The sequence below is a fragment of the Kouleothrix sp. genome (assembly GCF_046328425.1).
Classification (GTDB): Bacteria; Chloroflexota; Chloroflexia; order Chloroflexales; family Roseiflexaceae; genus Kouleothrix.
In genome coordinates, this window is the sequence record NZ_JAXLWP010000003.1 from 458716 (window position 1) to 689401 (window position 230686).

Below are 230686 nucleotides of genomic sequence, written 5' to 3' on the forward strand. Positions count from 1 at the left end.
TGCTGGAGCTGGCCCGCGCCCTGCCCGATCTGCCGTTCGCGGCGCTGCCGGGCTATGGCACCACCAGCGCCGACCGCGCGGCGCTGGCCCGGCTGCCGAACATGACGCTGCTGCCCAACCAGCCCAACCTCGACGCGATCTTCGCGCAGGCGCGCGTGCTGCTGATGCCCTCGCTGTGGATCGAGGGCTTTGGGATGGCGGCGGTCGACGCGATGCTGCGCGGCATCCCCGTGCTCGCCAGCAACTGCGGCGGGCTGCCCGAGGCCAAGCTCGGCACCGATTTCGTGCTGCCGGTGCGGCCGATCGAGCGCTTCGAGGATCGGCTCGACGAAAACCTGCTGCCGGCGCCCGTGGTGCCGCCGCAGGATGTCGCGCCGTGGCGCGACGCGCTCGCCCGGCTGCTCGCCGATCGCGCGCTCTACGAGCGCCAATCCGAAGCGGCCTACGCCGCCGCTGGCGCGTTTGTCGCCGGCCTGAGCGTCGCGCCATTCGAGCGCTACCTCCAGAGCCTCGGCGCCCCCCAGCCCGCCCGCAGCGCCGGCCCCGCCCAGCCGCCAGCCGCCGCGCCATCAGACGACCTGGCCGACACAATCGCCCGGCTTTCGCCCGCGCAGCGCGCGCTGCTGCTGCAGCGGCTCCAGCAGCGCGGCGCGGCCCGTGGCGCGCGGCCCGCCAGCGGCATCCCGCGCGCCGAGCGCACCGGCGCGCTGCCGCTGTCGTTCGCCCAGCAGCGGCTCTGGTTCCTCGATCAGCTCGAGCCGAACAGCCCGTACTACAACGTGTTCACCGGCGTGCGCATGCGCGGCGCGCTCGATGTGCCCGCGCTCGAGCGCACGCTCGCGGCGATCGTGCGGCGCCACGAGGCGCTGCGCACCACCTTCCCGGCGCTCGCCGGCCGCCCGTCGCAGGCCATCGCCCCGGCCGACAGCCCCGCCGCGCGCGCGATTGCGGCGCTGCACCTGCGCGATCTGCGCCATCTGCCGCCCGGCGAGCGCGAGGCCGAGGCCCGGCGCCTTGGCTACGCCGAGGCCTGCCGGCCGTTCGACCTAGAGCGCGGCCCGCTGCTGCGCGCGGCGCTGCTGCGTTTAGACGAGCACGAGCACGTCTTGCTCCTGACGATGCACCATATCGTCGCCGACGCCTGGTCGATGGGCGTGTTCCAGCGCGAGCTGGCGGCGCTGTACGCCGCGTCGCGCGCCGGCCAGCCGCCGGCGCTGCCCGAGCTGCCCATCCAGTACGCCGACTTCGCGATCTGGCAGCGCGAGCAGCTCGCGGGCGCGGCGCTCGAGCGCCTGCTCGGCTTCTGGGCACAGCAGCTGGCCGGCATGCCGGCGCTCGAGCTGCCGACCGACCACCCGCGCCCGCCGACGCAGAGCTACCGTGGCGCGGTGCGGCTGTTCACGCTGGCGCCCGAGCTGGCCTCGGCGCTGAAGCAGCTCAGCCAGCAAGAGGGCGTGACGCTGTTCATGACCCTGCTGGCGGCATTCAATGCGCTGCTATTCCGCTACACCGGCCAGGCCGATATCGCCGTCGGCTCGCCGATCGCCAACCGCCAGCACTCCCAGATCCAGGGGCTGATCGGCTTCTTCGTGAATATGCTCGTGCTGCGCACCAGCGCCGCCGGCGACCCGACCTTCCGCGAGCTGCTGGGGCGCGTGCGCGAGGTGGCGCTGGCCGCGTATGCCCACCAGGATCTGCCGTTCGAGATGCTGGTCGAGCGGCTGCACCCCGAGCGCGACCTCAGCCGCAACCCGCTGTTCCAGGTGGCATTTGTGCTTCAGAACGCCACGGCGCCGGTGCGCGCGGTCGGCGACCTCCAGCTCGAGCTGATCGAGCTCGACGTGACCACCGCGAAGTTCGACCTGACGCTCACGCTGGGCGAGATCGACGGCGGCATGCTGGCCGGCTTCGAGTACAACACCGACCTGTTCGACCCCGCGACGGTCGCGCGCATGGCCGAGCACTTCACCACGCTGCTGGAAGGGATTGTGGCCGACCCAGGGCTGCGCCTGGCCGATTTGCCGCTGCTGACCGCGGCCGAGCGCCAGCGCGCGCTGGTTGAGTGGAATACGAGCGCAACACCTGCGCCGGCGCCGCTGTTCCTGCAGCAGTTCGCGGCCCAGGCCGCGCGCGCACCCGAGGCCACCGCAGTGCTGGCCGGCGGCGAGCGCCTGAGCTACGCCGAGCTGAGCCGGCGCGCGAGCCGGCTGGCGCACTACCTGCGCGGCCTCGGCGCCGCTCCCGGCACGATCGTGGGCATCTGCGCCGAGCGCTCGCTCGAGCAGGTGATCGCGGTTCTGGGCGTGCTGAAGGCCGGCTGCGCGTTTCTTCCGCTCGACCCGGCCTACCCCAGCGAGCGCCTGGCCTACATGCTCGCCGACGCGCGCGCGCCGCTGCTGCTGACGCAGCAGCACCTCGTCGCGGCGCTACCTGGCCTGCTCGCCGACGCCGCGCGCCAGGTGGTGCGGCTCGACGCCGACTGGCCGCAGATCGCGGCAATGCCCGACGACGAGCCGGGCGGCCCGGCCGACGCCGACCAGCTGGCGTATGTGATCTATACCTCGGGCTCGACCGGCGCGCCCAAGGGGGCGATGCTGACGCAGCGCGGGCTGGGCAACCTGGCCGTGGCCCTGATGCGCGCCTTCGACGTGCGCTCCGGCGACCGCGTGCTCCAGTTCGCGGCCTTCAGCTTCGACGCGGCTGTGTCGGAGCTGGCCGCGGCGCTGGCGGCCGGCGCGACCCTGTGCCTCGCGCCTGCCGCCGAGATGATGCCCGGCCCGCCGCTGGCCGCGCTGCTGCGCGACCTGGCGATCAGCACCGTGACGCTGCCGCCCTCGGCGCTGGCGGCCATGCCCCCGGCCGAGCTGCCGGCGCTGCGCACGCTGGTGGTGGCCGGCGAGCCGTGCCCGGCCGCGCTGCTGGCCGCCTGGGCCGCCCCCGGCCGGCGCTGCGTCAACGCCTACGGCCCGACCGAAACAACCGTGTGCGCCACCGCCGGCGTCTACGACGGCGCGGCGCCCATTCCGCCGATCGGCCGGCCGATCGACAACGCTCGCGTGTACCTGCTCGACGCGCGCCTGCAGCCTGTGCCGGTGGGCGTGCCCGGCGAGCTGTATATCGGCGGCGCGGGCGTGGGCCTGGGCTACCTGAACCGGCCCGACCTGACCGCCGAGCGCTTCGTGCCCGACCCATTCGCCGAGCCTGGCGCGCGGCTGTACCGCAGCGGCGACCTGGCGCGCCGCCGGGCCGACGGCACAATTGTGTTCATCGGCCGCGCCGACGGGCAGGTGAAGCTGCGCGGCTACCGGATCGAGCTCGGCGAGATCGAGGCCGCGCTGGCGCGCCACCCGGCCGTGCGCGAGGCGGTGGTGCTGGCGCGCGAAGACGCCCCCGGCGACGTGCGGCTGGTGGCCTACCCGGTGCCGCGCGAGCATCCGCCAGTATCCGGCGCGCCAGATCCCGAGCTGGGCGGCGCGCTGCGGGCATTTCTGCGCCAGCAGCTGCCCGAGTATATGCTGCCCTCGGCGTTCGTGCCGCTGGCCGAGCTGCCCACCCTGCCAAATGGCAAAGTCGACCGGCGCGCGCTGCCGGCGCCAGGCGCAGGCCGATCGGCGGCGGCGCCATTCGAGCCGCCGGGCAGCCAGCTCGAGCGCGCGATCGCCGAGATCTGGCAGGCAGTGCTGAAGATCGACCGCGTCGGCCTGGCCGACAACTTCTTCGACCTGGGCGGCCACTCGCTGCTGATGGTGCAGGCTCACGCGCGCCTGGTCGCGGCGCTCGGCCGCGAGATCGCGCTGGTCGACCTGTTCGCGCACCCGACCGTCGGCGCGCTGGCGGCGCACCTGGGCCAGGCCGACGCAGCAGACGCCGAGCTGCGGCAGCTGCGCGAGCGCGTGGCATCGCGCGCCCCGGCCGAGCGGCCCGCGGCCGACGCGGTTGCGATCGTGGCTATGAGCGGGCGCTTCCCCGGCGCGCCAAGCGTCGAGGCGTTCTGGCGCAACCTGTGCGACGGCGTCGAGTCGATCGTGTTCTTCTCGGACGAAGAGCTGCTGGCCGCGGGCATCGAGCCCGAGCTGGTGCACAACCCGAGCTACGTCAAGGGCCGCGCCGCGCTCGACGGCATCGAGCTGTTCGACGCGGCATTCTTCGGCTACACGCCGCGCGAAGCCGAGCTGATCGACCCGCAGCAGCGCATCTTTCTCGAGTGCGCCTGGGAAGCGCTCGAGCGCGCCGGCTACGACCCGCAGCGCTTTCCCGGCCGGGTCGGCGTGTTCGCGGGCGTGAGCATGAACAGCTACGTGTTCAACCTGTACTCCAACCCCGCCGCGATCGAGGCCGCCGGCAGCTTCCAGGCGGTGCTGAGCAACGACAAAGACTACCTGGCCACGCGCGTGGCCTACAAGCTGAACCTGCGCGGCGCCAGCTTCACCGTGCAGTCGGCCTGCTCGACATCGCTGGTGGCGACGCACCTGGCCTGCCAGAGCCTGCTGTCCGGCGACAGCGACATGGCGTTGGCCGGGGGCGTGTCGGCGCTGGTGCCGCAGACATCGGGCCACCTGTACAGCGAGGGCGGCATCGCCTCGCCCGACGGCCACTGCCGCGCGTTCGACGCCCAGGCGCGCGGCACTGTGTCGGGCAGCGGCGTGGCAATTGTGGTGCTCAAGCGGCTGGCCGACGCGCTGGCCGACGGCGACCAGATCTACGCGGTGATCAAGGGCTCGGCGATCAACAACGACGGCGCCGGCAAGGTCGGCTATACCGCCCCCAGCGTCGCCGGCCAGGCCGCCGTGATCGCCGAGGCCCAGGCGCGCGCCGGTGTGCCGGCCGACACGATCGGCTATGTCGAAGCCCACGGCACCGGCACCCCGCTCGGCGACCCGATCGAGATCCAGGCGCTGACGCAGGCGTTCCGGCTTGGCACGGCGCGCGAGCGCTTCTGCGCAATCGGCTCGCTGAAGACCAATATCGGCCACCTCGACGCCGCCGCCGGTGCGGCCGGGCTGATCAAAGCCGCGCTGGCGCTGCGCCACGGCCAGATCCCGCCGAGTCTGCACTTCTCGCAGCCCAACCCGCAGATCGACTTCGCGCGCAGCCCGTTCTACGTGGCCACCAGCCTGGCGCCCTGGCCAGGCGGCAGCCACCCGCGCCGCGCCGGGGTCAGCTCGTTCGGCATCGGCGGTACGAATGTGCACATGGTGCTCGAAGAGCCGCCCGCGCAAGCGCCTGCCCAGCCCAGCACCGCGCCGCAGCTGCTGGTGCTTTCGGCCAAAACCGCGCCAGCGCTGGAGGCAGCTACCGCCCAGCTGGCCGGCTACCTCGACGCACACCCCGGCGCCAGCCTGGCCGACGTGGCCTTTACGCTCCAGGCCGGCCGGCAGGCGTTCGCCCACCGCCGCGCCGTGGTGGCGGGCAGCCCGGCCGAGGCAGCCCGCCTGCTCAGGGCCGGCGCGCCCACCCGGCTGCAGCCCGCCGACGATCGCCCGGTGGCGTTTCTGTTCCCCGGCCAGGGCGCGCAGTACGCCGGCATGGGCCAGGGCCTGTATGCCGCCGAGCCAGTCTTTCGCGCCGAGGTCGACCGCTGCTGCGATCTGCTCGCGCCGCAGCTGGGGCTCGACCTGCGCGCGCTGCTGTTCGCGCCGCAGCCCGACGATGCGGCGGCCCGGCGGCTGACCGAGACGTGGCTGGCGCAGCCGGCGCTGTTCGTGATCGAGTACGCGCTGGCGCGGCTGTGGATGGCCTGGGGCGTGCGCCCGCGCGCCATGATCGGCCACAGCATCGGCGAGTACGTGGCCGCCTGCCTGGCCGGCGTGTTCACGCTCGAAGACGCGCTGGCGCTGGTGGCGGCGCGCGGCCGGCTCATGCAGCGCATGCCCCCCGGCGCAATGCTGGCGGTCGAGCTGCCCGAGAGCCAGGTCGCGGCGCTGCTCGGCGACGACCTGGCGCTGGCTGCGGTGAACGCCCCCGCGCTGTGCGTCGTCGCCGGGCCGGCCGAGGCAGTCGCGGCCCTGGCTGCGCGCCTCGAGGCCGGCGGCGTCGGCTGCAGGCGGCTGCACACCTCGCACGCGTTTCACTCGGCCATGATGGAGCCGATCCTGGCCGAGTTCGCCGAGCTGGTGCGGCGCACCTCGCTGCACCCGCCAGCGCTGCCGTATATCTCGAATGTCAGCGGCGGCTGGATCAGCCCTGGCGAGGCCACCGACCCGGCCTACTGGGCCAGGCACCTGCGCCAGACCGTGCGCTTTGGCGCGGGCGTGGCGGCGCTGCTGGCCGACCCCGAGCAGATCCTGCTGGAGGTTGGGCCGGGGCAGTCGCTCAGCGCGCTGGCGCGCCAGCAGGGCGCGCGCGAGCGCGCGATCGTGGCGAGCATGCGCCACCCGCACGAGTCGCAGCCCGACGACGTGGCGCTCGCCGGTGCGCTCGGCCGCATCTGGATGGCCGGCGCGGCGATCGATTGGCGGGCGGTTCACGGCGCGGCGCGCCGGCGTGCCGCTGCCAACCTACCCGTTCGAGCGCCAGCGCTTCTGGATCGACCTGCGCCCCGGCCAGGTGCTGCGCCGGCGCGCGCGCCGCCAGGCCGATCCGGCCGACTGGTTCTACGTGCCGTCGTGGCGCCGCGTGCCGCCGCCTAGGCCGTTCGCGCCCGCCGACCGGCCGGGCGGCTGGCTGCTGCTGAGCGACGGCCTGGGTGTCGGCGCGGCGCTGGCCGGCGCCTCGAGGCCGCCGGCCAGAGCGTGGTGCTGGCGAACGCCGGCGCGCACTTCGCGCGAGAGGCCGAGCGCGCCTACACGCTCGATCCGCGCGCGCCCGAAGACTACCACGCGCTGCTGGCCGAGCTGCGCGCCGCCGAGTGGCAGCCCCACACGATTGTCCACCTGTGGAGCCTGGGCGACGCCGGGCCGGCCGAGCTGGACGAAGCCGCGCTCGATCGCGGCCTCGATCGCGGTTTCTACAGCCTGCTCTGGCTGGCGCAGGCGCTCGACCGGCACATGGCCGGGGCGGCGCTCGAGCTGGTGGCCGTGTCGGGCGGGCTGCACGCCGTTGGCGCCGACGAGCGGCCGCGCGCCGAGCAGGCGCCGCTGCTGGGGGCGCTCAAGGTCATCCCGCAGGAGTACCCGCACCTGCGCTGCCGGAATGTCGACGTTCTGCCGCCAAACAGCCCCGCCCGGCTGGCCGATCAGCTGCTGGCCGAGCTTGCCGCCGGCGCGGCCGAGCCGGTGGTGGCCTACCGCGGCGCGCACCGCTGGGCGCAGCGCTTCGAGCCGATCCGGATCGACGACGACGCCGAGGGCCGGCCGCTGCTGCGCGAGCGCGGCGTGTACCTGATCACCGGCGGCCTCGGCGGCCTGGGGCTCGCGCTGGCCGAAGAGCTGGCGCGCGCAGTGCGGGCGCGGCTGGTGCTGCTTGGCCGCACGGGGCTGCCGGAGCGCGCCGCGTGGGACGGCTGGCTGGCCAGCCATGCCGGCGACGACCCGACCAGCGCCTCGATCGGGCGGGCGCGCGCGATCGAGGCGCTGGGCGCCGAGGTGCTGCCGCTCCGCGCCGACGTGACCGACCCGGCCCAGCTGCACGCGGCCGTAGCCGCGGCCGAAACGCGCTTCGGCGCGATCCACGGCGTGATCCACGCCGCTGGCGTGCCCGGCGGCGGCATGATCCAGCTCAAAACCCGCGCCGCCGCCGAGCGCGTGCTCGCGCCCAAGCTGCGCGGCGCGCTGGCGATCGAGGCGGCCTTTCGCGAGCGCTCGCCCGATTTCATCGTGCTCTGCTCGTCGCTCGCGGCGATCCTCGGCGGCGTCGGCCAGGCCGACTACTGCGCCGCCAACGGCTTCCTCGACGCGCTGGCCCAGGCGGCATGGCAGCGCGGCGCGCCGATCCGCTCGATCAACTGGGATCGCTGGCGGAACACCGGCATGGCCACGATCGCCGAGGCGCTGCACCGCCGCCACACCGGCGCCGACCTGGCCGACGGCCTCACGGCCGAGCAGGGCGTCGCGGCCTTCCGGCGCGCGCTGGCCGAACGCGCCGCGCCGCAGGTGGCCGTCTCGACCTACGACCTGCCGGCGCTGCTGGAGCAGCAGAGCGCCTACAACGCCAGCAGCGTGCTCGACACGCTCGAGCAGGCCCAGGGCGCGCGCCCGGCCCACCCGCGCCCGCAGCTTGGCAGCGCCTACGCCGAACCGCGCACCGACGCCGAGCGCGCGATCGCGGCGATCTGGGAGTCGCTGCTGGGCTTCGCGCCGATCGGCATCCACGACGACTTCTTCGAGCTGGGCGGCCACTCGCTGCTGGCCACCCGCGTGATCGCGCGCGTGCGCGAGGCGCTCGAGACCGAGCTGCCCGTGCGCGCGCTGTTCGACTCCCCCACGATCGCCGGGCTCGCGCAGGCCATCGGCCAGGCGCAGGCCCAGCCCGAGCCTGGCGGCACGATCGGCCGGGCCACCGACGAAGACACCGAGCAGTTGCTGGCGAGTCTCGACCAGCTTTCGGAAGCAAGCGTGGACGCGTTGCTCGCCGCGCTGCTGGCCGAGGAAGGACAACACCCATGAGCGCAACAGGCAGCCCGACCGACGGCTTCTCACTCGAAGAAAAGCGCGCGCTGCTGGCCCAGCTGCTGCGCGAGAAGGCCGCCAAGCCCAAAACCTTCCCGCTGTCGTTCGCGCAGCAGCGGCTCTGGTTTCTGCACCAGCTCCAGCCCGACGCGCCGACCTACATTATCTGCGCGGCGGTGCGCCTCGCCGGCCGGCTCGACCCGGCCGCGCTCGACCGCGCCGTTGGCGAGGTGGTGCACCGCCACGCCAGCCTGCGCACCACCTTCGCGGTGCAGGACGGCCAGCCAGTGCAGGTGGTCGCGCCGGCGCGCGCCGAAACGCCACCCGCGCGCACGATCGACCTTGGCGACATGCCCGAGGGCGCGCGCGCCGACGAGCTGCGGCGGCTGGTTCGCGGCGAAACCCAGCAGCCGTTCGACCTGGAGCGCGGCCCGCTGATGCGCGTGACGCTGCTGCGCCTCGGCCCAGCCGAGCACGTGCTGCTGCTCACGCTGCACCACATCATCGCCGACGGCTGGTCGATGAGCATTCTGATCCAGGAGATCGCCGCGCTGTACCAGGCCTTTCGCGCCGGCCAGCCGCCAGCGCTGCCCGAGCTGCCGATCCAGTACGCCGACTTCGCGCTCTGGCAGCGCGGCTGGCTGCAGGGCGACGACCTGGCACGCCAGCTGGCCTACTGGACGCAGCAGCTAGCCGGCCTGGCGCCGCTCGAGCTGCCCACCGACCACCCGCGCCCGCCGAGCCTCGACTTCCACGGCGCCAAGCACGACTTTGTGCTGCCGGCCGAGCTGACGGCCGGGCTGGCCGCGCTCAGCCGCAGCGAGGGCTGCACGCCGTTCATGACGCTGCTGGCGGTGTTCCAGCTGCTGCTGGCGCGCCTCAGCGGCCAGAGCGACATCGCGGTCGGTACACCGATCGCCAACCGCCGCCGCGGCGAGACCGAGGGGCTGATCGGCTTTTTCACCAATACGCTGGTGCTGCGAACCAGCCTGGCCGGTAGCCTCAGCTTTCGCCAGCTGCTCGGCCGCGTGCGCGAAGTGGCGCTGGCCGCGTATGCCCACCAGGATCTGCCGTTCGAAAAGCTCGTCGAGGCGCTCCAGCCCGCGCGCGACCCCAGCCGCACGCCGATTTTCCAGGTGATGTTTACCTTCCAGAACACGCCCGCGCCCAGCCTGTCGCTGCCCGAGCTGAGCCTGAGCCCATTCCCAATCGACAGCGAGGCGGCGAATTTCGACCTCGTGCTGGCCATGGCCGAGGTGGGCGATCGGCTGGTGGGCTCGTTTGAATATCGCACCAGCCTGTTCGGGGCGGAGACGATGGCGCGGCTGGCCGACCAGTTCCTCACCCTGCTCCCCGCTGCCCTCGCCACCCCCGACGCCCCCCTCGCCGCCCTCCCTATCCTCTCCCCCACCGCCCGCCACCTGCTCGTCCACACCTTCAACCACACCGCCACCCCCTTCCCCGCCACCCCGCTCATCCCGCACGCCATCGCCCGCCAGGCGCAGCACGCCCCCCTCGCCATCGCCCTCCGCGCCGCCGACGGCACCTCCCTCTCCTACCACACCCTCCTCGCCCGCGCCACCCTCCTCGCCCACGCCCTCGCCCCCTTCTGCTCCACCCCCGAGCCCCGCGTCGCCATCCTCCTCGACCGCTCTCCCGACCTCGTCCTCGCGCTCCTCGCCACCCTCCTCGCCGGCGCCGTCATCCTGCCCCTCGACCCCGCCGCCCCCCCGGCTCGCCTCGCCGCGCTCCTCGCCGATGCCCGCCCTGCTCTCGTCCTCACCTGCCTGCCCCTCCGCCCCCGCATCTCCGCCTGGCCCGGCCCCGTCCTCACCCTCGACGCCGACGCCGACGCCATTGCCGCCGCGCCTCCCGTTCCCTTCCCCTCCATCCTCCCCGACCAGCTCGCCTACATGCTCTTCACCTCCGGCTCCTCCGGCGCCCCCAAGGGCGCCCTCAATGCCCACGCCGCCTTCCTCAACCGCCTCCTCTGGATGCAGCGCGCCTTCCCCCTCGCCCCCGCCGACCGCGTCCTCCAGAAGACCCCCGCCACCTTCGACGTCGCCCTCTGGGAGTTCTTCTGGCCGCTCCTCACCGGCGCCACCCTCGTGCTTGCCCGCCCCGGCGGCCACCGCGAGCCCGACTACCTCGCCCACACCCTCGCCGCCGAGGCCATCTCTGTCGTCCATTTTGTCCCTTCCATGCTGCGCGCCTTGCTCGACCTGCCGCACCTCCCCGCTCTGCCACACCTCCGCCACCTGATCTGCAGCGGCGAGGCGCTCGCCCCCGACCTGCTCGCGCGCGCGCGTGCCGCCCTGCCCACCACCCACATCCACAATCTCTACGGCCCCACCGAGGCCGCCATCGACGTCACCGCCTGGAGCTGCCCGCCTGGCCCGCCGCCTGCGACCGTGCCGATCGGCCAGCCGATCGCCAACCTGCAGACCTATGTGCTCGACCCGCACGGCCAGCCGGTGCCAATCGGCGTGGTGGGCGAGCTGTACCTCGGCGGCGTCGGGCTGGGGCGCGGCTACCACCAGCGGCCCGACCGCACCGCGACGAGCTGGCTGCCCGACGGCGTGAGTGGCGCGGCGGGCGCGCGGCTGTACCGCACCGGCGACCTGGCGCGCGTGCGCGCCGATGGGATGCTGGAGTACCTGGGGCGGCGCGACGGGCAGGTGAAGCTGCGCGGGGTGCGGATCGAGCTGGGCGAGATCGAGGCGGCGCTGCGGGCGCACGCGGCGGTGGCCGAGGCGGCGGTGGTGCATCAGGAGGACGCGCACGGCGGGGTGCTGGTGGCGTGCATCGTGCCGCGCGCCGGGGCGGAGCGGGGGGTGGCGCTGGCGCGGGAGCTGGCGGGGTGGCTGGGGCAGCGGCTGCCGGCGGCGCTGGTGCCGGGGCGCTGGGTGGAGCGGGCGGGGCTGCCGCTGACGAGCAGCGGGAAGCTGGACCGGCGGGGGCTGGCGGCGGCGGTGCAGGCGGAGGGAGCGGAGGCGCTGAGCGGCGGGGAAGGGCGGGTGGCGCCGCGAACGGCGGTGGAGCGGGAGCTGGCGGGGCTGTGGGCCGAGCTGCTGGGGCTGGCGGTGGAGCGCGTGGGGGTGGGCGACAACTTTTTCGCGCTGGGCGGCCACTCGCTGCTGCTCACCCAGCTCGCCGCCCGCATCGCCGCGACGTTTAAGGTGCAGGTGCCGCTGCGCGAGCTGTTCGACGCACGCACGATCGAAGCGATGACCGTAGCAATCGCCGCGCGGCAGATCGCGCAGGAAGACCCGGCGGAGGTCGCGCGGCTGCTGGCCGAGATCCAGCAGGCCTCCCCCGACGACCTGCAGTCGCTGCTGAAGGCGGCGCAGTCCTCTTGAAAAGGCAAGGCGAAAGCCACTCGGATCGTTGATGGTTAGCCAGGAGATGCCCGGAGGTATTATGCGGCTGCTGCTCACCATGAACCTGCAATATGTGCCCGTCTATGGCGGTGCGAACAAAAGCAACCGCTACCTGCTCGAGGCGCTGGCGCGCAGCCACGATGTGCGCGCGGTGGTGCCGGCGCTGGGCACGCCCAGCCGCCTGACGCTCGAGCAGCTGCGCGCGCAGCTCGCCGCACAGGCGATCGAGGTGCATTCGCACGCCGACGCCGACGTGTTCGTGATGAACGGCGTTGAAGTGCACGCCGTGACCGACCAGCGGCGGATGCGCGGCTACCTGGCCGACCAGATCGGCGCCTTCGAGCCCGACTGGGTGCTGGTCTCGTCGGAGGATCCGTCGCAGAATCTGTTCGCCACCGCGCTCGAAGCCCGGCCAGAGCGGGTAGTTTACCTGGCGCATACGACGTCGTTTCTGCCGTTCGGCCCGCAGGCGTTCTTTCCTAGCGCGGCCCGCGCGGCGATGCTCGGGCGCGCCACCGCGATTGTGACGATCAGCGACTTCGTGGCGGGCTACATCCGCCAGTGGGGCGGCCTCGAGGCCAGCGTGCTGCCGTTCTACTTCTACGGAACCGGGCCATTTGCCAACTTCGCCAGCTTCGACTCCGGCTTCGTCACAATGGTTAACCCGTGCGCGGTGAAAGGCCTGGCGATCTTCCAGGAGCTGGCGCGCCAGCTGCCCGACCTGGCGTTCGCGGCGGTGCCGGCGTGGGGCACGACTCCCAGCGACCGCGCGGCGCTGGCCCGGCTGCCAAATGTGCGCCTGCTCGAGCCGGCCGAGGACATCGATACGATCTTCGCGCAGACGCGCGTGCTGCTCGCGCCGTCGCTGTGGGATGAAGCGTTCGGGCGGATCGTGGTCGAGGCCATGCTGCGCGGCATCCCGACCCTATCCAGCGCGCTCGGCGGCCTGCGCGAGGCCGGGCTCGACGCGGGCACGCTGCTGCCGGTGCGGCCGATCGAGCGCTTCGAGGATCATCTCGACGAAAACCTGCTGCCGGTGCCGCTCGTGCCGCCGCAGGATGTCGCGCCGTGGCGCGACGCGCTCACCGGGCTGCTGAGCGACCGCCAGGCCTACGAGGCGCAGTCGCGGCGCGGGCGCGCGGCGGCTGGGCGGTTTGTCGATGGCCTGAGCATCGCGCCATTCGAAGACTTCCTGCTCGGCCTCGGGCGTGTGCCCGCCGCGCGCGCGCCGGTGCCGGCCCCACCCGAGGCGCCCGCCGCGCCGGCGGGCCTGGCCGAGCTGACGCCCGAGCAGCGCGCGCTGCTGATGCTGCGGCTCCAGCGCCGGTCGGCCACGCGCGAGCAGCCCGCCGAGCCGGCGATCCCGCGCGCCGAGCGCGCCGGCGCCCTGCCGCTGTCGTTCGCCCAGCAGCGGCTGTGGTTTCTGCACCAGCTCGAGCCCGGCAGCCCGCTGTACAACATATCGGTGCCGGTGCGGCTGCGCGGCCCGCTCGACGTGCCCGCGCTCGAGCGCAGCCTGCGCACTGTGGTGGCGCGCCACGAGATCTTGCACACCACCTTCCCGGCCGCCGACGGCCAGCCGCGCCAGCAGATCGGCGCGCCCGAGCCGATCGAGCTGGCCGCGGTCGATCTGCGCGCGCTGCCGCCGGCCGAGCGCGAGGCGGCCGCCAAGCGGCACGGCCAAGCTCAGGCCGAGGCGCCGTTCGACCTGGCGCGCGGCCCGCTGCTGCGCGTGGCGCTGCTGCGCCTAGACGAGCACGAGCACGTCTTGCTCCTGACAATGCACCACATCGTCTCGGACGGCTGGTCGTCGGGCGTGCTGGTGCAGGAGCTGGCGGCGCTGTACGCCGCGTCGCGCGCCGGCCAGCCGCCGGCGCTGCCCGAGCTGCCCATCCAGTACGCCGACTTCGCGATCTGGCAGCGCGAGCAGCTCGCGGGCGCGGCGCTCGAGCGCCTGCTTGGCTTCTGGGCGCGCCAGCTGGCCAACCCGCCCCGGCTGAATCTCGCGACCGATCGCCCACGGCCGGCGGTGCAGAGCTACCGTGGCGCCACCCACCCGTTCGAGCTGCCGGCCGAGCTTGGCCGCGCGCTCAGGCTGCTCGGCCAGAGCGAGCGCGCCACTCCGTTCATGACCCTGCTGGCGGCCTTTGGCGCGCTGTTGGGCCGCTACGCCGGCCAGCACGACGTGCTGATCGGCACGACAAACGCCAACCGCACCCGCGCCGAGGTCGAGCCGCTGATCGGCTTCTTCGTCAATACGCTGGTGCTGCGCGCCGATATGTCGGGCAACCCGAGCTTCCGCCAGCTGCTGGGGCGCGTGCGCGAAATGGCCGTCGAGTCGCTGGCGCACCAGGATCTGCCGTTCGAGCGGCTCGTCGAGCAGCTGCGGCCCGACCGCGACCTGAGCCGGACGCCGCTGTTCCAGGTGATGTTCGACTTGCAGAGCCAGCCCGGCGGCCCCGGCCCCGCGCTCCCTGGCCTAGCGCTCAGCCCGTTCGAGGTCGAAAGCACGATCGCCAAGTTCGACCTGACGCTGCTGATGGCCGAGGCCGGCGACCAGCTGTTCGGCGCCTTCGAGTACAACGCCGATATGTTCGACCCTGCGACGATCGCGCGCATGGCCGAGCATTTCCAACATCTGCTCGCCGCCGCCGTGGCCACGCCCGACAGCCCGCTGGCCGAGCTTGGGCTGCTTGGCGCGGCCGAGCGCCGGCGGCTGCTGGCCGAGTGGAATGCAACCGCCGCGCCGCCGGCCGATCGCTGCGTTCACCAGCTGTTCGAGGCCCAGGCCGCGCGCGCGCCCGATGCTCCCGCCGTGCTGGGCGCGGCGCCGCCGCTGACATTTGGCGAGCTGAACGCGCGCGCCAACCGCCTGGCGCACCACCTGATCGGCCTCGGCGTCGGGCCTGAGGTGATCGTCGGCGTGTGCATGCCGCAGTCGCTCGACCTGCTGGTGTCGCTGCTGGCGATTCTCAAGGCCGGCGGCGCCTACGTGCCGCTCGACCCAGGCTACCCCGCCGAGCGCGTCGCGTTCATCCTGGCCGATCCCCGCGCCCCGCTGCTGCTGACCCAGCAGCGGCTGTGCGAGCGCCTGCCCAAACTCGCCGCCCAGGTCGTGTGCGTCGACGCGCTCGACCTCGCAGCCGCGCCCGCGGGCAACCCCGGGCGCGCCGTGCCACTCGCCGGACTGGCCTACGCGATCTACACCTCGGGCTCGACAGGCAAGCCCAAGGGCGTGCTGGTGCCGCACGGCGCGCTCGCGAACCACGCCCGCGCGGTGGCCGGGCGCTACGATCTGCGGCCAAGCGACCGAACCCTGCTGTTCACATCGCCCAGCTTCGACGTGGCGGCCGAAGAGATCTTCCCCACCTGGATCAGCGGCGCGGCGGTGGCCCTGCCGCCGCCCGATCTGGCCGCGTCGCTGAGCGATCTGCTGCGCTTCGCCGGCGAGCACGCGCTGACCGTGCTGAACCTGCCGTCGTCGTACTGGCACCTGTGGGTCGCCGAGATCGCCCGCGCCGCTGCCGGCATCCCCGCCGCGCTGCGCCTGGTGGTGGTGGGCAGCGAGCCGGCCAGCGGCGCGCGGCTTGCCGAATGGCGCCGCGCCGCCGGCACGCGCGTCGGCCTGCTCAACGCCTACGGCGCCACCGAAACCACGATCACCTCCACGGTCTACGCGCCCGCCGACGACGCCCCTGCCGACCGGAGCCTGCCGATCGGCCGGCCGATCGCCAACACCCGCGCGTACGTGCTCGACCAGGCGCTGAACCCGGTGCCGATCGGCGTGGCCGGCGAGCTGTATATCGGCGGCGCGGGCGTGGCGCGCGGCTACCTGGGCCACCCCGCGCAGACGGCCGCGCGCTTCGTGCCCGACCCGTTCGGCGCCGAGCCGGGCGCGCGGCTGTACCGCAGCGGCGACCTGGCGCGCCGCCGCGCCGACGGCGACATCGAGTTCATCGGCCGCGCCGACGGGCAGGCCAAGCTGCGCGGCTTTCGCGTCGAGCCGGGCGAGGTCGAGGCCGTGCTTAAGCAGCACGCTGGCCTGCGCGACGCGGCAGTGGCCGTGCGCGCCGAAGCGGCCGGCGACCGGCTGGTGGCGTATGCCGTGCCCGAGCCAGGCGCGGCCCCGCACGAGGGCGCGCTGGCAACCGCGCTGCGCGCCTTCCTGGCCGAGCGGCTGCCCGAGTATATGCTGCCCTCGGCGTTTGTGCTGCTGCCCGCGCTGCCGCGCACGCCCGGCGGCAAAATCGACCGCCGCGCGCTGCCCGCGCCCGAGATCGCCCGGCCCGAGGCCGCCCCGGCCGAGCCGCAGACGCCCGCGCAGGCCACGCTGGCGGCGATCTGGCGCCAGGTGCTCGGCCGCGAGCACATCGGCATCCACCAGAACTTCTTCGAGCTGGGCGGCGACTCGATCCTTAGCATCCAGGTGATCGCGCGCGCCAACCAGGCCGGGCTGCGGCTGGCGCCCCGCCAGATCTTCCAGCACCAGACGATCGCCGCGCTTGCGGCGGTGGCCGGCGCCGCCCCGGCTATCGCCGCCGAGCAGGGGCTGGTGGCCGGGCCGCTGCCGCTCACGCCCATTCAGCGCTGGTTCTTCGAGCAGCCGCTGGCCAGCCCGCAGCACTACAACCAGGCGCTGCTGTTCGAAGTGCGCGAGGCGCTCGACCCCGCGCTGCTTCAGGCCACGCTCGGCCACCTGAGCCGCCACCACGACGCGCTGCGGCTGCGCTTTGCCGCCGAGCCGGGCGGCTGGCAGGCTACGATCGCGCCAGCCGATGCCGAGCCGGCCCTCACCACCGTTGAGCTCGGCGGCCTGCCCGCCGCCGAGCAGGCCGCCGCTATCAGCGCCGCCGCGGCCCATCTACAGGCCGGCTTGAACCTGGAGCAGGGGCCGCTCGTGCGCGCGGCGCTGTTCGGCTTGGGCACGCACGCGCCTGGCCGGCTGCTGCTGGCCGCGCACCACCTGCTGGTCGACGGCGTGTCGTGGCGCATTCTGATCGAAGACCTGCTGGCGGCCTACGCCCAGCTGCGCCAGGGCGCGCCGGTGGAGCTGCCGGCCAAAACCAGCTCGTTCAAGCAGTGGGCCGAGCGCCTCGCCGCCCATGCGCAGTCGGATGAGCTCCGCCGCGAGCTGGATTTCTGGCTGTCGCAGCCGTGGGCGCAGGCCACGCCACTGCCCGCAGACTCGCCGGCCGGCCCGGGCGCCAACCGCGCCGCCGAGGCGCGCACGCTCCACGTGGCGCTCGACGCCGCCGAAACCGCCGCGCTGCTGCACGCCGTCCCGGCTGCCTACAACACGCAGATCAACGACGCGCTGCTGGCCGCGCTCGGGCTGGCATTCGCCGATTGGCTCGGCCGCTCGGCGCTGCTGGTCGAGATCGAGGGCCACGGCCGCGAGCCGCTGTTCGACGACATCGACCTGTCGCGCACGGTTGGCTGGTTCACCAGCATGTTTCCGCTGGTGCTCGATCTGCGCGCGGCCGGCGGCCCGGCCGAGGCGCTCAGGGCCACAAAAGAGCAGCTGCGCCGCGTGCCGCACAACGGCATCGGCTATGGCCTGCTGCGCTACCTGAACGAGCCGGCTGGCGCCGCGCTGCGCGCGCTGCCGCAGGCCCAGGTCAGCTTCAACTACCTCGGCCAGATCGACCAGACGCCGGCTGGTGGCGCGTTCGGCCCGGCCCCCGAGCCGCCCGGGCCCTCGCAGAGCCCGGCCGACCCGCGCTCGCACCTGATCGACATCAACGCGCTGGTGGCGGGCGGCTGCCTCCATGCCGAGTGGACGTACTGCCCGCGCATCCATAGCGCCGAAACGATCGAGCGGCTGGCCCAGGACTTCGCCGGCGCGCTGCGGGCGATCATCGCGCACTGCCGCCAGCCCGAGGCCGGCGGCTACACGCCTTCCGATTTCCCGCTGGCGCGCCTGAGCCAGCCACAGCTCGACGCGCTGATCGGGACGGGGCCGCGCGCCCGCGCCGCGATCGACGACATCTACCCGCTCGCGCCGATGCAGCAGGGCATGCTGTTCCACAGCCTGTACGCGCCCGAGTCGGGCATATACGTCGAGCAGCTGAGCTGCGAGCTGCGCGGCGCGCTCGACACGCAGGCGTTCGAGCAGGCCTGGCGCCACGTGGCCGCCCAGCACCCGATCCTGCGCACGAGCTTCGCCTGGGAAGGGCTCGACGCGCCGCTCCAGCTGGTGTGGCGCGACCCGCCGCTGCCGGTCGAGCGCCACGACTGGCGCGGGCTCGCGGCCGCCGAGCAGGCCGCCCGGCTCGAGCGCTACCTCGCGGCCGATCGCCGGCGCGGCTTCGCGCTCGGCGCCGCCCCGCCTATGCGCCTCGCGCTGCTGCGCACCGCCGACGAGCGCCACGTCTGCGTCTGGACACACCACCACCTGCTGCTCGACGGCTGGTCGGTGCCGCGCGTGCTCGCGGCGGTGTTTGCCGGCTACGAGTCGTTCGCGCGCGGCCAGGCCGCCGCGCCGGCAAACGCCCGGCCGTACCGCGACTACATCGCCTGGCTCGAGCGCCAGGACCGCGCCGGGGCCGAGGCGTTCTGGCGCCAGGCGCTGCGCGGCTTCGGCGAGCCAACCCCGCTGCCGCCCGGCCGGCCCGGCCAAACTGAGGGCCGCCGCGAGCTGCTGACGCGCTTTGTGCCGGCTGAAACACTGGCGGCGCTGCGCGAGCTGGCGCGCGGCCAGCAGCTGACGCTCAACACCCTTGTGCAGGGCGCCTGGGCGCTGCTGCTCAGCCGCTACAGCCGCCAGGCCGATGTGCTATTTGGCGCGACTGTCGCGGGCCGCCCGGCCGACCTCGACGGCGTCGAGGAGATCGTCGGCCTGTTCATCAACACGCTGCCGGTGCGCGCGCACGCCACTCCCGGCGCGCCGCTGCTTGGCTGGCTGCGCGATCTGCAGGCCCGCCAGGCCGAGCTGCGCCAGTATGAATACACGCCGCTGGCGCAGATCCAGGCCTGGAGCGAGCTGCCCCACGGCACGCCGCTGTTCGAGAGCCTGGTGGTGTTCGAGAATTACCCGCCCGCGCAGGCGCTCGGCCAGCACAGCGGCAGCCTCAGCATCCACGACGTACGCTCGTTCGAAGTGACGAACTACCCGCTGACGCTGGTGGCCGCGCCGGGCCCTGAGCTGATGCTCCAGCTCGCCTACGACAGCGAGCGCTTCGCGGCGGCGACGATCGAGCAGGTGCTCGGCCACCTGCAGGCGCTGCTGCAGGCCATGGTCGCGCACCCCGGCGCCACGCTGGCCGAGTTGCCGATGCTCACCCCGGCCGAGCGCCGCCAGCTCACCGCCCGCCCGCCCGCCGCCGGCTTCGCGCCGGGCGCGTGCCTGCACCGCCGCTTCGAGGCTCAGGCGGCCCGCGCGCCCGAGGCAACCGCGCTGGTGTTCGAAGAACAGCGCGTCGCCTACGGCGAGCTGAACGCGCGCGCCAACCGCCTGGCGCACCACCTGCGCGCGCTCGGCGCCGGGCCTGGTCGGCTCGTCGGCCTGTACCTCGAGCGCTCGGTCGAGCTGGTGGTCGGCATCCTCGGCATTCTCAAAGCCGGCGCCGCCTACGTGCCGATCGACCCGGCCTACCCCGCCGAGCGCGTCGCGTTCATCCTGGCCGATGCGCGTGCCCCGCTGCTGCTGACCCAGCAGCACATGCGCGCGGCCCTGCCCGCGCTCGCCGCCCAGGCAGTATGCCTCGACGCCGACTGGCCGGCGATCGAGGCCGCCAGCGCCGAGAACTTGCCGGGCGAGCAGCCCGCCAGCGACCTGGCATACGTTATCTACACCTCGGGCTCGACCGGCCAGCCCAAAGGCGTGCTGATCGAGCACGGCCACGTCGGCCGCCTGTTCGCCGCTACCCAGCCGTGGTTCCACTTCGATCAGCGCGATGTCTGGACGCTGTTCCACTCCTACGCGTTCGACTTCTCCGTCTGGGAGCTGTGGGGCGCGCTGCTGTACGGCGGCCGGCTGGTGGTGGTGCCCTACCTCACCAGCCGCGCGCCCGAGGCGTTCCACTCGCTGCTCGCCGCCGAGCGCGTGACGGTGCTGAACCAGACGCCCTCGGCGTTTCGCCAGCTGATCGCTGCCGACGAGCGCCCCGAGGCCGCGCGCGACCTGGCGCTGCGCCTGGTGATCTTCGGCGGCGAGGCGCTCGACCCCGCCAGCCTGCGGCCGTGGTTCGCGCGCCACGGCGACGCGCGCCCGCAGCTGGTGAACATGTACGGCATCACCGAAACCACCGTGCACGTCACTTACCGGCCGATCGCGCTCGCCGACCTCGGCCAGGCCGCCAGCGTGATCGGCGCGCCCATCCCCGACCTGCGGCTGTACCTGCTCGACGCCCAGCTCCAGCCGGTGCCGCTGGGCGTGCCCGGCGAGCTGTTCGTCGGCGGCGCGGGCGTTGGCCGCGGCTACCTCGGCCGCCCCGAGCTTACCGCCGAGCGCTTCGTGCCCGACCCGTTCGGCGCCGAGCCCGGCGCGCGGCTGTACCGCAGCGGCGACCTGGCGCGCTTTCTGCCCAACGGCGACCTCGAGTACCTTGGCCGGATCGACCACCAGATCAAGATCCGCGGCTTTCGCGTCGAGCTGGGCGAGATCGCCGCCGCGCTGGCGCGCCACCCCGGCCTGCGCGAAAGCGCGGTGCTGGCGCGCCGCGACGCCGACGGCGACGCCCGCCTGGTCGCGTATGTCGTTCCGCGCGCCTCCGCCGCCGCAAATGCCTCCGAGCTGCGCGCCTGGCTGCGCCAGAGCCTGCCCGAGTATATGCTGCCCTCGGCGTTTGTGATGCTCGACGCACTGCCGCTCACGCCCAACGGCAAGCTCGACCGCCGCGCGCTGCCCGCGCCCGACCAGGCGCGGCCCGAGCTGAGCGAGGGCTTTGTGGCGCCCTCCACCACCACCGAGCGCGCGCTCGCCAGCCTGTGGGCCGAGGTGCTTGGCGTCGCGCGCGTCGGCGTACACGACAACTTTTTCGACCTCGGCGGCGACTCGATGCGCAGCATCCAGATCCTCGCCAAAGCGCGCGAGCACGGCCTGGAGATCTCGCTCCAGCGGCTGTTCGCGCTGCAGACGATCCACGCGCTCGGGCGCGAGATCGACGCAGGCGCCGGCACCGCGCCCGCCCCGGAAGAGCAGCCGGCCCAGCCGTTCAGCATGCTCTCTGCCGGCGATCGCGCCCGGCTCACGCCGGCCGGCGAGCCGGTGGCCCAGGCCGCCCACGAGACACCCGAAACCCTTAGTTGAGGCAGTATGAAGCCAACCGCCATGCCAACCGACGCCGTGGAAGACGCCTACCCGCTCACGCGGCTGCAGGCCGGGATGCTGTTCCACAGCGAATACCAACCCGACAGCGCGATCTACCACGACATTTTCAGCTACCAGCTCCGCGCGCCATTCGACGCGCAGGCCCTGCGCGACGCCCTGCAGCAGCTCGTCGACAGCCACCCGATCCTGCGCACGTCGTTCGAGCTGGCCAGCTTCAGCCAGCCGCTCCAGCTGGTGCACCGCGCCGTGGCCGCGCCGCTGCAGATCGACGATCTGCGCCCGCTGGCCGAGAACGAGCAGGCCGCCGCGCTGGCCGCCTGGATCGAGGCCGAGAAGCGCCGGCCGTTCGACTGGGCCGCGCCGCCACTGCTGCGCTTCCACGCCCACCGGCGCGCCGCCGACTCGTTTCAGTTCTCGGTTAGCTTCCACCACGCCATCCTCGACGGCTGGAGCGTGGCCTCGATGCTCACCGAGCTGTTCCAGCGCTACCTGGCGCGGCTCGGCAAGGCCCCGGCCCCGGCCCCGCCGCCGCGCGCGACTTTCCGCGACTACGTTGCGCTCGAGCGCCAGGCGCTCGAGTCCGAAGAGTGCCGCCAGTTCTGGCGCCGCGCGCTCGCCGAAGCTAGCACCACCACGCTGCCGCGCTGGCCCGCCGGCGCCGAGCGCCCCGCCCGGCGCGTGGCCCGCTACGATGTGCCGCTGGCCCCCGAGATCGGCGCTGGCCTGCGCGAGCTGGCCCGGCGCGCGCAGGCGCCGATCGCCACGGTGCTGCTGGCCGCGCATGGGCGCGTGCTGGCCCTGCTCGGCGGCACCACCGATGTCGTCACCGGGCTGCTCTCGAATGGCCGGCCCGAGCACGCCGACGGCGAGCGCGCGCTCGGCCTGTTCCTCAACGCGGTGCCGCTGCGCCTCCAGCTCGGCGGCGGCAGCTGGCTGAGCCTGGTGCGCGCAACCTTCGCCGCCGAGCAGGCGCTGCTGCCGTTCCGGCGCTACCCGCTGGCCGAGATCCAGCGCCTGCTCGGCCGCCAGCCGCTGTTCGAGAGCATGTTCACCTTCACCAATTTCCACGTCTACGCGCGCCTGGCCCAGTTCGACGAGCTGCAGGTGCTCGGCGCCGACCTGTTCGAGGAAACCAACCTGACGCTTGACGCCAACTTCAGCCAGGATACCGGCTCGGCCCAGGTGTTCCTCTCGCTCTCGTACGATGCGTCAGCCTTCGGCCCGGCCCAGCTGGCGGCGATCGGCGGCTACTACGCCCGCGCCCTGGCCGCCATGGCCGCCAGCCCGGATGCCCGCTACGAGCACTGCGACCTGCTCGGCGCCGGCGAGCGCCAGCAGCTGCTGCACGGCTGGAACGACACCCGCGCCACCTACCCAGCGGCCACGCTGCACGGCCTGTTCGAGGCCCAGGCCGCCCGCACGCCCGAGGCAACCGCGCTGGTGTTCGAGGGCCAGCAGCTCAGCTACGCCCAGCTCGACTGGCGCGCCAACCGCCTCGCTCGCCGGCTGATCGAGCTGGGCGTGGCGCGCGACGATCTGGTCGGCATCTGCGTCGAGCGCTCGGTCGAGCTGGTGGTGGGGCTGCTGGCGATCCTCAAGGCCGGCGCCGCCTACGTGCCGCTCGACCCAGGCTACCCCGCCGAGCGCCTCGCCTTCATGCTGCGCGACGCCGCCCCACCGGTGCTGCTGACCCAGCCGCACCTGGCCGGGCGCCTGCCCGCGCACGGCGCGCAGGTGCTCGTGCTTGCCGCCGACGCGCCCGGCGAGCCCGCGCCTGTGCCGCCGCCGGCCGCCGCGCTCTCGGGCGAAAACCTGGCCTACGCGATCTACACCTCGGGTTCGACCGGCCAGCCCAAGTGCGCGATGAACACCCACGCCGCGATCGTCAACCGGCTGCTGTGGATGCAGGCGGCCTACCAGCTCGCCGCCGACGACCGCGTGCTCCAGAAGACGCCCTTTAGCTTCGACGTGTCGGTCTGGGAGTTTTTCTGGCCGCTGATCGCCGGCGCGCGGCTGGTGATCGCCCGGCCCGGCGGCCACCAGGACCCGCGCTACCTCGCCGACACGATCGCCGAGCACGCGATCACCACCGTGCATTTCGTGCCGTCGATGCTCCAGCTGTTTCTCGAAACCCCCGGCCTGGCGCGCTGCGCCAGCCTGCGCCGCGTGATCTGCAGCGGCGAGGCGCTGCCTGCCGACCTGCGCGACCGCTGCCTGGCGCGCCTGCCGGCCGAGCTGCACAACCTGTACGGCCCAACCGAGGCCGCAGTTGACGTAACGGCATGGGCCTGTGCGCGCGGCGACGCGCGGCCTGCCGTGCCAATCGGCCGGCCGATCGCCAACACCCAGATCTACCTGCTCGACACACAGCTCCAGCCGGTGCCGCTGGGCGTTCCCGGCGAGCTGTATATCGGCGGCGCCGGCCTGGCGCGCGGCTACCTGCGCCGCCCCCAGCTCACCGCCGAGCGCTTCGTGCCCAGCCCGTTCGGCCCCGAGCCCGGCGCGCGGCTGTACCGCAGCGGCGACCTGGCGCGCTTTCTGCCCGACGGCGCGATCGAGTTCCTCGGCCGGATCGACCACCAGGTCAAGATCCGCGGCTTCCGGATCGAGCTCGACGAGATCGTCGCCGCGCTGGCCATGCATCCCGGCGTGCGCGAAAGCGTGGTGCTGGCGCGCGAAGATGCCCCCGGCGACCGCCGGCTGGTGGCCTACGTGGTGCCGCGAGCCACCCCCGCCGCCGATGGCCTGGTGGCCGAGCTGCGCGCGCTGCTGGCGGCGCGCCTGCCCGAGTATATGCTGCCCTCGGCGTTTGTGCTGCTGCCCGCGCTGCCGCTTACGCCCAGCGGCAAAGCCGACCGGCGTGCGCTGCCGCCGCCCGACATGGCCGCCAGCCGCAGCGAGCAGCCGTTCGTCGCGCCGCGCACCCCCGTCGAAGCCAGCGTCGCGGCAGTATGGGCCGAGGTGCTCGGCCTCGCGCGGATCGGCGTGAACGACAATTTCTTCGAGCTGGGCGGCCACTCGCTGCTGGCAGTCGAGATCATCTTCAAGCTGCGCGAGCGCTTTCAGGTCGATCTGCCGCTGCAATCGCTGTTCGACGCGCGCAGCGTCGCCAACCTCGCAACCCTGATCGTCCAGCGCACCGCCGAGCAGGCCGACAGCGCGCTGCTGAGCGAGCTGCTGGCCGAGCTTGAGGATCTGCCCGAAGACGCCGTGCGCCAGCTCTTCGCCGATACGCCCGAGCTACAGGAGCCACCCCATGAGTGACACTGACTTCTCCGCTCGCGTCGCGGCGCTCTCGCCCGAGAAGCGCGAGCTGCTGCTGCGCCGACTCAACAGCCAGGGCCGCGGCCCCTCCGGCGACGCGCTGCCCCAGCTCGTGCCCGACGCCGAGCAGCGCCACGAGCCGTTTCCGCTCACCGACATCCAGCAGGTCTACTGGGCCGGGCGCAGCGGCCTGCTTGATCTGAGCGGCTGCGGCACAAACGTGTATATGCAGTACGAGATCGGCGGGCTTTCGGGCCGGCAGATCAGCGAGTTCGGCCGGCGCGTCGAGCTTGCCGTGCGCGGGCTGGCTGGCCGCCACGATATGCTGCGCGCGGTGGTGCTGCCCGATGGCCGCCAGCAGATCTTGCCCGAGGCGCCGCCGTTCTCGCTGCCGATCGACGACCTGCGCGGCCGCGCCGACGCCGACGCCGCCGTGCGCGCCGTGCGCGACCGGCTGTGCTTCGGCACGGCGCCGATCGACCGCTGGCCGCTGTTCGACCTGCACGCCCAGCGCCTCGACGGCCAGCGCATTCGCCTGCATATCCGCGTCGACGCGATGCTCGTCGACGGCACGAGCCGGATCATGCTGCTTAGAGAGCTGTTTACGCGCCTGGCCGACCCGTGGGTGGCCCTGCCGGCGCCCGAGTGCAGCTACCGCGATTACGCGCTGGCCTGGGCCAGCTGGCAGAACACCGAGCTGTTCCGCCAGTCGCGCGAGTACTGGCTGCGCCGGCTGCCCGAGCTGCCGCCGCCGCCACAGCTGCCGCTGGCCCGGCCGCTCGCGCCCGGCGCGCCCAACCGCTTTGTCAACCGGCAGGCCCCGCTGCTCGGCGCCGACGCCTGGCAGCGGCTCAAGGCCCGCGCCGCCACGGCCGGGATCAGCCCATCGGGCGCCGTCACCGCCGCCTTCGCCGAAATGCTGGCCGAGTGGAGCGCCGCGCCGCGCTTCACCATCGGCCTGGTCGGCACCTTTCGCCCGCCGCTGCACCCGCAGATGCGCGAGATCATCGGCAACTTCCACACGCTCTACCTGCTGGCCGTCGCGCCCGGCGGCGCAACCTTCGAGGCCCGCGCCCAGCGCATCCAGCAGCAGATCGGCGCCGACCTCGAGCACCGCTACTTCTCGGGCTTCCAGGCGCTGCGCGAATGGAACCGGCTGCGCGGCCTCGGCGGCACTGCGGCCATGCCCATCCTGTTCAACAGCGTGCTTGAGTATAGCCACCCGGTCTACCAGCAGGCCGAGAGCGCCGCGCCCGCCGCGCCGCCGCCGCCCGCCGAGCACCCAACGCTGCTCCAGCGCCTGCGCAAGCGCATCGTCGCGCTTGCGCGCCAGCGGCTCGACCGCGCGCCCCAGATCAGCGAGGTCGAGGCCGGCGCCTACACCCCGCAGATCCTGTTCGCGCCGACCATCTCGCAGAACGGCGCTGGCGAGCTGGTGTGCGCCTGGCTCGCGCTCGAAGACGCGTTCCCCGCTGGGCTGCTCGACGGCATGCTCGAAACCTACCGCCAGCTGCTGCTGCGCCTGGCCGACGATCCGGCCGCCTGGGATGCGCCGCTGCCACAGCCGCGCGCCGCTGCGACGCCGCCAGCTATAGCCGCGCGCCAGCCGCCGGCCGCCACGCTGCCCGTCGCCCCGCGCAGCCAGCCCGAGCGCCAGGTCGCGCAGCTCTGGGCCGAGCTGCTGCCCCAGCCGCCGCGCGGCGTGGCCGACAACTTCTTCGATCTCGGCGGCGACTCGTTCACGCTGGTGCGGCTCGCCGCCAGGCTGCGCGAGCAATTCGGGCACGATCTGCCGCTGGCCGCGTTTCTGCGCGAGCCAACGATCGAGCAGCTGGCGCGCCTGCTCGATCCTGCCATAGGCCAGGCGCTGGTTTGAAACAAAAGGAGAACCCCATGCCACAGCCGACCGTCGCGCGTGGAATGCGCACCTTTGTGATCATCTGGATCGGGCAGCTGGTGTCGATCCTGGGGTCGAGCCTCAGCAGCTTCGCGCTGGGCGTGTGGGTCTACCAGCGCAGTGGTTCGGTCACGCAGTTCGCGCTGGTGTCGTTCTTCTTCGCGCTGCCCGGCCTGCTGGTGGCCCCGCTGGCCGGCGCGATCGTCGACCGGGCCGACCGGCGGCGGATCATGATCCTCAGCGACACCGGCTCGGCGCTGCTCACCCTGCTGATCGCGCTGCTGCTGCTGGCCGGGCGGCTCGAGGTCTGGCATATCTACCTGACGACGATCGCCGCCTCGATCATTCTGGCGTTCCAGGGGCCGGCCCACGCCGCCTCGACGCCGCTGATCGTGCCAGAAGAGCAGCTCGGCCGCGCGAACGGCATGGCCCAGATCGGCGGCGCGGCCAGCCAGATCGCCGCGCCGGTGCTCGCCGGGGCGCTGCTGGCGCTGATCGGCATCCAGGGCGTCTTCGTGATCGACTTCGCGACATTCCTGTTCGCCGTCACTACCCTGCTGCTCGTGCGCATCCCCCAGCCGCCCGCCAGCGCCGACACCACCGGCGCGCGCGGGTCGCTGCTGCGCGAGGCCGCCTACGGCTGGACATACCTCGCCGCGCGGCCGGGCCTGCTCGGCCTGCTGCTGCTGTTCGCCAGCGCTAACTTCCTGCTCAGCACCGTGGTGGTGCTCGTCACGCCGCTGATCCTCTCGGTGTCTAGCCCGGTGATCCTCGGCACCGTGCTCTCGGTCGGCGGCGTCGGCATGCTGCTCGGCTCGATCGCTATGAGCGTCTGGGGCGGGCCGAAGCGCCGCGTCTACGGCGTGCTGGGCTTTATGTTCCTCGGCGGCCTGTTTATCGCCCTCAGCGGCGTGCGCGCCTGGGTGCCGCTGTTCATCGCCACCGCCTTTGGCTTCCTGTTCACTCTGCCGATCGCCAACGGCTGCACCATGAGCATCTGGCAGACCAAGGTCGCGCCCGACGTTCAGGGCCGCGTGTTCGCCGTGAGCGATATGGTCGGCGGCTTCACCCGCCCGATCAGCTTCCTGATCGCCGGGCCGCTGGCCGACCGCGTGTTCGAGCCGCTGCTAGCCCCCGGCGGCGCGCTGGCCGGCAGCATCGGCCGGCTGATCGGCGTCGGCGCGGGCCGCGGCATCGGCCTGCTGTTCATCGTGATGGGCACGCTGCTAATGCTGGTTTCGGCCGCGGGCTACCTGTACCCGCGCATCAAGCTGCTCGACACCGAGCTGCCAAACATGCTCCCGGTGGCGAGCGCCGACGAGCAGCCCGGCGGGGTTGTTTCGGCGCCAAGCATGTAGCCGCGCTTTCCGCGCCGGCCGATCTACAACTTTTGGCCGATACGAGATCAGCCTAGCGGCCGCAACACCACGCCGCAACCTGCCGTCGAAGCAGCAGGAACGAAATAGCGCGGCGCAATTCGCGGCCGGCTACGTAAGAAAGGAATACATCGTGAACAAGCAGCTGACTCGTAACCCCAACGATAAAATCATCGCCGGTGTCGCCAGCGGTATTGCCGATTACTTCGGCATCGATGCGACAATCGTGCGGATCATTTTCCTGCTGCTGCTGCTGCCCGGCGGCATAAGCCCGCTGGTGTACGTGCTCTTGTGGTTCGTGATGCCCGAGCGCGCTAGCAGCGCCGCCGAGCCTCACCGCTTCGATCCATACACCGGCGAGCCGATCAGCCACTAGCCCGCCACGCGTACCTGCTCAAGGCACAGCACGCCGGCCGAACCAAGAGGTTCGGCCGGCGTGCTGCGTCCGGGCGCCACGTCGCCACCATCAGCCGAACTCGTAGCGCGGCCGCGCGGCGCTCAGCAGCACCGGGCCGGCCACCGGCCGCCACACCGCGCCGATCTCGCCGGCCAGCGTCGCCAGCAGCGCGGCGACGTCGTCGGCGGCGCCTGCGTGCAACCCCTCGCTTACGATCAGCGCGCGCCCTGTTTCGGCGCTCACCGTCGAGCGCCGGCCCTGCCGAAACGTCCAGCGCCGCGCGTGCACCTGGCGCGCTGCATCGCCAAAGATCACCTCGCCTGGGTCGGGGTGCTCGGCTTCGCCGCTGAACGCCAGGTACAGCTCGTCGCCGTCGGCATAGCGCACCTCAATGAAACCTTCAACACCGGCTAGGTCGAAAACGGCCACCGGCAGCGCGAATGCCAGTGATACTGCGTTGCAGATATCCACCAGCGGGTGCAGCTGCGGCAGCGCGCCCTCGCGCCGAAAACGCCGCAGCAGCGCCTCGGCCGCCGAACGGTACTGCGTCGGCTTCAATCCCATCTGGGCGTACGCCCGCCGCCACGCCTGGATCTCGGGCAGCTCGGCTTCACTGCCGGCCGCCAGGCGCGCGGCTGCCCGCTCGAACAGCGGCTCTAGCCGCGCCGCTACGTCGGGCGTCGGGTCGATGCCCTCGGCCACGATCAGACCGGCCGCGAGCTGCGGAAAATCCCGCCAGATCGGCGGTGTGTGCATGAAATACATCGCTGTCTCGCCTTCATCGTTATCGGAATGGCACTAGTCTACCACGCCGGCTTCAATGGTACACAGCCATCGTTGTGTGCGGTTTTTCCGCCTGTGGCGGGGAAAAACCGCACAGCGATACATATGAATTTGACAATCATTCGATCAATGATATACTTCCAAAGTTCGAATTATTCGCTCAATGGAACTATTTCATGATCGCAAACGATACGCCCACCGCCTCGGCCGAGCGAACCACACAGCTGCTGCGCGAGCTGTTTAGCCAGATCCTGCAGCGCTCGGCCGGCCAGATGCTGCGCGTGATGTCCGAGGTTGGGCTCTCGATGCCGCAGATGGTCGCGCTGCATATGCTGCGGAACTGCGGCCCCTACACCATCTCGGCGCTGGCCGAGAAGCTCAGCCTCTCGCTGGCCGCCACCAGCCACCTGGTCGATCGAATGGTGCAGCAGGGGCTGGTGGCGCGCACCGAAGACGCAGCCGACCGGCGCCAGAAGCAGGTGGCGATCGCGCCCGCCGGCACCGCTCTGCTCGAACGGCTGGTGGAGGCGCGGCTCGCCGAAACCAGCCAGGTGATCAGCCTGCTCGCGCCCGAGCTACGCCAGCAGCTCGAAATCGTGCTCGCCCAGGCGCTCGGCCAGATCAAACGCGAAATGCTGTAGAGCCTGCTTGAAAAGAGGAACCCTTCTCGATGGCTACCACAACCCAAACCCTTCCGCCGCAAACGCGGATCGACTACGCCGGCACGCTTACCGGCCGCGCCAAAGCCGTGATCCTGGTAGGCGTGCTGTTGGGCCTGCTGCTCGCCGCGCTCGACCAGACGATCGTCTCGACGGCGATGCCGCGCATTGTCGCCGAGCTGCAGGGCATCGACCTGCTCTCATGGGTCACTACCGCCTACCTGCTCGCCAGCACCGCTATGGTGCCGATCTATGGCAAGCTTTCCGATCTCTATGGCCGTAAGATCATTCTGATGTTCGGCATTGTGCTCTTTCTGGCCGGCTCGGTGCTCTGCGGCATCGCGCCGACCATGGTGATGCTGGTGGTGTTTCGCGCAGTGCAGGGCCTCGGCGCAGCCGCGCTTACCTCCACCGCCTTCGCCGTTCCCGCCGATCTGTTTGTGCCGGCCGAGCGCCCGCGCTACCAGGGGATCTTCATGGGCGTGTTTGGCCTCGCCAGCGTGATCGGCCCGTTTGTCGGCGGCCTGCTCACCGACGGGCCTGGCTGGCGCTGGGTATTTTATGTCAATCTACCGCTTGGCCTGCTGGCGCTGGCTTTTATCGCCGCCAAGATGCCGCGCATGCACAGCGGCCTGCGCACGCCGATCGACTACCTGGGCGCCGCCGCGCTGATGCTGATGGTCGTGCCGCTGCTGCTGGCGCTCACGCTCGACAAAGCCGCGCACGCCTGGGGCTCGCCGCTGATCGTCGGGCTTTTCGTGCTGGCGCTGGTCGGCCTGGCGCTGTTTGTGCTGGTCGAGCGCCGCGCCGCCGGGCCGATCATTCCGCTCAAGCTGTTTCGCATCCGCAGCTTCTCGCTGATCAACCTGGTGTCGCCCATGATCGGCGCCTGCCTGTTCACGGCGGTGCTGTTCCTTTCGCTGTTCCTGGTGAATGTGCTCGGCGTCAGCGCCACCTCGGCCGGCAGCACGCTTATCCCGCTGATGGGCGGCATGGTGCTCAGCTCGATCGTGTCGTCGCAGGTGGTGCAGCGCCTCGGCCGCTACAAGCTTATGATCCTCGGCGGCATGCTGCTGGTAGCGGCCGGCTTCTGGTGGCTCACCATGCTCGACACCACCACCACGCTTGGCGGCGTGCGCTGGCGCATGATCGTGCTGGGCGTCGGGCTCGGCCCGGTGATGCCGACGCTGACGCTGGCGCTTCAGAATGCCGTGCCGTTCGAGAATATCGGCGCCGCCACTGCGGCGCGCCAGTTCTTCCAGCAGCTCGGCCAGGTGCTGGGCGCGGCGGTGTTCGGCGCCATCCTTACCACGTCGCTGACGCAGTCGATCGACGCGAACCTCGCGCCGATCAAGGCCAAGCTGCCGGCCGAGCTCGCCGCGCAGTTCGACACCAGCAAGCTCAAGAATGGCAACGCAACCGGCGAGGGCGCGGCCGGCGCGCCGGTGCCGATCGAGCAGCGCATCGAGAGCCAGGTCAAGCAGCGCTTCGATCAGCAGCGCGCCCTGCTGGCCAGCGCCATCCGCGACAACGACCCCGCCGCCGTGCAGGCGCTGCTCGGCAGCCCGCAGACGCCCGAGCAGCTCCGCGCTCTGCTGCGCGCCGGCATCCCGGCTGCCGCGCGCGCCCAGGTGCTGGCCCAGGCCAACGCCCAGCTCGATACCGCCCAGGCCGGCGCGCTGGCTCAGGGCCTGGCGCTCGGCCAGCAGGTGAGCGGCGCCGTGAAGCAGGCCTTCACCGATAGCGTCACCCAGATCTACTGGTACACCATCCCGCTGGTGCTGCTGGCATTTCTGATCGCGCTGTTCATCCCCGAGCTGCCGCTGCGCCGCACTAATAGCCCGGCCACGGTGGTTGCGATCGAGTAGCGCCCACCCCTAGCCGCAGCGGCCGTGCCTCAGAGGGGCGGTACGGCTGCTGCGCGCAAAGCCCAAGCCGCCGGCTGCCCCTCCCCACACCCGCGCTAACCATTTCCCCCAAAACGCGGTATCATGCCCCCAGTCGTCAAGCACGGGGTTGCCATGGCACAGGTTCGCTACCCGCCGCTCGCGCCGCCGCCCGGCCAGCCGGTGCTGCTGCTCGACATCGACGGCGTGATCAATGTGTTCCAGTGCTCGCTCGGCCGCGAGACGCAGCTGGCGCCACACCTGCCCTCGGTGAAGCTGCTGCCCGGGCTGGAAACCTGGCTGACGCAGCTCGACCGCGCCTACTACCTGGTGTGGTGCTCGCATCGCGGCGCGCTTGCGAACATCGACGCCGCCAGCGCCTGGGGCCTGGCGCCGCGCCCGCTGATCGAGCCGCCGCGCCGCGCCGCCGCCGACTGGAAGGCCGCTGCGGTACGCGCAGCCTTTGCCGGCTGGCCCGGCGCGATTGCCTGGGTTGAAGACGGCTTCAGCCTGGACGCGCGCGCCTGGGCGGCCGAGCGCCTGCGGCTCGGCTGGCGCACCTGGCTCGCCGACGTAAGCCAGACTGGCCTGACCGAACAGCTGACGCACATGCTGCTCGAGTGGGCCGAGCTTGCGCCTGGCGATGCCGGCGGTTGATAGTCTAGCGCCTACGCAGCTGGCGCGCTCACCCTTCGGCAGAGCGGTGCTTTTTCGTTTTACGGCTTACTCAGCTGGCGGGCTCACCCTTCGGCAGAGCATTACCCGATTCCGTCAAGGTGTGCGTTTTTCCGCGCTCCGCGCAGAAAAACGCACACAGCTGCCGCAGGCAAGAGCGCCCGATTGAGGCAGCCGGACAAGACAACAAGGAGCGACCATGATCAATCAGGCTTCGCTCGACGCAATCGCTGCCGCGCGCATCGGTCAGCACTTTCTCCGGCCACTCTACGCCGATTACGGCTTCGCCCAGATCCCGCAGACCGTGCGGCGCTGCCTGGGCCTGAGCACCCACGGCGGCGTGCCGTTCGGGCCGCGCGCTGATCTGTATACCGAGTACGATGCCGTCGTGCTGCTGTTCATCGACGCGTTCGGCTGGCGCTTTGTCGAGCCGCAGCTCGAGCGCGCGCCCTTTTTGCGGCGCTTCGCCGAGCAGGGCATGGTAGCCAAGCTCACCTCGCAGTTCCCCTCCACCACCGCCGCACACGTCACCACTATCCACACCGGCCTTGTGGATGGCCAGAGCGGCGTGTTCGAGTGGTACTACTACGAGCCGCAGCTCGACGCGCTGATCGCGCCGCTGCTGTTCTCGTTCGCCGGCGACCCCGAGCGCAACACGCTCAAAACCGTCGGCGCCGACACCGCCACGCTGTACCCGCAGCAGACGCTCTACCACGAGCTGCGCGAGCATCACGTCGACGCGCTGGCCTTTCACCACAACAGCATCGCCTTCTCGCCCTACTCGCGTCAGATCACCGCCGGAGCGCGGGTCATGCCCTACAAAACCCTGCCCGAGGCGATCGTCAACCTCGGCCGGGCGCTCGAGCGCCGGCAGCGCCGCACCTACGCGTTCCTGTACTTCGACGCGATCGACGCGGTCTGCCACGCGTATGGCCCCGAGTCGCCGCAGGTTGCCGCCGAGATCGCGCTGTTCCTCGCGGCCATGGAGCTGCTGCTGATGCCCGCGCTCGAGCGCGCGCCCGGCCGCACGCTGCTGCTGATCACCGCCGACCACGGGCAGACCGCCATCGCGCCCGCCACCACGGTGTACCTGAACCATCTGGCCCCCGAGCTGCTGCCAATGCTGCGCACCACCCGCGCCGGCCGGCCGATCGCACCCGGCGGCTCGAGCCGCGATATGTTCGTGTACGCGCACGAGCAGCACATTGGCGACGCCCAGGCCCTGCTGCAGCGCAAATTGGCCGGCCGCGCCGAAGTGTGGCGCACCAGCGACATGATCGCGCAGGGCTTTTTCGGCACCACTACGCCATCGCCCGAATTCCTCTCGCGCGTCGGCAACCTGGTGATCTTGCCCTACCCAGGCGAGGCGATCTGGTGGTACGAGCAGGGCCGCTTTGAGCAGAAGTTCTACGGCTCGCACGGCGGCCTCACGCCCGACGAAATGGAGACGGTGCTGCTGGCGCTGCCGTTTGGCTAATACCAAATTCGCTTGATTATTTACACTTTGCTGGGGGTTTGGGGGCGGCTTCGCCCCCCCAAATTTCTTATTGTTATGACTTACAAAGTACCTTCAAAAAAACAACGCCACGGCAGAAGCATCTGCCGCGGCGTCTGCGTTGCGGTTGACGTTTGGGCTAGCTGCCCTTGACAGCTTCCTTGAGGGTGCTGCTGGCGCTAAAGCCAGGCGTCTTCGTCGCCGAGATTTTGATCTTCTGGCGCGTCTGCGGATTCACACCCTCGCGCTCCTGGCGCTGCCGCACTTCGAACGTGCCGAAGCCGGTGAGCGTCACCTTCTCGCCTCCTTTGAGGGCTTCGGTGATGATATCTAGCGCCGCATCGACAACCAGTTTGGCTTCTTTTTGCGACACACCGGCGCGCTCGGCAACCGATTTAACGAAGTCGGTCTTTTGCATTGCTTATTTCCTCCTGTGTACGTTTGTGCGAAAACCGCTTGCATACGCAGTATACCGCACGTGTCAAGCCCCCTTGCTGATTAGAAAGCCTTGCAAGGCTTTTTTGGGTTTCCAACTCGCTTTTTAAGGCATTAGGAAGCCAAATACGGTTTTAGCGCATTACAAAGGGTTTTACGGCCTATCGTACCATTCCACAGGCCATAAATCCGCACGCGCGTTCGCCGTTTTTAGCCCTCGTGCAGGCGAAAATTAGCTCATGCGTGCTCGTACGCCAGCGTGCCGGCAACCCATGTCTGGTGGCATTCGATCTCGAGCAAGCGCTCGATCGGCGTATCGAGCGGGTCGCCGCTGAGCACCGCGAGGTCGGCCTGGAAGCCCGGCGCCAGACGGCCCAGGCGCGCCCCCTCGCCGCTCACCAGCGCGCTGCCGGCCGTAAACGCCCACAGCGCCTGCTCCACGCCGATCGCCTGCTCGGGGGCGATCGTGCGTCCGCTGCGCGTACGCCGCAGCACCGCCGCCTGCATGCCCAGCACCGGGTTGGCATCGCTGATCACCGGGCCATCCGAGCTAAACGCCACGTCCAGGCCAGCCTCGAACATCGCCCGAAACGGGTAGCACTGCGGCACCAGCTCGTCGGGCAGGTGAAACAGGATGGTGTCGCCGATATCGTGCAGAAACGATGGCTGCGTAGCCACCATCACGCCCAGCGCGCGCGCGCGGGCCAGCTGCGCGGCATTCGGCAGCCCAAAATGCTCGATCCGCAGGCGCGGCTGGTCGCCCGCCGGCGCCGAGCCCGCAGCCCGCACGCGCTCGAAGGCGTCGAGCAGATCGCCAATCACGCGGTCGCCGATCGAGTGCACCGCCACCGTCAGGCCGGCGCCATACACCAGCCGCACTTCGTCGGCCAGCTGCGCCGCCGGAAAGCGCGGCAGCCCGCAGTCGTGGCGGTTGCGGTAGGGAATGCTGAGCGCGGCGGTGCCGCTGCTGAGGCCGCCGTCGCTGAAGAGCTTGACGGTGTCGCACTTGGCCAAGTGGCCGCGCCAGGGCGCCGGCTGCGGCACGCGCGCGCCGTTTGGCAGAATGGTCATGGCCATGACGTCGCAGCGCAGCGGCAGCTGGCCCGCCGCGTCCAGCTGCCGATATACCGCGACGGTGCGCGGGTCGACGCCCGGCTCGCCAATCGCGGTAATGCCCAGCGCCAGGCACTTGCGCCCCGCGCCGATAAGCGCGCGCGCCAGCTCGTCTTCGGTTGGCGGCGGCTGGATCGAGCGCACCAGCGCCATGGCCGTCTCGCGCAGCACGCCGGTAGGCTCGCCGCGCGCGTCGCGGTCGATCGCGCCGCCGGGCGGGTCGGGCGTGGCCGCGCCAATGCCGGCAAGCTGCAGGGCGCGGCTATTCACGGCGATGATATGCCCGCAGGTGCGCCCCAGCACGATCGGGTGCGCCACCGAGGCGCGGTCGAGGTCGTAGCGGTTCGGGTGGCGCCCCTCGGGCAGGCGTGTCTCGTCGTAGCCGCGGCCCTCGATCCACTGGCCGGCCGGCACAGCGGCGGCGCGCTCGGCAAACGCCTCCACCAGCGCGGCGATCGTTGGCGCATGCGCCGGCCGTGCGTTCACCTGGCTCAGCAGCATGCCTTCTTTCCACAGGTGAATATGCGCGTCGTTGAAGCCCGGAACCAGCGCCCGGCCGGCCAGGTCGATCCGCCGGGTATGCGCGCCGGCCAGCCGCTCCACCGCAGCGTCGTCGCCAACCTCGAGAATAGTCGCGCCCGCGAGCGCCAGGGCGCTGGCGCGCGGGCGTGCCGGATCCATGGTGTGGATCACGCCGCCGCTGAGAATCGTATCCGCCTGCATCTGCTCATCCTTTTGCGGCCCGAGCCGCCGCGCGGCTCGCCAGCCATGCCTCAACCGCTTCCTGCAAACTGGGGTAGCTGCGGATCGGCGCAAGGTCGATCCGCAGCGCGATCAGCGTCTCGGCCACCTCAGGCCGGATGCCCACCAGGATGGCCTCGGCTCCAAGCAGCCGCACCGCCGCGAGCGCCCGCAGCAGCTCCTGCGCGGCGTCGGGGTCGAGGATCAGCATGCCGGTGATGTCGAAAATCAGCGTGGTGGCGCGCTCGCGCTGGATCATGCGCAGCACATTGTCGGTCACAATCGCGGCGCGCGCCGGGTCGAGCACGCCGATCAGCGGCGCCACCAGCACGCCCGGCAGCACCGGCAGCACCGGCGCGCTCAGGTTGCGCACCGTCGCCTCGCTGGCGCTCAGCTCGGCCAGTGCCTGTGCCAGCTGGGTCTGGCGCTCTTCGCCGGCCTCAAGCGCCTGCGCCAGCGAGGCGGTACGATCGCCAATCTGGCGCTCAAGCGATGCGCGCAGCCCTTCCAGCTCGCGCTCGCGCAGCTGCGCCGTCGAGAGCGCATCGCGCAGCGAGACGCCGAAGCGATCGATAAACAGGCACAGCACCACCAGCAGCAGCACGAAAGTGGCAGCCAGCGCCAGCGGGGTGTTAAGCGGGGTATTGGCAAAGCCGGCCAGCGCCGGCGCGAGCATCTCGAGCAGCGCTACCAGCAGCACAATCGCGATGCTGAGGCCGCCCGACAGCAGCAGGCCGCGCCGGCCATTCAGCAGGCCGGCCAGCGTCACCGGGATGGTAAACGCGATCAGGATGCCCTCGCTGTGCGCCAGGCCGGCGCCAAGCAGCGCAAAGCCGATCGTCAGCAGGCTGCCAAACGTCGTGAGCGCCACAGCGAAGCGAAACTGGCCGCGCCGCAGCTGCACCAGCGCGATCAATGTACAGCCGATCAGCAGTGGGAACGACACCAGCGGCAGCAGCAGCGCCGAAGGCGTATCGGCGGTAGCCGCGTTGAGCGGAAGGCCCACCAGGCAGCCGCCAATAATGATCAGCAGCATGAGCTGAAAGAGCGCTGCCTGATGCCGAAGCAGCCGATCGGTATACGGCAGCTTGGCAAGCCAATCGCGCAGCTTCTGTTGCATGGCAATCTCGTCGTTATGTGAGCACGGCACTCACAGGCTCAGCACATCGCGAACCTTTCGCACCAGCGCCACCGGAGTGAACGGCTTGTGCAGAAACGAGACGCCCGGTTTCAGGCGGCCGTGCTGTACAATTGCGTTGTCAGTATAACCGGAAATATACAACACTTTGAGATCGGGGTAGCGGCCCTGTAGATGCTCGGCGATCATCCGGCCGCCCATTTGCGGCATTACTACATCGGTGAGCAGCAAGTCGATCGCGGTATTCGGCCGCGCCTCGATGATCGACAGCGCCTCGCGGCCCTGAGCGGCCTCGATCACCTGGTAGCCGTGCGCGCGCAGGATGCGCGCCGCCAGCGCGCGCACCGCCGCCTCGTCTTCCACGAGCAGGATCGTCTCGTGGCCGCGCGGCAGCTCCTGCGGAACAATCAGCGGACGCGGATCCTCGGCGGGCTCGTCGATACCCGGCAGGTAGATCTTGAAGCTGGTGCCCTGGTCGACCTCGCTATACAGCCAGATATTGCCGCCGTGCTGCTTCACAATGCCGTAGCAGGTGGCCAGGCCCAGGCCGGTGCCGCGGCCCTTCGGCTTGGTGGTGAAGAACGGCTCGAACACGCGCCGCTGCGTTTCTTCGTTCATGCCCACGCCGGTATCCGTCACCGCCAGCATGACATAGCGGCCCGGCGGCAGGCCGGCGTGGCGCTCGGCAGGATCGTGTTCAAGCAGCATATTGGCGGTTTCGATCATCAGCTTGCCGCCGCTGGGCATCGCGTCGCGCGCATTGACCGCCAGGTTGATCACCACCTGCTCGATCTGGCTCGGGTCGCCTTTGACGCGCCAGAGCTGCTTGCCCGTCAGCGTGGCCAGCTCGATATCCTCGCCGAGCAAGCGCCGCAGCAGCGCGTCCATGTCGAGGATCAGGCGGTTCAGATCGATCACGTGTGGCTCGATGATCTGCTTGCGCGCGAACGCCAGCAGCTGGCGCGTCAGGCCCACCGCACGATCGGCGGCCTTGCGGATCTCGCCGACATCGACGCGGGCGGTATGCTCGGGCGGCAGCACCTCGAGCGCCATCTCGGTGTTGCCAAGTATCGCCGTGAGCAGGTTGTTGAAGTCGTGGGCGATCCCGCCGGCCAGCTGGCCAATGCTCTCCATCTTCTGCGCCTGCAGGAACTGGGCCTCGAGCCGCTTGCGGTCGGTGATATCGCGGCCCACCGTCACGGCGTAGTGGTGGTTGTCGCGCGCCAGCACAGTCGCGTGCGTCTCGACCCAGCGCCACGAGCCGTCGGCGTGGCGCAGGCGCACGGTGATCTGCGAGGGCCGGCCGTTGTTCAGCAGGTTGAATTGCTCGAACAGCAGCGGCAGATCATCGGGGTGCACCAGGTCGAAATGATTGATGAACTGCAGCGCCGGCTGCTCGTAGCCAAGCACGCGCGCGTACGACGGGCTGGCATAGACGCGGGTGGGGCTGGGATCAAGATCGAACAGGTTGATCAGGTCGTTGGTATTTTCGGTGATCAGGCGGTAGCGCTCTTCGCTCTCGCGCAGCGCCTCGCGGGCGTGCTTGTTCTCGGTAATATCGCTGATGATGCCGAAATAGCCCAGCACTTCGCCGCTGCCGGCGCGCTGCGGGTCGGCGGTGCCGAACACCCAGCGCACATCGCCAGAGGCCTGCACAAAACGGTACTCCTGGGCAAATGTGTGGCCACCGGCGATTGCCTGCTGCCACGCCGCCAGCACGCGCCGCGCGTCGGCGGGATGCAGCGCGCGCGCCCAGCCCTGCCCAAGCGCGGCGGCAGGCGCCATGCCGGCCAGATCGCACCACTGGCGGTTCACGAATAGGTACGCGCCGCCCGCGGTGGTCTGAAAGATCCCAACCGGCGAGTGCGTCACCAGCGCGCGGAATTTATCCTCGCTCTGGCGCAGGGCCGCCTCGATCCGCTCGCGCTCGACGATCTCGCGCTCAAGCGCGGCGGTGCGCTGCTCAAGCGCCGCGCGGTTCTGCTCGATCTCGTGCTCGCGCGCGGCCATCACATTCAGCATCTGGTAGAACGTCGCGCCGAAGCGATCGAGAAACAGGCCCAGCAGCACCAGCACCAGCGCGAACACGCACACCACGATCCACGCGGGCAAGCTCACGCTCGGCAAGCCGGGCGGCGCCGAAAACAGGATCATACTCGCGACAATCACCAGGCTGGCGGTGATTGCGAAGATCACGCTATTCCGGCCGGAGAGCAAGCCCGCCAGCGCCACAGGCAGCGCGAAGGCGATCAGTACAAGGTTGCCGCGATCGGGGCCTAGCACCACAAAGGTTATCGCCAGCGGCACCAGCAGGCCGCAGGTCGCCAGCATCACTGCTACATGCAGCCGCCCGCTGCGCAGCACCAGCAGCCCAACCAGCATAAACACCGACAGTAGCAAGTCGGCGCTGATCGTGAGCGCATGCTGAAGCGGGCTAAGCGGCGCCAGCAGCGATAGCGGCGTGCCCATCAGGCCCAGCGTGCCGAGCCCAATCAGCATCACGCGCAGGTATGCTGCTTTCTGGCGATCCACTAAGTTGTGGGCTGTCGCGTCGCTCAGCCAACGACGCAGACGATTCCTCATGTATCCCCTCGTTCTGGAGCGTTTATTGGCCTGGTGGCGTAGCCTGGTGCAAGCAGTTGATCCAGCTGCCGCATCTGGCAGCCAAAAGCAGCTTATCGCAGATAAGCTGCTCGGCTTCTCGGGCGAATTGCAAAGGCTAAAACGTTATTCAGTTGTGCAGCTGCGCATCGTCGTTACAGCATACGGGAATATCCGGGCTGGAACAGTACCGAAATCGGTTCGACCTTACACCAGAAAAAGATCGAACGATGCGCAACAAGCCACTTCGCAGAGCTGCGTTGCGGGATGCAGCCAACCTGGCCAGCCACAGTGTCAGCAGCACAACCTGGCTGCTACTGCCCGTCGATGTATACCGTTTTGATCTTGGTGAAGAATTCGACCGCGCCTTTGCCCATTTCGCGGAACATGCCCGAGCCACTGTTCTTGAAGCCGCCGAAGGGCGCCTGGATCGACGCGCCAACGGTGCCTTGGTTGACTTTGATCATGCCGGCTTCGGCGCGCTCGGCGAAGCGCAGTGCCCGGCGCAGGTCGGTGGTTACGATGCCGGCCGTGAGGCCATACGTCGTATGGTTGGCGATGGCAAAGGCTTCGTCGAGGTCGGCCGCCTCGATCAGGCCGACCACCGGGCCAAACACTTCTTCCTGGGCGATCCGCATATCGGGCTTGACATTGCCGAGCACGGTGGGCTGGACAAAATAGCCGCGCGCGTAGCTGCCATCAGCTGGCGCCGAGCCGCCGGCCAGCACCGTGGCGCCCTCGCCGCGCGCCACCTCGATATACTCCAGGTCGGTCTGGCGCTGGCCCTTGCTCACGGCCGGCCCCATCTGCACGCCGTCGGTTAGGCCCGGGCCAACTTTCCACGCGAGCGCGGCGGCAGACAGGCGCTCGGCGAACTCGCGCGCGATCGGCTGCTCGACGATCACGCGGCTCGTGGCAGTGCAGGCCTGGCCAGTCAGCCCAAATGCGCCGGCCGACACGATCTGCACGGCCTTCTGGATGTCGGCATCGGCGGCGACGATCACCGGGTTCTTGCCGCCCATCTCGAGATGTGTGCGGGTCATGCGCGGCGCGGTCTTCTGGTAAAGCGCATGGCCGACGCTGTACGATCCTGTAAATGATACCGCATCGATACCGGGATCAGTAACGAGTGCATCGCCAAGCGCGCCGCCCGCGCCGGCCACGAGGTTCAGCACACCGGCGGGCAGGCCAGCCTCGTGCAGCAGGCGCGCCAGCATGATCGCCATGATCGGCGTGGCCGAGGCCGGCTTGAACACCACCGTGTTGCCCACCACCAGCGCCGGCGCGATCTTCCACACCGGTATCGAGAGCGGGAAGTTCCAGGGGGTGATGATCGCGCACACGCCCAGCGGCACGCGCGCGCTATACAGCAACGTCAGCGGCGTGTCGGCCGGCAGCAGGTCGCCGCCGACGCGCCAGGCTTCGCCGGCAAAATAGCGCAGCAGCTCGACCGAGCGCACGACCTCGCGCTGGGCTTCGAGGCGCGTCTTGCCTTCCTCGCGCGAAAGTGCGGCGGCCCATGTGTCGGCCTGGGTTTCGAGCAAATTGGCGGCGCGGTGCAGCACCCGGCCGCGCTCGGGAGCGGTAAGGCCGGCCCATGCGGGAAAGGCCGCGCGCGCGGCCGCGATCGCCGCCTGCACGTCGGCCAGGCCCGAGGCCGGCACGCTGCCAAGCACATCGTCGGTATCGGCCGGGTTGCGCACCTCGGCCCAGTCGCCGGTGGTTGGGGCGGCCCACTCGCCGCCGATGAAGTTGCGGTACTCCTGGATCATGGTTCTGTCTCCTTAACGCAGGGCCAGAATTGCTCGGCGTTGCACAGCATCGGCCCTCGCCCCCACCATCTCCCGAGCGCGGTTCGGAGTGGCTGCATTGCCGCTTCGCGGCAATGCAGCCAGGCTGAGCTGATTTTCGCCTCCGCTACAAGGCGAGGGGCAAGGGGTGGGGCTACAAATCCGGGTTTTCCCAGACGATCAGCGAAGCCTCGGCGCCATGCTCGGCGTCGTCGAGGTAGTGCCACAGCACGCCGCGCACCACAAAGCCGCTGCGCAGCTGCGGCGTCAGCGTTGGGTCGGCGAGCTCGCCGGCAACCACGCGCGCGATGTACTCTTCGACGCCCATGCTGGCGCGGTAGTGGTGGTAGCCTGCGAGCTGGCCACCGGCGACCATGCCGCGCAGGCCCAGGCGGCGGATCAAGCTTTTGCGGGCGTCGTACAGCAGCTTCGAGAGCTTGCGGCCGCGGTACTCGGGGTGCACGCTCATGTCGGCGCCGTACAGCCACTCGCCTTGCGGATCGTGGGTGCTGAAAGTGACATTGCCGGTGATGCCAAGAAAGCTATGCTGGGCAAACGCCTGTTCGGCGCTTACGCGCAGCGTGCTGCTCTGGCCCACCACGCGCGCGCCGTCGAGGGCCACGTGCTGGCCTTCGGGGAAAGCGCGCATCTGCGCCAGAAAATCCTCGGCAGTCATCCAGGCAACCGGGTCGAGGGTTGGGAAGCAGATCTGCTGGTGGCGCGCCAACGCCTCGGCGTGCTCGGGCAGTGAGTTGGTGATTACAATTTCGCTCATAGTGTCTTCTTGAGAATAGTTAGGCTTATACCAAATTCGCTCGATGACTGACACTTTGGTGGAGTCGGGGGCGGCTTTGGCCGGCAAATTTCGTGAGCCTGTTTGAAAGAGGTGCGAGGGGCTATGCCCCGCATTTCCCTCTGGGCGGGCGGTACACATTCGTGGCCGCCACCCGCCAGAGAAAGTAGATACTTGGAGGGGCTTCGTCCTCCAAACCACCCTGTTCAAACAGCTTAGTGTGTTGCACGACGTGGCAAAGCCACTCGTGCAACACAATCGATACGTGATCAAGCGAACAGCATATTACACAGTTGCCTTGTTCAGCTGTCTCAATACCGGCGGCGGCGCTCGCGCGCCGATGCGGCAAGCGCTCTCTGCCTCTTTTCCCGCTCGCGCGAGCAGAAAGAGGCAAAGGGTAGGGTTCGACCAGGCTGCAGCAGCTAGATCAAGACGGCGCGTAGCGCATCCTCGAGCACGTCGAGGCCCTCGTGCAGCTGCTCGTCGCTGATCGTCAGCGGCATGAGCAGGCGGAGGCAGTTGGCGTACAGGCCGGCGCGCATGGTCAGCAGGCCGTGCTCGGCGCAGTGCTTGACCACCGCCAGCACCTCGTCGGGGGCAGGCTCGCGCGTATCGGGGCTCTTCACCAGCTCAAGCGCAATCATGGCGCCGAGGCCGCGCACGTCGCCAATACGCGGCATGGTGCGCTGCCACTCGGCCGCGCGCTCGCGCACCGCCTGGCCTACCTGGTGGGCGCGGCCGAGCGCGCCGGGCTGCTGCATCCACCTGATCACCTCGATCGCGGCGACACAGGCCAGCGGGTTGCCGCCGTAGGTGCCGCCCACGCCGCCGACGTGAGCTTTGTCCATGATCGCGGCGCGGCCGGTAGTGGCGGCCAGCGGCATGCCGGCGGCGATCGACTTGGCGCTCACCAGGATGTCGGGCTCGACACCGAGCTGCTCGATCGCGAACAGCGTGCCGGTGCGCCCAAAGCCGCACTGCACCTCGTCGGCGATCAGCAGGCAGCCATTGCGGGTGCAGAACTCGCGCAGCCGGCGCAGGAACTCCTGCGGCACCGGCAGGAAGCCGCCCTCGCCCTGCACTGGCTCGATGATCACCGCGGCAATCGCCTCGGGGCCGACGCCGGCCACCAGCAGGCGCTCGAAGGCATCCCAGCAGCGCTCGACCGCCTCGGCCTCGGAGAGGCCCATGCGGTAGGCCGCCGGAAAGGGCGCGCGGTAGATCTCGGGCGCGAACGGGCCAAATGTCTTCTTGAAACTGGTTTTGCTGGTGAGCGAGAGCGTCATCAGCGTGCGGCCGTGGTAGCCGCCCTCAAACGCGACGATCGCCTGGCGGCCGGTGGCGGCGCGCGCGAACTTGATCGCGTTCTCGACGCCCTCGGCGCCGCTGTTCGAGAGGATGGTTTTGCACGGCCCGGCGATCGGCACGGCGGCGTTGATCCGCTCGCACAGCTCGACATACGACTCGTAGGTGCCCACCAGCGCCGAGAAGTGGATGAGCCGGGCGGCCTGGGCCTGGATGGCGGCGACGACCTCGGGCGGGCAGTGGCCGGCGTTCAGCACGCCAATGCCGCCGATGAAATCGATAAACGTGTTGCCGTCGGCGTCGGTCACAAGCGCGCCGCTCGCGCTCTCGACGGCGATCTGATGCGCTTTGTACAGGCCATTCGGCACGGCAGCCTCGCGCCGCGCCACAATCGCGCGCGAGCGCGGGCCGGGGATCTCGGTGCGGATGTCGATGCTACGGGTGGTCGTCGTCATGCTTGTGCCTCCACAACTACAGCCAGCGTCGGCGTGTAACGCGGCTGTATCATACCACTTTTCTGGCGCTGCCAAGCCGCTGCGCGCCCGAGCAAGGGCTTTTTTGCGAAGTTATACAACATGTTACCAGCCGCAACTATCGCAATAATCGTTGCGGAAATATCATTGATCTTAGATTAAGCACTTGTTATACTAAATTACCTGCATATCTTCAATGCAAAGATTTATCCCTCGGCTTCTGCATTATTCAATGCACATCTCGCCATTTACTGCAATTTAACCAGCCAATATAGCTTGCGCAATCTGCGGCGCGAAGCCGGCCGGCAGCGTGCCCTGGCCCGGTTGGCCGCGCGCACGGATAGATAAGGCAAGCCTCATGGTTCACAATAATCACCAAAGGAGCTGTGCGATGAAGCATATTGTAGCTCTGATCAGCGCCGTAGTGCTGCTGGTGGTCGCGCCTACCGCGATCGGGGCCAGCACCACTACTACGCGGTACGTTGGCCCGATGGCCGCAGCGAGCCAGGCCTACCCGGGGCCAGGCGACTGCAAGGGCGGGACGTACCCAACCATCCAGGCGGCAGTCGACGCCGCCTCGCCGGGCGATACCATCCAGGTATGCCCTGGCGAGTACTGGGAAAGCGTGTTCGTCAGCCAGCGGGTAAAGCTGGTGGCAATGAAATCGGGCAAAGCGATCATCCACGGATCAATTATCGTGGATGGCACTAGCGGCGGCAGCGGCACGCGGATCCAGGGGTTCAAGATCGACGCCGCGGCAAGCTGGTGGAGTTTGGGCATCTATGTCGCCGGCGGCAGCAAGATCGAGATTCGCGACAACACGATCAAGAACGCAGGCGCTGATGGGATCCAAATCTGGGCGGCCAGCGACGGCAGCGTACACGACAACAAAGTCTCGGCGAGCGGGTACGGCAGCTACTGCCAGTCGGGCGGAATTGTGCTTTGGGAAACTACCAACTACGAGGTAAAGAAGAACGACTCCAGCCAGAACATCGGGGCCGGCATTGTGCTGCACAGCACGTCAAACACCAAGCTGCGCGACAACACCACCAACAAGAACAGCGTCGACGGCATCGATGTGTGCAGCTACAACTCGGCCACCAACACCACCGGCAACCTGCTCCAGGGCAACAAAGCCAGCAAGAATGGCGAGGTGGGCGTGTATGCGACGCGCAGCGCCGCCGGCAACACTTTCAAGAGCAACACGTTGCGGCAGAACGCGCTCATAGACGCGCAGGACGAGACACACGGCTCGGGCACCGCGCAGACCGGTAACAGCTGGCTGAGCAACACCTGCGGCACAAGCTCGCCGCTTGGCCTCTGCGGCGCGGCCGCCAGCGCGCTGGGGCCGGCTAGCCAGCTCGCGCCGCGCGGCGACCAGCCGCACATGCCGCGAGCTATGCCGGTGCCGCACCGCTAGCGCGTGTCGTTGGCTGCGGCGCGCAGGCACAGGGTGATACTAACTCCGTTTGAGCGCTTTCGTTTGTGCTGGCCCGCCCGGCTTCGCTGGGCGGGCCAGCACAAGATTTCGGGGGCGCAGTGCCGCCCCGAACCCCCACCATAAAGCCAGCGCTCAGCCCGATTGGTGTGACGGGCTGCGGCGAGCAACAGAGCGCCTGGAGGGCCGAAGCTCTCCAGGCGCCCTGTGCCGCCAGGCGCTAGCCAGCCGGCGCGTGCTCGGTTGGCGACACCTCGGCGTGCAGCGCCACAATCGCCTGGTCGGCGCTCCAGAATATATTCTGCTCGCCGACGCGCTCGAGCATGCCGGTGCGCGCGAACATATCGCGAACGGCAGGCTGCAGGCTGCTGAAGCACACCTGGCCGCCGCGGTGGCGCTGCGTCTCGACAATCTGATCGAGCGCCTGAATGCCCATCGCGTCGATCATCGGCACGCCGCGCATGCTGATGATCAGCGCGCGCCAGTCGCCGGCATTCTTGAAGGCCTCGAGCACAGTGCTGACGCTGCCAAAGAACAGCGGCCCCGTCAGATAGTAGATATGCACAGAAGAGTCGGTGGTGAGCAGGCGATGGCCGATCTGCTTGAGCCGGTCGAGGTTCACCGGCTCGCTGGTAACGCCGACGCTGCCGGCCGACTGGCTGATGTAGATCAGCGCCGAGATTGCGATACCGATCAGGATGGCCTGGGTCAGGTCGAGCGCGACGGTTGCGACCATGGTGACGAGCATGCCGGTGAGCGCATGCTTGAGCCGTGCGCGCGCGAAGAAGCGGATCGCCTCCCACTCGTTCATGCGCCAGGCGGTGAGCAGCAGCACGCCAGCCAGCGCCGCGAGCGGGATGCGGCCGATCAGCGGCGCGAGCGCCAGCACACTGAGCAGCAGCACGCCCGAGTGCACAAAGCTCGTCACGCGCGTGATGCCGCCGCTTTTCACGCCGACGCTGGTGCGGGCAATCGCGGCGGTGGCGGGCACGCCGCCAAAAAACGGAATGACCATGTTGCCAATGCCCTGGCCGATCAGCTCCTGGTTGCTGTCGAGCGGCTTGCCGGTCATGGTCGAGCCGACCGCGCCGCACAGCAGGCTTTCGATGCCGCCAAGCGCCGCGATCGAGATCGCCGGCGGCAGCAGATCGGCCAGCGCGCCCCATGGGATGGCGCCCAGCGTCAGCCGCTGATCGAGCACGATTGTACGCGGGATGGCGCCGATGATCGGCACCTGCCAGCCGGCCACAACTGCCAGCAGCGTCGCCAGGATCAGGCCGATCAGCGAGCCGGGGATGGCCTTGCTGATCCGCGGCGCGATCAGCATTGTAGCCATCACCACGCCGGCGAGCGCCAGCGCGTGCCAATCGGGCACAACCAGGTGGGTGAAGTAAAACAGCAGCTTGTCGAGCGACGTATCGGCCTTGGGCGTAGTGACGCCGAGGAAGTTATCGATCTGGCCGATCGCAATGATCAGCGCGATGCCGCTGGTGAAGCCGGTGATCACCGGCGAGGGAATAAACGAGATATAGCGGCCGAGCCGGAACACGCCCAGCAGCACCAGGAACAGCCCGGCCATCAGGCCGGCCACCCACACGCCGGGCAGGCCGTAGCGCTGCGCCAGCACAATCAGCACAGCCGACATCGCCCCGGTGGGGCCGCTGATCTGGTACGCGGCGCCGCCCAGCCCGGCGATCAGCAGGCCGGAGAGGATCGCGGTGACCATGCCGGCCGCGGCGGTAGCACCGCTGGCCACGCCAAACGCCAGCGCCAGCGGCAGGCCGACGGCGCCAACCGTAAGGCCCGCCAGCAGATCGCGCTGAAAGACCGCCCAGCTATACTCGGCAAACTCGCGCCGGTAGAGCGCGACCAGCGGAAGACGTGAGAGCGCGGAGAACATCAGGCGGTTTCCTCCTCGGCAAGTTGTTGAAGCATCGCGTGGGTGTCGATCAGGTGGTTATTGAAGATCTCGCGCGCGACGTCGAGCAGCTGGAAGACCACCGGGTCGCGCACGCGGTAGTAGACGCTGGTGCCTTCTTTGCGATCCTCGACGATATTGCGCGTGCGCAGCACCGCGAGCTGCCGCGAGACGCTCGACTGGTCGATCCCTAGCGCGGCCTGCAGCTCGCTCACCGGCTTCTCGCCGGCACGCAGCAGCTCGAGAATGACAATACGCATCGGGTGGCTCAGCGCTTTGAAGAACTCGGCTTTAAAACGGTGTAATGGTTGATTCAATCATTGCTCCATAGGCATTAAGTATATATATAAATATACGAACATTGGAATACTTGCATATATTACCCGCGCGAAATATAGCATTGGCGTGGTGATGTGTCAAGCGGGGTTGGCGTACTCGCTGGCGTCGTCGATCTGGACGTCGTAGCCGCCGTCGGAGCGGCTGCGCAGGCGGATGTGGTACGCCCCGCGCACGATCTGGCGGCGGCGCAGCTCGTCGTCGATCTGCTGGCGGATGCTTTCCCAGAGCCCGGCCTCGCCGGTGTAGTAGCGGCGGATCAGCGCGTTGAGCGCCTCGTCGGCTGGCCAGCGCAACATAGCTACATCCTTTCAGGCGACTTCAGCAGTATGTTCCTTTTGGACGTGTCCTTTTTCCGCGCGCAGCGCGGAAAAAGGACACGATGATCATGCTGCCACAGGCACCATGCACGGCTTCAGGAAGCCGAACAGCGCAACTGCTAATACCAACTCCGTTTGATCACGTATAGAGTGTGTTGCACTACCAAAGTGTCAGTCATCAAGCGAATTTGGTATAAGTCCTAAGCACATATCAAGAGTACCATCGAACGTGCCGGCATGCAAAAGCGCCCTCGCCCAGCTACGAGCGAGGGCGCCGAGAGCGTAGGAGCTAGCGCCGCGCGGTTGGCATATACACAAACGTGTACGCCAGCAGCGAGCCTTTCGCGGTGTAGGTGGCCACGTTGCCGGCCTGGTCGGTGGCCGAGACGATCACCGCAATATTCTTGCCGCCGGCAGGCGCGTCGAGCTGGCCGCTGTACTTGCCTGGCCCGGCCGCGCCCAGCGGCACGGCGTGCCATGTCGTGCCGTCGTTGCTGTAGGTGGCCTGCACGTCGAGCGCGCCGGCCGCCGTGTCGGTGACACCGGCGGAGATGGTGATCTTCTGGCCGGCGCCGGCGATGCCAATGCCGAAAGCGCCGGGCGACGGCAGGCCGATCGACACGTTCGTAATCTCGGGTGGCGTCGTGTCGTTCTGCGTCGCTGGCGTGGCGCTCTGCGGGTCGAGGTAGCTCACCTCGAACACCATCTCGGAGAAGCGCCGCAGCCGGCCGGTATGGCCATTCGCGCCCCAGAACTGCGCCGGCGAGATCAGCAGCTTGTCGGCGTAGCCGTTGCCGAGCGTGCTGCGCTGGTAGGTGAACGGCTGGTCGGGCATCCACTGGCCGGTGACGCCGAGGCCTGGGTCGTTCTGCTGGCTCGTAAACGTGGTATCGGTGGTGATCGTGGTGACGTGCGGGTCGTAGCCGGCCAGCTCGGGCAGCATCTTAGCGCTCACCAGCCGCACGCCGCGCGGCTGCGGGATGCGCGCGTCGTCGGGCGCGCCCTTGGCGGTTTCTTGCAGCGTGATGTCGTATGTCAGCAGCGGCAGCACCGGCTTGCCGGCCGCCACCAGCGTGGTGATGTCGGGCGCAAGCACCTCGGATGGCCGGTAGCTGTCGTAGACCTTGGCGCTGCTGACCGACGGCACGCGGTCGGCGCCGAGGTTTTGCTCGACATACGTGATATCGGTGACGGTAACGAGGCGCGTAAAGGCGGGTTTCGCCTGGGTAATACCGGCCAGCGCCTGCGGCGCCACCGGCTGCGGCGGCGGGTCGAACGAGCTGCCGAGGTAAGGCGCGGGCGTGGGGTTCGGCACCTTCACGCGGATGAACGGCAGGCCGTACAGCGTCATCTCGAGCAGAGCTTTTTCGTCGTACACGCCGAAGCTGCCCGGCCCGGCCTGGCGCAGATATTCACGCTTGGCGCGCGCCAGCGACTCGCCGAGCGGCGCGCCGAGGTAGCTATCGATAGCGATTTTGCGGCCGATCGCCTGGGTGAACAGCAGCGCCAGCTTCTCGCTGTAGGCCACCAGGTCGCTGTCGCCGTAGCCGAAGCCGGTGTTGCCGATCCAGTTGCCGCCCTGCTTCAGCACCGCGCTGGGGAAATCGTACTGGTAGGCGCCGGCAGTGGTGGCAATATCGGAGTTGACGACTGTCAGGCCCGAGTGGCAGCCGATCGAGTAGGCCAGCGAGCTTGAGGGGAAGGTGAGCTGCTGAATGCCGTCGCCGCTCGGGTCGATGAAGTACGACTGGCGCTCGAACCCGCTCTGCACCGTCGGGTCGTACAGGCGCTGCGCCGTGAAGCCGCCGACGCCATTGGCCGGAATGGCCATGTGGTGATCGAAGTGGCCGTTGATCGACATCAGGTGGTAGAAGGTGTTGACGGTGCTGTAGGGCGTCGTGAGCTGCGGCAGCTGGCCCGAGAACCAGCTGTTGGTGAGGTTGTTCTGGTTCCAGCTTTCGCCGATCAGCGTGTCGAGCGTGTAGGTGGTGCCGAGCGTGCCGCCTGGCTTGAAGCCATACTGGCTGTACAGCTTGGCGATCTCGCTGGCCTCGTCCTTGACAAAGTCGTAGCCGGTCACGAACGCGGCGCCGGCGCGATTCTGGGGCAGGTTGGCCGACGGCAGCTTGGAGGCGTCGATCACATACGGCGATCCAAGCTGCGCGAACGCCTCGTAGGCCTTGAGATAGTGCGCGATATCGGCAGCGGTTTCGACCAGGCGGCCGACGCCGAGCTCGGGCAGGTATAGGCCGCGACCGCGCCAGGGAGTGGGCCGGCGGTCGGCGTAGTAGTTATCCGTCAGGATGGTGCGGTAGAACGTGCTGCCGCCGAGGTATGTTTTGGCGGCCGAGCCAGCGCCGAGGTTGAACACGCCACGGCTATTGAGCTGGGCAAAGTAGTCGGCCTCGTTTGAGATCTTGGTTTCGTCGGGCACGCGGAAGAACGGGATGCTATTGTCGCCGCCGACGATCACCAGGTTGCCGACGCTCGGGTAGTACTTCGTGATCGCGGTGTCGAGCACGAACCAGATCTGGCGCGCCAGCTCGTTGGCCAGCAGCGGCTGGCCGCGGTCGCCGTCCCACTGGGTATACAGCGCCTTGAGGTTGTTCCACAGCGCGGTGTCGCCGGTGGGGTTGATCGGCCCGAACGCGCCGCCGAGGTCGATCACCACGCCGCGGCTCTGGAATAGCAGCTGGCTGTTGGTGTTGCGCAGAATGCCTTCGAGCGCGGCCACATCGGTGCGCGGGTAGGCCTGCATGGCCAGGCTGTTGTACAGGTACAGCGTCTGCACGCTGGTGTCGGGCAGCGAGGGGCCGCCGCTGAGCTGGGCGACCTTCTGGGCGCGGGTTGTCGGCGCGACCATGCTGCCCTCGGTGAGCTTGACGGTGAGCTGGTAGGGGGTATCGCTGTAGGCGCCGGCCGCGCTATAGACAAAGATATAGTAGGTGCCAGGGCGCGGTAAGAACGCGTCGATATGCTCGCCCTGCGTGCCGGGGCGGGCCGCCAGCGACTGCAGGTTGCCCAGCGACTGCAGGTTGCCCAGCGACTGCAGGTTGCCCAGCGACTGCAGGTTGCCCAGCGACTGCAGGTTGCCCAGCGACTGCAGGTTGCCCAGCGAGTCGATGCTGCCGGCGTCGGCGATATTACTGAGGTCGACGCCGTCGCTGATCGGCAGGGTGCTGGCGAGCGGGTCGTTGAACAGGGCCATGTCGTAGTCGGCCGGCAGGTTGCCCAGGTCGATCGCGACCGAGGCGCCGCCGCGCGCGACGACGAACTTGTACCAATCGCCCTGCTTGCCCTGGCTATCGTCGGCGGCGTTGATCGCGCCGCTGATGGTACGCGAGAGCGTCTGCGTGTCGAGCACGACCATGGTGGCGTCGCCGAGGCTGTTGTTTGGCTCGCACTCCTTGGTCGGGTCGGCCGAGCAGGCCTGGATGCCGGCCTGCGCACGGGCCAGCGGCGCCTGTGCCGCCGGCAGCGCGCCGGCGAGCGCCAGCAGCGCCAGCAGCGCCAGCACTACTCGGCGGGCTGCGATGGAGTGGTTCAGTGGCTTCATAGTGCCTCCTCGTAGTGGTAACGTCGCGCCACCGCAAGCGCTTCGTCGAGGTCGCGGCGGGCGCCGGCCTCGCGCAGCGCGGCGATGGCTTCGGCGAGCGCCCGGCCGCCGAGGTCGCGGTGGCCAAGCGCGGGCGCCAGTGCCGCGAGCGCCACGAGCGTGCGGGCGATCTCGTGGCGCCCCGCGGCCTCGCGCAGCAGCGCGAGGCTTTGTTGCAGTTCGCTCCAGGCTTCGGCGTAGTCGGCCGACCGCGCCAGGATCAGCGCAAGCACGCGGCGGGTCATGCCTTCTTCGGCGCGGGCCTCGAGCCGCTGCGCCGTCTCGAGCGAGAGCTCGGCCGCCAGGCGCGCCCTGGGCATATCGCCGCGCTGCAGGTGCAGCTCGGCCATGCAGCGCTCGAGCTCGGGCAAGAAATCCTCGGCGCCGGCCTGGTTGAACAGGGTGGCGCTGCGGCGCAGGCTGGCCTCGGCGCCGGCGAGGTCGCCGCGCTGCAGGTGGGTCGCGCCGATATTCATGTGCAGCAGGCCAGTAGCGTACACCGAGCCAAGCCGCTCGAAGATCGCCAGGCTATGCTGGTACTGCCTGATCGCCGCGTCGACGTTGTTCTGCAGCTTGAGCAGATTGCCGAGGTTGTTGGCGATCATGGCCTCGCCGTAGATATCGCCGATCGACTGCTTGATCGCGGCGCCGGCCTCGTAGTGGCTGTGGGCCTCGGCCAGCCGGCCAAGCTCGAAGTAGGCGATCGCCATATCGTTGTGGGTATCGGCCAGGTCGCCAAGGTTTTGCTCGTGCTGGTTCAGCGTCAGCGCCTGCTGCAGCAGGCTGAGTGCCTGGGCATTGTTGCCGAGGTTGATCTGAATGCCGCCGAGCTTACGCAGCGCGTAGGCCTGGTCGCGGCGGCTGTGATGCTGCGTGGCAAGCTGAAGGGCGCGCTCGCCCCACTCCTGGGCCAGGCTGAAGCGGCCCTGGCGCTGGTGCAGGCCGATGCCAAGGTTGAGGCAGCGCGCCAGCTCGAGGCACTGCTCGGCGCCGGGCAGCTTGAGCGCGCGCTCGACCCACTCGAGCGCGGTTTCGAAGTTGGCGCGCAGGCCGTGGACGCGGGCGATATGGTGGTGCAGGCGCACCACGCCATCGACGGCGGCGCCGGGCTGGGCGTGCAGCAGATCGAGCGCGGCGCCGTAGCGCTCGAGCGCCTGGTCGTACTCGCCGATCAGCGCGTGCACCACGCCGAGGCGCTCGAGCAGCTCGATCACCTGCGAGCCGAGCACTGAAAACCGAGAGCCGCCTGCCTCGGCCCTAGGCTCTTGGCTCTCGGCTCTGGGCTCTTGCTTCTCTGCAATCTGCAGCGCGCGCTCGAACAGAGCGATCGCCTCGCGATTGGCGTAGCGCGCCTGGGCCTGGCGGCCGGCGCGCAGGTGGTAGTCGAAGGCGGTGGCCCACTCCTCGGCCAGCAGGTAGTGGCGCGCCAGCAGGGCCAGCTGGTCGTCGAGGCGGCCGTGGTTCAGCGCCTCGATGCGCTGGGCCACGCGGCGGTGCAGGTCGCGGCGGCGCGCGTACAGAATGGCCTCGTAGGCGACATCGCGGGTGAGCGCGTGGCGAAACAGGTAGGCCAGGTCGCGCTCTTGATCCTCGGTGGCGATCAGATCGGCCTCGGTGAGCGTCTGCAGCGACGCGGGCAGGCCAGCCGGGCGGTTGATCACGCCCGAGAGGATCGGGAAGAGGAAGCGCCGGCCAATCACGGCGGATATCTGCAGCACATCGCGGTTGCGGTCGTCGAGGCGATCGAGCCGCGCGGTGATCACGCCCTCGATGCTGTCGGGCACGCTGATCTCGTCGAGCGGGCGTGTGAGGCGCCAGCTGGCCTCGGCGCGGACGAGGGCGCCGGATTCGACCATGCCGCGCACGACTTCTTCGATAAAGAACGGGTTGCCCTGGGTGCGCTCGATCAGCGCGGTAAGCTCGGCCGGCGGCTCGCCGCGCAGCAGCTCGCGCACCAGCGCGGCGCTGCTCTCGGGCGGCAGGTCGCGCAGCTCGAGGCGGGCGCAGGCGGCCTGCTGGCGCCACGGCTCGGCGATCGGCGGGTCGAGCCGGTAGCCTAGCAGCAGCAGCAGCGGGGCCTGGGCGGCACGGGCGGCCAGGCGGGCAATCAGCTCGCGCGACGACGCATCGGCCCAGTGCAGGTCGTCGGCGATCAGCACCATGGGGCGGGCGTGGGCCTCGGCCAGCAGCAGCGCCTCGAAAAGCTCGCTGGCGCGCTCGTAGCGCTGCTGGGGCGTCAGCGCGGCGGTGAGCGGCGTATCGGCAAACTCGGCGCCGAGCAAGTCGGCCAGCAGGGGCGTAAAGCGCGCCAGCTCGGGCGCCAGGTCGCGCACGCGCGCGGACACGAGCTGAAACAGCTGCTCGGGGGTATCGGCGAGCTGCAGGTTGAAGAACTGCACCAGCAGCTGGCGCGCCAGCGCGTAGGCGGTATTCTGCTCGTAGCTCTGGGCCTCGACGCTGTAGGGAAAGAACGGCACCAGGCCATCGGGCTCGCCCGAGCGCAGCACCATCTGCTGCAAGGCTTCTTCGATCAGGCGGGTTTTGCCGGCGCCGGCCTCGCCGGCCAGCGCCACCACGCGGCCGCTGCCGTGGTTCAGGGCGCCGCGCGCCTCGGCGATGATCCGATCCAGCTCGGCCGCGCGCCCGACCAGCGCGGGGCGAGCGACGCTGCGCCGCGGGTCCTGCGACACGCCGAACAGGCGCACGGCGCGCGCGATCGGCACCGGCTCGGCGATGCCCTTGAGGCGCACCGGCGCCAGCTCGCGCAGCTCGATATGCCGCTCGATCGCGCGGCGCGTCGAGGGCGAGACAATGATCGCGCGCTCTTCGGCGGCCGACATAAGCCGCGCGGCGAGGTTCACGTGCTGGCCCATCACGGTATACTCGTGGCGCTGGGCCGAGCCTACCTTGCCGGCGAACACGACGCCGGTGTTGATGCCGACGCGCTGCTTGAAGAACTGGCGATCGACCTGGAGCAGCCGGCCGACGCGCGGGTGCAGGATATCGTACACCTCGTCGTTGGCGATGGCCAGGGCCTCGTTCAAATCGAGCGCGGCGCGCGCGGCGCGCAGCGGGTCGTCTTCGTTGGCCACCGGCGCGCCGAACAGCGCCATCAGCTTATCGCCGTAGGTGTACATGTCGACTTTATTGACAATGCCGCCGTAGCGCTGGATCACCTCCTGGGCGCGGCGATAGTAGGCGTTCAGCACGGCGACGGCGGTGTCGCAATCGTCGCCGACCATGTCGAGCACGCTGGTAAAGGGGTAGAAATGCGCGAACAGCACCGTGACGGGGCGAAACTCGCCAACCTGGTTTTCGTCGCCGGCGGCGATGAAGCGGCGCGGCAGGCCGCGCGGCAGGTAGGGGCGCAGCGCGTCGACCTGGCGCGCGAGGGTGCGCAGCTCGGCCATATCGCCCCTGCCGAGGCCGCGGCCCCAGCGGCTAATCGTGGGCGGCGCGTCGGTGTAGGGCAGGTGCTGCAGCTGAAAAAAGCCCGACTGGCGGGGCTCGGCGCGGGCGCCCGGCAGCACATCGTAGGTCTGGCGCGAGATCACCACCTCGCCGGGCTCGGCGATCTCCTGCGCCAGCGCGACGCGGTTGATGTTGCGGCCAGTGACCACCAGCTCGATATGCTCGGCGTCGCCGACCTCGGCGGCGAAGACATGCCCGCTGTGCACGCCAATGCGCAGGCGCAGCTGGAAAGCACCGGCGGGGGTTTGCAGCGCGGCGAACTCGCGCATGCGCGCCTGCATCGCCAGCGCGGCGCGGCACGCCAGCCGGGCGTGGTCGTCGGCGAGCGTGGCGGCATCGAAGAACGCGGTGATCGCGTCGCCGCCGAACTTCAGCAGGCCACCGCGGTAGCGGTGGATCTCGTCGACCAGCGCGCCGAACAGCGCATTGATAATCGCCGAGACCTCTTCGGCGCCCTGCTTGCCGAGCGCGCTAAGCGTGCCCGAGAGCGCGGTGAAGCCCGAGAGGTCGGCGAACAGCACCGAGCCGTTCCAGTAGGCGCCGCGCACCCGGCCGGGGGCCGGGGCGGCAAGCTGCTCGCGCACCAGGGTGGAGGGGATGTAGGTAGCGACGGCGGCGACCTCGGCACGCAAGCGCGCGACCTCGGATTGGATCAGCGCGGGCGGCAGCGAGCCGCTGGCCTGCAACTGCTGGTAGAGGGCGGGGGCAAGGTGCTCGCGCAGATCGGCGAAATGATCGAAACGAGAGCTGTTGAGCACAGTCACGGCAGCGTTCCTTCGGTTGGGGCTGTGCGCGCAGATACAAGCGATCGATCGACACTGAAGGCTCGTGCGCAGCAGCCGTAATCGACGCGCCGTACACCGGCGTTGACACGATTGTGTTGCAGATTGCTGGCAGAACCGAGAACACCCGCCATTCAAGGCATGATACTACAGCCGAATGGCCCGAACCTTACAATATGATGATCGACCGCGATCAGTAGCCGAGCGAATCCATGTCAATAAACGCGATCGGCGCGGGCTTTTTTCAATGCTGCTGTGCGATGGCGGGTAGTAATACAAGCTCGGTTCGATCACTTGTGTTTTCTTGTGCGGTGCCCGGCAAAGCCGGGCGCCGCACAAGAAAGGCAGGGCGGCTTCGCCGCCCCCAAACCCCCACCAAAGTGTCGGTAATCAAGCGAATTTGGTATCACTCGGCTTCGCGCAGGCGCGCCAGGCGCGCCACGACATCGCGCAGCTCAGCGGGGTCGACCGGCTTGGGCACATACTGCTGAAAGCCATTCGCCAGCACTTCCAGGCGGTCTTCCACGCGCACATAGGCGGTGAGCGCCGCAGCCGGGATGGCGCCGCCCGCCTCGGGCGGGAGCGCGCGCACCTGGCCGATCAGCCAGTAGCCGTCCTCGCCGGGCATGGCGATATCGGACACCAGCACGTCGGGGCGCCAGGCCGACAGCGTGGCGAGCGCGTCGCGGGCACTTGCGCAGGTGTTCACCAGCGCGCCGCAGGCGCCGAGGATCTCGTTCAGCAGATCGAGAATGTCGGCCTGGTCGTCGACCACGAGCACGCGCAGGCCGGCAAGCTCGGGCGGGCAGGCTTCGCTGGTTTCGCGCTCGCCGCCCGTGGGCGCTGGCGTATCGTCGATGTCGAGCGGCAGCCGCACGATGAAGCGCGCGCCCTGGCCCTCGCCATCGCTCTCGGCGCGCACCGTGCCGCCGTGCAGCTCGACCAGGTTGCGCACGATCGACAGGCCCAGGCCCAGCCCGCCGTGAACGCGGTTGCTGGTGCCGTCGGCCTGGCGGAAGCGATCGAACACATACGGCAGAAATGCCGCGCTGATGCCCTGGCCAGTGTCGCTGACGGTGAGCTGGACGTCGGACTCGGCCAGCTCGAGGCGCACGCCAATGCTGCCGCCGTTGGGCGTAAACTTGGCCGCGTTCGAGAGCAGATTCCACACAACCTGCTGCAGGCGGTTGGCATCGCCGACGATCGTGCTGGCCTCGGGGCGCACTTCGACCTGCAGATGCAGGCCTTTGGCCTCAATGGCCGGCTTCATTATGTCAACAGCCGCATAAATCACAGCGCTCAGATCGGTTGGCTGCGGATCGAGGCGCAGCTTCCCGCTGACGATACGCGAGACATCGAGCAGATCCTCAATCAGCTGGGCCTGGTCCTTGGCGGTACGCACCAGCTTCTCGGCGGTACGCGCGACGTAGGCCGGGTCGGCGGTGCGCCGCCGCAGCATCTGGGCATAGCCAAGGAAGGCCGTCAGCGGCGTGCGCAGCTCGTGCGACACGGTGGCGAGGAACTCGTCTTTCAGCCGGCTAGCCTCTTCGGCCTGGGCGCGCAGCTGGCGCTCTTGGGCGAGCTGGCGCTCGCGCTGGGTTTCGGCGCGCTTGCGCTCGGAGACATCGAGGACGGTGCCGAGGAAGCGCACCGCGCGGCCGGCGCTGTCGAAAAACGCCTGGCCATTCGCGCTGAGCCAGCGCTCGCGGCCATTGTCGCCGAGCGAGCGATATTCGGCCGCATACTGGCCGGCGCCGGCCAGGTCGAGCGCCCGCTGCACGAGCTGGTCGGTGCGCTGGCGATCGTCGGGGTGGATCTGGCCGAGGAACACAGCGTAGTCGATATGCGCGTCGGGCGGCAGGCCGAACAGCTCTTTGCAGCGCGCGTCCCAGATCAGCTTGCCACTAAGCGGGCGGAAATCCCAGGTACCGATATTGCCGGCCTCAAGCGCGAGCCGCAGGCGGTCTTCGCTGAGGCGCTGGGCCTGCTCGGCCTGCTCGCGCGCGGCCAGCTCGGCGGTGAGCTGTTGGGCCAGCGCCTCGAGCTCCTGGCGGGCGCGCACCTGCGCGGTAACCTCGTTGCAGATCGCCACGACGCTATCGACCTGGCCGCTGATATTGTGCAGCGGGGCGTAGATAAACGTCCAGTAGGTATCTTCGGGCGGGCCGCCAGGGAAGCGCGCGAGGCGGATCAGCGACTCGTGGCCCACCACGGCAGTGCCAGTTTCGAGCACGCGGCGCAGCAGCTCGGCAAAGCCCTGGCTGGCGACCTCGGGCAGCGCTTCGTGCAGCGGCCTGCCCTCGATTGCGCGCCCGCCGAACACCTGCTGGTAGGCCGGGTTGGCCATATCGTACACCAGCTCGGGGCCGCGCAGCACGGCGATAGGCACGGGCGACTGGCTAAACAGGTTGGCCAGCGCGGTGCGCTCCTGGTCGAGCTGGGCGCGCAGCCGTGCCAGCTCGAGGCGCGCCGACACGCGCGCCAGCAGCTCGCGCGCGCTGAACGGCTTGGTGAGGTAATCGTCGGCGCCGGCCCCGATGCCTTCGACGCGCGCCTCTTCGCCAGCGCGCGCCGAGAGCATGATCACCGGCACGGTTTTCAGGCGGTCGTCGGCGCGCAGCTCTTTCAGCAGCCCGAAGCCGTCGAGCTCGGGCATCATCACGTCGGTGATCACGAGCGCGGGCGGGCGCTCGCGGGCAGCGCGCAGGGCGGCGGCGCCATTCGGCACTGCCACGACGTCGTACTCGGGGCTGAGCAGCCGGCGCAGGTACTCACGCATATCGGCGTTGTCGTCGGCCAGCAGGATGCGGCCAGCGGCGGACGAGCCAGCCACCACAGGCTGAGCATCGTTCGGCTCGGGCAAGCCCGGTAGCTCCTGGTGCTCGGCCTGCGGATCCGCGCCATCGGGCAGCCAGCGCAGCGCCTCTTCGATATACGCCTCGCCGCGCGCGGCAGCCAAGGCCGGCGGGCGCGCCACGCCAATACGCTCGGCGGGCAGGTGCGCGGCGCCGAACGGGATCGACACGACAAAGCTGCTGCCGCGATCGACCGCGCTTTCAACGCGCACCGAGCCGCCGTGCAGCTTCACCAGCTCCTGCACCAGCGCCAGGCCAATGCCGCTGCCTTCGAACGTGCGGCCGCGCGCGCCCTTCACGCGATGGAAACGCTCGAACAGGTGCGGCATCTCGCCGGCGGGGACGCCGATGCCAGTGTCGCGCACCGTCAGCTCGGCAAACGCGCCAGCCTGGCGCAGCGCGACTTCGATCTCGCCGACGAATGTAAATTTGAAGGCATTCGACAGCAGGTTGAAGACGATCTTCTCCCACATCTCGCGATCGACATACACTGGCGCGGGCAGCGGCGAGCAGTTCACCACCAGCCGCAGGCCGGCGCGCTCGATCGCGGCGCGGAACACGCTGGCGAGCTCGGCGGTGAAGGCCGCGAGGTTGGTTGGCTCGTAGGCCGCCTGGATGCGCCCCGCCTCGATCCGCGAGAAGTCGAGCAGCATGTTCACGAGCTTGAGCAGGCGCAGGGTGTTGCGGTGGGCGATCTCCAGCTGTTCGCGCTGGGCCGGCGGCAGCGCGCCGTCGGCGCTGCGCAGCATGTCCTCGAGCGGGCCGAGCATCAGCGTCAGCGGCGTGCGGAACTCGTGGCTGACGTTCGAGAAAAATGTGGTTTTGGCCCGATCGAGCTCGGCCAGCGCCTCGGCGCGGCGGCGCTCTTCGGCATATGCCTGCGCATTGGCGATGCTGGTGGCAATCTGGGCCGCCACCAGCTCGAGAAACCTGCGGTACTTCTCGTCGAACAAGCGGTAGGGGTTCAGGCCGACCACCAGCACGCCGACGTTGCCGCTGCGGCCCTGCGCGGCGATCGGCAGGGCCATAGCCTGCTGCGGCTGGCGATCCCAGGCGCCGCTGGGCAGGGCATGCTCGAACGCGCGTCCGCCATCGACCAGGCAGGCGTGGCCGGTGGCGAGCACCTCGGCGAACGGCCAGATCGCGCTGCCGTCGAGCGGCGCGCTGGCCGGCGCGGCGGGGTGGCCGCGCGCGATGCCGCTGCCATCGCCCGCCAGCACGGCGCGGCGCGCTTCGGGCTTGGCCAGGTAGATCATGGCGAAGGGTAGGTCGTAGGGGTTAGCCGCCAGGCACGCACTGCTGAGCGCGCAAGCTTCCTCGACGGTGCGCGCGTCGGCGGTTTTGGCCGCCAGGTCGCGCAGCAGCGCCAGCTGGCGCTCGCCGATCACGCGCTCGGTATCGTCGGTGTTGGCGCAGAAGATCCCGCCGACGCTGCCGTCGTCGGTGGGGATGGGGCTGTAGGAAAATGTGTAGTAGGTTTCCTCGGGGTAGCCGTTGCGCTCCATGATCAGCAGCTGGGCTTCGACGTAGGTGCCCTCGGCGCCGCCCATCACCGAATCGAGCATCGGGCCGATCGCGTCCCAGATCTCGCGCCACACCACGGCCGCGGGCTGGCCGAGCGCGGTGGGGTGCTTGCCGCCGGCAATCGACTTATACGGGTCGTTATACAGCTTAATCAGGTGCTCGCCCCAGCCGAGCCAGATCGGCTGGCGCGACCCGAGCATGATCCGCACGGCGGTTTTCAGGCTTTGGGGCCACTGCTCAGCCGGGCCGAGCGGCGTCTGCGCCCAGTCGAACGTGCGGATGCGTTCGCTCATCTCGCCGCCGGAAAATAGGTTCGTCACATCAACACCCACGCGCCTTGCGCACTGTCAACATCGGTTCAGCGAGGCGCCGGCGCCAGCAGCTCGGGAGGCGCCCAGCGCGAAAGAGGGTAAGCGTCGTTTGGCAAGCTTTGGCCGCGAAAGGATCGTGTCTCGGAGGTACAGCTTGAGGGGAGGCAGCAAGAACTATGCCGTGCCGCGCGGCTGGTTGCGCATGCAGGCCAGCCGGGCAGCCGCCTGCAAAGCTGGCCGATACAGCGATGAGCCGCAGATGGCCCAGCGGCTAAGCGTGCCAACAGCAACGCTCGGCGCTTAGCTGCCGATTGGGCAGCTAAGCGCTCTGCAAGGCGTGTGGTTTGCTGGAAGGTTGTGCCGTGGAAGCGGGGCGCGGGAATGCGGTTAGCGGGTGCGCGAAGCGGCGGCGGGCGTGGCCGATGCACGCGGCGACCACGCCCCTCTGGCGGCGGAACACCGCGCTACCCGGCGGGCTACACCAGCTCGTGGCGCTTGCGCCAGCGCGGGCTGCCGCCGTCGCCCAGAATCACGCGGCGCGCATACAGCAGCCGCTGCAGCGCGGTGATATGCGAAAACACGCCCACGGCGATCACGGCCCACTGGAGCAGGTGCAGCTGCGGGAACAGCGGCTGGAGCAGCATGCCGATTATCAGCGCGGTCAGCTTCTCGGGGCGGCCGGCGAAGCCAACATCGCACGACGCAACCTTGCCGCTGGCCTCGGCGCGCGCGCGCACATAGCTGGCCATCACCATGCCGAACAGCGCGAACACCGACCAGCCGGGCGAGGCCGCGCCGCTGAGCATGATCCCGAGCAGGATAAAGAATTCGGCGTAGCGATCGACCACGTGGTCGAACAGCATCCCGGCCGGGTTCGAGGTCTGCCCGGCGCGCGCGGTGGCGCCGTCGAGCACATCGGCGGCGGTCATCAGCAAGATCAGCAGCACGCCCAGCACAAAGCGCTGGTTCGCCACGGCATAGGCCGCGACCCCGCCGAGGCACAGGCTCGTCAGCGTCAGCATATCGGGCGTCAGCCCGACGCGCAGGCAGAAGAAGCCCATGGGGACGGTGAACTGCTCGTAGCGCTTGCGGAAACGGGTGAGTGTCGGTCGCATACTTCCTCCCTTACAGCTCAAGCAGCGCCGCGGTGCGCCGCTCGACTTCGCCGGACTCGATCGGTGCGGCCGGGCCGGTGTGCTCAATCCAGATCGAAGCAGTCGCCGCCCCATAGCAGCCGGCGCGATACAGATCCGCCGAATTCTGCAGGTATGCGTGGATGAAGCCGGCCAGGTAGGTATCGCCCGCGCCGGTGGGATCGTGCGCCTGGGTATGGTATGCCGGGATGCTGTAGAGCCGCTGGCCGTCGTCGATCAGCGACCCGGCCTCGGCCAGCGTTACAATCGCGATCTCGCAGCCGAGCGCCTTGAGCCGGCGGGCGGCCTCGGCGCCATCGGCGCGCGGGTTGACGCCGGTGATCACTTCGGTTTCAAGCTCATTGGCCTTGATCACGCGAAACAGCGGCGCGATCTGGGCGAGCTCGGGCGGAAAGACATGCTCGACGCGGCCGTGCGGGCCGATCCGCCGCAGCAGGCCCTGTGGGTCGAGAAACAGCGGCGCGCGCGTGGCGCCGCGCACCTGCTCAATCAGCTCAAACGATGTTTCTTGCAAGATCGGGCCGATGATCACCGCCGCCGCGCCGGCGCAGGCCGGCGGCACGCTTTCGATCGGCGCGGCCACGCCGAGCACGTCGAGCGTGCGGTCGCCGCGCGCGTCGTAGATCAGGCCAAATCCGCCGGTCTGCTCGCACAGCTCGGCGGCCGCGCCAACGCCATAGCGCGCCATGTCGGCCACAAAGCGATCGTGGTAGTCGGCGCCGATGCGCCCGACCAGCGTGGTAGCGTGGCCCAGCCGTGCCAGCGCGAGGCAGCTATTGGTTGAGCAACCGGAGAGCACGCGCTCGCCGGTTGTAGCTGTGGGTGTCTGAATGTAATCGTAGACCGGGTTGCCAAAAGCGACGATCATAGGCTCGTCCCGCGTGTCATGCCGAGCTCCGCGAGGCAGCGTTCAGCATATCGAAGAATTCTTGCAGTTTTTCATCGGTATGAAACGCAATGGTGATCTGTAGCTCTTTGCCGGTGCGGTGCAGCTTCACCGGGGTGCTCAGGATCTGCTCGATCTGGCGCTGCACCTCGAGGTCTTCGGCGCTGCGCGCGGGCGGCGCCTTGGCGGAAGCCGGCTCGGCGGCGCGGCCGCGGCGCGGCGCGGCTGCGGCGGCGTGGCGGGCGCGCACCTCGGCCAGCGCGCGCTCGAAATCGTCGCCATATTCGCGCGCAAGGTCGCCGAGGCGCTCGGCGTCGCGCACCGTCCAATCTTCGGCGGCGATCAGCGCCAGCGCGCGCTCCTGCTGGGCCGCGTCTTTGAGCCGGAGCAGCGCGCGGCCATGGCCGGCGCTGATCGTGCCCTTCAGCAGCGCCTGCTGGGCCTCGGGCGCAAGGTTGAGCAGCCGCCGGGTGTTGGCCACCGCCTCGCGGCTCTGCTTGCCCAGGCGCTGCGCGATCGTCTCATCGCTCAGGTCGAAGTCGTCCTTCAGCGACTGGTAAGCGCGCGCCTCTTCAAGCGGGTTGAGGTCGGCGCGCTGCACATTCTCGATCAGCGCCAGCTCGAGCAGCTGCTGCGGCGTGCTTTCGCGCACAATCACCGGCACTTGGGCCAGCCCGGCGCGCTGGGCGGCGCGCCAGCGGCGCTCGCCGGCAATCAGCTCGAAGCGCTCTTCGTCGCGCTTGCTGACGATCAGCGGCTGGATGATGCCATGCTCGCGGATCGAGGCGGCTAGCTCTTCCAGCGCCTGCTCGTCGAAGTACGTGCGCGGCTGGCGCGGGTTCTGCTGAATGCTGTCGGTTGGCACCTCGCGCACGCCGCTGGCCGGCGCCGCCGGGGTAAACAGCGAGTCGAGGCCGCGGCCCATACCGCCGCGCGTTCGCTTATTCATACGCCGACCTTCTTGCCAAGCCGGCGCAGCAGCTCATCGGCCAGCAGCCTGTACGCCTGCGTGGCGCGGCTCTGCGGATCGTACTCGGCCATAAGCTGCCCGTAGCTAGGCGCCTCGCTCACCCGCACGCTGCGCGGGATGAGCGTGTTGAAAATACGCTGTGGAAAGTAGCGCCGCACTTCTTCAACCACCTGTTGCGCCAGGTTGGTGCGGCCATCGTACATGGTCATCACCACGCCCAGGATCGCCAGCTGCGGGTTGAGCTGCTGCTGCACCCGGTCGATCGTCCCCTTGAGCTGCGCCAGGCCCTCAAGCGCCAGGTATTCGCACTGCAGCGGGATCAGCACCTGGCTGGCGGCGCAGAGCGCGTTCAGCGTCAGCAAGCCCAGCGACGGCGGGCAGTCGATCAGGATCGCGTCGTACTCGCCCGCCACCTGGTTTACCAGCGCGCGCATGCGCCACTCGCGGTCGTCGGCGCTGGTCAGCTCGATCATGGCGCCGGCAAGGTGCTCGCTCGCCGGCAGCAGGCTGTAGTTCGGCCGCGCGGTTGGCCGGATCGCCGCGCGCGCGTCGGCCAGCTCCATCAGCACCTCGTAGGTTGTCTGCGCTAGCTGGCGCTTATCAACGCCCAGGCTGGTCGTGGCATTGCCCTGCGGGTCGCAGTCGATCAGCAGCACGCGCAGCCCGCGCTGGGCCAGCTCGCCCGCTAGGTTGACCGAGGTGGTGGTTTTGCCTACGCCACCTTTCTGGTTGGCGATTGCAATCACCGGCGCGCTTGGTTGAGAGGCCGCTGGTTTCAAAACACTCCCCGTCGTTGCTATGGCACTGTTTCACGTGAAACAGCTCGTGGCGCGCGAGCATTGTGGCCGGGCTCGTATGTCTGTGGTGCGTGCAGAGGCAGCCTTGCACACAGCCTTACGCAGCACGATTGGGTACGGCGCCCATTGTAGCACGGGCGCGCTATTCGTGCCAACAGAAAAGCGCCGACAAGCAGCTGTCGGCGCAGGGGCATCCGAGCAAACACGGCACACGGCCGGCTACGGCAAGAATTTACGTGGATTCACGGCTTTGCCGTTGACCTTGACAGTGAAATGCAGGTGCACGCCAGTCGAGTAACCACCGCCACTGCGATCGTAGGTGCTGCCCATATAGCCGATCAGATCGCCGGCGGCGACGCTAGCACCAGCTTTCACCGGCGGCTTTTTGATCATATGGCCGTAGATCGTCACAATGCCATCGCCATGGTCGATCTTGACGCAGTAGCCAAAGCCGCTGCACCAGCCCGACTCGAACACGCGGCCGCTACGCGCAGCGTAGATCTCGGTCCAGGCTGCGTTCGCGATATCCAGCCCGTCGTGGAAGCTGCGGTACGGCGCCGAGCGCCAGCCGAACGGCGACGTGATCTCGCCATGGGTTGGCCAAACCCAGCGCACCGGCGGCGGCGGGAAATCGTTGGTTTCTGCCAGGCTCGCAACCTGATCCTCGCTTAGCCCAAGCAGGTCGGCGCGTACCCAGCCGGCCTGGCTGCTGTCCGCCACCTTCACCCACTGCCCGTGGCGCGCGATCAGCTCCAGCCGGCGGCCGGCGTCGAGCACGCCGAGCTTGTCATAATCGCGGCTGGGACCGGCGCGCAAATTGGTATCGGCCTCGCGCACGGTGCCAGCCGCCACCGCCGCCATCGCGGCGACCCCGGCCTCGCCGCCAAGCCGCGCGAGCACATCGGCTGGGTAGGGCTCAGTTCCGCCCGGAATAAAGATCTCGCGGCCAACCGGCAGCGGCTGGTCGGCCGCTACGCCATTGGCGCGCAGCAGCGTGATCGCCTGCGGGCGCACTTTGAAGCGCTCGGCCAGCCCGGCCAGTGTATCGCCCTCGGCCACGATATACGGTAGGCCCTTCAGGCGCGGGATGCGCAGCTCCTGGCCGGCGGCAAATACATTCGCCGCGCCCATGTCGTTCGACCAGAATAGCGTCGCGACGTCGAGGTGGTACTGCGCAGCGATCTGGCCGAGCGTCTCGCCCTCGTTCACGGTATAGCTTTCGACAAACGCCGGCGCAAGCTGGTCGTCGGGCAGGCGCGCGGCCGGCTGCGCCGCAAAATCGTCGCGCGCCGCAGGCGCCGCACGCAGCCCGCGCTGCACCTGCACATCGGCGATGTGCACCGGCGCGGGCGCAACCTGCACCGGCGCCGGCTGAGCTGCCGGGAACGCCAGCTGGCGCGCGCCCAGCGCCGCTACCAGCACAACAGATACTGTCACCAGGTGCGCGGCCAGCCGCAGCGACACCTGCGCTTGCCGGTACGAGCGCAGCAGCGCCCGCAGTGGCGCGATAATTGCTCGGGGTGGGGTATGGGGTGCAGCGGCGCCGTCGAGCAGCGCACGCGCTGTATGAGCCGCCCGCGCCGACCGTTGCGTGGCCGGCAGCACCATTGCCAACAGCCATACAAGCCACGTATTCCAGGCGCGCTCGGTCTGTGGAGTGGCGGCGCTCTGTGCGGGCCGGGCGTTACGCTTGCCAGATACCGGGAGCGGCCGTGAGCGCGCACGCCGTACCCGCACCGCCCGCGCTGGTTGAGCCATAGGTTGCGCTCGCTCGCGCCAGTGCCGGCCCGTGGGCGAGCCGCACCTGACGCCAACTAGGAGCGTCGAACAAACATTATGTCAACGCATTCGCCAGCTAGGGATATCTCCAGGCCGGGGCCAAAGATAATACGGAGCACTCATTTTGTCAAACAAAACCGGCGCGCATGCCTTGACGTACCCTTTAGCGGCGTGTTACTATAGCAGGCACAATACGGTCATCCAGCCTCACATTCCCCACCAGCAGGGAGACGCACCGGCGTTCACCAGCGCGCTTCCCGCGGAAAGGCCGAGTTCATGATACGCGTAACTGTCGATAGTATCCGCGTGAGCTTGCTGACTCAGCATCGCGTTGTGGTTCTGCGCGAGGCCGACAGCCGAAAATACATTCCGATCTGGATCGGCGCATTCGAAGCCGACGCAATAGCGCTGGCGCTGCAAGGCCACGAGCCGCAGCGCCCGATGACCCACGACCTGCTGAAGACGGTTTTTGGCGAGCTTGGCGCGGCGATCAGCCATATCGTCGTCAACGATATTCACGATAGCACCTTCTTCGCCCGGATTGTCGTCGAGCAGGGCAACCACACCCTCGAGATCGACGCGCGCCCGAGCGATGCAATCGCGCTGGCTGTGCGCACCGACGTGCCGATTTTCGTCGAGCAGCACGTGCTCGACCAGGCCGGCGTGCCGCTCGACGAAGAAGAAACTGCCGCCGAAGAGGAGCCCGAGGCCAGCGAAGAGCCCGATAAGGAACCAGCCGAAGAGGGGCTTACGCTTTTCCGCGATTTCATCAATACCCTCGACCTCGACGACGAAGAAAGCGGCAAAGACAAGAAATAGCCGCCGCTCCCCTGCTCCCGCGCGTGGTGCCCCGCCTCGGGTGTGCGCCGCGCGCGGCGTGCTTTCCCCCCGCCCTCGCTCCCGCTCCACCCGTCCTTTTTCCACCGCTCTACATAAGGATGTGGATAAGTGGCAACGTTATGTGGATAACTGCATGGCTTTGTGGATAAGTAGCAGGATAACTTCGGCGCAACATGTGAATAAGCCGGGGCGCGCCCAGCGGCGCGGGCGCGGCTGTGTATGCATGTGCATAGCTATCCACAAACCATTCGCAGCCGATCAGCGCAGCCCTGCGCCATGAAACAGGGTTTTCCACGAATCCACAGCCACCTACTAAAACGGCGGTTTCTCTTCTTCTTTTATAAACATGAGATCGGAATTCCACAGCGCTGGGTTGCGCGCGGTTGACATATACCTGCGGATGGGTATAATACCAGCGGCGCCGAAGAACGGCAGATACTTGCTTAACCCCGCCAGGGCCGAGAGGCAGCAACGGTCGGTGAGTTCCTCTGGGTGTTCTGAGGTGCCTTTCTTTTTACACACCGGCCGGCGCACTGCGCCGGCTGTTTTGTACCGCCGTGAAGAAGGTAGCCAGAAATATCGCCCCGTCCGCCGCGCGCGATCTGCTCAAGCGCGTGCCGCGTGCTGCTCTGGGCTTCGCTGGCGAGCGCGGGCCGCTGGCAGTGCCGGTCGCACTGCTGCTCGAGGGCGAGCGCTACTCCGTGCGGCCGGCCAGTGCCCGGCCACTGGTATCGCGACGCTCTCGCCCGGCGGCCGGCCCAGCGTTACGCCGCTGTATTTCGTCACGGCGGGCGGCCGGATCTGGCTTGGTATGTCGAGCTGGACGCTCGCGGCCCGGCAAGTCGCCGCCGACAGGCGCGCCAGCGTGCTGTTCAATGTCGAGCGCGATCCGGCCGATCGGCGCGTGCTGCGCATCAGCGGCCCGGCCAGGCTGCGAACCGATCTGGCGCCGCTACCACGCCCAGAGCGCGGCGCGCGGCTCGGCCGCCTGATCGAAGTGCTGCCCGAGCACACCGAGCTTCTGGAGTAGCCCGTGCCAGGCCGTGCCTGCGCGGCCCTGGGCGGCCGGTACCTGCTATGTCGAAGATCAATCCATGGCTCGCGCGCGACCGCGCCGCCTTCGAGGCCAGCCTTGGCGGCGCCGAGCCCTACGCGCTTGGCCAAGGCTCGCTGCCGCACGACGGTGTGCCGCGCGGCGAGGTGCTGGCGTTTCGCTGGCTGAGCAGCCGGGTGTACCCCGGCACCGCGCGCGATTACTGGCTGTATGTGCCGCAGCAGTACCGCGCCGCACGCGCGGCTAGCCTGATGGTGTTTCAAGACGGCGGGCTGTACCTCGGCCCGCTGGTGAACGCCGCGACCGTGTTCGACAACCTGATCCACCAGGGCGCTATGCCGCCGACGCTCGGGCTGTTCGTCGATCCGGGCGACACCGGGCCTGGCACCCCGCTGTATGGCGGCAGCGACAACCGCAGCTTCGAGTACGACTCGCTCGGCGACCGCTACGCGCGCTTCCTGATCGACGAGCTGCTGCCCGAGATCGGCCGGCGCTACAACATCACCGGCGACCCGGCCGGGCGCGGCGTGTGCGGCATCAGCTCGGGTGGCATATGTGCCTTTACCGTGGCCTGGGAGCGCCCCGACGCCTTTCGCAAGGTGGTGAGCCACTGCGGCAGCTTTGCGAACATTCGCGGCGGCGACGCCTACCCCGCGCTGATCCGCCGCGCCGATCCCAAGCCGCTACGCGTATTTTTACAGAGCGGCGCGCGCGACCTCGACGTCGTGTTTGGCAGCTGGCCGCTCGCCAACCAGCAGATGGCGGCGGCGCTGGCCTACGCGGGCTACGATCATCAGTTTGTGTTTGGCGCAGGCGGCCACACGCTCGCGCACGGCGGCGCGATCTTTCTCGACACCATGCGCTGGCTCTGGCGCGACTACGCCGCTGGCTAGCCGCCCTGGCGCCGATGCGGCCGGCTTCAACTACCGCTGGCCGTAGTCTGTGGCCCGCCGATGCGGCACTGCTCGATCGCGCGGCGGCCCAGCTCGCGGATATCCTCGGCAATCTCGGGCGCGCCCAGCTCGTCCCAGCCGAACCAGCGCGCCGCGCGCGCCTCGCGCTCGGCCGGGGCCAGCGCGCCGCCGCGTACCCGCGCGAAGTAGATCAGGTCGATGTGCTGGTGGCCCGGCGCGATATCTTCCAGCAGAATGCAGTAGGGCTGCGGCAGCATCACAACCGTGCCGAGCGCCTGCGCCCGCGCCAGCAGCTCGACCTCCAGGCCGGTCTCCTCGCGCACCTCGCGCAGCGCCGCCACATCCGGCAGCTCGTGCGGGTCGATATGCCCGCCGGGCGGGAACCACTTGCCGAGCTTGCGGTGTAGCAGCAGCAGCGTGCGGTCGCTTTCCACCACGAACGTCGTGGCAGTGAAATCGCGGGTAAGATCGGGCGCTGCCGGCCCGGCTGGTGATTCGGCTATGCTCATATGATGTAGAACTGTAACTTATCTGTTCAGATTATAGCATTATCGTGCCAGCCAACGTATGCTATACTACAACCTGGTAGCGCGGCAGAATGCGGAAAGGCGGGCCTCACGCATGCTCTGGCCACTCCCAATCCACCAGGGTCGATCGTAATATTCCGGCAGATCCGAGACACCATGATGGCAATCGTAGCACAGGACTGGCGGTATAAAGAAGGGGTACACTTCGCCGCGCTGAAGGCGGCTGGGCCCCATGGTGGCCTGTGTACCATTACGCTCGGCAGCGCATTGATCAGCCGGCTGCCGTAGGAGGACGGGCTTGGAAAGCCTCCGTATTCCAATTCTCAAAATAGGCGATGTGCTGATTGCATCGATCCAGACGACGCTGCACGACTCGTCGGCGGTGCAATTCAAAGACGACCTGCTGCAGCGCATTTTCGAAACGCGCGCGCGCGGCTTGATCGTCGATCTGACCGCCGTCGAGGTGGTCGACAGCTTTATCGCGCGCTTGATCAGCGACATCGCTTCGATGGCCGGCCTCATGGGCACCCGCGTGGTTATCACCGGCCTGCAGCCGGCGGTGGCGATCACGCTGGTCGAGCTGGGGCTCGAGCTGCCGCAGGTGCTTACTGCGCTCAACCTGGAGAAAGGTCTCGCCGCGTTACAGCGCCAGGTCGAGGAGAGTGGTGATGGCGCCAGGTAAAGTGGCTGTGATCCGCAGTGATCTCGATATCGTGATCGCCCGAACCCTCGCGCGCGATACCGCGAAGAATATGGGGTTTGGCGCGATCGACCAGGCGCGCATTGCAACCGCCGTCAGCGAGCTTGCGCGCAATATCTTCCTGTACGCCGGCACCGGCACGGTGACGGTGCGCGAGGCCGAGCGCGCCGGCCGCAGGGGCATCGAGATCGTCTGCGAAGACCAAGGCCCTGGCATCGCGAATATCGACGTCGTGATGCAGGATGGCTACAGCACCTCGCGCGGCATGGGCATGGGCCTGCCGGGCGCCAAGCGCCTCATGGACGATTTCGAGATCCGCTCGCAGGAGGGCGTCGGCACGACGATCGTCTGCCGGAAGTGGCGCATGTAGCGCGCCATGTGGCCCGCCGCCAGCAACCTGCGCACTGCGCCGCCGCGAGGGCGGTTTTTTGTTGCTTCGCAATCGGAAATAGGGGAGCCGGTGGGGCTTTGCCCCTCCGGCTCCCCTATTATCAGCGGCTAGCTGGCGTCAAGCGGTGGGGTGTGCGCTGCCGGCGGCCTGGCGCGCGGGCGGCGTCAGGTTGTGGATATGAGCCAGGAACTCGGTGATATCAAAAGGCTTGGGCAGGTGATCGTCGGCTCCGGCCGCCTGGCTGCGCTCGATATCCGAGCGCTCGGCGCGCACCGTCAGCAGCATCACCGGCACGTCGCGGCGCGCCTTGATCCGCCGGCATACCTCCCAGCCGTCGAGCGTCGGCAGGTTGACATCGAGCACCACCAGGTCGGGCTGGCTCTTCGACTCCTGCTGCAGCGCCTCGAGGCCATCGCGCGCGATCACCACATCGTAGCCATACGTCAGCAACACCCGCTCGACGAGATCGAGAATATCGCGATTGTCGTCGACAACCAGGATACGCATGCATCCTCCGACTTTCGTTGCCACAGGCCGATTGCGCGACGGGCTGCGCTGATCGATTATACGGTGCGATTGGCCGCAGGTCAATCGCCGATCGCGCATGCGGCCGCGCTTGTGATACCATCGTAATGCGCCGGGAGCCGCGAGGCGCGCCACGCGCCGGCCACGGCGGCCGCCTGGCAAGGGTGCAGCCTGCTTGGGAGAGGGGTTCGGGGGTGGCTTTGCCGCTCCCGAACTTTCTTTTTGCGATGCTCTGCCCGGCAAAGCCGGGCAGAGCATCGCAAAAAGAAATAGGAGTTACGCACTTGCGTGATTCGGCTTCCTCAAGCGTGAGATTGAGCCTGCGGCAGCATGGTACGTGTTCATCTTCTGTGTCCAATTTCCGCGCTTCGCGCGGAAATTGAACACAATACCGAGCATAGTACCGCTCTGCCGAAGGCTGAGGGCCTCAACTGCGTAAGCCCTAAGAAAGTGATCAAAAAGAAAGAGATCAAGTGGTACAATATCGCCTGCAACAAAAGCAGCGGCTCTATCGTCATGAAACGTAGCAGCTATACGTGGCGGCGCTCGCGCCGACATGATGAGGGGGTTTGACCGGTGGCCGAGCCATCTTTCGATACAATTCAGCGCGCGCAGGCGGGCGACGCCGATGCGCTGACGCAGCTGATCGTGAGCCAGCAGCACTATGTGTACAGCATTGCGATGAGTGTGCTGAAAAACCCTGAAGATGCCGCGGATCTCACGCAGGATGCCTTCATCCGGCTGGTGCGCGCCCTGCCGCAGTACACCGGCGAGAGCCGCTTCACCACCTGGCTCTACCGCCTGGTGGTGAACCTCGGCCGCGATGAGCTGCGCCGCCGCGGCCGCCAGGTGCCGATCGCGCCGCCCTCTGATGACGCCGACGAGCAGGATCCCATGGCCGCCGTCGCCGACGACGACCGCTGGGCCGACCCGGCGCAGGCGCTCGACTCACAAGAGCTGCGCGCCGAGGTGCGCCGCGCGCTGGCCCAGCTCGACGAGCACCACCGCCTGGTGCTGACGCTGTACTACTTCGACGATATGAAATATACCGACATTGCCGAAATCTTGGATCTGCCGCTCAACACCGTGAAGAGCCACATCCGGCGCGGCAAAGAGCGCCTGGCTGCGCTGCTCAGCGCCCACGAGCAGCCGCCGGCGGCCGCACGCGCCGTGGCACAGCCGGTGCGCGCCGATCACGCCAGGCAGCGCCCGGTCAGCCCGTTCGCGCTGCTGTCGCTGCAACTGAGAGGGGGTGGCCTGCGATGATCTCGTGCAACGATATTCGCGAGGCGCTCGCGCTGCAGCCTACGTCCGACGACCAGGCGATCAAGAGCCACCTGGCCGATTGCGAGGAGTGCACGCGCTACCGCCGCAAGCACCAGGCGCTCGACGTGGTGCTGCGCGCCGAGATGAGCTGGGAGGTGCCGGCGGCGCTCTCGGCGCAGCTGCTGGCGCTGGCCGCCAACCCGGCCGCCGCGCTCGAAACTCCGCTCGCGCCGGTTTCCGCCCGGCCATACCGTGCGCCGATCGCCGAGCGCCCGAGGGGCTGGTTTGTAGCGACGGTGTACGCGCTCACCGGCGTGGTGATCGTGCTGTCGCTGCTGGTCGCATGGCAGGTGATCGGCGCGCTGACGGCCCAGATCGAGATCGGCCCGGTGCTGACGCAGCTGCTGGCGCTGCCGTCTCAGGCGCTGGCCTACCTGAACCAGAAGCTGCCGCAGTCGCGCTACGCGATCGACTTCTTCTTGCGCGTGCGCGTGCAGCTGATGTGGCTGCTGCTGGTGGCGGTGTTGTGGGCCGCGCTCGACAAGATGAACCTGCAGTTCAACTTCCGCGGCCGCCAGATCACGCTGTAGCCTAGCGCCGCCGCCGCAGCCCTTCGGCCAGCAGGTTGAACGCGACGATCGCCAGCGTGAAGGCCAGCAGCGGCTCGATCAAGATCCAGTAGCCCTGGTTGCGCTGGCGCAAGCTCGTCGCAACCAGGCTGCCCCACTCCGAGTATAGCGGCGTCAGGTATGGGCTGCCGGTGATGTCTTCGGTGCCGCCGCCGATGAACACCTGCAGGAACCCCAGCTCGGCCAGCAGCAGCAGCGCCCCGGCCATGGCGTTGGCCGCGTCGGCCAGCAGCAGGCCGCGCAGGTTCGGCAGAATGTGGCGCCACAGCACCGCGCCGCGCCGCAGCCCCAGCGTATACGCCGCCTCGACAAACGGCTGCTCGCGCAGGCTCGCCACCGCTGCCTGGCAGCGCACCGCGATCTCGGGCCAGCCCGTCACCCCCATGATAATCGTGAAAACCACCGCGTCCTTCAGCACCACGTCGAGGCTTTTGTGGCCGGCGCGCGGCAGCCCGAATACCGCCAGCGCCAGCAGCTGGCGCGCGAACAGCGCGAAGAACAGCGGCGGTATGGCCGACCACGCGGCGATGACACTGTTGACAAGGCGCTGGCTGCCGGTGTACCAGGCGGCCTGCATGCCCACCAGCGCGCCGATCACCACGCGCGCCAGCGTCGCCAGCAGGCACATCGCGATGGTATAGCGCCCGCCGTACAGCAGCCGCGCCAGCATGTCGCGCCCCTGGACATCGGTGCCGAGCGGGAAGCCGGGCGTGCCGGGCGGCGCGGGGAACTGCGGCCGCGCGGCGTTCGGCTCGTTGATGCGCATCTGCAGCGGATCCTGGCTGGTGAGCAGCGCAGCGCCAAGCAGCGCGGCCAGAATCGCCAGTGTCAGCAGGGCGCCGGCGATCAGCGGCACGTTCACGTCGAACAGCAGCGCGCGTACGTGCCGCTGCAGCCGGTTTGCGCGAGTGTGTGGTAGCACCGTCCGCTAAAGCTTTCTACTTTGGCCTGCCGCGCAGGCTCGGGTCGGCAAAACGCTGCGCGAGCTGCCCGGCCCTGTCGAGCAGCACAAACACCACCACCAGCACCAGCGCGGCCGCCACGGCGATCGCGTTCTCGGGCCGAGCACCGGCGTTGGGCTCGAAGTCGATCATGCGCCGGCCGAGGCCATTCCAGCCCGAGATATATTCGACAATAATGATGCCGCTGACCATGACGCGCAGCATGCCCATCAGCGCGCCGATCGCCGGCAGGCGCAGCGCCGGCAGCACGTGGCGGCGCCACAGCCCCAGCCCGCCCAGGCCGCGCGCCCGCGCGGCGCGGATCCACTCCTGGCGCAGCACGTCGTCGTGGGCGATCTGCAGCGCGCGCGCCAGGTAGGCCGCGCCGCGCAGCACCAGCGTGCCGGCCGGCAGAATCAGGTGCTTGTCGAGGCCGTAGCCCTGCACGTACGTCAGCTGCACGCCGGTGCGCAGGGTGATATTCGCCACCGCCTCGATTGCCAGCAGCAGCACCGCCACCGTCGGCAGCGAGAGCATCAGCGTGTTCAGCCCGAACAGCAGCGCGCGCACCCCGCGCCGACGCACGCTGGCCATCAGCCCGCCCCAGGCAATCCCCAGCGGCGTAGCCACCAGCATGCTGGCGACGAGCAGCTCGACCGTGCGCCGCGCCGCCTCGGTCAGCAGCCGCCACGCGCCGGGGTTCGCGGCAGGCGCGGCCAGCCGGCCCTGCAGCAGCCCGCCGAAGAAGCCGCGCACGCTGGCGATATAGGTTGGAAAGCCGCCGGCGGTGTTGTAGCCAAAGTTGGCGAACGACTGCGGCGCGAACACGATCAGCGCCACCAGCAGCGCGCCGATCACGAGCGTCAGCAGTAGCGCCAGCCCCTCGCGCAGCAGCGCCTGGGCCGGCTGGGCCTGGCCGGTGGATGATGGTGTGCTCATATAAAAAAAGACGATCGCCGCGCGCGGGTGTTTCGGAGCGAAACATATGCGTGGCGACCGAGTAGGTAATACCGCATCCGGCTGATCTCGTGCTGTTTGGCGGGGGCTTGGGGCGGCCTCGCCGCCCCCGAAATTTCTTTTGCAACGCCCTGCTTGGCGAAGCTGGCCAGGCATCGCAAAAAGAAATAGGGCAGATGCAGCTGGCGCCCTCTGCCTTCGGCAGAGCGGCACTTTCCTTTTGGGCGTGTCCATTTTCCGCGCGGAGCGCGGAAAATGGACACACGATGATCAAAAAGTACCGTGCTGCCGCAGGCAACATACATGGCTTCGGGAAGCCGAACGGCGCAACTGCGTTTGTTCTAAAGAAGGTGATCAGACGGATCTGGTACAAAGCAGGTGCTGCCGCCTGCAGCATGCTGGAGCGGAGGCCGGGCGGCGCGCTAGCGCTTGACGTTAAAAGCCGCGCGGCCGGCGAACACGGCCACGTCGCCCAGCTCTTCCTCGATCCGCAGCAGCTGGTTGTACTTCGCCACGCGGTCGGTGCGCGCCGGCGCGCCCGGCTTGATCTGGCCGGCGTTTGTCGCCACCACCAGGTCGGCGATCGTCACATCCTCGGTTTCGCCCGAGCGGTGCGAGACAATCGCCGTCCAGCCGGCGCGCTGGGCCATGCTGATCGCGTTCAGCGTCTCGGTGAGCGAGCCGATCTGGTTGAGCTTGATCAGGATCGAGTTGGCCGCGCGCTCTTCGATGCCGCGCTTGAGGAACTTCACATTCGTCACCAGCAGGTCGTCGCCCACCAGCTGCACTTTGTCGCCGATGCGCTCGCGCAGCAGCTTCCAGCCCTCCCAGTCGTTCTCGGCCAGGCCGTCTTCGAGCGAAATGATCGGGTAGCGGCCGACGATATCGGCCCAGTATTCGACCATCTCGGCGCTGCTGAGCGCGCGGCCCTCTTTCGCCAGGTGGTACTTGCCGCCCTCGTAGATCTCGCTGGAGGCTGGGTCCATCGCCAGCATCACCTGCTCGCCAGGGGTGTAGCCGGCGCGCTGGATGGCCTCGACGATCACCTCCAGCGCCGACTCGTTGGTTGGCAGGCTAGGCGCGAAGCCGCCCTCGTCGCCGACATTGGTGCCCTGGCCGCGGTCGTGCAGCACCTTCTTGAGGCTCTGGTAGATCTCGGCGCCCCAGCGCAGGCACTCGCGGAAGCTAGGCGCGCCAACCGGCATCACCATAAACTCCTGGAAATCGGTGCTGTCTTGGGCGTGCTTGCCGCCGTTGAGGATGTTCATCATCGGCACCGGCAGCACGTGCGCGTTGACGCCGCCGATGTAGCGGTAGAGCGGCAGCCCCGTGGCCGTGGCCGCGGCTTTGGCGCAGGCCAGCGACACGCCCAGAATGGCGTTGGCGCCGAGCTTGCTCTTGGTCTCGGTGCCGTCAAGCGCGATCAGCTCGCCGTCGACCCCGACCTGGTCGGCGGCGTCGAGGCCGACCAGCGCCTCGGCGATCGTGGTGTTGACATTCTCGACCGCCTTGAGCACGCCTTTGCCGCCGTAGCGCTTTTTGTCGCCGTCGCGCAGCTCGATCGCCTCGTGCTCGCCAGTTGAGGCGCCCGATGGCACGATCGCGCGCCCGACGTCGCCGCTCTCCAGCTGCACATCCACTTCCACCGTCGGGTTGCCGCGCGAGTCGAGAATTTCGCGCGCGACAATTGCCTCGATTATGGTTGACATAATCACTCCTATACTAACCCATCGATATTCAGCATAGCGGGCTTATTATGGCGCAAGAATGCCAGCAGCTCGGTGGTACCTCGCTGCCGCTACGTTGCGATCTCGCTACCCGACCACCAGGCCCAGCTCGTCGTAGAGGCGCGCGAAGTCGAAGTTCTGGTCGAGCAGCTCGGTGAAGCGGGCGATCTTGGCGTCTTGCTTGAAGCGCACGTGCCCGAAGATGCCCTCGGCGCGCTCGACCGTCGTGAGCGTATCGTCGGTCACCAGGATGATCGGCACCTCGCGATCTTCGGCGCGGTCGAGCACGGCCGGCGCGGGGCGGATATTGCCCGTCAGCACCAGCGCCGAGGTCGAGGTTTCGAGCGCGGCCAGCTGCAGGTCGATCCGGTCGCCGCCGGTGAACACCGCCTTGTTGGTGCGGCGGCGAAAGTGCGAGAGCGCGGCATCGGCGCCCATAGCGCCGATCAGCAGGTGCTCGATCAGCTTGTTGCTCCAGGCCGGGTTGCCAATCAGCTGGCCGCCGAGGTGCTCGTGCAGGTCGGCCACCGTCACGCCGGCCAGCTGCGGGTCTTGCGTCAGGGTTGCGAACACGGGAATGCCGCGCTTTTCGAGGAATGGCACCAGCCGCGCGCGCACGAAATCGAGCTGCGGCTCGTCGATGCTGTTGATCAGCACGCCGAGCAGCCGATCACCGAGGTAGCGCTGCACGGCCAGGATGGCGTCGAGCGCGAGCGTGGTGCGGTAGCGCGTGATCAGCAGCACCGGCGCCTGCAGCATATCGGAAACCTGGTCGGCCGAGAGATCCACCAGCGAGCCCTCGGCCCAGTGGTTGGCGCCCTCGAGGATCACCAGGTCTTTATCGCGCGAGACGCTCAGGTAGGCCTCGTTCAGGCGCTTGGCGAAGTCGACGCCCTGGCCGCGGATGATGCTCTCGACGACGCGCTGTGTCACCAGCACCGGCGTGAGCTTCTCGAGCGGGTCGGTCAGGCCGAAGTGCTTGCGGATGAACTCGGCGTCTTCGTCGAGCACGGCGCCCTCAGTGCGCGTCACCGAGACGCTGACCGGCTTCATGTAGCCAGCGATCAAACCGTCGCGCCGCGCCCGGTCGAGCAGGCCGACGCAGGTGGCGCTCTTGCCGACGAACGTCTCGGTTGAGGCGACGTAGAGGGTGGCCATAGCTCTGTTCCTTTTGGATTGTGGATTTTGAATTTTGGAATACCGGAAGCCAAAATCCGAAACCCGAAATCGAAAATCGGCTAGCTCTGCAAAATGATCCGCGCGTCCAGCACGATCGCGCCCTCGCCCTGGTTATGGATCACCAGCGGGTTGATGTCCATCTCCACAATCTCGGGAAAGTCGGTCACCAGCTGCGACACGCGCAGCACGATCTCTTCGGCGGCGGCCAGGTCGGCCGGTGGCTCGCCGCGTACGCCCTTGAGCAGCGGGAAGGTGCGGATGGCGCGGATCTGCTCGCGCGCCTCGTCGCGGCTGATCGGCGCCAGGCGGAAGGCCACGTCTTTGAGCACCTCGACATAGATGCCGCCCAGGCCGAACACCACCAGCGGGCCGAACTGCGGGTCGCGGCTCACGCCGACCAGCACCTCGCGGCCCTTGCGCACCTGCTCTTGCACCAGCACGCCCGCAATCGTCGCCTCGGGGTTGTACTTACGGGCGCGGTACTCGATCAGCTCGTAGATATCGCGCGCGGTCGCCGCGTCGGGCACGCCCACCTTGACGCCGCCGATATCGCTCTTGTGCAGAATATCCGGCGACGAGATCTTCATCACCACCGGGAAGCCCAGCTGGCCGCCGATCGCGGCGGCCTCGTCGGGCGAGCGCGCCAGACGCGATTGGGGCAGGCGCATGCCATAGGCCTCGATCACATCGCGCGCGTCGAGCTCGCCCAGCTCGACGCGCCCGCTGGCGCGGACGCGCGCGAACACCTCGCGCACGCGCGCGGTGTCGACGTCGAAGCGCGCATACTCGCCGGCCGGCCGCTCGCTCCACTCGCGCTGGCGTGCCATCGCGCGCAGCGCGGCGATTGCCCGCTCGGGGAAGGCGTAGTTCGGGATGCGGTGCGTGTTCAGCAGCCGCAGCGCCGGCCCCAGGCTGGCCGCGCCCATGTAACTTGCCACCACTGGCTTGCCCTGGCCGGCCGCCAGCTCGGCGATCACCTGCGCCGTGGCCTCGGGCTCGCTGCCGGCCTGCGGCGTAAACAGCACCAGCACCGCGTCGACGTTTGGGTCGGCCAGCGCCGCCGCCAGCGCCACGCGGTAGCGATCGGCGCGCGCGTCGCCGATCACGTCGATCGGGTTGAACACGCTGGCGGCCGGCGGCAGGTCGCGCTGCAGGCGCTCGATCGTCGCAGGCGCGAACTGCGCCAGCGCCAGGCCGCTGCGCTCGGCCGCGTCGGTGGCGATGATCCCCGGCCCGCCGGCATTGGTGACGATCGCCACGCGCCGGCCGCTGATCGGCGGCTGATAGGCAAACGCCAGCGCGTAGTCGAACAGCTCTTCCATGGTATTGGCGCGCAGGATGCCGCTCTGGCTGAACGCGGCCTCGTAGGCGTTCTCCGAGCCGGCCAGCGAGCCGGTGTGCGACGAGATCGCGCGCGTGCCGGCCTGGGTGGTGCCGCTCTTGATCGCGATCACCGGCGTGTGCTTGGTCACCTCGCGTGCGGCCGCGATAAACGCCGCGCCGTCGCCGATGCCCTCGAGGTACGCCAGGATCACGCGGTTGGCCGCGTCGCCGCCCCACTCGCGCAGCAGCGCGACTTCGTCGACGTCGGCCTTGTTGCCCAGGCTCACGAAGCGCGAGAAGCCGATGCCCTCGCTCTTGCTCCAGTCGAGGATTGCGGTACACAGCGCGCCCGACTGCGACATAAACGCGATCTGGCCGGGGCTGGGCATCAGCGCGGCGAACGAGGCGTTCAGCCGGCTGATCGTATCGATCACGCCGAGGCAGTTCGGCCCGACCATGCGCATGCCGTAGCTGCGTACCAGCTCGGCCAGCTTGCGCTCGCGATCTTTCCCAGGCCCGCCAACCTCTTTGAAGCCGGCGCTGATCACCACCAGGCCGCGCACACCTTTTTTGCCGCACTCATCGGCTACCGCTAGCACCGCCGCGGCTGGCACCACAATCACTGCCAGGTCGATCGGTTCGGGTACCGCCGCGATCGATGGGTAGGCTGGGAAGTTGAGCACGTGAGAGGCAGTTGGGTGAATTGGGATGATGCGGCCGGGAAAGCCGTTATCTGCTACATTGCGGAGCACCCGATGCCCCAGTTTGGTAGGATCTGGCGAAGCGCCGACGATGGCGACGGACTGCGGGGCGAAGATCGCCTCGAGCATCAGCCAATCTCCAGTTTAAGCTATAAGGGTTGTACCAGCGCCTATGATACTAGATTGTGTGGATCTGGGCAAGCGCATAAAAAATGGAGGCTGCCCCCACGTTGGCGCTGTTTCCAGTTCCTTCGTGAGAGCAGCACTCCCGCCCGCAACAGTAATGTACCACTACGAGGTGACAGCACAATGACATCCGGGCGAATTTCGGCTAAACGTTTTGTTAGAATCCGGTTGAATTTCCTCGGCCTGCTCGATTTCTCAGGCGTGCCCGGCCGCGCGCACGGCGATCTCGCCAAGCAGCGCCACAATCACGCTCATACAGCTCGCGCGATCGGTGGCGACGCATGGCACGATCGGCACGCTGGCGGGCAGCTGCAGCTGCTCGCGCACGGCGCTGGCCGTCAGCGCCTCGGGGTCGTCCTGCTTGTTGGCGGCAACCACGAACGGCGCGTGGGTGATCTGCGCGAAGCGCGCCATGAGCCGCTGGGTCTCGGCAAACTGCGCGGGCTGGCAGCTGTCGACCATCACGACATAGCCGTGGCTGCCCTCGCTCAGCAGCTCCCACATATAGTCGAAGCGCTCCTGGCCGGGCGTGCCGAAGATATACAGCGCGAGGCACTCGGAGAGCGCGGTTTTGCCAAAATCAAGTGCGACGGTGGTTTCCGGCTTGAGCTCCAGCTCGCCGGCCTGCGTCACTTCGTACTCGGTTGAAACCGTCTCGATATCGCTCAGCGAGCGGATGAAATGGGTTTTGCCGGCGGCATACGCGCCGGTGATCACAATCTTGAGCACCTGCATGGATGCACCTTCTTTATGTTTAGAGGCTGTTTAAAAGGGGTGCGCGAGGGGCTATGCCCCTCGCACTTCCCTGCTGCCGCAGGCTGCAATCTCGTAGCTTGAGGAAGCCGAGCAGCGCAGCTGCGTAGGCCGTAACGCTATAGCGTCGCGCCGGCGCGTGGCGCGCCGGCGCGGTAGTTGTCGAGCGAATGCGCCGTGGCGCTGGCGTGCGCCAGGCCCGGCATAACGATTCGCCCCTGGCCCGGCAGAGCGGGCAGGGGCGATCACATGGCACTATTCGCGCATATTTCAAGCGCGCAATACCCAACGGCTGCTTGGCGAGCGTGGCGCCAGGCTGCCTACTGGCCCGAGATCAGCAGGCGTGCCAGGCGCTCGCCGCCGACGAACTCGGCCAGGTGTGCGAGCTGGTTTTCCTCGTAGGCCTGGTTGAAGATCGCCACATCGATCGACAGCACCTTGCGAAAGGCGGTGACGGCCTGCTCGGGCTGGTTGCTCTGCCGCGCCAGCTCTTCGCCGAAGGGCATGATCACGTCGAGCATCGCCAGCGGGTAGCGCACCGGCAGGCCGACCTTGACGTGTGTCTGGCCGATGGCGATGCGCTTTTTGGCATACTCCTCGTCGTACTGGCCGCTGAACAGATCGCAAAACCAGTTCCCGACCATGGCGTGTAGGTGGTCCATGGGCGCGCCCTCGAGGTACTCGGCCGTGTTGCTATGCGCAAACAGGCGCGCGTAGAATGCCTCGGTCATTTTCGGGGCGACGGCCTTGGCCTTGCCCTGGAGGCTGCTGAGCAATGCGCGCTCGTGGCTCGTAAGATCTATCAGCGAGATCAGCTCAGCGGCCGTGCTCAGGCCCTTGATCTGCCAGCTGGATCGACTCTGTGACATTGCGTATTTCTCCTGGTTCTTCAATGGTGAGTGTAGCGTAGGAGCGTAGGTGCGTATTGAAGCGATCGTGCGGATCGGCCCGGCGCCGCGTAGCGGCAAGCTTTAGCTGCCGCCGGCATAGCCGCGGGCACAGGCCGACCGCACCGCGCTAGAGCGCCCGGCCGATCGCGGCGGCGGCATCGCGCGCTTCGATCATCACGATGCCCAAGGCCGCGCCCTGGCGCATGTTCACCGCCAGCAGCGCCTGCTCGCCGGCCGGCAGCACCATCAGCAGGCCGTTGTCGGCGCGAATGATCGACTCCTCGGCCTGGCCGATCTTCAGATCATTCGACACGCGCTTGCTCACGCCGATCAGCGTGGCGGCGGTGGCGCCCATGCGATCCGCGTTGATCTCGCTCGACACGCGCGCCGCCAGCACAATACCATCGGTGCTGACAGCCACCGTGCCGGTGACATCGCTTCCGGCGTTCGACGACAATCGGTCCAGCACTGCCATAATCTGCTCGAGACGAGTTGCCATAATGATTTCCTTTCATCCTACTGCAAAAAATAGAGAGAAGACATATGTTGCGCAACGTAGTGTCGCGGCTCGGATACGAATAAAGTGTACACACGGCCAAGCCGGCCATCCACAACCAGATCGTAATAAATAGCTGATCAATTAATTGCGTTATTTGCGCCACTTAGGCGGCCGGCGTTTTGCTTTTGGCAGCAAGTTTCGCCGGGCTGGTGTTGATGTTTGGCCGTGCGGCGATCGATAGTAGCGAATCTGCCGTATTGTGCGCAATAGTACGCTCGAGCTGTGTATTACCGAGTTTTAATCTTCAATGCAAAAAAAGGTTTATATTTCCCTGCGTTACTGCCAGGATAAATCACCGTTATATGATATTATTAGACACGAACATTTACGAACCGAATTACCTTGCATGGCCGATATGAGATTGTTTCATGAAATCTTGTACCGCGAGCACAGCTTGCCGTATGGGATGTGGCGTATGGCTCCGGCGAATTTCGCTGTGGATGGTATCGTTTGTGCGGTAGGAAGCTGCTGGGGAAGCTATAGTTGTGATGGAGTGAAGCCCTTTTAATAGCTTTGCGGCGGCCAGCTCGCGCGCGAAGCTCGATACGGTGAACCAACCTACCACGCTACGTCGGCGCCGGGCGCCAGAGAACTTCGGCAACGGAGTGCGTGCCCGATGCTTGCGATAGCCCCGACAATGTTCACCGCCGTGGCACCCTGGAGTGCCTCCTTCCCTTGTATGTAAGGAATTGGCTTACAATTCCCGGTAACAACCTCATATCTGCCTCAAGCCACGCTTTACACCGCTGCGCTGTTGCACGAGCATGTGGCGAAGTAAGCGTTTCTGGCTCCATATCGGCTCTACAGCCGTAGCACTCACCAGCCTCAAGCTGTTCGTAGCTTCGTCTCCCAAATTTTCGGCCACACTTTCGGCACTCCTCGCGCGGATCATCAGCTTGCAATTGCCAGGATTTTTCGGCGCTCGGCTGCAGCCTGCGCGCCGCTTCGCCGCGCTGCGCGCGTGGCTCGCCGGCCGGCTGGCCGAAGACGCCGCCGCGCCGCAGCCAGGCCACGAGCTGCTGCCGGCGCTGTTCGATCAGCTGCCCGACAAACTTGTGCTGCTGGATGCCGAGCAGCGCATTCTGATGGCCAACACAGCCTTTAGCGAGAGCATTCTCGGCCGGCCGCCTGCGGCAGCGGTTGGCCTGTGCCTCCCCAGCATCCTGCGCGAGCTTGGCGCCTCGGCCGTGCAGCGGCCGGGGGCTGAGCCTGCCGAAGCGCTGGCGGTGGTGCCGGCGCCGGGTGGCGCCGGGCGCGCGTATATCGTCGAGCGCTCGGCCGTGGCAGGCGCCGCGCTGCTCGAGCGCTGGCGCGACGCGCCGCCCCACGCGACGCCGCAGCACCAGCTGCCGCTGTACGGGCAGATCGCGCTGGTTGCCCAGCGCGTCGCCAGCGTGGTGCACGAGGCCAGCAACCCGCTGCAGAACGTGCGCAGCTGCCTCGATCTTTCCAGAGAAAGCGGCGATCTGGCAGGCGCCGCCGAGTACCTCGCGCTGGCGAGCAGCGAGCTCGATCGCGTTCCCGAGATCCTCGGCCGCCTGCGCGCGATCTACCGCCCGCCGCAGCTGCGCTGGGAGCCGACCGACCTGAACAAGCTGATCGTCGTGCTGCACCACCTCGTCGCCCGCCAGCTCGCGGCGCGCGACGTCGAGATCCAGCTCGACCTTGCGCCCGACCTGCCGCCGCTGCCCGCCCAGCCCGAGCCGCTGCGCCAGGTGCTGCTGAACCTGCTGCTCAACGCGCAGCAGGCTATGCCGGCGGGCGGGCGCATTCGCATAGCCACAGCCCGCGACGCAGCCCGGCAGGCCTGCGTCATCCGCGTGGCCGACACCGGCACCGGTATCGCGCCCGAGCAGCTCGCCCGGATCTTCGAGCCCCGCGCCAGCGCCTACGCGCCGGGGCCTGGCCTGTACCTCAGCAAGCGCGTGATCGAGCAGCACCATGGCTCGATCGACGTATCGAGCACTCTGGGAATTGGTACCACTGTATTGATTTCGTTGCCCTGGCCCAAGGAGAAATACGATGAGCAAAGCAACCGTGCTGATAGTTGACGATGAGCTGCTGGTGCGCCGGCTGCTGGCCGAGATGCTCGGCCGCGCCGGCTACAACGTCGAGCTGGCGAGCAGTGGCGTCGCCGCGCTCGAGCGGCTGCACCAGCCTGGGATCGACCTGCTGCTGCTTGATCTGCGGCTTGGCGAGATCGACGGCGTGCAGGTGATGGAGAAAGCGCGCCAGATCTGGCCGCAGCTGCCGATCATCATGCTGACGGCGCATGGCTCGCTGGCCAGCGCGATCGCGGCGGTGCGCTGCGGCGCGGCCGATTACCTGCTCAAGCCGATCAACGCCGACTTGCTGCGCGAGCGGGTGGCGTCGGTGCTGAGCAACTACAGCCAGCTGCGCCAGCGCGGCCAGCTGCTCCAGTCGATGTACTCGCAGTTTCAGTCGATCCTGCACAACGAGGGCCTGCTGCACGAGGCCGGCGCGCACGACCCGGCCCACGAGGCGCGCGGCCTGGTGTATGAAGCCGGCCCGCTGCAGATCGACGTCGACCGGCATATGGTGCTGATGCACGGCCAGCCGGTCGAGGTGACGCCCAGCGAGTTCGCGATACTGCTTGAGCTGCTCAGCCAGCCCGGCGCGGTGGTGCCATGCCTGCGGCTGACGCACGCGACCCAGACGGTGGCCGACGACGAGGAAGCCGCCCGCCAGCTGATCCGCCCGCATATCGTTCGGCTGCGCCGCAAGCTCGAGCCGAACCCGCAGGAGCCGCGCCACCTGATCAGCGTGCGCGGGGTTGGCTACCGCTGGATCGCCGACCCGGTCGGGGCGGCGGTGGCGCAGTTTGTATTTGCCTGATATGCGGCGACGCGGTGGCGCCGGCGCGGAGCTGGCGCGATCGACGGCGCGACGGAGCATTGGCTATGCCCGACTTCCACGATACCCTGGCACGCCTCTACCTGCCGCTGCTGTGCAACTCGCAGAGCGAGGTGCGCCGGCAAGCCTACGCGCTGCTTGTGAGTACCTACGGCCCGCAGGCGCTGCCGGCCTTGCGCGAGCTGCTGAACGACCCCGATGCGCGCACGCGCACGCAGGTGCGCCAGAGCCTGCACGCGATCGCGGCGCTCGACGCCGATGCCGCGCCGCCGCGCGAGCGGCATATGCAGATCAGCTGCCTGGGCGGGCTGCGGGTGGCGCTGGGCGAGCGCGTGATCCAGCCGCACGATTGGATGCAGCGCGACGCCGGGCGCGCCGGCTGGCGCAAGGTTCAGGGCGTGTTCGCCTACCTCGCCGACCGGGGCTGGCGCGGCGCGAGCCGCGCCGAGCTGGGCGCGGCGGTGTGGGGCGGCGATGTCAGCCCTACCAGCCTTTCGCGCACGCTGACCGCGCTTCGCCAGATGTTGCTCGACGCCAGCGACGCGCAGTTTGTCGCTCGCGCGCTGGTTGTGACACGCGAGCAGGTGCTGCTGCTGCCCGAGTGCTACCACTCCGACGTGCAGGTGTTCGAGCATATCTTTCAGTTGGCCTGCGTCACCGAGAGCGAGCACGACCTGGCCGCCGCAGTGCCGCTGTATAGCCGCGCCGTGCAGCTGTATGCCGGCCCGTACCTGGCCGATGTCGCGCTGGACTGGGAGTGGCTGGAGCGCCGGCGCGATCATTACACGACCAGCTTCCTGATTGCCGCCGAGCGGCTGGCCGAGCACGCCTTCGGCGAGCGCCGCTACCACCAGTGCATCGCCATCTGCCGCCGCGCGCTCGACGCCGACGAGACGGCCGAGGAGATCCATGTGTGGCTGCTGCGCGCGTACGCGCGCCTGCACCAGTATTCCGACCTGACGCATACCTACCGGCGCTATGTGCAGGTGTCGACGCTCGCGCGCCAGGACGGCGACGCCGAGCACGACCAGGTCGTCCGTACCTACCACGAGCTGACCGCCAGGTGCTGATCGGTTGGCCGTTAGAGCCTGTCTGAAGCGAAATCGCTCCAAACCACCATTTTCAGACAGTTTCTCGGAATGCAAGGCATGATGACACGCTAATCATACGCAGGTGAACGCAATGTTATCGCTGCCGAAAAATGGCCGAAATAGCGCCATATACTTGTGTATGACGAGCTAAGCAGGGTAATGTTCGCGTAAATGCGCTCATAGATACAGAAATACTCTCACGAGGTGCTCCAATGGCTGAAATGAAATCGCTGCCGGAAGTATTGACGGTAGGCGAAGTCGCGACATATTTGCGCGTCAGCGAGACAACCGTGTGGCGATGGTGTAGCAACGGGCGGCTGCCGGCCTTCCGCATCGGCCGCAGCTGGCGCGTGCGCCGCAGCGACCTTGAGCTGAACATCGACCGCGCGTTTCCCGACGCCGATCTGCCGGGCTACGACGCGCTCTCGGCGCCGGGCGCGCAATAGGCGTATCGCCTGGCCCGCGCCGCACCATCCGGTCGTTACCGATGATTCAAAATACGCGCTGGGCGTTTTGCCTTCGGCAGAGCAATTCTTTTCTTTTATGGTGCAGAGGTGTTGGCGCCGAGCGCAAAAACCTCTGCACCGAAGGCTGCCGCAGGCCGAACCAGCCCGCCTCGCGGGCAACCGCGTGATCGCTATACATGAGGAACATAATGCAAATAGGTGATGTTATTCAAGGCATTGCGAGCGAGCTGAGCGGGTACGCCTACCTGATCAACAAGGCGCTCGGCGTCCCTGGGCTGTTTGGCCAGGCGCTGCTTGGCCAGCGCACCGACACTGCCGAGGAAGTGGTGCTGAAAACCATGCGCGCCGACCGCTCGGCCGACGACCGCGAGCGCTTTTTCGAAGAAGGCCGTACTCTCACGCGCGTGGCCGCCGCCGAAGACCAGGCCGGCAGGCACTACGCCGTGCGGCTGCTCGATCAAAGCGCGCCCGAGGCGCCCGAGATCTTTCTGGTGCTCGAGCGCGCCACTGGCCAGAACGTGCTCGAAGACCTGGTCGACCCGGTCGTCGATTGGCAGAGCGCGCCGCTGGGCGAAGCCCTGGCGCTCGATATCGCCTGGCACTTCGCGCAGGCGCTGCGGCTCGCCCACCAGGCCGGCGTCTGCTACGACGATATGAAGCTCGACAACCTGTTCTGGAACCCGGCCCAGCCCGACGACCCGCTGCGCGTGATCGACTGGAATGTCACCAGCAGCGTGGCTGCGCGCGGCGGCGTGGCCGGCGACTGGGCGCGCTTTGGCGCGCGGCTGTACGAGCTGCGCACCGGCCAGCGCATTGGCGTGAGCTACGACGGCACCGTGCTGGGCGCCGGGCCGGGCGGGCCGATCTGGCAGGCGCTGCCCGAGGGCCTGCGCGACCTGATCGAGCAGGCGCTGGCCATGCGCTACACCGACGACGACGCGCTGCTGCGCGATCTCAGGCGCGAGCGCGAGCAGGCCGGCGCTGCCTGGCCCGAGCTGCTCGAGCGCGCCACAATCGCCGACGGCTCGGGCCAGGCGATCGAGGTGCTGGCGCCGGTGTCGCGGGCCGAGCGCCAGCTGCACGCCCTGCCGCCCGACGATGCCGAGCGCCAGGCTGGGCTGGCCACCTGCGCCGACCTGCGCCAGCGCGCGGTGGTGCGGCGCGGCATGGCCAGCACGCGCGCGCTCGAGTCGGCGCTGCAGTGCCTGGTGCGCAACGAGCCGCGGCTCGCGATCGAGCGCTTTCAGAAGGCCTACAACGAAACCGGCGCGCGCGATCCTCGCCCGCGCCGCTGGCTGTGGGTGGCGCAGCTCGCGGCCGAGCAGACCGAGCGCTACCGCGCGGTGCGCGCCAACCTCGATGCCGGAGTCGAGGCGCTGAACCAGCTCGACCTGCCGCTCGCCGCCGAGCGCCTTGGCCAGGTGTGCGCCTCCGACCTCGAGCTTGCGCCGGCGGCCTGGCTGCTTGCCGAGGCGACGGCGCTGGCGCAGGCTGCGGCTGCGCCCGAAAGCGCGATCGCCACGCTCGACCGGCTGCGCGATCTGTTCGAGCAGTTCCCCGATCTGAAGGCGCTGGCGCTCGACTTTCAGCGCCAGGCCGCCGCGCTCGAGCGCCGCCGGCAAGCGCTGCGGCACGAGCAAGAGCTGTGGGATGCCGCGCAGGCCGAGCTTGCCGCGGCGGCCCAGGCCGAGCGCGCCGAGGCGTACGAGCAGGGCATGCGCCACTGCGAGCGCGCGCTCGCGGCCCTGCACCAGCTGCTGATCGGCGGCTGTATGCCCGAGCGCGAGCCCGACGTGCGCGCCGCCCGCGACGCCGCCAGCGCGCAGCTCGAGTGGCTGACCCGCAACGCCCAGATCGCGCAGATCCCCACCCTGGCCAATAGCCCCGACCCGCGCCAGCGCCGGCTGGCCCTGGCGCGCGCCGAGCAGTTGGTGCCGACATGGGCCGCGCTGCCGCGCTTGCGCAAGCAGATCCGCCAGATCGACACCTGCCTGGCCGCGATCGGCCGCGCCCGCGCCGAGCCGCTGATCGCGCCGCTCGACCAGGCGATTGGCGCGATCGAGGCGCTCGATCGCCTTGGCGTGAAGCTCGACGCCGCCGGCGCCGACCTGCGCGCGACGCAGCGCGAGCTGGCCGACAGCCGCGCCGCGCTGGCCGACCAGCAGCACCGCGCCGAGATCCAGGCCGCCCGCGCGCTGCTCGGCGAAGCCCGCGACCTGCTGAACCACACCCGCTGCGACGACGCCCTGGCAATCCTGCGGCAGGCCGAGGCTCAGGCGCCCTCGCCTGCCGTAAGCGCCGAGCTTGCCGGCGCGCTGAGCGAGGCCGAAAGCCTTCGCCAGCTGCTTGAGCGCGCCGCCGCCGAGCGCGCTGCCGTCGATACGGCGCTGGCCAACAACAACTTGCTCGCGGCCTGCCGCGCCGCCCAGCGCCTGGCGCATGCCTACCCGCAGCTGCCGAGCCTGGCTGGCATGGCCGCCGAGATCGAGCTGAGCTTCTGGCGGCAGGTGGTTGTGGCGGCCAAGCACCTCGCCGCCGAGTTTCAGCAGCTCTCGCTGCGCCAGGCCACCGGCGCGGCCGTGCGCGCGCTCGAGGTGCGCGCCGCCGATCTGCTGGTGCTGCGCCAGAGCGGCGAGCAGCTGGCTGCCCTCTCCGCACCGGTGCAGCAAGCCCTGCGCGCCGAGGTCGATCGCGCCTGCGCGGCGCTGGCGCTTGCCCAGGAGCACTGGCACCAGCGCCGCGCCGAAACCGTCGCCCAGCTGATGCAGTGGCTCGCGCAGGCCGAGGCGGCATGCGAGCGCGGCGATAGCGCGACACCGCTGGCCGTGCTTGCCGAGATCCGCTCGGCCTACCTGCCCGCCGACGCCGCCGAGCAGGGCCTCGAGGCCATCCAGGCGCACATCGCACGCCTCGATGGCGCGCTGGCCGAGCGCCGCGACCAGACCCTCGGCCAGCTGCACGACCTCGACCGCCGCATTGGCGACGCTTCGGCGATCGTCTGGCACGACGAGCTGGCCGAGATCGCGCGCTACGATGCCAGCCGCCTTGGCCCCGAGGCGCGCGCGGCCTGGGAGCAGGTGTGCGAGCGCGCCACCCGCCTGCGCCACGATGCCGAGCGCGTGCAGCGCCACGACCTTGCCGACATCGCCCGGCAGATTGGCGAGCTGAGCCACGGCGCCCAGGCTGGCACCCACGCGGCCAAGCAGACCGCCGAGCATGTCGAGCGTAGCCTCGCGCTGCTGCACGATGCCCTGCAGCAGCACTACGAGCACACATCGCACCAGCTCGCGCTGCTTCAGCAGGAAGATCGCCGCACCGCCGAAACCCTGCAGCTCTACCAGAAAATCTTTACACGCACGATGGCGGGCTTCTCGGTGATTGTGCTTGTGTTTCTTGTGCTTTCGATCACGCTAACCCGATGACATTGACCCGTAAGGAGCAACCTTATTATGAGCGATCTGCAAACACTTGTATCGCCGGCCGACGCCGGCCCGCCTGCTGAAGACCAGCCAGTGCGGATCGATGCGATCCAGCAGCGCGTGCACGAGCTGGCGAGCAAAGCACAAAGCTTTCTTGGGCGCCCAACCAACGCCAACTACAAGCAGGCCTTGGCGCTGTACGAGCGCATTCTGGGCTTTAGCGACATCAGCACCGAGCAGCGCGCCGAGTATGGCCGCCGCCTGGCCGAGGCGCGCGGCGCCTACGAGCAGTTCCGCGCGCAGTTCGGCGAGCTGACCACCGCCCGCCAGCTGCAGCGCGACGAGGTTGAGCTGATCGAGCTGCGCAAGCTGGTCAACGCCGGCGTCGAGATCGGCCCCGACGGCGAGGAGCTCGATCCGCAGTTCGACAAGCTGCTGGCCGTGGTGCGCGATAAGCTGCTGCGCCTGGCCCGCGAGCTGGCCGATCAGGCCGCCAAGCAGGCCGGCGACGGCATGGACTTTCTCGATCTTCAGCTGCTCGATGTCGCCATCGCTAGCTACGAGCAGGCCATCCGCCGCGTGCAGGGCGAAGAGATCCAATCGAGCGACACGTCGCTCGCAACCAGCGTCGCGATCATGGGCGTCAAAAGCCTGCTGCTCAACGAGGCCTCGCAGGGCGCGATCAAGAAGTACGAGCAGCAGGCCGGCCATCTGCGCGACGTGCGCCTGATCATCATGCGCGTCCGCCCGATCTACGAAGATGCCGACGCGAGCTTCCGCCAGGGCGATTACGCCCAGGCTGTGGCGCTGCTCGAGCTGGTGCACGAGCTCAGCAGCAAGCAGTTCAACAGCACCCTGCTCGAGGGGCTGGCGCGCCGCTCGGTGCAGCGCTGGGAGCAGGCGACCCTCGCCCGCGCCGATACGCTGCTCCAGTCGGCCAAGATCGCTGCCAGCCGTGGCGACTACGACCAGGTCGAAAAGCTTGTCGGCGAGCTGATCGGCCTTGAGCCGCACCTCGATACCGCCGCGCTCAAAGAGCGCAAGGCCCAGGCCGAAGATCTGGTGAAGCATCTCCAGGATACCGAGTGGAAGCTCCAGCAGCTGGTGAGCGAGTCGGGCCTGGCGCGTGTGCGCGGCGACCTCGCCGACGCCGAGCGGCTGGCGCGCGAGGCCCTGGTGCTGCGCTCGGGCCACCGGCCCGCCCAGCACGCCCTCGACAGCGTGCTGACGATTGTGATCAACAATGCCCTGCGCGGCGCCGAAGATACCCTGGCCGCCCCCGACGAGGCGCGCCTGCAATCGAGCCGCGATGCGCTTGAGCTGCAGCGCCAGTTTGTCGGCGAGATCAGCGAGCAGGCCGCGCGCCGCAAGCTGCTCGATCGGCTTGAAGATAGCCTGGCGCAGATCAAGCAGATGCTCGACCAGCAGCGGCAGATGAACGATCGCGAGAAGCAGGCCCAGCTGCTCGCCGAGCGCGCCCACAGCCAGGCGCAGCAAGAGCGCTACGCCGACGCGCTGGCGACATTCGCCGAGGCGCGCGCGCTTATTCCGCATAGCGCCTGGATCGACGCCCAGGAAAACGAGCTGCGCAACGTCTGGGCCAATGCGCTGCGCCAGCGCGCCCACGAGCTTATGGCCTCGGCGCCGCCGCATCCCGCCGCCGCGCTTGAGTGCCTGAACACCCTGCGCGGCATCGGCATGGAAGATGTCGGCAGCATCGAGCTGCGCCGCCGTGTCGAGTGGCACACCAACGGCGATCGCGGCATCTCTTATATCAACCAGGGCATGTTCACCGAGGCGATCGAGGCGCTGCTGCGCGCCGACCCGACCGACCCGGCGATCAAGAGCGCCCTCAGCTCGGCGCGCAGCAAAGAGGCCCAGCGCCTCATGAACCAGGGCCGCTGGAGCCCGGCGCTCGATGTGCTGCAGCAGATCGACCTGCCCGACGACGAGGCGCTGGCGCTCAGCAGCCGCGCGCGCGCCGAGCACCTGCTCGATCAGGCCCAGGGTTTCTTTAACCTGAAGGTGTTCGACGGCGCCGAGGCGCGCCTGCGCGAGGCCGAGCGCGAGCCGCTCGACGATATTCCCAACCGCGTGGCCCAGCTGCGCGAGCAGATCGCCGTGGCCCGCGACGTGTTTCGTAAAGCCCAGGCGCTGCACCAGCGCGCCCAGGAGTGCTACCGCCGCTACCGCACCTACACCAACCCCAACGACCTGCTCGAAGCTATCCGCATGCTCGACGAGGCGCTCGATCTGCACGATCTGCCGCTCGAAGACCGCCAGCGCATCACCATCCAGAAGCTGCGGGCCGACTACGAGCAGCAATACCAGGAGATCATCCTCGCCGAGCGCACGCGCCTGCTGGCCGACGGCGATCAGGCGCTGCAAGAAGAGCGTATGGATCGCATCCCCGATGCCATTCAGCGCTTCAAGGCCGTGCTGGCGCTTGCGCCCAACCACCAGGATATCGAGGCGCTGAGCCGGCTTGAGCGCGCGCATCACCTGCTGAAGCTTCACCGCGAGCGCCTGGCCGACGAGGCCACCCTGCTGCTCAACATGCGCAGCGCGCGCACCGGCCAGCGCGGCGTGCGCCTGGCCGACGTTCAGGCGCTGCTGCCGCGGCTCGAAAAAGCCCAGCAGATCGATCCCGAGGTGCACCGCGGCCTCAACGAGGCGATCATCGCGCTGCAGACAGCCGTGCGCGCCTACGCCGCCGCCACCGCCGATCTGCAGGCCGCGCGCACCAGCTGGGGCAGCGCCCGCCAGTCGGCTAATCCCGACTACGCCGGCGCCGACCAGGCGCTCCAGCGCGCGCTGCGCCACTTCGAGGGGCTGCCCTATACCCACCACGAGCTCGACCGCACCGACCCCGAGAGCTTGGTGCGCCAGATCGACGCCGATCGCGAGACCCACCGCACGATTCTGAACGCGAGCACCGCCGCCGCCAATGCCCTGGCCCGTGGCGATGTTGACGCCGTGGCGGCGGCCTTTGCCGAGCTGAGCCAGGCCGAAGAAGCCTGGCATGGCACCGAAGTCGCGCTCGCGAGCGGCCGCAGCTCCAGGCAGCCATCCGAGCGCTACCCGCAGCAATACACGCTGCTCCGATCGCTCTCCGAGCGGATCGGGCAGTTTGCCCAGCGCGAGCGCGAGGCCCCCGATATTCAGCAGCTGCGCGACGTGATCCAGCAGCGCATGGATCTCCAGCGCTTGTTTGAACGACTCGACCGTGAAAATCGCTTTGGCTTACGTTAAATCGGAGGAACAAATGCTTAACGAGATGTCTTTGCAGCTTGAACAGCTTGAGAGCTGGCAGCGCTCGCTTGAGGAGGCGCGCGGCCTGATCGCCGAGGCGGCGCTGGAGCTATCTACGGCGAAGCAATCGCAGATTCAGCGCCGCTGGGAGGATGCGGCGCAGAAGTTTCGCCAAGCGCACGCGCTCTACGAGGCCGCCCGCCAGAAGCTGGCGATGCTCGCGACGATCGACGCTACCACCTACCGCGCGCTCCAGGCGCTGCGCGACGGCGCCGCCGAGCTGCTGCAGCAGGTGCAGGCGGCGCTGAACGAGTTCGAGTCGGCGCGCTGGATCGAGGTGTGCGAGCGCAACATCGCGATCGCCTTCGATATTCAGCACCAGGCCGAGCAGGCGCTCTCGCAGCGCAACTACGACACCGCGCGCACCCTCGCGAACCAGGCTACCCACATGAACCCGGCGCTCCAGCCTGTGTCCGAGCGCACGATCCGCTCGGCCGTCGACCTCGCGCGCACAAATTCAAAAGTGCTGGTTGTCATCCTTTGCGTCATCTTGCTGGCGGTGGTGCTTGGGCTGCAGCTTGGGGCGAACCAGCAGGTTATTCCATCGTTGAGGTAGCCGCCATGCGTTATGCGATACTAAGCGATGTGCACGGCAATCTGCCCGCCCTGCAGGCCGTGCTCGATGACCTGGCCGGCCGCGCCGTCGATGCGCTGCTCTACCTCGGCGATGCGGTGGGCTACTACGCCGATAGCTGCGCCGTCGCCAAGCGGCTGGCCGAGTGCGTCGCGCCGCGCAGCTGCAGCGGCCTGGCCGCGCCCCAGCGGCCGTGGGTTGCCGGTAACCACGAGTGGGGCGCGATCGGCCGCCTGGCGCCGCAGCTGTTCAGCCCGGCGGCGCTGTTCGCGCTCAAGCATATTCGCGCCGATATGCCCGCCGCGACGCGCGAGCTGCTTGCCGGCCTGCCCGAGCGCCTCGAGATCGAGCTCGACGCCGGCCTCGCGGCGACACTCGTGCACGCTTCGCCGGCCGACCCAGTCGGCGCGACTGGCGCTGGCTATGTCGAGAATGGCGAGGATGCGCGCGAGGCGGCCCAGTTCTTTTCAACCCAGATCTGCTTGGTGGGCCATACCCACTGCCCGCTGATCTGCCGCGAGGCCGCCGAGCAGCGCCCCGGCCGGCCTCGCTGGGAAGCCGCCGAGATCTTCGACGATCGCCCGCCCGGCAACCGCCTGGTGTTCGGCAGCGAGCGCCTACTCTTCAACCCTGGCAGCGTTGGCCAGCCGCGCGACGGCGACCCGCGCGCTGCCTACGCAGTGCTCGACACTACGGCGCGCGCGTTTGAGCTGTGGCGCGTCGCCTACGATATTGCCGAGACGCAGGCACGCCTGCGCGCCTGGCTCAGCGATGCGCCCGCCGCGCTGCTCGATGCGCGCGGCGGCCTCGCCGAGCGCCGCCGCGTCGCGCGGCATTCAGCGGCACGGCCCGAAAATGGATACCACATTCGGCTGAGCACTTCTGCTGTACGGTGGGGCCCGGGCGCAGCGGCCCTCGCATTTCGGCAGGCCTGCTTGAAAAGGTGCGCGAGGCCGCCCTCGCACACTTCTTCGAGGGCGGCGGCCATATTCGCGGCCGCCACCCGCCAGAACAAGTGGAGGCTTCGGCGGAACTTTGTCCCTCCAAACCACCCTCAAACAGCTTGGTGTGCCGCGTTCCGTGGCGAAGCCGTGAGCAATACAGTTCATACGTGATCAAGCGAACAGTATCACAGCAACGTGTTTCAACAAAAAAGCAAGCCTGGGGCGGCTTCGTCGCCCCAGGCTTGCTTGTTGCCGGCCGCCGCAGCGCGCGGCCTGCGCTAGCCGCTTTTCAGCTCGGTGAAGAACGGCGCGTCGAGCGGCTTGCGGTACAGGATCGTCTTGGGGAAGTTATGCACCTCGAAGCGCTGGTAAATATCGGCCTGCGGCTCGGCGTGCCCCACAAACAGCCACCCGCCGGGAAACAGCGCGTCGTAGAACCGATCGATGATCTGGCGCGTCGTGGCCTCCTCGAAGTAGATCGTCACATTGCGGCACAAGATAATATCCTGCCCGTAGGTGCCGTTCAAGATCGCCGGGTAGCCTGGCTCGACCAGGTTCAGCCGCGCGAAGCTTACCATGTTGCGGATGCCGGCGCTGAGGCGCCAGCGGTTGTGCTCGGGGGTGAAGAACTGCTCGCGCAGCCGCTCGGGTGTGTCGCGGAACGACCAGCTGCCATACAGCCCGTCGCGCGCGCGCGCCAGAAACTGCGGGTTGAGATCGGTCGCAAGGATCGATACCTGCCAGCTCTCGGGATCCGGCAGGCTCTCGCCCAGCAGCATGGCCACCGAGTACGGCTCCTCGCCGGTTGCGCAGCCCGCGCTCCAGACGCGCAGCGCCCGCGTTTTGGCGCGCCGCTCGAGCAGCTCGGGGAGGATCTGCTCGCGCAGTACATCGAACTGCGCCTGGTTGCGAAAAAAATACGTCTCGCCGATCGTCAGGTGCGCCAGCACGATTTCCCAAGCCGCGCCACCTGCCTCGGCCTCGGCGTACAGCGCCGCCAGGTCGGGCAGCCGGCTGGCGTGGAGCGCCATGTTCAGGCCGTGCATCAGATCCATACGCTTGCGCTCGGGGTACGCTAGCCCGCAGCGGCTGCGCAGCAGATCACGAAATAATACATAGAGTTCGTCGCTGAGCTGCTCGTTGATCATATCCTATCTCAATAATAGGACTTACGCGGTGCGCGTTTTTGCCTTCGGCAGAGCGGTGCTTTTTCATGGATGGTGCTCAGATTGTGGCGCAAAGTGCCAACATCTGAGCACATAAAGAAAGCGAAGTACCATGCCGCCGCAGGCAGAACAAGCTCATGTCGCAAGCGACCGCGTAAGTCGTGTCAATTCGTAGCTGGGCGCCGCTGGCCGCGCCGGCGGCTGCGCGCTATGCCTAAAGCTGGGCGCTCTTCGCTGCTGTGCCGGCGTGCGGTTGTTCCGCGCGGGGCCTGTGCTGCCGCAGGCAAATGTGCCCGGTTGGGCGCCGAACCATACAGCTGCGCAAGCCATACAGCTTATCCCAGCGGCGAATCACGGCGCCATCTCTTGCCGGATCGCCTGGGCGATGTTCAGCAGCGGCTCGACTCGATCGACCGCTCCGGCGGCAACCGCCGCGCGTGGCATGCCATACACCACCGAGCTGGCCTCGTCTTGCGCCAGCGTCAGGCTGCCTGCCTCGTGCAGCATGCGGAACCCGCGCGATCCGTCGTCGCCCATGCCCGTCAGCACCACGCCGATCGCCATGTTGTGGTACGCCGCCGCAACCGTCTCGAACAGCCGGTCGGCCGAGGGGCAGTAGCGATCGGCGCTGGTGCCGGGCAGCAGCAGCACGATCCCCGGCCCGGCCAGCAGGTGCTGCCCGTCGGGCGCGAGGTAGACGTGCCCTGGCAGCAGCGGCTCTTCGTGCTCGGCCAGCTGGATGGTCAGCGGCGTCGTGCGATTCAGCCAGTCGACCATACCGCGCGCAAAGCCGCGGGCGATATGCTGTGCCACCAGGATCGGCAGCGAGAACTCGGGGCCGAGCTGCTGCAGAATGCTCTGCACCGCCGATGGGCCGCCGGTCGAGGCTGCGATCGCCAGCACCTGCGGCTGCGCGCGGATCGGCCGGATCGGCAAGGCGCTCGCTTGGCGTGGCCTGGCTCTAGGGTTGCGCTTGCTCATGCGCTCATCCATCTTATGGCTTACGCAGTTGGCGCGCTCGGCCTTCGGCAGGGCGGTACTCGCCTCTGTGTCGGTGTGCGGCTGTTCCGCGCGGAGCATGTGCTGCCGCAGGCAAACCTGCCGCATTGCGGGAGCCGAATTATGCAACTGCGTAAGTCCTACATCTATACCATTACGGGCCTACGCGGTGGGGTTCGGGGGTGGCTTCGCCGTTTTGATAGTGCTCAGGCAGCCCGCAGCTATGCTTTGGGCTGCCTGAGAGCCTGTTTGAACAGGGGGTGCGCGAGGGGCTAATCCCCTCGCACTTCTTTCAAACAGCTTCTGAGAAGCCAACCATGCCAACCGAGCATGAATGCGCTGCGCCAGTGCTAGAGCTGGTACACCGCAATCGCGTCTTGCAGCGAGCGCGCGAGGTTTTGCAGATCCTGCGCGGCCTGCTCGGCCTGGCGCGTGCCCACCAGCGTTTGCGCGGTCGCCTGCTGGATGGCCACCATCGCCTGGCCGATCTGCTCCATGCCCAGCATCTGCTGGTGCGCGGCGGCGGCCATCTGCACGTTTGCCTGAGCGCCCTTCTCCACCTCGTTGGCCATCTCCTTGATCACCTGGCCCGTCTGCGATACCAGCCGCGCGCCGCTCTCGGCCCGCCGCGTGCCCTCTTCGGTCACGTCCACCGCGGCCTTGCTCACCCGCTGGATCTCGCTCAAAATCTGGCGCACCTGGCCCGTCGCACCCTTGGCCTTGTTCGCCAGGTCGCGCACCAGCCGCGCCAGCCCCTCGAGATCTTTGTCTTGCTGATCCGAGCGGGTTGCCTCGATCGCCGCGTTTTGGCCCAGGTTGTTGATCTGGTCGGCCAGCTCGCTCACCGAGGCGATCAGCGTGCCGATCGAGCGCGTCTGCTCGGAGAGCGTGCCCAGCGTGGTGGCAATCTGGCCGACCTGCTGGCGGATCATGCTCATGCTGCTGATCGTCTCGGCCACCATCTCGTTGCCCTCGTGCGCGACATTCAGCGCCGAAAGGCTGCTCTCGGCCACCTGGTTGGCCTGGTTGGCGGTCTGCAGCGCGATCGTCTTCACCTCTTCCACGGCGGTGGCGGTTTCGGTGATCGCCGCAGATTGCTCGGCCGACGACGCGGCTTGCTCGGTTGTGGCCGCCGAGATCTGCGCGACTGCGGCGGCGATCGCGTTGGTGCCCGCCTGTACCTGCCCGGTGATCTGGTGCAGGTTCGACACCATGCTGTTGAGCCCTTCGGCTAGCTGCTCGAGCGCGCCATCGTAGCTTGCGCGCAGCCGCTGCGTCAGGTCGCCGCGCGCGACGTTCTGCACAAATGCCAGGTACTCGCCGACGGCGCGCTCGAGCAGCTGGCGGTTCTCGGTCTCGGCCTGCTGCAGGCGCTCGGCTTCGGTGCGCGCCTCTTGCTCGGCGGCAATGCGCGCCTCAAGCGCGTCGGCCATGCTGTCGAAGCTCGCGCCCAGCGCGCCGATCTCGTCGCGGCGCCGCAGCCGCAGGCGCTGGCCCAGGTTGCCGGCGGCGATCGCCCGCGCCGCCTCGGTCAGCTTCCCGATCGGCGAGCTTAGCAGCTGCGCGAGCACCAGCGCGAGTACCCCCGAGACAAACAGCGTGCCCAGCCCGGTCAGCAGGATCGTCTGCTCGGTCGAGCTCACTACTTGCAGGCTTTCGTCGCGCGCCTGGTGCACCACAATGCTCCAGCCCAGGTTCGCGATCGCCTGGTCGTCGGTGATCGTCCGCACTGGCGCGTGGCTCACCAGGCTGGGGATGTTCAGGTAGCTCATCTCCATGTAGCTCGCCGCCGAGGTCAGAATCTGCGAGAGCGTCGCCGGGTCGAAGTCGGCCACTTTCTGATCGGCGGTGAGGTATTGCGCCTCGGTGAGAAACAGCTCGGTGCGGCCGGTCGCGCCGATGTTCGCGCTCGTCACCTGCTTCACCAGCGCGTCGAGCCGGTAGGTGCTGCGCAGCACGCCGATCACATCTTTCGAGGTATTGCTATGCAGCGGCACTGCTATCGTCAGCGCCAGCGTCCGCGCGCTCTCGTCGTAGGTCGGCTGGCCAATATACACCGCTCCCTGGCCGTTGTTGAAGGCCTTCTGCCACCAGTCCTCGTCGGCCTGGTAGTAGTCGGATGTTCGGTTGGTGCTTGCCAGCAGCGCGCCATACTTATCGGTGACAAATACCTCGACATTGTCGGGGAAGGTGCTGCGGAACTCCTGCAGCTCGCCGGCCACCTGGTTGGTCAGGTGATCCTGGATCAGCGCGTCGGTGTCCTTCGCGGCGATCCACTGCTTGTCGAGCGCTTCCACCGTCGCCTGGATGTTGGTGCCGGCCGCGTAGCTCGCGTTGGCCTTTGCCGCGCCATCCTGCACTACCTGGCTCAGCGCGAACGACTGCATCAGCCCGATCTGCCGGTTAAGCAGGTTGCCCACCGAGATCCCCGCCTGCGTGGCGGTGGTGTGCAGCGTCTCGCCGGCGCTGCTGGTAAGCTCCTGGCTGCTCGTCCGATCGCTGAACAGCGCTACGGCCATGCTCGAGAGCGCCGAGAGGATCAAAAACATGAGCATGAGTTTGAAGCGTAGCGGCAAATCGGCAAAGAGCCCGCCACGCGGGAGCGCCGGGCCTGGCGCTGCGGTTGCAGTTGTCTGTGTCATGTCCATTTCTCACATCCATTCAAGCCAAAAATACAAACGGTCTAAAGCCATGGTTCGATCTCGCGTTCCGGTTCATTGCTTCGAAGCCGTGGGGGCACGCTCTATCGCGCCCGTACCGTGCCACGCCGGAGCTTCGGGGTTGAGCCGCGCCAAAGCGACATAATTGCCATATCTATCGGTTATTCTAAGATCGGAAGGCCTGGCTGATAGATTCTCTTTGATGATAAATCGACAACCGATGCATAGTGCCGGCCTGCGGCGCGATTCAGCGTGCAGAAGCGATTTGGCGGTTTCGGCCAAGCCGAAACCGCCAAATCGCCAGAAGATCAAGCGGCTTCTTTGCACGGCCGCGCCTTCATGCTATAATGTCGCGAGTATCATCGCGCCTGGTGTGGATGGCGCGTCAGTATTTGGAGCAGCATCTGTGAAGGTTACCGCTGAAAAATTGCCCAAGAGCTTGCTCGCATTGCAGATCGAGCTCGATCAGGAGCAAGTTGAGAAGGGTCTTGATCGCGCCGCACGGCGGCTCTCGCAAAAGTATAACATCCCCGGTTTCCGCAAAGGCAAAGCTCCCCGCTTCATTGTCGAAAATTATTTCGGCCGCCCCGCGCTGATCGAAGAGGCCTCCGAGGATCTGATCAACAAGGCCTTCAAGGCCGCGCTCGAACAAGAGAACATCACCCCGGTCGGCCGCGCGAATCTCGATCAGAACGATGTGCACTTCGACGCGCCGCCGTTTAGCTTCCGCGTCACCGTGCCCGTCGAGCCGACGACAACTCTGGCCGACTACCGCTCGATCCGCGTGCCCTACACTCCCGGCGAGGTCACCGAGGCGATGCTCGACGAAGCCATGAGCTCGCGCCGCGAGCGCCACGTGGTGCTGCGCGAGCCCGACGAGGCGCGCCCGGCTCAGCAAGGCGATCAGCTGACGGTGCAGATCGAAAGCTTCCTCGACGGCGAGCCGCTCGAAGAGCGCGACGAGGGCGCCGAAGTGCCCGAGACGAACGTCGTGCTCGATCCTGGCCGCCTGCTCCCCGGCCTGTTCGATGGCCTGCTCGGGATCGCGCCCGGCGAAGAGCGCGAGATCGTCGCGCATATGCCCGCCGACCACGAGAACGAAAAAGTGCGCGACCGCGATGTCACCTTTAAGGTCGCGCTCAAGCGCATCCAAGAGCGCCTGCTCCCCGAGTGGGACGAGCTGCCGGTGCTCGAGGAAACCGAGGGCACGCTCGACGAGCTGCGCGAGCAGACGCGCGGCGAGCTGGCCGCGACCATGCGCTCGAACCAGGAGCGCGAGGTGCTTGACACCTACCTGAAGCAGCTGGTCGAGCAGACTGAGTACGACATCCCCGACGCGCTGATCGAGCAAGAGGCCGACGAGCTGCTGCACCAACGCGGCCACGAGCTCGAGCGCTACGGCATTACGCTCGAGCAGATGCTACAGTATCGCGGCCAGTCGCACGACGACGCCGTCGACGAGCTGAAGCCCGAGGCCGAGGAGCGCCTGAAAACGACGCTGGCCCTGCGCCAGATCGTTGAGGCCGAGGGCCTCTCCGCCGATGATCACGAGGTCAGCGACGAAATCGACCGGCTTGTCGATACCTACGACGAAGAGCAGCGCGAGCGCACGCGCGAGCTGCTAGGCGGCCAGCTGCGCGGCACCGTCGCTAGCGGCGTGATCGACCGCAAGCTGCGCGCGCGGCTGTTCGAGATCGCGACTGGCGCCGCACCCCAGCCCGCCGAGGCGGCTGAGGCGAGCACGGTGGTAGCCGAGGAATAGCCCAGGCTACAGCCGCCCCGCCAATTGGGCGCGCGGCTCGGGCCTGTACTGGAGAAGGCGTATGGACTGGACAACTCAATACACGGCCGAATGGCTCGCCTCGCGTCCCGAGGCGCTGATCCCCATGGTGGTTGAAAGCACGAACCGCGGCGAGCGCGCCTTCGATATCTACTCGCGGCTGCTCAAAGAGCGCATTATCTTGCTTGGCACTCCCATCGAAGACCAGATCGCCAACCTGATCGTCGCGCAGCTGCTGTTCCTCGAGCACGACGACCCCGAGCGCGATATTTCGCTGTATATCAACAGCCCGGGCGGCTCGATCTACGCCGGCCTGGCGATCTACGATACCATGCAGGCGATCCGGCCGAGTGTCTCGACCGTGTGCGTGGGCATGGCCGCCAGCATGGCGACGATCGTGCTGGCCGGCGGCGCCAAGGGCAAGCGCTACAGCCTGCCGCACTCGACAATCCATATGCACCCGGCGATCGGCGGCGCGCGCGGCTCGGGCCCCGATGTCGAGATCCAGGCCCGCGAGCTGCTGCGCATGCAGCAGCTGGGCCGCCAGCTCATGTCGAGCGACACCGGCCAGACGGTCGAGCGCATCGCGCGCGACTTCGACCGCGACCTGTTCATGACGCCCGAGCAGGCCAAGGAGTACGGCATCATCGACGAGATCCTGAGCCGCGAAGATATGGCCGCGCTCTCGGATAAACGCTAGCGGAGGCTCGCGGCCGGGCAGGCTCTCGCCACCCGCCACTGTGTGGAGTAACCCATGGCCCGCACTCGCAGCAACAATACTGGCCGCGGCGCCTATCTCTGTTCGTTTTGCGGCCGGGGCCAGGATGAGGTTCAACGCCTGATCGCCGGCCCCGGCACTGTCTGCATCTGCGATGAGTGTGTTGGCCTGTGCAGCGCGATCATCGCCGAAGAGGCCGAGAGCCAGCCGGTGGCGGCGCGCCACCTCGCCGCCGGCCCGAGCCGCCTGCCAGCGCCACGCCGCCTGCGCGAGCGCCTCGACCAGTACGTGATCGGCCAGGATCGCGCCAAGATCGTGCTCTCGGTCGCCGTGTACAACCACTACAAGCGGCTGCGCAGCGCCCATCAGGTCGATGATGTCGAGCTTGGCAAGAGCAACGTGCTGCTGATTGGCCCCACCGGCAGCGGTAAAACACTGCTCGCCCAGACGCTGGCGCGCGTCCTTGATGTGCCGTTCGCGATTGCCGACGCCACCGCGCTCACCGAGGCCGGCTATGTCGGCGAGGATGTCGAGAACATCCTGCTGCGGCTGATCCAGGCCGCCGACGGCGATGTCGAGCGTGCCCAGACGGGCATTATCTATATCGACGAGATCGACAAGATCGCCCGCAAGGCCGATAACCCCTCGATCACCCGCGATGTCTCGGGCGAGGGCGTGCAGCAGGCGCTGCTGAAAATCCTCGAGGGCTGCGTGGCCCACGTGCCGCCGCTGCCCGGCCGTAAGCACCCCCAGCAGGAATACATCGCCTTCGACACGGCGCACGTGCTGTTCATCTGCGGCGGCGCCTTCGAGGGCCTCGACCAGCTGATCGCCCGCCGCGTCGGCGGCCGGCGCACGCTCGGCTTTCAGCACGGCGCGCCCTCCGACCGCGCGGCCGAGCAGAAGCAGCTGCTGGCGCAGTGCACCCCCGACGACCTGCTGCGCTATGGGTTCATCCCCGAATTCATTGGCCGCATGCCGGTGTTTGCCGCGCTCGACGCGCTCGACAAAGACGCAATGATCCGCATCCTCACCGAGCCGCGCAACGCGCTGATCAAGCAGTACCAGAAGATGCTGGCGCTCGATCACGTTGAGCTTGAAGTAACGCCCGACGCCCTTGAAGCGATCGCCGCGCGCGCTATGCAGTCGCGCACCGGCGCCCGCGCACTGCGTACAACCGTCGAGGAAGTACTGCTCGACATTATGTACGATGTGCCTTCGCAGGATCATATCGGCCGCTGCATCATCAACGCCGAAGTTGTCGAGGGCCGCGGCCACCCGATCATGGTGCCGCGCACGCCTGAGCGCACCGAGTACCGCCGCCGCATGGAAGAAGCCGTCTAGCCAATCTACGATGCACGATTGCGGGCAAGCACTGCGAGCCTGCCAATCGTACATTCAGAATCGTTATGCGCCTGATACGACGAACTTCCGATCGTGCTCAAGATGAAGGAAACGCGCCGCGCCGCATTCTCGTGGCCGACGACGACCCCTCGATTGGCACGCTGATCCAGGTGACGCTGAAAGACCCGCGCTACGAGATCGTGGCCGTGAAGAATGGCCTCGAGGCGCTTAAAGCATTTGAGGGCGGCAAGTTCGACGTCGTGATCCTCGACGTGATGATGCCGTACGTCGATGGCTTCGAGGCCTGCCAGCGCATCCGCGAGCGCTCGGATGTGCCGATCGTGATCCTCACCGCGCGCGATGGCACCGACGACGTGGTGCACGGCTTCGAGCTTGGCGCCGACGACTATATCATCAAGCCGTTCAAAACCGCCGAGCTGATCGCGCGCGTCGAGTCGATCCTGCGCCGCGTCGAGGGCTATAAGCACCGCGCCGCGCCGCCGATTGTGCGCGTCGGCGAGCTCGAGATCGACGAGCCGCGTCACCGTGTCAGCGTGCGCGGCCAGCCCGTAAACCTCACGCCAATGGAGTTCGAGCTGCTGTACTTCCTGGCGGCCAACTACGGCCAGGTGTTCGACCGCGAGACGCTGTTCCGCGAGGTGTGGGGCTACGATTACGTTGGCGAGACCAACCTGGTGGATGTGTGCGTGCGCCGCCTGCGCGAAAAAGTCGAGGTCGAGGCTTCGCGCCCGCGGATCATCGTGACGGTGCGCGGCGTCGGCTATAAGCTGGCCGAGCCCTGAGCGCGCTTCCGCGAAGGCATAGGCAACAATCAGAGGTTCGGGGGCGGCTGAGCCGCCCCCGAACTTCTTTTCTACCACCGAAAAGTCCTTCACGGTGGGGTTCGGGGCGGCGTGCAAACCTCCACGGTGGGGTCTGGGGGGCGGCTGCGCCGCCCCCGAGATCCTTTTCAGTGCGGCGCCCAGCGAAGCTGGGCGCTGCACAAAAACAAAACCTTTCTCAGCGCCACCGCGCAAGTATTATAGTTTCATAAGAATCGTAATCATGTAACTATTATTACATTGACTTTCCAATTACCAGCGGATATACTTAAGGTCATTAAGTATCTGGCAGATCCTCTGGCGCGGCCGGCGCGGCGCGTGACGAGGCGGAAAGGCGCAGGCAATGAGCACGGTAGCACAGGAACACGAAGCAATGGATGCGTACTCGCACGCGATCACCACGGCGGCCGAGCGCGCTGGCCCGGCTGTTGTCAAAGTCGAGACCGGGCGCGGCGCGCAGCGCGGCCGGGGCCAGGGCATTGGCTCGGGCGTGATCTACAGCAGCGAAGGCTATATTCTGACGAACGCGCACGTGGTGGCGGGCGCCTCGCGCGTGCAGGTGACGCTGCCCGACGGCCGCGTGCTGCCGGCTGGCGTGATTGGCGCTAGGCCCGAGCGCGATCTGGCGGTGCTGCGCGTGGGCCAGGGCGGCCTGCCCGTCGCCGAGCTGTATGCCGCGCCGCTGCGCGTGGGCCAGCTGGTGGTGGCGATCGGTAACCCCTACGGCCTTGATTTCACCGTGACGGCGGGGGTCGTGAGTGCGCTGAATCGCTCGCTGCCGCTCGACCGCAGCACCACGCTGGGCCAGCTGATCCAGACCGACACGCCGATCAACCCTGGCAACTCGGGCGGGCCGCTGGTAGATGTGCAGGGCCGCGTGATCGGCATCACTACCGCGATTCTGCCGTACGCCCAGGGCCTCGGCTTCGCCATCCCTATCGGCAGCGCGCTGGATGTGATTGGCCAGCTCACCGAGGCGCACCGCCAGGGCATTGGTCGCGGCGTGCTGGGGATCAGCGGGCTGGATGTGCCGATCGGCGACGACCTGCGGCGCGCGCTGACGCTCGAGCAGCCCAGCGGCGTGCTGCTGCTCGAAGTAGCTCCGGGCGGCGCGGCGGCGCGCGCCAGCCTGCACAGCGGCGATATCATCCTGTCGCTGGGCGATCACAGAACCGACAGCGTCGACGCGCTGCGCCAGGCTGTGCAGTCGCTCAAGGGCCGTAGCCCCTGGCCGGTGAGCTTTCTGCGCGATGGCCGGCGGCGCCGCGTTTCGCTGGTTCCTGTAGTACAATAGCTGCACCAAACACACGCTGGCGAGCGTCTCAGCACATGACGACGTGTGATGCGCGGCTCTCGCGAGCTTCGCGATGGAGGAGCTATGGGGCTTTTCGATAATATCAGCAAGACGATCTCGCAAGTAGGCGACCGCGCCAAGTTCGAGGCCGACAAATTTCAGCGAACAACCAAGCTGCAGAGCGAGCTCAACGATCTCAAGCGCCAGATCGACAGCAGCCGCATGGAGTTTGGCGACCGGGCGATCCAGCTGTTTCGCGCCGGCCAGATCCAGTCGCCGACGCTGGGCGAGCTGCTGAAGACGCTCGACCGGCTGCAGGGCGAGGTGACGTTGAAAGAGGAGGCGCTGAAGCAGGCGCAGGCCGAGGCGTATACCGAGCCGGCGCCGGCAGCTGCCCCGGCCGCGCAGCAGGTGCCGATCACCAGCGAGCCGGCGGTGCGCCCCACCGCGCCAATGCCGGGGGCCGAGGCGGCTACGAAGTTCTGCGCGAACTGCCGCTTCCAGATGCCGTCGTCGGCGGTTTTCTGCCCGAACTGCGGCGCGCGCCAGGGCGCGTAAGTGCGGAAGTTTACGGAAACACGCGGGTGAGCGCTCGTAGGCGCTTACCCGCGTGTTTTTGCGGATAATGTTGTGCTCGTGGCATCCGCGTACGCCTGCTCGGGCAGCGTCGCCACCAGCTCGACGATCCGCACGATCCGCAGCGGCCGGTATGCGTCTTTGTCGAGCCACAGCTGCGGCGCGCGCTGCCGGAACGGCTGGTACTGATCGAGCATCCACTGTTCGGCCGCAGCCAGCGCCAGCTGGCCTTCCTCGTGCAGCACGCCCTGCCGCCGCAGGTGCCGCAGCGCCAGTACGCCATACGCCGTCTCTTCGGTGGTGGGGCCATGATGGCTGCCCCAGCCGCCGCTCGGCGCCTGATAGCTGACGATTTCGTCGATCGCGCGATCGAGCTGGCGCGCGTAGCGCTGGTAGGGCAGCGCCAGCAGCGCCTGGCTGGTGGTATAGAGCCACGAGCTTTGCCACTTATCGCCCATCCAGCGCCCGTCGCTCTGCTGCTGCTCGATGATGTAGCTGTACGCCGCGGCGGGGTCTTCGCCGAGCAGGCACAGGGCGTGGGCCGCGTGCGCCACCACCGAGAGCGATGGCTGCAGCTCGCCGGGAAACGCGCAGAAGTGCGAGTTGACCGCGAAGCGGCGTAGCGGCGCCGAGCTTACGCTCTGCCCGGCCGTGTGCAAGATCGCCAATGCGGCGGCGGTGTCGTCGCCGTCGGGCATGAAGTAGTCGCTAAACCCGATGCCCTCGGGCCGGAAGGCCGCCTTGAGCGTTTGCACCTGCGGCTCGATCGTATCGCGCAGCGCGGGGTGCCTGAGCAGGCCGGCGAGGCAGAGCATGTACATGCCGAAAACCAGCTCGAAGTGGTTGATCGGCCAGACACCCGGCACCACGCCGGGCAGCCCAACCCCCGTCATCGTCGCGGCGCGCTCGAGGTAGCCAAGCGCGCGCTCGCGGGCCTCGGCCAGATCAGGCCGGTCGCGCGCGGCCTGAAGCCAGGCGGCGGTGGCCGCAGAGCTATGGCCGACCCCGCCAGTGCCGTCGAGCAGCGCGGGCGACGGCTCGACGCCCCACCCCTCCCACGAATGCACCGGCGGCGTGCCGGGCGGCCATTCGCGCCCGGCGATCAGCTTGCGGCGATGTTTGCCCAGGGCGATGAGCTGCACGTATGGCTCGATCGGGATCTTCAAACCGGCGCGGGCTGTTTCTTCCAGCAGGTGCGGCAGCAGCAGCTCTACGCCCACCGGTAGATCGTCGGTGAGGCGCGCCCAGTAGCTGGCCTGGTGGCGTAGAAACGCCAGCCCGGCGTATATCGAATGCTGCTCGTGCACCCGCGAGCCGTACTTTTGCAGCGCCAGAATGGCCGCGAGCGTCGATACATCGCGCGCGCGCGGCACCGCCGGCTCGCCCCAGCCGCCGTCGGGCTGCTGCTGCATCTCGAGCCATTCGAGCGCAGGCCAGATCATGCCCGCCGGTGGCATAAACCGCAGCACCTGGGCGGTTTCGTAGATCGACGGGCTATTCATACCGCCGCCTTTGCCCAGCTCGCGAATGCTATGGCGTAGATCGGTCAGTAACACATCGGCAATATGGCTCATTGCCCCACTCCTCAGCACCACTCGCTACGCGGTAGCCTCGTGGGCGGTAGGCTACCTCCACGCGTCCGAAGGCGCCCCAATGCCGTTCTTCTGGGGTCGCCGTACCTCGCGGCTGCGGCTTGCCGCAGCTTGCAAAAGCAAACAATGCCTACACATATGCATCGGGGAACTCGTGGCATTGGCAAGCGCCAAACCGCACGCCGCCAGTGTCTTCTCCTTGGCGCGCCAAATCTATGTGCAGCGAGGGCGCAGTGCCAGCCGGCCAGACATCTACCACGAGCCTGGCCAGGCAGTAGTAGCATGGATATGCTACGATGCAGGAGAATACTAATCGCTATAGTACCACATTCTTAACTGAAAATATACAATTTGCGGGAACAATCTGCCGGCCACGCATGAAGGGAGCGATGAAGTGACACGAGGCGTACCGCCGTTGGTACCATAGCGCCGGCAAAGATGATGCTACTACAATAATACGTAGAGTCTGGGGAAAAATGTTGGTTCGGCGCGCAGCGGTACCAAAATCGGACTAAAGGCAACCGAGGGGCGGTTACCCAGCCGGCGAGAGATCGCGCCGCGCCGTAGCGAGGTGGCGAGCCAGCGCCTCCTGCGGGCTGCGCGCGGTAGCCATCGAGCCAAGCCCAATGTCGAGATCGACCAGCGTCATGGCGATAGCCGCCGAGATACCGCTGAGCGTCACCTGGCAGCCGAGCAGCCGCAGCGCCTGAGCGGTGCCAAGCAGCCCGTGCGCTACGGCGGTGTCGATCGCCGGCACACCGGCAATATCAAGGATCACCAGCTGGGCGCGCTGCTCGGCGGCGGCGTGCAAAATGCGGCTGGTGAGCGCCTGCGCGCGGCGGCCGTCGACCGTGCCCACAATCGGCACGAACAGCACGCCCTCGGCCAGCGGCGACACCGGTGTTTCGAGCGTTGCGACCAGCTCAAGCAGCTGGCGCTGCTGGCCAAGCTGGCCCTCGAGCTGTAGGTTGACCTCGGCCAGATCGTGCGACTGCCGCTCGGCCTGCGCCAGCGCGGCCTCGGCCTGGCTCGCGTGGGCCTGCGCCTCGGCCAGCGCGGTATCGGTAACGATCCGCGCCAGCACCAGGCCACCGACGATCAGCGCGTACAGAATATACAGCGGCGGGTCGCCCGGCAGCGCGGTAATGCCCGAGCGCAGCACAAAAATCGCCGGCGTCGCCAGCGCACAGGCCAGCACCCAGGCCGGCCGGCCGAGGATCAGCGCCGTCACCGGCGGCACGATCAGGCTGAAAATCGTGGCGATGCTGAACAGCGGCGGCGGCGGCACCAGCCCGGAGAGCAGCGCGCTGCTGATCACGATCGCCAGCGGCGCATAGCGCCAGCCGCGCACATACACATACAGCAGCAGCGCCGCGATGACGATACCGATCAGGTTCATAGTGACGGCGAAGGCCGGGCTGCCTGCGGCGATCTGGTAGATCCCCAGCAGCACAAGGCCGACGACGACCATCGCCTGCGTGCCGATGCCAACCTGGCGTTGGGTAATACGCATTCTAGGCTCCTTTTGTGGGCAACCGGCGGCCTAGTGCCTGCCCACTGCACACGCGGCCGCTATACGCCATGATACAGCGGCGATTGCGCTCGTCTAGCGACAATAGCGCTTCTGTTTGATTACAAACAGCGCACTAGCACATGAATTCTATCAACATTATCCACAGGTTATCCCCAAAAACGCTTACACATTGCTCGGCGCATAGCTGCCGGCGAGCCGCATGAGTGTGCTATAATGAACCACAGAGCGGCAGTTCTGCGGCTGGCCCGCGCGCGTTATGTTTATATAGCGCGATAGAATGCCGTATATTCTGACACCTCACCACGGAATGCGCATGCTTTGCTGCATGGAAGTGTTTCCCGGGAAACCCGCGAACTTCAGTGGTGTAAAGATTTTTTACCGAGCTGGCATAGCGCAAGGCGGAGCACGCTCATGAACGAATTCACGCACCTGCATGTTCACTCCGAGTATAGCCTACTGGATGGCTATGCCACCACCAAAGGCATTATCGAGCGCGCGGCCGAGCTTGGCATGGACAGCATCGCGCTGACCGATCACGGCGTGATGTATGGCGCGATGGATTTTTACGCCGCCGCGAAGAAAGCCCACGTCAAGCCGATCATTGGCATGGAAGCGTACATGGCGCCCGGCTCGGTGAAAGACCCGATGGTGAAGGGCGGCAAGAACTACTTCCACATGCTGCTGCTGGCCAAGAACGAAACCGGCTACCGCAACCTGGTGAAGCTGACCTCGCGCGCGCACCTCGACGGTATGGCGCGCGGCGTGTTTGCCAGGCCACGGATCGACCGCGCGCTGCTCGAGCAGTACCACGAGGGCATTGTTGCGACGTCGTCGTGCATTGCCGGCGAGGTGATCCAGCACCTGACGCAGCAGCAGAAAAAAGAGGCTCGCGCGATCGCCGCCCACTACCGCGATCTGCTCGGCCCCGAGAACTACTACCTCGAGCTGCAGCTGCACGGCAATACGCCCGAGCTTGAGCCGATCAACGACGAGCTCGTGCGCATCGGCGCCGAGCTGGGCATACCGCTGGTGGCCACCAACGATACCCACTTCGTCCGCCGCGAGGACCTGGAGGCCCAGAAGCACGTGATGGCCATGGGCTTCAACCTCACGATGAAGGAGTTCTGCAGCAAGAACTACCAGATGGACGACACCTACTATATTATGTCGGGCGAAGAGATGTGGCAGCGCTTCAAGCGCTACGGCAGCGCGCCGCTCGAGAACAGCCGGCGTATCGCCGAGATGTGCAACCTGAAGCTCGACTTCGGGCGCGTGCAGCTGCCACAGCTGAACTTCATCCCCGAGGGCCACGACGCGGCCTCGTTCCTGCGGTTTGTGTGCGAAGAAGGCCTGATGAAGCGCACCGGCGGCCAGCCGACCGAAGAGTACGTGCGCCGGCTGGACTACGAGCTCGACGTGATCAACGCCACCGGCTTCCCCGATTACATGCTGATCGTGTGGGACTACGTCAAGTTCGCGCGCACGCACGGCATCCCTGCGCTGCCGCGCGGCTCGGCCGGGGCCTCGCTGGTGCTGTACTGCCTGTTTATCACCGACGTCGACCCGATCAAGAACAAGCTGCTGTTCGAGCGCTTCCTCTCGCGCGAGCGCCTCGAGATGCCCGATATCGACACCGACTTCGCCGACTCGCGGCGCAGCGAGATCCTCGAGTATATCGCGCATACCTATGGCCGCGAGAACGTCGCGCAGATCATCACCTATGGCACGCTGGGCGCCAAGGCCGCGCTACGCGACATGGCGCGCGTGCTCGACATCCCGCTCAGCGAGGTCGACCGCGTGGCCAAGCTGATCCCGTCGCTGCCGGTGGGCACCACGATCGCCCAGGCGCTTGAGCGCGTGCCCGAGCTGAAGCAGATCTACGACGGCAACCCCGACCTGCGCAACCTGATCGACTGGGCCCAGCGCGTCGAAGGGCGCATGAAAAGCGTCGGCACGCACGCCTGCGGCGTGGTGGTGAGCCGCAGCCCGCTCGACGAGATGGTGCCGCTGCAGCGCACCTCGAAAGACGAGAACGCCGTGATGGCGGCGTTCGAAGGCCCAACGCTGGCCAAGATGGGCCTGCTCAAGATGGATATTCTGGGCCTGGCGAACCTCTCGATCGTGGCCGAGGCGCTCAAGTATATCGAGCAGACCACCGGCCGCAAGCTCGAGCTGGCCGACATCCCGCTCGAAGATCGCAAGACGTTCGAAAGCCTCGGGCGCGGCGAGACCACCAATGTGTTCCAGCTTGAAAGCGCGGGCATGACCCGCTACCTCATGCAGCTGCGCCCAACCCGCGTCGACGACCTGTATGCCATGGTGGCGCTGTACCGGCCTGGCCCGCTCGAGCAGATCCCCGTCTACATCCAGAACAAGAACAGCCCGCAGGGCATCAAGTACCTGCACCCGATCCTCAAGCCCATCCTCGAAGACACCTACGGCGTGATCGTGTACCAGGAGCAGATCATGCAGCTGCTCCAGACGATCGCCGGCTACACGCTTGGCGAAGCCTACATCGTGATCAAGGCGATCAGCAAAAAGAACAAAGAGCTGATGGCCGAGAACGAGATCCGCTTCAAAGACGGCTGCCTGAAAAAAGGCATCAGCAAAGAGATCGCCGACCAGCTGTGGGATCTCATCCTGCCGTTCGCCGGCTACTCGTTTAACCGCCCGCACGCCACGCTGTACGGCCTGCTGAGCTACCAGACCGCCTGGCTCAAGACGAACCACCCGACCGAGTATATGGCCGCGGTGCTTACGGCCGCCGCCGGCGAGATCGAAGAGGTGGCCAAGAGCGTGGCCGAGTGCTCACGGCTGGGCGTGGCGGTGCTGCCGGCCGACGTGAACCGCAGCAGCGAGGGCTTCACGATCGAGCGGCTGCCCGACGGCCAGCTGAAGGACTTCGCGAACCGCCTGGGCGTTCGCTTCGGCCTCTCGGCCATCCGCAATGTCGGCAGCGGCCCGGTGCATGCGGTGATCGACGCGCGCGCCAAGGCCGGCCCGTTCAGAAGCCTTGAAGATTTCTGCGACCGGGTCGACCGCGCGGCGCTGAACAAGCGCGTGCTCGAAAGCTTGATCAAGTGCGGCGCAACCGACGCGCTGGCGGGCACGCGCCACCAGAAGCTGCACATCCTCGACGCGGCGCTGGCCGCCGGCATCGAGGCCCAGCGCGCGCGCGAGGCCGGCCAGTCGAGCATGTTCGATATGTTCGGCGGCGGCGCCGACGGCGCCGTGACGGTGCAGGCCGTCGGGCTGCCGATCATCCGCCACGAGCCGCAGCACGATAAAGAGATGCTGGCCTGGGAAAAGGAACTGCTGGGCATGTATGTGTCCAATCACCCGATCGCCAAGGCCCTCGACGGCATGGATATGACCGGGATCACGCCGCTGGGCCAGCTCGGCGACGACTTGGTGGGCAAGGTGCACACCTTTGTGGGCATGATCGGCGGCGCCAAGCGGCTGGCCACCAAGAAGGGCGATAGCATGCTGGTGGCCACGCTCGAAGACCTGGAGGCCTCGGTCGAGCTGGTGGCGTTCCCCAAGAGCTTTGAGAAATACCGCGACCTGCTGCAGGACGACGCGCTGCTGCGCGTGACCGCCAAGGTCGATAAGCGCAACGAGAGCATCCAGCTGCTGCTGGAGAGCGCCGAGGTGCTCGAGCCGGTCGCGCGCCCGACCGCCGATCTGCCGCCGCAGATGGACTTGGAGGGCCAGGCCGACAGCATTCCGATCGTGCCCGACGACGCCGGGCTGATGGCCGGCCCGGCCGACGATGCGCCGCATCCGGCCGACCTGGCGGCCCGCGCGCTTGGCGCAGCTGCGGCCGCAGGCCCCGCGCCCGACCCGGCGCCGGCAGAGCCGCCCGCCGACAGCCCGATCAGCGTGATCCGCTCGCGCATGAAGGTGGGCGCGAACGGCAACGGCAATGGCAACGGCAATGGCAACGGGCATTCCAATGCCAACGGCAGCTATCCGCCGCCGCAGGCCGGCCAGCAGCTGCGGCTATACCTGCCACGCACTGGCGACTACGACGCCGACGTGCAGCGCATGCACAAGATCGACCGGCTGCTGCGCCAGAGCGCCGGCGACGACAGCGTGTTTCTGCATATGCCGGCCGGCCCGAACGTGGTGGTGCTGCAGCCGCGCCACAAGGTGCGCTGTAGCGCCGAGCTGATTGGCGCGCTGCGCGGCGAGCTTGGCGCCGAGAGCGTGGTGCTTGGCTGATACCACATCCGGCTGAGCACAGGCTGTATGTAGGGGTTCGGGGATGGCGAGGCCGCCCCCGAAATGTTGTGCAGCCGCCCGGATCGTGAAAAAAGAGCGCCGCCGCATATGCGGTGCCGGTGGCGCAGGCCTTGTGGAGGCTAGCCGCAGGCTGGTACAGCACGCCAAGCTGATTGGAGCGCGAGGGTAAAGCCCTCGCGCTTTTCTGTTGTCATACTCTGTTCGCTTGATCACGTATAGATTGTGTTGCACTACGTGGCTTCGCCACGCAGTGCAACACAAAGATGCGCCCGCCGGCTCGCTCGCCCCTGGCACGCTCCCTGCTTACCCTCTCCGAGGATTGGAGAGAGCGAGCGAAAGGAGTGAGCATGCAATTCAACGAGCAAGTCGCGCTGATCACCGGCGCCGGCTCGGGCATTGGCAAGGCGGCAGCAGTGGCGTTTGGCCGCGCCGGCGCCAGGGTGGCCGCGCTTGGCCGCACCGCCAGCGAGCTGAAGCAGACCGTCGACGAGATCGCGCAGGCTGGCGGGCAGGCCATGCCGGTGGTGGCCGATATTGCCAAGCCCGACGAGATGCGCCAGGCCGCCGAGCAGGTCGCGCAGCGCTGGGGGCGCATCGACATCGTATTCGCGAATGCCGGCATCAACGGCGTGTGGGCGCCGATCGAAGAGCTGAAGCCCGAGGAGTGGCAGCGCACGATCGATATCAACCTCACCGGCACGTTTCTGACGATCAAGTACGCGGTGCCGTACCTCAAGCGCAATGGCGGCTCGGTGATCGTCACGGCCTCGGTGAATGGCACGCGGATCTTCAGCAACACCGGCGCCACCGCCTACTCGTGCACCAAGGCCGCGCAGGTGGCCATGGCCAAGATGCTCGCGCTGGAGCTTGCGCCGCAGAAGGTGCGCGTGAATGTGATCTGCCCCGGCGCGATCGAGACGAATATCGACGAGAACACCGAGCGGCGTGACCTCGAGCACGTGCGCATCCCCGTTGAGTACCCCAAAGGCTCGCAGCCGCTCACCGGCGGCCAGCCCGGCTCGGCCGAGCAGGTGGCCGACCTGGTGCTGTTCCTGGCCTCTGATCAAGCCAGCCATATCACCGGAACCGAGATGTGGATCGACGGCGCCGAGTCGCTGCTGCGCGGCTAGCGGCCCGTGGGGCGCAAAAGCGGGTACTTTTCTTGCCAGGGCTTACACGGCTAGCCTGCTCAGTCTTCGGCAGAGCGGTACTATTCGATGCAGAGCGCGGAAAAACCGCACACAATCCGCTGCCGCAGGCAGCATCAGCCACACGAGGTGGGCAACCGCGTGAGTGTGTAAAAAGAGGAGAACGAGATGAGTCAATCATATCTGGCCCCCAGCCGGGCGGCGCCAGGCGACATGCGCAATGTTGGCCAGCAAGAGCGCCTGGTATCGGTGGTGGGCGGGCCGCTGCTGGCGCTTGCTGGGCTTACACGCGGCGGCCTGGGCGGCGCCGGGATGGCAGCGCTCGGCGGCGTGTTGCTGTACCGCGGCCTCACCGGCCACTGCCCGGTGTACGGCGCGCTGGGCGTCAGTAGCGCTACGGCGCCCGCCGGCCCGCTGCGTACCGAGCAGAGCATCATGGTGAACCGGCCGCCCGAGCAGGTGTATGCCTTCTGGCGCCAGCTCGCCAACCTGCCGCAGTTCATGAAGCACCTCGAGGCGGTCGCGCCGATCGACGAGCGCCGCTCGCATTGGGTTGCGCGCGGCCCGGCCGGCTCGCAGGTGGCATGGGACGCCGAGATCACCGACGACCAGCCGAACCGGCTGATCGCCTGGCGCTCGCTGCCAAGCTCGGAGATAGAGAACAGCGGGTCGGTGCGCTTCGAGCCAGGCCCCGGCGGCCGTGGCACGCTGCTGCGCGTGCTGCTGAGCTACAACCCGCCGGCCGGCGAGCTTGGCGCGGCGGTGGCGGCGCTGTTTGGCGAGGCACCGCAGCAGCAGATCGCCGCCGACCTGCGCCGGCTGCGCAGCATCCTCGAGGCCGGCGAGATCCCGACGATTGTGGGCCAGCCGAGCGGCCAGCGCACCGCGCTGGGCAGCCTGCTCGACGCAACCCAGCACAACGACGCGAACACCCGCCAGGCCGGCGCGCGCCAGCCGAAATCGGTGGTGGACGAAGCCTCCGAGGCGTCGTTCCCGGCAAGCGACCCGCCCGGCTGGGTGGGCGGCCACACCCGCGAGGCCGAGCGCGAAGTAGGAGGCAGCTAGATGAGAGCATTATGCTGGCGCGGCAAACGCGATGTCCGGGTCGAGACCGTGCCCGATCCCGAGATCATCAACCCGCGCGACGCGATTATCAAGGTCACCAGCACGGCGATCTGCGGGTCGGATCTGCACCTGTACGACGGCTACATCCCCTCGATGGAGGCCGGCGACATCCTCGGCCACGAGTTCATGGGCGAGGTTGTCGAGATCGGCGCGGGCGTGAGCAGCCTGAAAGTTGGCGATCGCGTGGTGGTGCCGTTTACGATCGCCTGCGGGCAGTGCTTCTTCTGCCAGAACGAGATGTGGTCGCTGTGCGATAACTCGAACCCGAACGCGGCGGTGCTTGAAAAACTGTACGGCTCGTCGGGCTCGGGGCTGTTCGGCTACTCGCACATGATGGGCGGCTACGCCGGCGGCCAGGCCGAGTATGTGCGCGTGCCGTTTGCCGATGTCGGGCCGCTCAAGATCCCCGACGGCCTGGCCGACGAGCAGGTGCTGTTCTTATCCGATATCTTCCCCACGGGCTACATGGCCGCCGAGAACTGCAACATCCAGCGCGGCGATACGGTGGCGGTGTGGGGCTGCGGCCCGGTTGGGCAGTTCGCGATCAAGAGCGCCTACCTGCTGGGGGCCGAGCGCGTGATCGCGATTGACGAGGTGCCCGAGCGCCTGGCGATGGCGCGCGAGCAGGGCCAGGCCGAAACGATCGATTTCTCGAAGGAGCACGTGCTGGAGCGGCTGAAAGAGCTTACCGGCGGGCGCGGCCCGGACTCGGTGATCGAGGCGGTGGGCCTGGAGGCCCATGGCACCAGCATCGACGCGATGTACGATCGGGTGAAGGCGGCGGCGTGGATGGCCACCGACCGGCCGCACGCGCTGCGCGAGGCGATCATGGCCTGCCGCAAGGGCGGAACCGTCTCGATCCCCGGCGTGTATGGCGGCTTCCTCGACAAAGTGCCGTTGGGCGCGGCCTTTAGCAAGGGCCTGACATTTAAGATGGGCCAGACACACGTGCATAAGTACCTCAAGCCGCTGCTCGAGCACGTCGAGCGCGGCGATATCGACCCGACGTTCGTGATCACCCACCAGCTGCGGCTTGAAGACGCGGCCAAGGGCTACGATGTGTTTAGCCACCGCGACGACGGCTGCATCAAAGTGGTGCTGAAGCCGTAGCCGCCGCGTTGCCTTGGCCGGGGCGCGGCTTTGCGGCTCTGCCGAAGGCTGAGCGCGCTAGCTAAGTAAGCCCTATGGAAATAACAATGGTAGGGCGTGGATAGTAGCTTTGCTACCATCCACGCCTCACCAGGGATGTTCGGAGGGGCAAAGCCCCTCCGGCTCCCCTATTTCCGATGAAGGCCGTAGAGAAAGCAAATCTTATGAATGCAACAACGAAATTCGCCCTGGCGATTGGTGCCGGCGCAGCTGTGCTGCTGGCGCGCCGGGTGCTGTGGCGCGGCGCGCCATACAGCTTCCGCGGCAAATCGGTGCTGATCACCGGCGGGTCGCGCGGGCTAGGGCTGGTGCTGGCGCGCGAGCTGGCGGCCGAGGGCGCGCAGCTGACGCTGGTGGCGCGCGACGCCGCCGAGCTCGACCGGGCGCGCGCCGAGCTGGCGGCCGAGGGCGCGGCGGTGCAGGGGTTTGCCGCCGACGTGCGCGAAGAAGCCCAGGCCCGCAGCGCTGTCGAGCGCGCCGTCGAGCGCTACGGCAGCATCGACGTACTCGTTAACAACGCTGGCGTGATCCAGGCCGGCCCAGTCGAGCATATGCAGCTTGCCGATTTCGAGGATGCCATGGCCACGCATATGTGGGGCGCGCTGTACACCATGCGCGCCGCGCTGCCGCATATGCGCGCCCAGGGCGGCGGCCGCATCGTGAACATTTCGTCGATCGGCGGCAAGGTGGCGGTGCCGCACCTGGTGCCGTACACCACCAGCAAGTTCGTGCTGGCCGGCCTTTCGGATGGGATGCGCGCCGAGCTGGCGAAAGACAACATCGCGGTCACCACGGTATTCCCCGGCCTGATGCGCACCGGCTCGCATTTCAACGCGCTGTTCAAGGGCCAGCACAGCAAGGAGTTCACCTGGTTCTCGCTGCTCGACGCCCTGCCGATCAGCTCGGTGAGCGCCGAGAGCGCCGCGCGCCAGATCGCCGAGGCGGCGCGCCAGGGCCGCCCGCAGCTGGTGATCTCGATCCAGGCCAAGGCGCTGGCGCTGCTGGCCCAGCAGCTCCCTGGGCTATCGGCTGGCGCGCTCAAGCTGATGAACCGGCTGCTGCCCGCGCCAACCGGCGCCGCCGGCGACCAGAGCAAGCCGGGGCGCGCCAGCCAGTCGGCGCTGGCGCCGTCGCTGCTCACCAGCCTGGCCGACCGCGCCGCCGCTGAGAACAACGGCCTGGGAGCGCGCGAGGCCGGCGCCTAGCCCAATACTTTTCAAATACAGGACTTACGTGGTGTCCTCCCGCATGGGAGGTTTGGAGGGCGCAAGCCCTCCAAAATCACTCTTTTTAGCTGGTCGCGGCCACCGCCGTGCCCGCGACCAGCTAAAAAGGAAGTTTTCGGGGCGGCAAAGCCGCCCCCAAACCTCCACCAAAGTGTCAGTAATCAAGCGAATTTGGTATCAAATACCGCTTTGTGGCTCAAGCGATCGCCTCTGATGCGTCGGGCGCGGCTGGCCAGGCCGAATTTCGTGTGGCCCCCGCGCGCCGGCCAGCAGCACGTTAGCGTGCGCCTCGAAGAAGCGCTGTCGCCAGGGCAGTGCGCGGCCGCACCATTTGTATCCGGCGCGCGCGTGACGCACAGCGCCTGAGGCGAGGGGGTTGTGCAGAGCGTTGGCGACCGCAGCCTCACCGTGCTGTTCGACGCCGTGGGCTACAAGACGCTGGCAATTGCCACGGTGCGCGAGCGCGGCCTGCTACAGGCGAGCCGAGCAGAAGATCTGTAGAAGCTGGGTTGCTGGTATGCCGTAGCTCATACCGGCTTGGTATGAGCGCGTATGGTTTGAGTTGGCCGCGCACCCACGGGCATGGCGCGCGACCACAACGGGCAAGCTGGGCGCTAGAGGCTGCGCGTGTTCATAAGCTTCGGCGCGCCGCCTTTCGCTTTCTGTAGGGCAGGCGCTATAGAGCGCGAACTGTTCGTTGCGCGTGGCGCCGAGCTGGCTTAGCTTTTCGACTGCTTGCTGGCAGGATCGTCGTCGCGCGCGGCGTTCTTGAACTCGCGGATGCTTGCGCCGAACTCGCCGGCCACCTTGGTGATGCGGCGCGCGCCGAAGAGCAGTAAGACGATGGCGAGGATGACCAAGAGCTCTGGTACGCCTAGCATTATTGCACCTCCTGCTAAGACAAAGCTGCCAATGGGACGTGTCGATGCTCTGTATGGGGTTTTCCGCGCTTCGGGCGGAAAACCCCATACGATTCTGCCGAGGGCTGAGCATGCCAACTGCGTAAGTTCTATTGATATATTCCACCGCCACAAATTGAGAAGCCCAAGCCCTCCTGGCTACTAGCCTGATGCGCCGGTCGTGGTCGTGGTAGTCGGCTCGATGGTGGTCGTGGTCGTAGTCGGCTCGGCCGTGGTCGTGGTCGTGGTAGTCGGCTCGACGGTGGTCGTGGTCGTGGTAGTCGGCTCGACGGTGGTCGTAGTTGTGCTGGTCGGCTCGGCCGTGGTCGTGGTCGTAGTGGTCGGCTCGGCCGTGGTCGTGGTCGTGGTCGGCTCGACGGTCGTAGTCGTAGTAGTCGGCTCGACGGTGGTCGTAGTCGTAGTGGTCGGCGGCTCGGTTGTGGTCGTGGTGGTGGTCGGCGGCTCGGTTGTGGTCGTGGTGGTGGTCGGCGGCTCGGTTGTGGTCGTAGTGGTGGTCGGTGGCTCGGTTGTGGTCGTAGTGGTGGTCGGCGGCTCGGTTGTGGTCGTAGTGGTGGTCGGCGGCTCGGTTGTGGTCGTGGTGGTGGTCGGCGGCTGGGTCGTGGTCGTCGTGGTAGTCGTCGGCGGCTGGGTCGTGGTCGTGGTGGTCGTGGTTGTGGTCGTGGTCGTCGTGGTGTTGTCCAGGCGCACCTGGATATTGCCGCCGCTCAGCTTCGTGCCGGCATACGAGTTATCCGACTGGTTTATCTGGTTATCGTAGATGACGACGCCTTCCGTGGTGGTGATCTTGATGCGGAAAGTATCGCCGCCCCGGTTGTCGTGCTCGTCGTGCTCGTGGTTGTTGTTGCCGCCGTCGGTGACGGTGAGCAAGAAAATGAAGCTGCCCTTGCCGTTGATCGTGCCGATGCCCCTGAGCTTGGCGCGCGAGCCGGATCCGCTCAGCGAGGTGAAGCTAGTGCTCTTGAACTTCAGGTTGCCGGCTTTGAATTGGAACTCAAGGCGGCCGGTGGGCGGGCCTCCGTTGGAAGGGAGCGTCGCACTGAAGTCAAACGTCGCCTTGCCCTTCGCCGATTGCTTTTTGGGGTAGGCGCCGGCAGGCGAGTTGATCCAGCCGCTGCCGCTGATATAGTTCTTTTTACTCCCCGCCAGCGCCGTCTGTACCGGCGTGACGACCGGCAAGAGCGCCAGCGAAAGGCCAGCGGCGGCCAGCATTTTGAAGAAGCGCCGCCGCTCCGGGTCGGAGGGGCGGATCACGCTTGTCTGGAGCAGGCCGGCCTTGCTCAGCTCGTCGAGCGACAGCTCCAGCAGCTTCTCGGCGTGCTGCTCGGTCAGGTTGAACTTGAGGCGCAGGAGGTTGGCCAGCTGCTGCGGCGAGGTCTCGCCGTCGCAGTGCTGCCAGACGAGCGCGGTTGTGGTGTTCAACACATAGGTCGTGCTATTCTGCACGTTGTAGACGCCGAGTCCGTCGCCGACAGCAACCGTGCGGGCGCGGGCAATACGTTGTGGGTTGCTCATAGGTTTCCTTTTCTGCTGTTGTTGGGCGTGCGAGCAAACAGGAACGTTTGGGCTCTACGCGTCTCCTGCGAGGGAGATTGCCGCCAGGTGAAATCTTTGTTTATGCTGGCACCTCCTGTGGCTGAGCCGCGGGTTCGAGCTGTAACGATGCGATGTAATCGTCAACCAGCTTTTGGTAGTCGGTCTTCCAGCGCGGCGTCAGCGCGATGTGGCCCTGGCGAACCTCGCCCTTCTTGGCGCGCTGCCGAACATACTGCTCCACTTCCTGGTGGCCGATGTTTGAGTTGGGGCGGTAGGTGCCGTAGACGCTCATATGGTAGGAGCCGATGCCGCCCCAGCGGTAGATGTAATAGAGCTCTTCGAGCTTAATGGCCTTGTACGGCGCGACCGAGCCGCGGAAAGCTTTCCCAAGCCGCGTCTCGAACACCTGGTCGTAGCCGGATCCCTCCGGCGGGTAGCCGTGCACCGCGTCGAACAGCGCCCGCGACCAGCAGCTCCCGGCGTGAAAGAAATTGCCTACCGGGCCGCTCAGGGTGCCGCGATCCCAAAACCAGGCTTTGTCTGGCTTGAAAAAACCTTTCTTGGGCTCGAAGTGCCGCACCGAAAACGCGAGCCGGTGCGGCAGGTAGATGTCGTCGTCGTCCCAGACGAACAGCAGATCGTATGTGGCCAGCGCAACGGCCAGGTTCATCTTCTGGCCGACCGTGTGCAGCCGCTTGGGCAGGTTGACCACGTGCACCTCGGGGTGCTCGAAGGCAAGCGTCTGCTGCTCGTAGTCGTTCAGGACGATCAGCTCCTTCGGGCCGGCGTAATCCTGGCGCAGAAACGACTCGATGCTTTCTTCCAGCAGCTCGGGCCGGGCGTAGGTCAGGCAGATGCAGCTGACACCGGGCGTTTGATCCATCGTACGTTCTCCTCCGCTGCTTGCCGCAGGGCCGCGCGTCATACGTTGCAGCTGTCCTTGAAGCGCTCGAAGTACCAGTCGTCGTCGTGCACGCGCCGGGCGGCAAACTCGGCGCGCCGCTGCCAGACATCGCTGTCGACGGCGTGGGCCATGGCCGGGCCGAAATCGCCCTGGCTCTTGAGCGCATTGACGACCCGGCCGATACGCTCCTGGCTGAAGTGCAGCAGCGCCACGCGCAGCTGGTTGTGCGTCACAATGCCGTGCTTCAGCTGCAGCGGGTTTTCTTTGCGAAAGTAGTGCAGGATGGCCACCTCGGGCACGACCCAGACCTCGTAGCCCAGCAGCCAGTAGCGCACGCACAGCTCCAGATCTTCCGAGCCCCACTGCGGCATGCCTATGTCAAACGCCCCGGCGCGGTCGAGCGTCTCGCGGCGTATGGCCATGAAGCCGCCGCCCAGCGACGGCACCGGGTAAGGCTCGGCCTGCTTCCATCCCAGCCACTCGACGCGCAAGTTTGGCTCGGCAATGCGCTGCGCGTACGCGGCGTTGTGCTCGGGCTTGCCCATGATGCCAATGCCGGGGCCGACGACGCCGACATTCGGGCGGTTGAGCGTGGCGACCACCGGCTGCCACCAGTGCGGCGGAATATCGATATGCGCGTCGGCGAAGACGATCACCTCGCCGCGCGCCGCCTCGAGCCCGCGGTTACGCGCCCCCGCCACGCCCAGCGGCCTGGCCGACTGGATGAGCAGCACGTCGTCGCAGCTGCTCGTGCGGTTCGCGAGAAAATCGGCGCTGCCGTCGGTCGAGCCGTTGTCGACGACAATCACCTCGCATCGGGCCGGCAGCGTGGCCTGGAACTGCTCGACGGTGCGCCGGAGCAGCACCGATTCGTTTAGGGCCGGCAAGACGACGCTGATTCTGAGCGGGTGGTTGTTCTTGAACAGCGCGTCAGCCGCCGCTTCGTCCATCGGCGGCGGCCCCGGAATGGCGAAATACGGCGGAGGAAACGTCTCGGCCGCCGGGGCCGTCTCGGGCGCGCGCTCGCCCAGGAAATCGCGCACCAGTGCGGCGTAGTCGCTGTTCCAGTGCGGCTCAAGCACGATCCGCCCCTGCGGGATGCGGCCGCGCGCGACCTGCTCTTGCATATACGCCAGCACGCCGCTGTCGGCCGAGCCATTCTGGCCCGAGGCGCTCAGGTGGTACGAGCCGGTGCCGGCCCAGCGGTAGATGTAGTAGAGGTCTTCGGGCGCGAGCGGCTGGCCCTTGGTCGCGCCGGCCCGCAGCTCTTCGCAGGCCCGCTCGAACCTGACGTCGAAGGCAGTGCTGATGTGCTGGTAGCCCTGGGTTTCGGCGAACAGCGCGCGCGAGAAGCAGCAGCCGCCGTGAAAGATATTGCGCTCGGGGCCGCTGACCTTGCCGTTGTTCCAGAACCAGGCGCGCTCGGCTTTGAAAAACCCGCGCCTTGGCGCGAAGCGCGCCACCGAGAGCGAGAGCCGGTGCGGCAGGTAGATGTCGTCGTCGTGCCAGACGAACACCAGGTCGTGCGAGCAGAGCGCCACCGCCGCCTGGTACTTCTCGCCCACCGAGGCGAAGCGCTGCGCCAGGTTGACGATGCGCACCTCGGGGTGGTCGAAGCTCAACGTCTGGTCGGGGTAGTCGTTCAGGACGATCAGCTCTTTCGGGCCGGGGTAATCCTGGCGCAGGAACGACTCGATCGCCTCTTCGAGCAGCGCGACGCGGCCGTAGGTCGGGCAGATGCAGCTCACCGGCGGGGCCTCGCTCAGCCCTGCCGCCCAGCGGCTGGCTGGCGCGGCGTGGGCCTGCGGCTCGGAGGCGACGCTCTCGGCCTCGGCGGGCGGCTGCGCCGGGTCGCTTTCATCCTGGAGGCTGCGCAGCGTGTCGAGCACGGCCGGGGCCAGAATATGCTGCTGGAATTCCTGGGCGTATGCCTCGGGCGTCTGCTCGGGGCCCAGCTGCTCGGCCTCGAACTGCTCGAGCAGGTGCTGCGGGTACGGCAGCAGCACGGCGAACGGCTCGCCGGCCGCGAAGCGCACCGCCTGGCCGGCGCGGGTGAACTGCCAGCAGGCGGTGATCGTGACCGGCAGCAGCGAGGCGTCGAGGATCTGCTCAAGCGCGGCCAGGCCGTCCTTGGGCGCGTTCACCGGGCCGCGCACCCACAGGCTGGTCTCCTCCTCGGTCTGGATCTGGTAGCCGGGGTAGAAGCTCAGCCGGCCGCCGCCCAGCAGGCTGCGCACAAACGGCGGCGTGTCGGCCTCGGGCGCGTCGAGCTTGATGTGGATGTCTTCGGGCAGCGGCCCGCCGTTCCAGCTGGCCTCGAAGCCGTATGGGCAGCGCAGCTCCCAGCCGATGCTGTTGGCCGCGCTCAGGTCGAGGTCGCCGAGCGCCGCGCCCGCCGCCCACGCGCGCTCGCCCGGCGCCGGGGCGAGCGGGGCGGCCTGGTTGTGCAGCTGGTAGGCTTTTATTTTCATTCGATCGATCTCCATTTCCCTGGTAGCGTATGTGGGCAGCGGGAGCCGTAGCCTAGCCACGGCGGCGCTCAGCCGGCTGCCGCGACAGGCTCGCCCTCGGCGACAAACGCCAGCAGCTGCTCGTACTCGGCCTGGTAGCCAAACGCCTCGACATCGTGGCGGTAGCGCTCGTAGACCAGGCGCGCGAGCGGCGCGGTGTAGTAGCGCCGGTAATCGCTATGGGTGCCGGGTTTGTTCCGCGACACGTTCGTCTCGACCAGCAGCGGCTCCAGCTGGAAGCGCTCGGCGAGCGGCGCCCAATCGCGCTCGACCTGCTCGAGCTTGCCGACGTAGTCGACAAGCAGCTCGCCCGCGTCGTAGAGCAGGGCGTACTGGCTCTTGAAGTGATTCTCCGAGAGCGCGTCGGGAATGCGGCAGACGCGCTCGGCGAAGTCGGCGAAGCTGGTGTTCGCCGGCAGGTCGAAGAAGTACGGGTCATAGAACGGCCGTGGCATCGCGGGCGTCGGGGTGAAGAGGATCTTCTGGCGGTAGCACGAAACCAGCCGGTCGAACGGGTTGCGCACGAAGCTGAAGCGGTAGTAGCCGTGCTGGGCCTGCTTCAGCCGGATGCGCTCGATATGCCAGCGCCCGTGCCCGTGGATGCCCTCGGTTCCGCGCGACAGGTCGTAGTCGAACCCGGCGGGCTTCGCCAGCGCGATCTTGATCGACGAGCAGGCCGATTTCGGAACCGGCAGGTACACCAGCCGCAGCGCGTCGACGACGTAAAACTCGCGCACATGCGTCGCGCCGTTTTTTCGGATGCGCTCCTGGAGCTGCCTGGTTGTCGAGGGCGCCGCGCGGTAGAACGATGCCTCGAACTGCCGCAGGTCGACGCGCCCTTGGGGGGTGTCGATAAATGTCGGCGCGGGCAGATCCGCGGGCTCGGCTTTGGCCTGCGGCGTGCTGCTGGGGCCGTTGGTCAGGTAGTCGTTCACCAACGCGGCGTAGTCGCTGCTCCAGTGCGGCTTGAGGGCGACGGGGCCGCGCGCGATCTCGCCGCGCTCGGCGCGCTCGCGCACATAGGCCGCGACTGCGGCGCCGGGCTGGCTTTTCTGCCCAAAAGCGCTCAGGTGGTACGAGCCGGTGCCGGCCCAGCGGTAGATGTAGAAGAGGTCTGCGGGCGCGATCGGCTGGCCTTTGGCTATGCCAGGGCGTAGCTGCTCGCAAGCCGCCTCGAACTTGGCGTCGAAGCCGTCGTCGGTATGCGGGTAGCCGCACGCCTCGGCGAACAGCGCGCGCGAAAAGCAGCAGCCGCCGTGGAAGCGATTGGTCTGCGGCGGCGCGAGCTGCCCGCGGTTCCAGAACCAGGCCTGGCTGGCCTTGAAGAAGCCGCGCGCCTGGCTGAACAGCGCCACCGAGAGCGAGAGCCGGTGCGGCAGGTAGATGTCGTCGTCGTTCCAGACGAACACCAGGTCGTGCGAGCAGAGCGCCACCGCCGCCTGGTACTTCTCGCCCACCGAGTGGAGCCGGCGCGGCAGGTTGACGATGCGCACCTCGGGGTGGTCGAAGCTCAGGGTCTGGTCGGGGTAGTCGTTCAGGACGATCAGCTCTTTCGGGCCGGGGTAATCCTGGCGCAGGAACGACTCGATCGCTTCTTCGAGCAGCGCGACGCGGCCGTAGGTCGGGCAGATGCAGCTCACCGGCGGGGCCTCGCTCAGCCCTGCCGCCCAGCGGCCGGGCGGCCCGGCCTGCGGGGCAGCGGCGCCGCTCTGCGCGGCGGCCGGGAGCGCCTGGCCGTGCGGCACCACGCGCTTTTCGAGCCGCCCATACGCGCCCGGCGCGTACGGCAGCAGCACGGCGAACGGCTCGCCGGCCGCGAAGCGCACCGCCTGACCGGCGCGGGTGAACTGCCAGGTGATCGCGATCGACGCCGGCTGCGCGCTGGTGTTCGCGATCTGCTCAAGCGCGGCCAGGCCGTCCTTGGGCGCGTTCACCGGGCCGCGCACCCACAGCCTGGTCGGCCCCTCGGTCTGGATCTGGTAGCCGGGGTCGAAGCTCAGCCGGCCGCCGCCCAGCAGGCTGCGCACAAACGGCGGCGTGCCGGCCTCGGGCGCGTCGAGTTGGATGTGGATGTCCTCCGGCCGCGGCCCGCCGTTCCAGCTGGCCTCGAAGCCGTATGGGCAGCGCAGCTCCCAGCCGATGGCCTCGGCCGCGCCTGGCGCGGGCGGCTGCCCCAGCGTCGCGACTTCCAGAGTGGCGGCGTGGCTGTGCAGCTGGTACGCGGTGAGCTTCACAGCCGGGCCTGGCTGGGGCTTTTCCTGGGGCTGTTTCGCCGGGAGCGCCTGGCGGTAGACGACGCGGCCGTGCGGCTCGGGCGGCGGCAGCGCCCGAGCGATCAGCGGCATCCAGAGGCGATCCCAGTCGCGAGCCGAATCCCACGGCAGTTGCAGGCGCGGCCAGCCAGCGAATGCAGCCTGCCCGGCGAGCGCTGAGCCGAGCACGGCGCCTGGCGCGCCCAGCCGCAGCCAGTGGCTCTGCTGGGCGAGCGGCCGGTGCGCCAGAACCACGATGGGCTTGTTCGCGAACAGTGCCTGGTGCTGCGGCCCGACCTCGCCATCGTGCAGCAGCACCACGTCGGCGGCTGCCACAAGCTCGGCGGCATGGTTGGCTGCCGCCATTCCATCGGGTGCTTGCTCCGGCGGGCCGCCCCAGACGCACGAGGCAGCGTGAGGGGTATGCTCGGTGATCTGGCGCGCCAGCAGCGCGGGCAGCCCATCCAGCGGCTCAGTGGCATACGACACAATCCGCAGGGCCCGGCCGTGATCGGCGCGCGGGCGGATCGGCAGCGCGGTGGCCGAACGGTTTTGCGAAAAGATGATCTCGCGATTCTGGCGTGAGACTTGGACTGGCGCGGCGGCGGCTGGCCCGGCCTTGGCCGTTTTCTGCTCGTGGTAGCTGCGAACCCACTGCTCGGATAGCTCGTCGGCTTGCTTCTTGTAGCGCGGCTGGCCGATCACAAGATCGCCTGGGACGGCGAGCGGCAGAAAATCGAGCACCTGGCGCGCGACCGCCGCGTGATCGTGGGCAAGATCCTCGTAGGCCAGCTCCAGCGGCTGGACGCCGCACGTCTCAAAAAGGAGCTGCCAGGCTGCCTCGTGCTGGCCGATCTGCTGTATCAGCCCGTCGATCGCGTCCAGGTCGAATGTCGGCTGCGCCGCCGGGGCCGCACGGCCAGCCCGCACCCACGTATCGGTCTCCCACCATATATCCGTCTGCAAAGCCTTGAGGCACGAGACGGCCTGGCGGACTTTATCGCGCCGCGTCAGGCGAATGTAGCGCGCGCCTGGCAGCCAGTGCTGCAGCAGCTCGGCGGCGCCGACGCCGCGGAACTCGGGGAGTTCGCGTAGCCTCTGGATCAGCTGGAGCAGCTGCCACCACTGGATTTTGGCGCCGAACACGCCATTCGGCGTTGCGCCCTCTTCGATGATACGCTCGAATGCCAGTGGGTAGTCGATCTTGTCCGCCTGCCCCGCAAGCCGCTTCAGGCTCGCCGGGTGGAGCGCCTCCTGCGGCCGGCCGGCCAGGCCGGTGCTCGCCAGGGCGTCGCAGAGCACGTAGCTGCCCGTGCGCTCAGTAGTGCAGATCAGGTACGCAATCGGATGTTGCAAGCCCTTGCTCCATCTGTGTGATGCTATTTTGCGTGGGAGCGTATTATAGGGTTAAGACGATGCCTAACTGTCTTAAACAGCGCCAGAGCAAAAAAAGAAGGACGCTACGGCGCCAGCAACACGCCGGCCGTAGCGCTTCGACCGGGCGCGGTCAGGCTCGGCTTCATTCTGAGCGCAAGCCTCACGGCTGGGCGGGCTGTGCGCGCAAAGCGCGAGCACGGCGTCGATCGGCCCATGCCGGCAACAGCTAGTTCAAACGCATATACGCCAACAGTATATGAATGTAGTGCCGTGGCCTACAGCCGGTTGTTATATTTCCAACCTGGACATTTGTTATATGCGCGCTCATACTACTCCGTCCGGTCATTTTCGTTTTGCGATGCGCCGACCGGCTTCCCCGGGCAGCGCATCGCAAAACGAAAATTCGGGGGCGGCGAGGCCGCGCATAGCCTATGTGAGCAGCCTTTGCTGCACCGCGAGCATCGCCGCCTCGGTACGATTCTCGACGCCCAGCTTGGCGAAAATATTGCTGACGTGGAGGCGCGTGGTGCCGTAGCTGATGCCTAGCTGCGCGGCGATCTGGCTGTTGGTTCTGCCGGCCACCAACAGCGCCAGCACCTCGCGCTCGCGCTTGGTCAGGTCGTGGCCAGGCGGCGGCGCGAGCGGCGCGCCCTGCCGCTCGAGCGCCTGAGCCACAGTGGCGAGCACCGTGCGCCCGCTCGCGGCGTCGCGGATCGCCGCAGCCAGGCGCTCGGCATCTACGTCTTTGTGCAGGTAGCCGATCGCGCCGGCCTGGAGCATCTGGGCCATGCATGTCTCGTCGGCGAGGCTCGTCAGCGCGATCACGCGGATGCCGGGAAATTCCGCACGGATATACGCAGTAGCGGCCGCGCCATCCATCTCTGGCATGGCAATGTCCATCAGCACGACATCGGGCTGGTATGTGCGGCAGCGCTCGATCGCCTGCGCGCCATTAGTGGCCTCGGCCACCACGGCGAGGTCGCTGAAGAGCGATAAAAAAACCTTGAGGCCATCACGTACCATCATGTGGTCGTCGACAATCAGCACGCGAATTAGTTGCTGTAGCTGTTTCATTGGGCTACCTCATTACGACAAACGGCGAACGACGAATGGCCAAGCGAGTGATGCTGGGGCAATGCTCCGGGCTGCCTGCTTTCCTCGCTCAACCGCCCCGCGCTCGGCTAGAGCCCTCGGCCTCCTTGGCCGGCCAGCTAATCGACACTTCGGTTCCGCGCTGGGGCACGCTATCGATCCGCAGCTGCGCGCCGATGCCCTCGGCGCGCTCGGCCATGATCCGCAGGCCCATGCGATCGGGTGGGATGCCGGCAAGCTCAAAGCCCTGGCCGTCGTCGCACACTTGCAGGAGCAGCGCGTCGGCGGTTGCCTGGAGCCGAACCCCGACCCGCGTCGCGTGGGCGTGTTTGGCAATATTGTTGAACGCCTCCTGGGCAATGCGGTAGATCGCGATCTTTACATCGGACGGCAGGTTCGCCCGCCCTTCGGCGCTGAGCGTTACCGGGATGCGCGTGTGGCCGGTCAGCACATCGCCCAGCTGTTTCAGCAGCGCCTCCAGGTCGGCCGCCAGCAGCGCGGCGGGGCGCAGCTCGAACAGCAGCGCGCGCATCTCGGCGAGCGAGCCGCGCACCAGCTGGCGCACTTTGTCCAGGCTGCTCGCGCCCTCGGCGGCGTCGCGCTGCCAGATCGCCGGCAGCGCCTCGGTGAGCAAGCTTGCGGCATACAGTGTCTGGGTCACCGAGTCGTGCAGCTCGCGCGCCAGGCGCGTGCGCTCGGCGCTGACGGCCAGCTCGCGCTCTTGCCGGTAGCGGCGGGCATTTTCCAGCGCGATTGCCGCGTGCGCGGCCAGCAGCTGGAGCGTCTCGGCGTCCTCTTCGGTGTACGCACCTTTCGCGTAGCTCTGCACAAAGAGCATGCCCAGCGCCTGCTCGCTGCCATACAGCAGCACGGCCATCCCCGATGCGGTATTCGGCGCGGCGCCCGACAGCTCGAAGTCGAACTCGGGATGCGGAAAGATGCCGAAGTCGTCGATCCGCACCGGCGCGTTGCGGCGCAGCACGTAGCCGGCGAAGCTATTGGCCAGCGAAGCGCGCCAGCCAGGCTGGCGGCCTTCTGTGCCGTTCAGGTATACATAATCGGCCTCGCGCGCGGCGAGATCATACAAGGCGATCGCCAGCGCCTCGGTCGGCATCAGGCGGATAAGCGCGGCGTGGATCTCGGCGTAGATCTGCTCGGGGTCGAGGCTGGCGCGGCTGATTGCATGCGCGGCCTGGTACAGCTCGCTCAGCCGCTCGCGGGCCGTCAGCGCGCTGCGGTACAGGCGCGTGTTGTCGATCGCCGCGCTAACGTCTCGGGCGATCGTCTCGGCCAGACTCACCTCGTCGGCGGTGAAGCTCCGCCCGGCCTGGTCGGTCGCAAGCATCATCACGCCGACGATCGCGTCGCGGATCACGAGCGGCACGTGCAGAATGCTCTGCATCTGGTAGGCGGCCACGAATGCTCGCAGGGCCGGCGATAGCGCGAGCGTATCGAGCGCGGAAAGGATCGGCGCATTGTTGGCGAGCAGATCCTGCTGCGTGAGCGGCGTGTCGGCGAGCATGGCGTTCAGCGACTCGACATCGAGCGGCCCGGCGTCGCGCTCGAAGCCGACCATGGCGCGCAGCTCGGGCGTCTGCTGATCCGAGATCAGGATCATCGCCAGCCGGGCCGCGAACAGTGCCGCCGCGACCTCGCTCATGCCCTGCAGCGCCGCCGTGAGATCGGTGATGCGGATGGCGATATCGCCGATGTGCTTGAGCGCCGCCAGCTGCTCCACACGCCGCTGCAGCGCCGCATCCACGTGCTTGCGCTCGGTGATATCGCGCCAGACGACCAGCCGGCCGCCGTAGCGCCCAAGCCGATCGACTAGGGGTGTGAGCCGCAGATCGAACACCTGCCGCGCCGCACCCACGCCCACGCCGGTTTCTTCGGCGATCTCGCCTGTGCCGCGATAGCGCGCGATCAGGTCGGCGTGCTCGGGGAATAGCTCATCGACCGTCGAGCCGATCACGCGCTCGTTCGGCTGGCTGAGCGTGCGACGCGCCGCCGAGTTGATGTCGACAACGCGATTGTGCTCGTCTAGCACCAGCACGCCGTCGCTCATGCTGTCGATCACTGTGTCGCGCGCGATTGGCACCAGGTCGAGTAATCGGAAACGCGCCAGGCTCCAGGCTACCGCCAGGCCGGCCACGGTGAAGCCGAACGGCGTCAGATCTAGGTTGGGCCAGGGACTCAGGTTGGCGATATACAGCCCGTTCCCGATCCACGGCGCGACGATCGCCACGACCAGCGCAGTAGCTTGCCCGCGGTACAGGTACGGGGCACGGATCATCGCGCGAATGAGCAAGCTGGCGCCGGCGATCAGGCACAGGTAGGAGTAGCCGATATAGCACCAGAACCACGGCCCATGCGTAATGGCCAGGATGGAAGGCGCAGCGCCGGTGCTCTGGCCGATCGAGCCCCAGATCAGGTGATGCTGCTCGTTAGTCCAGGCCAGCACTATAGTAGCCAGGGGCACCAGCGCAAGCAATAGCGTGATCCGGAAGCTCAGCGAGCGCCGGCTCTGCGTATACTGCAGGGCGAAGGCGAGCCAGGCCGGCGGCACGATGCCAATGCCGAGGTATTGCACCTTTGCCCAGAGCAGGCCGGTGGCTAGGTCGGTGCTGCTCAGCTCGCCGGCATAGGCAAGCGACCAGACGCTGGCGCCGAGTGCCAGGGCGATCAGTGGGCGCGCGCCCGGCACGTGTTGGCGGCGGTAGACCGTGCCGGCGATGGCGAGCGCGAGCAGCCCGATGATCACAAGCGCGATCGAGAATGGTGTCGAGATCCACGGCATGGTCGATGCTCCGATGTGTAAACGTGGCGCTCTGCTTGCCTGCCGCGTATTCTTGCGAATGCGCTTGCAGCTGGTCTGGTGCCGATCGCCCGAAGCGCTGGCTCAGTAGCTCCGCTATGGATACAAAAGTGCCGGCTCTGGCCACAGCTGCGCGGCCCAGGTGCCAGGCGCACTGCGCGGGCAGCAGATCCTCGCCGCGCCGCAGTAGCTGGGCAGTCCAACGCCGAGATCATGGCTGCCCGCGGCCCTGCGATACACGCGCGTGGCCCCACTACCCTCAGTGTGCTCGAGCTGGGAAGTTCTATCTATATTATATGCGGTCATAGGCTGTTGGGAAGACCAAATCTGGAATGCGGGCGCGCCGCCGCGTGAAGAAACTATGATCCGCGCTTGCGTGATACAATAGGGTAGTAGCCGGGCGCCGTGCCCTCGCCGATGCCAAGAGGAGGAAGACCATGCGGCCACGCGAGCATTATATTCAGCAACTTGAAGGGCTTCATACCGAACTCCGAGCGCTTGGTCAGATGGTAATTGTGTCGATAACCAAGGCGATCGCTGCGCTGCGGCAGCAGGACGTGGCGACGGCGAAGCAGGTGATCGCCGACGACGAGCGGATCGACCAGGCGCAGTACCGGCTTGAGGAGCACGTGCTGGTAGTGATGGCGACCCAGCAGCCAATGGCGCGCGACCTGCGCCAGCTGGTGGCGGCGATCGAGATCGCCAGCGAGCTCGAGCGCATCGGCGACTACGCCAAAGGGATCGCCAAGATCACCGTGCGCAACAGCAACCAGCCGCTGGTGAACCCACTGCTGGAGATCCCGCAGATGTCCGAGCAGGCGATCAACATGCTCGGCAGCGCGCTCGACGCGTATGTGAACGTCGATGCCGATGCCGCGCGCGGGCTGAGCAACGCCGACGACACGGTCGACGAGCTGGTGACGCGCATGCGCGCCGAGCTGATCGAGCTGATCCAGAACGACCCGAGCACCACCGCCCGCGCGGTCGACCTGCTGTTTGTGACGCACAACCTCGAGCGGATCGCCGACCGCACCACGAACATCGCCGAGCGGGTGATCTTTATCGCCAGCGGCGACGTGGTCGATCTAAACCCTTGATTGTCATACGCTGTTCGCTTGATCACGTATAGATTATGTTGCACGGCGTGGCGAAGCCACGCCGTGCAACATAATACGAAGCGCGGGGCGGCGAAGCCGCCCCAAACCCCCACCAGAGTGTAAGTAACCAAGCGAATTTGGTATTACGCAGCTGCGCACTTGTGCGACGGTGCAGCCTAAAGCAGCTTAGTGTCTATCCGTAAATTGCCATGTCACACAAAATATGGGCGCAGGCAAGTTGCACCAAGGCTAACCAATTGCTGGCCTTCTTACACCAGCGGGTGCGCAGGCTGCGGCGCTTGAGTAACCAGTTGAAGGTGCGCTCAACCACCCACCGCCGCGCCGGAAAACCAGCTTCGCCTGGCACGTCACCAGCCGGCGCAGCCGCTTCGCCGCGTCGTCGCCGATGTTTGATGTGCGGCGTATAGCCGCTCTCCAGGACAAAGGTATGCACATCACTGTAGTCATAGCCGCGATCGGCACAGAAGTGTTGCTGCTGTGTCGGTCGTTTCGCCGCAATCGTGACCACCAGCTCGCGCACCATCGTTTTGTCGGCTGCATTTGCCCCGGTGATCCGCACGGCGATGGGTGCACCGCGCTGATCGACCACCAGGTGGATTTTGCTGCCTGAACGCGCACGGTCGGTCGGATTCTTTCCAGTCGCTTGGCCGCCCAGTGGCGCCGCACCACTACGGCTGTCAATCGATTGCCAGGTCCACTGGATGTGGCGCGTGCGGTTGTAAAAGCGTAGCAGCACCTCCAGTATTTTGGCGAAGCGGCCTTGCTGCTCCCAGACTTGAAAGCGGTCGTGGATGACCGAGCTGCAAACGCCAAACCACGAACGATGGACGGCTTTCCATTGGCAGCCGGTCCACAGGACATACCAGATGCCATTGATAATCGCGCGGGTGTCAGCCCTCGGTCGTCCCGGGCCACGACGGACCGGTTGTTTGGGGAGCAAGCGCTTGATTTTGCGCCACAGCGGGCGTGGCACACGAAAGTAGTCAACGTTCTTCGGTTTTGTGCTAGGATAGCGCATGGCGTAGCCTTTCTGACGATACCGATTCGCACCAGTATTGTCGGGCGGCTACGTCTCGTTGTCCACCCCCTCCCCATTTACGGATAGACACTTAGGACAAACGCAGTTGGCGTGCTCTGCCGAAGGCAATTTCTCGGCTTCCTGAAGCCGAACAGTGCAACTGCGTAAGCCCTAGAAGCTATAAACCGGCTATTGACAAAGCGCTGCGGTTGGACTAGAATTGTCGACAATCGACTGCCGACTTCTCTCTCCCTACTACGTTCCCTATATTTTCTGGCGAGGTCCCATATGCTTGAAGATGGGCTCGAGCTTCGGCAACCCAGCCGTAGTCGCTTGGTCGACGACGTTTACCGCAGCCTAGAGGAGGCGATCTTATCGGGCAAGATGCGGCCGGGTGACCGTCTGATTGAAATCAAGCTCGCCGACCATCTCAAGGTCAGCCGGACAACCGTGCGCGAGGCGCTACTGATGCTGGAGCGCCAAGGTTATGTTGTAAGCGAACCACGGCGCGGCACCTTCGTTACGCGGCTGTCACGCGAAGATGCACTCGACCTGTGCTACAACCGCGCTTTGCTCGAAAGCTTCGCCGTCGGCATTAGTTACCAGCGTATCGATGGCAGCGTGCTCAAACGCATGTCTGATTGTGTTGAGCAGATCCGCCGCTGCCGCTTGCCAGACGACGTTCCGCGCCTTATTCAGATCGACCTGGCGTTCCACCGCCCGCTGGTCGAGGCCTCGGGCTCGCGGCGGCTGATCGAGCTATGGTCAAGCTTGAACGGGCAGATTGGCGCGCTCGTGTTGCGCGGCTTGGAAGAGCAGCACGCCCAGATCGAAGATGTGGCGGCATTCCACGAGCGCCTGCTCGACGCGATCGCTTCTGGCGACCTCGATATCGCCAAGCGCGGCGTGTTGGATCACTACGTCGGTATTGAAGATCAGCTGGCTGTACGGAACGAGCTTATCCAACAAATCACCGGCACACTGTCGGCATCATATCTCGACGACTTTCAACCCTCTACGAAAGCCACATAAAACGAGGGTGCGGGCGGTAGCCGTAGCTGTATGTGCGCCTACGCTCCGATGAGCAGAAAGAAACCTTCTCATGACATCGAGCAAGCTGAGAGTAGCGGTTCTTGGGGCTGGTGCTTGGGCCGAGCACGCCCATATCCCCGGCTGGTTACGTGACCCGCGCTGCGAGCTGGTGGCGATCTGCGATGTTCGTGCTGAGCTAGCACGCGACTTCGCCCAGAAGTTTGGCGTCGCGGAATCGACCGATGATTGGCAGGCGCTGGTTGGGCGTCCCGATATCGACGTGATCGACGTGGTCACGCCCTCGGCCACGCACTTCGAGCTATCCATGGCCGGGCTCGAGGCCGGCAAGCACGTGCTCTGCGAGAAGCCGGTCGCCTACGATTTCCGCCAGACGCTCCAGGCCGCCGCCCTAGCTAAGCAGAAAGGGCTGAAGACCAAGCTGGGCTTTACCTTCCGCTATAGCCCAGGGGTGCTGTACGCCAAATCGCTCATCGACGAGGGTTTCGTTGGCCAGCCGTTTATCTTCAACGGCTATGAACAAAACTCACAGTGGCTCGATCCACAGAACCCGCTGCGCCAGGTCGATCATGAGGCCGACCAATCGACGATCCAGACGTCGTCGCTGGAAGGCTACGGCGCGCCGGTGATCGACATCGGCCACTGGTGGGTCGGCGCGGATTACACGCGCGTGGTCGGCACCATGCGCAACTTCATCCCCGAGCGCGTTGTGCGCGCGACCGGCAAGATGATGCGGATGAACATCGACGACGGCGATATCTTTATCGGCGAGTATGCCAACGGCGCGATCGGCTCGATCCAGACCAGCTTTGTGACGATCGGCAATTACCCCGGCATCGAGGCGCGGATCTACGGCGAGCGCGGCGCGATTATCTGCCGGCTGGTCGAGGAGTTTGGCGTGGCCGAGACGGTCAAAATCGCAACCCCCGACGACGTCGAGTTCAAGCAGGTTGAGATACCTCAGCAGTTTTACCCGGCCGGCGGTCACCCGCGCGAGTCGTGGCGGAGCCTGTTCTACGCCAATCTGGTCAAGGATTTCATCGACGAGATTCTAGCCGGTGGTGATCGCAATCAGGGCAACTTTGCCGACGGCGCCTGGGTTCAAGAGACGATCAACGCGGTCGAGCGCTCGTTCCACGAGCGACGATGGGTCGATCTGCCGCTGGAACGATGATCAGAGATAGGCTTCAGACTGTTCAAACAGGCCCTGAGAACGAACAATGACACACGCGCCCGCGTTCACAACCTGGCTGGACGACTTCTTCACCTCGTACTACCGGCACCGCCCGGTCAGCGCGACGTTTGTCGGAGTGCACGACTACGACAAGCGCCTGCCTGATTTCTCGCAGCAGGGGCTTGGCGATACTCTGGCGGACGCCGAGGCGCTGCTGGCCCGGCTCCGCGCGCTACCTGCGGAATCACTCTCGGAGGCAGAGGCACTTGACCGCCGGCTGGCCGAAGGGTTTCTGGAGATCCAGCGCTGGGAGCTTGCCGACGGCCGCTACACCTGGCGCAACCCGAGCGCCTTCACCGGCGAGGCTGCGTTTGGCGTGATCAGCCTGCTTCGCCGGCCGTTTGCCCCGATTGGCGAGCGGTTGGAGTCCGCAGTCGCGCGCATAGAGGCGATTCCCGGCCTGCTCGAGCAGGGCCGCGCGACCTTGCGCGACACGCCGGCAAACTGGGCCGAGCGCGGGCTCGACGAGTGCGTGGGGCTACGGAAGTTGCTCGACGACGGGGTTGCGCACCTAGCTCGCGAGCACCGCGAGCACTCGGCTCGGCTCGTGCGCGCGGCCGAGCAAGCGGCGGCGGCGGTGCAGGAGTTTGAGGTGTTTCTTAAGGATATGCCTGGCCACGGCGACCACCACGGCTACGCCGCTGGGCCGGAGGCGCTGGATCTGCTGGTGCGGCGCGGGCACTTTCTGCCCCAGAGCATCGACGAGATCGAGCGCTACGCCGAGGAGCAGCTTGCTAGCAGCACAGCCTACCTGGCTGAGCACGCGCGCGACTTTGGGGCAGAAACCTGGCCAGAGGTGCTGGCCCAACTCGCCGGCATCCATCCGAGTGTCGACAGCTACTACGCTCGCTATGCCGAGCTGTGGCAAGCCTGCCGCACGACGTCAGATGCGCACCAGCTGCTGACCTGGCCCGACTACCCGATTCACTTCGTGCCGCGGCCAGATTGGGCGCGAGCGGCGGCCCCGCACCTGTATTTCCTGTTCTATCACTCGCCCGCGCCGTTCGACCGGCTGCCGGAAATAGAGTATCTGGTGACGCCGATCGAGCCGGGCATGCCTGCGGACGAGCAGGAGCGGCTGCTGCGCGCCAACAACGACAGCGTCATTAAGCTCAACCACGTGGTGCACCACGGCGCGCTCGGCCACCATGTCCAGAACTGGCACGCTTTCCGGGCCGAGTCGCGGATCGGCCGCATGGCCGCAGTGGATTGTGCATCGCGTATCGCCATGCTGTGCGCGGGAACAATGGCCGAGGGCTGGGCTTGCTATGCCACTGAGCTAATCGACGAAGTCGGCTTCCTGACGCCGCTCGAGAGCTTTGCCGAGCGCCACACGCGCCTGCGAATGGCCGCGCGCGCGCTGGTGGATATCCGGATGCATACAGGAAGACTATCGCTCGACCAGGCCGCCGCGTTTTATCGCGAGCGTGTGGGCATGGCGCCGGCTGCTGCGAAGTCCGAGGCGAGCAAGAACAGTATGTTTCCTGGGACAGCCTTGATGTACCTGATGGGTACCGATACGATCCGCCAGCTGCGCGACGAGCTGTCGTCGCGGCCGGGCTTTGAGCTGAAATCCTTCCACGACCAGCTGCTCTCGTACGGCTCGGTGCCGGTGGCACTCGTTGCCGAGCAGATGCGGAATAGTGCTGGAGATACGTGATGCTGAGCGACACGACAATGGCCTACGCCGAGAACCTCACCGGGGCGCTGCTCGGCGTGGATGCGCTGTACCGCCACGAGTCGGGCGACGCGGATGGCCTGGTTGTAGTGAACATGGCCACCGGGGAGCGCTCGGAGCGATTCGGCTCGTATCAAGAGGCAGCGTCGTGCTTCCGCGAGCTAGGGCGGCGAGCCGAGGCGCTGCCCGAGCCCGATCGGCAGCTGTACTATGCGCAGGTGTGCCGCTCAACGCTGGCGTTTCTGCGCTGGCGCGGGGGAGTTCTGCCATTCACCGAGCAGATCAGCGAGTTCCTGCACGTGCCAGCCGCGCCAGCCTCCGACGCCGAGCTGGATGCTCTCCGCGCCGAGATGCGCGGGCTTTTAAGCAGAATGGGCTACAGTGGCGACCTGGGCGCCCAGTGTGCGGCGTGGGAGGCGCGCAACCGGGTGCCGCCCGACGAGGTGCCCGCCGTGCTTGACGAGCTGCTCGACCAGGCCTGGGATCGCACTGCCGAGCGGATCGCACTGCCGGATCCGAAGTCGGACGGGATGCGCGTGCAAACGGTCTCAGGCGTGCCATTCAACGCGCGCTGCGACTACCTGGCCCGCACGGTCGAGCTGAACGTCGACCCAATCTTGACGCGACCGGCGCTCAAGCACCTGGCGGTTCATGAATGCTACCCCGGCCACTATGTGCAGTTCAAGCTGCGCGAGACATGGTATGCCAATGGCGAGGCGCCCGCCGACGGGCTGCTCTCAGTGGTCAATACCGCCAGCTCCTGCACATTCGAGGGCATCGCCGACAACGGGCTGCGCGTGCTGGACTGGATCGAGGGCGACGACGACCGCTTCGCCGCGCTCATGACCCGCTACCGCTCGGGCATCGGCACTGCTGCGGCCTGGCGGCTGCATCAGCTCGGCTGGGCGCCAGAGCAGGTTACCGACTGGCTGCGAAAGAACACGTTAGTAGGTGGCGAGGGGTGGGTTGCGAATCGCATGCGGTTCATCGAAGCGCCGCAGCGCTGCGCCTTGATCTGGTCGTATTGGTGGGGCGAAGCGTCTGTAGGTCCAGCCTGGGAGCGAGTGCCGACCGAGCGGCAGGGCGACTTTCTGCGCTTCCTCTACGGCCGAATGCACTCGCCGCAGAGTGTAGCTCTTTTTTCGTGACGGCTCAGCATAACCCAAAGCGGGTAAAGTGTAAGGCAGAGCTTCGCCTTCGCTGAAACCTTACCTACTCGGAGGCAACGGCGCAGTGTAGAAAGGGGCGCGTATTGGAATTGAGAGTCCGTGAACGCTTTCCTCTCGACCAGCCAGGCTATCAGATTTCCCTAACGGAAGGAGCACAACGGTGGCAAAGAACTTCGACAACGGTGAAGGGAACGAGCGAGTGAGCCGGCGGCGGTTCTTGAAGGTCATGAGTCTGGGGCTTGGCGCAGGTGTACTAGCCGCGTGTGGCGGCGGCGCTCCCACAACGCCGGGCGCAGGTGGTGCCACAGCGGCGCCAGCCGCGAGTGGGGCGGCGACGGCGGCCCCAGCCGCGCCAGCGGCGACGGCAGCCCCGGCCGCGGGCAGTAGCGGCAACTCGCTAACCTACGCCTTGGGCTTCGACCTGGACGACACCTTGGATCCGCAAGTTACCAACTTCGACTCGACGATCCGCGTGACGCTCAACATTTGCGAGCCGCTCGTTTGGGAGCCGGAGCCCGGCAAGTTCGTTCCGGGCCTCGCGGAGTCGTGGGAGATTTCAGACGACGCCAAGACCTATACGTTCAAGCTCAAGCAGGGTGTCAAGTTCCACGATGGAACCCCCTTCAACGCCGAGGCGGTTAAGTTCACGTTTGATCGGGTGATGGACCCGGCCACCAAAGCCGGCCAGTCGCACGACCAGCTTGGGCCGTACGACCACACCGAGATCGTCGACGACCACACCGTCAAAGTCGTGATGAAGCAAGGTTACGCGCCGCTGCTCACTAACCTGAACGGCTACCTTGGAATCGTATCGCCGACAGCTGTGAAGAAGGACCCGGCAGCCTTCGCGCGCGCCCCAATCGGCACCGGGCCGTTCATGTTCAAGGAGTGGGTGCCCAAGGATCATATTACGCTCGTCAAGAACCCCGACTACAACTGGGGCTCGTCATTCTTCAAGCACACCGGCCCGGCCTACCTGGACGAAGTGATCTTCAAGATCATTCCCGAAGGATCGGTTCGCACCGGCGCGCTCAAGAGCGGTGAGGTTCAGTACGCCGACGATATCGACCCGCTGGAGTACGAGGCGCTCAAGAGCGACAAGCAGTTCGTGGCGATCGAGAAGGGCCAGCCTGGCTCGGGCTACGTACTGCTGCTCAACACCACCAGCACCGGGCCGATCAACGACCCGCAGGTGCGCCTGGCGATGGAGTACGCGGTTGATCGCGAGGGTCTGAACAAGTCGGTGTTCCAGGGCTTGAACAAGGTCGCCTTCAGCCCACTCATGCAGCCGACCTTTGGCTACGACGCCTCGACCCAGCAACTCTACCAGTTCGACCCAGAGAAGGCCAAGCAGATCCTCAATGCGGCTGGCTGGGCCGAGGGTAGCGACGGCATTCGCGAGAAGGGCGGCCAGAAGCTGGCGATCAACTTCCCGATCATCTCGCGGCCGAACGACAAGGCCATGGCCGAATCAATCCAGGCCAGCTTGCGCGACGTGGGCATCGACTTCAAGATCACGCCGCTTGAGCGCGCCGCCTACACCGAAGCACGCAAGCAGAACAAGTACGACGCTGGCTTTATGTGGTTCTCGTACGGCGACCCCGACGTCCTGCGAACAATCTTCCACTCGGCCAACGTCGATGCGTTTAACCGCGCGAAGTACCAGGTGCCGGAAGTCGACAAGCTGCTTGAGGACGCCGCCGCCACCACCGACGCTGCCAAGCGCAAGGATCTCTACGCGCAGGTGCAGCAGCGGGTGCTCAAGGATGTGGTAGTGGTACCGTTGGTCGACACCGTCACTCACAATGCCAAGCGCGCCGAGGTGACCGGCGACTACCTAGACTCGCTGGCCTCGTACGTGTGGCTGTACGACGTGCAGATCAAGAAGTGACGCGGTGACCGGATGACAGGGTGACACGATGCCAAGATGACACGATGCGGACGATGGGCTGATCTTGGCATTGTGTCATCTTGGCAGGTAGAAGCCAATGATCAGCTATATCACCCAACGGTTGTTTCAAGCCATTCCGGTGCTCATCGGCATCTCGCTGCTGACGTTCGCGATGCTGCACCTGGTGCCCGGCGACCCGGTCGAGATCTTTGCCGGCGACAAGCCGCTCACGCCTGAGCGTGCCGCTGAGATCCGCCACCAGCTTGGGCTGGATCGGCCGCTATACGTGCAGTACCTCGACTACGCCGGGAACGCACTGCGCGGCAACTTGGGCGTGGGCCTGCGCAGCCAGCGGCCGGTGGTCGACAGCATTCGCGAGGCACTACCAAGCACGCTAGAGCTGACGGCTGTCGCGCTGCTGCTGGCGGTCGTCGTCGGCGTGACGCTCGGCATCATCGCGGCGGTAGCCCACGGCTCCTGGCTGGACACGATTGCGATGGGCTTCGCGATGGTGGGGGTGTCGGTGCCGGTGTTCTACTCCGGGTTGCTGCTGATCCTATTCTTCTCGTTCCGGCTGGGCTGGTTGCCGGCCACGGGGCAAGGCGGCTTCGAGCGGCTGGTTCTGCCGTCGATCGCGCTTGGGCTCGCTTCGGCAGCAGCGCTCGCGCGGCTGGTGCGTTCGAGCATGCTCGAAGTGCTCAGCCAGGAGTATGTCGTCACCGCGCGCGCTAAGGGATTGACCGAGGCCGGGGTCGTGCTGCGTCATGCGCTAAAGAACGCCATGATCCCGACCGTGACGCTGCTGGGGCTCCAGCTCGGCGCGCTGCTTGGCGGCGCGGTGGTGACAGAGACGATCTTCTCGCGGCCCGGTATCGGCCGGCTGGCGGTCGAGGCGATCGGTAACCGCGACTTCCCGCTCATCCAAGGGACAGTTCTGTTTGCTGCGGTGGCTTATGTGCTGGTGAACCTGGTCGTCGACATGCTCTACGCCGTACTCGACCCGCGCATTCGCTATAAATAGCCCGAGCTACGCGGTGTTCTCCTGCGTGGGCGGCCTGGAGGGCGCAAGCCCTCCAAATCACTCTTTTTGGCTGGCCGCGACCAGCCAAACAGGAAGGTTCGAGGGCGGCTTTGCCGCCCCCAAACCCCACCACGTACCTGGTACTCTCTTCTGCTGTAGGCAAAACGCCGACTGTGTAAGCCCTGTACATACCCGTTAGTGAGCGGGTGGCCGTAGCGCGCCAGCCGCTCACTGCGTACTAATAATGACTATGGCACAGCTTTCTCTGGGGGCTCAAACGAAAGTCGAAGGCCAGCCGCCGGCAGGGCGCAGCCTGACGCGGGATGCCCTGCGCCGGCTGGCTCGAAGCACCAGCGCGCTGGTTGGCAGCTCGATCCTCGTGCTTATGGTGCTGGCGGCGTTGCTTGCGCCGATCGTCAGCCCGTATGATCCGATCAAGGCGAGCCAGCGCACCTCGCTTGAGGCGCCGAGCGCCGCTCACCCCATGGGCACCGACCGCTTCGGGCGGGATATTCTTTCGCGCGTGCTGTGGGGCGGCCGGCTGTCGCTGCCGGTGGGCTTTGTGTCGGTGCTGATCGCAGCAGTGTTCGGCATCTCGCTCGGCCTGCTGGCCGGGTATCACGGTGGGCGCATCGACGCAATCATCATGCGAATGGTCGACTTGATGCTGGCGTTTCCCGGCATTCTGCTAGCCTTGGCAATCGTGGCAATCCTCGGCAGCAGCCTGCTTAACCTGATGATTGCGGTCGGCATTGCTTCCATTCCCGACTATGTCCGAATTACGCGCGGCGCCGTGCTCAGCATCCGCGAGCGCGAGTTCGTGCTGGCCGCACGCACCATCGGCGCCCGCGACGCGACCATCATTGTGCGGCATATTCTGCCGAACATCCTGCCGCCGGTGATCGTGCTGGCGACGCTCGGCATGGCTTCGGCGATCATCACCGGCTCGACGCTCAGCTTCCTCGGGCTAGGCATCAAGCCACCAACACCTGAGTGGGGTAACATGCTCGACGAGGGACGCGGCTTTCTCCAGCGGGCTTGGTGGGTCGCGTTTTTCCCTGGCCTGGCGATTATGTTGACAGTGTTCTCGATCAATCTGCTGGGCGATGGCCTGCGCGATGCGCTCGACCCGCGCCTGCGTCGAAAATAAAGTTGGCTGCCGGCCCGATTTGGGCCAAGAGCGGTCGGAAGGGATATCTATGCGCTTTACCGATAAGGTGGCGATCGTCACCGGCGCTGGTAATGGGATAGGGTTGGCGATTGCGCAGGCTTTCGCGGCCGAGGGTGCCAAGGTTGTGATCGCCGATATCAACGGCGCGGCTGGCGAGCGCGCGGCCACCAAGCTCGGCGACGCGGCGCTGGCCGTGCAAACCGATGTTGCCGACGAGGCCAGTGTGGTGCGGATGGTCAAGGCTGCTACGGATCGCTACGGCAAGGTCGATATCTTGGTCAACAACGCGGGGGTGGTCGCCCACAAGCTGCTGCTCGAGATGGACCGCGACACCTGGGATCGGCAGATCGACGTCCAGCTCACCGGGCCGTTCCTGGTCTCCAAGCATGTCGCCCGTCATATGATCGACCGGGGAGTGCGCGGGCGAATTGTCAACATCTCGTCGGTCTCGGCGCTGATGGGCCGGGTCAAGGGCGGCGCACACTGCGCGTCCAAGGCTGGGCTGACACTGCTGACCAAGGTGCTGGCGATGGAGCTTGGCCAGTACGGCATCACTGTCAACGCGGTCGCGCCTGGCCTGGTCGAAACCGCGGCGCAAAAGGAAGAGATGAACTTATCGTCGGAGTACCAGAACCGCTACTTGCAGGAGCTGCCGACCGGCCGGCTCGGCCAGCCGTCGGATATTGCCAACGCCGTGCTGTTCCTGTCCTCCGATGCCTCAGAGTGGATCAGCGGGCAGCTTTACGTCGTAGACGGCGGGCTGATGGCTGGGCACCTGTCGTTCCAGGGCGTCCACGATTTTACGATGTTACATGGAACTGGCACAGGCCAATGACCAACCACTCGATCCAAACCTACCTTGGCAACGTCCACCTGATCGACGGTATGGGCGGCCCTGTTCCCGCTGAGCCATATGCTCTCCTGATTGAGGGGCGCACGATCATCGCGGTCGCGCCTCAGCGCGAGCTACGCTGCCCACCGGGCGCCGTGTCGTTCGATCTGCGCGGCATGACCGTGATGCCCGGCCTGATCGACTGCCACGACCACCTGGCCGACCTCGAAGGCAGCATGCAGCAGCGCGCGGCCATCCCGCCGAGCTTGGCGGTGCTTAAAACCGCACAGGTCTTCCACGATACGCTGCTGGGCGGCTGCACCGGCATTCGCGATGCATCGGGTGTCGACCTTGGGATGAAACTCGCGGTCGAGCAGGGTATCATCCCTGGGCCGCGCCTCAAGATCAGTATCACGATCCTCTCGCAGTTTGGCGGGCACAACGACCACACCGAGCCGGCTGGGATCGACTCGCGCTTTCCCAAGCTTCAAGGTATCCCCGACGGCATCTGCGACGGGGCCGATGCGTGCCGCCGCAAGGTGCGCGAGGTTATTCGCGCCGGCGCGGACTGGATCAAAATCGCGACGACCGGAGGTGTCGGCACGCCGATCGGCGGCCCGCTTGTGCGCCAGTTCTCGGTCGACGAGGTTCGCGCGATCGTCGACACCGCGCATGCGGCCGGCAAGCCGGTGATGAGCCACGCCTATGGCGGCGAGGGCGTGAAGATCTGCCTCGACGCCGGCGTCGACAGCATCGAGCACGGGGCGGCAATCAACGACGATCTGATCGAGCAGATGGCCCGCCAGGGCACCTGGCTGGTGCCAACCTTCACGGTGCTGCGGAAAGTGCTGGAGATCGATACGCGCCAGCCCGGCATGCTCCCCGAGTATATGCCGCGCAAGGCCAGCTGGCTGGTCGAGCGCCAACGCGAAAGCTTTCCAAAGGCGCTCGCGGCCGGCGTGCGGATCGCGATGGGCACCGACGCTGGCGGCTTCGGCCATGGGCGCAACGCTGGCGAGCTGGCCTACATGGTTGAGGCAGGCATGACCTCAATGCAGGCGATCGTCGCCGCTACACGCATGGGTGCAGAGTGTATGGGTCTCGGCGGCGAGGCGGGTGTCTTGCGAGAAGGAGCTTATGCCGATCTGCTGGCGATTGACGGCGACCCTCTCGACGACGTGCGAATCTTGGAGGATCGTGCGCGGCTGCGATTGATCATGAAGGATGGGGTTTTCGTAAAGAATACACTGAGCGGTTGATCCACCGACGACCTGCTCTGGGAGCATCGGCCCATGACACGCACCTTTGAATGGCTTCCTGTCACGACACTGGCGAGCGGGGCAGAGCTGCGCGTTCCCCTTCACACCCTGCGCGGCGCGTACGCTGGCCCGACGCTTGGGCTGTCGGCGCTGGTTCATGGCAACGAGCCGCTACCTTCGATTGGGATTATTCGCGCCTTACTGGAGCGGATCGATCCGGCCGAGCTGCGCGGCACGGTGCTGGCGGCGCCGGTGTTAAACCCGCTTGGCTACGCCGCTATGACACGCCACACCCCCGAAGACGGGCTGAACCTGAACGCAGCCTTCGTCGACTCCGACGCCGGCGGTCACCCCGAGCCGGTCAAGACGGTCAGCATCCAGCTATCGTCGGCAATAAGCGCGGGGTTCCTCAGCCGCTTGAACTACCAGATCGACTTTCACACCGGCGGCAATGCCAGTGTCCACATGATCGAATTCAACGACGACGAGGAGTCGCTGGCGATAGCGCGGGCATTCAATATGCCGATCCTGCTTCGCGATGTCTGGCTGCCGGGGCAGATGTGGGCGCGTGCCGAGCAGCTCGGCGTTAAGGCGATTGTGGCCGAGCTGGGCGGTGCCGGGCAGCTGTATGCCGAGTGGGTCGAGCGCGGTGTCGCCGGCGTGCTGAACGTGATGCGCCAGCTCAAGATGCTGCCCGGCGAGGTGCTTCCGCCGCCGCGCCAGTTTGTCGTCAACAACCTGCCCGGCCACGAGGAGAACCTAAACATCCTGCGACCGCGCGAGGCCGGGCTGATCGTGCCCGAGCCGGCGATCACGCCGCGCGTGGCCTTCGACGGCCAGCCAATCGTCGGGGCGCAGGTGCTCGGGCGGCTGCTAAACCCCTACGATCTGACGCTGCGCCAGGAGTTTGCCACGCCGTTTGAGCGCACACTCATGCTCGCCACGCGCATCGCCCCAACATGGTGTACGCCGGGTGAGTTCGGCTATATCATCACCGACGCCGACAAAGCCGAGGTGCTCGAATAATTCCCTCGGAAGAAGAGGTTGCCATGCTGTTGAAAGGCAAAGTCGCGCTGGTGACGGGAGCGGGGCGTGGGCTAGGCGCCGGCATTGCCCGCGCGCTGGCGCGCGAAGGCGCGCGAGTGTGCGTGACCGATATCAACCAGGCCGAGCTGGCCGAGTCTGCGGCAGAGCTCGGTGCCGACGGCGGCGAGGTGATTGCGCTGCCGCTGGACGTCAGCGACCTGCCCATGTTTGAGTCGACGGTGCGCCAGGTGGCCGGGCAATGGGAACGCCTCGACGTGCTCGTTCACAACGCGATCTACATGCCGCTTATCCGTTTCGAGCACCTGTCGCCGGATGAATGGTGGCGGCAGATCAACGTCGGCTTAGGCGGCCTGTACAACGGAGCGCGCGCCGTCTGGGATGTGATGAAGGCGCAAGGCGGCGGCCATATCATCGGGATTGCGAGCGGCTCCAGCGTGCGCGGCTACAAGGACGAAGTGGCATATTGCACGATCAAGCACGGCCAGGAAGGCTTTGTCAAGGCGTTGTCGCTTGAGGCATCCAAGGACAAGATCGCGATTAACACGATGGGGCCTGGGAAGCCGATCAAGCCGACGCGGGTCACCCGCGCTGAGCTGGCCCGCATGCCGGCTGCCGAGCAATCCGGGTGGGCCGACCCGGCTGAGCTTGGCAAGGCGTTTGCCTGGCTGGCCGCCCAGCCGCCCGAGCGCTTCAGCGGGTTGCGCTTCGACGCTGGGCCGATCGCCGACACGGTCGCAGCCGAGGGGTATGGCTTCGCGTTCGACGCCAAGAAAGTCACACTATACCCGGACGACTTCGCTGCTCGCCTGCGCTGGTATGCCTCGTACGAGGACTGATACGCTGTTCGCTTGATCACGTATAGATTGCGTTGTACTACGTGGCAAAGCCACGGAGTACAACGCAATAAGAAGGGGCGGCGAAGCCGCCCCCAAACCCCACCAAAGTGTAAGTAATCAAGCGAATTCGGTATGATACCAAGAATCACAGAGGCGAGAGGGATCTATGAGCGAACAAAAAGTCCGCTGGGGTGTGATCAGCACCGCAAACATCGGGCGCCGTGCGATCTTGCCGGCGATACGGCGCTCGCATAACGGCGTACTTGTCGCGGTTGGCAGCCGCGACCTAGCCAAGGCGCGTGCATTTGCACACGAGCTAGATATCCCGCGAGCCTATGGCAGCTACGAGGAAGTTCTGAACGACCCCGAGGTCGAGGCGATCTACATCCCACTGCCGAATAGCCTCCACCGTGAGTGGGCCATCCGCGCGGCTGAAGCGGGCAAGCACGTTTTGTGCGAGAAGCCACTTGGGCTGGATGCTGCGGAGTGCTTCCAGATGGAAGTGGCCGCGCGGGCACATGATGTGCTGCTCATGGAGGCGTTTATGTACCGCTTCCATCCACAGACGGCGCGTGTGCGCGAGCTGATCGCAGCCGGGACGATCGGCAAGCCGCAGCTGATCCGTGCGTCGTTCAGCTTTCGCCTGACGAACCCAGCCAACATTCGCCTGAACCCGGAGCTAGGGGGCGGGTCGCTCATGGACGTGGGCTGCTACTGCGTCAACGTCGCTCGCACGCTCTTTCAGTCGGAGCCAACCGAGGCCCAGGCCTCGGCCGAGTGGAGCGCAAGCGGCGTAGACGAGCTTATGGTTGGCAGCATGCGCTTTCCTGGCGGGCGCTGGGCCCAATTCGACTGCGCGCTGACCATAGCGCGTCGCGAGGCGTACCAGGTGATTGGGGATGAAGGCTATATCGACGTGCCGATCGCGTTCCTTCCGGGGACAGTCGACACGCAGTTTCGCATCCATGATAAGCAGGGCCTGCGAGTCGAGACGATCGATGGCGTAGACGAGTACCAATTGATGGTCGAGCACTTTGCCGACTGCGTGCGGAATGGTAATCGGCCACGTTACTCAGCGGGCGAGGCCGCCGCGAATATGCGCGCGATCGCAGCACTCTACCAGTCGGCGCGCAATGGCGGCAGGCTAGAAGTGGTTGCAAGCCAGTGATGCCGTGCACAATTCGGCAGATAGGGCAGCGCACGAGGCGCCATGCTCCATCTGCAACCCAATGTGTTGCCAACGAGCATAATAGGGAACGCGATGTCAAATGAACCACGTTACACCGTGCTGATTACGACCTACCTCGAGCCCGAGCACATCGAGCGGCTGCGCGCAGTCAGCCCGCGGCTCGACGTGATCTACGAGCCGGAGCTTATTGCAGCGCCACGCTACCCGGCCGACCACTACAACACGATCAAGCGGACGCCCGAGCAAGAAGACCGCTGGCGCGAGCTGTTGAAGCGCGCCGACATCCTGTTCGACTTCGACCCGACGCATCGTGAGGATCTGCCCGAGGTCGCTCCAAACCTCCGCTGGGTTCAGGCTACCAGCGCTGGGATCGGCCAGTTCGTGCGGCGCATGGGCTATGAGCAGAGCATGCCAGGCGTTGTTTTCACGACCGCAAGCGGCGTTCATGCCAAGCCGCTCGCCGAGTTTTGCGTGCTGGCCATGCTGGCGTTCGGCAAGGGGCTGCGACGCATGATTGAAGATCAGCGCCGTAAGCACTGGGAACGTTACGCAGGCACCGACCTTGACGGGCGCACGCTTGGGATTGTCGGCGTCGGCAGCATTGGCACAGAAGTGGCACGCTTGGGCCAGGCGCTAGGCATGACGGTGATTGGAACTAAGCGCACGGTTGCCGGTGCCGACCTCGGCGCGCTGCACCTTGATGCGCTTTACACACCAGACGAGCTTGCAGAGGTGTTGCGGCGAGCGGAGTTCCTTGTGATTGTCACCCCGCATACCGATGAAACTGAAAAACTGATTAGTGCGGCCGAGCTGGCGCTCATGCCGCAAGGCGCCGTGCTCATTAACATTGGCCGTGGGGCGGTGGTAGACGAGCCGGCGCTGATCGAGGCACTGCGCTCGGGGCAGCTCGGCGGTGCGGCGCTCGACGTGTTTGAGCACGAGCCGCTTCCAGCAGACTCGCCGCTTTGGAGCCTGCAGAACGTGCTGGTTAGCCCGCACTCCGGCAGCACCAGCGACCGGGAAAACAGCCGGCTGACCGAGCTGTTCTCGGAAAACCTGCGCCGTTTTCTTGCCGGCGAGCCACTGCTGAATATTCTAGACATTCAGGCACTCTACTGATTGGCTTCCTGAGCTATGATACGCTGTTCGCTTGATCACGTATAGATAGTGTTGCACTACCGTGGCGAAGCCACGTAGTGCAACACTATAAGAAATGGGGCGGCGAAGCCGCCCCAAACCCCCACCAAAGTGTCGGTAATCAAGCGAATTTGGTATGAGGTACGCCGCAGCAATGGAAGGAGCGCCCCAAAGTGAAAACAATTTTCGAGGCGTTGGCCTGGAAGGAAATCCGCGTCACAGCCCACGCCGCCGCCCAGTACATCCCGCTGAAATATGGCGAGGCCGGCACCGGTGGCACGCGCGCAACATTGATCGCCGGGACGCACGGCGATGAAGGTCCTTGGTCGGCCCTGGCGATCAAGCTATTCTGCCAGCGCGCGGCGACACAGCTGAGTGGCCGCCTGCGGGTGATCTTCACTGCCAACGCCCTTGCGGCCGAAGTCGAGCGCCGCAACTCGTGGATCGACTCGCCCAACGCCGTCGACCTCGACGGCGTCTTTCCCGGCAACGAGGGCGGCTCGCATACTGAGCGGCTCGCGGCGCACCTCGCCCCACTGATCGCCGATAGCGATGTGGTCATCGATCTACACGGTGGCGGCACCTGGTGTATCAACGCCTTTGTCAAGCGCTTCGAGGGCTCTGAACAGCTCGCAGCCGACCTTGGCGCGCCGTTCATCAGCAACGCCCCCAATAAGCGCGGTGGCTTGACCACCTACGCACGCTCGTTGGGTATCAAGGTTGCCAATGTCGAGGTCGGCGGCCGCTCGGGCCGCGAGATGTACTGGACCGAGCGCAACGCTCTGGGACTCGAGCGCGCCTTGTATAATCTCGGTGTCCTCTCACTCGGCGAGCCTCCGGCTCCGGCTGAGCCAGCGGTCGATGTTGGATCGACCCAGGCTATTCGTGCGAAGGTTGGCGGGATCTTTGTGCCAACCCTACGCGAGGACGCTGTCGGAACGATCGTGCCGGCTGGAACCGAGATGGGCAAAATCCTCGACCTGCATACACTTGAGGAGCTTGAGGTCTTCACTGCGCCGTTTGAGCGCAGCGCGATGATGCTCATGCGCCCGCAAATCTGCACAATTGAAGGTTCCGCGCTCGTGTATGTGGTGGCGCAACCAGCCTAGCAGCGCATCGCGATAGTTCAAGGAGAGGTACATCTCGGGCGGTGCTTTTGATCATCGTCTTTGGGGGTTTGGGGGCGGCGAAGCCGCCCCCAAATTTCTTTTAGTGTTGCACTACGTGGCGAAGCCGCGTAGTGCAACACTATCTACAAAGTGATCAAGCGAACAGCGTATCAGAACGGCAGATCCTCGTCGTTGTCGATCACCTGCGGCACATTGCGCGCGGCCGAGCGGGCCGGCGCGGGCGCGCGCCCGCTATTGCCATTGCCGTTGGCTGCGGCCGGGCGCGCAGCGGCCGGCGGCGCGGCAGCCGGGCGGCGGGCCGGCGCGGGCGCCTCTTCGTCGAGCGGCGCGTCGTAGTCGGGGGCGCCTGCGCTCGGGCGATCTTGCTTGCTCGACAGGATGATCATGTCGCTGGCGATCACTTCGGTGCTGTAGCGATCCTGGCCGTTCTGATCCTGCCACTTGCGCGTCTGCAGGCGGCCTTCGACATACACGCGGGTGCCTTTGGTGAGGTACTGGTTGCAGATCTCGCCTAGCTTGTCCCACGCGACAATCCGGAACCACTCGGTGTCGTCGTGCTGCGTGCCATCCGACGACTTCCACGAGCGGCCGGAGGCGACGCGAAAGGTGGTGACCGCGCTGCCCTGAGGTGTGTAGCGCATCTCGGGGTCGGCGCCGAGATGCCCGGTGAGCATGACTTTGTTCAGATCTTTCGCCATGGCTTTCCTCCTCGTGTTTGGATTAATAGGTCGTACCAGCTCAGCCTTGCCGTACAAACTCGAACGCTCACTGCTTCTACCGGGCGCGGATCTGTGCGAAGCAAGAACCGATTCGATGATGCCATCTTAGCATGTATGTTCAAGATCGTCAAGAGTGCGGCTGGCGTTTGCAGGGCTCGTGCAACGTCGGCCCTCACCCCCCTACCCCCTCTCCCGCGCGCGGGAGAGGAGGGTAGTGAGGTGCGGTCGCCGCCGCGACCGCACCACAAAGCCAGATGTGTTTCCCCTCCCCTGTCAGGGGAGGGGGTAGGGGGAGGGGTCGAAAGACTTCCTGCTAGCGTTTGGTGGCTGATTCGGTTTATAATGCGCCGCAGCCGCAGCCGCAGCCGCAGCCAACACGGAGGGTAGCAATGGCCGAAGTGATCGTTCACAGCGCCGGCAATCTGCGCCAGCAGATCAGCGCTGGCGCGCACACCTTCTACGCCGACGAGCCGGCCGATGCCGGCGGCGACAATGTCGGCCCCAGCCCATATGATCTGCTGCTCGCGGGCCTGGGCGCCTGCACATCCATGACGCTGCTGATGTACGCGCGCCGCAAGGGCTGGCCGCTTGAGGATGTCGAGGTGCGGCTGAGCCACCGCCGCGACTACGCGCGCGACTGCGCCGGGTGCGAGCAGCCGTCGGCCCTGCTCGACCTGATCGAGCGCCGGATTACGCTGAAAGGCGATCTCGACCAGGCCCAGCGCCTACGGCTGCTCGAGATCGCCGAGAAATGCCCGGTGCACCGCACGCTCACCGGCACGATCCGCGTGCTCGACCGGCTCGAGCCGTAGCGGCGCCCGGCGTTTATGGGATGCTGGCCGTCCAGCTGCCCGATGCGGTGATGCCGCAAGCCCCGCTCGGGTTATAGCTTTGGAATGAGAAGCTGCCGCTGGCATTCTGCGACGAGCTAAACTGGCCCGTGATGGTGTAGCTGCCGCCAAATGCGCCACCGCCGCTCAGGTTGATCTTGCCGTTGCTCAGCGCTAGCCCGCCGCTACCGCCCATGATCGTGATGCTGATGCCGCAGCCGCCCTGGCGCGCGCCGATTGAGAAGTTGTTATAGGCGCTGCCGTTCGATAGAATGTCGAACTCGACATCTTCGTTTTGCGTGGTCTTGCCAGCCCAGTGGCCATCTTTCGGCTTGTCGCCCGAAGGCTTGGCCGTAGGGCTAGCGGTGGTAGTTGGGGTTGGCGTGCTGGTTGGCGCCGGCACCTTGATTGCGATCGGCACAAAGCGCCGCAGATCGGCGACGTTACCGGGCGTTGTGGTAGGCGTGCGCGTGGCCGTAGGCGATGCAGGAGCAGTGGCTGTGGGCGTATTCGTTGCCCCGCCGCTTGTCGTTATCTCTAGCGTCAGGTCGTCGAGCGTATAGCCGATGTCGGTGCCGCTGGCGTCGCTGTAGAACACAAAGCCGATCCACACCTGCGGCTGATTCACCGATTTCCCCAGCAAGCTCGCCAGGTCGAAGCCCAGCCGCGTGTAGCCGTTGCCGTCCGATCCGCTGGTGGTGCCGCCGCATAAACCAACACCGCTGAACTGCGTGCTGTTTGTCGACGTGCCAATAAACAGCCCATCGGCCGAGCAGCCCGAGATGGAAGGGCTGTGCCCGCGAATGTAGATATACAGCGTGGCGGCCGTGGCATTGCTCAGGTTCACCGGGCCGTACACCGCCCAGGTGTTGAGGTTGTTGGGGTATTGGCTGCCGCAGGCCTTGCCGCTGCCCTGCGCCCCGCCGCCGTGCGCCATGATCGCGAACTGGCCGGTGTGCGAGGTGCAGTTGCGCTTGCCCCACAGGTAGGTGCCGCCGTCGCTGCTGCTCTGGTCGCTCAGCTGCCAGTCGCTGGTGGGCCAGCTGCCTTCGAAGCTTTCGTTGAGCGGCGCGGCATTCGGCGATACCAGGGTCGCCGAGCGCGCCGTGGCTGGCCGCGTAAAGGTGAGCGGCTGCGAGGCCAGCGTGAACTGGCCGCTTGGGTCGGCTACGGCCGGTGTTGGTGCCAGGCCCGCCGGCTGGGCGGCAGCCGGGCTGCCGAGAGCGATAGCAATCAGTGTAGCAGCACAGGCAACCGCCACGAACATCGGCAGAGTACGCTGATGGTTCCGCATGGAAAACCCCTTTGCTAGGATTGGCGCGATCTGGCAGGCTGGTGCTGAGCCCGCCAGATCGCGGGCGTGCTTCATTCCAGCGAGTGGGGCGAAGGACGGACACTGCGCCGACCAGCCTGGCCTGCGATACGCAGGCCTACTGTGGTGCTGCCACCCAGGTGCCCGACATAGTCACCGAGCAATCTCCGCCGGGGTCGTAGTTCTCGAATGCGAAGGTGCCACTAGCCGACTGCGCTGAATCGAACTGGCCGGTGATCGTGTATTTTCCCTCGTCGTCGTCTTTGCCGCTGGTGCTGATCTTGCCGTCGCGCAGTGGGATGGTACTGCTGGTACTATAGGTGTCGATCTCGATCTCGCAGTCGCCCTGGCTCACGGCGAGCTTGAGGTGGTTATAGGCGCTGCCGCCCGCCGCGATCTCAAACGAGATCGGCTTGCCCTGGCTGGTGCTACCGGCCCACTGGCCATCTTTCGGCAGTGTTAGGGCAGGCGCCGGGCCTGCCGCACCGTGCACCTCGTTGCCGAGCAAACCCAGCAGCACGGTATACGGCGGCGGATTTTCGGGGTGCAGCTCGAAGCGTGCGCGCTCGAACCACTGCACAGTGTAGGGCTTGCCCTCGATGGTCTCGCTGATTTCGTCGCTCAGCGGCAGGCCGAACAGCGCCAGGTTCTCGGCCTCGCTCTTGCCTTTCTTGCCGTCGAACTCCAGGCCGCTGGCGTGCCAGGCTTGCAGGATGCTGCCGCAGATATTGTGGCCGGTCTCGGCGAAGAAGCGGCAGCCGGCCTTCGAGTCGCTCTTGGCGAAAGTGGGAATAGGTGTGACGACGCTATCATAGCACCACGGGGGTGGTTTGAGAAGCGATTACCAATTTTCGACCAGGGCTCGTGCAACGTCGGCCCTCACCCCCCTTATCCCCTCTCAAGGGTAGACTTTTTTTGGCGGAGCGCATTCTGATGCGGAAAAACGCCGTTCTAATGCGAGATGACGTTTTCCGCTTCCTGATGCGAAATACGCTCACCAGGCTGCGCTGCGCGATATCCAGGCTTGAGTACGCCTGAAACAGCCTGGCCTGGCCGTCGTCCAGGCGGTATACCCACAGGCCGGCTGGTGCGGCGACCACAAACGTGGGCAGGCCCTCGCTTCTGAGAACAGCACGCTACAGATTCGGTGCCAGTAAACCATACATACCAAGCGTGAGGCTGATCTCGCCGCCGTGATGGAGATCGTGCTCAATACTGTCCAGGCCAACTACTATGGACAGAGAAAACAATGACGGCTGAGGATCAAACACAGAGCACAAAGCGGCGGCGCAACCGCGTAGCAATTCAACCCATCCATCTTCAGGAGCGCGATCTTGACATGCTCCTCTCGATCTCACATGGCCGATACCTCTCGGTATCGGCGCTCGAGTGGCTGCATTACCCCGGCTGGCGCGAGTGCTACAAGGCGTATCTTGATGACCGGAAGATCGATACCTCGGCAACGTATTACCCCGCACCGAAACTGTACAAGCGCCTGCGGGCACTACGCGAAGGGCCAACGCCGTTCGTGTATCGCCTGGCGCGATCGGTCGAACGTGCAACCGTCGTGTTCAATCGCCTCCTGGATGCCTACGCATTGACGGAGGCCGGGGCCGAACTTCTATGCGCGCACCGAGGCTTCGAGCTAGCTCAGCTGTGGTATGAGGAGCCACGCAAGCGTGCGAGCAAGAACTTTGAACACAGTGTCGCGATTGGGTCAATTGAGCTACTGGCTAGCCAGTTTTCCCAACCGGTCATGTGACGATTGGCCAAGAAAGAACTCCTCTACCACGGGTGCAACAACAGCGGGAACAATATCGTGACCCTGACCGTTCAATGTGCGATATCGCGCGTTCGGTAAGGCATCTGCGACTGATTGCGCCGCTTGACGCAGCATCGCGTGACTTTCCTGCCCGTCTATCACTAGTGTGGGTATTTGCACAGCAGCGAACAGTTCCTGCGGCAATGACCTGAGGATTGTCGATTCGTAGATGAGCGTGTGTGCCATTGTTTCAAGCGCTGGTCGGAACGGTGCATGGCGCATCTGCGCAACGATGGCGGCTGGTATGCCAACTGCCTCGGTCTGGAAAAGCTCGACGGCATCACCTCGGCGGCCCGCCGTGATCAGCTCGGCCAGCTGCGGCGCAAGCTCTCCTGCCCTCGTGCCTGTCGGCGGTGGGTCGTATAACACGAGCTGCGAAATAGCCAGGCCGTGAGCGGCTGCTCTCAGCGCGAGGGTTGCGCCTGAAGAATAGCCGAAGACACGTGCCGAGCCACCAGCGTGGGAGATGAGTGCGTCAAGGTCTTCGATCTCACGCTCGATCGCATAGGGCGCGGTATCACCACTCTCGCCTCGTCCCCGGCGATCATAGTTGAACACCGTGAAATACTGTTCGAGGAAGTGCGCCAGCGGTGCTCCGGTTGCCCGGTCATTGAACGCGCCAACCACCAGGATGAGCGCAGGCCCCGCTCCTGACTGGTCAAAGGCGATACGCGTCCCGTCTTTTGAGGTTACTGCTCGCATGTGTTCTCCTGCAGTTGTGACCTGGAAACAGCCAAACGCTATGATGACAGTGCCACCAGGTTCTACGGTTACGAACGAACGTTCGCATTATAGTGTACTTCGCTAGGCAATGCGAGCGGGAGCGCAACTATGCTCTCTGAGAAGGGGCAGCAACCCGCGGCTGCCGTGGCCGGCGCGCAGCTGCCGCCGCTGCGGTAGGTTGTGAGATGTCTCCCTGGGCGGGAGAAAGCGCTCAGCCAGCCGCCGGCGGAAGGCGGCCAGATCCTGGTAATGCTTCAGGATCTGACCGAACTGCGGCGCGCCGAGCAGTCGCGGCGCATGTTCCTGGCCAATATCTCGCACGATCTGCGCACGCCGCTGGCCTCACTCCAGGCCATGATCGAGACCTTGCAGGATGGTGCGATCGACGACCGAACCGCCGCCGAGGATTTTCTGGGGCGGATGGACGCCGAGGTTCAGGGGCTCAACCGGCTGGTAGCTGAGTTCCTTGAGCTGACGCGGATCGAGACCGGCGAGCTGGAGCTGGCGCTCGCGCCAGCCGACCCGCGCGCGCTGGTGGCAGGGGTGGCGGCGCGGATGGCGCCTCAGGCCCAGCAGCGCGGTATCAGTATCGACCTCGCGCTGCCAGTAGGCCTGCCGCCAGTGATTGCCGACTCCGTGCGCGTCGAGCAGGTGCTGCTGAACTTGCTGCAGAATGCGCTCGCCCACACGCCGCGTGGTGGCCAGATCACCCTTGATGCTGTCGCTCAGCCTGGTCGACTTCCACGACGCGATGGAGCAGATCCTTGACCCAGCCACCGCGAAGAACCCGGAGCAGGTGCTCGCGATCTACCCGCAGGTCAGCGCGAAGCTGGCCGCAGTCGAGGCCGAGGCGAATGATGCCGAGATCCAGGCGATCCGGGCAAACCTGGACGCGCTGCGCAGCCTGGCCGAGCGTGGGGCGACCAACGCGCTGCCTGAGCAGGCCAGCAAGCTCAAGAGCAGCTTTGTGAAGGTCTACCTTGTTCGGGGCTAGATGGTTGAGCGGTACAGACACCCAAGGCCGTTCACATTGCGAGCGGCCTTGGGTGGGCAGTGCGGGCAGGTCGGGATGCCAGTATACCAGAGTGTGCCGAAGAGAGGCGCGGCTCGTTTTGGAAGCGCTGCCGAACCATATGCCGCGTCAGCCGCCGTGCGCGGGCCGCGCACCAGTGGTAAAATCGCTGCGATCTTGCGCGAAGCAGTCGGCTAAATATGCAGGTTGGGCGGCATGGCGTTGTGCCACACCTTGGAGCCGCTATCTTATACGCTACTTTTGCGTGCCAGAGTATACCCAAACCGCTGATCAGCTGGGAATCGATCCTGCGGCCCAAAGGCAAGTAGTTTCTGGCGTAAGTCTGTTTCGAACTGAGCCACTTTGCCACCGAGTGCATTGGCAGACGCAAATGACGTGGAACGCATGAAGCCAATGATCGAGTCGGCTGTCCAGATCGTCGCGACACGCATCTGATACTGAGTGACCTGCCAGCCAGTAGCTCGAAATATCTCAAACGGTTCACCCCAGGGCGCGGCTGTCGGTTCGGGAAGTGCGATATTAGCCCAACGATTCGCAACCGCAACAACAATCCGCTTCCACGGCTCAGGCCCACTCCAAATCGCCTCACCACCAAGCGTTGCAAGATGACCGTTCTGGCCGAGCCACTCGCTCGCTAGTTCGAGGATATGGTTCTGCTCAAGGCGATGAAACGCTTCGCCGATCGTTATGAGTTCAACAGAAGCAGGAGCGAGCTGAAGTTGCTCTGCCGGCGTCACGCGCCACTCGATATTGCGCCTGCCGAGCTGATTGGCACGCTGCTGAGCAACGGAAATCATCTCAGGCTCAAGATCAACCGCAACGACGTGCCGGAAGTACGACGCCATGGAAATGGCGATACGCCCCGGTCCACAAGCGAGATCAAGAAGAAGACCCTGTCCGGTCGATCCGGCGGCAGTGCGCAGATGCGCGAGAAACGCATTGGGATACGGTGGGCGGTAGGATGCATAGTCGTTCGCCGTGCCGGAAAAGGCGGTTTTCGATGATTGACTTGACATATCTCTTTCACAGTTGGTGGGGTTCGGAGGAAAGCCGTCTAACACCCTGCCGTTGAGGTGTGCCGCCAGATGGAAGCGGAACAGCGGGCGAGATGAAACCACACAACTTGTGCTTCTGCTAGACACGAGCGCTGAGTTTGTTCACCATCTCGGCGAGCGAGAGAAACGCAGTGCGCAGATCGAGTAGCGTGAGCATCCACTCGGCGCAGATACTCGGGAGCAATCTCGCCGTCCACCGACATTCGCACTAAATCCCCCTGGATGCCACGTTTAGTGTATAGCCAATCTGCGCTGGTCGGCGTTCATTCTCAACTATACGTATAGCTGCCCGTGAGGTTATGCTATGGCAAAGCGTAAACAGCGATCTCGAGTACCTGACGAGCTCGACTCCTGGCGTGAGCAGATGGAGCATGGGCATGTGGCCGGCTACTGGGCCAGCGTCGGGCGATTCCCACCGTCAGCAACCACCCGTACCTCAACTGGCTGCAGCATCGTGTTGCTCGGCAGCATGATGATTGTCGTTGGGGTCGTCGGCGTATTCAGCAATAACCCTGGGGGGCTGCTGAATGCCCTTGGCGGAATGATCATTGGAGCGCTCCTCCTCTGGCTGGGCACACGTCTGCTGCGCAGATCCCGCCAGAAGCACCGCTGAACAGCCAGGCACACCATATCCGCACCAAATGCTGGGTCTGAAACGGATGGCGACGGGTTATTGTCGCACAGGGCGACGGAAGCGCAAAGCGAGATTGGCACGGATATAGATCGTTTCCCAGCAGTGAAGCACGTCTGCTCCTGGTTGGGCCTGGCGCCGCATAACGATATTTCGGGTGGCAAAGTCTTGCGGTTACGCACAATGGAGGCATCCTCCCAACTTCCAGATTCGGTAGCAGCCATGCGCGCGTGGATCGAGAGAAGTGCGGCGCGCGGCATACTGTCTTGCAGACCCGCCCACGCCGCATGCCGCAACGCGTGCTGGCCATGTGGCAACCGTTCATCGAGGGCCGCGGCGCGGCGCCGGAAGGCGAGGATCTGCGAACGGGTGAGCTCCAGGCTGATGGTCATGTTCGACTGTGCCAAATCTGTCCAGCCAGGACGTCGCCCCATCTTGCTCGCGCGGTTTCGCCCATATGCGAGTTGAGCACCTAGCCACATCCTCTCTGTCAGAGCCTTTGCTCCATCGTACGAGGTTTCTACCACCATGCTTGTCCAACGTGTTGCGCCTCAGCCGCCCATCGGCCGACTGAGGCGATGGTAGGCAGGTGTGCTGGCCTTGGCAAGCCCCCGCCACTCAATCGCCCCGAATGGCGGGCCGGAGCTGCATGCGCCTGGTGGGCCGCTGGGTGCATCACCTGAACGGCTACGCACGGTGCTTCCGAATGGCACTGACTGCCACGTTTATCCTCGTTTGGCAAAGGCCTGCACATCATGAACAAAGTGCTTGTCGAGGAACACCGTACTGTGCCCTTGGTCATAGACTTTCAACCGTGCATCACGGATCTTCCCAACCATTTCCTTGACGTCCGCTACCGAAAAGGCGAAGTCGTCTCGCCCACACACCACGAGAAGCGGGTCCTCGATCCGGCCGAGGCTCGTCTCTGCGTCATGCGACATCTCCGCCTCGGCCTCAATCAACACATCGTGCCGAAACGTCCCTTCCACAGGCCCCATCAACATCGGGCCGAACACCCACAACACGCGTGCCAACACCTTCCGCCGCACGCCGGGTGGGAAGACTGCAGCTGCGCGCTCGGCCATCGCCTCTCGGTCCTTTCCTTGGTTCACCAAGAGCGCGTACCGATAGTCGATCCGTTTGGCCTCGGCACTGATCTTGTGCGCCGCGCCGCCTATGACCATAGACTTCGCCAGTTGCCCGTGATCGGCAGCAAAGTGCTGAAGAATCAATCCCCCGAACGAGAAACCGATGATGAGGTCAACCTGACCACTAAAGTCGTTTCGCACGATCGCGGCATAATCGTCCGCCATATCTTTGGTTGTGTAATGCGGCGGCAGGCCTGACTTACGGCTGACCAGGTAAACCGTGTACTCATCGCAGAAACCTCGCATGCCACGCGTGAAGCCAGTAGTAGCTACACCAACTGGAAGGGTATTTCCTGGTCCACCCAGGAGAAAGAGGAGCGTTTTGGCGCCGGTTCCAAACTTGAGGTATGGAACGCCGTTGCCGAATCGGTCGTATGTGAGGTTTAGTTTAGCCATAGCTTGTCCCAGCGCATTTCCACTGTCGGTGACTGTAATACCGCGAGCGTAGCCACGTTCGGCTTCTGGCGGCCCAACGCTTGCGCGTCAGCCGCCGCGCGGTATCACGTTCCAAAATGACTCGAAACTCGCGCGCGAAGCGGTTGGTTGCATCCCACCATCACGGCGAGCCATGACTCCCGCACTAGCGAAACTCCCCGACATCCGCCGGCGCGCCCCGACCAGTATCACATAATGCGGCCAGCAGTCAAGGTCCGAACACTCGCTGGAGCTTTCAAGCCCTCGCCGGATCCTGGTTCCTCGGCATCGGTGTCTCCATCACTGGTGGCGGCTCCCTCCCAGGAGGTGACTTGGCATCTCCGGTGTACCCGTCTTTCGCGATCAAGCCGAAACTCGAACATGGCGAAGGATTTCGTCCACGGCGCTGACAAGCGGCTGTGTTGCATCTATGACGATGCCGCCGCTCGGTATGTCTTCTTTCGTTCGATGCAGTCGCGCAACGAGTTCCTTTTCCTCTGGTTTTCCGCCCCAGTCAGCTGGGTCTCGCGCCACACGCTCATCAAGCCGCCGATACAATGTGTCAAGGTCGTTGACCTCAAGAACAAACACGCCGTCGAATAAATCGATGAATTTTGAAAAATTCCGCGAACCACCGCAGAAAAAAGAAAGAGCGTTGCTGTGATCAGCGATTACGGATTGCACTTTGCCGATATCCCAAAGTAAATGTTGCTGTTGCCATACGACCTTATCCCACTCGCTCGCATGGACAGGTTCACTAAGCCGTTCGCCTGTCTCTGGATCGCCCCGATATTTCAACTCCCGGTCGCCATGGAGAACGTGATAACCGCGCCGCTGCAATTCTTCAGCCACCGAGGTCTTACCCGTGCCGGAGACACCCTCAATAAGATAATTTCGTTTGCCCATCGGTCCATCCATTACTTGTCGACTACGTGTCGACTACTCTCTGTTCGCACTACAGCATAGCAAGAACGACAGCGCCAAGCAAGTGGTATCACGCTCGAACAGTTGCCGAACGACCAGCATTCAGCCGCGCCGCACCAATAGGTCGGTATGAGTGTAAGCACGAAATCAGTTGCTGAAATGCCACCGATCTTGGGGCCGCGTAGCGGCATCGGCTGGAATGCATTGTTGGGTTGCCCGTTGTCGTATCGGTTGACCGGCTACGGACTCCGATGCTTCTTGGGCTGACGGGTGGCCATTCACTTCAATCGCGTTGCCTCGCTCGAAGCAATCTTCCACAAAAGCAAGGCAGCGACCAGCATAGGCAGGAGAACCAAGCTTCATATTTGCCCACGTGAGCGCTTGTTCGATCATCTCAACGGTATCTGCCATCAGGGTGTACACCTCTTATAACCAAACCAATGACATCGAAGGAGAGAATGGCAACCCAACTAGAAATAGTAAGCTGCGTGGCCGACTATGCCACATACGTGTGATAGCGTTCCATCAATTGCTGCCCATGATGCCGATATAGGCAGGCTTATATCTGTTTTAGCTGACGATGCGATGTTGTATATGGATGCTCGTCCGTCTATTATTCGCCAGCGCATCGGCATTCCAGTGCCTACAGCTAGTATATATCTGTTTCCTGAGTATGAGGGTACACATCTTCCCGGCCTTCTCGACCGCGTCCGTGGCGTCCTGTGCCGCTGTAGGGCGATGCTGGAGGGCATAGGATTGCTGAGTGTTCTTGGGGGTCTCCGCGTGCCCCTGCCCCACGAGGGTGTTCGGGGCTCTGCATCCCCGCGCCCTGCTCTTCGTCTGAGGGCTTTCGGGGGCTCTGCGCCCCCGTGCCCCGCAGCAGGAGGCTGCCGCCAGCCCCCTGCACCTCCCCGACACGGCGCTGCCCCTGGATCCCATAAAGAGTGCTTTCTCTGTTTCCACCTTGGTGGCGCATGCCTCGTGGCACGGGTATGGGTAATGGTTGGCCTCTGGGCATAGGCACAGACCGCCGTCTCCGCTCCCCCGCTCCCTCACTCCCTCGCTCTCCGCTCACGCTGACAGTTTTTGGGTCGCATGACATGAGATCGCCATCCGTTGCTCGAGCGTATCAGGTGCGAGCAGCGCATAATGGCGCGCCTGTAAGGCAATTGCCAGTTCAGTCGGATCGCCTAGCCGGCGGGCGATTGCGAGCGCTTGCGCGCTGTACCCATCGCGCTGTTCGCGCAGGGGAGAATAGCGATACTCCATTGCCAAGTGGCCGAGCAAGCGCGCTCGGAATGCGCTGTCATCCTCACCTAGGGCGGCGAGCGCCTTCTCCAGCAGCGCTACGACCTGCACATCGACTACCCCTGGCGTCACGACCGTCTCCGCCAGACCGAGCGCCGAGCGCGCCAGGCGTACTGCGTCCGAAAGATCCTACGCCAATGCTGCGGCAGCGGCGAAGGTACGGCGCGCCGCTGGCGCACCAAGCTGACGCCACGGACGGTGAACACGCGACGGCATTCTTGTGTGGGGTCTGGGGCGAAGCCCCTGAAGGGCTTGGCAGAGGCGAGCACGAGGCGCGCACGATGCGCGCCCTACGGGAAAGGCCGAGCCAGCGGCAACGTCAGACGCGCATGCCTCAAGGGTAAACCCGCAGCCGTGCCCGTGCGGCGGCTATGCCCCGCCCGCCAGCACCTGCAAGGTCGCTTGCGCGCAGCGTTGCCAGCTGAACTCGGCCGCGCGCGCCAGCCCGAGCGCGCGCAGCTCGGCGCGCAGCTCGGGGTTGGCGGCCAGCCGGGCCATGCCGCCGGCGATCGCCGCAGTATCGGTAGGGTTCACCAGCAGTGCGGCTGTGCCGGCCACCTCGGGCAGCGACGAGCTGTTGGCCGCCAGCACCGGCGTGCCGCAGGCCATGGCCTCGAGCACAGGCATGCCGAAGCCTTCGTAGAGCGAGGGGAACACAAACCCCAGCGCGCCGCTCAGCAGCGCAGGCACGTCGTCGTCGGGCACGTAGCCCACAAAGCGCACCCGATCGGCCACGCTCAGCTCGGCGGCGCGCCGCTCGATCGCCTCGGTGAGCCAGCCACGCTTGCCGGCGATCACCAGCTGCAGATCGCCGCCTGGGGCCTGCAGATGCGGGCTGCCGCTCAACGCCTGCGCGAATGCCTCGATCAGCCGGGCCAGGTTTTTGCGCGGCTGTACCGTGCCGATGTAGAAGAAGTACGGCTGGCTGATGCCATAGCGCGCGCGCGCCGCCGCCTGGGCTGCGCCGCCGGCCGGCCGGAAGCGCGCCGACACGCCGTGGTGGATCACGCTGATCTTGGCGGGCGCGATGCCGGCGTGGCGCACCAGGTCGTCGCGCGTGGCGCCCGAGATAGCGATGACGTGGCTGGCGGCGCGCGCGCTCCAGAGCGTCGAGAGCCGCAGGTAGCGCCGGTGCATGGGCGTGTGGGCCTCGGGGAAGTGCAGGTAGCCCATGTCGTGGATCGTCACCACCGTGCGCCGGCGGCGCAGCGGCGCGCCCAGCGGCAGCACGTGCGCTGGGATGAACAGCGTGTCGGGCGGGTGCAGCGCCAGCTCAGCCGAGAGCCGGGCGTGGCTCCACAGGCGCGGGAACGGGATGGCGCGCAGCGCGAAGTTCGGCCCGAGCGGCGGCAGCGCAGCAGGCCGAGTGTTGCAATAGAGCGTGTAGCGGTTGCGCTGGTCGAGCTGGGCCAGTGCCGCGAGCAGCTCGTAGGTGTAGTGCTCGGTGCCGGTGCGCGCCGCCACCGCCACGCGGCTGGCATCGATTCCGATATGCATGGTGTTGGTGCTCGATCATCTTTAGGGCGTACGCAGTTGGCGCGCTCTGCCTTCGGCAGAGCGGTACTCTATCTCTAAACCGTGTCTATTTTCCGCGCGGAGCGCGGAAAATAGACACAGAAGATGACCAAGTACCAAGCTGCCGCAGGCTCAATCTCGTACCCTGAGGAAGCCGAATCACGCAAGTGCGTAACTCCTATTCCTATAAAGTCTATTGTACCAAAGGTTCTAGAGTGCCAGCGCGAGCGCTACGGCCTGGTCGGCGGTGAGGGCCTGGCCGGCGGCCCAGGCGGCGGCGGCCAGCTCGGCGCCAACCGCCTCGCGCGCCGGGCCAAGCTTGCGGTCGAGGCTGGCCTGCTCGGGGGGCGAGAGCGGCGCGTTGATCGACTCGCGCAGCGCGGCGGCGGCGCCGCCCAGGCGCAGCGCCGGATCGGGCGCAGCACTGAGCGCGGCCAGGCAGCCCAGGTCTTCGAGCAGGTAGCATAGCGCCCAGGCGTCGCCGAGCTCGCGGCTGATCGCCAGGCTTTCGTGGTAGAGCTCGCGCGCGGTGGCGTAGTCGCCGCTGTCGCGCGCGAGGTTGCCGAGGTTGTTCAGCGAGATCGCGATCGCCGAGCGGTCGCCGACGACGCGCTCGAGCGCCAGAGCCTCGCCCATGAACGCGCGGGCCTCGTCGTAGCGGCCGCCTTCGAGCGCCAGCATGCCGAGGTTGCCGAGCGAGTTGGCCACCCACAGCTTGTTGCCGACCGCGCGGCGCAGCGCCAGCGCCTCGCTGGCCAGCTGCTCGGCGGCGGCGGCATCGCCCAGGTGAAACGCGACGATGCTCAGGTTGCTCAGCAGGCTGCCGATCATGGGTTGGTCGTTCAGCTCGCGGCGGATCGCCAGGCTGGCGTTGTACGCCACGCGCGCGGCGGCGTAGTCGCCCTGGTGCATAGCCAGCAGGCCGGCGAAGTGCAGCACCTGGGCCTCGCCGGCGCGGTCGCCAATCGCGGCGTACAGTGCGCGCGCCTGCTCGTTCCAGGGGCCAGCCTGGGCGTACTGGCCCTGCTTGCGCAGCAGCTCGCCGATCAGCGCCTGTGCGCGCGCCTGCGTGCGCTGGTCGCCCTGCTCCTGGGCCAGTGCCAGCGCCTGGCGATAGCGCGCGTCGGCGGCGGCCCACTGGCCCACCACCTCGAGCACCTGGCCCAGCTCGATCAGCGTTGCGCTCTGCTTGGCCGCCTCGATCAGCGGCAGGGCGCGCTCGTAGTAATCGATCGCGGCGGCATTGGCATACTCGGCCTGGGCGGCCGCGCCGGCTTTCAGCAGGTACTCGCGGCGCTTGTCGGCGTTCTGGCTGCGGTCGTAGTGGTAGGCCAGCAGGTCGACGTAGCGGTCGAGCGCGTCGGCGTAGCTGCGCTCGATATACTGGCCGATCTGCTCGTGAAGCAGCGCGCGCGTGGCGAACGGCAGCGTCTCGTAGGCCACTTCCTGGGTGACGACATGCTTGAATAGGTACACCAGCTCGGGGTCGGGCGTATCGAGCGGCGTGAGCTCAAGATCGCTGAGTATGTCGAGATCGGCGCGCACCAGCGCCTCGCCGCCAAAAAAGCGGTAGACGCCCCAGAGCATCGCGGCGCGGAACAGGCGGCCGATCACGCTGGCGACCTTCAGCAGCGTCTGCTGGTTTTCGGTGAGCTGATCCATGCGGCTGAGGATGAGGCTGTGCAGGCTGGCGGGCAGCTCGATCTGCGCCACTGCTTCGGGCTGCTGCGGGTCGATGCCGCGGTCGTGCAGGTAGTTCAGCAGCTCTTCGACATAGAACGGGTTGCCCTGCGCGCGCGCGCTGATCTGCTCGGCCAGCGCCCGGTCGGCGCTGACGCCGGGGCCGTACACCTGGCCAAGCTTGAACTGCACCAGCTGGGCAATTTCGTCTTCGGGCAGGTGCGTGAGCGGCAGCTCGCTGAAGTGTGCAAGCTGGCCGACTTTCGGCGCGAGCAGGCGCTGCACCTGCGGCGGCCGGTAGGCCAGCAGCAGCAGCACCGGCATATCGGCGATCGCGCGGCCGATCACCTCGAGCAGATCGTGCGAGAGCGGGTCGAGCCAGTGGCAATCTTCCAGTACCAGCAGCAGCGGCATGTCGGCGGTGCGCGCGCGCAGGCAGCTGACGAGCAGCGCCTGGAGCGAGGCGTTGCGCAGCTGGGCGTCGAAGCCGGCCGTCAGCTCGGTGTCGGCGATGCCGAGGTTGAGCACCGCGCCCAGCAGCGGCAGGCGCGGCAGCAGCTCGGGGCCGATGCGCCGCAGCTCGGCCTCAAGCCGGGCGATCTGCGCCTCGGCGGGCCAGGCTGGGTCGAGCCCGAAAAAGCCGCGCCAGATATTCTGCCATACCAGAAAGCTGGTGTTGGTGCCATACGACTGGCACTCGCCGCCGTAGCCAACCACCTGGCGCGCGCGTGCCAGGCGCACAGCCTCGGCCACCAGGCGCGACTTGCCCATGCCGGCCTCGGCGGTGATCGCGACGATGTGGCCGCGCCCGCCGATCGCCTGATCGAGCCGCTGGCCGATCGCGCGCAGCTCGGCGGCGCGGCCGACCATCGGCAGGGCGTAGCGCGGCTCTTGCAGGCGGATGGCCGGGCGCGCCTGGCGGTCGATCAGGCGGTAGACGATCGCAGGCTGCGATTTGCCTTTCACGCGCAGCGGCGGCAGCGTTTCCCAGCCAAAGGCATCGCCAGTCGATTTGCGTGCGCCCTGGCTCACCAGCACCTGGCCTGGCGGCGCGTGCTGCATGAGCCGAGCGGCCATGTTCACCTCGTCGCCGAGCGCGCCATAGGTGCGGCGGGTGCTGCCGCCGTAGGCGCCGGTACGCATGCGGCCCTGGCTGACGCCGATCTGCACGCCGGTGATGTAGGCGAAGGACGGGGCGCGCAGCTCGAGCGCCGCCGCAACCGCGCGCACCACGTCGTCTTCGTGGGCCAGCGGCGCGCCAAACGCGGCATACAGGTAGCTGCCTTTGTCGCCGATCGTCAGCTGGAGGATGTAGCTCTCGTAGCGCGCCAGGATGCCCTGCACCCACAGAATAAAGGCGTCGAGCTTGGGCTGGGCGTCGGCGTCGGTGTCGTAGTCGATCCCGCCGAAGCGCAGAAACAGCGCCACGGCCGGGCGCAGCTCGGTAAGGAACTCGCCCAGGCCGCCCTGGAGCCGCGCGTACACCGACGGCAGCAGCCATGGCCGCACGATCGTGTCGGTGAGCGCAGCCGCGTCGAGCGCCGGCCAGGGGGCCGGCTCGGGCGGCGCCAGCAGCTCGGCCAGCACCGCGAAGCGCGCGCCGGTTTCGGCGTCGTCGCGCCACTCGGCCAGGCGCGCGCCCGCGCCCAGCGCGGCGGCGGCCGGCTCGTCGAGCAGCACCTCGCCCTTGTCGGCATGGTGCTCGGCGTCGGCCAGGCGGTTGAGCGTGGCGCCGGCCAGCACGTCGATGGTTTGAATCGCCGGGTCGCCGACGACGAAGCGCCGCACTGGCCCGGCCGCCACCGCCACCTTGATCGCCAGCGCCACGCTGCCGGCGCCGTCGATCTCGATCATGGCGAACTGGCGCATAGCCGCCTGCATCGCCAGGGCGCAGGCGGCGGCGCGGTGCGCGGCCGAGGTTTGCGCGCTGGCAGGCTCCGGCTCGGCGCTCAAAGCTGCGAGGTCAAAGCTGTCGTCGAACCAGCAGGTGATCGCGTCGCCGCTGAAGCCGATCACGCTGCCGCCGTAGCGGTCGGCCTCGGCGATCAGCGCGTCGTAGATCAGGTTCAGCTGGCGCGGCAGCTCTTCGGCGCCGCGCTGCGGGCCAAGCGCGCGCACCAGCGCCTCGGTCAGCGGCGTGAAGCCGGAGATATCGGCGAACAGCGCGGCGCCGCCCGAGCGCTCGGGCAGCTGCAGGCCGCGCGCGAGCGCGTGCCGCCAGTCGGTTGGGATGTATACCGTCAGAGCTTCCATACGCGTTTGGGCATGGTTCAAACCAGCTTATCGGCCGATCCGCTACGGATGATACCAAATTTCGCTTGATTATTTACACTTTGGTGGGGGTTTGGGGCGGCTTCGCCGCCCGATCCTTTAGAGCCTGTTTGAAAAGGGGTGCGCGAGGGGCTATGCCTCTACCCTTCTGGCGGGTGGCGGCCACGAATGTGGCCGCCACCCGCAAGAAAAGTGGATACTTGGAGGGACTTCGTCCTCCAAACCACCCTTTCAAACAGCTTCTTAGGAGTTACGCTGTCTCGTTTAGTGTATGCGGTTTTCCGCGCGCAGCGCGGAAAAACCGCATACTGAAGTATTGAGAAGTACTATGCTGCCGCAGGCTCAATCTCGTCGCTTGAAGAAGCCGAAGAGCGCACGTGCGTAACTCCTATTCTTTTTATGTTGCACTGCGTGGCCTCGCCACAGAGTGCAACATAATCTATACACACAAAGGCAGATGCATACGGGCGCGATAGCACGCGCCCGTACAGTGGCAAGCCGAAATCCTGTGATACGAGCCGCTACGTCGCTACCGTGCCGCCGCCGAAGTCGTCGAAGAACGCCTTGCCGGCGTTGATGAACCACAGGCCGATCGCGCCGCCCTTGCCGTTGAAAAATGCCTGATCGGCGCTGTCGAGCGTCACGGTGGCGATCCGCGTGCTATTCTTGTAGATCTCGACCGTGCCGTTCGCGAGCGCGCGCGCGCCCAGCCGGTCGCCATTGGCGAAGCTGGCGGCCTGGTTGGCGTAGAGCTTCCAGGCCAGCGCGCCCAGCCGGAAGGTCTGCACGCGCACCGCGCGGGCCTTGGCGTCGTACACTACGGTGATCGCGCCGGCCTGCGGAATGCTGCTTGTTTGCGTTTTCAGCATCAGGCCCTGCTCGCGGCTGCTGGTGTCAATCGTGCTGAGCGTGACAAACGCTTCCTGGCTGGTGCCAAAGCTGGCGCCCTTCCAGTAGATCGGCCCGCCGTCGAGAACGTCGACGCGATTGCCGGCGATTTTGTAGAATTTTGTGCCGCTCAGCGCACCCCACTGGCTGCCCAGTGCGCCATTTGTGCGGTTGAAGCCGTCGCGCACCGGGTTGCTCGGGAAGCCGCCGGCGATGGTGATGTTCAGCGTCTTGGTTGGCTCGGTGTTGCCGGCCACGTCGGTGCTGGCGAATGTTACCACATAGCTGCCTGCGCCGCTGAGCGTGAAGCGGCCGGTGTAGGCCTGGGCCGCGCCGCCGTTGACCTGGTACTTGGTGCCGGCCACGCCCGAGAGCGCGTCGGTGGGCGTCAGCACCACACTGGCCTGCACGCCGGCAATGCCGAACCAGCTGGCTGTGCTCGGCGCGGTCTTGTCGACTTTCACGCTGTAGCTGGCGCTGCCGGTGTTGCCGGCCAGGTCGCGGCAGGTCGCGCCGAGCGCGAGCGTGCCCTCGCCCGACGACGCCGTGCTGGTGGTGCAGCTGGCGGTGTCGATGCCCGAGCCGCCGCTGTTGTCGGCCCAGTTCCACGCCACCGTCACGTTGGTGTTATTCCAGCCCGCGCTATTGGCTGGCGGCTGCTGGGACGGCGTGGCCGTCGGCGGCGTGGTATCGGGGTTTCCCGCGCCGGTAACCGTCCAGGTGCGCGTGGCCGGCGTCGCGTCGCGGTTGCCGGCGGCGTCGACGGCGCGCACCTGGAAGGTATGCTGGCCGTTGCCCAGCGAGTAGCTCTTCGGGCTGGTGCAGCCGCTGTAGGCCGCGCCGTCCATGCTGCACTCGAACGCCAGGCTGGCGGCGGGCGTGAGGTTATCGGCGCCGCTGAAGCCGAACGCCGCCGTGCTGCCGGTGCTCGGGTCGGGCGGCACGCTGCCGATGCTGGTGATCGGCGGCGTGGTGTCGGGCGCGTTGACGATCGTGAGCGCGCCGCTGCGTGTCGTGGCGGCGCTGTAGCGCGGGCTGGTGTAGCTGGCCGACACTGGCGCGGGGATGCTGCCGCCATAGTAGGCGCTGGCGGTGTAGCTGCCGGCCGGCAGCGGGATGACGCCGAGCGGCGCCTGGCCGGCCACGTCGGTCTGCACCACCAGGCCATAGCTGCCATTCGTGCCGCTGACGATCAGCGCCACCGGCTCGTTCGCGATCGGCTGGCCGTTGGCGTCGCTGAGCGTGGCGGTGATCGTGCTGGTGGCGCCGGTGCCCACGCTGGCCGGCAGCGGCGCGAGCGCGAGGGTGGTGCCAACCTTGCGCACTGTCAGCGCGGCGCTGGCCGACGAAGGCTGGTAGGTGTTGTCGCCGTTGAAGCTGGCGTAGGCGCTGTAGCTGGCCGGGTCGATCGCCAGCGGCAGGGTCACGCGCGCCACGCCCGCGCTGTCGGTGCTGGCCCTGCGCGCGATCGTGCCGACGCTGAATTCGATCGGCTGGTTAGCTACGGGCTGCCCGCCACTGCTCAGCGTGGCCGCCAGTGTGACGTCGGCGCCATAGGCTGCGCTGGGCGGCGTGGCGCTCAGCGCCAGGCTGGTGGCGAGGTTGGCGGGCGTCGTGGGTGCGCCCGGGTCGACGCCGACGCTGTAGAACGCGCCGTTGTTGGTGTCGAGCGCCACCACGCCCACCTGGTTCGCGGCCTGCACCATGAAGCGCAGCTGGTCGCTGCCGCTATTGGCGGGCAGCGGCAAGCTGCCCTCCCAGGCCAGGTCGTCGCTCTGGCTGCGCGTCAGGTCGAGCGATTGCCAGCGGCCGGCCAGCGCGCCGTTGCCGGTGTACGTCACCCACACCTTTTCCAGGCGTACGGTCGGGTCGCCATAGGCGCCAATGCTGAAGCTGACGCTGTTGTCGGCCGGGCTGTAGCTGCTGGTCACTCGCACAATCGCCGGCGGGCCGGCCAGCGCCGGGATCACGCCCGAGCCAAGCGCCGCGGTGTTGTTGTTGTAGAACAGCCAGAACTTCATGGCGCCGTAGGTGCGGATGGTGCCGGTGTCGCTGGCCGGGCTATCGGCCAGGAACTGCGCCGGCGTGACATTCAGCCGCGTGGTGGCGCCGCCATTGGCGATTTTGTCGAAGTAGTTGCTGCTCCAGAACTTGTACGGGTAGAACGACTCGGTTGGGAAGGTGACGTGCACGCCGCGCAGCTCGGTGGCGGGTGCGCCGGTCAGCGGCAGCTGGCGCGGCAGGTCGGTGAAGCTGGCCTCGCGGAAGCCGACGCCGCGCAGCAGCGTGTTTGGCACGCTGACATTGCGCTGTTCGAGCGGCAGCACCGGCTCGGCCGGGTTTGCTACGATGCCGTTCGTGCCGCTGATGTAGGTCGCGGCGCGCAGGCTGCCGTCGGTGGTCGAGGCCAGGTTCACGTGCATTGTGGTCAGCGCCGGCGTGATCGTTTTCTCGGCCTGCTGCAGGCCGTAGGGGTTGCCGGGGATGCTGGTGAGGTCGCCAGTCGCGACGATCGACGGATCGTTCGGCAGCGTCAGGCGCTCGCCGGGCATGTTCACCTTCATCATCGGCAGGCCGTAGAGCGTGGCGATCGCCAGGGTTTTGATGTCGATGCCGCGCAGCTGCGCCGAGTTTGCCAGGTAGCGCTGCTTTGCGTCGGCCAGCGCCTGGCCGATCGGCACCGGGCCAGTGCCGACGCGCATCTGCTGCGCCAGGTAGACATACAGCTGCTCGGCGAACTGCGTGAACTCGGTGTCGCCGTACTGGTAGCCGGTGCCGGCGATCAGCGAGGCGCCCTTGCGCGCGAACACCTGCGCCCAGTCGGGCTGGAGCGTCAGGCCGGCCACCGCGTCGCCGTCGATCGTGTTATAGCCCGAGTGGCAGCCGGGGCTGATCACCAGCGACCCCTGCATCGGCACGGTCGAGCCGAGCAGCTCGGAGGCTGCCAGCGTGCTGCTGTAGTCGGCGGCCAGCAGCGCGCCATCGCTGAAGTGCCCGGCCAGGTACAGCAGATCGTGCCGGCTGCCGAACAGCTTGTCGCGCAGGTCGTTGGCCGTCCAGGTGCCGGGCAGCTGGTTCGACTGGCTGCTGGGCGAAAGCAGCGTATCGACCGGGCGGGCGGTGCCCAGGCCAAACTGCTGCGCGATCGTGGTGCTCGAGTCGTAGTGGAAGTCGTAGCCGGTCACCAGCGAGCTGGTCGGCACGATCTGGCCGTTGGTCGCCAGGTAGGCGTCGATCATGGCGGTCGCGTCGGCGGCGTTTTCTACCAGCCGGCCAACCGCGAGCTGCGGCACTGGCAGTGTGGTGGTTTTAAACGGGATGTCGGCGCGCGAGCCGTAGGCGTCCTGGCCCAGCACGTAGCCGAGTTTCAGGCTGGCCTGCGAGGTGCTGCCGTCCTGCACGGGCGGGTCGAATGTCGTCTCGTTGCCCAGCAGCGCCTGGTCGGGGTAGCGGAAGAATGGAATGGTGCTGTCGCCGCCCACCAGCACGACATACTGCAGCGCGCTGTTGGCGGCCTGGTAGCGCTCCACCACGCCCTTTACCGCTTCGGCCACAATGTTTTTGGCGTTCGGGCAGGCCGGCAGGCTGTCGGCCTGGGCATTGGCGGCGCGCACCAGGCCGTCCTGGCCCACGTCCACCACCACGCCCGCCACGTCGGCGCGGGCCGCCAGCGTGGCGAGCCGCTGGCTCAGCGTGGCCTTCTCGGCCGCGCTGCCGCCCAGGCGCGCCGGGTCGGTCAGGAAGATCGTGTGGTAGCCGCCGCCGACGCCGGGCAGCAGCGCGCCGTTAGGCGTGGGCGTTGCCACGCTGCTGCAGGCGGTGCTGTTTACACTCACCTGGAGGCTGTATTGGTTTAGCGCGTCGTACACGCCATTCTCGCCGTATACTGCCAGGTAGTACTCGCCGCCGGTGTCCCAGGTGTTGAGCTCCAGCGAGCGCGGCGTGGTGCCGTCGATCGCAGTCGCGCTCAGCAGCATGGTGTCGAGCGCCAGGCTCGCCTCGATCTCCGAGCTTTTGAAGGGCGAGCTTTTGAAAGGCGAGCTTTTGAAGGGCGAGCTTTTGAAAGGCGAGCTTTTGAAAGGCGAGCTTTTGAAAGGCGAGCTTTTGAAAGGCGAGCTTTTGAAGGGCGAGCTTTTGAAGGGCGAGCTTTTGAAGGGTGAAACCGCGTAGGGTGCCAGCACACTGGGGCGGAACGTCGCCGGGCTGAGCGCCTGGGCGGTATAGGCCTCGGGGCTGACAAGCTGCGGATCGAGGGTGTTGATCACAAAATTACTCGACTCGAGCGCGTCGTAGTCGAGCTGGGCCTGCTGCACCGCCAGGCTCTGGGTTGTTGGCGCGGGCGTCACCAGCGCGCTGGCGGCCGCGCCAATATCGCTGAACAGCGCCATGTCGTACTCGCCCGGCAGGTTGCTGAGGTTCACCACCACGTGGCTGCGCGGCTGCACGTCGAACTTATACCAGCGCGTCTGGCCAGGCAGCGACAGGTACTGGTTGACAGTAGCGCTTGGCGTCGCGGCGAGCTTGTAGGCGGTATACCAGGCGTCGTTGTCGGGGCCGGCCGGCGCACACATCGAGAGCGCCGAGGTATTGCCGCTCGGGTCGGTGGCCGTGGCCGTCATCGGCTGGTTGAAAGCCGCCACGCCGCTGAGCGTCGCGCTGATCGGCGCGGTGCCGTCGGCGGCGGTGGCGACGCTCAGCGAGCCAAACGGCGCCTGGGCCTGGCCGAAGCCGGATTGATCGCACGCGCTGTTGGCGTAGAGATCGATCGTGTAGCTGGTGTTAGGCGCGCCGAGCATCCAGCCCTGCACGTTTGTCGTGCTGCTGCCGGGCACGGCCGCGGTGAGCGTCGGCGCGGCCTGGTCGTTATTCGCGCCGGCGTCGAGCGCGATGCCGCCGCCGGTGTTGCTGAAGATCGCGCTGCCGCGCACGCTGTTGCCCGTGCCGGCGCGCAGGTGCACGCCGGCGCCGTGGTTGTAGGCGATGATGTTGCCGGCGCCGATGGTATTGCCGGTGCCGCCGAACAGATCGATGCCGCTGCTGGTATTGCCCAGCGCGCCGGTGCCGGCAGCGTTGGTGCCAATGAAGTTGCCCTGGATGGTATTGGTGTCCGCGTTCAGCACAATGCCCGGCCCTTCGCTGCCCGAGATCAGGTTGCCGTCGCCGGGGTTGGGGCCGCCGATCAGCGTGCCGCGCACCGCGTTGGTGCCACTGATCGTGTAGAGATTGATGCCATAGCCGCTGTTGGTGATCGCGGAGGTGCCGGCGGCGTTGGTGCCGATGAAGTTGCCCTGGATGGTCGTGCCGGTGGCGGGGCGCGACAAGTCGCCGCCGACCTGGATCGCGCCGCCGTTGCCCGAGATCAGGTTGCCGATGATCCGGTTGGCATCGGCGCCGTAAAGGTAGATGCCCGCGCCTGCGCCGCCCATTCCGAAGCTGCCACTCACATCGGTGCCGATGTAGTTATTCTGAATCAGGTTGTTGTTGGGCTTCACGCCGACGCTGAAGCTTATCAGGGCGATCTGCTCGGCGTTGCCCGAGATCAGGTTGCGCTGGCTTGGCGCCGGCCCGCCGATCCGGTTGCCGGAGGCGTTCTGCTGGATGTAGATGCCGGCAATGCTGTTGCCGCGCGCGCTGGCGCCGTCGGCGCTGGTGCCGATGAAGTTGCACTCGATGGTGGTATTGGTGCTGTAGGGCATGTCGATGCCGATGCTGAAGCGGTTGATCACCAGGCCGCGGATGGTGCTGCCGCTGACGAATGGGCTGAGCGAGATGCCGTTGAATGACTCGCCCTCGCCCTCGCCGTCGGGGCTGCGTGTCAGCTCGATCTGCAGCGTCGGCGGCCAGCTGGCGCAGCTCGCGCCCGGCTGGGTCAGCCCGTCGATGGTCACCGGGTCGGTAATGAGCGGCAGCGCCGAATCCAGCGCGATCGTCCGCCCGCTGCTGCCGACGAGGTTGAAGCTGATCGTATCGAGGCCGGGGCTGCCGTTGGCGTCGAGAATGGCCTGGCGCAGCGATCCAGGGCCGCTGTCGTTGGTGTTTGTGACGCTGAACGAGGCGGCGTAGGCGCGTGGCGCGCCCGGCCCCAGCGCCGAAGCTGCGGCAACCCCGAGTGCCAGAACGAGGGCGACGACGCGGCGAAAGGCGTGAGGCAGTCGGGCGTGGAATGCCGCTTGCATGGCGCTGCTCCTATGTGCGAGGCGTGTTTACGTGCCGCCGATATATGCTTTGGACTTACGCAGCTGGCGCGCTCAGCCTTCGGCAGAGCGGTACCGTGCTCGGTATGGTGTGCGGTTTTTCCAGGCGCAGCACGGAAAAACCGCGCACAGAAGATGAACACGTACCAGATCGAGAAGATAGTCTATCATGAAAAACGGTTTTCCGGCGGCCTGGTATACGCCTATGATCGGATTGTAATCGCGGCCTCGCCAAGCTGGGCGCGGGCCTCGCCGAGGTCGCGCACGCGTGCGCGCAGGTGGCGGGTTAGCACGCGGATCACGCCGCGCGCCACTTCGTTGCGCTCGTCCATCAGCTCGTAGAATGGCTCCTGGTCGAGCCGCAGCAGCTGCGTGTCGGCAACCGCCGTCACCGAGGCCACGCGCGGCTCGGGGTCGAGCAGCGCCATCTCGCCGAAGACGTCGCGGGTATGCAGGTGGTTGAGGGTGTGGTCGCCGTCGTGCACGCGCACCTCGCCCTCGATGATGATAAACATGCTGGTGCCGGAGTCGCCTTTGCGGAAGATCGTCGATCCGGCTGGCGCCTCGGCCTCGTGCAGCAGCCCGGCGACATCGGCCAGCACTTCGTCGGGCGTCTCGGCGAAGATCGCCACGGTTTTCAATATCAGCACTTTTTCGATGCGCGAGAGCATAGCGTGCGCTCCTGAGCCGTTGTGCGGCGTGGTGGTATGCGGTGAGCCCTGGCCCAGCGCCCACTGCGCGGTCTCGCGCAGCAGCGGGTCGGCCGAGGCGGCCAGCGGGCGAATGGCCTCGGCCAGCTCGGGTGCGCCAATCATTGCGGCGCTGTAGATCGCGCAGGCGCGCACCCAGCCGGGGTGCTGCCCGTCGGCATTGGCGATCAGCTCGGCCAGCCGGGCGGGCATGCCGATACGGCGCTGGGGCGTGGCTGCCGCCAGCTGCCGCAGCCGTTTGTCGGGCGGGCCGTCGCCCAGCAGCGGCAGGGCCAGCGCGCGCAGCTCGGCGTCGACCTGCGTCTCAATCACTTCAAGCGCGTAGGCGCGCTGCTCGGCCGAACCGCGCAGCAGCGGCGCGCGCGCTCGCGCGATTGCCTGTGCGTCGCTGAGCAGGCCCAGCAGGCTCAGCACGCGCTCGCGGGTGGCGGCCAGATCGGACTGCAGCGCATCGGCCAGTAGCCCGGCGCCGGCGCAGTCTTCGAGCGCCGCCAGCGTGCCTGCGCCTAGCGCCACCTCGGCCTGCAGCTGGCGCAGCAGCCGCGCGCGCGCCTCGGGCGCCGGCCGGTACTCCAGGCGCTCGAGGGCGCGCAGCACCTGGCCGCGCGCGGCCGGGTCGGCGATATCGGCGCGCGTGGCCAGCAGCGCAGCCGCATCGCCGCCGATGCGGCCGCACACCTGGGCGATCCGGCCGGCCAGCGCCGGCTCGGCCGTGGCAAAGGCCGTGGCGAGCGCCGGCAGCGCCGCCGGCCCGCCAGCCACCAGCGCCATCGCGGCTGCCTTTGCGCTGGCCGGCGCCGCCAGCGCGGCCACTACCTCGGGCCACAGCCGCGGGCTGCACACCCGGCCGGCGGCGAACAGCGCAGCGCGCCGCACGCCGCTATCGGGGTCGCGCAGCAGCTCAAGCAGCGGCTGGTCGAACGCCGCAACGCCGACTTGCCCGAGCGCCTGCGCCGCAGCGGCGCGCGCGCCTGGGTCGGGCGCGGCGGCCCAGCCCAGCAGCTGCTGGCCGGCCGCCAGCACGCCGGCGATCCCGCCGCCGCGCAGCAGCCCAACCGTCGCACCCAGCCGGATGGCCGGATCGGGGCTCGCCAGGAACGGCGTGATCGTGGCCAGGGCGGTGTTGCCACGGTGAGTTGCCAGCACCCGGATGGCTTCGCCGCGCACGTCGGCCGCCGGCTCGGCCGCGATCAGCTCGGCCACCGTATCGAGCGCGGCAGCGTCGCCGCTCCGCTCGACCGCCAGCAGCGCCTGCTGGCGCACCGGCGCGGCCGGGTGGCGCAGCAGCCCCGGCAGCAGGCCGGGCAGCGCGTCGTCGGCGCCGGTTGCCAGCGCGCGCAGCGCGTAGATCGCCACCTCGGGCCGAGGGTCGCTCAGCGCTTGGCGCAGCACCGCGCGGCTGGCCGGGTCGACCAGCGCGGGCGTGTCGTCGCCGAGCGTGCGCCGCGCCAGCGCGCGCAGCAGCTGGGCCGGGTACTCGCGCAGCAGCAGCGCGGCCAGCCCCAGCCATGCCGCGATCACCACCAGCAGCACCACGGCCAGATCGATCGGGCTGAGCTGCGCCAGGTAGCTCAGCGCCAGCAGCAGCACGCCGGCCAGCCCCACCGCGCCGGCGTAGACCATGCCCTCGGTGAGCGCCTGGGCTTGGGCGCGCTGCGCCGCAGGCAGCGGCTGGTAGATGATATTCAAGCTCAGCTTTACAAAGCCGTCGTAGCTCAGCTTGCTCAGCAGCTTGTTCAGCGCCGCCAGCCCAAATACCAGCGTCAGCGCCGCCCCCAGGCCGCCGGCAACCACGATCGCCAGCGTCCCAGCCGCCAGCAGCAGCGGCGCGATCAGCAGCAGCGCGCGCAGGCCGAAGCGCCGCGCCACCGCGCCCAGCACAAACGCGTTGGTCAGCGTCCAGGCGATCGCAACTACCGCGTTGAACACGCCAATAAACCCGGCCAGCTGGTTGGTGTTGGCCAGCTGCGCCTGCGTCTGCATATAGAACAGGTTATCGATAAAATAGTAGCCGATGATCGCCAGCGAAAACAGCGAGAGTGTCAGCAGCACGTAGCGGCTGCGGCCGAGCCCGCGGCCAGCCTGCGGCATTGCAGCGGGCGGCGGCGTGGCCGCGCGCGCCAGCTCGGCCGGGTACGCTCGGGTCAGCGCCAGCGCGATCAGCAGCGCGCCGAGAACCGCCGCCGCCGCCAGCAGCAGCAGGTTCGGCGTGCCGATCAGGGCTACCAGCGGCGGCATCAGAAACCCGCCGACGACCGCCGCCGCCGGCTCGCCGGCCGCGATCAGGCCAAACAGGCGCTTGCCCTGCTGCATGTTCACCAGCTGGCCGGCGCTGTTCCACAGCGCCAGGTTGGTCATCACCAGCAGCACCTCGTGGCCGATCGGCAGCGCGAAGATCAGCCAGCTGCCCGCGCCGGCCGCCAGGCCTAGCCGCATGCCGACAAACGCCAGCATCACGCCCAGCAGCGTGGCCGGCAGCAGCCGCGCCAGCGCCACCCGCCGTACCGCGTGCAGGTAGCTCAGCGATGCCAGCGCGGCGATCAGGCTGGCGCCGATGTAGGTGTAGGGCAGCAGCTGGGCGCTAAACTCCGCCAGAAACAGCGCGTAGGCCGCCGAGCGCATGAGCGTGCGCGCGGCGCCGTTGCTTAGCGCAAACAAAAACAGCCGCCGCACCAGCCGCCCTTCGCCTGGCTGAATGCCGAGCAGCTCGGCTAGCGTGTGGTTTGATTGCATAAGTGCCCGGTTGTGTGTGGCCGGCACGCCGGTACGAGGCGGCGCGCCGCATGCTGCAAAGTTACTCTGTCGGGCGGTTGATACCAACTCCGTTTGATTACTTGTGTTTTCTTGTGCGGCGCCCGGCAAAGCCGGGCACCGCACAAGAAAAAGAAATTTCGGGGCGGCGAAGCCCCCGGAACCCCCACCATAATCCAAGCGATCAGCCGGATTTGATATGAGGGGCTCGGACGTTGTAATCTCCCCAACGGAGCTTTGGCGGGTCGCAGGCCCGCCAAATGTGGATCTTCCAAGCCCTTACTCTGGATCAAGATCGCCAGCGCCAAGCATGTAGTTGAAGTTCCCCTCGCCCACCGCGCGTGTCAGCTGGCCAATGATCCGCGGCACGTCGTCGTAGGGGCCAGACACGAAGAATGGCTTGCCTTCCGGCCCGCCGGTGGGTACCGGCGTGGTGCAGGCGGCCGGGTTGGCGCCGGCCAGCAGGTGCTGAACCTGCGCGAACACTGGGTCGGGCCGAAAGCCTAGCCCTGCGGCGTAGCCGACCGCCGTGTCCACAATTTTCGCTACCAGGTCGAAGTCGGCGGGCTGCATTGGCTGGACGTGCAGCGCGTGCTGGCGTAGCCCGGCGTTGTACTCGGCCGGGCCGGCGAACAGCTTGGCCTGCGCGCTTTTCACGCCAAGGCACGCCAGATCCACCAGCAGCAGGCCTGCGGCTACCTTGTTGGTCATGATCGAGCGCCGCGCTACCAGGATGCTGGCCAGCGCGGCCGGCTTGTTCCATCCCTGCGACAGCATCACTTCGTGCAGCGGCCATTTGGCGGCCAGCGCGAAGCCGCTCGGCGGCTTGGCCATCGCAGCTTGGCCTTTTTTCTGCTTACCCATGCGCTACTCTCTGCTAGGTGGCTGTATTGTTATTATGCACGCCGCCAACGCGAATGTCAAAGCGCGCTGTGCCGGCGTCAGCGCCCTGCGATCATGCCTCAGGGCAGCAACGCACCTGCTGCCGCGCCACGAGGCATGTGCCACTGGCGCCGCAAACGAGCCGGCGCGCTTTCGCGCAGCTGGCGGCGCAGCCGGCTGGCGCCGGTGTGCCTGCGCCAGATCTGCTACAATACGCGTGCCCCCGAGCCGCAGCGTGCAACAAGGAAAGCCATGAGCGAGAAACCCTGGCTGGCGCACTACGACGCCGCTGTGCCGCGCACGATCGATGTGCCGCCGATTGCCCTGCCCGAGCTGCTGAGCGCCGCCGCGCGCGATTTCCCGCACGCTCCCGCGATCCTGTTCTACGGCGCCACGATCAGCTACGCCCAGCTCGACGCGCTGGCCACGCGCTGTGCCGCCGCCCTGCGCGCCGCCGGGGTCGGCGCCGGCGATCGCATCGCACTGGTGCTGCCGAACGTGCCGCAGGCGGTGATCTGCTACTACGGCGCGCTGCGCGCCGGCGCCACCGTGGTGCTGGCCAACCCGCTGTTCGAGGCCGGCGGCCTGATCCGCCAGGTCGAGGACGCGCGCGCCTCGTCGGTCGTCGCGCTGAGCATGTTCCACTCGCTGATCGCCCAGGTGCGCGAGCGCGTGCCGTTCGAGCGCGTGATCTACACCAACCTCAAGGAGTACCTGCCCGGCAGCCAGCGCCAGCTGTTCACGCTGCTGCGCCAGGAGCGCGAGGGCCACCGCGTGCCCGAGGCCGAGGCCCGCCGCTCGCTCTGGCTCGCGCGCATGCTCGCGGCCGCCGATCCCGCCGCGCCGCTGCCGCCCGCCGACCCAGCGGCGCCTGCGGTGATCCTCTACACCGGCGGCACCACCGGCGAGGCCAAGGGCGTTGTGCATACCCACCGCAGCCTGGTGGCCAACGCCCTGCAAACCTCGGCGTGGGTGCCCGAGCTGCGCCGCGGCCACGAGCGCGTGCTCTGCGCGCTGCCGTTCTCGCACGCCTACGGCATGACCTCGTGCATGAACTTTGCGGTGCGCCTCGCCGCCGCCATGATCCTGCTGCCAACGTTTGAAACCCAGAACGTGCTGCACGCGATCCGGCGCGAGCGCCCCACGCTGTTCCCCGGCGTGCCGCCCATGTACGCCGCGATCACCGACGTGAAAAACGCCCGCGCCTATGGCCTCTCGTCGCTGCACGCCTGCATCAGCGGCGCCGCGCCGCTGCCGGTCGAGGTGCAGGAGGGCTTCGAGCGCATCACCCGCGCCCGCCTGGTCGAGGGCTACGGCCTCAGCGAGGCCGGGCCGGTCACGCACGTCAATCCGCTGGGCAACACCCGGCGCCACGGCTTTATCGGCCTGCCGCTGCCCTCCACCGAGGCGCGCATCGTCGACATCGCCACCGGCGCCGAGCTGCCGCCCGGCGCGATCGGCGAGCTGCTCATTCGCGGCCCGCAGCTAATGCAGGGCTACTGGAACCGCCCGGCCGAGACGGCCGAGGCGCTGACGCCCGACGGCTGGCTGCGCACCGGCGACCTGGCGCGCATGGACGCCGACGGCTTCTTCCAGGTGATCGAGCGCCGCAAGGAGATGATCGTCGCCGGGCGCTACAATATCTACCCGCGCGACATCGAGGAGGTGCTGTACGAGCACCCCAAGGTGCTCGACGCAGCGGTGGCCGGCGTGCCACGCGACGGCGCGACCGACGTGAAGGCGTTTGTGGTGCTGCGCCGCGGCGAGAGCGCCACGCCCGACGAGATCATTCAGTTTCTGCGCGAGCGCCTGCACGCCTACAAGCTGCCCAGCGCGGTCGAGTTTCGCGAGGCGCTGCCGCGCTCGTTTATCGGCAAGGTGCTGCGGCGCGTACTCGTCGAGGGCGAGCGCCCCGAGTAGCCGCGCCTAGCGCAGCGGCACTACCTCGATCTGGCCGAGCTCCAGCGCGTCGCCGCCATCCTCAAGCGGCAGCCGGTCGAGCGCGGGGTAGCTGTACCAGCCCACCAGCACGCGGTAGCGCCCCGGCGGCGCGTCGAGCCGCAGCGTCGGCCCGTACAGGTCGGTCAGTCGCTCGCCCGCGCGCCACTGGTCGGTCGGCAGCGGCGCCGGCGGCCGGTCCTGCTGGCCCCACAGCGCGCCGTCCGGGCCGGCCAGGTGGACGAACAGCGTGTATGCCGGCAGCGTGCCGGCGCGCGCCTGCCACGCCAGCGTCACCGGCACGATGTCGCCGGGTCGGTATGGCCCGGCCGGCAGGGTGTAGCCAACCAGCGCGATCCCGCCGCGCCAGGCGCGCTCGGCTGGCGTGGTGGCGGCCAGCGCCAGCGGCTGGCGCTCCACGCGCCACAGCCGGCCCTCCGGCCGCTGCGCCAGCCCCAGGCTCGGCAGCGCGTGCAGCAGATACACCGCGCGCCCGGCCGCCAGCGCCGCGTCGGCGTCGCGCCGCGCCACGCTTTCGTTCAGCGGCCGTACCTCCAGGTCGGGCCTCAGCCCCTCGATCGCCTGCAGGTAGCGCAGGCTCTCCACCGCGTCCCAGTCGACAATCAGCAGCGCGCCGTGCGGCAGCTTCTGCCCGATCAGCGCGCGCGCGGCAAGCTCGGGCGCGATCGTGTTCGCCGCGCGGATGGCCGGCAGGTTCTGCCACAGCAGCAGCGCGGGCAGCGCGAGCGCGAGCAGCGCCAGCCTGGGGCTCCGCAAGCCCGGCCAGCTGGCCTGCGCCCGGCCAGCCGGCCAGCTCTCTGCCAGCGCCATCGCGCCCTCGCCCAGCAGCAGCGCCGCCAGCACGTGCGCCGAGATCAGAAACACCTCGACATCCTGCACAAAGAACAGCACGCAGAACGCCAGCGTCAGCAGGTAGCCGCTCGTCAGCAGCGCCGCCAGCGCCAGGTCGCGCCGCCACACCCGCGCCAGCCCCAGCAGCGCCAGCAGCGCGCCGGCCGGCAGCAGCTGCGGCCACAGGTAGCGCCCGGCCAGCTCGCGCAGGTGCTCGGCGGCCACTCGCCATGGCTCGGCCACATTCAGCCACACCGAAAGCGCATCCGAGCCCATGATCACGCGCGCAAGCGTGCCCCACGAGTCGAGCCAGGCCGGCGCGCGGAGCGGCAGGTATAGGTACAGCAGGCAGCCCGCCAGCAGCCCCAGCAGCGCCAGCGCGGCATCGCCTATGCTGAGGATGGGCGCCGGTTGCGTGCCGGCGTGGCGCCCGCCGCCGGGCCACCTGCGCGTCGGCATGCCCCGCTGCGATTGTGCCGCGGCGGCCTGGCCCGCAGCGTCGCGCGCCTGGCCCGTCCAGAGCGCGATCAGCCCAAACAGCATCGCGCCGGGGATCACGAGGATGATCGTGCGGTGGTGCGCCAGGCCGAGGCCCAGCAGCAGGCCGGCCGGCCACAGCCGCCAGCAACCGTCGCGCCAGCGCAGCAGCGCCAGCAGCAGCAGCGCCAGCAGCAGCAGCGCCAGCGCGTACACTTCGGCCACCGTCGCCTGCGACCAGAAGGTGCGCGACATGCCCAGCGCCAGCGCGGCGGCGGCGGCCGCGCCACGCGCCTGCCCGATCGCCCGCGCCACCAGGAACAGCACGCCTACCGCCAGCGCGGCCGCCGCCGCCGAAAACAGCGAGACGCGCCACGCCACGCTGCCCAGCGGCAGCTGGCTCCACAGCCAGCCCAGCAGCGTGTACAGCGGGTAGCCGGTGGGGTGCGCTACGTCGAGCGTCGGCAGCACGCGCTGAAACTCGGCTGTGTCGCCGCTGCCGATCCCCGGCAGCAGCGTCGCCGCGTACAGCGCCAGCGCGCCGGCGCTCAGCCCGCCGGCGATCCAGCCGTCGGCGGCACGTGGCCGCCCGGCCCCGGCGCTCATAGGCCAGCCGCCTTAGACAAAGCAGGCTTGCAGGCGCGCAGGCCGCAGGCGTGTGCCCGCGCAAACCGCGTATACCGGGCCAGCGGCATATGGCAAACACATGCGGCCTTCCCGCGCCCTTTTACTCCGCAGCCCGCATCGCACCCCATCAGCCGCCCGACTTCTGCGGCTCGGCCTCGACGGGCGCCTCAGCCGCGCGGGCGAAGCGCGCCACCCGCCCCAGGCGGCGCTCAAACAGAAACAGCAGGTTCAGCCAGCCGTCGCGCCAGGTGAACAGCTTGGTCTCGCCGATCCGCTCGCGGTAGTCGATATGCACCTCGCCGAAGCGCAAGCCGCGCGCCTGCAGCGCCTCGATCTTGATCTCTTCCGAGAAGGCCATGCCCGGGTGTGTCGCCTGGATCTGCGCCAGGCACGCGCGCCGGAACACCCACATGCCCGATTGCGAGTCGGCCACCCAGCGCCAGTACAGCAGCCGGAACGCGTACGTCAGCACTTTGTTGCCCAGCTGGTTGCGGCGGCGCATCGCCAGCGGGTTGCGCAGCGGGAAGCGGCTGGCCGACACAAAGTCCAGCCCGCGCGCCAGCATCTCGTCCACAATCCCGGCAATCGCGTGCGACGGGTAGGTGCCGTCGCCGTCCACAGTGGCGATGATGTCGCCGCTGGCCGCCGGCAGCCCGGCCTGGTACGCGCTGCCGTAGCCCTTGCGGCCCTCGAAGATCACGCGCGCGCCCCCTTCGACCCCGATCCGCGCGGTCTCGTCGGTCGAGTTGTTGTCGACGACCACCACTTCGTCTACGTACTCGGGCATGTGCTCCAGCACATACCGCAGCCCATGCTCTTCGTTGAAGCACGGGATCACCACAGAGATTGTTAGATCACGGTACATGCCTGTAGCTCCTTACAGTCGAATTAGGCCCGCAGCGTAGCGCGCAGGCCGCGCGCGCCGCCGATCGCCAGCGCCAGCGCCGGCAGCCCCAGCAGCGCCAGCAGCAGCGCCGCCGCGCCCGAGGGCATCCCCGACGCCAGCACATACCACTCCCACAGGTCGAACAGGTGGTGGTTTGGCACGTCCTGCGTCCACAGCCAAAACGCCCGGCGGTTCATGCGCGGTGGTGGGATGGGCAGCGCCTCGCGCAACGCCAGCGGCTGGCCGCCCTGCCGCAGCTCGATCTTTTCCACCAGCAGCCCCAGGTCTTCGTTGCGCGGGTTGTCTTGAGTGTCGCGGGTGGGGTTCCAGGTGTCGCTGTGCAGCTGCAGGCGCGCGCCGCGCCCAAGCTGCTCGGGCGTCAGCCGGAAGCGCAGCGTCCAGCGGATCGGGTCGCCGTCGGTGTTTGTGCGCTCGACGCCCGGCAGCGGCGCGTTGTTTAGCCGCAGCTCGAAGTTCGCGCGCGCCAGCGGCCAGGGCCGGTGGTCGGCCACCCACAGCGTCCCATCGAGCCCGCCCTCGCCGGCCGGGTTCAGCTGAACCGTCGCGTCGGCGTAGGTCCAGCGCGGCAGCAGCTCGCCCTTGCTGCGGTCGCCCTCCGAGTACGAAAAGTCCTTCACCAGCAGCGCGGTGCCGGGCGGGCCGCCCGCCGCGCGCCACCAGTACTCGCGCGCGCGGCCGGCCCAGATCCGCAGCTGCGCGACGATCGGCGAGGCCGCCGGGGTGAAGTAGCGCTCGGCCGGGTCGCTGATCTGCAGGTATACGTCGAAGCTCACCAGCAGCGGCAGCAGCTGCACCGCGAAGCTCGCCAGCGCCAGCCCGCCCGCCGCGATGCGCCAGCCGCGCGCCCGCGCGCCCAGCTCGGCCAGCAGCCCGGCCGCCGGCAGGTAGGCAAACGGCAGCACAAACACCATGTAGCGCGGCCCCCACGCGCCGTCGCCGTGCCAGTAGCCCACCGTGCTGTAGAACCCGAGGTGGCTCAGCAGCATCAGCGCCGCCAGCGCCGACTCGCGCCACTGCTGGCGCGGGCGCGCTGCCAGCCCCACCAGGCCCAGCAGCATACTCGGCGCGTAGAAGATCAGGCCCTTGCCGGTGCTGATCGTCAGGCCGTACAGCCCTTCGCGCCAGTTGCCGTGCTGCCCGAGCGCCTGCGCCCCCACCGAGCCGTAGCCGCTGTTCAGCGCCGATCCGAACAGCTGCGCATTGTACAGCAGCAGCAGCGCCAGCGGCAGCGCCAGCCCTAGCGCCCCGAAGGCCAGCCGCCCCAGCAGCGCCCGCCCGAATGCTCGCGCGTCGCCGCGCCAGCACACCGCCAGCGCGTACAGCGCCAGCGCCGGCAGCGCCAGCCCGGTCTGTATCTTGGTGGCCAGCGCGCCAACCGCAGCCAGCCCGCCGATCGCCCACCACAGCCGCGCCTCGCGCCGCAGCCCGTAGCCGCACAGCGCCAGAAAAAACGTTGCAAGCGGCTCGCCGAAAAAGGTGCGGCTGTGCGGCCACGCCAGGCTCGTCAGGCCGAACAGCAGCCCCACCAGCACAGCGATACGCGCGCTGAAGCCCATCTCCACAACCCACGCCAGCACCAGCCAGGCCGTTGCGGCGGTGACGATCGCCGGCAGCAGCAGCACCACCAGCCGCAGCGTCAGCTCGCTGTAGCCCGGCGTCGCCAGCGCCAGCGCGTTTCCTGCGGCAATAAACGGCACCGCCAGCACCGACTGCAGCGGCCCGTAGCGGCTGTAGCGCAGGCCGTCGGCGCCGGTGTTCACGTTCATCAAGAACTGCTCGTCGGGCGAGATTGCGAAGCTGCCGGTTGCCAGCAGCGACTGCCCGGCCGCTAGCACGGTCTCTTCGTCCGAGGCGTAGGTGTGGCCGCTCATCGTCAGCACATACCAGCCCAGCAGCAACAGAAACAGCGCGGCGCCAGCCCTGCGCGCGCGCGCGGCCGATCCTCTCTCGTGGCGGGGTGACTGCATAGGCGGTGTTTTCGCTCCGATGATGCACCACTGCTGCAGTGGCTGGCGCGTGTCGGCGCCAAGCAAGGAGCTGCGCGGGCGCCACTCGCTATTTGCATCGCTTAGCGATCCTATGCAGAATGGGCAATTTGTCAAACATAAAAACGCCACCCTCAGCGACGTTGCTGAAGGTGGCGCTCGGGGAATGTCAGGCCGAGTGCTACAGCTGCTGTTCGTTCGGGGCGTTAGTGATTTCTTCGCTTTGGCGCACCTCGGTGCGGAACGCGCGGATCGCTTGGCCAAGCGATTGGCCTACCCCCGCCAGCCGCGCCGGGCCAAATACGATAATAATAATCGCCAGAATGATCAGCAGCTCTGGAATACCAATATCGCCCATACGATGCCTCTTCAGCGTAGCGGCCCGATTGCCAATGCGCTGAGTATAGCAGTCGTTTATAAGCGCGAGATGAGTCGAGTGTGAAAGGCTGGTAAGTCTACTCGGTGATCGGTAGCACCTTGACGAAGTTCGTCGCTCCGCGCGCGGCAATCGGGTGGCCGCCGGTCATCACGATCGAGTCGCCCGGCTGCACAAACCCGCGCTTCAGCAGCATCTCGTTCACGCGCGCGCCGAGCGAGTCCAGCCGGTCGACATAATCGCACATGATCGGAGTAATGCCCCACACCAGGTTCAGCCGGTGGTACACTGCCTCGGCCGGCGTAAAGGCCAGAATGGGCGTAAGCGGCCGCATCTGCGCCACCAGCCGCGCGGTGGTGCCGCTCATGGTGAATGCCGCGATTGCGCTCACCGGCAGCGCCTTGACGATCGCGCAGGCCGCCGCGCTGATCGCCTGCGACACCGTCGGCTGCCGGTCGATCGTGATCGTCGGCGTCGCGGTGTGGTCGCCGTGCCGGCCGCTGGCCTCGGCCACCTCGGCGATGCGCGCCATCATCCGCACCGACTCGATCGGGAACTGCCCGTTGGCGGTTTCGCCGCTGAGCATCACTGCGTCGGTGCCGTCGATGATCGCGTTTGCCACGTCGCTGGCCTCGGCGCGGGTAGGCCGCGGGTTGCGGATCATCGAGTCGAGCATTTGTGTGGCGGTGATCACCGGTATGCCCACTAGGTTAGCCGCCTCGATCAGCTGCTTCTGCACCACCGGCACCTGCTCGGCCGCCATCTCGACACCCAGGTCGCCACGCGCCACCATGATCCCGTCGGCGATCTCGAGGATGGCCGAAAGGTCGCTCAGCGCTTCGGGCTTTTCGATCTTGGCGATCACCGGAGTGTTCTTGCCGGCGGCGCTGATGCGCTCTTTTACGTCGCGCAGGTCGGCGGCGCGGCGTACGAACGAGATCGCGACATAGTCGACGTTGTGCGCTAGCCCGAACTCCAGGTCGGCAATGTCTTTCTCGGTCAGCGCCGGCGCGCTCACGTTTACGCCCGGCAGGTTGATACCCTGGTTCTCGCGCAGCTCGCCGCCAAACACCACGCTGGTGTGCACTTCGTCGGCGGTTGTCTCGACGACGCGCAGCTCGATCAGCCCATCCGAGAGCAGAATGCGGTCGCCGGGCTGAACGTCGAGCGGCAGCGCGGTGTAGGTGGTGCTTACGCGCGCCGCAGTTCCGGCGATCTCGTGCACGGTGATATCAAAGCGGTCGCCGGGGTGCAGCAGTACGGGCACGCCATTTTCGAGCTTGCCGGTGCGGATCTTTGGCCCTTGCAGATCCTGCAGCACCGCAAGCGGCCGGTCGGCCTGGCGCGCGGCCTCGCGCAGCATCTCGATGCGCTGGGCATGCTCGGCGTGGCTGCCGTGCGAGAAGTTCAGCCGCGCTACATCCATCCCTGCGGCGATCAGCTGGGCGATCGTTTCAGGGCTGCCGCTGGCCGGGCCGATCGTCGCGACAATCTTTGTTCGGCGCATACGTCTCCACCACTTCTGAAGTGCGGCCGAGTACAGGTATGGTGCTGCGATGTCGTTGGCGGGCGCGCGGCTATTATACCTGATTCGAACCGCGCATGGCGCTTTTGCGGCGCTGGGTTCCGGGCCGCCAGGCTTATGGCCCGGCTGTCAGCGATGGCGCGATTTTGCCCAGCAGCGTCGCGCCAATGCCCTTGACATTGTTTAGCTCGTCTACGCTTTTGAATGGGCCATGCGCCGCGCGATACTCGATGATCCGCTGGGCAAGCGCCTGCCCGATCCCGGCGATGCCGTCCAGCTCGGCCGCGCTGGCGCTGTTGATGTCGATCGGCGCGCCGGCCTGCGCTGCCGCGCCGGCTGCGCTGGCCGGGCTCGCTGCGCTGGCCGGTGCGGCCTCGCCCTGCCGCGGAATGTGGATGTGCTGGCCGTCGCTCAGCCGCTCGGCCAGGTTCACCTGCTCGGCGTCGGCGTCAGCGCTGAACCCGCCGGCGGCCACCACCAGGTCTTTGATGCGCGCTGTAGCGGGCAGCTGGTATACGTCCGGCGCGCGCACCGCCCCGCTGACATACACCACCAGCGGCGGCTCTGCCGTGGGCGCGGCGCTTGGCTCGGCGGCCGGCTCGCCCTCGTATGCGGGCGCGGCGTTGGCCGGCTCGATCGCGCCAATCGCGGGCGGCTCGGGCGCCTCCGGCGCCCCCATGAGCCAGCGCGCCGCCAGTATCGCTATGGCTACTACCACCGCGCCAGCCGCGACCAGCCGCATGTGGCGCCGGAACAAGGCGAAGAAAGTCGCCATCGTGTGCTCTCCTGCATCGGCGGTTCCTTTCTTTATTATGCCAGAAGCCCAACGCGCCGGGCAAGACGATTCGGTCCTGATACGAATGGTACTCTTTTTGCGGCCATGCGACTGCCCGCTGTGCATGCTGCTTTCGCGCGAAGCCTTGGTTTTCCAAGCGTTGCTGGCGGCGCAGAATAAAAAAAGCGGAGGCGGCCGGGCACCCGGCCGCCTCCCGAACCCGAGCTAGTATGGTTGCCTACGAGGCTTTGCGCTTGCTCGGCGCCGCCTTGGGCTTGGCGGCCTTGGCAGGCGTGCGGCTAGCTGCGGCCTTCGGCGCGGCTGCGGCCTTGGCGGGCTTGGTGGCCTTGGCGGGCGCGCGGCTGCCGGCATTGGCGGCCTTGGGCTTGGCCGCGCGCGCGGCTGGTGTGGCAGCGGCGGCCTTTGCGCCTGCCTTGGGCGCGGCCTTCGCGGCGGCTTTGCGCGCTGGCGCGGCCGGCGTGGCCGGGGCGTTCGGGTCGGGCACGTAGTTCGCCACCTCGGCCAGGTCATTCACCAGGTAATCGCACTTGGGGTAGCGGTTGCAGCCGAAGAACGGCCGGCCGAACTTGCCGCGCCGCTGCATCAGCTCGCCCTGCTGGCACTTCGGGCAGGCTACCCCGGTCGGCTCGGGCAGCGGCACCGGCTTGCCGTCTTTGCCCAGCCGGCGGGTGTTGGTGCATTCCGGGTAGCCGCTGCAGCCCAGAAACGGCCCGAAGCGGCTCTTCTTGGTCACCATCGGCTTGCCGCAGACATTGCACACGACATCGCTGATCTCGGGCGCGCTGGCCGGGTTGATCACCACCTGCCCGTCTTCATCGCGGTGGAAGTCGCCGGTGAAATCGCACTCGGGGTAGCGGTTGCACGCCAGGAACTCGCCATTGCGGCCGAACCTGATCGCTAGCTGGCCCTGCTGACATTTGGGGCAGGCCAGGTCGGTGGTCACGTCTTCGCGCTTGACATTGCGCATCGTCTCTTTGGCGGTGGCCAGCGTCCGCTCGAACGGCGCGTAGAAGTCGTGCAGCACCGGCCCCCAGCGCTTCTGCCCCTCGGCGATATCGTCGAGCTGCTGCTCCATCGACGAGGTGAAGCCGTAGTCGACAATGCTCGGGAAGTGCTCGACCAGCAGCTCGGTGACGACCCGGCCAAGCGTGGTTGGAATAAGCTTCTTCTCGGCCAGCTCGACATACTTGCGCTCGACGATCGTCGAGATCGTCGGCGCGTAGGTCGAGGGCCGCCCGATTCCCAGGCGCTCGAGCTCTTTCACCAGGCTGGCCTCGGTGAAGCGCGGCAGCGGCTCGGTGAAGTGCTGGATCGGCAGCAGCTGGAGCAGGCTCAGCGCCTCGCGCTCGGCCAGCGGCGGCAGCCGGCGCTCGCTATCCTCGTCTTCCTCGCCTTCGTCGAGGCTCACGTTATACACCGCCAGAAAGCCTGGGAACTTCAGCACGCTGCCGGTGGCGCGGAAGGTGTACGGGTCGACATCCGAAGAGCCAGGGGCAGAAGAGGAAGCTCGCTCGTCTTTCGCCTTGCGTCTTTCGTCTTTCGTCAGCGCCCCAATGTCCACCGTCGTGCTGTCGAACAGCGCCGCCTCCATCTGGCTGGCAATAAAGCGCTTCCAGATCAGCTCGTACAGCCGGAACTGCTCGCGCGGCAAGATCTCGCGCAGCGCCTCGGGCGTGCGGCGGCTCGATGTGGGGCGGATGGCCTCGTGCGCCTCTTGCGCCCCTTTGGCTTTGGTGCGGTACACCGGCGGCTTTTCGGGCAGGTAGTCGGCGCCGAAGCGGTTCAAGATGACGTCGCGCGCCTCTTCTTGGGCCTCGCGCGCGATGTTGAAGCTGTCCGTTCGCATGTAGGTGATCAGGCCGACCGTGCCTTCGTCGCCGCCGATGTCTACGCCTTCGTACAGCTGCTGCGCTACGATCATGGTGCGCTTGGCCGAAAAGCCCAGCTTGCGCCCGGCCTCTTGCTGCAAGGTGCTGGTGGTGAACGGCGGCGCCGGCGTGCGCTTCTTGTCTTTGCGAGTGATCTTGCGCACGGCGTAGCTGGCGCCGTCCAGGTCCGCTACAATCGCCTGGGCCGAGTCGGCGTCGCCGATCGCGAACTTGTCGAGCTTCTTGCCGGCGCGCTCGATCAGCACCGCGCGAAACTGGTCCTTGCGGTCGCCGCTCGGCTTGCCGCCTGCAGCTTGCTTGCTCAGGTCGGCCTCGATCGTCCAGTACTCTTGCGGCACAAACGCTTCGATCTCGCGCTCGCGCTCGACCACGAGGCGCACCGCCACCGACTGCACGCGCCCGGCCGAAAGCCCGCGCATCACTTTGTCCCATAGCAGCGGAGAAAGCTTATAGCCTACCAGCCGGTCGAGCACGCGCCGCGCCTGCTGCGCGTCTACCAGGTTGTGGTCGATCTGGCGCGGGTGCGCGATCGCCTGCTGCACGGCATTGCGCGTGATCTCGCTGAACTCGACGCGGTAGATCGGCGTGCCGCGCGGGATGCCGGCCGCCTGCGTAATATGCCAAGCGATCGCCTCGCCCTCGCGGTCGGGGTCGGTGGCTAGGTACACCGCCTCGGCCTGGCGGATCGACTTCTTCAGCGCCGCCACGACCTTTTCCTTGCCCTTGGCTACCTCGTATACCGGCGCGAAGTCGCGCTCGACATCGACGCCCAGGTCGCTCTTCGGCAGGTCGCGCACGTGGCCCATCGAGGCCTCAACCCGAAATCCGCGCCCAAGGTACTTCTGAATAGTTTTCGCCTTTGCCGGCGACTCGACAATTACAAGTTTATCGGCCATACCTGCTGCTGATCCTTATATGTATGTATACGCGTGCTGGCCGGTCGTGCCGCTGGAATCTCTGCGGAAGGGCAGCCGATGCCGCCGGGCTGGGGCGCGAGCCGCGTATATATGGCAGTGCCGGGGGTACCAGACTCTTCGGCATGCGAGACATGAGGCTCACTATAGCGAGCAACTATGGCCTTGTCAAGTACCCTTGTTCTATTGCCGTATCGCCAACCTGGCAGCTCTGAGGTGTGCGCAGCCGTCGCGGAAGCTGTATTGTCAGCAAATTGTCATGTTTCGGTCGATCAGTACCATCGTCCTATTGTTCCACCGCGCCGCGAAGCCGTATAATTCGTGGCAGACGCTCGCAAAAGATTTCGGCATACGCGCATGCGCGTTGAAAGCATCGAAAGGCGCGGATGATGCTCCAGCGGCGAACACAACGAACGGGCCAGTCGATGGTCGAAATGGCGTTGCTGCTTCCCTTCATTATCATGATTATTTTTGGCATTATCGACATGGGCTGGTATATCTTCGGCTACGCCACCGTGTACCAGGCGGCGCGCAATGGCGCCGAGAAGGCTGCCGAGATCCCGCCGTACCCCAGCAAGCTCAGCCCGCTCGACCGCAGCGATCTGTGCGTGTCGTCGATTTTGTCGGCGACGCTGGCCGGCACGCCCGAGGTGCTGTTCCGCGATATCGCCAGCGGCAACAGTGGCAATACCTTCGGGCTGAGCTACCCCAGCGGCAAGCGCCAGCTGGGCGAGCCAATTCAGCTCGATCTGGTGTATAACATCCAGCCGCTCACGCCCTTCTGGCGCCTGATTACGTTCGGCAGCCAGGGCACAATGCGGGTGCAGATGGCGACGCGCCGCTCGATTGAATCGCTAGGCGATAACCCGAACTCGCCCAACCTTGTCGCCTGCCAGCCGTGAGGAATAGTATGCTGCGACACACTCCAACCCGCGGCCAGGCCCTTGTCGAGTTCGCGCTGGCGGCGACGCTGATATTCTTCCTGCTCGCCGCCGCCGTCGATATCGGCCTTATGATGTTCGCGCTGCAGGGCCTGCACAACGCCGCCCAGGAGGGCGCCTCCTACGGCAGCCGCTGGCTGATCACCGACGCGCAGGGCCGCCGCGTGCTCGATGTCGACGCGATCAAGCAGCACGTGCGCTATGAGTCCGGCGATAAAGGCGGTATTGGCTTTGTCAACCTGCTCGACCTGAATGGCGATGGCGTGAAGGACGACACCCAGGCCGGCGTGGTCGACCAGAATATCACCGTCGAGATGCTGGCCGACCCGTCGATGGACGGCGACCCGACGTTCGACGTGGCGCACAATCTTCCTGAAAATGTGCTCTGCACCGACGCCAGCACTGCCACCACGGCGCTGTGCTACATCCGCGTGACGGTGCATTCGGTTCACAAGATGCTGTTCCCGCTGGCGCCGGCGTTTAGCCGCACCGTGCCGCTGAAGTCGTCCTATATCATGCCGATCCGCGACAGCGTGGCGCGCGGCACAGGCACCGGCACCTCGACACAGATTACGACCTGCACCGTGCCGAACTTCAAGGGCGTTTCGCCGAATGCCGCGTCGTCGCTTTGGGCCAACGCTAAGTTCACCGGCACGATCAATATTACCGTCGGCAACTATACCATCGGTACCCAGAGCATCGCCGCCGGGACGATCGCCCTGTGCAAGACGTCGATCTCGGTTGGGCCATAAGCTGGCTTACCTACTGCCGGGCCGCTGTGCACGTACATTTCAGCACCCCGGAGCCAATACTTTGGATGGAGGAATGATATGAGTGCCCGTTTCCTGCGAACAAAGCAACGCGGCCAGAGCATCCCGCTGATTGCGCTGCTGATCGTCGTGCTGGTCGGCGCCGCCGGCTTGGCCGTCGATGTTGGCAACAACTATGCGCAGCAGCGTAACACCGTGCGCGCCACCAACGCCGCCGCGCTGGCTGGTATGAATGCGTTGATCCAGGGTGGCACCGATCAGTCGGTTAGCCAGGTGATCCAGCAGTCGCTGCGCTCGAATAATATCGATGGCGTGTTCGACGATAATAATGTCGATACGCGCCAGGCCGACCAGCGGCTCATCCAGGCGTACTACCTCGACTCAAAAGGTAACTATCTCGCCACTTGCACCATCGGCTCGTGCGGCACGGTGCCTTCGGGCGTTACATACATCCAGGTGAAGGTAAACGGCGATGTGAATACCTACTTCGCTCGCGTGCTCGATCGCCCAACGCTCCCGGTGAAGGCACAGGCCTACGCCGGCCGCTGCTCGCCGGTCGAGGGCGTCTACCCGATCGGCGTGCAGTCGAGCAACCTCGATCAGAACGGCTTTCTGCCGCCGCAGAACCCTGCCGATCTGCCATACTACAAGATCTACAAGGACTCGACCTACCCCAATGGCCTGACGCAGCGGCGCATCTACCTGCGCGACGAGGCCAACTCGCCCGGCAACTTCAGCTTCCTGCGCTGGAAATCGACCAACAGCGCCGGTAGCAATACCGAGATGGTCTCGATGCTCAGCGGCCCCGGCAACCTCGCCGATGGCTTCGACGAGGGCCTGGTGAAGAATGGCGTTACCACCTGGCCCGACACGAACTCGCAGCCGCCGATGGTTGCCGGCAAGGTGGTGTACCCGGTGAAGCCGCACGAGATCAATGCCGGCGATTGGGTCTACGCGAATAGCGGCCTGGGCCTCAGCAGCGGCGTCACCAGCGCGATCCAGGATCATATCACCCGCAAAGACGTGTTGATCCTGCCGATCGTCAAGCCGGCGGTTGGAACTGGCGCAAACGCAACATTCCAGATCGCCGGCCTTGCCTCGTTCTATGTCGTCGGCTTGGGTGGCAATGGCGCCAACAGCTACCTCGACCTAGTGTACATCGACACGGCCAACTCGATCGCCTGCTTGAGCACGCCGGCCGTCACCAGCAGCACGCTGGGCATCAATGGCGCCGTGTTCCTCAAGCCGCGCTGGGGCCAGCCGCAGTTCGGCCAGCCGATCGCCTACGAGATCATCATGGACGTGTCGGGCTCGATGAGCTGGAACTTCAATGGCCAGGGCAACCAGGGCGGCACGGGCAAGGTGATGCAGTGCGAGCAGTTCGGCAACACCCCCCCGGTGGCCTGTAATGGCAGCGATGATTACTGGAATAAGCAGACCGAGCGCCGCGTGTATGTGCTCAAGCAGGCGCTGGCCGGAACTGGTGGCTTCATCGACAACATGCGCTCGTACGATACCATGCGCATTATCACCTTTACCACCGATGGCAGCAACCGCGTGTCGGTGAACACCGGCCCCAACTGGAGCACCGACAAGAGCGCGCTCAAGAGCACGGTGATGGCCGCCGGAACATACAAGAGCAATCAGTACCTCACCTTTGGCGGCACGCCAGGCCCGTCGGCGCTGAACAAAGCCGCGACAATCCTGCAGAGCAGCCCGCCGCCGCCTGCGGCCAATGGCCAGGCGTACAAGCACGCGGTGATCTACATGACCGACGGCGTGGCCAACCTGTTCCTCGATGGCGCCGTGAACTACGCCAAGGATATCTGCCCCGAGTACAATGGCGACGTGCGCGCACTTAGCACGCCGCGCTGCCAGTACGACCCGCCGCCCGACTACAAGCCCAATACGCAGCACGGCATGCGCCCGATCACCGCCATGATCGACGAGGCCGGCAAGATGAAGGCGAACATCAGCAACCTGCAGCTCTTCGTGGTGGCGCTTGGCCAGGTCGATGTGCTGGGCCTCGACGAGGTCGCCTCCGATCCCAAGCTGGTGTTCCCGGCCCGTAGCCCCGACCTGGTGAGCCAGGTGCTTGCCCAGATCAAGGCCAAGGCCGAAGGCCCCTGCATCGAAAACACCAGCGCCGATTGGGTCAGCCATATCGATACAGCGCACACGGCCAACCTGCCGACGCTGAACCTGCCATCTGGTGTATATGGCTATATCTACCTGTACGACGCCAACTTCACGCCGGTGAGCCTGCCGTGGACGGGGCCGGGTAGCGATCCGCGCGGCGCGGCAACCAACGCCATGCCAATCACGCAAGACGGCGTCAGCCAGCAGCTGAGCTATTCGCTGCCGACGCAGAACGGCCTGATACCCGGCACCTACTACATGAATGGCTATGTCGGCTACCTAGCGAAATCGCCCGACGGCGACGATGTGTCGCGCGTCTACGACCAGATCAAGCCGGGCTTGACATCGCAGCAGTACGCTTCGTTTACACTTACGCCGTCGGATGTGCTTGGCGCGACGGTGGTGCTCGATCCGCTGCGCCTGCTGCTCGCCAACGATAAGACGGTGTGTAGCTAGTACGGCTTAGCCCCGCCGCAGTATTTCGATACGAGACCGAGCCCGGGAGATGCGTGGGTATCGTCCGGGCTCGGCTTTCCACAAATTGCCCCTGCTTAAGCGAGGTTGTATATGTTTGCTTCGCGACACTGGTCGTTCCAAGCGCGCGTGTGTGTGCTCCTCGGGGTGTGCCTGCTGGTGCTGGCGGCGTTGCCCGCCACGAGCCTGCGCGCCGCAGTGGTGAAAAGCACCATCGACGACTCAATTGCCGATTTCAGCCGCGGCTCGTTTCAGCGCACTGTGCTGGGGCCGCTGCAAAACACCAAGTTCTCGCCCAACGATAAATCGGGCGCGATCCAGCTAGGGCCGATCGGCCTGCTGAAACAGTGGATCGACTCACCATTCAATCTGAAGGTGCCGCTCTCGCGCATGGGCGCCACTGCGGTGGGCAATCGGGTGTATCTGATCGGCGGCCTGACGCCGGTGAACAACGCGACACAGGCAGTCGCAAATGTGTGGTCGGCGGCCGTGTCGCAATCCAATGGAACATTCCTGGAAGACTGGTTCGCCGAGCCGAACCTGCCGGTGGTGCAGGGTTCGAACCAGAGCGGCTTTACCACGCCGGTCGCGCCGATCTATGCGCCCGGCGTCACGTCGGTGGCAGCGAACGGCGGCGGCTACTACATCTATGTGATCGGCGGCAATGCCCAGCCGAGCGCCAACAGCACCTTTGATTTCTCGAGCTACGCCGTGCGCATTGGCCTCGCCGGCGCCGATGGCCACATCAGCAGCTGGGTGGTCGGCCCGCCGATCCCCAGCCCCGACCCAACCGATACCCAGAATATCAGCCAGCTGGGCATCCAGTCGCCGGCGGTTACCTCGCTGAAGGTGGGCGGGCAGACATATGTGTATGTGATCGGCGGCCTCAAGCGCTACCGGGTTGGCACCGGCTTTAATGCCCGCACCGTCAGCGAAGGCTCGAAGGACGTCTTTTACGCGCGCGTCTCGTCGGGCGGGCAGCTGGTGAAGCCGAGCAACGGCAGCGCGGGCTGGGATAAGCTCAACTCCATCCCGGTGCCTGGCGACACGCCGGCCGGCCTATGGGATGCGGCGGTGATGGCCGATCACTTCATCGTCAGCACCGGCGAGTCGGCCGATGTGCTGTATGTCGTCGGCGGCCAGATCACGCCCGACGACCAATCCGCCTCGCCGCCGAGCCTGCCCTCGTTTAGCTCGGCGGTGTACCGCGCGTTTATTGGCGCGAATGGCGTGCTCACCTGGGATTTCACCTGGCAGGGTACGCTGCCGCAAACCCGCACCGGCCTCAGCGGCGTGCCATTCCACGGCTCGCTGTATGCCGTGGGCGGCATCCCCAGCAATGGCAACCAGCCCGACAAAGGCGTGCTGACGACGTATGTCGAAGATAATATGCAGCTGCACGGGTTCAAGCCCGACGAAGTGCCGCCGGGGATCGACAGCGGCGGCAGCAACTTCCTGAAGAGCGACGCGCTGCGCTTCGCGCGCGTGTTCCACGGCACAGCGATCGTGCCGGCCGACGCTACCAGCCCGAACTCGGCGTTTGTGTATGTGTTTGGCGGGCGCGGCGATACCAGCGACGGCAACCCCGGCGACGACCAGGGCTCGACCAGCGTTTTCTTCGGCAAGATCGGCGGCAGCGAAGACTCGGCCACCACCGGCTATGCCACCAACGGCTGGTACTACTCCAAGCCGTTCGACATCAACTCGACCGGGGCGCAGCTGCAAAAGATCTACTGGGCCACGCAGATCGATCGCACGGCCTCGGCGAACCCCGACATCGATGTCAGCTATCGCATCTCGTCGGGGAACACCTGCGCCAACGCCGACTGGAACGACGGCAGCTGGGTGGCGCTGAAAGCGGCCGAGAGCGACGCCCTGCACTCCTCGGTCGACGGCAACAACTCGTCGGCGCCGATCAACCTGGCCGCGCGCTGCTTCCAGTACCGCCTCAAGCTCAGCACCGACAACTACCTGGTGACGCCATCGCTGCTGAGCGTGAGCATCGACGTGTTCGTTCCGGGCAGCCCGGATCTGAACTTCAACAATGTGTCGGCCCAGCAATCGGGCGGTACCTTCCAGGGCATGAATGTCGTGATCCAGAACGTCAACACCTTTGAGCAGACCCTAGCCGCCGATGCTGAGGTGCGCGGCTCGTTCTTCGTCGACTTGTGCATCTTCGGGCCGGGCGAAACCGTGGTCGACCCGGTTATTCCGTTCAGCAACCAGAACCCGGAGTGCAGCGACGTGTACGCCGATATCAACAACAGCGCCATGCAGGTCAATACCGTGCTGCCGGTGACGCGTTGGCTCGCGACCACCGGGCCTAATGCCGATAAGCCGGTCGATCTGCTCTCGTACTTCAAGACACCTGGCGCCTACACGGTGATCGCCGTCGTCGATTCGTACAACAATATCAACGAAGGTACACTTGGCGGCGAGAACAATAACATCTCGCCAAAAGTGAACTTCACGGTCAATAAAATCGGTTACGTCATGAATCTGCCCATGATTCGGCGCTAAAACTGCGTGAATTTGCACTGCTTGCCGCACACCTGCCAGCGCCAACATACGGAGGCCAACCGCATCGGTTGGCCTCCTAAAGCCGTTGGGGTGCATGGCTTGTCAGCCTGTGCTATAATGATCGCTCAGGCACCTGCGGCTCCGCATGCTTGCTAGAAGAAAGGTTGAAAGCACATGAGGCGTGGAGGCCGGCTGTTTCTGCTTCTCGGGCTCCTGATCATCGTCATCGGCGCGCTAGCCTATTTCGTGCTATCGCAGCCTCAGCTGGCGAATCAGGATCTTGCACCGCAGCCAACCCAAGAGCTGAAGCGAAAGATCGTGATCGCGCGCATCGACATCCCCAACAACACCGTGATCACCGATACTGTCACGTTTCTGACGACGATCGATATTCCCGAGAGTGAGTTCGCCGCCGCCTCTGGGCAGTATTTCACCAGCCCCGAGGAGCTGCTTTACAAGCAGACGCTGCGCGCAATCGCGTTTAACGATCGCATCCGCAAGGCCGATATTACTGAGCCTGGCTTGTCGATTCAGATCCCCACCGCCCAAGCTGGCCAGCCGCGCGTCAAGGCAATCACCTTCCAGGTCAATAACCTGAGCGGCGTGGCCGACCAGATCCGGCCAGGCGATTTCGTCGACGTGCTGTCGTCGTTTATCGTCAAGCGTACCTACCTGCGCCCAGGGTTCAGCGACCAGGGCCAGATCACGATCAAAGAAGAGCCCTTCGAAGGCCAGACGACCAAGACGCTCCTGCAGAACGTGCAGGTGCTGCAGATCCGCAAGCCGGCCCCGGCGCCCGAGGGCACGCCCACGCCGGGCGGGCCTGCCGCCGCCGGCCCACCTCAGACCGATACCAACGGCCAACCGGTTGGCAGCGGCGGCGAGACGGGCAACCAGGCACAGGGCAACACCGAGCCCCAGGCGAACAACGGCAACACCTTCCAGCCTGGCTCGTGGCTGCTGCTGCTGGCGGTGACCGATCAGCAAGCCGAGCTGTTGAAGTTCTCGCTCGAGCAGGGCACCGGTATTACGCTGGTGCTGCGCGGCCGCGGCGATGCAGCAATTGAAACCACCACCGGCGCCACGCTCGATCTGCTGGTGTCGCAGTATGGCCTGCCGCTGCCGCAGCCGGCTCTTCCGGCCGTCAGCGGGCCAACGTCGCTTACACCACTGCCGACAACCGGCCCGGCTCAGCCGGCTGGCGCTACGCCCACACCTACTACGACGCGATAACCGAAGGGTACGAGGAGAATCGCATGCCTGAGCAGTCCGAGATCCGTGTCTTGATCGTCGACGATATCGCCGAGACGCGCGATAACCTCGAGAAACTTCTGTTTTTCGAAAAAGATATCAAGGTCGTCGCGAAGGCCAGCACCGGGCGCGAGGCAGTGGCGATGGCCAAGCAGTATCAGCCCGACGTCGTGCTGATGGACATCAATATGCCCGACATGGACGGCATCGCGGCAACAGAAGCGATTCTCAGCCAGGTGCCAACCGTCCAGGTGATCATGATGAGCGTGCAGGGCGAGCAAGATTACCTGCGGCGCTCGATGCTGGCCGGCGCGCGCGAGTTCCTCACCAAGCCGATCAGCGCTGAGGAGCTTTACCACGCGATCCGGCACGTGTACCGGCTGCAGACGACCCAGCGCCGCTATGTGTCGGCGCCGGTCGAGCCGGGCCTCAGCGCCGATACCGGAGCGCAGGGCCAGATCATCGCGGTGTTCAGCCCCAAAGGCGGCGCCGGCACCTCGGCCGTAAGCGCCAACCTGGCCGTCGCGCTGCGCCAGCTTACGAGCAAGAAGGTCGCGCTTGTCGACGGCAATGTGATCTTCGGCGACCTCGGCGTGATCATGAACCTGGTGTCGACAAAAACCATCGCCGACCTTGCCAACCGCATCTCCGAGCTCGACCGCGAGCTGCTCAACGACGTGCTGGCAACGCATACCTCGCAGGTGAAGGTGCTGCTGGCCCCGCCCAACCCGCAGACGGGCGAGCTGGTCACATCCGATCACCTGCGGGCGATCCTCGAGCTGATGCGCAAAGAGTTCGACTACGTCGTCGTCGATACCCAGTCGTCGTTTCAGGATCGCGCGCTGGCCGTGCTCGACCTGGCCGACCGGATTGTCACGCTGATGACGCTGGAGATGCCGTGCATCAAGAACATCAAGCTGTTCCTCGAGGTGGCCGAGCTGCTCGAGTACCCGCCCGAGAAGACGCTGCTGGTGCTGAATAAGGCCGACAGCCGGCTGGGTATTCGGGTCGAGAATGTCGAGGAAAATATTCAGCACAAAGTCGCGCTGCAGATCGGCAATGCAGCGCACGAGATGTCGCTGTCGATCAACCAGGGCGTGCCGCTGGTGATCGAGAAGCGCGGTCACCAGACGTCGAAAGATATTTTTGCGCTGGCGAACCTGATCAGTAACGCCCGTGGCGGCGCTGCTGTAAAGGCCGGCGCCAAGCCACCCGATCCAAAGGCGCCCGAGAACCGCGGCCTGTTTGGCCGGCTGCTCACCAAGCGCTAGCGTGCAGCCCGCGCACGCGCGATCGGCCATCCTGATACTCATCGCAAGGAGGTTCTGCTATGTCGTTGCTGAAGCGGATTGGCGGCGCGCCCGCCACAGGCGAGAGCAGCGGGCCGGCAATGCGCCCGGGCGCACCGCACTATGACACCAGCAAGCTGGCTCAGCCGCGCGATCGCGACGACCACGCTTTTGCCGATATCCGCGCCCGCGTGCAGAATAAGCTGATCGCTGAGCTTGACCCAAAGCTCGATCTTTCGAATGCCGCCAGGGTGCGCCAGCAAGTCGAAGATATTTTCAATACGATCCTCGATAGCGAGAATATCGTGCTGACGCGCACCGAGCGCGTGCGTATGTTCGAAAGCATCGCCGCCGATATCCTTGGCTTCGGCCCGCTCGAAGAGCTGCTGAACGACACCGACATCAGCGAGATCATGGTCAATGGCCCGCGCAGTATCTACATCGAGCGCAAGGGCAAGCTGCAGAAAAGCAATGTCGTGTTCAACAACGACGAGCACGTGATGCGCGTGATCGACCGGATTATTTCGCCGCTCGGCCGCCGCTGCGACGAGTCGTCGCCAATGGTCGACGCGCGCCTGCCCGATGGCAGCCGCGTCAACGCGGTGATCCGCCCGATCTCGCTGGTCGGCCCATGCCTGAGCATCCGCAAGTTCAAAAAAGAAGGCATTACGATCGAGGATATGATCCGCTTCGGCTCGCTGTCGCGCGAGATGGCCGAGTTTCTCTCGGCGTGCGTGCGCGCGCGCCTGAACATCGTCGTGTCGGGCGGCACAGGCTCGGGCAAAACCACGACGCTCAACGCGCTCTCGTCGTTTATCCCCGAGGACGAGCGGATTGTCACCGTCGAGAACGCGGCCGAGCTGCAGCTGCGCCAGGATCACGTCGTGACGCTCGAGTCGCGGCCGCCAAATGTCGAGGGCTCCGGCGAGATCAGCATCCGCGACCTGGTGATTAACTGCCTGCGTATGCGCCCCGACCGGATCGTCGTCGGCGAGTGCCGTGGCGGCGAGGCGCTGGAAATGCTCCAGGCGATGAATACCGGCCACGACGGCTCGATGACCACGCTGCACGCCAACACCCCGCGCGACACAATCGCGCGCATCGAGACGATGGTGCTTATGGCCGGCATGGATCTGCCGGTGCGCGCCATCCGCGAGCAGATCGCCTCGGCGATCAACTTGATCGTGCAGCAGGCGCGCTTGAAAGACGGCACCCGCAAGATCATTAACATCACCGAAGTGCAGGGCATGGAAGGCGATGTGGTGGTGCTGCAGGATGTCTTCCTGTTCGAGCAGACTGGCCTCGATGAGCGTGGCAAGATCGTCGGCCAGCTGCGGCCGACCGGCATCCGGCCCAAGTTCGTCGAGCTGTTCGAGGCGCAGAATATCTACTTGCCGCCGAATATCTTCGGGTATGCCGGCGAGCGCTCGTTCTTCTAAGGGGCTGCGATATGCGTCTTCCGGCGAATTTACCGATCAGCCCGACCATGCTGCTGATCGTGGCGGGCGTGATCGCGCTGATCTTTATTGCGATCGGCCTGCTCGGCCGCCGCTCGGGCGATGGCACAAGCAACGCGCGCAACGTCGACGACCGGCTGAACCAGTTCGCCGGCCGCGCGCAGCGCAACCAGCAGGCCGAGCCCAAGCCCATGGCCAAGATCGACGCGGCCTTGAGCAAGGGGCGCCAGGGCAGCAAGATCGCCCGCGACCTGGCGCGCGCCGACCTGAAGCTGACGGTGGCCGAGTTTGTTGGCCTGAAGATTTTGTCGGCGCTGGCGGGCGTGGGCCTGGGCGTGTTTGTTGGGCGGGCGAGCATCGCCGCCATGGTGCTGTCGGGGCTGGTGGCCGGCGTGCTGCTGTCGTTCGCGCCGAACCTGTATGTGGTCTATGCGTCGCGCAAGCGCATCCGCGCCTTCAACAACCAGCTGGGCGACGGCATCACGCTGATGGCGAACTCGCTGCGCAGCGGCTATAGCTTCCTGCAGTCGATGGACCTCGTCTCGCGCGAGGCGCCGCCGCCGATGTCGAGCGAGTTTCGGCGCGTGGTGCAGGAGATCGGCCTGGGCCTTTCGACCGAAGAGGCGCTGGCGAACCTGCTGCGGCGCGTGCCGTCCGACGACCTCGACCTGCTGATCACCGCCGTGAACATCCAGCACGAGGTTGGCGGCAACCTGGCGCAGATCCTCGAGACCATCGGCCACACCATTCGCGAGCGCGTGCGCATCAAGGGCGAGATCCAGGTGCTCACCGCGCAGGGCCGCATCTCGGCGTATGTCATCACCGCGCTGCCGATTGTGCTGGCCGTCGGCATCACTGTGATCAACCCCGACTATATGTCGCCCATGTTTAAGTTTGGCCTGCCGCCGGACGCCTGGTGCTGCCTGCCGGTAAGCGCGCTGGTGATGATAGTCGTCGGCTTCTTCGTGATCATGAAGATCGTTGACATTGAAGTGTGAGGTAGGCAATGACCCCACTGATCCTTGTTCTCGCGGTTGTCATGATTGCTGGCGTTGGCCTGGTAGTGTTCGGAATGACCCGCCCGGCCCAGACCGATGCGATTGGCGAGCGCTTGAGCCAGTTCACCGAGCGAACCATGACGCTGGACGAGCTGGAGCTTCAGCAGCCGTTCAGCCAGCGCGTGCTCGCGCCGCTGGCGCGCGCCATCCTGGCGCAGCTTGGCAAAATCGGCCCGAAGCAGAGCGCCGAGCGCCTGCGGCTGAACCTTCAGCAGGCCGGCAACCCCGGCAATATTACGCCGACCATGTTCACCGGCCTGCGCATGGCGCTGATGATGATCCTGCTGGTGACCGGTGCGTTTGTGACGTTCGGCCAGGGCATGGCCACGCCCAAGGCGCTGATGTATACGGCGGTGCTGGCGGTGCTGGGCTACCTGCTGCCAGGCATGTGGCTGGGCCGCCAGATCAAGCAGCGCAAGCACAATATCGTCAAGGCGCTGCCCGACGCGCTCGACTTGCTGACGATCAGCGTCGAAGCCGGCCTGGCGTTCGACCTGGCGCTCATGCGCGTGGCCGATAAGTGGGACAACGAGCTGTCGAATGAGTTCAAGCGCGTTCTCACCGACACGCGGCTGGGGCGGGCGCGCCGCGACGCGCTGAAAGAGATGGCCCAGCGCACTGGCGTGGAAGACGTGCAGACATTCACCGCCGCGATCATCCAGGCCGAGCAGCTTGGCGTCTCGATCGGCAAGATCCTGCGCATCCAATCCGACCAGATGCGCATCCGGCGGCGCCAGCGCGCCGAGGAGGCGGCCCACAAAGCCCCGATCAAAATGCTCATCCCGATGGCGTTCCTGATCTTTCCATCGCTGTTCGTGGTGATCCTCGGGCCGGCGGTGCCGCGGCTCATGGGCTCGCTTGGCGGCCTGTAGGCGCGAAGTGCGAAGGCAGCGAGAACCGGGAACCGGCTTGAAGGTTCTCGGTTCTTTGTATGAAAAGCGGGCAACCTGCTATGGCGGCTGCAGCTATACAGATCGTTAACCAGACGCGCGGCGCGGTGCTGGCCGACCGGGGCGAGCTGGCGCGCTCGTTTGTGGCACGCGGGCGCGGCCTGATGGGCCGCGCGGCGCTGCCCCACGGCTACGCGCTGATCATCTACCCCGAGTGGAGCATCCACACCTTTTTCATGCGCCTGGCGATCGATGTGCTGTTTGTCGATCGGGCCGACCGGGTGGTGGGGCTGCGCGAGGCGATGCCGCCCGGCCGGCCGTTTGCGGGAGTGGCGCCGTGGCGCGGCCGGTATGTGATCGAAATGCCGGCGGGCGTGATTGCGGCGACGGGCACCGCGCCAGGCGACCAGCTGGTGCTGAGCCCGCCGCTGCCACAGTGAGGGCGAAGATGCAGCCGCAACAGCCGGTGTATGTGCGGATCGCCGACCTGGGCTGGGAAAGCTGGGACGACGGCGACAGCGCGCGGCGTGGCGAGATTGTGTGGAAGACGCTGTTCAGCGGCGAGCGCACCCCGACCGGCGAGCTAAGCGCGGGGCTGGCGCTGGTGCCACCCGGCGGCGGGCTGTCGCGGCACCGCCACGCCCAGGCCGAGATCTACGTGGTGCTGGCTGGTGTTGGCGTGGCCGAGATCGATGGGGTGGCATACACGGCCGAGGCCGGCACGGCGCTGTTCATCCCTGGCGGCGCCTGGCACAGCATCAGCAACACCTCGGCGGCCGAGCTGCGCTTTCTATACGCATTCGCCGCCGACGAAGCCAGCCAGATCGTTTATGAGTGGGCCTAGCCGTAGCGCGGCGGCCGGCGCTCGCGGCCGGCCAGCAGCAGGTAGCCGTAGAGCAGCACACCCGAGAGCAGCGACACCGCCAGCTTCAGCGCCAGCGGCTGATCCGATGGCGAAAGAAACCCCTCGATCGTGCCGGCAAGCACCAGGATGGGCACGCAGCCGAGCAGCAGCAGCGCGGCGCGGCGCGAGGCCAGCACGAGCGCGGCGCGGCGTGTGAGCAGCCCCGGCCGCAGCAGCGACCAGCCGAGCTGCATGCCGGCCCCACCGGCGATAAAGATTGCGCTGAGCTCGAGCGTGCCGTGGCCGGCGACAAAGCCCCACAGGTTGCCGGCAAACCCCAGCGCCTGCGCCGCGCCGGCCAGCACCCCCAGCATCAGCCCGTTCTGGGCCAGCAGGTACAGCGTAAACACGCCCATCAGCGTGCCGCCCGCGAACGCCAGTATCGTCACCTGGATGTTGTTGGTCATGATCAGCGACGCGCCGGCGGCATTGCCGTCGTTCAGATCTTTCCACCACTCGTGCTTGTCGCGAATATCCTGGATGCGCTCTTCGATGCCGGGCAGCAGCGCCGCGCCGGCCGCCGGGTCGCGGTAGGCCGCCCAGAAACCGGCCAGCGCCGGCAGCAAGAACATCAGAAACGCCGCGAAGGTATACGGCCAGGTGGCGCGGAAGGTGCGCGGGAACGTGGTGCTGAAGAACACGGCGATGTCGCGGCGGCGCGCTGCCGGGTTTTGGTACACCGCGCCGTGGCCGCGCGCGACCAGGCCGTTGAGAAAATCGACGACGCGGTGATCGGCGAAATCGCGCCGCGCGACCGCCAGATCCGATGTTGCGCTGCGATACAGCCGGCCAAGCTCGGCCAGCTCTTCGGCCGAGAGCCCCGCCAGCCCGCCAAGCCGCGAGTGGTCGAGAAGCGCGCTCAGGCGCTCCCAGCTGGCTTTTTTGGCGGCGATGAAATCTTCGGCCAGCATACGTGCTACCCGGCCTCAAAGCAGGCGCGGCAGCGGGCCTCGTACAGCTCGAGGCCGCCCACGACGATGGTAGGGGCGTCGAATGGCGCGGGCCGGCCGTCGATCATGCGCTGCGAGCGCGTGGCATAGGCACCGCAGCGCACGCAGATCGCGTAGAGCTTATCGACCTGCTCGGCCACCGCCAGCAGCCGGGCCATAGCCGGGAAGGGCGTGGCGCGGAAATCCTGATCGAGGCCGGCGATGATCACGCGCAAGCCGCGCCCGGCGAGCGCCTGGCAGGTGCGCAAGATCGTATCCGGATCGTCGTCGAGGAAGTGCAGCTCGTCGAGCGCCACCACCTGCACGTCGTCGCGCAGCGACTCCCCGACCTGATGGATCGAGTGGATCGGCTGGGCCTCGATCCGCACGCCATTATGGCTCACCAGGTTGCCGCTGGCGTAGCGCGTGTCGCGGCTGGGCGTGAACGCCTGCAGGCGTTGGCGGGCGATCTGCACGTGATTCAGCCGGCGAATCAGCTCTTCGGTTTTTCCGCTATACATACAGCCGCAGATCACCTCGATGCGGCCGCCGGAGCCGGGGCGGGTCATACAGCACTCCTATACCATCGTGCGCCGGTGCGCTCGCAGTATCCTACCATGGGCGCCTACGCTCGGCAAGCTAAATTGATAGTTGACAAATCTTTAAGAGTGATGTATGCTATCGGAAACCGCTTTACTACTCAATATTAAGCAATTGGCCGGCCTGATGCTTGGGGCGATCTACGGTACGCTCTGAGCCGTTCTAGAGGCCTATGCTGCGCGAACCCGCCCCAGAGCATGGGCGTAAGCCGCTACTATATGTACGCGCTGTAGCCGCAGAAAGTCTTTACGCCCAGCGCTAGCTCAACCGAAATAAGCCGATCAAAGAGGATTACGGCGCGCGATGACGACGATCGATAAAGTTGCCAAGCTGGCGGGTGTATCCCCGGCGACAGTCTCGAAAGTGCTGAACAACCGGCCATATGTGAGCGCCGAGACGCGCGCGCTGATCGAGCGCGTGATCGCCGAGACCGGCTTCGTGCCAAGCCAGCGCGCGCGCGGCCTGAGCAAGCGGCGATCGTATATTTTCGGCCTGCTGATACCCTACACCCCCGATCAGCTATTTGCCGACCCGCACCTGCTCGAATGTATTCGCGGGATCGAGGACGAGGCCAACACCCACGATTACAACATGCTTCTCTCGACGGCGCGCGCGCCGGCCGAGGCGGCCAGCGCCTGCGTGCGGCTGATGCGCAGCGACGTGATCGACGGCGCGATCATCCTCGAGACGCTCGACCTGCAGCCGTTTACCGAAGTGCTGAGCCAGCACGAGGCGCCGATGGTGGTGATCGGCTACGCCCACACCGACGATTTGCACTCGGTGCACGCCGACGACTACGGCGGCGCGCTGACGGCCATGCGCCACCTGCTTGGCCTGGGGCACCGGCGCATTGGGGTGGTTGGCAGCGTGCTGCGGCCATTCGCGCTGGAAGAGCGCCTACGCGGGGTGCGCGAGGCGCTGACCGAGCGCGGCCTGCACCTCGACGGCGGCCTGATCGCCATGGGCGATTTCTCGCTCGAGAGCGGCGAGATCGCCGGCCAGATGCTGCTGAAGCAGCCCGAGCCGCCGACGGCGATCTTCGCGCTGAACGACCGCATGGCGCTTGGCGTGATGCGCGCGGCGCGCGAGCTTGGCCTGAGCATCCCTGGCGATCTTTCCGTGATCGGCTTCGACGACATTCAGCCCGCAGCGCTCTCGACGCCGCCGCTTACCACGGTGCGCCAGCCGGGCTTCGCGCTGGGCGAGGTGGCGGCCAGAGCGCTGTTTGCCCAGCTGGATGGGGCACCGCTACCACAGCCATCGATCATTTCCACCGAGTTTATCGCCCGCGGCACCACTGGGCTGCCGCGCGCCTGATAGCGCACTAACGAAGGAGGAGCAGGGCCGAGAAGTAACGCGGCGCGGCAAGAGGCCGCGCATCCCGACGACGACGAACGGAACTCAGATGCTCACAAGCGAAAGGAACCGACCATGCAGTTTAAACGGATGCTGAGCCTGTTTGGCTTGGTGATGGCGGCGGCGCTGGTGCTGGCAGCCTGTGGCGTCTCGACGCAGCAGCAGGGCGGCGGCACGGCCAGCAGCCCCACGGCGGCACCGGCGGCGAATAGTGGCGGCGCGGCCGGCGCCAACGCAATCACGATCCGCTGGCGCACCCGGCCGTCGGACGCGGCCGAGCAGGCTGTGTACCAGGCGCTGAACGACGCGGCCAACCAGCAGCTGGCCAGCAAGAACATCAAGGCAGTCTACGACCCGGGCGTGAACCAGGACTACGAGCCCAAGCTGAAGGCCGAGCTTTCGGCCGGCACCGCCCCGGACATCGCCTGGATCCCGGGCGCGTCGACCGCCGACTATGTGGCGGCCAGCCAGGCGCTGGACATCAAGCCGTACCTCGACAAAGACACGAGCATCAAGGCCAGCGATTTCTACCCGCAGCCGCTCGCCGAGCTGACGCACGACGGCAAGATCTACGGCCTGCCGCGCGACGTTTCGACGATGGTGACGTATTTTAACGCCGACCTGTTCAAGGCCGCCGGCATCCCGAACCCGAAAGAGCTGAGCGACCAGGGCAAGTGGAATTGGGATACGCTGCTCGATAGCGCCAAGAAGCTGACCGACGCCAACAAGCAGCAGTATGGCCTGGGCTTTGGCGACTGGTGGGGCCCGGCGTGGGGCTACTTCACCAACGCGGCCGGCGGCGGCATGTTCAACAAAGACCGCACCGCCTGCAACCTGAGCTCGCCCGAGTCGGTCGCCGGCGCCAAGTACGTGCAGGATCTGTACAGCCAGAAGCTGGTGCCGGCCGGCGACGCCGACGGCGAGGCGCTGTTCAACGCCGGCAAGGTCGGCATGTACTTCAACGGCCGCTGGTTCACCCCCGGCGTGCGCACCAACGCCAAGTTTAACTGGGACGTTGCCGAAATGCCCGAGGGCAAAGTCAAGAGCACCTGGCTGTTCTGGGGCCCGTACATCATCAACGCCAAGACGCCGAACCCCGACGCGGCCTGGGAAGTGCTGAAGGCGATCACCTCGGCCGAGGCGATGGGCAAGGTGGCCGGGATGGGCACCAACATCCCCTCGCGCAAGGATCAGTCGGCGGTAGACGCGTTCCTGAAGTCGAACCCGCCGGCGAACAACCAGGCGTTCATCAAGGGCGCCGACTACGCAGTGGCCGAGCAGGCGCTGTACACCGGCAACTGGGGCGATTTCAGCGGCAAGGTGCAAGCACTGTGGGATCAGATGATCGCTGGCAAGATCACGCCGGAGGATTTCGGCAAGCAAGCCTGCGACCAGACCGCCAGCACCTTTAAGAAGTAGCCGTAATCTCGTAGCCGGCAGCCAGCCACGCGCATGCGTGCTGGCTGCCGGCTGCTCTCAGACGTGGCCGCCACTGGCCAGAAAGGGGAGTGGAGGAGCATAGCCCCTCGCACTCCCTCTTTTCAGACAGGCGCTCACTGCCGACAGGATCAGGAGGGAACAGGGATGAGCAAACAGGCGACCCTCGCAGCGCCCGGCGCCGCGCACAAGCGTAGCAGCAAGCAGCTGCGCGAACAGATCGACGCATACACGATGCTGCTGCCCACTATCCTGGGCGTGATGATTTTTTTCGCCGTGCCGCTCGCGATCTCGCTGTACCTGAGCTTCACCAGCGCGCGCATCAGCACCGCCGTCGGCGAGGCGAAGTTTGTGGGCCTCGAGAACTATCTCAACGTCTTTAAAGATTCGAATTTCTACCTTGCGCTCCGCAACACCATGATCTTTTCGGCCGCCACGCTGTTGCTCTCGACGGTGCCGGCGCTGATACTGGCGGTGCTGCTGAATGAAAAAATTCGCGGCCAGGCGTTTTTCCGCGCGCTGTTCTTCATCCCGGTGGTCGCCTCGGTGGTGGCGGTGTCGCTGCTATGGCGCTACCTGCTGAATATTGACTTTGGCTTTGTCAACTATGCCTTCAGCCTGCTTGGCCTGCCGCGCATCCCCTGGCTCACCTCGCCGGATTGGGCACTGCTCAGCGTGATCCTGGTGTTCTCGTGGAAGACGATCGGCTATAACATGGTGATCTTTCTGGCCGGCCTGCAGGGCATCTCGCGGCCGCTGTACGAGGCCGCCAGCATCGACGGCGCCACGCGCTGGCAGCAGTTCATGCGCATCACCGTGCCGATGCTCTCGCCTACCACGTTTTTCATCCTGATCACCACGCTGATCAACTGCCTGCAGGTGTTCGATGTGCCCTACGCGCTTGGCTACGGCCGCAGCACCACAATCGGCCCGGCCGACTCGATGCTGACGGTGGTGCCGCTGCTGTACCGCGAGGGCTTCATCCTCGACCATATGGGCTACTCGTCGTCGCTGGCGTGGGTGCTGTTCATTATGATTATGGCGATCACCTTCTTGCAGTTTCGCATCTCGAACCGCTGGGTCAATTATGAGTAATTGGCACGAGCTACGCCGTTGGCGTTGTGCCGCCGGCAGATAAGCAGAGCCTGCTTCACAATAAAGAGGTACATAATGACCGGACAAGTGCTCCAGCGGCCGTTCGAGCGTTGGTTGGCGTATGCGTTTCTGCTCGTCACCGGCCTGATCATGGCGTTTCCGTTCATCTACATGCTGCTGTCGTCGCTGAAAAACTCGTCGGAAGTAGTGCAGGTGCCGCCGCAGCTGTTCCCCGAAAACCTGCAGCTTGGCAACTACCTTGAAGTGATCAGCATTGTGCCGTTGGGCACGCAGCTGGTGAACACCGTGATCGTCACATTTGGCGTGGTGGTTGGCTGGGTGATCACCTCGGTGCTGGCCGGCTACGCCTTCGCGCGCCTGGAGTTCTTCGGCCGCGACGTGCTGTTCTTCCTGTACCTGGGCACGCTGATGGTGCCGTTCGCGGTGATCATCGTGCCGATGTTCAAGATCATGGTGGCGTTTAGCTGGGTCAACAAGCTGGTGGCGCTGATCATCCCGTGGATCTTCACGGCGTATGGCACGTTTCTGCTGCGGCAGTTCTTCATGAGTATCCCGAAAGATCTTGAGGAAGCCGCGATGATCGACGGCGCGAGCCGCTGGGGCATTCTGTTCAAGGTGGTGATGCCGCTGGCGCGCCCGGCCATGGCCACACTAGCGACATTTGGCTTTCTGTATGCCTGGAACAGCTTTCTGTGGCCGCTGATCATCATCAGCGACGCAAGCCGCAAGGTGGTGAGCCAGGGCCTGATCGACCTGCAGGCGCTGTACGCGGTGCGCGTCGACCTGATCATGGCCGGCTCGGTGCTGGCGGTGCTGCCAACGCTGCTGGTGTTTCTGCTCGCGCAGCGCTACTTCATCGAGGGTGTGGCGAGCACCGGCCTGGCCGGGCGCTGATGCGCCGGGGGCGATTTCTGCTACAATACCCGCCACTGCAGATTTCTTCTTCCGGTTTGCTGTAAGGAGGATGACATGGGCATCATCGCATGGCTGGTATTTGGCGCGATCGCGGGTTGGGTGGCGAGCATGATCGCCGGCACAAACGAGCGGCAGGGCTGCCTGCTGAACATCATTGTCGGCATCGTCGGCGCGTTTATCGGCGGGTTCCTGTATAGCCTGCTCACCGGGCGCGATTTCGTGGCGCGCTTCGACCTCACCAGCTTTGTGGTGGCGGTGATCGGCGCAGTGATCTTGCTGTTCGTGCTTACCGGGGTGCGGCGCCGGCGCTAGGATGTGCGGCGCGCGAACGCCGATGGAGCTGGCCGCGAGCCCGCCAAGATCGATAACACAACAGCCGCCTGCTTCGAAAGCGGGCGGCTGTTGCGCGTTTGGTTGAGTGCGCCGGGTTGTGCTGAAACGAGCTGGCACGGCGAGGGATTCAGAGGGTGGCCGAGGCGACATTGAGGAGTGTGACATAGAGGTCCATCTGAGTGCCAGCCATATTCTGTTGTTGATGTCCAGCGCCTTTCTGATATACAGCATACTCGATTGCAAGGCCCGGCTCAATAGTTCCAACATCCTACTTTTTGCGCCAATGAGTATCCATGAGTACCATTGGCATGGATGACCTGCGCGCGTATGCCGCAGGTGGCGAGGCCGCGCCGCGTGCCCGGCACTACGGTAGGGCGCGCCGGCCGCGCGCGCTTGTGGTATCATGGCCGCAGGCGACCGACAAATGCCGAACGGACTGAACCGCATGCCAAAAGCACAGAAAACTCTCTTCGACTCGCAGCGCGACGAGGCGCTGCAGCGCCAGGCGCCGCTGGCCGCGCGCATACGGCCGCGCACGCTTGAAGAGTTCGTCGGCCAGGAGCAGATCGTGGGCGAGGGCCGGCTGCTGCGGCGCGCGATCGCCAACGACACGCTGTTTTCGATCATTCTGTGGGGGCCGCCCGGAAGCGGCAAAACCACGCTGGCGCGGATTGTGGCCGAAACCACCGACGCGCACTTTGAGCCGCTCTCGGCGGTGTCGGCCGGCGTTGCCGACCTGCGGCGGGTGGTGAAGGAGGCCGAGGATCGCCTGGGCATGTTCAAGCAGCGCACCGTGCTATTCATCGACGAGATCCACCGCTTCAACAAGGCCCAGCAAGATGCAGTGCTGCCGTACGTCGAAGAGGGCACGGTGATCCTGATTGGCGCCACCACCGAGAACCCGTCGTTTGAGGTGAACTCGGCCTTGCTCTCGCGCGCGCGCGTGTTTGTGCTCGAGGCCCACACCGACGAGCAGATCGGCCTGCTGGTTGACCGGGCGCTGGCCGACGCCGAGCGCGGGCTGGGCAGCTACAATGTGATGCTGGCGGCCGACGCGCGCGGCTACCTGGTGAATATGGCCAATGGCGACGCGCGCACCGCGCTGAACGCGCTCGAGGCGGCGGTGATGGCGAAGGCGCCAGGGCTGGCCGGCCGGCGCCTGATCACCGTCGATGATATTCGCGATGCGCTGCAGAGCCGCGCCGCGCGCTACGATAAAAACGGCGAGCTGCACTACGACGCGATCTCGGCACTGCATAAATGCGTGCGCGACAGCGACCCCGACGCCGCGCTGTACTGGCTTGGCCGCATGCTCGATGGCGGCGAAGACCCGCTGTACGTAGCGCGGCGGGTGGTGCGTATGGCAGTGGAAGATATCGGCCTGGCCGACCCGCAGGCGCTGCCGCTGACGATCGCGGCGCAGCAGGCAGTGCATTTCCTGGGACAGCCCGAAGGCGACCTGGCGCTGGCCGAGGCGGTGGTGTACCTGGCGCAGGCGCCCAAGAGCAACGCGGCCTACAAAGCCTACGGCGCGGCGCTGCGCGACGTGGCCGAGACGCGCAATGACCCAGTGCCGCTGCACCTGCGCAACGCGCCCACCAAGCTGATGAAGGGTCTGGGCTATGGCAAGGGCTACCAGTACGCCCACGACTTTGAGGAAGCGCAGGTCGACCAGGAGCACTTCCCGCCGAACCTGCAGGGCCGGCGCTACTACGACCCGACGAACCGCGGCTTCGAGGCGAGCGTCCGCGAGCGGCTGGCATGGCGCGATGCCCGGCCGGCCGCCGCCGGCCAGCGCCCTTTGCCTGGCGGAGGTGCGCCCGCGCCCGTGGCAGGCCGCCAGCCGCCGGCCAAGCAGGACGAGCTTCAGGCGCTGGCCGGCGAAGAATCGCAGGATGCCGGCGACGACGACGGCGCGCAGGTGCGCCGGCCAGCCGCCAAGCGCCCTGGCAAGGCGCCCAAGCGCAGCGATGGATGAGCCATACCGAAGAGCGGAACGCAGATACGCGGCCAATTTAATCGTGGCACCAGGACGCCAAGGAGTACAGAGCGCAGCCGCTCTTGAACCCTTGGTGTTTTGTTATCTGGCGCCGCGCACGCGGTAAAAGAACGGTATAGGTGGAAGCATATGGCGACATTCTTTTCGGCGAGCGACCAGGAGCTGGAAGCCGGCACAGCGCGCCCGGCGCTTTCGCGCGACGCGCTGCGCGACGTGCTGACAACTGCGCTGCGCGCAGGGCAGCTCATGCTCGAAAATGGCGCGAATACCGCGCGGGTCGAGGAGACCGTACACCGGATGGGCACGGCGCTGGGCGCCGAGTGGATGGATGTGTATGTGACGCCGCAGGGAATTATTGCCTCGGCGGTATCGCACCACGAGCACCGCACGCGCATCCAGCGCGTGACAAAAAGTGGCGTCGACCTGAGCCGCGTGGCGGCGGTGATGGATGTGTCGCGGCGCACCGAGCGCGGCGAGCTGACAATCGCGGCCGCACTCGACGCGCTGGACCGCATTGCCCGGCAGCCGCGATTATACGGCGTGTGGCTGACGACGCTGGCGGTAGCGCTGGGCTGCGCCGGGTTCGCGGTGCTGTTTGGCGGCGGGCTGGGCGAGTTCGTAGTGGTTCTGCTGGCGGCGGCGTGCGGGCAGGCGCTGCGCCACAGCCTGCTGCACCGCAACCTGGATCGGCTGATGACCACGGCGTTCGTGGCGGCCAGCGCCAGCGCGCTGGCGCTGGCATTTGCTACGGCGCTGCCGCTGGCCGTGCCGATCGGCGTGAAGCCGGCCGTGGCGATCACTGGCTCGGTGCTGTTGCTGGTGCCAGGGGTGCTGATGGTCAGCTCGACCGCCGACATGGTGCGTGGCGATATCACCTCGGGGGTAGCGCGGGCCACCGCAGCGCTGCTGGCGGTGATGTCGATTGGCGCGGGCATCTGGGCGACACTGCTGATCAGCCGGGCGCCGGTGGCGCTCGAGACGACGCTGCAGCCGAACCTGCTGGTGGCGCTGCTGATGGCGCTGCTGGCGGCCGGCGGCTTCGGCGTGCTGTTTGACGTGCCGTACCAGGTGCTGCCGTTCGCCGCGCTGACGGGCATGCTGGCCTATGGCGTGCGCTGGCTGATCGCATATGCCGGCGGGCCGGTTGAGGTGGCGTTTTTCTTTGCCGGCCTGACGATTGGCGCGATGGCCGAGCTGCTGGCGCGGCGGCTGCGCACCACCAGCTCGCTGTTCGCAATACCTGGCTACATCCCGCTGGTGCCAGGCGCGATCGCGTTCCGGGCAGTGTTGAAGTTTGTAGAGGCCGACTATACCGCCGGCCTGGCCGACGCGGTGCGTGCGGTGCTGCTGATCGTGGCGATTGCCGTGGGTATGGGTACCGTGAGTGCGCTGGTACGGCTGCGGCATAAGCCGCTGTTTTGAGAAGCTTAGGGCTTACGCGGGGCTCGTGCAACGTCTTTCGATCCCTCCCCCTACCCCTCCTGCCAGGGGAGGGGTTAATATATCTGGCTATGTGGTGCGGTCGCCTCCGCGGCACCACATAGCCAACAATAATCTCCCCTCTTCCGCACGCGGGAGAGGGGGGTGAGGGCCGACCTTGCACGAGCCCTGAGGGCTTATGCAGCAGGAGCGCTCTGTCGAGGGTCGAAAGATGGAGATCGAGTATTGACAGCGCTTACAAGGCGTGCTATTATCAAATTGCAAGCGCTATCACAATACAGAATAACGTACCCCATCAGCACAGGCACTTTTGGCATGGAGTTTGAAAGTGCTTGCAATAGTATGCGCCCTTGTGGGTATACTTCTGGAGGTTCATGCCGACGTGGTGCTGCCACATCGAGCGGCGAATGCGGTATTATCTATGCCAGCAGGTATCGCTATCCTGGCGTCAGGCGCCGCCGCAGACAAGCTTGGAAGGGCAGCATGACACGTAACCAGAAAATGCCTGGGGAAGTAACTATTTTTGATGTAGCGCGCGAGGCCGGCGTCTCGTATGCGACTGTCTCGCGCGTAATCAATAACAAGGAACATGTCAAGCCCGACAAGCGCGAGGCAGTGCTGCGGGCCATGACCCGGCTGGGCTACGTGGTGAACCAGCAGGCGCGCAGCCTGGCAGGCGGCCGCTCGCGCGTAATTGGTCTGCTTGTGCATGGCTTTGAAAGCGCTTACACTGGCGAGATCGTGCGTGGCATCGACCTCGAGCTTGAAGCGGCGCAGTACGACCTGATGCTGTACACCACGCACCGGCGCCGCGCGAAAGAATCGGCGTATGTGACGGCGATCACGCGTGGCATGGCCGACGGGCTGCTGCTGATGCTGCCGCGCAACCCCGAGGCGTACCTGCAGTCGCTGCAGCGCCAGCGCTTTCCGTATGTGCTGATCGACCACCAGGGAGTTGGCGAAGGCGGCGCGGCGGTAGGCGCTACGAACTGGCGCGGCGGCTACGACGCCACGCGCTACCTGATCGAGCTAGGCCACCGGCGGATCGGCTTTGTGACGGGAACCATGGACATCGGCTGCTCGGTCGATCGGCTGGCAGGGTACCACGCAGCGCTGGGCGAAGCGGGCATAGCGGCCGACCCGGCGCTCGTGTACACCGGCGACTTTTTACGGCAATCGGGGTTTGCAGGCGGCCGCGCACTTCTGAGCCTGCCCGATGGGCCAACCGCGATCTTCGCCTCGAATGACGAGATGGCGTTTGGCGTGATCGATGCCGCGCGCGACCGCGGCCTGCGCATCCCCGACGATCTTTCGGTGGTGGGGTTCGACGACATCCCGCAGGCGGCCAGCATCTACCCGGCGCTGACAACTGTGCGCCAGCCGCTCGAGCAGATGGGCCGCGTGGCGACGCAAATGCTGCTGCGGCTGATCGACAAGGGAGCGGCCGAGCGCGCCGAGCTGGACACCGAGCTCATCATCCGCAATTCTTGCCAGCATCCTCGCGAACCGGCGGGGCGCTGATATTCTGACCGCAGGCATACGGAACACCGCGGCAATTATTCCTACGCCCCGGCCGTTTGCTGATCGCAGTATGGCACGCGACACTCAGCTGTACTTCGTACCTGGCGCATAGCGAAGCCTCACGAACGTAGCTCGGGCTGCGTGCCGGGCTTTGCGCTGCCCGCGATTATATCGCGCCCGTGCTCGACATCCCCGGTGGGCCCCCGGCGGGTGTGGGTTGCGTGTGCTCATGTTCGTCTACTCGCAAAGGAGCAAGGCCATGAAGGCACGAACGAACCTGAAGATGCTACTGTTGGCGCTTGTGCTGGGGCTGCTGGCGGCGTGCGGCGGGCAAGCCGCCGCGCCGCCGGCAGGCCAGCCCACCGCAGCGCCAGCGGCGGCACCGGCCGCCACCGAAGCGCCCACCACCGCAGCGGCGCCAGCCGCCACCGCAGCACCCACCACAGCGGCGGCACCAGCCGCCACCGAAGCACCTACCGCCGCCGCCGCACCTTCACCTGTTCCAACCGCCACACCTGGGATCTCGACGGTTGGCACTGGCGCGACGAAGATTACCTGGTGGCACATCACTACCACCGAGCCCGGGCACAGCAACTGGCAGAAGCTCGCCAACGACTACGCCAAGGCGCACCCGGATGTCTCGATCGAGATCACCGTGCTCGAGAACGAAGCGTTCAAGCAGAAGCTGGCGACGGCCATGCAGTCGGGCAGCCCGCCGGATATATTCCAGAGCTGGGGCGGCGGCGTGCTGAAGCAGTATGCCGACGCCGGGCTGGTGCAGGATCTGACGCCGGCGATGCAGGAGAACGGCTGGGGCGCGAGCTTCCAGCCTGGCCCGCTCTCGCTGTACACCTTCGACGGCAAAACGTATGGCGTGCCGTGGGACGCCGGCATGGTCGGCTTCTGGTATAACAAAGCGCTATTCCAGAAAGCCGGCATCGCCAAGCCGCCGGCGACATGGGCAGAGTTGCTGGATGCCGTCAAGAAGCTGAAGGCCGCCAACATTACGCCGATCGCCGTCGGCGAGGGCGATAAATGGCCGGGGCACTTCTGGTGGGTGTACCTGGCGGTGCGCGAGGGCGGCAGCGCGGCGTTCAACAAAGCCTACACGCGCGAGGGAACGTTTGCCGACAAACCGTTCGTAGAAGCCGGCGCCAGGCTCAAAGAGCTGATCGATCTCCAGCCGTTTCAGAACGGCTTCCTGGGCGCAAACTACGGCAATGAGCAGGTGCTGATGGCCAACGGCCAGGCGGCAATGGAGCTGATGGGCCAGTGGGCGCCGGGCGCCAACCGCGCCGTGGCCGAAGACGCCAAGACCTACAATGAGAACCTGGGCTGGTTCCCGTTCCCGGTCGTCGAGGGCGGCGCGGGCGATCCTTCCGACGCGCTTGGCGGCGGCGACGGCTTTGCGGTGGGCAAAAACGCGCCCAAGGAGACGATCGACTTCATCCGCTTCCTGACGAGCGTCGACACGCAGAAGGCGATGGTGAAGCAGGGCCTGGCCGTGCCGCCGACGGTGAAGGGCGCCGAGGCGGTGCTGGACGACCCGCTGATCAAAGAGGTGCAGCAGCACGCGGCCAATGCCAAGTACTACCAGCTATACTACGATCAGTACCTGCCCCCGGCGGTAGCCCAGGCGGTGCTGGAGTCGGTGCAGGGGATCTTCGCGGGCACGACCACGCCCGAGGAAGCCGCCAAGACGATCGAGGAGGCAGCTGCGACCGAGCTTGCGAAGTAAGATCGTTCGGCTATCGCCGGCCCGGCGCGTAGCGCAGAGCAGGCGATAGCAGGAGGTTTGCACCCCGCGCGGCACGCCTGGGCAGGCGCCAGGGCGTGCCGCGCCGAGAAGGGCAGGCGATGGCACAGGTATCTACGCGGCCAGGCGAGCGTGCAGCGCCGCGCGCACGGCCGCGCATGCTCTGGAGTCGCGTCGCGACGATCGCCGGCTTTCTCATGCCGGCGGCGCTGCTGTACATCGGGCTGGTGCTGCTGCCGGTGATCCAGGCAGTCTACTACAGCTTTTTTCGCTGGAATGGGCTTGGCCCGCTGCAGAGCTTCATCGGCACGGCGAACTACGCGCGCGTGCTGGGCGACAAAGTGTTTCGCGGCGCGCTCGCCCACAACCTGACGATCCTGGTGCTCTCGCTGATCATCCAGCTGCCGATCGCGCTGGGGCTGGCGCTGCTGGTGCGGCATAATCTGCGCGGCCGGGCGGTGTTCCGCACGATCTTCTTCCTGCCGTACGTGCTTTCGCAGGTGGTGACGGGCGTGATCTGGAACTTCGTGTACCTGCCGCAGGGTGGCCTGATCAGCCGGCTGTACCAGGCGATCGTTCCGGGGGCCACGCCGCCGGCGTTTCTGGCGCACCCGAACACGGTGCTGGCGGCGCTGTTCGTGGTGATCACATGGAAGTTCTTTGGCTTCCACATGATGCTCTACACCGCCGGGCTGCAGAACATCCCGGCCGAGCTGGAGGAGGCGGCGCAGATCGACGGCTGCGGCCGCCTGCAAACGCTGCGCTATATCACCGTCCCGCTGCTGGGCAGCACCGTGCGGCTGACGATCTACCTCTCGGTGCTGGGGTCGCTGCAGTTCTTCGACCTGATCTGGATCATGACCACCGGCGGCCCGGTGAACGCCAGCGAGACCATGGCCACGTACCTGTACAAGTTCGGGTTTCTGCGCTTTCAGCTGGGCTACGGCAGCGCGGTGGCGGTGATCATGTTTGTGCTGTGCTTCGGGTTCTCGCTGATCTACCAGCGTCTGGTGATGCGGCGCGATTTTGAATGATCGGCCGGAGGGCTGGCTATGACAACACGGCAGGTGCAGGCTTCGGCCGCATCGCGGCGCGGCATGGTCGCCGCCGCAAAATACGCCGTCGCGATCAGCTTCGCGCTGCTTGTGCTGATACCACTGCTGGCAGCGGCGATCAATGGCTTTAAAAGCAATGTCGAGGTGCTGCTGCGCCCATTCAGCCTGCCGACGTCCTGGCACTGGGAGAACTACGGCGGGATCGTGCGGAGCGCGAGCTTCTGGCGGCAGCTCGGCAACAGCACCATGGTGATGCTGGCCGCGTCCTTTGGCGTGGTGGTGCTTTCGAGCATGCCGGCGTTTGTGTTCGCGCGCATGAACTTCCGCGGCCGCGAGCTGCTGTTCAACTTCTTTACGCTTGGGCTGCTGTTCCCGGCCGCGGTGGCGATTTTGCCGCTGTACATCACGCTGCGCCAGGCCAACCTGGTCGACAGCCTGTGGGGCGTCATTCTGCCGCAGGTTGCGTTTGGGCTGCCCGGCAACATTCTGATCCTGCGCGGCTTCTTCGCGACCATCCCGCGCGAGCTGGAGGAGGCGGCGGCGATCGACGGCTGCTCGCCAACCGGCTTCTTCGTGCGGGTGCTGCTGCCGCTGATGCGCCCGGCGCTGGCGGCGGTGGCGGTGCTGACAATGGTGTTGAGCTGGAACGACTTTTTCCTGCCGCTGCTGGTGCTGAACAGCGAGAAGCTATACACGCTGCCGCTTGGCATTATGCAATTCCAGGGGCAGTTCGGCACCGACTGGGCGCGCGTGCTGGCGTTCGTGTCGCTTTCGCTGATCCCGACGATCGGCTTCTACCTGGTGGCCGAGCGCCAGCTCATCGCCGGGCTGACGGCTGGCGCGGTGAAGGGCTGAGCGCTGGATGACCACGACGGGTTTCGGCTGAATGGCAAGGAGCCATATATGGCTACTACGAACGCAAGATATCGCGATACGACACTTTCGATCGACGAGCGAGTTGACGACCTGCTTGGGCAGATGACGCTCGACGAGAAGCTTGCGCAGCTGGGCTGCCTGTGGAGCACCACGCTGGTGCGCGACGATCGCTTCGACGCCGAGCTCGCGGCCTCGCGAATGCCGCACGGCATTGGCCAGGTGACGCGGATCGGCGCCTCGACGGGGCTGCACCCGCGCGAGAGCGCCGAGCTGATGAACGCCATCCAGCGCGTCGCCGTCGAGCGTACGCGCCTGGGCATACCGGTGATCGTGCACGAAGAGTCGGTTGGCGGCTACTGCGCGCGCGACGCGACGGTGTTTCCGCAGGCGATCGGGCTGGCCGCCAGCTGGGATCCGGCGCTGCTCGAGCGCGTGGCCGGCGTGATCCGCGAGCAGATGCTGGCGGTTGGCGCGCGGCTGGGCCTGGCGCCGGTGCTCGACATCGCGCGCGACCCGCGCTGGGGCCGGCTCGAGGAGACCTACGGCGAGGATCCAGTGCTGGCCGGCACGCTCGGCGCGGCGTATGTGCGCGGCCTGCAGACGGGCGACCTGCGCCAGGGCGTGGTGGCCACCGCCAAGCACTTCCTGGGCTACTCGATGTCGGAGGGCGGGCGTAACTGGAACCCGGTGCAGCTTGGCCCGCGCGAGCTGCGCGAGGTGTACGCCGAGCCGTTCGCCGCCGCGATCCGCGAGGCCGGGCTGGCGGCGGTGATGAACTCGTACGCCTCGATCGACGGCGTGCCGTGCGCCGGTAGCTACGCCATTCTGACGGAGCTGCTGCGCGACGAGCTGGGCTTCGCCGGGGTGGTGGTGGCCGACTACTGGTCGATCCCACAGCTGCTGCGCTTTCACCGGGTTGCCGCCGACAAGGGCGCCGCCGCCGCGCTGGCGCTCGCGGCCGGGCTGGATATCGAGCTGCCGAACTTCGACTACTATAGCGCGCCGCTCAGGGCCGAGCTCGAGGCTGGGCGCCTTGGCGGCGCGGTGCTGGATACGGCGGTGCGCCGCGCGCTGCGGATGAAGTTTCAGCTGGGCTTGTTCGAGCAGCCCTACGCCGACGCCGACGCCGCGGCGGGGTACTTCCAGACGCCAGCGCAGCGCCAGCTTGCGCGCCGCGCCGCGGCTGAGTCGGCCGTGCTGCTGCAGAACGATGGCGTGCTGCCGCTGGCGCCCACGCTCGGGCGGGTGGCGCTGATCGGCCCGGGCGCCGACGACCAGCGGCTGCTGCAGGGCGACTACCACTACCCGGCGCATCAGGAGATGATCTACCTGGCGCAGCCGCAGGCCGATGCGGAGAATCTAATCGGCGCCGACGACCTGACGCCCCAGGCCGGCGGGGCGTTCGCCGCCGGCCCGCACTACACGCCGCATGTGACGCCGCTGGCGGGCCTGCGCGCCGCGCTGGGCGCGGATACCGAGCTGTTGTATGCCAAGGGCTGCGAGGTGCTGGGCGACGACCGGGGCGGCTTTGCCGAGGCGCTGGCGGCGGCGCGCGCGGCCGAGGTGGCCGTGGTGGTGCTGGCCGGCAAAAGCGGCCTGCACCGGCCAGCCACGGTGGGCGAAGGAAATGATGCCGCCGGCCTGGAGCTGACAGGCGTGCAGGCCGAGCTTGTCGAAGCTTTGGCGGCCACTGGCACGCCGCTGGTGGTGGTGGTTCTGAGCGGACGGGCGCACACGCTATCGCGGATCGCGGTGCACGCCAATGCCTTGATACAGCTGTTCCCGCCCGGCGAAGAGGGCGGCAGCGGCCTTGCCGACGTGCTCACCGGCGCCGTAAACCCCAGCGGCCGCCTGCCGATCACGCTGCCGCGCGCGGTTGGGCAGGTGCCGATCTACTATGGGCATCGCGCCGGCGGCGACCGGCCGATGTTCTTCGGGGATTACGCCGACAGCCCGCCGACGCCACTGTTCTCGTTTGGCCACGGGCTGAGCTACACCAGCTTCGCATACGGCGCCTGCGACGTGCGCGCCACGAGCACGGCCGAGCCGATCGAGATAAGCGTCGAGGTGCGCAACACCGGGCAGCGCGCCGGCGAGGAGGTGGTGCAGCTCTACGGCCGCGACATGATCGCCACGGTGGCGCGGCCCGACCAGATGCTGCTCGGGTTTGCGCGCGTGTGGATCGAGCCGGGCCAGGCCAGGCGCCTGACATTTACGGTGCACCCGTCGCGGCTGGCGTTCTACGACCCACAGATGCGCTTTGTCGCCGAGCCGGGCGCGTTTCGCTTCAGCGTTGGCGCATCGTCGGCCGACCTGCGCGCCGAGCAGGTGGCTGAGCTGAGCGGCCCGGTGGCCGAGTACCGCCAGCGCGAGATCGTCGCGACGCGCGTGGCGATCGAGTAGCGCCCGCGCGGCCGCCAGAGGGGCAAGATCGACGGCGTGGCGATGCTGTAATACCAAATTCGCTTGATGACCGACACTTTGGTGGGGTTTGGGGGCGGCGAAGCCGCCCCCAAATTTCGTATTGTATTGCACGACGTGGCGAAGCCACGTCGTGCAATACAATCTATCCGTGATAGGACTCACGCAGTTGGCGCCCTCAGCCTTCGGCAGAGCGGTACTCTATCTCCATATCGTGTCCATTTTCCGCGCGGAGCGCGGAAAATGGACACAGAAGATGAGCAAGTACCATGCTGCCGCAGGCTCAATTCCGTACCGTTGATCGCTTGGATTATGGTGGGGGTTCGGGGCGGCGAAGCCGCCCCCGAAATTTCTTTTCTTGTGCGGTGCCCGGCAAAGCCGGGCGCCGCACAAGAAAACACAAGTAATCAAACGGAGTTGGTATAACATCGCCACGCCGTTTGTATGCCGCAGCGCTACTCGGCGGCGATCGCACCGCTCGCGAACGCGCGCTCCCAGGGCGCCAGCAGCTCGGGCTTCAGGTCGGCATCGGCGTGCGGGCGATCGGCGATCGGCTCGGGCGAGCCATGGCTGTGGCTGCACAGCACGCCCTTCCAGGCGCGGTGCATCAGCCAATCGAGCGCGGCGCTGACCGCGGCGGCGCTGGTGGGGTACGGGCCGACCCACGGCTGGATCAGCTTCTCGTTGGCGATCGACCAGCCCCAGCCCTCGGCCGAGGTGGTGTTGGGCGTGATCGTGATGCCGATCTGGCTCAGCGCGGCGAGCGCGTTGGTATCTTCCGGGTGCATGATCGATACCTCCTGGCGGTAGTTCTTAGTGATTGTGTGAAACTGTAGCAGATTCGCGCCGCCGCCACATACGCGCAACGGCTGATTCGCCTGCCGCCTACCGGCGTATCTTTCGATCCGCCTAACGGAGCAGCCTGTATCGGCCGAGCGAAAGATCCGCAGCTACACACATATGCGTAGCGCGCCGCACTGGCGGATGCTCGCCGCGCGTTGCGTGAAGCCAGGGCCGGTGCTACAATTTGCGCATACCGCCGCGCCTGTGGAGGTGGCCTCTACCTGCTACAACAGCTCAGGCCGCGATCGCCGGCGCAGCGCGCCGGCGCCGGGCGTGGTGCATTGTCGCGTGCCGCTCCACAGCATCGAGCAACCGAGCCTATGACCAAAACCCTGCGCGAGCTGTTCGTTAACCGCGTGCGGCAGAGCGACATCTTCCGCAAGATCCTCGACGGCCAGGCTCGCCGCCAGATCATGGTGGTGACAGCCGGCGCGGGGCTGGGCAAATCGTGGCTGCTGCGGGTGTTCGCCTACGAAGCCGCCAGCCGCGCGCTGCCAGTGGTGCAGATCGACTTTGCCGACGGCCAGGCCTACGACGCGCTGTCGCTGGCGCGCCGCTGCCGCGACGCGCTTGGCCCCGAGCACTTTGCGGCGCTGATGCGCGCGATCGACGAGGCCACCACCGCGCGCGTGGCGGTTTCGGCAGCCGGCGCGCCAGCCGCGCCGGTAAGCGTCAGCATTGGCAACGAAAACAGCTTCACCAGCTCGGGCATCAGCATCTCCGATATCGGCACCACCGTGATCCGCGACAACTCCTTTGTGATCCAGACCGACAACCCGATTGTGCGGCAGGCGATCGAGGACCGCATCACCGCCGCGTTCTTCGAGTGCCTGGCGGCGCTGGCCGGGCGCACGCGCGTAGTGCTGCTGTTCGACTCGTACGAGCGCGCGTCGCTGGAGGCCGAGCGCTGGGCGCCAAGCGCGGCCGACCGCTGGGTGGTGGGCGAGCTGCTGGCGCGCATCCGCGACGGCAAGCTGCCAAACGTCGCGGTGGTGCTGGCCGGCCGGCGCGTCCCCGATTTCGGCATCGAGTGGAACGAGGTGCTGGGGCGCGTGTCGCTCGAGCTGCTCGAGTGCGCGTACATCAAAGAGTACCTGCGCGAGCGGCGCGGCCTGGCGAACATCACCGACGCGCAGGCCGAGGTGCTGTGCCAGGCGGTGGCCGGCAACCCGCAGGTGATGGGCCTGATTGGCGACAACCTCGAGCAGGCCAACCGGCCGGCTATGGCCGACGACGAGTGGTAAGAAGCTGCTTTCAGACGGATTCTAAGGCCAGAACCGGCAACCGTAGCCTGGGGTCGCGGGCGAAGGACAGGGGCGATGGACAACACCACCCAGGAGCACTATGCCCAGGCCGACGCGCTGATTGCGGCGACGTTTGGGCGCGTGCTCGACGAAGTTGGGCCACGCCAGGCCGTGGTGCTGCGCCGCTGCGCCATCCCGCGCTGGTTCGACGCCGAGGTGCTGGCGGTGCTGCGCGAGCGCGCCGACGGCAACGACCGGGTGCTGGCGGCGCTGGCGGCCTATAGCTTTGTGCGGCCGCTGGGCGAGGGGCGCTATGCCTACCAGGCCGACGTGCGCGCCGCGCTGCTGGCCGAGTGGCGCTCGGCTGCCCCTGGCGAGCTGGCCGCGATCAACGCGCGCCTGGCCGATCACTTCGCGGCGCGCGCCGCCGCCGAGGCCGGGCGCGAGCTGTCGCTGCCGAACCTGACGCTGACCGTCCGCCCGCGCGGCGACTGGGAGCTGTGGGAGCGCGAAGCGCTGTACCACCGGCTCCAGGCCGACCCCGCCGCCGGGCTTGCGCAGCTGCGCGCCGCCTTCGACCAGGCCGAGTCGACCTACCGGCTGGCCGATGCCGAGGCGCTGCTGCAGGCCGCCGCCGAGGTTCCGCTCGACGCCGGCGGCGCGCGCTGGCTGCGCTACATGCGCGCCCGGCTGGCGCGCTCGTCGCTGCGGCTTGACGATGCCGCCAGCCAGCTGAAGGCGCTGCTGGCCGAGCCGGGCCTGGATCCGGCGCTTGCGGCGGCCACGCGCGAGGCGCTGGGCGATACGCTCGCCGAGCAAGGCCAGTGGGCGCGCGCGATCGAGCTCTACCGCGAAAGCCTGGAATTCTACCAGTCGGAGGGCGAACGCCGGCGCGCCGCCGAGGTGATGCTGCGGCTGGGCGACGCCTACCGTGGCCTGGGTGTGAACACCGGCGGCTGGTATGTGCCGGCGTTCGCGCAAAACCGCGTGCTTGCCGCGCTCGGGCGCGCCTGGTACTGGCTGCTGGCGCTGCCATTCGCGCTGCTGGCGCCGCTGCTGGTGCGCGCGGGCCGCGAGCTGCCGCGCCCGGCGCTGCTCGGCGCCTACCAGAACTGGCTGCTGGCGCGGATCTACCGCACCGCACAGGGATGGTACGCCCAGGCGCGCGCGGCGTTCGCGGCGCTGGGCGACGCGCGCGGCACGCTGCTGGCCGAGCAGCAGCAGGCCGAGATTACGCTGCTGTTCGGCTACGCCGACGCCGCGCTGGCCGAGCTGAACGAGCTGCGCGCCCGGCCGGCCGCGCAGACAACCTACCGCCGGCTGTGGATCGATGCCGCCCGCGCGGCGGCGCTGATCGAGGGCGGCGACCCGCAAGCGGCCCAGGCACTGCTGGCCGAGCTGCTGGCCGGCTTCCGCGCGCTGGGCGACGCGCGCGGCGTGGCTGCGGCGCTGGCGCTGCAGGGCCGCGCCGATTCCGCAGTGGGCGCTGCCGACGAGGCGCTTGAGCACTATCGCGAAAGCCTGGCTGGCTCGCGGAGGCTGCGCTACACCGCCGCGCGCGAGCAGGCGCTGTACGCGCTGCGCGCCTGGCAGCGCCGCGTTGGCCCTGGCCCGGTCGCCGACGAGATCGGCAGGCTGCTCGAGCACGAGCCTGAGAAGCGCTATGTCGCGCGCTTCCCGCGTAGCCTGCTGCCGCAGCTGCGCGGCCTGGTGCTGACGCTGGTTCCGCTTACGCTGCTGCTGGCGGCGCTGGTGGCGCCTAGCACCGTGGTGCGGCGCATCGGCAACAGCCCGCTGATCGAGCTGCAGACGTTCTTTAACCTGTGGAATGTGCTGGCGCTGGTGCTGGCACTGGGCGTGCTGGGCCTGGCGGTGTACGCGCTCGTGGGGCTGGGGCTGATGTTCTTCATCCCGCTCGACGCGCTGGAGCGCGAGCAGCCCGACTACCTGATCACCGACGAGCGCGGCATCGCGCGCTACGATTATCGCGGCGCGCTGGCGCTGCGCATCGAGTGGGACGACATACGCCGCTGGGTGCGCGTCGATCGGCGGCTGTGGCAGCGCCCGATGGCACTGTTCTCGCTGGCGTTTCTCGAGGCCGCCGACGGCAGCGACCTGCGGATCGACGGTATCACCGGCTGGTATAACGGGCTGCAGCGCGATATTGCGCTGCACCTGCGCGATGCCGGCAACCCCACCCGCGCCGAGGATCGCGGGGTGGCTATCGGCCCGAGCAAGAGCGGCGCGCTGCTGCTGCTGGGCGCGCTGCTGGCGCTGGCCTGCATTTCTTCCGAGAACCGCTGGAGCGATGGCCTGATCAACGCCCTGCCGCCGGCCGTGTACACGCTGATCTACCTGCTCTCGTTCAGCGGCCTGCCGATCCTCATACCGCTGGGCTACTGGTTTGTGGCTCAGCCGCTGGCGATACACCGCCTGCTGAGCCTGCGCGACCGCTGGCCGTGGTTTGTTGGTGCGGCCGGGCTGCTCGCCGTGGCGCTGGCGCTGTTGGGCGCGCTGCCCATTCCTGCGCTGAATGTCGGGCTGCTGCTGTGGGGCGCCTACGCGCTGGCCGATGCGCTCTACACGCTGCTGTTCCCGCGCCGGCCGGCCGCAGGCTACGCGCTGATCGGCGCGGCGCTGCTGGCGGCCGCGCTGGTGGCCTACCCGCAGGCGCAGCGGATGTTCTTCGCCACGCTGAACAAAACTTACATTCGCCGCGAAGATTACGACCAGGCCGAAAGCGCCGGCTCGGCCGCGCTGCCCGCCCCCGACGCCGACCCATCCGCGCCCGACGTGCCGAATAGCGCCGACGCGGCCACGTGGCAGGCGCTGGGCAATACGCTCTACCTCAAGGGCGATTTCGCCGGCGCGGTGGCGGCCTACGCCAATGCGCTCGAGGCGCTGCCCCAGCCGCTGGGCCAGTCCTCCGAGCAGGCTGCGGTGATCCTGCTGAACCGCGCGCGCGCCTACCAGAAGCTGGCCGAGCGCCAGCCGGCCGCCAGCGCGCTTGCCCAGCGCGACATCGACCAGGCATGCCGGCTGGCGCCGCAGCTGTGCCTGCGCTAGCGCAGCCGGGTGAAGCGGTTCTCGGTGCCGGCGAGCAGCCGCTGGATGTTCTCGCGGTGCAGGTACACCACAAACAGCGCGCATGCCCAGATGAACAGCACATAGGCCAGCGGCAGCCGGCCGCCTAGGTAGAACAGCGTGCCCGCTACCAGCTCGGTCGCGGCGGCCGTGAGCGAGCCCACCGACGAGATCCGCGTGATCAAAAAGGCCACCACCCAGGCTGCCACGCCGAACAGCACCAGCAGCGGAAAGATCGCCAGCAGCACGCCGCCGCTGGTGGCCACGGCCTTGCCGCCCTTGAAGCCCAGAAACAGCGGGAAGGTGTGGCCGATGATCGCCGCGATGCCCACCAGCACGATCGCCGCGAAGTGGCCGGGCAGCAGCCGCAGCGCCGCCATGGTCGGCAGCATGCCCTTCAGCATGTCGAGCAGCGCCGCCAGCACAAACGGCCCGAAGCCGCTCGAACGCCAGACGTTCGCGCCGCCGATGTTGCCGCTGCCGACTTTACGCAGATCGACGCCGCGCGCGCGCGCGACCAGGTAGCTGAACGGCACCGACCCGGCCAGGTAGGCCGCCACGATCAGCCCGGCCGCCAGCAGCAGTTGCGAGGTCGACATTCGCTTGCTCCTTCAGTGCAATAGCGCTTGTTTGAAATGGAGGTTTGGCGCGCTCTCGTGCTGCCAAAGCCGCGTGTTCAGGCTGGTTATCGGTGCGATCTGTGAATGATCGCTCTATGAGATCACCGCCGTGCCGCGTGTCGCGCGGTCGATCGCCGCCAGCAGCCGCTCGGGCTGGCGCCGGTAGCCTTCCCAGGGCGCGCGCCCGCCGGCGATTGCCTGGAGCACTTCCCACAGCGCGCGATTCACCGGCGCTGCCACCCCGGCCTGCGCGGCGGCGCGCGCCACCGCGCCGTACAGAAACTCGCCCTCGGAGCGCGCGCTGCCGCGCGTGAGGTCGAGCAGGAGCGACGGCGGTTTGCGCCCGCGCCCGCCCGCCACTACCCGCCGCAGGATCGGGTCGAGCAGCGCTGGCGGCAGGTAGCGCATGGCGCGGGCCAGCAGCGCGGCGGGGTAGCGCGGCAGGTTGATCGGCGCCAGCCCCAGCCGATCCATCGTCGCGAGCGCCTCGCGGAAGGCCCGCCGCTCGATCGCCAGCAGCTGGCGGTTGGCATATACCTCGGCTACCGTCATGTCGAGGATCGCCGCAGTGGCGTTGCCGAGCATATTGAGCAGCGCCTTCGACCACTTCATGGCGCGGTAGTCCGGCGCGTCGAGCACCACAAAGCCGGCCGCGCGCAGCGCCTGCGCGGCCCGGCGCGCGGCAGCTTGCCCGGCGGTGTCCAGCGGGGCGATACCGATGCCGCCGGCTTTGGCTACGGCGACGCGGCCGGGCGCCTCGACCTCGACCGAGGTGGTGATCGCGCCGCTGATCACGCGCGCCGCGCCGAACTCGGCCGCCAGTAGCTCTTCGTTGCCGATGCCGTTCTGCAGCGTCAGCACCGCGCGCGGCTGGAGCGCCGCCAGCGCCGGCAGCGCGCCGGCAGTGTCGTAGCCCTTCACGCACACGATCGCAAGCTCGGCTGGCTGGTCGGCCGGCGCGAGCTGAGCGGCGTCGGTGATCGTCGGCAGGTGGATGACCGTGGCGGCCTGGCCGGCCTCGGCTAGGTGCAGCCCCTCGCGCGCGATCGCAGCGGCGCTGCCCGGACGCGCCAGCAGAATTGTGCGCTCGCCGGCCTGCGCCAGCCGCCCGGCCGCCAGCATCCCGATCGCACCTGCGCCAACCACAACAATCGCCACACGAGTCCCTTCAGCTAATCGCAGCGCTTACCTTGGAGGCACCCCGCGTACCGGCCGCCTGGGCCATGCGGGCGCTGTATATTACAGCATCTCGTTGCAACACGCCAGCGCTGGTTGCCTCGCGCGGCCGGCGCGCAATTTTGTTATGAAAAAGATATCATTTCTCTTGCCCTTGAGATTCCAAATAGGGTACAATGACCATTGCCAGCCCGGCTGTGCTCAATTGGCGCCCAACGAAGGTGCTGCCAGCCCCGGCCGCCGAAAGAAACAATCATGAAACGCTTCTGCTCCATTGCCATTGTGCTGCTGCTGCTTTCGAGCTGGCCGGCAATAGTTAGCGCCGCGCCGGCCCTGCCGCCCGGCGCGCTGCCCGGCGAGCTGGTGCTGAAACTGCGCCCCGGCGCGGCGCTCGGCCCGGATGGCCGGGCGCTTGGGCCGCACGCGAGCTTGCTGAACGCGCTGCTGCGCTCGAGTGGCGCCGGCGGCGCGCGCGAGCTGGGCGCAGGCAGCCACACCTACCGCCTGCGCGTAGGCCTCGGCGCCGACATTGGCCAGCTGGCTGCCGCGCTCGCGGCCCAGCCCGATGTGGCCTACGCTGAGCCAAACCACCTGCGCACGGCCATGCGCACCCCCGACGACCCGGTGATCACGCAGCAGTGGGCGCTGCGCGATATTCACGCCTACGAGGCCTGGGATATCACCACCGGCGGCGCTGT

The 230686-nt window shown here is 67.0% G+C and carries 157 protein-coding genes and 1 other RNA gene (2 of these 158 running past the window's edge); 89 read left to right on the plus strand and 69 right to left on the minus strand.

Annotated elements, in window-relative coordinates:
• The 8 genes from U0177_RS01800 to U0177_RS01835 form a co-directional block, all read left to right on the plus strand.
• Window positions 1-6629 carry the 3' portion of an amino acid adenylation domain-containing protein gene (locus U0177_RS01800; RefSeq protein ID WP_409568863.1) on the plus strand. 655 nt of this gene lie to the left of the window's left edge, so the window shows 6629 of its 7284 coding nt (coding positions 656-7284); its start codon lies beyond the left edge, outside the window; it ends in the stop codon at window positions 6627-6629.
• Between the two features lie 102 nt (window positions 6630-6731).
• Window positions 6732-8543 (plus strand): SDR family NAD(P)-dependent oxidoreductase, encoded by a 1812-nt coding sequence (locus U0177_RS01805; protein ID WP_409568864.1) that lies wholly within the window; start codon window positions 6732-6734, stop codon window positions 8541-8543.
• Entirely contained in the window at window positions 8540-11905 is a 3366-nt protein-coding gene (locus U0177_RS01810; protein WP_409568865.1) for an amino acid adenylation domain-containing protein, read from the plus strand. The genes U0177_RS01805 and U0177_RS01810 overlap by 4 nt, the downstream gene beginning before the upstream one ends.
• A gap of 61 nt (window positions 11906-11966) precedes the next feature.
• Window positions 11967-21176 (plus strand): amino acid adenylation domain-containing protein, encoded by a 9210-nt coding sequence (locus tag U0177_RS01815; RefSeq protein WP_409568866.1) that lies wholly within the window; start codon window positions 11967-11969, stop codon window positions 21174-21176.
• 6 nt (window positions 21177-21182) lie between these two features.
• Complete coding sequence (locus tag U0177_RS01820; RefSeq protein ID WP_409568867.1) at window positions 21183-24461, plus strand: amino acid adenylation domain-containing protein; 3279 nt, start codon at window positions 21183-21185, stop codon at window positions 24459-24461.
• Complete coding sequence (locus U0177_RS01825) at window positions 24454-26337, plus strand: condensation domain-containing protein (RefSeq protein ID WP_409568868.1); 1884 nt, start codon at window positions 24454-24456, stop codon at window positions 26335-26337. The genes U0177_RS01820 and U0177_RS01825 overlap by 8 nt, the downstream gene beginning before the upstream one ends.
• 17 nt (window positions 26338-26354) lie before the next feature.
• Complete coding sequence (locus U0177_RS01830; RefSeq protein ID WP_409568869.1) at window positions 26355-27716, plus strand: MFS transporter; 1362 nt, start codon at window positions 26355-26357, stop codon at window positions 27714-27716.
• A gap of 151 nt (window positions 27717-27867) precedes the next feature.
• A complete protein-coding gene (locus tag U0177_RS01835) occupies window positions 27868-28110 on the plus strand; it encodes a PspC domain-containing protein (protein ID WP_409568870.1) in 243 nt (80 codons plus the stop codon).
• A 90-nt stretch (window positions 28111-28200) separates the two neighbouring features.
• Here the strand turns inward: U0177_RS01835 and U0177_RS01840 are convergent, their stop codons facing one another.
• Complete coding sequence (locus tag U0177_RS01840; RefSeq protein ID WP_409568871.1) at window positions 28201-28896, minus strand: B3/4 domain-containing protein; 696 nt, start codon at window positions 28894-28896, stop codon at window positions 28201-28203.
• A 194-nt stretch (window positions 28897-29090) separates the two neighbouring features.
• On the opposite strand from U0177_RS01840, the gene U0177_RS01845 reads away from it, so the two are divergent.
• The 4 genes from U0177_RS01845 (at window position 29091) to U0177_RS01860 (ending at window position 33611) form a co-directional block, all read left to right on the plus strand.
• The gene (locus U0177_RS01845; protein ID WP_409568872.1) at window positions 29091-29555 is read left to right on the plus strand and encodes a MarR family winged helix-turn-helix transcriptional regulator; all 465 of its coding nucleotides are present in this window, start codon (window positions 29091-29093) and stop codon (window positions 29553-29555) included.
• A 29-nt stretch (window positions 29556-29584) separates the two neighbouring features.
• Entirely contained in the window at window positions 29585-31441 is a 1857-nt protein-coding gene (locus U0177_RS01850) for a DHA2 family efflux MFS transporter permease subunit (protein WP_409568873.1), read from the plus strand.
• A gap of 153 nt (window positions 31442-31594) precedes the next feature.
• Window positions 31595-32116, plus strand: coding sequence for a hypothetical protein (locus tag U0177_RS01855; RefSeq protein WP_409568874.1), 522 nt, complete (start codon window positions 31595-31597; stop codon window positions 32114-32116).
• A gap of 217 nt (window positions 32117-32333) precedes the next feature.
• On the plus strand, window positions 32334-33611 hold the full coding sequence (locus tag U0177_RS01860; protein WP_409568875.1) for an alkaline phosphatase family protein: 1278 nt from the start codon (window positions 32334-32336) through the stop codon (window positions 33609-33611).
• A 157-nt stretch (window positions 33612-33768) separates the two neighbouring features.
• Here the strand turns inward: U0177_RS01860 and U0177_RS01865 are convergent, their stop codons facing one another.
• The 7 genes from U0177_RS01865 to gabT all read right to left on the minus strand — a co-directional run bounded on the left by U0177_RS01865 (window position 33769) and on the right by gabT (window position 44000).
• Complete coding sequence (locus tag U0177_RS01865) at window positions 33769-34047, minus strand: HU family DNA-binding protein (protein WP_409568876.1); 279 nt, start codon at window positions 34045-34047, stop codon at window positions 33769-33771.
• A gap of 254 nt (window positions 34048-34301) precedes the next feature.
• The gene (locus U0177_RS01870) at window positions 34302-35900 is read right to left on the minus strand and encodes an amidohydrolase (protein WP_409568877.1); all 1599 of its coding nucleotides are present in this window, start codon (window positions 35898-35900) and stop codon (window positions 34302-34304) included.
• Window positions 35901-35904: 4 nt separating this feature from the next.
• Window positions 35905-37038 carry an STAS domain-containing protein gene (locus U0177_RS01875; RefSeq protein WP_409568878.1) on the minus strand — a complete coding sequence of 378 codons (1134 nt, stop codon included), beginning with the start codon at window positions 37036-37038 and terminating at the stop codon, window positions 35905-35907.
• Window positions 37039-37068: 30 nt separating this feature from the next.
• Window positions 37069-39639, minus strand: a complete 2571-nt coding sequence (locus U0177_RS01880) for a PAS domain S-box protein (protein WP_409568879.1) — start codon at window positions 39637-39639, stop codon at window positions 37069-37071.
• A 332-nt stretch (window positions 39640-39971) separates the two neighbouring features.
• On the minus strand, window positions 39972-41429 hold the full coding sequence (locus U0177_RS01885) for an aldehyde dehydrogenase family protein (RefSeq protein WP_409568880.1): 1458 nt from the start codon (window positions 41427-41429) through the stop codon (window positions 39972-39974).
• A 172-nt stretch (window positions 41430-41601) separates the two neighbouring features.
• The gene (locus tag U0177_RS01890; RefSeq protein WP_409568881.1) at window positions 41602-42222 is read right to left on the minus strand and encodes a GNAT family N-acetyltransferase; all 621 of its coding nucleotides are present in this window, start codon (window positions 42220-42222) and stop codon (window positions 41602-41604) included.
• 440 nt (window positions 42223-42662) lie between these two features.
• A complete protein-coding gene (gene gabT, locus U0177_RS01895) occupies window positions 42663-44000 on the minus strand; it encodes a 4-aminobutyrate--2-oxoglutarate transaminase (protein WP_409568882.1) in 1338 nt (445 codons plus the stop codon).
• Between the two features lie 409 nt (window positions 44001-44409).
• Between gabT and U0177_RS01900 the strand changes: the two genes are divergently transcribed.
• On the plus strand, window positions 44410-45438 hold the full coding sequence (locus U0177_RS01900) for a nitrous oxide reductase family maturation protein NosD (RefSeq protein ID WP_409568883.1): 1029 nt from the start codon (window positions 44410-44412) through the stop codon (window positions 45436-45438).
• 238 nt (window positions 45439-45676) lie between these two features.
• On the opposite strand, the gene U0177_RS01905 is transcribed toward U0177_RS01900, so the two are convergent.
• From U0177_RS01905 to U0177_RS01955, 11 genes are all read right to left on the minus strand, one after another.
• The gene (locus U0177_RS01905; RefSeq protein ID WP_409568884.1) at window positions 45677-47356 is read right to left on the minus strand and encodes a SulP family inorganic anion transporter; all 1680 of its coding nucleotides are present in this window, start codon (window positions 47354-47356) and stop codon (window positions 45677-45679) included.
• A complete protein-coding gene (locus U0177_RS01910; RefSeq protein ID WP_409568885.1) occupies window positions 47356-47691 on the minus strand; it encodes an ArsR/SmtB family transcription factor in 336 nt (111 codons plus the stop codon). Before U0177_RS01910 ends, U0177_RS01905 begins: the two co-directional genes overlap by 1 nt.
• A gap of 99 nt (window positions 47692-47790) precedes the next feature.
• A complete protein-coding gene (locus U0177_RS01915; RefSeq protein ID WP_409568886.1) occupies window positions 47791-48009 on the minus strand; it encodes a hypothetical protein in 219 nt (72 codons plus the stop codon).
• A 310-nt stretch (window positions 48010-48319) separates the two neighbouring features.
• Window positions 48320-51586, minus strand: coding sequence for a hypothetical protein (locus U0177_RS01920; RefSeq protein WP_409568887.1), 3267 nt, complete (start codon window positions 51584-51586; stop codon window positions 48320-48322).
• Complete coding sequence (locus U0177_RS01925) at window positions 51583-55860, minus strand: adenylate/guanylate cyclase domain-containing protein (RefSeq protein ID WP_409568888.1); 4278 nt, start codon at window positions 55858-55860, stop codon at window positions 51583-51585. The genes U0177_RS01920 and U0177_RS01925 overlap by 4 nt, the downstream gene beginning before the upstream one ends.
• 424 nt (window positions 55861-56284) lie before the next feature.
• Window positions 56285-60550, minus strand: coding sequence for an ATP-binding protein (locus tag U0177_RS01930; RefSeq protein WP_409569076.1), 4266 nt, complete (start codon window positions 60548-60550; stop codon window positions 56285-56287).
• Window positions 60551-61044: 494 nt separating this feature from the next.
• Window positions 61045-61683, minus strand: coding sequence for a CDP-alcohol phosphatidyltransferase family protein (locus tag U0177_RS01935; protein ID WP_409568889.1), 639 nt, complete (start codon window positions 61681-61683; stop codon window positions 61045-61047).
• Between the two features lie 10 nt (window positions 61684-61693).
• On the minus strand, window positions 61694-62590 hold the full coding sequence (locus U0177_RS01940) for a PfkB family carbohydrate kinase (RefSeq protein WP_409568890.1): 897 nt from the start codon (window positions 62588-62590) through the stop codon (window positions 61694-61696).
• A gap of 16 nt (window positions 62591-62606) precedes the next feature.
• On the minus strand, window positions 62607-63557 hold the full coding sequence (locus U0177_RS01945; RefSeq protein WP_409568891.1) for a ParB/RepB/Spo0J family partition protein: 951 nt from the start codon (window positions 63555-63557) through the stop codon (window positions 62607-62609).
• Window positions 63554-64357, minus strand: a complete 804-nt coding sequence (locus tag U0177_RS01950; RefSeq protein ID WP_409568892.1) for a ParA family protein — start codon at window positions 64355-64357, stop codon at window positions 63554-63556. Before U0177_RS01950 ends, U0177_RS01945 begins: the two co-directional genes overlap by 4 nt.
• A 237-nt stretch (window positions 64358-64594) precedes the next feature.
• Window positions 64595-65983 carry a peptidoglycan DD-metalloendopeptidase family protein gene (locus U0177_RS01955; protein WP_409568893.1) on the minus strand — a complete coding sequence of 463 codons (1389 nt, stop codon included), beginning with the start codon at window positions 65981-65983 and terminating at the stop codon, window positions 64595-64597.
• A 447-nt stretch (window positions 65984-66430) separates the two neighbouring features.
• Between U0177_RS01955 and U0177_RS01960 the strand changes: the two genes are divergently transcribed.
• The 4 genes from U0177_RS01960 to U0177_RS01975 all read left to right on the plus strand — a co-directional run bounded on the left by U0177_RS01960 (window position 66431) and on the right by U0177_RS01975 (window position 68941).
• A complete protein-coding gene (locus tag U0177_RS01960) occupies window positions 66431-66973 on the plus strand; it encodes a bifunctional nuclease family protein (RefSeq protein ID WP_409568894.1) in 543 nt (180 codons plus the stop codon).
• Between the two features lie 436 nt (window positions 66974-67409).
• An RNA gene (gene ffs, locus U0177_RS01965) (signal recognition particle sRNA small type) lies at window positions 67410-67506 on the plus strand.
• A complete protein-coding gene (locus tag U0177_RS01970) occupies window positions 67497-68024 on the plus strand; it encodes a pyridoxamine 5'-phosphate oxidase family protein (protein ID WP_409568895.1) in 528 nt (175 codons plus the stop codon). Before ffs ends, U0177_RS01970 begins: the two co-directional genes overlap by 10 nt.
• A 47-nt stretch (window positions 68025-68071) precedes the next feature.
• On the plus strand, window positions 68072-68941 hold the full coding sequence (locus tag U0177_RS01975) for an alpha/beta hydrolase (protein ID WP_409568896.1): 870 nt from the start codon (window positions 68072-68074) through the stop codon (window positions 68939-68941).
• A gap of 26 nt (window positions 68942-68967) precedes the next feature.
• Here the strand turns inward: U0177_RS01975 and U0177_RS01980 are convergent, their stop codons facing one another.
• Window positions 68968-69471, minus strand: coding sequence for an NUDIX hydrolase (locus U0177_RS01980; protein WP_409568897.1), 504 nt, complete (start codon window positions 69469-69471; stop codon window positions 68968-68970).
• Window positions 69472-69787: 316 nt separating this feature from the next.
• Here U0177_RS01980 and U0177_RS01985 point away from each other — a divergent pair, with 316 nt between their 5' ends.
• On the plus strand, window positions 69788-70171 hold the full coding sequence (locus U0177_RS01985) for an STAS domain-containing protein (RefSeq protein ID WP_409568898.1): 384 nt from the start codon (window positions 69788-69790) through the stop codon (window positions 70169-70171).
• Window positions 70158-70559, plus strand: a complete 402-nt coding sequence (locus U0177_RS01990) for an anti-sigma regulatory factor (protein WP_409568899.1) — start codon at window positions 70158-70160, stop codon at window positions 70557-70559. Before U0177_RS01985 ends, U0177_RS01990 begins: the two co-directional genes overlap by 14 nt.
• A gap of 138 nt (window positions 70560-70697) precedes the next feature.
• On the opposite strand, the gene U0177_RS01995 is transcribed toward U0177_RS01990, so the two are convergent.
• Entirely contained in the window at window positions 70698-71087 is a 390-nt protein-coding gene (locus U0177_RS01995) for a response regulator transcription factor (RefSeq protein WP_409568900.1), read from the minus strand.
• Window positions 71088-71681: 594 nt separating this feature from the next.
• Between U0177_RS01995 and U0177_RS02000 the strand changes: the two genes are divergently transcribed.
• The gene (locus U0177_RS02000) at window positions 71682-72371 is read left to right on the plus strand and encodes an RNA polymerase sigma factor (RefSeq protein WP_409568901.1); all 690 of its coding nucleotides are present in this window, start codon (window positions 71682-71684) and stop codon (window positions 72369-72371) included.
• Entirely contained in the window at window positions 72368-72961 is a 594-nt protein-coding gene (locus U0177_RS02005; RefSeq protein WP_409568902.1) for an anti-sigma factor, read from the plus strand. Before U0177_RS02000 ends, U0177_RS02005 begins: the two co-directional genes overlap by 4 nt.
• A 1-nt stretch (window position 72962) precedes the next feature.
• Here the strand turns inward: U0177_RS02005 and U0177_RS02010 are convergent, their stop codons facing one another.
• The 8 genes from U0177_RS02010 to U0177_RS02045 form a co-directional block, all read right to left on the minus strand.
• Entirely contained in the window at window positions 72963-73922 is a 960-nt protein-coding gene (locus tag U0177_RS02010; RefSeq protein WP_409568903.1) for an ABC transporter permease, read from the minus strand.
• Window positions 73923-73938: 16 nt separating this feature from the next.
• A complete protein-coding gene (locus U0177_RS02015) occupies window positions 73939-74880 on the minus strand; it encodes an ABC transporter permease subunit (RefSeq protein ID WP_409568904.1) in 942 nt (313 codons plus the stop codon).
• Window positions 74881-75320: 440 nt separating this feature from the next.
• A complete protein-coding gene (eno, locus tag U0177_RS02020; RefSeq protein ID WP_409568905.1) occupies window positions 75321-76607 on the minus strand; it encodes a phosphopyruvate hydratase in 1287 nt (428 codons plus the stop codon).
• 105 nt (window positions 76608-76712) lie between these two features.
• The gene (locus U0177_RS02025; protein WP_409568906.1) at window positions 76713-77783 is read right to left on the minus strand and encodes a phosphotransacetylase family protein; all 1071 of its coding nucleotides are present in this window, start codon (window positions 77781-77783) and stop codon (window positions 76713-76715) included.
• 80 nt (window positions 77784-77863) lie between these two features.
• Window positions 77864-79957 carry an acetate--CoA ligase alpha subunit gene (acs, locus tag U0177_RS02030; RefSeq protein WP_409568907.1) on the minus strand — a complete coding sequence of 698 codons (2094 nt, stop codon included), beginning with the start codon at window positions 79955-79957 and terminating at the stop codon, window positions 77864-77866.
• A gap of 252 nt (window positions 79958-80209) precedes the next feature.
• Window positions 80210-80749 carry a GTP-binding protein gene (locus tag U0177_RS02035; RefSeq protein ID WP_409568908.1) on the minus strand — a complete coding sequence of 180 codons (540 nt, stop codon included), beginning with the start codon at window positions 80747-80749 and terminating at the stop codon, window positions 80210-80212.
• 338 nt (window positions 80750-81087) lie between these two features.
• Window positions 81088-81636 carry a protoglobin domain-containing protein gene (locus tag U0177_RS02040; protein ID WP_409568909.1) on the minus strand — a complete coding sequence of 183 codons (549 nt, stop codon included), beginning with the start codon at window positions 81634-81636 and terminating at the stop codon, window positions 81088-81090.
• Between the two features lie 148 nt (window positions 81637-81784).
• Window positions 81785-82156, minus strand: a complete 372-nt coding sequence (locus tag U0177_RS02045) for a roadblock/LC7 domain-containing protein (RefSeq protein WP_409568910.1) — start codon at window positions 82154-82156, stop codon at window positions 81785-81787.
• Between the two features lie 956 nt (window positions 82157-83112).
• On the opposite strand from U0177_RS02045, the gene U0177_RS02050 reads away from it, so the two are divergent.
• The 8 genes from U0177_RS02050 (at window position 83113) to U0177_RS02085 (ending at window position 95068) form a co-directional block, all read left to right on the plus strand.
• Complete coding sequence (locus tag U0177_RS02050; RefSeq protein WP_409568911.1) at window positions 83113-84267, plus strand: ATP-binding protein; 1155 nt, start codon at window positions 83113-83115, stop codon at window positions 84265-84267.
• Window positions 84239-85072, plus strand: a complete 834-nt coding sequence (locus tag U0177_RS02055) for a response regulator transcription factor (RefSeq protein WP_409568912.1) — start codon at window positions 84239-84241, stop codon at window positions 85070-85072. The genes U0177_RS02050 and U0177_RS02055 overlap by 29 nt, the downstream gene beginning before the upstream one ends.
• A 65-nt stretch (window positions 85073-85137) precedes the next feature.
• Entirely contained in the window at window positions 85138-86160 is a 1023-nt protein-coding gene (locus U0177_RS02060; protein WP_409568913.1) for a BTAD domain-containing putative transcriptional regulator, read from the plus strand.
• Between the two features lie 233 nt (window positions 86161-86393).
• Window positions 86394-86627, plus strand: coding sequence for a helix-turn-helix domain-containing protein (locus U0177_RS02065; protein WP_409568914.1), 234 nt, complete (start codon window positions 86394-86396; stop codon window positions 86625-86627).
• A 209-nt stretch (window positions 86628-86836) separates the two neighbouring features.
• Complete coding sequence (locus U0177_RS02070; RefSeq protein ID WP_409568915.1) at window positions 86837-90070, plus strand: protein kinase domain-containing protein; 3234 nt, start codon at window positions 86837-86839, stop codon at window positions 90068-90070.
• A gap of 27 nt (window positions 90071-90097) precedes the next feature.
• Entirely contained in the window at window positions 90098-93319 is a 3222-nt protein-coding gene (locus tag U0177_RS02075; RefSeq protein ID WP_409568916.1) for a hypothetical protein, read from the plus strand.
• A gap of 31 nt (window positions 93320-93350) precedes the next feature.
• On the plus strand, window positions 93351-93935 hold the full coding sequence (locus tag U0177_RS02080; protein WP_409568917.1) for a hypothetical protein: 585 nt from the start codon (window positions 93351-93353) through the stop codon (window positions 93933-93935).
• A gap of 5 nt (window positions 93936-93940) precedes the next feature.
• Window positions 93941-95068: a metallophosphoesterase family protein gene (locus U0177_RS02085; protein WP_409568918.1), complete on the plus strand. Its 1128-nt coding sequence runs from the start codon at window positions 93941-93943 to the stop codon at window positions 95066-95068.
• A 107-nt stretch (window positions 95069-95175) separates the two neighbouring features.
• Here the strand turns inward: U0177_RS02085 and U0177_RS02090 are convergent, their stop codons facing one another.
• The 3 genes from U0177_RS02090 to U0177_RS02100 all read right to left on the minus strand — a co-directional run bounded on the left by U0177_RS02090 (window position 95176) and on the right by U0177_RS02100 (window position 99704).
• A complete protein-coding gene (locus U0177_RS02090) occupies window positions 95176-96045 on the minus strand; it encodes a CheR family methyltransferase (RefSeq protein ID WP_409568919.1) in 870 nt (289 codons plus the stop codon).
• 369 nt (window positions 96046-96414) lie between these two features.
• The gene (locus U0177_RS02095; RefSeq protein WP_409568920.1) at window positions 96415-97044 is read right to left on the minus strand and encodes a CheB methylesterase domain-containing protein; all 630 of its coding nucleotides are present in this window, start codon (window positions 97042-97044) and stop codon (window positions 96415-96417) included.
• Window positions 97045-97412: 368 nt separating this feature from the next.
• Entirely contained in the window at window positions 97413-99704 is a 2292-nt protein-coding gene (locus U0177_RS02100) for a methyl-accepting chemotaxis protein (protein WP_409568921.1), read from the minus strand.
• A 424-nt stretch (window positions 99705-100128) separates the two neighbouring features.
• Between U0177_RS02100 and tig the strand changes: the two genes are divergently transcribed.
• The 6 genes from tig to U0177_RS02130 all read left to right on the plus strand — a co-directional run bounded on the left by tig (window position 100129) and on the right by U0177_RS02130 (window position 106258).
• On the plus strand, window positions 100129-101484 hold the full coding sequence (gene tig, locus U0177_RS02105; protein WP_409568922.1) for a trigger factor: 1356 nt from the start codon (window positions 100129-100131) through the stop codon (window positions 101482-101484).
• Between the two features lie 61 nt (window positions 101485-101545).
• Complete coding sequence (locus U0177_RS02110; protein ID WP_409568923.1) at window positions 101546-102202, plus strand: ATP-dependent Clp protease proteolytic subunit; 657 nt, start codon at window positions 101546-101548, stop codon at window positions 102200-102202.
• Window positions 102203-102256: 54 nt separating this feature from the next.
• Entirely contained in the window at window positions 102257-103564 is a 1308-nt protein-coding gene (clpX, locus tag U0177_RS02115; RefSeq protein WP_409568924.1) for an ATP-dependent Clp protease ATP-binding subunit ClpX, read from the plus strand.
• Between the two features lie 65 nt (window positions 103565-103629).
• On the plus strand, window positions 103630-104367 hold the full coding sequence (locus U0177_RS02120) for a response regulator (protein ID WP_409568925.1): 738 nt from the start codon (window positions 103630-103632) through the stop codon (window positions 104365-104367).
• A gap of 412 nt (window positions 104368-104779) precedes the next feature.
• Entirely contained in the window at window positions 104780-105700 is a 921-nt protein-coding gene (locus U0177_RS02125) for a S1C family serine protease (protein ID WP_409568926.1), read from the plus strand.
• An 84-nt stretch (window positions 105701-105784) separates the two neighbouring features.
• Window positions 105785-106258: a zinc ribbon domain-containing protein gene (locus U0177_RS02130; protein ID WP_409568927.1), complete on the plus strand. Its 474-nt coding sequence runs from the start codon at window positions 105785-105787 to the stop codon at window positions 106256-106258.
• A 44-nt stretch (window positions 106259-106302) separates the two neighbouring features.
• Here U0177_RS02130 and U0177_RS02135 read toward each other — a convergent pair whose 3' ends face one another.
• Both U0177_RS02135 and U0177_RS02140 read right to left on the minus strand, forming a co-directional pair.
• Entirely contained in the window at window positions 106303-107850 is a 1548-nt protein-coding gene (locus U0177_RS02135; RefSeq protein ID WP_409568928.1) for a prenyltransferase/squalene oxidase repeat-containing protein, read from the minus strand.
• Window positions 107851-108400: 550 nt separating this feature from the next.
• Window positions 108401-109381, minus strand: coding sequence for an STAS domain-containing protein (locus U0177_RS02140; RefSeq protein ID WP_409568929.1), 981 nt, complete (start codon window positions 109379-109381; stop codon window positions 108401-108403).
• A gap of 432 nt (window positions 109382-109813) precedes the next feature.
• Between U0177_RS02140 and dnaE the strand changes: the two genes are divergently transcribed.
• From dnaE to U0177_RS02170, 6 genes are all read left to right on the plus strand, one after another.
• Window positions 109814-113626, plus strand: coding sequence for a DNA polymerase III subunit alpha (gene dnaE, locus U0177_RS02145; RefSeq protein ID WP_409568930.1), 3813 nt, complete (start codon window positions 109814-109816; stop codon window positions 113624-113626).
• Window positions 113627-113994: 368 nt separating this feature from the next.
• Window positions 113995-114777 carry an SDR family oxidoreductase gene (locus U0177_RS02150; protein WP_409568931.1) on the plus strand — a complete coding sequence of 261 codons (783 nt, stop codon included), beginning with the start codon at window positions 113995-113997 and terminating at the stop codon, window positions 114775-114777.
• 186 nt (window positions 114778-114963) lie between these two features.
• Window positions 114964-115860 carry an SRPBCC family protein gene (locus U0177_RS02155; RefSeq protein WP_409568932.1) on the plus strand — a complete coding sequence of 299 codons (897 nt, stop codon included), beginning with the start codon at window positions 114964-114966 and terminating at the stop codon, window positions 115858-115860.
• On the plus strand, window positions 115861-117030 hold the full coding sequence (locus U0177_RS02160; protein WP_409568933.1) for a zinc-dependent alcohol dehydrogenase: 1170 nt from the start codon (window positions 115861-115863) through the stop codon (window positions 117028-117030).
• A gap of 203 nt (window positions 117031-117233) precedes the next feature.
• Window positions 117234-118274, plus strand: coding sequence for an SDR family NAD(P)-dependent oxidoreductase (locus U0177_RS02165; RefSeq protein ID WP_409568934.1), 1041 nt, complete (start codon window positions 117234-117236; stop codon window positions 118272-118274).
• A gap of 399 nt (window positions 118275-118673) precedes the next feature.
• The gene (locus U0177_RS02170) at window positions 118674-118796 is read left to right on the plus strand and encodes a hypothetical protein (RefSeq protein WP_409568935.1); all 123 of its coding nucleotides are present in this window, start codon (window positions 118674-118676) and stop codon (window positions 118794-118796) included.
• Between the two features lie 218 nt (window positions 118797-119014).
• Here U0177_RS02170 and tatA read toward each other — a convergent pair whose 3' ends face one another.
• From tatA to U0177_RS02205, 7 genes are all read right to left on the minus strand, one after another.
• Window positions 119015-119176, minus strand: coding sequence for a twin-arginine translocase TatA/TatE family subunit (gene tatA / locus U0177_RS02175; protein WP_409568936.1), 162 nt, complete (start codon window positions 119174-119176; stop codon window positions 119015-119017).
• Between the two features lie 180 nt (window positions 119177-119356).
• Window positions 119357-120727 (minus strand): PqqD family peptide modification chaperone, encoded by a 1371-nt coding sequence (locus tag U0177_RS02180; protein ID WP_409568937.1) that lies wholly within the window; start codon window positions 120725-120727, stop codon window positions 119357-119359.
• Window positions 120728-120827: 100 nt separating this feature from the next.
• On the minus strand, window positions 120828-121631 hold the full coding sequence (locus U0177_RS02185) for a glycosyltransferase (RefSeq protein ID WP_409568938.1): 804 nt from the start codon (window positions 121629-121631) through the stop codon (window positions 120828-120830).
• A 38-nt stretch (window positions 121632-121669) separates the two neighbouring features.
• Window positions 121670-124123, minus strand: coding sequence for a DUF6065 family protein (locus U0177_RS02190; protein WP_409568939.1), 2454 nt, complete (start codon window positions 124121-124123; stop codon window positions 121670-121672).
• Between the two features lie 68 nt (window positions 124124-124191).
• Window positions 124192-127770 (minus strand): Stf0 family sulfotransferase, encoded by a 3579-nt coding sequence (locus U0177_RS02195; protein ID WP_409568940.1) that lies wholly within the window; start codon window positions 127768-127770, stop codon window positions 124192-124194.
• 450 nt (window positions 127771-128220) lie between these two features.
• Window positions 128221-128865, minus strand: a complete 645-nt coding sequence (locus tag U0177_RS02200) for a response regulator (protein WP_409568941.1) — start codon at window positions 128863-128865, stop codon at window positions 128221-128223.
• 88 nt (window positions 128866-128953) lie between these two features.
• Window positions 128954-131680 carry a histidine kinase N-terminal 7TM domain-containing protein gene (locus tag U0177_RS02205; RefSeq protein WP_409568942.1) on the minus strand — a complete coding sequence of 909 codons (2727 nt, stop codon included), beginning with the start codon at window positions 131678-131680 and terminating at the stop codon, window positions 128954-128956.
• A 455-nt stretch (window positions 131681-132135) separates the two neighbouring features.
• On the opposite strand from U0177_RS02205, the gene phoU reads away from it, so the two are divergent.
• Window positions 132136-132795, plus strand: a complete 660-nt coding sequence (gene phoU, locus U0177_RS02210) for a phosphate signaling complex protein PhoU (RefSeq protein ID WP_409568943.1) — start codon at window positions 132136-132138, stop codon at window positions 132793-132795.
• Window positions 132796-132988: 193 nt separating this feature from the next.
• On the opposite strand, the gene U0177_RS02215 is transcribed toward phoU, so the two are convergent.
• Entirely contained in the window at window positions 132989-133834 is an 846-nt protein-coding gene (locus U0177_RS02215; RefSeq protein WP_409568944.1) for an IS5 family transposase, read from the minus strand.
• 333 nt (window positions 133835-134167) lie between these two features.
• Between U0177_RS02215 and U0177_RS02220 the strand changes: the two genes are divergently transcribed.
• The 14 genes from U0177_RS02220 to U0177_RS02285 all read left to right on the plus strand — a co-directional run bounded on the left by U0177_RS02220 (window position 134168) and on the right by U0177_RS02285 (window position 150457).
• Complete coding sequence (locus tag U0177_RS02220; protein WP_409568945.1) at window positions 134168-134866, plus strand: GntR family transcriptional regulator; 699 nt, start codon at window positions 134168-134170, stop codon at window positions 134864-134866.
• A 70-nt stretch (window positions 134867-134936) separates the two neighbouring features.
• Window positions 134937-136058, plus strand: coding sequence for a Gfo/Idh/MocA family protein (locus tag U0177_RS02225; protein WP_409568946.1), 1122 nt, complete (start codon window positions 134937-134939; stop codon window positions 136056-136058).
• Between the two features lie 46 nt (window positions 136059-136104).
• Window positions 136105-137778, plus strand: a complete 1674-nt coding sequence (locus U0177_RS02230; protein WP_409568947.1) for a DUF885 family protein — start codon at window positions 136105-136107, stop codon at window positions 137776-137778.
• Window positions 137778-138944 carry a hypothetical protein gene (locus tag U0177_RS02235; protein WP_409568948.1) on the plus strand — a complete coding sequence of 389 codons (1167 nt, stop codon included), beginning with the start codon at window positions 137778-137780 and terminating at the stop codon, window positions 138942-138944. Before U0177_RS02230 ends, U0177_RS02235 begins: the two co-directional genes overlap by 1 nt.
• Window positions 138945-139398: 454 nt before the next feature.
• Entirely contained in the window at window positions 139399-140856 is a 1458-nt protein-coding gene (locus U0177_RS02240; RefSeq protein ID WP_409568949.1) for an ABC transporter substrate-binding protein, read from the plus strand.
• A gap of 97 nt (window positions 140857-140953) precedes the next feature.
• Window positions 140954-141877, plus strand: coding sequence for a nickel ABC transporter permease (gene nikB / locus U0177_RS02245; RefSeq protein ID WP_409568950.1), 924 nt, complete (start codon window positions 140954-140956; stop codon window positions 141875-141877).
• A 250-nt stretch (window positions 141878-142127) separates the two neighbouring features.
• Entirely contained in the window at window positions 142128-143027 is a 900-nt protein-coding gene (gene nikC / locus U0177_RS02250) for a nickel transporter permease (protein ID WP_409568951.1), read from the plus strand.
• Window positions 143028-143076: 49 nt separating this feature from the next.
• Complete coding sequence (locus U0177_RS02255) at window positions 143077-143883, plus strand: SDR family NAD(P)-dependent oxidoreductase (RefSeq protein WP_409568952.1); 807 nt, start codon at window positions 143077-143079, stop codon at window positions 143881-143883.
• Window positions 143880-145139 carry an amidohydrolase family protein gene (locus U0177_RS02260; protein WP_409568953.1) on the plus strand — a complete coding sequence of 420 codons (1260 nt, stop codon included), beginning with the start codon at window positions 143880-143882 and terminating at the stop codon, window positions 145137-145139. Before U0177_RS02255 ends, U0177_RS02260 begins: the two co-directional genes overlap by 4 nt.
• 33 nt (window positions 145140-145172) lie before the next feature.
• Window positions 145173-146165, plus strand: a complete 993-nt coding sequence (locus U0177_RS02265; protein ID WP_409568954.1) for a succinylglutamate desuccinylase/aspartoacylase family protein — start codon at window positions 145173-145175, stop codon at window positions 146163-146165.
• A 23-nt stretch (window positions 146166-146188) separates the two neighbouring features.
• The gene (locus tag U0177_RS02270) at window positions 146189-147022 is read left to right on the plus strand and encodes an SDR family NAD(P)-dependent oxidoreductase (protein ID WP_409568955.1); all 834 of its coding nucleotides are present in this window, start codon (window positions 146189-146191) and stop codon (window positions 147020-147022) included.
• Between the two features lie 166 nt (window positions 147023-147188).
• The gene (locus tag U0177_RS02275; protein WP_409568956.1) at window positions 147189-148190 is read left to right on the plus strand and encodes a Gfo/Idh/MocA family protein; all 1002 of its coding nucleotides are present in this window, start codon (window positions 147189-147191) and stop codon (window positions 148188-148190) included.
• Window positions 148191-148283: 93 nt separating this feature from the next.
• Window positions 148284-149330, plus strand: a complete 1047-nt coding sequence (locus tag U0177_RS02280) for a D-2-hydroxyacid dehydrogenase (RefSeq protein WP_409568957.1) — start codon at window positions 148284-148286, stop codon at window positions 149328-149330.
• A 191-nt stretch (window positions 149331-149521) separates the two neighbouring features.
• Entirely contained in the window at window positions 149522-150457 is a 936-nt protein-coding gene (locus tag U0177_RS02285; RefSeq protein ID WP_409568958.1) for a succinylglutamate desuccinylase/aspartoacylase family protein, read from the plus strand.
• Window positions 150458-150627: 170 nt separating this feature from the next.
• Here U0177_RS02285 and U0177_RS02290 read toward each other — a convergent pair whose 3' ends face one another.
• A complete protein-coding gene (locus U0177_RS02290; protein WP_409568959.1) occupies window positions 150628-151176 on the minus strand; it encodes a single-stranded DNA-binding protein in 549 nt (182 codons plus the stop codon).
• Between the two features lie 410 nt (window positions 151177-151586).
• Here U0177_RS02290 and U0177_RS02295 point away from each other — a divergent pair, with 410 nt between their 5' ends.
• Window positions 151587-152009 carry an OsmC family protein gene (locus U0177_RS02295; protein WP_409568960.1) on the plus strand — a complete coding sequence of 141 codons (423 nt, stop codon included), beginning with the start codon at window positions 151587-151589 and terminating at the stop codon, window positions 152007-152009.
• A gap of 13 nt (window positions 152010-152022) precedes the next feature.
• Here the strand turns inward: U0177_RS02295 and U0177_RS02300 are convergent, their stop codons facing one another.
• Together U0177_RS02300 and U0177_RS02305 are read right to left on the minus strand one after the other, a co-directional pair.
• Window positions 152023-153321 carry a hypothetical protein gene (locus U0177_RS02300; RefSeq protein WP_409568961.1) on the minus strand — a complete coding sequence of 433 codons (1299 nt, stop codon included), beginning with the start codon at window positions 153319-153321 and terminating at the stop codon, window positions 152023-152025.
• 136 nt (window positions 153322-153457) lie between these two features.
• Window positions 153458-153919: a hypothetical protein gene (locus U0177_RS02305; protein WP_409568962.1), complete on the minus strand. Its 462-nt coding sequence runs from the start codon at window positions 153917-153919 to the stop codon at window positions 153458-153460.
• Window positions 153920-154588: 669 nt separating this feature from the next.
• Between U0177_RS02305 and U0177_RS02310 the strand changes: the two genes are divergently transcribed.
• Complete coding sequence (locus U0177_RS02310) at window positions 154589-155101, plus strand: hypothetical protein (protein WP_409568963.1); 513 nt, start codon at window positions 154589-154591, stop codon at window positions 155099-155101.
• Here U0177_RS02310 and U0177_RS02315 read toward each other — a convergent pair.
• The gene (locus U0177_RS02315; RefSeq protein ID WP_409568964.1) at window positions 155066-155863 is read right to left on the minus strand and encodes an alpha/beta fold hydrolase; all 798 of its coding nucleotides are present in this window, start codon (window positions 155861-155863) and stop codon (window positions 155066-155068) included. The two genes, U0177_RS02310 and U0177_RS02315, sit on opposite strands and share 36 nt — an antisense overlap.
• Window positions 155864-156133: 270 nt before the next feature.
• On the opposite strand from U0177_RS02315, the gene U0177_RS02320 reads away from it, so the two are divergent.
• Window positions 156134-156652: a sensor histidine kinase gene (locus U0177_RS02320; protein WP_409568965.1), complete on the plus strand. Its 519-nt coding sequence runs from the start codon at window positions 156134-156136 to the stop codon at window positions 156650-156652.
• Window positions 156600-156878 (plus strand): hypothetical protein, encoded by a 279-nt coding sequence (locus U0177_RS02325; protein WP_409568966.1) that lies wholly within the window; start codon window positions 156600-156602, stop codon window positions 156876-156878. Before U0177_RS02320 ends, U0177_RS02325 begins: the two co-directional genes overlap by 53 nt.
• A 266-nt stretch (window positions 156879-157144) precedes the next feature.
• Here U0177_RS02325 and U0177_RS02330 read toward each other — a convergent pair whose 3' ends face one another.
• Window positions 157145-157933, minus strand: coding sequence for a class I SAM-dependent methyltransferase (locus U0177_RS02330; RefSeq protein WP_409568967.1), 789 nt, complete (start codon window positions 157931-157933; stop codon window positions 157145-157147).
• A 343-nt stretch (window positions 157934-158276) separates the two neighbouring features.
• On the opposite strand from U0177_RS02330, the gene U0177_RS02335 reads away from it, so the two are divergent.
• Window positions 158277-158585, plus strand: a complete 309-nt coding sequence (locus U0177_RS02335) for a hypothetical protein (protein WP_409568968.1) — start codon at window positions 158277-158279, stop codon at window positions 158583-158585.
• Between the two features lie 123 nt (window positions 158586-158708).
• Window positions 158709-159071, plus strand: a complete 363-nt coding sequence (locus tag U0177_RS02340) for a hypothetical protein (protein ID WP_409569077.1) — start codon at window positions 158709-158711, stop codon at window positions 159069-159071.
• A gap of 257 nt (window positions 159072-159328) precedes the next feature.
• Here U0177_RS02340 and U0177_RS02345 read toward each other — a convergent pair whose 3' ends face one another.
• From U0177_RS02345 to U0177_RS02390, 10 genes are all read right to left on the minus strand, one after another.
• Window positions 159329-160147, minus strand: coding sequence for an alpha/beta fold hydrolase (locus U0177_RS02345; protein WP_409568969.1), 819 nt, complete (start codon window positions 160145-160147; stop codon window positions 159329-159331).
• A gap of 381 nt (window positions 160148-160528) precedes the next feature.
• Window positions 160529-161071 (minus strand): AAA family ATPase, encoded by a 543-nt coding sequence (locus U0177_RS02350; protein ID WP_409568970.1) that lies wholly within the window; start codon window positions 161069-161071, stop codon window positions 160529-160531.
• A gap of 165 nt (window positions 161072-161236) precedes the next feature.
• Entirely contained in the window at window positions 161237-161500 is a 264-nt protein-coding gene (locus tag U0177_RS02355) for a hypothetical protein (protein WP_409568971.1), read from the minus strand.
• 660 nt (window positions 161501-162160) lie between these two features.
• Entirely contained in the window at window positions 162161-162469 is a 309-nt protein-coding gene (locus U0177_RS02360) for a hypothetical protein (RefSeq protein ID WP_409568972.1), read from the minus strand.
• Between the two features lie 297 nt (window positions 162470-162766).
• Window positions 162767-163894 (minus strand): glycosyltransferase family 4 protein, encoded by a 1128-nt coding sequence (locus U0177_RS02365; RefSeq protein ID WP_409568973.1) that lies wholly within the window; start codon window positions 163892-163894, stop codon window positions 162767-162769.
• Between the two features lie 228 nt (window positions 163895-164122).
• Window positions 164123-167845, minus strand: a complete 3723-nt coding sequence (locus U0177_RS02370; RefSeq protein WP_409568974.1) for a tetratricopeptide repeat protein — start codon at window positions 167843-167845, stop codon at window positions 164123-164125.
• 539 nt (window positions 167846-168384) lie between these two features.
• Window positions 168385-172728: an OmpL47-type beta-barrel domain-containing protein gene (locus U0177_RS02375; protein ID WP_409569078.1), complete on the minus strand. Its 4344-nt coding sequence runs from the start codon at window positions 172726-172728 to the stop codon at window positions 168385-168387.
• Window positions 172719-172934 (minus strand): pentapeptide repeat-containing protein, encoded by a 216-nt coding sequence (locus U0177_RS02380; RefSeq protein ID WP_409569079.1) that lies wholly within the window; start codon window positions 172932-172934, stop codon window positions 172719-172721. The genes U0177_RS02375 and U0177_RS02380 overlap by 10 nt, the downstream gene beginning before the upstream one ends.
• 2214 nt (window positions 172935-175148) lie before the next feature.
• Window positions 175149-178388 carry a cyclic nucleotide-binding domain-containing protein gene (locus tag U0177_RS02385; protein WP_409568975.1) on the minus strand — a complete coding sequence of 1080 codons (3240 nt, stop codon included), beginning with the start codon at window positions 178386-178388 and terminating at the stop codon, window positions 175149-175151.
• A 297-nt stretch (window positions 178389-178685) separates the two neighbouring features.
• Entirely contained in the window at window positions 178686-179270 is a 585-nt protein-coding gene (locus tag U0177_RS02390) for a hypothetical protein (RefSeq protein WP_409568976.1), read from the minus strand.
• Between the two features lie 270 nt (window positions 179271-179540).
• Here U0177_RS02390 and U0177_RS02395 point away from each other — a divergent pair, with 270 nt between their 5' ends.
• On the plus strand, window positions 179541-181208 hold the full coding sequence (locus U0177_RS02395) for a long-chain-fatty-acid--CoA ligase (protein ID WP_409568977.1): 1668 nt from the start codon (window positions 179541-179543) through the stop codon (window positions 181206-181208).
• Window positions 181209-181214: 6 nt separating this feature from the next.
• Here U0177_RS02395 and U0177_RS02400 read toward each other — a convergent pair whose 3' ends face one another.
• From U0177_RS02400 to topA, 7 genes are all read right to left on the minus strand, one after another.
• The gene (locus U0177_RS02400; protein ID WP_409568978.1) at window positions 181215-183161 is read right to left on the minus strand and encodes a protein O-mannosyl-transferase family; all 1947 of its coding nucleotides are present in this window, start codon (window positions 183159-183161) and stop codon (window positions 181215-181217) included.
• A 148-nt stretch (window positions 183162-183309) separates the two neighbouring features.
• Complete coding sequence (locus U0177_RS02405) at window positions 183310-184047, minus strand: glycosyltransferase family 2 protein (RefSeq protein WP_409568979.1); 738 nt, start codon at window positions 184045-184047, stop codon at window positions 183310-183312.
• Window positions 184048-184070: 23 nt separating this feature from the next.
• Entirely contained in the window at window positions 184071-186056 is a 1986-nt protein-coding gene (locus U0177_RS02410; RefSeq protein ID WP_409568980.1) for a hypothetical protein, read from the minus strand.
• 199 nt (window positions 186057-186255) lie between these two features.
• The gene (locus U0177_RS02415; RefSeq protein WP_409568981.1) at window positions 186256-186432 is read right to left on the minus strand and encodes a twin-arginine translocase TatA/TatE family subunit; all 177 of its coding nucleotides are present in this window, start codon (window positions 186430-186432) and stop codon (window positions 186256-186258) included.
• A 97-nt stretch (window positions 186433-186529) separates the two neighbouring features.
• Window positions 186530-187957, minus strand: coding sequence for a pyruvate kinase (gene pyk / locus U0177_RS02420; protein ID WP_409568982.1), 1428 nt, complete (start codon window positions 187955-187957; stop codon window positions 186530-186532).
• A gap of 133 nt (window positions 187958-188090) precedes the next feature.
• Window positions 188091-188750: a helix-hairpin-helix domain-containing protein gene (locus U0177_RS02425; RefSeq protein ID WP_409568983.1), complete on the minus strand. Its 660-nt coding sequence runs from the start codon at window positions 188748-188750 to the stop codon at window positions 188091-188093.
• A 238-nt stretch (window positions 188751-188988) separates the two neighbouring features.
• Window positions 188989-191556 (minus strand): type I DNA topoisomerase, encoded by a 2568-nt coding sequence (topA, locus tag U0177_RS02430; protein WP_409568984.1) that lies wholly within the window; start codon window positions 191554-191556, stop codon window positions 188989-188991.
• Between the two features lie 407 nt (window positions 191557-191963).
• Between topA and U0177_RS02435 the strand changes: the two genes are divergently transcribed.
• The 11 genes from U0177_RS02435 to U0177_RS02485 all read left to right on the plus strand — a co-directional run bounded on the left by U0177_RS02435 (window position 191964) and on the right by U0177_RS02485 (window position 205207).
• The gene (locus tag U0177_RS02435) at window positions 191964-192476 is read left to right on the plus strand and encodes a TadE family protein (RefSeq protein WP_409568985.1); all 513 of its coding nucleotides are present in this window, start codon (window positions 191964-191966) and stop codon (window positions 192474-192476) included.
• 8 nt (window positions 192477-192484) lie between these two features.
• Window positions 192485-193267 (plus strand): TadE/TadG family type IV pilus assembly protein, encoded by a 783-nt coding sequence (locus tag U0177_RS02440; protein ID WP_409568986.1) that lies wholly within the window; start codon window positions 192485-192487, stop codon window positions 193265-193267.
• A gap of 78 nt (window positions 193268-193345) precedes the next feature.
• Window positions 193346-195880 carry a pilus assembly protein TadG-related protein gene (locus tag U0177_RS02445; protein WP_409568987.1) on the plus strand — a complete coding sequence of 845 codons (2535 nt, stop codon included), beginning with the start codon at window positions 193346-193348 and terminating at the stop codon, window positions 195878-195880.
• A gap of 111 nt (window positions 195881-195991) precedes the next feature.
• The gene (locus U0177_RS02450; RefSeq protein ID WP_409568988.1) at window positions 195992-198418 is read left to right on the plus strand and encodes a hypothetical protein; all 2427 of its coding nucleotides are present in this window, start codon (window positions 195992-195994) and stop codon (window positions 198416-198418) included.
• A gap of 174 nt (window positions 198419-198592) precedes the next feature.
• Window positions 198593-199651 carry a Flp pilus assembly protein CpaB gene (cpaB, locus tag U0177_RS02455; protein WP_409568989.1) on the plus strand — a complete coding sequence of 353 codons (1059 nt, stop codon included), beginning with the start codon at window positions 198593-198595 and terminating at the stop codon, window positions 199649-199651.
• Between the two features lie 23 nt (window positions 199652-199674).
• On the plus strand, window positions 199675-200940 hold the full coding sequence (locus U0177_RS02460; protein ID WP_409568990.1) for a CpaE family protein: 1266 nt from the start codon (window positions 199675-199677) through the stop codon (window positions 200938-200940).
• A 59-nt stretch (window positions 200941-200999) separates the two neighbouring features.
• The gene (locus tag U0177_RS02465) at window positions 201000-202397 is read left to right on the plus strand and encodes a CpaF family protein (RefSeq protein ID WP_409568991.1); all 1398 of its coding nucleotides are present in this window, start codon (window positions 201000-201002) and stop codon (window positions 202395-202397) included.
• Window positions 202398-202408: 11 nt separating this feature from the next.
• Window positions 202409-203413 (plus strand): type II secretion system F family protein, encoded by a 1005-nt coding sequence (locus tag U0177_RS02470; RefSeq protein WP_409568992.1) that lies wholly within the window; start codon window positions 202409-202411, stop codon window positions 203411-203413.
• 8 nt (window positions 203414-203421) lie between these two features.
• A complete protein-coding gene (locus tag U0177_RS02475) occupies window positions 203422-204345 on the plus strand; it encodes a type II secretion system F family protein (RefSeq protein ID WP_409568993.1) in 924 nt (307 codons plus the stop codon).
• Window positions 204346-204425: 80 nt separating this feature from the next.
• The gene (locus tag U0177_RS02480) at window positions 204426-204803 is read left to right on the plus strand and encodes a DUF192 domain-containing protein (protein WP_409568994.1); all 378 of its coding nucleotides are present in this window, start codon (window positions 204426-204428) and stop codon (window positions 204801-204803) included.
• A gap of 8 nt (window positions 204804-204811) precedes the next feature.
• Complete coding sequence (locus U0177_RS02485) at window positions 204812-205207, plus strand: cupin domain-containing protein (protein ID WP_409568995.1); 396 nt, start codon at window positions 204812-204814, stop codon at window positions 205205-205207.
• Here U0177_RS02485 and U0177_RS02490 read toward each other — a convergent pair.
• Entirely contained in the window at window positions 205204-206178 is a 975-nt protein-coding gene (locus U0177_RS02490) for a stage II sporulation protein M (protein ID WP_409568996.1), read from the minus strand. The two genes, U0177_RS02485 and U0177_RS02490, sit on opposite strands and share 4 nt — an antisense overlap.
• A gap of 5 nt (window positions 206179-206183) precedes the next feature.
• Window positions 206184-206765, minus strand: a complete 582-nt coding sequence (locus U0177_RS02495; RefSeq protein WP_409568997.1) for a thymidine kinase — start codon at window positions 206763-206765, stop codon at window positions 206184-206186.
• A gap of 334 nt (window positions 206766-207099) precedes the next feature.
• On the opposite strand from U0177_RS02495, the gene U0177_RS02500 reads away from it, so the two are divergent.
• The 12 genes from U0177_RS02500 (at window position 207100) to U0177_RS02555 (ending at window position 223003) form a co-directional block, all read left to right on the plus strand.
• On the plus strand, window positions 207100-208113 hold the full coding sequence (locus U0177_RS02500) for a LacI family DNA-binding transcriptional regulator (protein WP_409568998.1): 1014 nt from the start codon (window positions 207100-207102) through the stop codon (window positions 208111-208113).
• Between the two features lie 114 nt (window positions 208114-208227).
• The gene (locus U0177_RS02505) at window positions 208228-209571 is read left to right on the plus strand and encodes an ABC transporter substrate-binding protein (protein ID WP_409568999.1); all 1344 of its coding nucleotides are present in this window, start codon (window positions 208228-208230) and stop codon (window positions 209569-209571) included.
• Window positions 209572-209736: 165 nt separating this feature from the next.
• Window positions 209737-210684, plus strand: coding sequence for a carbohydrate ABC transporter permease (locus U0177_RS02510; protein ID WP_409569000.1), 948 nt, complete (start codon window positions 209737-209739; stop codon window positions 210682-210684).
• 75 nt (window positions 210685-210759) lie between these two features.
• Window positions 210760-211599: a carbohydrate ABC transporter permease gene (locus U0177_RS02515; protein ID WP_409569001.1), complete on the plus strand. Its 840-nt coding sequence runs from the start codon at window positions 210760-210762 to the stop codon at window positions 211597-211599.
• A 75-nt stretch (window positions 211600-211674) separates the two neighbouring features.
• Entirely contained in the window at window positions 211675-211932 is a 258-nt protein-coding gene (locus tag U0177_RS02520) for a GlsB/YeaQ/YmgE family stress response membrane protein (RefSeq protein ID WP_409569002.1), read from the plus strand.
• A gap of 466 nt (window positions 211933-212398) precedes the next feature.
• On the plus strand, window positions 212399-213931 hold the full coding sequence (locus U0177_RS02525; protein WP_409569003.1) for a replication-associated recombination protein A: 1533 nt from the start codon (window positions 212399-212401) through the stop codon (window positions 213929-213931).
• 150 nt (window positions 213932-214081) lie between these two features.
• On the plus strand, window positions 214082-215374 hold the full coding sequence (locus tag U0177_RS02530) for a threonine/serine exporter ThrE family protein (protein ID WP_409569004.1): 1293 nt from the start codon (window positions 214082-214084) through the stop codon (window positions 215372-215374).
• A gap of 501 nt (window positions 215375-215875) precedes the next feature.
• The gene (locus U0177_RS02535) at window positions 215876-216913 is read left to right on the plus strand and encodes a LacI family DNA-binding transcriptional regulator (RefSeq protein WP_409569005.1); all 1038 of its coding nucleotides are present in this window, start codon (window positions 215876-215878) and stop codon (window positions 216911-216913) included.
• Window positions 216914-217172: 259 nt separating this feature from the next.
• Window positions 217173-218651 carry an extracellular solute-binding protein gene (locus U0177_RS02540; protein WP_409569006.1) on the plus strand — a complete coding sequence of 493 codons (1479 nt, stop codon included), beginning with the start codon at window positions 217173-217175 and terminating at the stop codon, window positions 218649-218651.
• A gap of 119 nt (window positions 218652-218770) precedes the next feature.
• On the plus strand, window positions 218771-219703 hold the full coding sequence (locus tag U0177_RS02545) for a carbohydrate ABC transporter permease (RefSeq protein WP_409569007.1): 933 nt from the start codon (window positions 218771-218773) through the stop codon (window positions 219701-219703).
• Between the two features lie 18 nt (window positions 219704-219721).
• Window positions 219722-220579: a carbohydrate ABC transporter permease gene (locus U0177_RS02550; protein WP_409569008.1), complete on the plus strand. Its 858-nt coding sequence runs from the start codon at window positions 219722-219724 to the stop codon at window positions 220577-220579.
• A 48-nt stretch (window positions 220580-220627) separates the two neighbouring features.
• On the plus strand, window positions 220628-223003 hold the full coding sequence (locus U0177_RS02555) for a glycoside hydrolase family 3 N-terminal domain-containing protein (RefSeq protein WP_409569009.1): 2376 nt from the start codon (window positions 220628-220630) through the stop codon (window positions 223001-223003).
• Window positions 223004-223476: 473 nt separating this feature from the next.
• Here the strand turns inward: U0177_RS02555 and U0177_RS02560 are convergent, their stop codons facing one another.
• Window positions 223477-223809 (minus strand): hypothetical protein, encoded by a 333-nt coding sequence (locus U0177_RS02560; protein WP_409569010.1) that lies wholly within the window; start codon window positions 223807-223809, stop codon window positions 223477-223479.
• 375 nt (window positions 223810-224184) lie between these two features.
• On the opposite strand from U0177_RS02560, the gene U0177_RS02565 reads away from it, so the two are divergent.
• Together U0177_RS02565 and U0177_RS02570 are read left to right on the plus strand one after the other, a co-directional pair.
• Window positions 224185-225108 carry a hypothetical protein gene (locus tag U0177_RS02565; protein WP_409569011.1) on the plus strand — a complete coding sequence of 308 codons (924 nt, stop codon included), beginning with the start codon at window positions 224185-224187 and terminating at the stop codon, window positions 225106-225108.
• A 75-nt stretch (window positions 225109-225183) separates the two neighbouring features.
• Window positions 225184-228174, plus strand: a complete 2991-nt coding sequence (locus U0177_RS02570; RefSeq protein ID WP_409569012.1) for a hypothetical protein — start codon at window positions 225184-225186, stop codon at window positions 228172-228174.
• Here U0177_RS02570 and plsY read toward each other — a convergent pair.
• Both plsY and U0177_RS02580 read right to left on the minus strand, forming a co-directional pair.
• Window positions 228171-228791 (minus strand): glycerol-3-phosphate 1-O-acyltransferase PlsY, encoded by a 621-nt coding sequence (plsY, locus tag U0177_RS02575; protein WP_409569013.1) that lies wholly within the window; start codon window positions 228789-228791, stop codon window positions 228171-228173. The two genes, U0177_RS02570 and plsY, sit on opposite strands and share 4 nt — an antisense overlap.
• A gap of 114 nt (window positions 228792-228905) precedes the next feature.
• Window positions 228906-229970, minus strand: coding sequence for a ketopantoate reductase family protein (locus U0177_RS02580; RefSeq protein WP_409569014.1), 1065 nt, complete (start codon window positions 229968-229970; stop codon window positions 228906-228908).
• 273 nt (window positions 229971-230243) lie between these two features.
• On the opposite strand from U0177_RS02580, the gene U0177_RS02585 reads away from it, so the two are divergent.
• A protein-coding gene (locus U0177_RS02585; protein WP_409569015.1) for a S8 family serine peptidase crosses the window boundary here: on the plus strand, window positions 230244-230686 show its 5' portion. The gene runs 1648 nt beyond the window's last position; the window shows 443 of its 2091 coding nt (coding positions 1-443); its start codon is at window positions 230244-230246; its stop codon lies off the right edge, out of view.

Bases quoted from the DNA above. Each gene is read 5' to 3' on its own strand.
- U0177_RS01810 (WP_409568865.1), top strand. From the start codon at position 8,540: ATGAGCGCAACAGGCAGCCCGACCGACGGCTTCTCACTCGAAGAAAAG.
- U0177_RS01815 (WP_409568866.1), top strand. From the start codon at position 11,967: ATGCGGCTGCTGCTCACCATGAACCTGCAATATGTGCCCGTCTATGGC.
- U0177_RS01820 (WP_409568867.1), top strand. From the start codon at position 21,183: ATGAAGCCAACCGCCATGCCAACCGACGCCGTGGAAGACGCCTACCCG.
- U0177_RS01825 (WP_409568868.1), top strand. From the start codon at position 24,454: ATGAGTGACACTGACTTCTCCGCTCGCGTCGCGGCGCTCTCGCCCGAG.
- U0177_RS01830 (WP_409568869.1), top strand. From the start codon at position 26,355: ATGCCACAGCCGACCGTCGCGCGTGGAATGCGCACCTTTGTGATCATC.
- U0177_RS01840 (WP_409568871.1), bottom strand. From the start codon at position 28,896: ATGTATTTCATGCACACACCGCCGATCTGGCGGGATTTTCCGCAGCTC.
- U0177_RS01845 (WP_409568872.1), top strand. From the start codon at position 29,091: ATGATCGCAAACGATACGCCCACCGCCTCGGCCGAGCGAACCACACAG.
- U0177_RS01850 (WP_409568873.1), top strand. From the start codon at position 29,585: ATGGCTACCACAACCCAAACCCTTCCGCCGCAAACGCGGATCGACTAC.
- U0177_RS01855 (WP_409568874.1), top strand. From the start codon at position 31,595: ATGGCACAGGTTCGCTACCCGCCGCTCGCGCCGCCGCCCGGCCAGCCG.
- U0177_RS01860 (WP_409568875.1), top strand. From the start codon at position 32,334: ATGATCAATCAGGCTTCGCTCGACGCAATCGCTGCCGCGCGCATCGGT.
- U0177_RS01865 (WP_409568876.1), bottom strand. From the start codon at position 34,047: ATGCAAAAGACCGACTTCGTTAAATCGGTTGCCGAGCGCGCCGGTGTG.
- U0177_RS01870 (WP_409568877.1), bottom strand. From the start codon at position 35,900: ATGCAGGCGGATACGATTCTCAGCGGCGGCGTGATCCACACCATGGAT.
- U0177_RS01875 (WP_409568878.1), bottom strand. From the start codon at position 37,038: ATGCAACAGAAGCTGCGCGATTGGCTTGCCAAGCTGCCGTATACCGAT.
- U0177_RS01880 (WP_409568879.1), bottom strand. From the start codon at position 39,639: ATGAGGAATCGTCTGCGTCGTTGGCTGAGCGACGCGACAGCCCACAAC.
- U0177_RS01885 (WP_409568880.1), bottom strand. From the start codon at position 41,429: ATGATCCAGGAGTACCGCAACTTCATCGGCGGCGAGTGGGCCGCCCCA.
- U0177_RS01890 (WP_409568881.1), bottom strand. From the start codon at position 42,222: ATGAGCGAAATTGTAATCACCAACTCACTGCCCGAGCACGCCGAGGCG.
- gabT (WP_409568882.1), bottom strand. From the start codon at position 44,000: ATGACGACGACCACCCGTAGCATCGACATCCGCACCGAGATCCCCGGC.
- U0177_RS01900 (WP_409568883.1), top strand. From the start codon at position 44,410: ATGAAGCATATTGTAGCTCTGATCAGCGCCGTAGTGCTGCTGGTGGTC.
- U0177_RS01905 (WP_409568884.1), bottom strand. From the start codon at position 47,356: ATGTTCTCCGCGCTCTCACGTCTTCCGCTGGTCGCGCTCTACCGGCGC.
- U0177_RS01915 (WP_409568886.1), bottom strand. From the start codon at position 48,009: ATGTTGCGCTGGCCAGCCGACGAGGCGCTCAACGCGCTGATCCGCCGC.
- U0177_RS01920 (WP_409568887.1), bottom strand. From the start codon at position 51,586: ATGAAGCCACTGAACCACTCCATCGCAGCCCGCCGAGTAGTGCTGGCG.
- U0177_RS01930 (WP_409569076.1), bottom strand. From the start codon at position 60,550: ATGAGCGAACGCATCCGCACGTTCGACTGGGCGCAGACGCCGCTCGGC.
- U0177_RS01935 (WP_409568889.1), bottom strand. From the start codon at position 61,683: ATGCGACCGACACTCACCCGTTTCCGCAAGCGCTACGAGCAGTTCACC.
- U0177_RS01940 (WP_409568890.1), bottom strand. From the start codon at position 62,590: ATGATCGTCGCTTTTGGCAACCCGGTCTACGATTACATTCAGACACCC.
- U0177_RS01945 (WP_409568891.1), bottom strand. From the start codon at position 63,557: ATGAATAAGCGAACGCGCGGCGGTATGGGCCGCGGCCTCGACTCGCTG.
- U0177_RS01955 (WP_409568893.1), bottom strand. From the start codon at position 65,983: ATGGTGCTGCCGGCCACGCAACGGTCGGCGCGGGCGGCTCATACAGCG.
- U0177_RS01960 (WP_409568894.1), top strand. From the start codon at position 66,431: ATGATACGCGTAACTGTCGATAGTATCCGCGTGAGCTTGCTGACTCAG.
- U0177_RS01975 (WP_409568896.1), top strand. From the start codon at position 68,072: ATGTCGAAGATCAATCCATGGCTCGCGCGCGACCGCGCCGCCTTCGAG.
- U0177_RS01980 (WP_409568897.1), bottom strand. From the start codon at position 69,471: ATGAGCATAGCCGAATCACCAGCCGGGCCGGCAGCGCCCGATCTTACC.
- U0177_RS01990 (WP_409568899.1), top strand. From the start codon at position 70,158: ATGGCGCCAGGTAAAGTGGCTGTGATCCGCAGTGATCTCGATATCGTG.
- U0177_RS01995 (WP_409568900.1), bottom strand. From the start codon at position 71,087: ATGCGTATCCTGGTTGTCGACGACAATCGCGATATTCTCGATCTCGTC.
- U0177_RS02005 (WP_409568902.1), top strand. From the start codon at position 72,368: ATGATCTCGTGCAACGATATTCGCGAGGCGCTCGCGCTGCAGCCTACG.
- U0177_RS02015 (WP_409568904.1), bottom strand. From the start codon at position 74,880: ATGAGCACACCATCATCCACCGGCCAGGCCCAGCCGGCCCAGGCGCTG.
- eno (WP_409568905.1), bottom strand. From the start codon at position 76,607: ATGTCAACCATAATCGAGGCAATTGTCGCGCGCGAAATTCTCGACTCG.
- U0177_RS02025 (WP_409568906.1), bottom strand. From the start codon at position 77,783: ATGGCCACCCTCTACGTCGCCTCAACCGAGACGTTCGTCGGCAAGAGC.
- acs (WP_409568907.1), bottom strand. From the start codon at position 79,957: ATGCTCGAGGCGATCTTCGCCCCGCAGTCCGTCGCCATCGTCGGCGCT.
- U0177_RS02035 (WP_409568908.1), bottom strand. From the start codon at position 80,749: ATGCAGGTGCTCAAGATTGTGATCACCGGCGCGTATGCCGCCGGCAAA.
- U0177_RS02040 (WP_409568909.1), bottom strand. From the start codon at position 81,636: ATGTCACAGAGTCGATCCAGCTGGCAGATCAAGGGCCTGAGCACGGCC.
- U0177_RS02045 (WP_409568910.1), bottom strand. From the start codon at position 82,156: ATGGCAACTCGTCTCGAGCAGATTATGGCAGTGCTGGACCGATTGTCG.
- U0177_RS02055 (WP_409568912.1), top strand. From the start codon at position 84,239: ATGAGCAAAGCAACCGTGCTGATAGTTGACGATGAGCTGCTGGTGCGC.
- U0177_RS02060 (WP_409568913.1), top strand. From the start codon at position 85,138: ATGCCCGACTTCCACGATACCCTGGCACGCCTCTACCTGCCGCTGCTG.
- U0177_RS02065 (WP_409568914.1), top strand. From the start codon at position 86,394: ATGGCTGAAATGAAATCGCTGCCGGAAGTATTGACGGTAGGCGAAGTC.
- U0177_RS02070 (WP_409568915.1), top strand. From the start codon at position 86,837: ATGCAAATAGGTGATGTTATTCAAGGCATTGCGAGCGAGCTGAGCGGG.
- U0177_RS02075 (WP_409568916.1), top strand. From the start codon at position 90,098: ATGAGCGATCTGCAAACACTTGTATCGCCGGCCGACGCCGGCCCGCCT.
- U0177_RS02085 (WP_409568918.1), top strand. From the start codon at position 93,941: ATGCGTTATGCGATACTAAGCGATGTGCACGGCAATCTGCCCGCCCTG.
- U0177_RS02090 (WP_409568919.1), bottom strand. From the start codon at position 96,045: ATGATCAACGAGCAGCTCAGCGACGAACTCTATGTATTATTTCGTGAT.
- U0177_RS02095 (WP_409568920.1), bottom strand. From the start codon at position 97,044: ATGAGCAAGCGCAACCCTAGAGCCAGGCCACGCCAAGCGAGCGCCTTG.
- U0177_RS02100 (WP_409568921.1), bottom strand. From the start codon at position 99,704: ATGACACAGACAACTGCAACCGCAGCGCCAGGCCCGGCGCTCCCGCGT.
- U0177_RS02110 (WP_409568923.1), top strand. From the start codon at position 101,546: ATGGACTGGACAACTCAATACACGGCCGAATGGCTCGCCTCGCGTCCC.
- clpX (WP_409568924.1), top strand. From the start codon at position 102,257: ATGGCCCGCACTCGCAGCAACAATACTGGCCGCGGCGCCTATCTCTGT.
- U0177_RS02120 (WP_409568925.1), top strand. From the start codon at position 103,630: ATGCGCCTGATACGACGAACTTCCGATCGTGCTCAAGATGAAGGAAAC.
- U0177_RS02125 (WP_409568926.1), top strand. From the start codon at position 104,780: ATGGATGCGTACTCGCACGCGATCACCACGGCGGCCGAGCGCGCTGGC.
- U0177_RS02130 (WP_409568927.1), top strand. From the start codon at position 105,785: ATGGGGCTTTTCGATAATATCAGCAAGACGATCTCGCAAGTAGGCGAC.
- U0177_RS02135 (WP_409568928.1), bottom strand. From the start codon at position 107,850: ATGAGCCATATTGCCGATGTGTTACTGACCGATCTACGCCATAGCATT.
- U0177_RS02140 (WP_409568929.1), bottom strand. From the start codon at position 109,381: ATGCGTATTACCCAACGCCAGGTTGGCATCGGCACGCAGGCGATGGTC.
- dnaE (WP_409568930.1), top strand. From the start codon at position 109,814: ATGAACGAATTCACGCACCTGCATGTTCACTCCGAGTATAGCCTACTG.
- U0177_RS02150 (WP_409568931.1), top strand. From the start codon at position 113,995: ATGCAATTCAACGAGCAAGTCGCGCTGATCACCGGCGCCGGCTCGGGC.
- U0177_RS02155 (WP_409568932.1), top strand. From the start codon at position 114,964: ATGAGTCAATCATATCTGGCCCCCAGCCGGGCGGCGCCAGGCGACATG.
- U0177_RS02160 (WP_409568933.1), top strand. From the start codon at position 115,861: ATGAGAGCATTATGCTGGCGCGGCAAACGCGATGTCCGGGTCGAGACC.
- U0177_RS02165 (WP_409568934.1), top strand. From the start codon at position 117,234: ATGAATGCAACAACGAAATTCGCCCTGGCGATTGGTGCCGGCGCAGCT.
- tatA (WP_409568936.1), bottom strand. From the start codon at position 119,176: ATGCTAGGCGTACCAGAGCTCTTGGTCATCCTCGCCATCGTCTTACTG.
- U0177_RS02180 (WP_409568937.1), bottom strand. From the start codon at position 120,727: ATGAGCAACCCACAACGTATTGCCCGCGCCCGCACGGTTGCTGTCGGC.
- U0177_RS02185 (WP_409568938.1), bottom strand. From the start codon at position 121,631: ATGGATCAAACGCCCGGTGTCAGCTGCATCTGCCTGACCTACGCCCGG.
- U0177_RS02190 (WP_409568939.1), bottom strand. From the start codon at position 124,123: ATGAAAATAAAAGCCTACCAGCTGCACAACCAGGCCGCCCCGCTCGCC.
- U0177_RS02200 (WP_409568941.1), bottom strand. From the start codon at position 128,865: ATGAAACAGCTACAGCAACTAATTCGCGTGCTGATTGTCGACGACCAC.
- U0177_RS02205 (WP_409568942.1), bottom strand. From the start codon at position 131,680: ATGCCGTGGATCTCGACACCATTCTCGATCGCGCTTGTGATCATCGGG.
- phoU (WP_409568943.1), top strand. From the start codon at position 132,136: ATGCGGCCACGCGAGCATTATATTCAGCAACTTGAAGGGCTTCATACC.
- U0177_RS02215 (WP_409568944.1), bottom strand. From the start codon at position 133,834: ATGCGCTATCCTAGCACAAAACCGAAGAACGTTGACTACTTTCGTGTG.
- U0177_RS02225 (WP_409568946.1), top strand. From the start codon at position 134,937: ATGACATCGAGCAAGCTGAGAGTAGCGGTTCTTGGGGCTGGTGCTTGG.
- U0177_RS02230 (WP_409568947.1), top strand. From the start codon at position 136,105: ATGACACACGCGCCCGCGTTCACAACCTGGCTGGACGACTTCTTCACC.
- U0177_RS02235 (WP_409568948.1), top strand. From the start codon at position 137,778: ATGCTGAGCGACACGACAATGGCCTACGCCGAGAACCTCACCGGGGCG.
- nikB (WP_409568950.1), top strand. From the start codon at position 140,954: ATGATCAGCTATATCACCCAACGGTTGTTTCAAGCCATTCCGGTGCTC.
- nikC (WP_409568951.1), top strand. From the start codon at position 142,128: ATGGCACAGCTTTCTCTGGGGGCTCAAACGAAAGTCGAAGGCCAGCCG.
- U0177_RS02255 (WP_409568952.1), top strand. From the start codon at position 143,077: ATGCGCTTTACCGATAAGGTGGCGATCGTCACCGGCGCTGGTAATGGG.
- U0177_RS02260 (WP_409568953.1), top strand. From the start codon at position 143,880: ATGACCAACCACTCGATCCAAACCTACCTTGGCAACGTCCACCTGATC.
- U0177_RS02265 (WP_409568954.1), top strand. From the start codon at position 145,173: ATGACACGCACCTTTGAATGGCTTCCTGTCACGACACTGGCGAGCGGG.
- U0177_RS02270 (WP_409568955.1), top strand. From the start codon at position 146,189: ATGCTGTTGAAAGGCAAAGTCGCGCTGGTGACGGGAGCGGGGCGTGGG.
- U0177_RS02275 (WP_409568956.1), top strand. From the start codon at position 147,189: ATGAGCGAACAAAAAGTCCGCTGGGGTGTGATCAGCACCGCAAACATC.
- U0177_RS02280 (WP_409568957.1), top strand. From the start codon at position 148,284: ATGTCAAATGAACCACGTTACACCGTGCTGATTACGACCTACCTCGAG.
- U0177_RS02290 (WP_409568959.1), bottom strand. From the start codon at position 151,176: ATGGCGAAAGATCTGAACAAAGTCATGCTCACCGGGCATCTCGGCGCC.
- U0177_RS02295 (WP_409568960.1), top strand. From the start codon at position 151,587: ATGGCCGAAGTGATCGTTCACAGCGCCGGCAATCTGCGCCAGCAGATC.
- U0177_RS02300 (WP_409568961.1), bottom strand. From the start codon at position 153,321: ATGCGGAACCATCAGCGTACTCTGCCGATGTTCGTGGCGGTTGCCTGT.
- U0177_RS02310 (WP_409568963.1), top strand. From the start codon at position 154,589: ATGACGGCTGAGGATCAAACACAGAGCACAAAGCGGCGGCGCAACCGC.
- U0177_RS02315 (WP_409568964.1), bottom strand. From the start codon at position 155,863: ATGCGAGCAGTAACCTCAAAAGACGGGACGCGTATCGCCTTTGACCAG.
- U0177_RS02320 (WP_409568965.1), top strand. From the start codon at position 156,134: ATGCTTCAGGATCTGACCGAACTGCGGCGCGCCGAGCAGTCGCGGCGC.
- U0177_RS02325 (WP_409568966.1), top strand. From the start codon at position 156,600: ATGCTGTCGCTCAGCCTGGTCGACTTCCACGACGCGATGGAGCAGATC.
- U0177_RS02330 (WP_409568967.1), bottom strand. From the start codon at position 157,933: ATGTCAAGTCAATCATCGAAAACCGCCTTTTCCGGCACGGCGAACGAC.
- U0177_RS02335 (WP_409568968.1), top strand. From the start codon at position 158,277: ATGGCAAAGCGTAAACAGCGATCTCGAGTACCTGACGAGCTCGACTCC.
- U0177_RS02345 (WP_409568969.1), bottom strand. From the start codon at position 160,147: ATGGCTAAACTAAACCTCACATACGACCGATTCGGCAACGGCGTTCCA.
- U0177_RS02350 (WP_409568970.1), bottom strand. From the start codon at position 161,071: ATGGGCAAACGAAATTATCTTATTGAGGGTGTCTCCGGCACGGGTAAG.
- U0177_RS02355 (WP_409568971.1), bottom strand. From the start codon at position 161,500: ATGGCAGATACCGTTGAGATGATCGAACAAGCGCTCACGTGGGCAAAT.
- U0177_RS02365 (WP_409568973.1), bottom strand. From the start codon at position 163,894: ATGCATATCGGAATCGATGCCAGCCGCGTGGCGGTGGCGGCGCGCACC.
- U0177_RS02370 (WP_409568974.1), bottom strand. From the start codon at position 167,845: ATGGAAGCTCTGACGGTATACATCCCAACCGACTGGCGGCACGCGCTC.
- U0177_RS02375 (WP_409569078.1), bottom strand. From the start codon at position 172,728: ATGCTGCTGAGCGCGACTGCGATCGACGGCACCACGCCGCGCTCGCTG.
- U0177_RS02385 (WP_409568975.1), bottom strand. From the start codon at position 178,388: ATGCAATCAAACCACACGCTAGCCGAGCTGCTCGGCATTCAGCCAGGC.
- U0177_RS02390 (WP_409568976.1), bottom strand. From the start codon at position 179,270: ATGGGTAAGCAGAAAAAAGGCCAAGCTGCGATGGCCAAGCCGCCGAGC.
- U0177_RS02395 (WP_409568977.1), top strand. From the start codon at position 179,541: ATGAGCGAGAAACCCTGGCTGGCGCACTACGACGCCGCTGTGCCGCGC.
- U0177_RS02400 (WP_409568978.1), bottom strand. From the start codon at position 183,161: ATGAGCGCCGGGGCCGGGCGGCCACGTGCCGCCGACGGCTGGATCGCC.
- U0177_RS02405 (WP_409568979.1), bottom strand. From the start codon at position 184,047: ATGTACCGTGATCTAACAATCTCTGTGGTGATCCCGTGCTTCAACGAA.
- U0177_RS02410 (WP_409568980.1), bottom strand. From the start codon at position 186,056: ATGCAGTCACCCCGCCACGAGAGAGGATCGGCCGCGCGCGCGCGCAGG.
- U0177_RS02415 (WP_409568981.1), bottom strand. From the start codon at position 186,432: ATGGGCGATATTGGTATTCCAGAGCTGCTGATCATTCTGGCGATTATT.
- pyk (WP_409568982.1), bottom strand. From the start codon at position 187,957: ATGCGCCGAACAAAGATTGTCGCGACGATCGGCCCGGCCAGCGGCAGC.
- U0177_RS02425 (WP_409568983.1), bottom strand. From the start codon at position 188,750: ATGGCGACTTTCTTCGCCTTGTTCCGGCGCCACATGCGGCTGGTCGCG.
- topA (WP_409568984.1), bottom strand. From the start codon at position 191,556: ATGGCCGATAAACTTGTAATTGTCGAGTCGCCGGCAAAGGCGAAAACT.
- U0177_RS02435 (WP_409568985.1), top strand. From the start codon at position 191,964: ATGCTCCAGCGGCGAACACAACGAACGGGCCAGTCGATGGTCGAAATG.
- U0177_RS02440 (WP_409568986.1), top strand. From the start codon at position 192,485: ATGCTGCGACACACTCCAACCCGCGGCCAGGCCCTTGTCGAGTTCGCG.
- U0177_RS02445 (WP_409568987.1), top strand. From the start codon at position 193,346: ATGAGTGCCCGTTTCCTGCGAACAAAGCAACGCGGCCAGAGCATCCCG.
- U0177_RS02450 (WP_409568988.1), top strand. From the start codon at position 195,992: ATGTTTGCTTCGCGACACTGGTCGTTCCAAGCGCGCGTGTGTGTGCTC.
- cpaB (WP_409568989.1), top strand. From the start codon at position 198,593: ATGAGGCGTGGAGGCCGGCTGTTTCTGCTTCTCGGGCTCCTGATCATC.
- U0177_RS02460 (WP_409568990.1), top strand. From the start codon at position 199,675: ATGCCTGAGCAGTCCGAGATCCGTGTCTTGATCGTCGACGATATCGCC.
- U0177_RS02465 (WP_409568991.1), top strand. From the start codon at position 201,000: ATGTCGTTGCTGAAGCGGATTGGCGGCGCGCCCGCCACAGGCGAGAGC.
- U0177_RS02470 (WP_409568992.1), top strand. From the start codon at position 202,409: ATGCGTCTTCCGGCGAATTTACCGATCAGCCCGACCATGCTGCTGATC.
- U0177_RS02475 (WP_409568993.1), top strand. From the start codon at position 203,422: ATGACCCCACTGATCCTTGTTCTCGCGGTTGTCATGATTGCTGGCGTT.
- U0177_RS02480 (WP_409568994.1), top strand. From the start codon at position 204,426: ATGGCGGCTGCAGCTATACAGATCGTTAACCAGACGCGCGGCGCGGTG.
- U0177_RS02485 (WP_409568995.1), top strand. From the start codon at position 204,812: ATGCAGCCGCAACAGCCGGTGTATGTGCGGATCGCCGACCTGGGCTGG.
- U0177_RS02490 (WP_409568996.1), bottom strand. From the start codon at position 206,178: ATGCTGGCCGAAGATTTCATCGCCGCCAAAAAAGCCAGCTGGGAGCGC.
- U0177_RS02495 (WP_409568997.1), bottom strand. From the start codon at position 206,765: ATGACCCGCCCCGGCTCCGGCGGCCGCATCGAGGTGATCTGCGGCTGT.
- U0177_RS02500 (WP_409568998.1), top strand. From the start codon at position 207,100: ATGACGACGATCGATAAAGTTGCCAAGCTGGCGGGTGTATCCCCGGCG.
- U0177_RS02505 (WP_409568999.1), top strand. From the start codon at position 208,228: ATGCAGTTTAAACGGATGCTGAGCCTGTTTGGCTTGGTGATGGCGGCG.
- U0177_RS02510 (WP_409569000.1), top strand. From the start codon at position 209,737: ATGAGCAAACAGGCGACCCTCGCAGCGCCCGGCGCCGCGCACAAGCGT.
- U0177_RS02515 (WP_409569001.1), top strand. From the start codon at position 210,760: ATGACCGGACAAGTGCTCCAGCGGCCGTTCGAGCGTTGGTTGGCGTAT.
- U0177_RS02520 (WP_409569002.1), top strand. From the start codon at position 211,675: ATGGGCATCATCGCATGGCTGGTATTTGGCGCGATCGCGGGTTGGGTG.
- U0177_RS02525 (WP_409569003.1), top strand. From the start codon at position 212,399: ATGCCAAAAGCACAGAAAACTCTCTTCGACTCGCAGCGCGACGAGGCG.
- U0177_RS02530 (WP_409569004.1), top strand. From the start codon at position 214,082: ATGGCGACATTCTTTTCGGCGAGCGACCAGGAGCTGGAAGCCGGCACA.
- U0177_RS02535 (WP_409569005.1), top strand. From the start codon at position 215,876: ATGACACGTAACCAGAAAATGCCTGGGGAAGTAACTATTTTTGATGTA.
- U0177_RS02540 (WP_409569006.1), top strand. From the start codon at position 217,173: ATGAAGGCACGAACGAACCTGAAGATGCTACTGTTGGCGCTTGTGCTG.
- U0177_RS02545 (WP_409569007.1), top strand. From the start codon at position 218,771: ATGGCACAGGTATCTACGCGGCCAGGCGAGCGTGCAGCGCCGCGCGCA.
- U0177_RS02550 (WP_409569008.1), top strand. From the start codon at position 219,722: ATGACAACACGGCAGGTGCAGGCTTCGGCCGCATCGCGGCGCGGCATG.
- U0177_RS02555 (WP_409569009.1), top strand. From the start codon at position 220,628: ATGGCTACTACGAACGCAAGATATCGCGATACGACACTTTCGATCGAC.
- U0177_RS02560 (WP_409569010.1), bottom strand. From the start codon at position 223,809: ATGCACCCGGAAGATACCAACGCGCTCGCCGCGCTGAGCCAGATCGGC.
- U0177_RS02565 (WP_409569011.1), top strand. From the start codon at position 224,185: ATGACCAAAACCCTGCGCGAGCTGTTCGTTAACCGCGTGCGGCAGAGC.
- U0177_RS02570 (WP_409569012.1), top strand. From the start codon at position 225,184: ATGGACAACACCACCCAGGAGCACTATGCCCAGGCCGACGCGCTGATT.
- plsY (WP_409569013.1), bottom strand. From the start codon at position 228,791: ATGTCGACCTCGCAACTGCTGCTGGCGGCCGGGCTGATCGTGGCGGCC.